This is a genomic window from Streptomyces sp. NPDC044704, from assembly GCF_056433525.1.
This window is the reverse complement of the sequence record NZ_JBWKGY010000008.1, coordinates 166,940-338,253: the sequence shown is the minus strand read 5'-3', so window position 1 is coordinate 338,253 and position 171,314 is coordinate 166,940. Positions and strand designations below refer to the sequence as shown.

General features: G+C 72.8%; 138 protein-coding genes, 2 tRNA genes and 1 riboswitch (1 of these 141 cut by a window edge). Of the genes, 52 read left to right on the top strand and 88 right to left on the bottom strand.

The genetic code is table 11. The features are described from left to right. Positions 1-899: adenosylhomocysteinase (locus tag AC07B0_RS22165; RefSeq protein WP_478898760.1), on the bottom strand; the 899-nt coding region annotated here is incomplete at its 3' end. Between the two features lie 350 nt (positions 900-1,249). Here AC07B0_RS22165 and AC07B0_RS22160 point away from each other — a divergent pair. Continuing rightward, a complete protein-coding gene (locus AC07B0_RS22160; RefSeq protein WP_478898759.1) occupies positions 1,250-3,325 on the top strand; it encodes a fructose-specific PTS transporter subunit EIIC in 2,076 nt (691 codons plus the stop codon). Positions 3,326-3,498: 173 nt separating this feature from the next. Then, positions 3,499-4,335, top strand: a complete 837-nt coding sequence (lepB, locus tag AC07B0_RS22155) for a signal peptidase I (protein WP_356883593.1) — start codon at positions 3,499-3,501, stop codon at positions 4,333-4,335. Positions 4,336-4,413: 78 nt separating this feature from the next. Here the strand turns inward: lepB and AC07B0_RS22150 are convergent, their stop codons facing one another. The 6 genes from AC07B0_RS22150 to AC07B0_RS22125 form a co-directional block, all read right to left on the bottom strand. After that, the gene (locus AC07B0_RS22150; RefSeq protein WP_469380322.1) at positions 4,414-5,346 is read right to left on the bottom strand and encodes a cation diffusion facilitator family transporter; all 933 of its coding nucleotides are present in this window, start codon (positions 5,344-5,346) and stop codon (positions 4,414-4,416) included. Positions 5,347-5,421: 75 nt separating this feature from the next. Beyond that, positions 5,422-6,579 carry a mannose-6-phosphate isomerase, class I gene (manA, locus tag AC07B0_RS22145; protein ID WP_356883589.1) on the bottom strand — a complete coding sequence of 386 codons (1,158 nt, stop codon included), beginning with the start codon at positions 6,577-6,579 and terminating at the stop codon, positions 5,422-5,424. A 47-nt stretch (positions 6,580-6,626) separates the two neighbouring features. Then, a complete protein-coding gene (locus AC07B0_RS22140; protein ID WP_356883588.1) occupies positions 6,627-7,760 on the bottom strand; it encodes an SIS domain-containing protein in 1,134 nt (377 codons plus the stop codon). Between the two features lie 76 nt (positions 7,761-7,836). Continuing rightward, positions 7,837-8,022 (bottom strand): Trm112 family protein, encoded by a 186-nt coding sequence (locus AC07B0_RS22135; RefSeq protein WP_356883586.1) that lies wholly within the window; start codon positions 8,020-8,022, stop codon positions 7,837-7,839. A 225-nt stretch (positions 8,023-8,247) separates the two neighbouring features. Next, the gene (locus AC07B0_RS22130; RefSeq protein ID WP_356883584.1) at positions 8,248-9,618 is read right to left on the bottom strand and encodes a phosphomannomutase/phosphoglucomutase; all 1,371 of its coding nucleotides are present in this window, start codon (positions 9,616-9,618) and stop codon (positions 8,248-8,250) included. Between the two features lie 78 nt (positions 9,619-9,696). Continuing rightward, a complete protein-coding gene (locus AC07B0_RS22125; RefSeq protein ID WP_356883582.1) occupies positions 9,697-10,116 on the bottom strand; it encodes a DUF3499 domain-containing protein in 420 nt (139 codons plus the stop codon). 161 nt (positions 10,117-10,277) lie between these two features. On the opposite strand from AC07B0_RS22125, the gene AC07B0_RS22120 reads away from it, so the two are divergent. Then, on the top strand, positions 10,278-10,754 hold the full coding sequence (locus AC07B0_RS22120; protein ID WP_467298437.1) for a metallopeptidase family protein: 477 nt from the start codon (positions 10,278-10,280) through the stop codon (positions 10,752-10,754). Between the two features lie 24 nt (positions 10,755-10,778). Here the strand turns inward: AC07B0_RS22120 and AC07B0_RS22115 are convergent, their stop codons facing one another. The 3 genes from AC07B0_RS22115 to AC07B0_RS22105 form a co-directional block, all read right to left on the bottom strand. Next, positions 10,779-12,257, bottom strand: a complete 1,479-nt coding sequence (locus AC07B0_RS22115; protein ID WP_356883580.1) for a DUF5719 family protein — start codon at positions 12,255-12,257, stop codon at positions 10,779-10,781. Continuing rightward, the gene (locus tag AC07B0_RS22110; RefSeq protein WP_478898758.1) at positions 12,254-15,859 is read right to left on the bottom strand and encodes a glycosyltransferase family 2 protein; all 3,606 of its coding nucleotides are present in this window, start codon (positions 15,857-15,859) and stop codon (positions 12,254-12,256) included. Before AC07B0_RS22110 ends, AC07B0_RS22115 begins: the two co-directional genes overlap by 4 nt. Before the next feature lie 217 nt (positions 15,860-16,076). Continuing rightward, positions 16,077-16,340, bottom strand: coding sequence for a WhiB family transcriptional regulator (locus tag AC07B0_RS22105; RefSeq protein WP_003983763.1), 264 nt, complete (start codon positions 16,338-16,340; stop codon positions 16,077-16,079). 643 nt (positions 16,341-16,983) lie between these two features. On the opposite strand from AC07B0_RS22105, the gene AC07B0_RS22100 reads away from it, so the two are divergent. The 3 genes from AC07B0_RS22100 to AC07B0_RS22090 are packed head-to-tail and all read left to right on the top strand — an operon-like array spanning position 16,984 to position 19,800. After that, positions 16,984-17,535 (top strand): cysteine dioxygenase, encoded by a 552-nt coding sequence (locus AC07B0_RS22100; protein WP_356883576.1) that lies wholly within the window; start codon positions 16,984-16,986, stop codon positions 17,533-17,535. A 13-nt stretch (positions 17,536-17,548) separates the two neighbouring features. Then, a complete protein-coding gene (gene cofD / locus AC07B0_RS22095; protein ID WP_478898757.1) occupies positions 17,549-18,508 on the top strand; it encodes a 2-phospho-L-lactate transferase in 960 nt (319 codons plus the stop codon). Next, positions 18,505-19,800, top strand: a complete 1,296-nt coding sequence (locus AC07B0_RS22090) for a coenzyme F420-0:L-glutamate ligase (RefSeq protein WP_478867178.1) — start codon at positions 18,505-18,507, stop codon at positions 19,798-19,800. The genes cofD and AC07B0_RS22090 overlap by 4 nt, the downstream gene beginning before the upstream one ends. 14 nt (positions 19,801-19,814) lie before the next feature. Here the strand turns inward: AC07B0_RS22090 and AC07B0_RS22085 are convergent, their stop codons facing one another. Next, positions 19,815-20,819 (bottom strand): DNA-3-methyladenine glycosylase family protein, encoded by a 1,005-nt coding sequence (locus AC07B0_RS22085; RefSeq protein WP_478898756.1) that lies wholly within the window; start codon positions 20,817-20,819, stop codon positions 19,815-19,817. Positions 20,820-21,824: 1,005 nt separating this feature from the next. Then, entirely contained in the window at positions 21,825-23,237 is a 1,413-nt protein-coding gene (locus tag AC07B0_RS22080; RefSeq protein WP_356880194.1) for a peptidoglycan recognition protein family protein, read from the bottom strand. Positions 23,238-23,376: 139 nt separating this feature from the next. Between AC07B0_RS22080 and AC07B0_RS22075 the strand changes: the two genes are divergently transcribed. The 4 genes from AC07B0_RS22075 to AC07B0_RS22060 all read left to right on the top strand — a co-directional run bounded on the left by AC07B0_RS22075 (position 23,377) and on the right by AC07B0_RS22060 (position 29,509). After that, the gene (locus AC07B0_RS22075) at positions 23,377-24,126 is read left to right on the top strand and encodes a TIGR03089 family protein (protein WP_478898755.1); all 750 of its coding nucleotides are present in this window, start codon (positions 23,377-23,379) and stop codon (positions 24,124-24,126) included. A 273-nt stretch (positions 24,127-24,399) separates the two neighbouring features. Beyond that, positions 24,400-25,635, top strand: a complete 1,236-nt coding sequence (locus tag AC07B0_RS22070) for an LCP family protein (RefSeq protein ID WP_356880198.1) — start codon at positions 24,400-24,402, stop codon at positions 25,633-25,635. 223 nt (positions 25,636-25,858) lie between these two features. Beyond that, positions 25,859-27,598 carry an LCP family protein gene (locus AC07B0_RS22065; RefSeq protein WP_478898754.1) on the top strand — a complete coding sequence of 580 codons (1,740 nt, stop codon included), beginning with the start codon at positions 25,859-25,861 and terminating at the stop codon, positions 27,596-27,598. Between the two features lie 195 nt (positions 27,599-27,793). After that, positions 27,794-29,509: an LCP family protein gene (locus AC07B0_RS22060; protein WP_478898768.1), complete on the top strand. Its 1,716-nt coding sequence runs from the start codon at positions 27,794-27,796 to the stop codon at positions 29,507-29,509. Positions 29,510-29,580: 71 nt separating this feature from the next. Here AC07B0_RS22060 and AC07B0_RS22055 read toward each other — a convergent pair whose 3' ends face one another. After that, positions 29,581-30,621 carry a glycosyltransferase family 2 protein gene (locus AC07B0_RS22055; RefSeq protein WP_356880204.1) on the bottom strand — a complete coding sequence of 347 codons (1,041 nt, stop codon included), beginning with the start codon at positions 30,619-30,621 and terminating at the stop codon, positions 29,581-29,583. Positions 30,622-30,789: 168 nt separating this feature from the next. Here AC07B0_RS22055 and AC07B0_RS22050 point away from each other — a divergent pair, with 168 nt between their 5' ends. Beyond that, complete coding sequence (locus AC07B0_RS22050) at positions 30,790-32,274, top strand: LCP family protein (protein ID WP_469380346.1); 1,485 nt, start codon at positions 30,790-30,792, stop codon at positions 32,272-32,274. 12 nt (positions 32,275-32,286) lie between these two features. On the opposite strand, the gene AC07B0_RS22045 is transcribed toward AC07B0_RS22050, so the two are convergent. Together AC07B0_RS22045 and AC07B0_RS22040 are read right to left on the bottom strand one after the other, a co-directional pair. Continuing rightward, on the bottom strand, positions 32,287-33,783 hold the full coding sequence (locus AC07B0_RS22045; protein WP_478898753.1) for a glycosyltransferase family 39 protein: 1,497 nt from the start codon (positions 33,781-33,783) through the stop codon (positions 32,287-32,289). A gap of 110 nt (positions 33,784-33,893) precedes the next feature. Then, the gene (locus AC07B0_RS22040; protein ID WP_356880210.1) at positions 33,894-34,430 is read right to left on the bottom strand and encodes an acyl-CoA thioesterase; all 537 of its coding nucleotides are present in this window, start codon (positions 34,428-34,430) and stop codon (positions 33,894-33,896) included. A gap of 106 nt (positions 34,431-34,536) precedes the next feature. Here AC07B0_RS22040 and AC07B0_RS22035 point away from each other — a divergent pair, with 106 nt between their 5' ends. Then, positions 34,537-35,883 carry an LCP family protein gene (locus AC07B0_RS22035; RefSeq protein WP_356880212.1) on the top strand — a complete coding sequence of 449 codons (1,347 nt, stop codon included), beginning with the start codon at positions 34,537-34,539 and terminating at the stop codon, positions 35,881-35,883. A gap of 176 nt (positions 35,884-36,059) precedes the next feature. Beyond that, positions 36,060-37,214, top strand: coding sequence for an acyltransferase family protein (locus AC07B0_RS22030; protein WP_356880214.1), 1,155 nt, complete (start codon positions 36,060-36,062; stop codon positions 37,212-37,214). A gap of 92 nt (positions 37,215-37,306) precedes the next feature. On the opposite strand, the gene AC07B0_RS22025 is transcribed toward AC07B0_RS22030, so the two are convergent. From AC07B0_RS22025 to AC07B0_RS22015, 3 genes are all read right to left on the bottom strand, one after another. Further along, a complete protein-coding gene (locus AC07B0_RS22025) occupies positions 37,307-38,023 on the bottom strand; it encodes a polyprenol monophosphomannose synthase (protein WP_266841684.1) in 717 nt (238 codons plus the stop codon). A 113-nt stretch (positions 38,024-38,136) separates the two neighbouring features. Continuing rightward, on the bottom strand, positions 38,137-39,219 hold the full coding sequence (gene manB / locus AC07B0_RS22020) for a mannose-1-phosphate guanylyltransferase (protein WP_356880216.1): 1,083 nt from the start codon (positions 39,217-39,219) through the stop codon (positions 38,137-38,139). A 109-nt stretch (positions 39,220-39,328) separates the two neighbouring features. After that, the gene (locus AC07B0_RS22015; protein WP_319721892.1) at positions 39,329-40,486 is read right to left on the bottom strand and encodes an acyl-CoA dehydrogenase family protein; all 1,158 of its coding nucleotides are present in this window, start codon (positions 40,484-40,486) and stop codon (positions 39,329-39,331) included. 237 nt (positions 40,487-40,723) lie between these two features. Between AC07B0_RS22015 and AC07B0_RS22010 the strand changes: the two genes are divergently transcribed. Both AC07B0_RS22010 and AC07B0_RS22005 read left to right on the top strand, forming a co-directional pair. After that, entirely contained in the window at positions 40,724-42,067 is a 1,344-nt protein-coding gene (locus AC07B0_RS22010; RefSeq protein ID WP_356880220.1) for a UDP-glucose dehydrogenase family protein, read from the top strand. A 104-nt stretch (positions 42,068-42,171) separates the two neighbouring features. Next, on the top strand, positions 42,172-43,458 hold the full coding sequence (locus tag AC07B0_RS22005; protein WP_467298407.1) for a glycosyltransferase 87 family protein: 1,287 nt from the start codon (positions 42,172-42,174) through the stop codon (positions 43,456-43,458). Here the strand turns inward: AC07B0_RS22005 and AC07B0_RS22000 are convergent. The 4 genes from AC07B0_RS22000 to AC07B0_RS21985 all read right to left on the bottom strand — a co-directional run bounded on the left by AC07B0_RS22000 (position 43,455) and on the right by AC07B0_RS21985 (position 47,945). Further along, positions 43,455-44,510, bottom strand: coding sequence for a membrane dipeptidase (locus tag AC07B0_RS22000; protein WP_469380353.1), 1,056 nt, complete (start codon positions 44,508-44,510; stop codon positions 43,455-43,457). The two genes, AC07B0_RS22005 and AC07B0_RS22000, sit on opposite strands and share 4 nt — an antisense overlap. A gap of 608 nt (positions 44,511-45,118) precedes the next feature. Then, on the bottom strand, positions 45,119-46,294 hold the full coding sequence (locus tag AC07B0_RS21995; protein ID WP_478865428.1) for a dipeptidase: 1,176 nt from the start codon (positions 46,292-46,294) through the stop codon (positions 45,119-45,121). Then, the gene (gene purE / locus AC07B0_RS21990; RefSeq protein ID WP_356880228.1) at positions 46,291-46,830 is read right to left on the bottom strand and encodes a 5-(carboxyamino)imidazole ribonucleotide mutase; all 540 of its coding nucleotides are present in this window, start codon (positions 46,828-46,830) and stop codon (positions 46,291-46,293) included. Before purE ends, AC07B0_RS21995 begins: the two co-directional genes overlap by 4 nt. Next, positions 46,827-47,945, bottom strand: a complete 1,119-nt coding sequence (locus tag AC07B0_RS21985) for a 5-(carboxyamino)imidazole ribonucleotide synthase (RefSeq protein ID WP_356880287.1) — start codon at positions 47,943-47,945, stop codon at positions 46,827-46,829. Before AC07B0_RS21985 ends, purE begins: the two co-directional genes overlap by 4 nt. 241 nt (positions 47,946-48,186) lie before the next feature. Here AC07B0_RS21985 and AC07B0_RS21980 point away from each other — a divergent pair, with 241 nt between their 5' ends. Continuing rightward, positions 48,187-48,717: a GtrA family protein gene (locus AC07B0_RS21980; protein ID WP_356880230.1), complete on the top strand. Its 531-nt coding sequence runs from the start codon at positions 48,187-48,189 to the stop codon at positions 48,715-48,717. Between the two features lie 21 nt (positions 48,718-48,738). On the opposite strand, the gene AC07B0_RS21975 is transcribed toward AC07B0_RS21980, so the two are convergent. Both AC07B0_RS21975 and AC07B0_RS21970 read right to left on the bottom strand, forming a co-directional pair. Continuing rightward, positions 48,739-50,004, bottom strand: coding sequence for an ATP-binding protein (locus AC07B0_RS21975; protein ID WP_356880232.1), 1,266 nt, complete (start codon positions 50,002-50,004; stop codon positions 48,739-48,741). 221 nt (positions 50,005-50,225) lie between these two features. After that, the gene (locus tag AC07B0_RS21970) at positions 50,226-50,903 is read right to left on the bottom strand and encodes a response regulator transcription factor (protein ID WP_356880234.1); all 678 of its coding nucleotides are present in this window, start codon (positions 50,901-50,903) and stop codon (positions 50,226-50,228) included. Between the two features lie 471 nt (positions 50,904-51,374). Between AC07B0_RS21970 and AC07B0_RS21965 the strand changes: the two genes are divergently transcribed. Next, positions 51,375-52,892, top strand: a complete 1,518-nt coding sequence (locus tag AC07B0_RS21965) for a peptide MFS transporter (protein WP_478898752.1) — start codon at positions 51,375-51,377, stop codon at positions 52,890-52,892. A 66-nt stretch (positions 52,893-52,958) separates the two neighbouring features. On the opposite strand, the gene AC07B0_RS21960 is transcribed toward AC07B0_RS21965, so the two are convergent. From AC07B0_RS21960 to hutU, 8 genes are all read right to left on the bottom strand, one after another. Further along, the gene (locus AC07B0_RS21960) at positions 52,959-54,317 is read right to left on the bottom strand and encodes a hypothetical protein (RefSeq protein WP_478898751.1); all 1,359 of its coding nucleotides are present in this window, start codon (positions 54,315-54,317) and stop codon (positions 52,959-52,961) included. Continuing rightward, positions 54,314-55,429 (bottom strand): hypothetical protein, encoded by a 1,116-nt coding sequence (locus tag AC07B0_RS21955; protein WP_478898750.1) that lies wholly within the window; start codon positions 55,427-55,429, stop codon positions 54,314-54,316. The genes AC07B0_RS21960 and AC07B0_RS21955 overlap by 4 nt, the downstream gene beginning before the upstream one ends. Next, entirely contained in the window at positions 55,426-56,406 is a 981-nt protein-coding gene (locus tag AC07B0_RS21950; RefSeq protein WP_478898749.1) for a COG1470 family protein, read from the bottom strand. Before AC07B0_RS21950 ends, AC07B0_RS21955 begins: the two co-directional genes overlap by 4 nt. A gap of 17 nt (positions 56,407-56,423) precedes the next feature. Beyond that, positions 56,424-57,119 carry an LPXTG cell wall anchor domain-containing protein gene (locus tag AC07B0_RS21945; RefSeq protein WP_356880243.1) on the bottom strand — a complete coding sequence of 232 codons (696 nt, stop codon included), beginning with the start codon at positions 57,117-57,119 and terminating at the stop codon, positions 56,424-56,426. A 180-nt stretch (positions 57,120-57,299) separates the two neighbouring features. Next, on the bottom strand, positions 57,300-58,478 hold the full coding sequence (gene hutI, locus AC07B0_RS21940) for an imidazolonepropionase (RefSeq protein WP_469380363.1): 1,179 nt from the start codon (positions 58,476-58,478) through the stop codon (positions 57,300-57,302). A 119-nt stretch (positions 58,479-58,597) separates the two neighbouring features. After that, positions 58,598-59,938 (bottom strand): formimidoylglutamate deiminase, encoded by a 1,341-nt coding sequence (locus AC07B0_RS21935; protein ID WP_478898748.1) that lies wholly within the window; start codon positions 59,936-59,938, stop codon positions 58,598-58,600. After that, a complete protein-coding gene (locus AC07B0_RS21930; protein WP_478898767.1) occupies positions 59,935-61,125 on the bottom strand; it encodes an allantoate amidohydrolase in 1,191 nt (396 codons plus the stop codon). The genes AC07B0_RS21935 and AC07B0_RS21930 overlap by 4 nt, the downstream gene beginning before the upstream one ends. 65 nt (positions 61,126-61,190) lie before the next feature. Beyond that, positions 61,191-62,855 (bottom strand): urocanate hydratase, encoded by a 1,665-nt coding sequence (gene hutU, locus AC07B0_RS21925; RefSeq protein WP_356880249.1) that lies wholly within the window; start codon positions 62,853-62,855, stop codon positions 61,191-61,193. A 106-nt stretch (positions 62,856-62,961) separates the two neighbouring features. Here hutU and AC07B0_RS21920 point away from each other — a divergent pair, with 106 nt between their 5' ends. Next, entirely contained in the window at positions 62,962-64,380 is a 1,419-nt protein-coding gene (locus AC07B0_RS21920; RefSeq protein ID WP_478898747.1) for a type III PLP-dependent enzyme domain-containing protein, read from the top strand. A 6-nt stretch (positions 64,381-64,386) separates the two neighbouring features. On the opposite strand, the gene AC07B0_RS21915 is transcribed toward AC07B0_RS21920, so the two are convergent. Then, on the bottom strand, positions 64,387-65,229 hold the full coding sequence (locus tag AC07B0_RS21915) for a MurR/RpiR family transcriptional regulator (RefSeq protein ID WP_356880253.1): 843 nt from the start codon (positions 65,227-65,229) through the stop codon (positions 64,387-64,389). 158 nt (positions 65,230-65,387) lie between these two features. Between AC07B0_RS21915 and AC07B0_RS21910 the strand changes: the two genes are divergently transcribed. Continuing rightward, positions 65,388-65,783 (top strand): hypothetical protein, encoded by a 396-nt coding sequence (locus AC07B0_RS21910; RefSeq protein WP_356880255.1) that lies wholly within the window; start codon positions 65,388-65,390, stop codon positions 65,781-65,783. 405 nt (positions 65,784-66,188) lie between these two features. On the opposite strand, the gene AC07B0_RS21905 is transcribed toward AC07B0_RS21910, so the two are convergent. Continuing rightward, positions 66,189-67,571 (bottom strand): cystathionine beta-synthase, encoded by a 1,383-nt coding sequence (locus tag AC07B0_RS21905; protein ID WP_467298461.1) that lies wholly within the window; start codon positions 67,569-67,571, stop codon positions 66,189-66,191. A gap of 134 nt (positions 67,572-67,705) precedes the next feature. On the opposite strand from AC07B0_RS21905, the gene AC07B0_RS21900 reads away from it, so the two are divergent. The 3 genes from AC07B0_RS21900 to AC07B0_RS21890 all read left to right on the top strand — a co-directional run bounded on the left by AC07B0_RS21900 (position 67,706) and on the right by AC07B0_RS21890 (position 71,570). Beyond that, positions 67,706-68,728 carry an SGNH/GDSL hydrolase family protein gene (locus AC07B0_RS21900; protein WP_356880257.1) on the top strand — a complete coding sequence of 341 codons (1,023 nt, stop codon included), beginning with the start codon at positions 67,706-67,708 and terminating at the stop codon, positions 68,726-68,728. Between the two features lie 324 nt (positions 68,729-69,052). Further along, positions 69,053-70,273, top strand: a complete 1,221-nt coding sequence (locus AC07B0_RS21895) for an acetyl-CoA C-acetyltransferase (protein ID WP_356880259.1) — start codon at positions 69,053-69,055, stop codon at positions 70,271-70,273. A gap of 490 nt (positions 70,274-70,763) precedes the next feature. Beyond that, positions 70,764-71,570, top strand: coding sequence for a hypothetical protein (locus tag AC07B0_RS21890; protein ID WP_356880293.1), 807 nt, complete (start codon positions 70,764-70,766; stop codon positions 71,568-71,570). On the opposite strand, the gene AC07B0_RS21885 is transcribed toward AC07B0_RS21890, so the two are convergent. Beyond that, positions 71,554-71,904, bottom strand: a complete 351-nt coding sequence (locus AC07B0_RS21885) for a hypothetical protein (RefSeq protein ID WP_356880261.1) — start codon at positions 71,902-71,904, stop codon at positions 71,554-71,556. The two genes, AC07B0_RS21890 and AC07B0_RS21885, sit on opposite strands and share 17 nt — an antisense overlap. Positions 71,905-72,005: 101 nt before the next feature. Here AC07B0_RS21885 and AC07B0_RS21880 point away from each other — a divergent pair, with 101 nt between their 5' ends. After that, entirely contained in the window at positions 72,006-72,236 is a 231-nt protein-coding gene (locus AC07B0_RS21880; protein WP_356880263.1) for a DUF4287 domain-containing protein, read from the top strand. Between the two features lie 148 nt (positions 72,237-72,384). Here the strand turns inward: AC07B0_RS21880 and AC07B0_RS21875 are convergent, their stop codons facing one another. Together AC07B0_RS21875 and AC07B0_RS21870 are read right to left on the bottom strand one after the other, a co-directional pair. Continuing rightward, the gene (locus AC07B0_RS21875; RefSeq protein WP_356880265.1) at positions 72,385-73,239 is read right to left on the bottom strand and encodes a Bax inhibitor-1/YccA family protein; all 855 of its coding nucleotides are present in this window, start codon (positions 73,237-73,239) and stop codon (positions 72,385-72,387) included. 135 nt (positions 73,240-73,374) lie between these two features. Then, positions 73,375-73,456 (bottom strand) — tRNA-Leu (locus tag AC07B0_RS21870). Between the two features lie 450 nt (positions 73,457-73,906). Between AC07B0_RS21870 and AC07B0_RS21865 the strand changes: the two genes are divergently transcribed. Then, positions 73,907-74,671: an ABC transporter ATP-binding protein gene (locus tag AC07B0_RS21865; protein ID WP_467298458.1), complete on the top strand. Its 765-nt coding sequence runs from the start codon at positions 73,907-73,909 to the stop codon at positions 74,669-74,671. A gap of 62 nt (positions 74,672-74,733) precedes the next feature. After that, on the top strand, positions 74,734-77,283 hold the full coding sequence (locus tag AC07B0_RS21860) for an ABC transporter permease (RefSeq protein WP_356880267.1): 2,550 nt from the start codon (positions 74,734-74,736) through the stop codon (positions 77,281-77,283). Between the two features lie 84 nt (positions 77,284-77,367). Here AC07B0_RS21860 and AC07B0_RS21855 read toward each other — a convergent pair whose 3' ends face one another. The 7 genes from AC07B0_RS21855 to AC07B0_RS21825 all read right to left on the bottom strand — a co-directional run bounded on the left by AC07B0_RS21855 (position 77,368) and on the right by AC07B0_RS21825 (position 85,561). Continuing rightward, the gene (locus AC07B0_RS21855) at positions 77,368-78,747 is read right to left on the bottom strand and encodes a class I SAM-dependent methyltransferase (protein ID WP_478898746.1); all 1,380 of its coding nucleotides are present in this window, start codon (positions 78,745-78,747) and stop codon (positions 77,368-77,370) included. 168 nt (positions 78,748-78,915) lie between these two features. Then, positions 78,916-80,301, bottom strand: a complete 1,386-nt coding sequence (locus tag AC07B0_RS21850; RefSeq protein WP_356880271.1) for an NAD(P)/FAD-dependent oxidoreductase — start codon at positions 80,299-80,301, stop codon at positions 78,916-78,918. A 491-nt stretch (positions 80,302-80,792) separates the two neighbouring features. Next, positions 80,793-81,743, bottom strand: coding sequence for a hypothetical protein (locus tag AC07B0_RS21845; protein ID WP_478898745.1), 951 nt, complete (start codon positions 81,741-81,743; stop codon positions 80,793-80,795). After that, entirely contained in the window at positions 81,740-82,690 is a 951-nt protein-coding gene (locus AC07B0_RS21840; protein WP_478898744.1) for a protein phosphatase 2C domain-containing protein, read from the bottom strand. Before AC07B0_RS21840 ends, AC07B0_RS21845 begins: the two co-directional genes overlap by 4 nt. A 311-nt stretch (positions 82,691-83,001) precedes the next feature. Further along, a complete protein-coding gene (locus AC07B0_RS21835) occupies positions 83,002-83,667 on the bottom strand; it encodes a vWA domain-containing protein (RefSeq protein ID WP_356880277.1) in 666 nt (221 codons plus the stop codon). A gap of 20 nt (positions 83,668-83,687) precedes the next feature. After that, positions 83,688-84,182: a hypothetical protein gene (locus tag AC07B0_RS21830; protein WP_356880279.1), complete on the bottom strand. Its 495-nt coding sequence runs from the start codon at positions 84,180-84,182 to the stop codon at positions 83,688-83,690. Beyond that, on the bottom strand, positions 84,179-85,561 hold the full coding sequence (locus AC07B0_RS21825; RefSeq protein WP_478898743.1) for a methyl-accepting chemotaxis protein: 1,383 nt from the start codon (positions 85,559-85,561) through the stop codon (positions 84,179-84,181). The genes AC07B0_RS21830 and AC07B0_RS21825 overlap by 4 nt, the downstream gene beginning before the upstream one ends. A gap of 138 nt (positions 85,562-85,699) precedes the next feature. On the opposite strand from AC07B0_RS21825, the gene AC07B0_RS21820 reads away from it, so the two are divergent. From AC07B0_RS21820 to AC07B0_RS21810, 3 genes are all read left to right on the top strand, one after another. Then, a complete protein-coding gene (locus AC07B0_RS21820; protein WP_469380386.1) occupies positions 85,700-86,386 on the top strand; it encodes a tellurium resistance protein TerA in 687 nt (228 codons plus the stop codon). A gap of 150 nt (positions 86,387-86,536) precedes the next feature. Then, the gene (locus tag AC07B0_RS21815) at positions 86,537-86,812 is read left to right on the top strand and encodes a type II toxin-antitoxin system Phd/YefM family antitoxin (RefSeq protein WP_031150838.1); all 276 of its coding nucleotides are present in this window, start codon (positions 86,537-86,539) and stop codon (positions 86,810-86,812) included. Then, a complete protein-coding gene (locus tag AC07B0_RS21810) occupies positions 86,809-87,078 on the top strand; it encodes a type II toxin-antitoxin system RelE family toxin (protein ID WP_478898742.1) in 270 nt (89 codons plus the stop codon). Before AC07B0_RS21815 ends, AC07B0_RS21810 begins: the two co-directional genes overlap by 4 nt. A gap of 65 nt (positions 87,079-87,143) precedes the next feature. On the opposite strand, the gene AC07B0_RS21805 is transcribed toward AC07B0_RS21810, so the two are convergent. From AC07B0_RS21805 to AC07B0_RS21775, 7 genes are all read right to left on the bottom strand, one after another. Further along, positions 87,144-88,115 (bottom strand): Ppx/GppA phosphatase family protein, encoded by a 972-nt coding sequence (locus tag AC07B0_RS21805; RefSeq protein ID WP_478898741.1) that lies wholly within the window; start codon positions 88,113-88,115, stop codon positions 87,144-87,146. Beyond that, positions 88,112-88,666, bottom strand: coding sequence for a DUF501 domain-containing protein (locus AC07B0_RS21800; protein ID WP_356883316.1), 555 nt, complete (start codon positions 88,664-88,666; stop codon positions 88,112-88,114). Before AC07B0_RS21800 ends, AC07B0_RS21805 begins: the two co-directional genes overlap by 4 nt. Positions 88,667-88,722: 56 nt before the next feature. After that, the gene (locus AC07B0_RS21795) at positions 88,723-89,211 is read right to left on the bottom strand and encodes an FtsB family cell division protein (protein WP_356883318.1); all 489 of its coding nucleotides are present in this window, start codon (positions 89,209-89,211) and stop codon (positions 88,723-88,725) included. Between the two features lie 98 nt (positions 89,212-89,309). Then, on the bottom strand, positions 89,310-90,596 hold the full coding sequence (eno, locus tag AC07B0_RS21790; protein WP_037793436.1) for a phosphopyruvate hydratase: 1,287 nt from the start codon (positions 90,594-90,596) through the stop codon (positions 89,310-89,312). 327 nt (positions 90,597-90,923) lie between these two features. Next, entirely contained in the window at positions 90,924-91,673 is a 750-nt protein-coding gene (locus tag AC07B0_RS21785) for a transglycosylase family protein (RefSeq protein ID WP_356883320.1), read from the bottom strand. Between the two features lie 2 nt (positions 91,674-91,675). Beyond that, a riboswitch (cyclic di-AMP (ydaO/yuaA leader) is annotated at positions 91,676-91,846 on the bottom strand. Between the two features lie 274 nt (positions 91,847-92,120). Then, entirely contained in the window at positions 92,121-93,161 is a 1,041-nt protein-coding gene (locus tag AC07B0_RS21780) for a transglycosylase family protein (protein WP_478898740.1), read from the bottom strand. 114 nt (positions 93,162-93,275) lie between these two features. Continuing rightward, positions 93,276-94,568, bottom strand: a complete 1,293-nt coding sequence (locus AC07B0_RS21775) for a cytochrome P450 family protein (protein ID WP_356883324.1) — start codon at positions 94,566-94,568, stop codon at positions 93,276-93,278. Positions 94,569-94,689: 121 nt separating this feature from the next. Between AC07B0_RS21775 and AC07B0_RS21770 the strand changes: the two genes are divergently transcribed. Further along, positions 94,690-95,892: a globin domain-containing protein gene (locus tag AC07B0_RS21770; RefSeq protein WP_356883326.1), complete on the top strand. Its 1,203-nt coding sequence runs from the start codon at positions 94,690-94,692 to the stop codon at positions 95,890-95,892. 32 nt (positions 95,893-95,924) lie between these two features. Here AC07B0_RS21770 and AC07B0_RS21765 read toward each other — a convergent pair whose 3' ends face one another. Further along, positions 95,925-96,995 carry a nucleoside triphosphate pyrophosphohydrolase gene (locus tag AC07B0_RS21765; RefSeq protein WP_469380397.1) on the bottom strand — a complete coding sequence of 357 codons (1,071 nt, stop codon included), beginning with the start codon at positions 96,993-96,995 and terminating at the stop codon, positions 95,925-95,927. Positions 96,996-97,023: 28 nt separating this feature from the next. Beyond that, positions 97,024-97,650: a SurA N-terminal domain-containing protein gene (locus tag AC07B0_RS21760; RefSeq protein ID WP_356883328.1), complete on the bottom strand. Its 627-nt coding sequence runs from the start codon at positions 97,648-97,650 to the stop codon at positions 97,024-97,026. A 177-nt stretch (positions 97,651-97,827) separates the two neighbouring features. Here AC07B0_RS21760 and AC07B0_RS21755 point away from each other — a divergent pair, with 177 nt between their 5' ends. Further along, entirely contained in the window at positions 97,828-100,263 is a 2,436-nt protein-coding gene (locus tag AC07B0_RS21755; RefSeq protein ID WP_478898739.1) for a YfhO family protein, read from the top strand. Here the strand turns inward: AC07B0_RS21755 and AC07B0_RS21750 are convergent. From AC07B0_RS21750 to AC07B0_RS21740, 3 genes are all read right to left on the bottom strand, one after another. Continuing rightward, positions 100,251-101,759: a protein kinase domain-containing protein gene (locus AC07B0_RS21750; RefSeq protein ID WP_467298348.1), complete on the bottom strand. Its 1,509-nt coding sequence runs from the start codon at positions 101,757-101,759 to the stop codon at positions 100,251-100,253. The genes AC07B0_RS21755 and AC07B0_RS21750 overlap by 13 nt on opposite strands. Continuing rightward, complete coding sequence (locus AC07B0_RS21745) at positions 101,756-102,415, bottom strand: hypothetical protein (protein ID WP_478898738.1); 660 nt, start codon at positions 102,413-102,415, stop codon at positions 101,756-101,758. The genes AC07B0_RS21750 and AC07B0_RS21745 overlap by 4 nt, the downstream gene beginning before the upstream one ends. A 109-nt stretch (positions 102,416-102,524) precedes the next feature. Next, positions 102,525-104,573 (bottom strand): N-6 DNA methylase, encoded by a 2,049-nt coding sequence (locus AC07B0_RS21740; protein ID WP_478898737.1) that lies wholly within the window; start codon positions 104,571-104,573, stop codon positions 102,525-102,527. Between the two features lie 167 nt (positions 104,574-104,740). Here AC07B0_RS21740 and AC07B0_RS21735 point away from each other — a divergent pair, with 167 nt between their 5' ends. The 3 genes from AC07B0_RS21735 to AC07B0_RS21725 all read left to right on the top strand — a co-directional run bounded on the left by AC07B0_RS21735 (position 104,741) and on the right by AC07B0_RS21725 (position 106,628). Then, the gene (locus AC07B0_RS21735; RefSeq protein ID WP_356883338.1) at positions 104,741-105,514 is read left to right on the top strand and encodes a hypothetical protein; all 774 of its coding nucleotides are present in this window, start codon (positions 104,741-104,743) and stop codon (positions 105,512-105,514) included. A gap of 79 nt (positions 105,515-105,593) precedes the next feature. Beyond that, entirely contained in the window at positions 105,594-106,376 is a 783-nt protein-coding gene (locus AC07B0_RS21730; RefSeq protein ID WP_478898736.1) for a hypothetical protein, read from the top strand. Between the two features lie 78 nt (positions 106,377-106,454). Next, positions 106,455-106,628 (top strand): Rv0909 family putative TA system antitoxin, encoded by a 174-nt coding sequence (locus tag AC07B0_RS21725; protein WP_356883342.1) that lies wholly within the window; start codon positions 106,455-106,457, stop codon positions 106,626-106,628. A gap of 60 nt (positions 106,629-106,688) precedes the next feature. Here the strand turns inward: AC07B0_RS21725 and mfd are convergent, their stop codons facing one another. Continuing rightward, complete coding sequence (gene mfd / locus AC07B0_RS21720) at positions 106,689-110,225, bottom strand: transcription-repair coupling factor (RefSeq protein ID WP_356883344.1); 3,537 nt, start codon at positions 110,223-110,225, stop codon at positions 106,689-106,691. A 242-nt stretch (positions 110,226-110,467) separates the two neighbouring features. Between mfd and AC07B0_RS21715 the strand changes: the two genes are divergently transcribed. Next, positions 110,468-111,940, top strand: a complete 1,473-nt coding sequence (locus tag AC07B0_RS21715; protein WP_469380411.1) for a DUF2079 domain-containing protein — start codon at positions 110,468-110,470, stop codon at positions 111,938-111,940. 132 nt (positions 111,941-112,072) lie between these two features. On the opposite strand, the gene AC07B0_RS21710 is transcribed toward AC07B0_RS21715, so the two are convergent. Together AC07B0_RS21710 and AC07B0_RS21705 are read right to left on the bottom strand one after the other, a co-directional pair. Next, positions 112,073-114,649, bottom strand: coding sequence for an ABC transporter permease (locus AC07B0_RS21710; RefSeq protein WP_478898735.1), 2,577 nt, complete (start codon positions 114,647-114,649; stop codon positions 112,073-112,075). Further along, positions 114,646-115,422 (bottom strand): ABC transporter ATP-binding protein, encoded by a 777-nt coding sequence (locus tag AC07B0_RS21705; RefSeq protein ID WP_467298331.1) that lies wholly within the window; start codon positions 115,420-115,422, stop codon positions 114,646-114,648. Before AC07B0_RS21705 ends, AC07B0_RS21710 begins: the two co-directional genes overlap by 4 nt. 393 nt (positions 115,423-115,815) lie before the next feature. Between AC07B0_RS21705 and AC07B0_RS21700 the strand changes: the two genes are divergently transcribed. Together AC07B0_RS21700 and AC07B0_RS21695 are read left to right on the top strand one after the other, a co-directional pair. Further along, positions 115,816-117,384, top strand: a complete 1,569-nt coding sequence (locus AC07B0_RS21700; RefSeq protein ID WP_478898734.1) for an MDR family MFS transporter — start codon at positions 115,816-115,818, stop codon at positions 117,382-117,384. 61 nt (positions 117,385-117,445) lie between these two features. Further along, positions 117,446-118,252 carry a hypothetical protein gene (locus AC07B0_RS21695; protein ID WP_478898733.1) on the top strand — a complete coding sequence of 269 codons (807 nt, stop codon included), beginning with the start codon at positions 117,446-117,448 and terminating at the stop codon, positions 118,250-118,252. A 157-nt stretch (positions 118,253-118,409) separates the two neighbouring features. Here the strand turns inward: AC07B0_RS21695 and AC07B0_RS21690 are convergent, their stop codons facing one another. Then, complete coding sequence (locus AC07B0_RS21690) at positions 118,410-118,964, bottom strand: CGNR zinc finger domain-containing protein (RefSeq protein WP_356884133.1); 555 nt, start codon at positions 118,962-118,964, stop codon at positions 118,410-118,412. 82 nt (positions 118,965-119,046) lie between these two features. On the opposite strand from AC07B0_RS21690, the gene AC07B0_RS21685 reads away from it, so the two are divergent. Then, on the top strand, positions 119,047-119,904 hold the full coding sequence (locus AC07B0_RS21685; protein ID WP_478898732.1) for an alpha/beta fold hydrolase: 858 nt from the start codon (positions 119,047-119,049) through the stop codon (positions 119,902-119,904). Between the two features lie 903 nt (positions 119,905-120,807). Here AC07B0_RS21685 and AC07B0_RS21680 read toward each other — a convergent pair. The 3 genes from AC07B0_RS21680 to AC07B0_RS21670 all read right to left on the bottom strand — a co-directional run bounded on the left by AC07B0_RS21680 (position 120,808) and on the right by AC07B0_RS21670 (position 125,344). After that, a complete protein-coding gene (locus tag AC07B0_RS21680) occupies positions 120,808-121,692 on the bottom strand; it encodes a DivIVA domain-containing protein (RefSeq protein ID WP_356872040.1) in 885 nt (294 codons plus the stop codon). A 135-nt stretch (positions 121,693-121,827) separates the two neighbouring features. Then, positions 121,828-124,344, bottom strand: coding sequence for an SUKH-4 family immunity protein (locus AC07B0_RS21675; protein WP_478898731.1), 2,517 nt, complete (start codon positions 124,342-124,344; stop codon positions 121,828-121,830). Positions 124,345-124,351: 7 nt separating this feature from the next. Next, on the bottom strand, positions 124,352-125,344 hold the full coding sequence (locus tag AC07B0_RS21670; protein WP_356872044.1) for an SMI1/KNR4 family protein: 993 nt from the start codon (positions 125,342-125,344) through the stop codon (positions 124,352-124,354). Between the two features lie 230 nt (positions 125,345-125,574). Between AC07B0_RS21670 and AC07B0_RS21665 the strand changes: the two genes are divergently transcribed. Next, on the top strand, positions 125,575-126,129 hold the full coding sequence (locus tag AC07B0_RS21665; RefSeq protein ID WP_356872438.1) for a YwqJ-related putative deaminase: 555 nt from the start codon (positions 125,575-125,577) through the stop codon (positions 126,127-126,129). A 5-nt stretch (positions 126,130-126,134) separates the two neighbouring features. After that, positions 126,135-126,647 (top strand): SUKH-3 domain-containing protein, encoded by a 513-nt coding sequence (locus AC07B0_RS21660; RefSeq protein ID WP_356872046.1) that lies wholly within the window; start codon positions 126,135-126,137, stop codon positions 126,645-126,647. Positions 126,648-126,775: 128 nt separating this feature from the next. On the opposite strand, the gene AC07B0_RS21655 is transcribed toward AC07B0_RS21660, so the two are convergent. Beyond that, a complete protein-coding gene (locus AC07B0_RS21655) occupies positions 126,776-128,047 on the bottom strand; it encodes a histidine kinase (protein WP_356872048.1) in 1,272 nt (423 codons plus the stop codon). 263 nt (positions 128,048-128,310) lie between these two features. On the opposite strand from AC07B0_RS21655, the gene AC07B0_RS21650 reads away from it, so the two are divergent. From AC07B0_RS21650 to pth, 5 genes are all read left to right on the top strand, one after another. Beyond that, positions 128,311-128,382, top strand: a tRNA-Gln gene (locus AC07B0_RS21650). A 110-nt stretch (positions 128,383-128,492) separates the two neighbouring features. Beyond that, entirely contained in the window at positions 128,493-129,941 is a 1,449-nt protein-coding gene (glmU, locus tag AC07B0_RS21645) for a bifunctional UDP-N-acetylglucosamine diphosphorylase/glucosamine-1-phosphate N-acetyltransferase GlmU (RefSeq protein WP_478898730.1), read from the top strand. 134 nt (positions 129,942-130,075) lie between these two features. Next, positions 130,076-131,053: a ribose-phosphate diphosphokinase gene (locus AC07B0_RS21640; protein WP_031138975.1), complete on the top strand. Its 978-nt coding sequence runs from the start codon at positions 130,076-130,078 to the stop codon at positions 131,051-131,053. A gap of 182 nt (positions 131,054-131,235) precedes the next feature. Further along, positions 131,236-131,817 (top strand): 50S ribosomal protein L25/general stress protein Ctc, encoded by a 582-nt coding sequence (locus tag AC07B0_RS21635; protein WP_356872053.1) that lies wholly within the window; start codon positions 131,236-131,238, stop codon positions 131,815-131,817. Positions 131,818-131,916: 99 nt separating this feature from the next. Then, positions 131,917-132,507: an aminoacyl-tRNA hydrolase gene (gene pth, locus AC07B0_RS21630; RefSeq protein WP_356872055.1), complete on the top strand. Its 591-nt coding sequence runs from the start codon at positions 131,917-131,919 to the stop codon at positions 132,505-132,507. Between the two features lie 66 nt (positions 132,508-132,573). Here the strand turns inward: pth and ppc are convergent, their stop codons facing one another. Continuing rightward, positions 132,574-135,336, bottom strand: coding sequence for a phosphoenolpyruvate carboxylase (gene ppc, locus AC07B0_RS21625; protein WP_467296330.1), 2,763 nt, complete (start codon positions 135,334-135,336; stop codon positions 132,574-132,576). A 314-nt stretch (positions 135,337-135,650) separates the two neighbouring features. Here ppc and AC07B0_RS21620 point away from each other — a divergent pair, with 314 nt between their 5' ends. After that, complete coding sequence (locus AC07B0_RS21620) at positions 135,651-136,646, top strand: acyl-CoA desaturase (RefSeq protein ID WP_356872057.1); 996 nt, start codon at positions 135,651-135,653, stop codon at positions 136,644-136,646. Continuing rightward, positions 136,643-137,317: a TetR/AcrR family transcriptional regulator gene (locus AC07B0_RS21615; protein WP_125816680.1), complete on the top strand. Its 675-nt coding sequence runs from the start codon at positions 136,643-136,645 to the stop codon at positions 137,315-137,317. The genes AC07B0_RS21620 and AC07B0_RS21615 overlap by 4 nt, the downstream gene beginning before the upstream one ends. 61 nt (positions 137,318-137,378) lie before the next feature. Here AC07B0_RS21615 and AC07B0_RS21610 read toward each other — a convergent pair whose 3' ends face one another. Then, positions 137,379-137,774 (bottom strand): VOC family protein, encoded by a 396-nt coding sequence (locus AC07B0_RS21610; RefSeq protein ID WP_356872060.1) that lies wholly within the window; start codon positions 137,772-137,774, stop codon positions 137,379-137,381. 2 nt (positions 137,775-137,776) lie between these two features. Next, positions 137,777-138,667 (bottom strand): trans-aconitate 2-methyltransferase, encoded by an 891-nt coding sequence (locus tag AC07B0_RS21605; protein ID WP_478865402.1) that lies wholly within the window; start codon positions 138,665-138,667, stop codon positions 137,777-137,779. Positions 138,668-138,813: 146 nt separating this feature from the next. Here AC07B0_RS21605 and AC07B0_RS21600 point away from each other — a divergent pair, with 146 nt between their 5' ends. Continuing rightward, on the top strand, positions 138,814-139,311 hold the full coding sequence (locus AC07B0_RS21600; protein ID WP_356872064.1) for a MarR family winged helix-turn-helix transcriptional regulator: 498 nt from the start codon (positions 138,814-138,816) through the stop codon (positions 139,309-139,311). Here AC07B0_RS21600 and AC07B0_RS21595 read toward each other — a convergent pair. From AC07B0_RS21595 to rsmI, 13 genes are all read right to left on the bottom strand, one after another. Next, positions 139,270-140,043 carry a response regulator transcription factor gene (locus AC07B0_RS21595; protein ID WP_356872066.1) on the bottom strand — a complete coding sequence of 258 codons (774 nt, stop codon included), beginning with the start codon at positions 140,041-140,043 and terminating at the stop codon, positions 139,270-139,272. The two genes, AC07B0_RS21600 and AC07B0_RS21595, sit on opposite strands and share 42 nt — an antisense overlap. A 512-nt stretch (positions 140,044-140,555) precedes the next feature. Beyond that, positions 140,556-141,515, bottom strand: coding sequence for a UDP-glucose 4-epimerase GalE (gene galE / locus AC07B0_RS21590; protein ID WP_356872068.1), 960 nt, complete (start codon positions 141,513-141,515; stop codon positions 140,556-140,558). A gap of 97 nt (positions 141,516-141,612) precedes the next feature. Beyond that, entirely contained in the window at positions 141,613-142,305 is a 693-nt protein-coding gene (locus AC07B0_RS21585; protein ID WP_356872070.1) for a response regulator transcription factor, read from the bottom strand. A 162-nt stretch (positions 142,306-142,467) separates the two neighbouring features. After that, complete coding sequence (locus tag AC07B0_RS21580; protein WP_469380435.1) at positions 142,468-144,168, bottom strand: outer membrane protein assembly factor BamB family protein; 1,701 nt, start codon at positions 144,166-144,168, stop codon at positions 142,468-142,470. Continuing rightward, positions 144,165-145,790 carry an outer membrane protein assembly factor BamB family protein gene (locus tag AC07B0_RS21575; protein WP_478898729.1) on the bottom strand — a complete coding sequence of 542 codons (1,626 nt, stop codon included), beginning with the start codon at positions 145,788-145,790 and terminating at the stop codon, positions 144,165-144,167. The genes AC07B0_RS21580 and AC07B0_RS21575 overlap by 4 nt, the downstream gene beginning before the upstream one ends. 163 nt (positions 145,791-145,953) lie before the next feature. Next, positions 145,954-147,750, bottom strand: coding sequence for an ABC-F family ATP-binding cassette domain-containing protein (locus tag AC07B0_RS21570; RefSeq protein ID WP_356872076.1), 1,797 nt, complete (start codon positions 147,748-147,750; stop codon positions 145,954-145,956). Positions 147,751-147,778: 28 nt separating this feature from the next. Further along, positions 147,779-149,110: an acyltransferase family protein gene (locus AC07B0_RS21565; protein ID WP_478898728.1), complete on the bottom strand. Its 1,332-nt coding sequence runs from the start codon at positions 149,108-149,110 to the stop codon at positions 147,779-147,781. Between the two features lie 92 nt (positions 149,111-149,202). Then, positions 149,203-150,099, bottom strand: a complete 897-nt coding sequence (locus AC07B0_RS21560) for a 4-(cytidine 5'-diphospho)-2-C-methyl-D-erythritol kinase (protein ID WP_478898727.1) — start codon at positions 150,097-150,099, stop codon at positions 149,203-149,205. Next, positions 150,096-151,001 (bottom strand): 16S rRNA (adenine(1518)-N(6)/adenine(1519)-N(6))-dimethyltransferase RsmA, encoded by a 906-nt coding sequence (rsmA, locus tag AC07B0_RS21555; RefSeq protein ID WP_356872082.1) that lies wholly within the window; start codon positions 150,999-151,001, stop codon positions 150,096-150,098. Before rsmA ends, AC07B0_RS21560 begins: the two co-directional genes overlap by 4 nt. Positions 151,002-151,067: 66 nt before the next feature. Beyond that, positions 151,068-152,684: a ubiquitin-like domain-containing protein gene (locus tag AC07B0_RS21550; protein ID WP_478898726.1), complete on the bottom strand. Its 1,617-nt coding sequence runs from the start codon at positions 152,682-152,684 to the stop codon at positions 151,068-151,070. A 135-nt stretch (positions 152,685-152,819) separates the two neighbouring features. Beyond that, a complete protein-coding gene (locus tag AC07B0_RS21545; RefSeq protein WP_478898725.1) occupies positions 152,820-153,722 on the bottom strand; it encodes a TatD family hydrolase in 903 nt (300 codons plus the stop codon). A 10-nt stretch (positions 153,723-153,732) separates the two neighbouring features. Next, positions 153,733-154,122 (bottom strand): hypothetical protein, encoded by a 390-nt coding sequence (locus tag AC07B0_RS21540; RefSeq protein WP_356872442.1) that lies wholly within the window; start codon positions 154,120-154,122, stop codon positions 153,733-153,735. Between the two features lie 283 nt (positions 154,123-154,405). Beyond that, entirely contained in the window at positions 154,406-155,299 is an 894-nt protein-coding gene (gene rsmI, locus AC07B0_RS21535; protein WP_356872088.1) for a 16S rRNA (cytidine(1402)-2'-O)-methyltransferase, read from the bottom strand. A gap of 113 nt (positions 155,300-155,412) precedes the next feature. Here rsmI and AC07B0_RS21530 point away from each other — a divergent pair, with 113 nt between their 5' ends. The 3 genes from AC07B0_RS21530 to AC07B0_RS21520 all read left to right on the top strand — a co-directional run bounded on the left by AC07B0_RS21530 (position 155,413) and on the right by AC07B0_RS21520 (position 159,531). After that, complete coding sequence (locus tag AC07B0_RS21530; RefSeq protein WP_469380453.1) at positions 155,413-157,191, top strand: dolichyl-phosphate-mannose--protein mannosyltransferase; 1,779 nt, start codon at positions 155,413-155,415, stop codon at positions 157,189-157,191. 163 nt (positions 157,192-157,354) lie between these two features. Then, positions 157,355-158,998 carry a penicillin-binding transpeptidase domain-containing protein gene (locus AC07B0_RS21525; protein ID WP_478898724.1) on the top strand — a complete coding sequence of 548 codons (1,644 nt, stop codon included), beginning with the start codon at positions 157,355-157,357 and terminating at the stop codon, positions 158,996-158,998. 59 nt (positions 158,999-159,057) lie between these two features. After that, on the top strand, positions 159,058-159,531 hold the full coding sequence (locus tag AC07B0_RS21520) for a YbaK/EbsC family protein (RefSeq protein WP_467296268.1): 474 nt from the start codon (positions 159,058-159,060) through the stop codon (positions 159,529-159,531). Between the two features lie 39 nt (positions 159,532-159,570). Here the strand turns inward: AC07B0_RS21520 and AC07B0_RS21515 are convergent, their stop codons facing one another. From AC07B0_RS21515 to AC07B0_RS21500, 4 genes are all read right to left on the bottom strand, one after another. After that, a complete protein-coding gene (locus AC07B0_RS21515) occupies positions 159,571-160,734 on the bottom strand; it encodes a serine hydrolase domain-containing protein (protein ID WP_478898723.1) in 1,164 nt (387 codons plus the stop codon). A 134-nt stretch (positions 160,735-160,868) separates the two neighbouring features. Then, the gene (locus AC07B0_RS21510) at positions 160,869-161,672 is read right to left on the bottom strand and encodes an energy-coupling factor ABC transporter ATP-binding protein (protein ID WP_467296264.1); all 804 of its coding nucleotides are present in this window, start codon (positions 161,670-161,672) and stop codon (positions 160,869-160,871) included. After that, positions 161,660-162,421 carry a cobalt ECF transporter T component CbiQ gene (cbiQ, locus tag AC07B0_RS21505; protein WP_356872098.1) on the bottom strand — a complete coding sequence of 254 codons (762 nt, stop codon included), beginning with the start codon at positions 162,419-162,421 and terminating at the stop codon, positions 161,660-161,662. The genes AC07B0_RS21510 and cbiQ overlap by 13 nt, the downstream gene beginning before the upstream one ends. A gap of 1 nt (position 162,422) precedes the next feature. Next, on the bottom strand, positions 162,423-163,487 hold the full coding sequence (locus AC07B0_RS21500; protein ID WP_469380460.1) for an energy-coupling factor ABC transporter permease: 1,065 nt from the start codon (positions 163,485-163,487) through the stop codon (positions 162,423-162,425). 177 nt (positions 163,488-163,664) lie between these two features. Here AC07B0_RS21500 and AC07B0_RS21495 point away from each other — a divergent pair, with 177 nt between their 5' ends. Then, a complete protein-coding gene (locus AC07B0_RS21495; protein ID WP_356872102.1) occupies positions 163,665-164,054 on the top strand; it encodes an SsgA family sporulation/cell division regulator in 390 nt (129 codons plus the stop codon). An 83-nt stretch (positions 164,055-164,137) separates the two neighbouring features. Here AC07B0_RS21495 and AC07B0_RS21490 read toward each other — a convergent pair whose 3' ends face one another. Continuing rightward, the gene (locus tag AC07B0_RS21490; protein WP_478898722.1) at positions 164,138-166,339 is read right to left on the bottom strand and encodes an MMPL family transporter; all 2,202 of its coding nucleotides are present in this window, start codon (positions 166,337-166,339) and stop codon (positions 164,138-164,140) included. 123 nt (positions 166,340-166,462) lie between these two features. Then, entirely contained in the window at positions 166,463-167,062 is a 600-nt protein-coding gene (locus AC07B0_RS21485) for a TetR/AcrR family transcriptional regulator (protein ID WP_356872106.1), read from the bottom strand. 191 nt (positions 167,063-167,253) lie between these two features. On the opposite strand from AC07B0_RS21485, the gene AC07B0_RS21480 reads away from it, so the two are divergent. Further along, entirely contained in the window at positions 167,254-170,535 is a 3,282-nt protein-coding gene (locus AC07B0_RS21480; RefSeq protein WP_469380464.1) for a S41 family peptidase, read from the top strand. Between the two features lie 72 nt (positions 170,536-170,607). Here the strand turns inward: AC07B0_RS21480 and AC07B0_RS21475 are convergent, their stop codons facing one another. Both AC07B0_RS21475 and AC07B0_RS21470 read right to left on the bottom strand, forming a co-directional pair. Then, entirely contained in the window at positions 170,608-170,790 is a 183-nt protein-coding gene (locus AC07B0_RS21475; RefSeq protein ID WP_356872110.1) for a hypothetical protein, read from the bottom strand. Positions 170,791-170,874: 84 nt separating this feature from the next. Continuing rightward, positions 170,875-171,314, bottom strand: the final stretch of a protein-coding gene (locus AC07B0_RS21470; protein ID WP_467296254.1) for an SDR family oxidoreductase. 442 nt of this gene lie beyond the right edge of the window; the window shows 440 of its 882 coding nt (coding positions 443-882); its start codon lies off the right edge, out of view; it ends in the stop codon at positions 170,875-170,877.

Sequence of the window (171,314 nt, the reverse complement as noted above, 5' to 3'; positions counted from 1 at the left end):
TCCATCGCCGCCTGGAGCGCGCAGATCGGGTCGATCTCGGTGATGATCACGCGGGCGCCCTGGCCGCGCAGCGACTCCGCACAGCCCTTGCCGACGTCGCCGTAGCCGAACACGACGGCGACCTTGCCGCCGATCAGGACGTCGGTGGCGCGGTTGATGCCGTCGATGAGGGAGTGGCGGCAGCCGTACTTGTTGTCGAACTTCGACTTCGTCACGGCGTCGTTCACGTTGATCGCCGGGAAGAGCAGGGTGCCCTCGGCCATCATCTCGTAGAGGCGGTGGACACCGGTGGTGGTCTCCTCGGTCACGCCGCGGACCTCGGACGCGAGCTGCGTCCACTTCTGCGGGGCCTCACCGAGGGTGCGGTTGAGCAGGGTGAGGATGTGGGCGTACTCCTCGGAGTCCGCCGTCGAGGGGTCCGGGGCCGCGCCGGCCTTCTCGAACTCGACGCCCTTGTGGACGAGGAGGGTGGCGTCGCCACCGTCGTCGAGGATCATGTTCGGGCCGCCGGTGGGGGTGTTCGGCCAGGTCAGCGCCTGCTCCGTGCACCACCAGTACTCCTCCAGCGTCTCGCCCTTCCAGGCGAAGACCGGGACGCCCTGCGGGTTCTCCGGGGTGCCGTTCGGGCCGACCGCGATGGCGGCGGCCGCGTGGTCCTGGGTGGAGAAGATGTTGCAGGAGGCCCAGCGGACGTCGGCGCCGAGGGCGACGAGGGTCTCGATGAGCACGGCCGTCTGCACGGTCATGTGCAGGGAGCCCGTGATGCGCGCGCCGGCCAGCGGCTGCGCCTCGGCGTACTCGCGGCGGATCGACATCAGACCCGGCATCTCGTGCTCGGCCAGGGTGATCTCCTTGCGGCCGAAAGCGGCAAGGGAAAGGTCTGCGACCTTGAAGTCCATGGGTGCTGCTCCTCATGGTTCGAGAGGGTGGGTACGGCTGAGCCGCGCGCCGTCCGGCCTGGGCAGGGCGGTGCACCGAGCACAGTCCGTCGGGGGCCCTCTCTCCCCTCGGCCGGTCACGGGGACCGCCCGACCGCCATCAGCAGCGACGCCTGACACTGATGACGAATCTACACCGATCGGCCGAGCCTGCCCCAGTCGGCCGGGAAACAAGTCGCGGCGCGTTCCAGGGCCCTATGGCGGAGCGGTTCGGGGCCTTTCGGACTTTTGCTCCGCCTCACCTCTGCGAGAGGATGCCGGGGGATCGGGTCGTACGCGATCCCGTGGACCCATGGCTGAAGGAGATTCCAGTGACCAGTCCAGCCGGCCCTCCCGGTGGCGGGGGCCCAAGCGGGCAGAAGCGCCTGAAGCTGCTCGCCGTCACGGCGTGCCCCACGGGCATCGCGCACACCTACATGGCAGCCGAGAAGCTCCAACAGGCCGCGGCCGAGCTGGGCGTGGACATGAAGGTGGAGACGCAGGGCTCCATCGGTGCCGAGAACGTGTTCTCTGACAACGATGTCAGAGAAGCGGACGGGATCATCATCGCCGCCGACAAGGAGGTCGACCGGGAGCGCTTCGCCGGCAAGCGGGTGCTGTCGACGGGCGTCGCGGACGGCATCCACAAGCCGAAGGAACTGATCGAGCGGGTACGGAACGCGCCGGTCCAGGAGGGCGCGGCCGCCGCGGCGGGCAGCGGCGGCGGGGGCAAGGAGCGCAGCCTCGCCTACAAGGCGCTGATGAACGGCGTCTCGTACATGATCCCGTTCGTGGTGGTCGGCGGTCTGCTGATCGCGATCGCCCTGGCGCTGGGCGGTCACGCCACGGCCGAGGGGTACGTGGTCACCCCGGGCACCTTCTGGGACCACGTCTTCCAGATCGGCGTCCTGGGCTTCACCCTGATGATCCCGATCCTGTCCGGCTACATCGCGTACGCCATCGGCGACCGGCCGGCGCTGGTGCCCGGCATGATCGGCGGTTTCATCGCGAACACCGGTGCCCTCTACGACTCCAAGTCGGGCGCGGGCTTCATCGGCGCGATCGTGACGGGCTTCCTGGCCGGCTATCTGGTCCTGTGGATCAAGAAGGTCAAGGTCCCGAAGGTCGTCCAGCCGATCATGCCGATCATCGTGATCCCGATCGTCTCGACGACGGCGCTGGGCCTGTTCTTCATCTACGTGATCGGCAAGCCGATCTCCTGGGTCTTCGAGAGCCTGACGAGCTGGCTGTCGGGCATGACCGGCACCAGCGCGATCCTGCTCGGCGCCATCCTCGGCCTGATGATCGCCTTCGACATGGGCGGCCCGGTCAACAAGACGGCCTTCCTCTTCGGCACGGGGCTCATCGCGTCCGGCAACTACGCGGTCATGGGCATGTGCGCGGCGGCCATCCCGGTCATGCCGCTCGGCCAGGGCCTGGCGACGGTGCTGCGCCGCAAGCTGTACTCCGATCAGGAACGCGACACCGGTATGGCGGCGCTCTTCATGGGCATGTTCGGCATCTCGGAGGGCGCGATCCCCTTCGCGGCGGCCCGGCCGGCCGTCGTCATCCCGGCGAACATGCTCGGCGGCGCGGTGGCGGGTGCCATCGCGGGTGTCGCGGGCGTGGGCGACCACGTGCCGCACGGCGGTCCGGTCGTGGCCGCGCTGGGTGCCGTCGGCGGGGTGGGCTGGTTCCTCATCGCGATCGCGACGGGCACGGTGGTGACCGCGCTGACGACGAACGCGCTGATCGAGATCAAGGTGCGCCGGGGCCGGGGCGCCGGGGCGCCCGTCGTGGCGCCGGCGGCGGCAGCGCCCGTACCGGCCGGTGCCGGCGCGGTGGCCGGCCCGGGTGCGGGCGCCGGTGCGGGCTCCGGGACCGGGACCGGGACCGGAGGGACGGCCGTGCTGACGAAGCCCGCGCCCGCCCCGGCCGCGGCGGAGCAGCGGGAGGTGCTGTCCGGGTACCTGACGGAGCGGACGGTCAAGACGGAGCTCGTGTCGGACTCCAAGGAGGCCGCGATCCGGGAAATGGCCGAGATGCTGGCCACCACGGGCAACGTCCGGGACGTGGACGAGCTCGTACGGGTCGCCCTGGCGCGGGAGGCGCAGGGGACGACGGGGCTCGGCGAGTCGATCGCGATCCCGCACGCGAAGACGGACGCGGTGTCCCGGCCCACGGTGGGCTTCGCCCGCTCCGACGAGGGCATCGAGTGGGGCGCCCTGGACGGGACGAAGGCCCGGCTGGTCTTCATGATCTCGGTGCCGGAGGCCGCTGCCGGTGACGAGCACCTGCGGATCCTGGCCCTGTTGTCGCGCAAGCTGATGGACTCCGGTTTCCGGGCCCGGCTGCAGTCCGCGCCGGACGGGCCGGCCGTCCTGGAGGTGCTGCGGGAGATCCGTTAGCCGTCGCCTTCCGGCCCTGCCCGTCGGGCCCCGTACCACTGCGGTACGGGGCCCGACGGCGTCCGCGCAGTGTCCGAATCGGTATCTACGGAGTGGACGCACCGGGGCCCCGGCGGCATGGCGGGCGTCCGCGTCGACCTACGATGCAAGGCAGGTACATCGGAAGGGACGAAATGGAACACAGGCCAGGACGCAGACGCGGGATCGCGGCGATCGTCCTGCTCGTGCTCGGAGCGGTCATCCTCGGGGGGGTGACGGTGGCGAAGGCCGTGGCTCCGCCCGCGCGGTTCACGGAGGGCAAGCAGGTCGGCTGGACCATGACGCCGACCTACACCAACGGGGAGAGCATCTACCTGGAGCCGGTCGCCAAGGGGAAGCTGCGGCGGGGTGACGTCGTGCTCGCGTCCGTGCCGTGGTCCATGCAGAAGACCCAGATGAACCGGGTCGTCGCGGTCGGGGGGGACCGCATCCAGTACAAGGTGAGCAGCAAGATCGCGGGCCAGTACCGGCTGGTGCTGAACGGTACGCCGCTGGACGAGCCGTACCTGGAGCAGTGGAAGAACCCGTCCACGGTGCCGTTCGACGTGCGGGTGCCCAAGGGGCACCTGTTCCTGATGGCCGACAACCGGCTGAACTCGGACGGCTCGCAGTTCGCGAACAACGGTCCGGTCGCGGAGAGCGCGGTCGTCTCCAAGGTCGTGGCGTACCCGATGGCGAAGCTGGCGGTGTGGGGGCAGGCCGCCGGCGTGCTCGTGATCCTCGTCGGTGCCGCGCTGGCGGCCGTGGCGCGGCGGGCGCGCAAGCGGGCCGCGGAGCGGGCCGTCGCTCCCGTGCCGGCCCAGGCGGCGCCTGAGGCTCCTGCCGAGGCCGCCGAGGCGGCCGCACAGGGTGTGGACGCTCCGGCGGGCCCGGAGGCTCCCGGCTCCCCGGCCGCCGGGGCCGAGGACGGCGCCGACACGGACCAGGTCTCTCCGGCCGCTTCCGGGGAGCGCGCGGACGTGCAGTCGTAGGCCGGTGCGAACCGGACGGAGGAGGGCCCCGCAGCCGGTCGGCTGCGGGGCCCTCCTCCGTGTGCAGCGCGCTGCCGGTCACTTGCCGGTGACGGCGGCTTCCGGGTCGTAGATGTCCGGCTCCAGGTAGATCACGCGCGCGATCGGGACGGCCTCGCGGATGCGGGCCTCGGCGGCGTTGATGGCGGCCGCGACCTCGGTGGCGGTGTCGTCGTGCTCGACGGCGATCTTCGCCGCGACCAGCAGTTCCTCGGGGCCGAGGTGCAGGGTGCGCATGTGGATGATGCGGGTGACGACCTGCCCGTCGACGATGGCGGCCTTGATCTTGTCGACCTCTTCGGTACCGGCGGCCTCGCCGAGCAGCAGCGACTTGGTCTCGGCGGCCAGCACGATGGCGATGACGATCAGCAGGACGCCGATGCACAGCGTGCCGATGCCGTCCCAGACGCCGTTGCCGGTGACGAGGGCGATGCCGACGCCGCCGAGGGCCAGTACGAGGCCGACGAGCGCGCCGAGGTCTTCCAGCAGGACGACGGGCAGTTCGGGGGCCTTGGCCCGCCTGACGAACTGGGTCCAGGTCTGCCGCCCGCGGATCTCGTTCGACTCCTTGATCGCGGTGCGGAAGGAGAAGGACTCCGCGATGATCGCGAAGACGAGGACGCCGACGGGCCAGTACCAGGCCTCGATGGCGTGCGGGTGGTTGATCTTCTCGATGCCCTCGTAGATGGCGAACATGCCACCGACGGTGAAGAGCACGATGGAGACGAGGAAGGCGTAGATGTAGCGCTCGCGCCCGTACCCGAAGGGGTGTTGGGGCGTCGCCTCGCGCTGGGCCTTCTTGCCGCCGAGGAGCAGCAGTCCCTGGTTGCCGGAGTCGGCCAGCGAGTGGACGCTCTCCGCCAGCATCGACGAGGAGCCGCTGAAGAGGAATGCCACGAATTTGGCTACGGCGATGGCGAGGTTGGCGGCGAGTGCCGCCACGATCGCCCTGGTACCGCCCGACGCGCTCATGGGTGCTGGATGTCCCTTCCTAGCCACTGACTACGGCCGCACATTGTTGCAGCCGATCGTGGTGCCGACGCTACGTCAGACCACCACGGTGGCGCGGAATACGGTTCCGGATCCGGACAGTTCGACCTTTTCGCCCGCCGGGACGAAGACGGACTCGCCTGCCGCGAGGGTCAGTTCGCCGGCCTTCGGGCTGCCGGCGGTGCAGAGCAGGATCTGCGGGGCCGCGTCCGGGAGGGTCTGCGGGGCGCCGCCGGGGGCCAGCAGGAAGCGGGAGAGGCGGAATTCGTCGATGGGGGTCTCGTAGACCTCCTCGCCGTCGGCCTCGGGGCGCAGGATGCCCGGTGCGCTCGGCTCGAAGATGACGACCTTGAGCAGTTCGGGGACGTCCACGTGCTTGGGGGTGAGCCCGCAGCGCAGCACGTTGTCGGAGTTGGCCATGAGCTCGACGCCGAGGCCGTCGAGGTAGGCGTGCGGGATGCCCGCGCCGAGGAACATGGCTTCGCCGGGCTGGAGCCGGACGTGGTTGAGCAGCATGGCCGCGATCACGCCCGGGTCGCCCGGGTAGTCGTGGACGAGTCCCGCGTAGGGCGCGTACGGGCCGCCGAGCCGCTCGGCGGCTGCCGCGGCCTCGGTGACCGTACGGGCCATCTCGGCGCGGTCCGCGGTCAGTACGGCGGTGAGTACCTCGCGCAGCGCCGCCTCTTCCGGGTGGGCGCGCAGCAGGTCGGCGTACGGCTTGAGGGAGTCGACGCCGAGGCCTTCGAGGAGGGCCGCGGCCTCCAGCGGCGGGCGGAAGCCGCACAGGCCGTCGAAGGGGGTGAGCGCGCAGATCAGTTCGGGCTTGTGGTTGGCGTCCTTGTAGTTGCGGTGGCCCGCGTCGATCGGGACGCCGCGGCGCTCCTCGTCCTCGAAGCCCTCCTTGGCCTGGGCCAGGTCGGGGTGGACCTGGAGGGAGAGGGGGGCGCCCGCGGCGAGGAGCTTGAGCAGGAAGGGCAGCCGGGGGCCGAACTTGGCGACGGCGGCGGCGCCGAGTTCGCCTTCCGGGTCGGCGGCGATGACGTCCGCGAGGGTGGTGCCGCCCGCGCCGCGGTCGAGGCGGGAGGGGGCGCCGGGGTGGGCGCCCATCCACATCTCGGCCTGGGGTTCACCGGTGGGCTCGATCCCCAGCAGGGTGGGGATGGCGGTGGTGGATCCCCACGCGTAGGGGCGGATCGTGTTCGTCAGGCGGTCCATCGTCGTCTTCCTGGATCTGAAAGGTAGGGCGGGCACGGGTCCGTGCCTCAGCCGTGGCCCCGGGTCGCCAGCGCGAGGTAGGCGGTGGCGAAGTCCGTGACGGCGAGGAGTTCGGCGAGCTGTTCCAGCTCTCCGCCCTCCTCCGGTTCGAGCTCGCTGATGGCCGTGTCGTGGCTGAGGGCGAGTTCGCGGGCGGCGGGTGCGGCGGTGAGGCCGCCGGCCGGGCGGTCGCGCAGCAGGACGATGCGGGCGCGCAGGGCCTGTGGTTCCTCGACCCGGTCGCGGAAGAAGTCGTCGGGGTCGGCTCCGGCCGCGAAGGATCCGGCGAGCAGGACCCCGTGGGCCGGCAGTGCCTCGGGGAGTTCGGCGGCGAGGGCGGGCCGGCCGGCCAGCTCGGCGAGGGTCGCGGCGAAACGGCGGCCGGCGGGGCCCGCGGCGCCTCCCTCGCTCCAGATGAGGGGCAGGGAGTCGGCGAGTTCGGTCGCGAGGGTCTTGGCCGGGTTGGAGTAGGTGACGATGGCGGGCCCGCAGCGCTCGGCGGTCCGGTCGAGCCGGTCGGCGACCCGCTGGAGGGTGTCGGGGGCGGCGGTGACCAGGCCGACCTTGTCCAGCAGCACCAGGAGCGGGGTCAGCAGGGCCCAGAGGGCTCCGGGACCGGCCGCGGCGGACTCGTCGTACTCCTGGTACGGGGCCTTGGCCATCGGTACGAGCACTCCGTGCGCGCCGTCCACGGCCTCGCTGAGCGGGGACCGCTCGGGGGCGACGGCGACGACGGTGCAGCCGCGCCGGTAGGCCTGTTCGGCGAGGACGCCGAGGCCGGGCTCGGTGCCGTCGGTGGTGGCGATCAGCAGCAGGTCGACGGGGCCGGCCCAGCCGGGGAGCGCCCAGCGCAGGGCCCCGGCGGCGGGCGCGACGCCGGTGGGGTGGAGCCGGGTGACGGGGGCCGAGGACCCGGCGAGGGCGCCGAGGAGGTCGGCGACGCCGGTGGCGGCGGTTCCGGAGCCGGCGATGAGCACGGCGCGCGGGCGGCCGTCGGGGCGCAGGTCCGCGAGGCCCGCCTCGGTCGCGTGCCGTGCCGCGGTACGGACCCGGGCGCCGGCGTCGGCGGCGCCGCGGAGCAGGCCGCGGCGGTCGGCACGGGCGAGATCGTCCGGTGCGTCGAGGAGCGACTCGTCGAGCATGGCGGCCTCCGGCGGTGTTGACGGCTCCGGGGTGGCGGAACCGGTCTCAGCGTCTGCGGTCTGCGCGGGGTGCGGGTCAGGCGGGGCGGCGGGCCTCGTCGACGAGGAGGACCGGGATCCCGTCGCGGACCGGGTACGCGAGGCCGCAGTCCTGGCCGGTGCAGATCAACTCGGGTGCCGTCTCGTCCGCCGACTTGTCCTCCAGGGACGCGTGGCAGGCGGGGCAGGCGAGGATCTCCAGGAGGCCGGCTTCGAGCGGCATGGGGCGGTTCCCTTCGGAAATGCGGATCGGGCGAGGTCAGCGTACCGCCGAGTCACCTGCGGTGCGGCTCGGAGGTGGGGCGGCCCCGCCGGGCGGGGCCGCCCCGGGCCCCCGCGCGCTCCGGGGAGCGGCGGCGGGGGCCGGGGGCGGGTGCGGGTTGGTGCCGGGGGCTCTGCCCCGGACCCCCGCGCCCCGGACTCCGGTGGGGCCGGCTTGCGCCGGGGCTCAGGCGCGGACGAGCGCGAGGACCTCGTCGCGGACCTTGGCCAGGGTGGCCTCGTCGCGGGCCTCGACGTTGAGGCGCAGGAGCGGCTCGGTGTTCGAGGGGCGCAGGTTGAACCACCAGTCGGCGGCGGCGACGGTGAGGCCGTCCAGCTCGTCGAAGGTGACGCCCTCCTGGCCCGCGTACGCGGCCTTGACGGCGGCGGTGCGGCCGGCCTGGTCGGCGACGGTGGAGTTGATCTCGCCGGAGCCGACGTAGCGGTCGTACTCGGCGACGAGCGCGGAGAGGGTGCCCTCCTGGCCGCCGAGGGCCGCCAGGACGTGGAGCGCGGCGAGCATGCCGGTGTCCGCGTTCCAGAAGTCCTTGAAGTAGTAGTGCGCGGAGTGCTCGCCGCCGAAGATGGCGCCGGAGTTGGCCATCTCCGCCTTGATGAAGGAGTGGCCGACGCGGGTGCGGACGGGGGTGCCGCCGTTCTCGCGGACGACCTCCGGCACGGACCACGAGGTGATCAGGTTGTGGATGATCGTGCCCTTGCCGCCGTTGCGGGCCAGCTCGCGGGCCGCGACCAGGGCGGTGATCGCGGACGGGGAGACGCCCTCGCCGCGCTCGTCGACGACGAAGCAGCGGTCGGCGTCGCCGTCGAAGGCGAGGCCGAGGTCGGCGCCCTCGGCGATCACGCGGGCCTGGAGGTCGACGATGTTCTTCGGGTCGAGGGGGTTGGCCTCGTGGTTCGGGAAGGTCCCGTCCAGCTCGAAGTACATGGGGACGAGGTCCAGCGGAAGGCCCTCGAAGACGGTGGGGACGGTGTGGCCGCCCATGCCGTTGCCCGCGTCGACGACGACCTTGAGCGGGCGGATGGCGGTGAGGTCCACCAGGCCCTTGAGGTGGTCGGCGTAGCCGGGGAGGCTGTCCAGCTCGGTGACGGTGCCCGGGACGGTGCCGGCGGGGATCGCCGGGGCGCCCTCGTCGGTCCACTTCTCGGCGAGCTCGCGGATGGTGGCGAGGCCGGTGTCCTGGCCGACGGGAGCGGCGCCCGCGCGGCAGAGCTTGATGCCGTTGTACTGGGCCGGGTTGTGCGAGGCGGTGAACATCGCGCCGGGCAGGTCCAGCTTGCCGGAGGCGTAGTACAGCTGGTCCGTGGAGCACAGCCCGATGAGGGTGACGTCGACGCCGCGGGCGGCCGCGCCGCGGGCGAAGGCGCCGGACAGGCCGGGCGAGGAGGGGCGCATGTCGTGGCCGATGACGATCGCGGTCGCACCGGTCACCTCGACGAAGGCAGCACCGAACAGCTCCGCCAGGGGCTCGTCCCACTCGTCCGGTACGACGCCGCGTACGTCGTATGCCTTGACGATGTTCGAAAGATCTGCGGCCACTGCCTGCCCTCCTGAAGGTTCTGTGCGGTGGAGCAAACCTACCCTGTACGGGGAACCGCTCTTCAGACGATGCGGGCGTCAGGAGTCCGGCGAACGCAGGACGCGCAGGTGGCCGCGGCGGGTCTCCCCGGTGTTCCGCTGCCCGGGACCGGCGCCGCCGGCCTCGGCCGCGCGCTGCGGCGGACGGGCCGCTTCACGCACGGCGTTGGCCAATGCTTCAAGGTCATCGCCACTGGGGCGGGACGGGCCGGAAGCGTCCGACAGGCGTACGACGTCCCAGCCGCGCGGAGCGGTCAGGCGCTCCGAGTGCTCGGCGCACAGGTCGTAGCAGTGGGGTTCGGCGTAGGTGGCGAGCGGGCCGAGAACTGCGGTCGAGTCGGCGTAGACGTACGTCAGTGTGGCGACGGCAGGGCGGCCGCACGCGGTGCGCGAACAGCGACGTACAAGGCTCACGACGTTGGACGGTACCGCACTCTTGACCGGGCCGCGACGACTCACCCCCCGGCAGCGCCCCCGTGTCGTGCTCACGCGGCCGTGTGCGCACGGGCCTTCGGGCCCTGGGCGGTGCCCGGTCCGGGCCGGTTCGTTCCCGCCGCGACACCAGGTCGTGACCGGATCGAAGCCCTGACCGGCAACCGGGTGAGGGCTACCCTGCGGGGGTGACGGACAGCGCCCTTCCTCCCGACCCCGCCCCTCCCGCCGAACCCGCGCACACGCCCGGGCCGCGGCGCCGCGACCGGCACGGACGGGGGATGCGCGGGCCGCTGGCTCCGCCCCAGGTGCCGCTGTCGGCGAGCCGGGCGGAGCTGTTCGGCGACCTCGTACGGGATTCCGTGGAGCGGCTGGAGCGGCGCTGGTCCCAGCTGGACGAGGTGGAGTTCGTCATCGCGGACGTGCCCGGGCCGCCGGGCGGCCCGGAGAGCGGCTGGAACGACGAGGCGGTGCCGCTGGGCGGACTGGTCGAGGCCCGCGACGGGCGGCCGGCCCGGATCGTGGTCTTCCGCCGGCCGGTGGAGATCCGGGCCAAGACGCGGGACGAACGGGCGCTGCTGGTGCACGAGATCGTGGTGGAGCAGGTCGCCGAGCTGCTGGGGCTCTCGCCGGAGACGGTCGACCCCCGGTACGGGCAGGACTGAGCCCGCACCGGGGGCGCCCGGTGGTCAGCGGATCAGGACCGAGGGGTCCTCGACGGCCTTCGGGACCGAGACGGTGGACTGGTCGTCGGAGAAGGTCTGCACCGTGAACATCGGGATCCCGTCGTGGGGCAGGGTCAGCGTGCGGGCCGCGTGGACCGGGCCCCCTTCGAGCGTCTCGACGGTCAGGGCGTAGGCCCCCTTGCCGCCGGCGGGGGCCGGGGGCGGTGTGACGGCGAGGGTGGTGCCCGCCTTGACGGTGAACTCCCGGACCTCCGGGGTGCCGCCCTCGGTTCCCGGGGAGGCCGTCACCCGGACCTTCGCCCCGGCGCCGGCGGCCGTCAGGGCCAGCGCGGTCACCTTGTCCTCGGCGCGGTTGTCGGCGACGGTCGCCCGCGCGCCGACGGGGGCGCTCGCCGGGACGAAGCCGAGCTCCCGCTTCGCGCCGGTGCCGCGGACCACCCGCAGCGCCGCCACCACCGGTACCTGCTTCTTCGCGTCCGCCGGGGCCAGCAGGAGCGAGCCGGCCTCGCCGCGGGTCACGTCCGCGAGGTCCACGCTCGCCGTCATGCCGGCCTTGACGTGCAGCCGTTCGTTGCCGGCGGGGCTGATCGGGCCGCCCGGCCCGGCCAGCCGGACGGTCAGGTCGGCGTCGTCCTCGCCGGGGGCGAAGGCGACGAGGCGTACGGAGGTGGCGTCCGGCGGGATGCCAGGCAGGACGAGGGAGCCGGACGGGCCGGCGGAGGCCGGCAGCCAGTCGGCGCCGACCCCGTCCTCGGCGATCTGCGCGGAGGCGCCGACCCGGCCCGAACCGGTCGTCACGTGCGCGGTGACGTCCGTCAGCTGGGCCTCCTGCACGAGGGAGGACAGCAGCACCTTCGTGGTGGAGCGGGGCTCGACGGCGATGACGGTGTCGGCGGTGCCCGGCTTGCCCTTGACCAGCCCTTCCGGGCCGTACAGCTTGATGTCCACCTCGGCGACGGTGTCGTCCGGGTTCGTGAGGTGGACGTAGTCCTGGCGGCCCTTGGCGGTGCTGACGCCGGGGAACCAGAAGTCGGTGCCGGGCGCGGTGCAGGAGACGCCGAGCAGGCCGCGGGCCTGGCCGACGGAGACCTTGGTGGTCTGCTGGGCGGTCCAGCCGGGCGCCAGGGCCCCCTCGGCGGCTCCCGTCAGCGCGGGCGCGTCCGCTCCGGAGGCGGTGGCTCCGACGGGCTTGCCGGGCGCCTTCGGCTCCAGGACGGGCTTGCCGTCCTTGGTCAGCAGCCGGGCCGTGCCCTTGGCGTCGCCCTGGCCGGGGGTGAGGGAGGTGTACGTGGTCTCGGCGATGTCCGAGGAGCTGGGCGCGGGGCACACCAGCAGCGACCGCTCCACGGGCATCCGGGAGGCGGCCTCCTGCCGGGCCGCGACGGCCGGGGCGGAGGCGGGGGCGGTCAGGAAGGCCAGCCCGGTGACGGCGGCCAGCGCCGCCGTCACCGCCGCCGGAGTCAGGAGGGCGCGCTGCTTCACTGCTGGGGGCTCCCGTCCGGACGCGGGTCGTGCTGTCCGTAGGTGTCGTACCGCTGCTCGTACTCGTACGGGTGGGGCGGCTGCTGCTGTTGCTGCTGCGGGAACTGCTGGGGGTGCGGGTACGGCTCGGCGTACTCCTGGTGCTCCGTGTACTCCTGGTACTGCTGGGGCTGTTGCTGCGGGGACTGCTGTTGTTGCTGCTCGTACGGGTAGGGCGTCTCGTACGCGTACGACTCCTCCCCGTACACCTGCTGCGCCGGGATCTGCGCGTACGGGTCGACGACCGCCTCGGCCGGGGCGGGCTCCGGGGCGGGTGCGGCCCCGGCGCGCAGGCGGCGGGCGCGGCGGCCCTCTCCGGGCTCGCCGGGACCGTCCCCGGCGGGGGCGGCGGTGTCCTCGTCGGGGAGGTCGTCGTCGAGGCGGGCGCTGCGGCCCGGCAGTGCCATGACGAGCAGCAGCAGGGCGAGCAGGCCCTGCCCCCAGTGCCAGGCGTCGCGGGTGAGGGAGTCCTCGTGGACGAGGTCGAGGCGACCGCCTTCACGGGGCAGTTCGAAGCCCTGGGCCCAGCCGTCGAGGGTCGTGGGGGTGAGGGGCTTCCCGTCGAGGGTGGCCTTCCAGCCCGGGTCGGCCCGGTCCGCGAGGCGCAGGGTGCGGCCCTCCTCGCCGGCCGGGATCCGGGCGCGGGCCCGGACGGGTCCGGCGTCGACGGCGATCGGGGCCCGGCCCTGCCTGCGGTCGAGGATGGTGACGCGGGCGGGCAGCTGCTGGACCTCCCAGAGGGCGGTTCCGTCGTCCTGGTGGCGCTGTTTGAGGCCGGGGGTGCCGTCGAGGACGCGGCGCATCCGCTCGGGGCCGCCGGGCGGGATCATCACGTAGCGGACGGCGAAGGCGCCGAGCTGTTCGGAGTGGTTGGCGCCGGAGCCGGAGACCAGGCCGGCGACGGCCTTGGCGAGGCGGGGTTCGCTGCCGGCGGCGGCGAGGAGTTCGGCGTCTCCCAGGCGCACGCCGGAGCCGCGGACCAGGGTGTAGGAGACGGTGGCGGGCGAGTCGCCGCCGAGGACGAGGGTGCGGGTCTGGTTGCTGTCGGCGGACTGTTCGGCGACGACGGCGGGCACCTGTACGGGGTCGCGCCGCTTGAGCGGTCCGTCGGCTCCGGCGCCGGCCCACAGTGCGGCCGCGGCGAGCGGTCCGGCGGCGGCGAGGAGCGCGACGAGGACGGCGAAGGGCTGGCGCCAGCCGAAGCTGCGGGCGGCGACGCGTTCCCGGGCGCCGTCCGCGCCGAGTACGGCGGCGGCGAGGAGGGCGAGTCCGTAGAGGAGGGTGGCGGGCCCGGCCCAGCCGCCGCGGTTGAGCAGGACGGCGAGGAGCAGGCCGGCGAGGGCGGCGCTCCAGGCGGTGGCGACGGCGAACCGCCGGTCGGCGCGGAGCAGGGCGGCGAGGGCGGCCAGCACGGTCCCGGCGAAGAGCACGGCGCTGCCGGTGCCGGGGCCGCCGGGACTGGTGGCGAGCAGGTCGAGGGCGGCGGCGGGGCGGCCCGCGTAGGGCAGTCCGGCCTCGTCGAGGAAGCGGCCGGGGTGCGCGAGCAGCCCGAGGGACCAGGGGGCGAGGACGAGGAGCGGTACGGCGAGGGCGGCGAGCAGCCGGAGGGCGTACGTCTTCCAGTGGGCGCGGCGTACGAGGACGGCGGCGGTGGCGAGGACGGCGGCGAGCGGCCACACGACGGGGGTGAAGGCGGTGGCCAGGGTCAGCAGCAGGGTGTACGTCCACAGCGCGCGCCGCCCGCCCTGCGGGTCGGGGCCGCCGGGGCCCTCGGCGAAGCCGAAGGCGGTGACGGCGGAGCGGGCGATGAGGGGGAGCAGTACGGCGAGGACGGCGGTGCCGAGGCGGCCGCCGGCGAGGGCTCCGGTGACGGCGGGGAGGAAGGCGTAGGCGACGGCGGCCCAGGCGCGCAGCAGCCGGGATTCGACGAGCGGCCGGGACGCGAAGTAGGCGGTGAGTCCGGCGAGCGGGACCGAGCAGACGAGGAGCAGGGTCAGCGCGGCCCGGGTGGAGTCGAGCAGGAGGACGGAGAGGCCGCCGAGGACGGCGAGGTAGGGCGGGGCGACGGCGGTGGTGCCGACGCCGGCGGGCTGCCAGTCGCCGGTGTAGGCGCGCCACAGGTCGAGGCCGCTGCCGGGGGCGGGGAGCAGGGCGCCGCCGGTGAGGGAGCCGCCGCCGAGGAGGGCGCGGCAGGCGACGAGGGAGACGAACAGGAGCAGGGCGAAGAGGGCGGGGGCCGGGTTGCGGGCGATGCGCCCCAGCCGGCCGGAGGGGGCGGGTTCCAGGTAGTCGGCGTCCTCGGCGCCGGGCCCGGATTCGACGGCGCCGCCGTGGCGGCCGGCCGGGGTCCGGTCGGTGTCGCGGTCGGAGCCGAAGTACCCGGCGAGCTGTTCGGCGTTGGCCCGCAGGGTGGCGCCGGGGGGCGGGAACAGCGGGCGCAGTTCGGCGGCGGGGACGGCGGGCCTGCGGCGGGCCTTGCGGGCGGCGAGGACGCGGCCGGGGCGGAGCAGGGTGGCGAGCAGTCCGGTGATCTCGTCGACGGCCTGGCCGGGGGCCTTGCCGACGAGGTAGCCGAGGGTGCGCAGGACGGTGCCGACGAGGAGGCGGAGCAGGACGTAGGGCAGGGCGCGGCCGGAGGAGTTGGCCAGCACGGTGTAGACGGCGCCGGCCTTGTCGACGCGGTGGGCGCCGACGGCGGAGCGGCCCACGCAGTCGACGGTGCGGCGTTCGCGGGCGGCGGCCTCGGCGTGCCGCAGGACGGCGTCGGGGGCGACGAGGACGTCGAAGCCGGCGCTGTGGGCGCGCCAGCAGAGGTCGACGTCGTCGCGCATGAGGGGCAGGCGGCGGTCGAAGCCGCCGAGCGCGTCGTACGCGTCGCGGCGTACGAGCATGCCGGCGGTGGAGACGGAGAGGACGGGGCGGACCTGGTCGTGCTGGCCCTGGTCCTGTTCGCGGCGGTCGAGGCCGGTCCAGCGGCGGCCGCTGCGGGCGATGGTGACGCCGGCTTCGAGGAGCTGCTTCCTGTCGTACCAGCCGCGCAGTTTGGGGCCGATGACGGCGGCCTCGGGGTTGTCGTCGGCGACGCGCAGCAGTTCGGTCAGGGCGTCCGGTTCGGGTGCGCTGTCGTCGTGGAGCAGCCAGAGCCACTGGACGGGTTCGCCGTGGGGGTGTTCGGGGAGGTCGTAGGCGTCGTCGCGCCAGGTGCGGCTGACGGGGTCCCAGCCGCTGGGGCGCTTGAGGTAGGGGAGGTCCTCGGGCGTCAGGACTCCCGCGGTACGGGCGGCTTCGTCGACGGCGGCGCCGAAGCCGGTGCGGCGGGCGAGGTGCAGGACGCGGTCGGCGCCGAAGGCCTCGGTCAGCAGGCGCGCGGAGTCGTCGGCGCTTCCGGTGTCGGCGGCGACGTGGCTCTGCGCGGGGCGTTCCTGGGCGAGGAGTCCGGCGAGGGTCTGGGGCAGCCAGCGGGCTCCGTCGTGGGCGACGAGGACCGCGGTGACGACGTGCCGGGGGAACTCGGGGGTGGCGGCTGTCTGGTGGGAGGCCGTCGAGTTGCTGTGCAGGGACATCGCGGTACGGGCCCTCCGGCCGGGGATCCGGGGGTGGTGTGCCCTCGGAGGCTGCTGGACAGCGCCCCACACTAACGGCTGGAAAGACGACGGTCCGCCTCCTGCGGGGAAGGTGCGGGAGGCGGACCGTTTGCTCTGCTGAACGTCCTGCGGGTGGTGCGGCTCGATATGTCGTGGGTGGTGGGGTGGGTATCCGGACGGTGGCGCTCCGGCGGGTTCAGACCGCTGCCTTTTTCAGGCGCCGGCGCTCGCGCTCGGAGAGGCCGCCCCAGATGCCGAATCGCTCGTCGTTGGCGAGGGCGTACTCAAGACATTCGGAGCGGACTTCGCAGGCGAGGCAGACCTTCTTGGCCTCGCGGGTGGAGCCGCCCTTCTCGGGAAAGAAGGACTCGGGGTCGGTCTGGGCGCACAGAGCGCGCTCCTGCCATCCGAGCTCCTCGTCCGCCTCCTCGACCAGCAGTTCCTGAAACAGCTCGGTCATGTGCGCCCCTCGCTCTGTCTGTGCGTCCCCGTGGTGTTGCCGTTACTGATCGCTACGTAACGACACGAGTGAAATTACAAGTGTGTGGCTCCTGCGCAGTCAAGCCGGGATCTGCTATTGGGCCCCTTATTCACTCTGCGGAACCAAGCGTATGCAGAAAGTGTTCATATCGCCAAAAATCGTGACACATGCCACAGGTATCACGAGGGTGACCCCCTCCCCAGTGGTCGACGCGTCACTCCGAAGGAGGGGTTGCGATCCGGCCGAACATGCGGCGCGGATCACATTCCGGTCACGAGTGGAGCCGACTGGTTTGAAGGGGGTTTCGGCGGTACTTGACCGCCACATCCCCTGGTGTGGACTGCACAAACCTTTCTCCGCGCACGGTAACCGGATGAGGTGAAACTTTTCCCTCAAACCGGACATTGGGTTGACAGTCCGACCCTTCCCCCGTTCTCCTTGTCTTCATGTCAGCGCCCGCAGCCGCCACCCGGACCCCCATTCGTGGGTTCCTGCGTGCTGCCCAGGTTCGCTGTTGCTGTTGCAGCTGTTGATGCCCCCGGAGCCCCGGCTCCCGTGAGCACCGGCCACACCCCCACAGCAACCGCCCCGCACGACTGACATCCGTCGAGGAACCCCCACGATGAACAGCGCCGCCGCACCCACCACCGCCGCCGCCGTCACCGCGCCCGCCGCCCCCGCCGTCACCGAGAGCGACCTCCAGATCGCCGGCGACATCCTCTCCGTCCAGCACCTCCTCCAGCCCGCCCGCGAGCACCCGGCCACCGTCGCCGAGTTCGTCGGCCTCGCCCGCTCCATCGCCGCGGACCGCGCGAGCTGGGAACACCTCGTCCAGTACGACGCCACCACCCGCTGGTACCACCGCCTGCGCACCGGCCCCGGCTACGAGGTCTGGCTGCTCAGCTGGGTCCCCGGCCAGGGCAGCGGCCTCCACGGCCACGGCGACTCCTCCGGCGTCCTGACCGTCCTCGACGGCGAACTCACCGAGCACAGCCCGCGCGGCCCCCTCGCCCTCGGCCCCGGATCCCAGCGCGTCTTCGCCCCCGGCTACGCCCACGAGGTCGTCAACGACACCCTCGACGGAGCGGTCAGCCTGCACGTCTACTTCCCCGGCCTCACCGAGATGCCGATGCACAGCTGCTCCCCGGCCCACCAGGCGCACGTCACCGCCTGACAGACTGCGGCACATGCGCATTGTTGTTCTGGCCGGCGGCATCGGCGGCGCCCGTTTCCTCCGCGGACTCAAGTCGGCGGTTCCCGACGCGGACATCACGGTCATCGGCAACACCGGTGACGACATTCACCTGTTCGGGCTCAAGGTGTGCCCCGATCTGGACACGGTGATGTACACCCTCGGCGGTGGCATCAACGAGGACCAGGGCTGGGGACGCACCGACGAGTCCTTCACCGTCAAGGAGGAACTCGCCGCCTACGGCGTCGGACCCACCTGGTTCGGCCTCGGCGACCGCGACTTCGCCACCCACATCGTCCGCACGCAGATGCTCGGCGCCGGCTACCCGCTCAGCGCCGTCACCGAAGCCCTCTGCGACCGCTGGCAGCCCGGCGTCCGGCTGCTCCCCATGTCCGACGACCGGGTCGAGACCCACGTCGCCGTCACCGACGCCGAAACCGGCGAACGCCGCGTCGTCCACTTCCAGGAGTACTGGGTCCGGCTGCGCGCGGCGCCGGACGCCGAAGCCGTCGTCCCCGTGGGCGCCGAGCAGGCCAAGCCCGCACCCGGCGTCCTGGAGGCCATCGCCGCCGCCGACGTCATCCTCTTCCCGCCGTCCAACCCCGTCGTGTCCGTCGGCACCATCCTCGCCGTCCCCGGCATCCGCGAGGCCGTGGCCGCCGCCGACGCCCCCGTCATCGGCCTCTCCCCCATCGTCGGGGGCGCCCCCGTACGCGGCATGGCCGACAAGGTCCTCGCCGCCGTGGGCGTCGAATCCACCGCCGCCGCCGTCGCCCTGCACTACGGCACCGGGCTGCTCGACGGCTGGCTCGTGGACACCGCCGACACGGCCGCCGTCACCGAGGTCGAGGCCGCCGGCATCACCTGCCGCGCCGTCCCGCTGATGATGACCGACCTCGACGCGACCGCCGCGATGGCCCGGGCCGCACTGGACCTGGCGGAGTCCTCCCGGTGACCGTTCCCTCGTACGAGGTCCACGCCGTCCCCGGCATCCCCGAGGTCCGGCCCGGCGACGACCTCGCGGCGCTCATCGCCGCCGCCGCACCCGGCCTGCGCGACGGAGACGTCCTCCTCGTCACCTCGAAGATCGTCTCCAAGGCCGAGGGCCGCATCACCGAGGCCTCCTCCCGCGAGGACGCCATCGACGCCGAGACCGTCCGCGTCGTCGCCCGCCGGGGCACGCTGCGCGTCGTCGAGAACCGGCAGGGCCTGGTCATGGCCGCCGCCGGGGTCGACGCCTCCAACACCGCGCCCGGCACCGTCCTGCTCCTGCCCGAGGACCCGGACGCCTCCGCCGCCGCCCTCCGCGAAGGTCTCCGTACGGCCCTGTCCGTCGACGTCGGCGTCATCGTCACCGACACCTTCGGGCGGCCCTGGCGCACCGGGCTGACCGACGTCGCCATCGGCGCGGCCGGCGTGCGCGTCCTGGACGACCTGCGCGGCGGCACCGACGCCCACGGCAACCCGCTCAGCGCCACCGTCGTGGCCACCGCCGACGAACTCGCCGCCGCCGGTGACCTCGTCAAGGGCAAGGCCGCCGGGCTGCCCGTCGCCGTCGTCCGGGGCCTGGGCCACCTGCGGGGCGAGGGCTCCACCGCCCGGGACCTGGTGCGCGCCCCCGCCGACGACATGTTCCGGCTCGGCACCTCGGAAGCCGTACGGGAAGCCGTCACGCAGCGGCGTACCGTACGCGCCTTCACCGACGAGCCGGTGGACCCCGGCGCGGTCCGGCGGGCCGTGGCCGCGGCCCTCACCGCCCCCGCCCCCCACCACACGACCCCGTGGCGGTTCGTGCTCCTGGAATCGCCCGCCGCGCGCCTGGAACTCCTCGACGCGATGCGCGACGCCTGGATCGAGGACCTGCGCCGGGACGGCAAGTCCGAGGAGTCCGTCGCCCGGCGGATCCGGCGCGGCGACGTCCTGCGGGCCGCGCCGTACCTCGTCGTGCCGTGCATGGTCACCGACGGCGCGCACGACTACGGGCACGCCCGGCGGGACGCGGCCGAACGGGAGATGTTCGTCGTCGCCACCGGCGCCGGCGTGCAGAACTTCCTCGTCGCGCTGGCCGGGGAACGGCTCGGCTCGGCGTGGGTGTCCTCGACGATGTTCTGCCGGGACGTGGTGCGCAAGGTGCTCGGGCTGCCGGAGCACTGGGACCCGATGGGTGCGGTGGCCGTCGGCCACGCCGCCGAACCGCCCCGCGACCGGCCGCCCCGGCCGGTGGAGGAGTTCGTCGAGGTCCGCTGACCCGCCGGACCCCGTCAGAGCCGGCCGATGTCCCCCCGGGGCATACGGGGAGCGCGGCGGGGCGGGGTACGGCCCGCCAGCAGGACCAGGCGGGCCGCGCGGTGGCGCTGGCCCGCGTACGGGGCGAGGAGCTCCAGCATGACCGCGTCGTCGGCGTCCCGGTCGCCCGCGAGGGCGTAGCCGATGATGCCGGGCAGGTGCAGGTCGCCCGTGGTCACCGCGTCGGGGGCGCCGTTGCTGCGCTGGAGCGTCTCGGCGGAGGTCCACGGGCCGATCCCCGGGACGGCCTCCAGCCTGCGCGCCGCCTCGGGCAGCTCCATCGCCGCGGCCTCCTCCAGCCGGGCGGCCACCCGGGCGGCCCGCACGATGGTCCCGGACCGCTTGGCGTCCACCCCGGCCCGGTGCCAGTCCCAGGAGGGGATCAGCGCCCAGCCGCGGGCGTCCGGCATCACGTACATGTCCTGCGGCCCCGGGGCGGGCTCCCCGTGCCCGCGGACCAGCCGGCGCCAGGCGCGGTACGCCTCGTCGGAGGTGACCTTCTGCTCCAGCACGGTCGGGACCAGGGACTCCAGGACCAGCCCGGTACGGGTCAGGCGCAGGCCGGGGCGGCGGCGGTGGCTGGCGTGCAGCAGCCGGTGCCGGGGGACGAACGCGGTCGGGTCGTCGCCCGCGCCGAGCAGTTCGGGGAGCCGGTCGAGGATCCAGTCGGCGCCCGGGCCCCAGGCCTCGGCGTCCACGGCCCCGCCGTGACGGGACACGCGCAGCGTCGCCGCGCCTTCGGGGGTCCGGGTCGCCCGCCAGACGGAGCCGTCGGGAGTGGTGCGGAAGGTAGGGTCGCCGGGGCCGCGGCGGAGCGGGCCGAGCGTGAGCCCGAGGTCGAGGGGGCCGTCCGGCGCCCAGCTCCGGGCCTTGGAGCCGGACCCGGCCGCGCGGGCGTGGCCGTGGCCGTGGCCCGGCGGGACGTCGGTACGGCCGCCGCGCACGCCGGTGCGGGTGAGGGGGTCGGGGGCAGAAGCCACCCCCCGAGCCTATCCCCTGGCCGGGGGACGACCCGGCCCCCAGCCGTCCCCGGCACCCGCCGCCGGGGGTACGCCTCCGGGGGGTGCCCCGCCCGCCGGGGGCACGCCACGGGGGACGCCGCCGGGGGGTACCCCGCTGCGCGGGCGGCCGGAGCCCGGGGTGTGCGGCTGCGCGGCGGCCGCAGCCTGGGGTGCGTGGCTGCGCGGGCCATCGCCGCCCGGGGTGTGCGGCTGCGCGGGCCATCGCCGGCCGGGGTGTGCCGCTGCGCGGGGCCGTCCCCTACCCGCCCTTCCACCGTTCCCGCCTCAAACGCCGGCGCGGCTCAGGCCAACCCCCGGGGGCTCCGCCCCCGAACCCCCACGCCTCAAACGCCGGCGAGGCTGAAACGCCGAAAACCGTCCAGAGCTGGACAAGCCCGGTGCGCGAGGCGGGAGCCACCCGGCGGAGCCGGGAGCCGTCCCGGGCCGGACATGCCCGGCGGAGCCGGGACCCCTGGGGCTCCGCCCCAGACCCCGCGCCTCAAACGACGGCGAGGCTGGATGTGGCCAGGCTGGAGCAGCACCGCGAGGCTGGATATGGCTCGGCCCGGCTGGAGCAGCACCGCAGGGCGGTAGGCCGGCCAAGCCTGGGCAGCGCGACTGAGGTAGGCGCGGAACCGTCCCCGGCCGGGGCGAGGACTGAGGTAGGCCCGAGAGACCGAACGGGCCCGGAACCGACCCGGGCCGGGGGCGGGGACGGGGTGGGGGGTCGGCCGGGGCTCAAACGTGATTTGTTGGCGCCCTGCTCCGACCAACAGGCAAGTCCCGAACAGGCGCCATAAATCATGCCCGCCCCGGACGACCCCCCACCCCGGCCCCGACCCCGGCCCCACCCGCAGCCACCCACCACGGGAACGGCCCGGGCCGGGGCGGCAGCCCCGCCCCACCCAACCGGGCCCGGGGCCGCAGCCCCATCGCACCCCGCCCGGCCAGGGCAGGGGTCCCGTCAACCCCCGGCCGGCCAGGTCAGGGGCGGCCCTGGAGGTGTGCCGACGTCGTGCGGGTCGGGGGGAGCTGGCCGTAGAGGAGGCGGCCGGGGCATTCCGTCGCGAAGCCGTCCCGGTGGCCCGAGATGACGTTGAGCTTCACGCTGCTGCCCTTCTTGTACAGGTTCCCGCCGCCCGACTTCAGGGTGGCCTTCGCCCGCGGGTCCACCCCGAACAGGCCGAGCTTCCACGCCGTGAGCTGCGCGACCGCGTTCACCGCCGGAGCCGGCGGGGCCGTCGTCGAGTAGGAGCCGATCACCGCGATGCCCATGCTGTCGGTGTTGAAGCCCATGGTGTGCGCGCCGAGGACGGCCTTGGCGACTCCGCCCGCCCGCCCCTCGTAGACGGTGCCGCACTTGTCGACGGCGAAGTTGTAGCCGATGTCGCGCCAGCCGCTGCTGATGACGTGGTAGCGGTACAGGCTGCGCAGCACCGCCGGGGCGTCCTTGCAGGCGTAGTTGTTGCCGGAGGCGCTGTGGTGGACGAAGGCGGCCTTGACGGTGTTCGTGTAGACGAACGCCTTCTCGCGCAGGCTCTCGTCGGCCCCCCAGCCCTTGCGGGTGACGATGCGCGGGCGCGGGCCGATGTACGGGGCGGCCTTCCCCGCGGCGCCCTGCCCGGCGAGGACCGCGTCGGCGGTGGAGTCGGCCTTGTCGAGGGCGACGATCTCGTGGGCTCCGAGCGGGGCCATCGGGAGGTTCGCGGAGGAGGCCTCCGTCATCTCCATGGTCATGCCGGGCAGGGCGCCCAGCTCGCCCTTGTCGTCCCCCGGAGGGACCCCGTCGGCGGTGCCGTTCTTGCCGTCGGTCCCCGCGGGCGGCTGGTCCGCTCCGGGATCGACGAGTTCGATGCGCATGCCGGACGGCAGCCGGGACGCGGCCCGGGTGCCGGTCTCGCCGGCCTCGGCCTGGACCCGGACCTCGACGGCGTCGGACGCGCCGACCCACAGGGGGGCGGTGCTGCCGCGGACGCGTCCGGTACCGCGTTCCGCCGCGTCGGGGTCGGCGGCGTGTTCGCTGTTGTGGGTCTCCACGTCCTGCCAGCCGGACCAGGTGGCCGTCTCCGTGGAGCGGGTGCGGACCTGGACCCGGCCGTGGAGCTGGGTGCTCGCGTCGTCCCAGACGACGCCGACCAGCGAGAACGTCTTGACCTCGCGCGCGGCCAGGCCCCGTGCTTCGGGCAGGCCGGGCGAGGCGCTCATGCCGGGCACACCGGGGATCCGGCCGGCCGGGGCCCCCAGGGGGACGAGCGGCAGCGACTGGGTGGACCCGGCGGGGGTCTCGGGGGCGACCGTGCCGGACTGAGCGGCCAGGGCCGGAGTGGTGAGGGCGAGCGGCAGGACCAGTGCGGCAGCCGTCGCGACGCCGATCGAGGAAGCAAGGAATCCACGCATGGAAGCGATGCTGGGCACAGTCACCACGAAGCGCCATCGCAGAACTGACGATCCGTCCGATGCCAGGGGCGGCCGCCTCCCCTGGACGGCCGAGCCGTTGCCCTCCGTACGGGGGACGGGCCCGCGTACGCTGGGCCGGGTGAACGCAACCGACCGCACCCCTGCCGACCTGCTGCGATCCGCCCTGGCCGCGGATCCGGGCCGCCCGCTCGTCACCTTCTACGACGACGCCACGGGCGAGCGCGTGGAATTGTCCGTCGCCACCTTCGCCAATTGGGTGGCCAAGACCGCCAACCTGCTCCAGGGCGACCTGGCCGCCGAGCCGGGCGACCGGCTCGCGCTGCTGCTCCCGGCGCACTGGCAGAGCGCCGTGTGGCTGCTCGCCTGCGCCTCGGTCGGGGTGGTGGCCGAGGTGGGCGGGGATCCGGCCGGCGCGGACCTGGTGGTGAGCGGTCCGGACACCCTGGACGAGGCCCGCGCCTGCTCGGGCGAGCGGGTCGCGCTCGCGCTGCGTCCGCTGGGCGGGCGGTTCCCGCAGCCGCCGGCCGGGTTCGCGGACTACGCGGTGGAGGTGCCGGGGCAGGGTGACCGGTTCGCGCCGTTCGCCCCCGTGGACGCGGACGGGCCGGGCCTCGTGGTCGGCGGCGAGGAGTTCACGTACGCGGAGGTCGTCGGCCGGGCCCGTGAGGACGCGGCCGGGCTGGGTCTCGGGGAGGGGTCCCGGGTGCTGTCGGGGCTCGGCTACGACACCTGGGAGGGGCTGTCCGCGGGGCTCTTCGGGGCGCTGGCCACCGGCGGCTCCGTGGTGCTCTGCCGGAACCTGGACGCGCTGTCCCAGGCGGGGCTGGCGCAGCGGGTGGAGAGCGAGCGGGTCACCCGCACCGTCTGACCGTCCGCGGGCCCCGCCACCCGGAGCCCGTCCCGCCGGCCACATCGCCCCGGTCACGTCCCGCCTGGGCCGTCACCCAGGGCCGTCACCCGGGCCGACCGGTCCGCCGCCGCCCCGGTCGCGTACGGGTGACTTCACACGATTTGTCACCCGTACGGCCCTTTACGGACCCCGCCCCCGGGCCGCTCCCGTCGCCCGGGGGCAGGATCGGCTCCAGGCCGTGCTCATCCGTACGGCTCGTCGTGCCACGGCGCCCGAGGGGACGGAACGCGAGTGACGGACAGCGCGGACATACCGGACGGCGCCGGGGCGCCCGGGGGCCGTCCCGGCCTGCCGGCAGACCGCAGGCGCCGGCTGCTGCGCTGGATCGGTCTCGGCCTGGCCCTGCTGGTGCTGACCGGGGCCGCGGTGGGCTGGTGGCTGTACGTGAAGCTCGACGGGAACATCACCTCGGACACCTCGGCCGCCGCCGAGCTGGAGCGCTACGAGCGGGAGCGGCCCTCCCACTTCGCGACCGGCGCGCAGAACGTCCTGCTGATCGGCTCGGACTCCCGCGCGGGCGAGCGGAACTCCGGCTACGGGCAGGACCGGGGCACCCAGCGCTCGGACACGACGATCCTGCTGCACCTGGCGGCGGGCCGGAAGAGCGCGACGGCGGTGTCGATACCGCGCGACCTGCTGACGGACATACCGAGCTGCCTGAAGCCGGACGGCACCCGCACCGGCGAGCGGTTCGCCCAGTTCAACTGGGCCTTCGAATGGGGCGGGACCGCCTGCACGATCCGTACGGTGGAGAAGCTCACCGGGATCCGGATCGACCACCACATGGTGGTGGACTTCGGCGGGTTCAAGAAGATGGTCGACGCCGTCGGCGGGGTGGAGGTGTGCCTCAAGGAGCCGGTGGACGACGCGGAGGCGCGGCTGCGGCTCGCGGCCGGACGCCATCTGCTCCGGGGCGAGCAGGCACTCGGCTTCGTGCGCGCCCGGCAGAGCCTCGGCAACGGCAGCGACACCCAACGGATGGAGCGCCAGCAGCAGTTCCTCGGTTCGCTCGTGAAGAAGGTGCAGAGCAACGGGGTCCTGCTGAACCCGGGCCGGCTCTACCCGCTGCTGGACGCGGCGACGTCCTCGGTGACCACGGACCCGGGGCTCGCCTCCTTGCGCGGTCTGTACGAACTCGTACGGGGCGTAAGGGACATACCGACCGAGCAGGTCAAGTTCCTGACCGTACCGCGCCGCCCGTACCCCTCGAATCCCAACCGGGACGAACTGGTCGAGCCGGACGCCTCCCGGCTGTTCGAGCAGTTGCGCATGGACCGGCCGCTGAAGGTCACCCCGCCCGAGCCCGGGTCGGACCGCGAAAGCACCGGGTTCCTACGGGAATCGGCGCAAGCGCGGGCGGAGGACGAAAGGACGCGCGACCCGGACGGCAAAACCGGAACCGGCGCCGCCCCCACGCCCGTCCCCACGTTCACGGGAACGACGGCGGGTCCGGCCGATTGCCGGTAAAGCAATCCAAAAAGCCGGTGGCCAACCGAGCCGGTTGGGGGTTTTGGCCCGTTATAAGGGGAGTGGGTTTTGTCACCGGCATGGTTTGCAGCTGACCTGGCCGGATAAGGTGAGCGATCCGGTGCACCGGCCGGCCAAGAGGCCGTGCACCAGCAGCCGGATCGTTGACCGCGTGCCTGGGGGGAGGCGCGTCGCGAAGCACCGACGGAGGATTCGAGCAACCGTGGATGCGCAAAGCCGTGGGCGGGCGGACGAAATCGACCCCGCAGACCAGTGGGTCCTCAATCCCCGCACTGGCAACTACGAACTGCGACTGGGCCATTCCCCTGCGCAGCAGCCCACCGTCACGGCCCCCCGCAGATCCCGCAGAGGCACGGCCGCGCCGGCCGCACCGGGAACCGCCTCCCCCGCGGTCCCGAAGCCGCGCCGGGGCGAGGGCCCGCCCGGCGGACGGCGCGGAGGGCGCTCCCGCAAGGGCGGCGGCGCCTCGGAGCGGCGCCGCAAGCGCCTGGCGGTCACCGGCGGGACCCTGGCGTTCCTGCTGGTCGGCGGCTCGTTGGGCGCGTACCTGTACTACGAGCACCTGAACGGCAACCTGAACGTCATCGACACGGGGCGCAAGGCGGGCAGCTTCAAGAAGGACCAGCCGATCAACATCCTGGTCATCGGCACGGACAAGCGCAGCGGCAAGGGCAACGAGGGCTACGGGGACGCGGAGAGCGTCGGTCACGCCGACACCACGATCCTCTTCCACGTGTCGAAGGACCGCTCCAACGCCACCGCCCTGTCCATCCCGCGCGACCTGATCACCGACATCCCCGCCTGCCCGACGAAGACGAACGGCGCGGTGAAGGAGATCCCCGGCACCAAGGGCACCCGCTTCAACAACAGCCTGGGCCAGGAGGGGCGGGACCCGGGCTGTGTGATGCGTACGGTCGAGGAGCTCACGGGCGTCCCGGTCGACAACTTCATGATGGTCGACTTCAACGCGGTGAAGGCGCTGAGCACGGCGGTCGGCGGGGTGCCGGTGTGCGTGGAGAAGGACGTCAAGGACAAGGCCTCCAAGCTGGACCTGAAGGCGGGCGAGCACCGGCTGGCCGGCGAGGACGCGCTGGCCTTCGTACGGACCCGGCACGCGTTCGGTCTGGAGAGCGACCTCGACCGGATCAAGACCCAGCAGCAGTTCCTGGGTTCGATGATGCGCGAGATGAAGTCCAAGGAAACGCTGACCAGTCCGAAGAAGTTCTTCTCGCTCGCGGAGGCGGCCACCAAGTCGCTGACCGTGGACCAGGGCCTCGGATCCATCGGCAAGCTCACCGACCTGGCCGGTGAGTTGAAGGCCATAGACCTCAAGAACGTCACCTTCACGACGCTCCCGGTGCTCGACAACCCGAACGAACCCCCCAACCGGAAGGCGACCGTCGTCGTCAACCACGCCCAGGCGGATCCGCTGCTGGAGATGATCCGGGGGGACGTCTCGCTCACCGAGGTGGAGAAGCAGAAGGACGCCGCCAAGGCGGCGGCCGACACCGAAGCGAAGAACAAGCAGGACGCGCTGCTCCAGGGCAACCGCGCACCGGCCGGCGACGTCCGGGTGGAGGTCTACAACGGCGGCGGCCCCTCCGGATCCGCCTCCACCACCCTGTCCTGGCTCCAGCAGAGCAAGGGCGTCTACCGGGCGAGCAACCACGGCAACGCCGCCGTGAAGCTCGGCAGCACCCAGCTGGAGTACGCCCCCAACCAGGCGGACCAGGCACGGGCGCTGGCGGACATGATGGGGCTGCCCGCCACCGCCCTGAAGGTCGGTACGGCGGACGCCGCCCCGAAGGCCCCGATGAAGCTGACGCTGGGCGCCGACTTCAAGGAGCCCGGGACCCCGCTGGGGGCGCCCGCGGCGGCTCCGCAGCAGGCTCCGGAAGGGCTCCAGCGCACCGAGGCGGACAAGGCGGTCTGCGCGCGGTGACCGGCCGACCGACCGGTCCGGGCTCCGCGCCGGGCCCGGGCGGCGCCGCGGTGCGCGCCGGGGTGCGGGCCCACGGACGGCGCTTAGGGGCGCCGTTCACAGAAAGACCGCCGAAACTGGCGGGCGGTAGCCGGTAGGACCGGCACCACACCGACCGTAGTGATCTTGAGGGGGGTACGCGTGAGGCACAGCAGCATGCGGGGGGAGGGGGCGCCCGACCAGGATGCCGGCGGCATAGCCGGCGGTGCGGGGGCGGTCGGCACGGTGCCCCCGCAGAGGAAGGGTTCCACCGGCTCCGGGCCCGCGGGCGGCGGGCTCCCGGTCCGGCGGCGCAAGCGCCGGACCCTGTTCTGGGTGGCGTCCGTGACGGCGTTCCTGATCCTGGGGACCTCGGCGGCCGGGTACCTCTACTACCGGCACCTCGACGGCAACATCCGCAGCGGCCAGCGCCTGAGCGGCGACAGCAGCGTGGAGAAGTCCCGCGCCAACGCCAAGGGCCAGCGGCCGCTGAACATCCTGCTGCTGGGCTCGGACAGCCGGAACAAGCCGGAGAACCTGGAGCTCGGCGGCAGTCACGACAGCGTCGGAGCGCCTCCGCTCGCGGACGTGCAGATGCTGCTCCACGTGTCGGCCGACCGGGAGAACGCCTCCGTGGTGAGCATCCCGCGCGACACCCGGGTCGAGATACCCGAGTGCACGGACCCGAAGACCGGCGAGAAGTTCAAGAAGACCAACGCGATGATCAACGAGACCCTCGGGCGCGGGGGTCCCGGCTGCACCCTGGCCACCTGGGAGAAGCTGACCAACGTCTACATCGACCACTGGATGATGATCGACTTCAGTGGTGTGGTGCAGATGGCCGACGCGATAGGCGGGGTCCCGGTCTGCGTCAAGGACAACGTCTGGGACCGTCCCCTGCCCACCTCCCCCGGCGGCTCCGGCCTCAAGCTGCCCGCCGGCACCACCAAGGTCAAGGGCGAGCAGGCCCTCCAGTGGCTGCGCACCCGCCACGCCTTCAGCAGCGACCTGGGCCGGGCACAGGCCCAGCACATGTACATGAACTCGATGATGCGCGAGCTCAAGGGCCAGAACGCCTTCACCGACGTCGGCCGGATCACGGCCCTGGCCGAGGCCGGCACGAAGGCGCTGGAGGTCTCCGAGGAGATCGGCTCGGTCAAGAAGCTCTTCAACCTGGCCATGGAGCTCAAGCACGTCCCGACCAACCGCATCACGATGACGACGATGCCGACCTTCCCCGACCCGCGGGACGGGAACCGGCTCGTGGTGAACACAACGGACGCCGAGAAGATGTGGACGATGCTCCGCAAGGACGTCGCCTTCGACAAGAACGGCGCCCCGCAGGCGCCCGAGGCCTCCGCGAGCGCCGGCCCGCAGCCGTCGGCCGGTTCCCCGCAGCCCGCCGCGAGCGCCCCCCAGCCCGCCGCGAGCTCCGCGCAGCCGTCCGCGCCCGGCCAGGAGTCCTCCAAGCCCCCGGTCACCGCCAACGACAAGATCGCCGTGCACGTGGTCAACGGCACCGCGGCCGGCCTGCCGCTGGCGCCGAAGCGGGCGAGCGCGATCGCCGAGGCCCTGGTCACGAAGGGGTTCACCGCGGCCCGGGCGGACAGCGCGCTCACCCCGGAGAAGACCACCGTCGTGCGCTACCCGACCGCGGACCTCGCCGACGAGGCGCAGAGCGTCGCGGCCGCGATGGGGATCCCGGCGAGCGCGGTGCAGCAGTCGGCGCAGGTCTCCCGGCTCACGCTGATCGTGGGCGCCGACTGGCGCGAGGGCGCCGTCTACCCGCAGCAGGCGCCGCCCGAGGCCGGTTCGGTACCGGACACGGCCGACGCCCTCAACGGCTCGGACAGCGGGGCCTGCATGGAGGTGTACAAGCCGTACCGCTGGTAGGTCCGGCGGTGCGCGACGCGAAGGGGTGACCCCGTCCCGCGAGGGACCGGGTCACCCCTTCCGCGTACCGCTCAGACCTCCGTGGAGTCCCGTCGCACCGACGGGCGGCGGCTGGCGATGACCTTGGCCGCGAGCGAGCGCGGGCTGGTCAGGAAGCCGAAGCCCCAGCACATGTGCATGGTGGCCAGCGCCACGGGGATCTGCGCCCGCGCCTTGAGCCCCAGTCCCTTGCCGGCGGGTACGGAACCGGCGGTGATCGCCGCGAGGTAGCCGGCCGGGACCGCGAACGCCCACGGGGTGAGCGTCGCGCCCGCCACCAGGCCGGCCGCGATCGCGCAGACGGCGGTCGGCGGGGCCAGGTAGCGCAGGTTGATCGAGCCGGCGTGGTAGCGGGCCACCACGTGCCGCCAGCGGCCGTAGTCCTTGTACTGCTTGGCCAGCGCCCGTACGGACGGGCGGGGGCGGTACTGGACCTTCAGCTCGGGCGAGAACCAGATGAGCCCGCCGGCCTCGCGGATGCGGAAGTTCAGCTCCCAGTCCTGGGCGCGGATGAACTCCTCGTTGTAGCCGCCCTGCTGTTCGAGGGCCTCGCGGCGGAAGACGCCGAGGTAGACGGTCTCGGCCGGGCCGGCCTGTCCGCCCGTGTGGAAGGCCGCGTTGCCGACGCCGATCTTCGAGGTCATCGCGGCGGCGACGGCTTCCTCCCAGGCGTTCTCGCCCTCGGCGTGCATGATGCCGCCGACGTTCTGCGCTCCGGTCTCCTCCAGGAGCCGGACGGCGGTGGCGATGTAGTTCGGGGAGAGCATGCCGTGGCCGTCGACGCGGACGACGATCGGGTGGCGCGATGCCTTGATCGCGGCGTTCAGGGCGGCGGGCGTGCGGCCGGTCGGGTTCGGCACGGTGTGCACGCGTGCTCGTTCGTTCGAGGCGTTCTCGCGTACGAGCTCGGCGGCGATCTCGTCGGTGCGGTCCGTGGACGGCCCGAGCGCGATCACCACCTCCAGCTCGCCGGCGTACTCCTGTCCGAGGATGTGGCGGACGGAGTCACGCAGATGGCGCTCCTCGTTGAGCACCGGCATGATCACCGAGACTGCGGGCTGCTGCGCGGGCATGTGGTCCTTCAAGGTCGGGTATCGGTGTCACGTTACCGCGTACGGGGGAAACGGGTGCGCGCCGGACGAGCGGTACGGACAGAGGCTGATCGTATGGGCCTACTGTTCTGACGAATCCGGAGAATCAGCCGACCGTTGCCCTGCTGTCCCCCCGCGGAGGTGTCCCTCGTGCCCCAGCCGCACCGTCCCACCCGACCCGCCAGGCCGCCCCAGCCGCAGCGTGCGCGGCGGGGCGGTCCCCAGGCCCGGCGCCGGGGCGACAAGCCGCGGTGGGGGGTACGGATCGCGGCCGGACTGTCGGTGCTGGTGCTCGGGTCCGGGGCCGTCGGGCACGCCGTGATGACCGGTCTGGACACCGGGATCCAGCGGGTGGACCCCTTCAAGGACATGAAGAACCGCCCCCAGGCCGGGCACGGACTGAACTTCCTGCTCGTCGGCACCGACGGCCGGGACCGGGTCACCCCGGAGGAGAAGCGCGAGTACCGGCTCGGCGGCGCGCCCTGCCGCTGCACCGACACGATCATGCTGGTGCACCTGTCCGCCGACAAGGAGCGGGCCAGCGTCATCAGCCTGCCGCGGGACAGCTACGCCGAGGTCCCCGCCCACCACGACCTGGTGACCGGCAAACCGCACAAGGCCCACCCGGTGAAGCTGAACGCCGCCTACGCCGAGGGCGGGCCGAACCTGACCGTGCGCACCGTCGAGAACATGACCCGCGTGAAGATCGACCACTACCTGGAGGTCGACTTCACCAGCTTCATGAAGACCGTCGACGCCATGGGCGGCGTCGAGATCTGCACCGCCAAGACGATGCGCGACCCCTACACCGGCCTCGACCTGCTGCCCGGCACGCACCGGCTGACCGGCGGGCAGGCCCTGCAGTACGTGCGTTCCCGCCACGTCGACGGGGCCTCCGACCTCGGCCGGATGCAGCGCCAGCAGCGGTTCGTCGCCGCGCTGATCAAACAGGCCACCGGGGGCGGGGTGCTGCTGAACCCGGTGAAGTTCAAGGAGGTCAGCTCCACGCTGCTCGGCTCGGTCCGGGCCGACAAGGACTTCGGCTCGGAGCAGATGCTCGCCCTGGGGCAGGCCATGCGGGACTTCACCCCCTCCTCGTCCGAGTTCGCCTCGGTGCCGGTGGGGAACCCCTCGTACCCGGTCAAGGGCATCGGGTCGACGGTGAAGTGGGACGAGGCGAAGGCCGCGAAGCTCTTCGACTCGCTGCGCCGGGACCGGCCGCTGGCCCCCGCCCGCACCGGGGGTACCGGCCGGCCGGCCGCGGTGCCGGTCGACGTGCCGCCGGGCCAGATCAAGGTCCAGGTGGAGAACGGGACGCGGATCGACGGGCTCGGCGGCCGGGTGGACTCGGCCCTGCGCGCCACCGGCTTCGACACCACCCGGGCCCCGGGCAACGGCGCCAGCCGGGACGTCCGGCGCACGGTGATCGCGTACGACCCGCGGTGGGACCGCTCGGCGCGCACGGTGGCGACGGCGCTGCCCGGCAGCGAGCTGCGCGCGGTGCCGCGCCAGGGCCGCACGGTGCTGGTGATCGCCGGAGCGGACTACAAGAAGGTCGTGCGGGTGCGGGCGGAGGATCCGTACCAGGGCGCGTTCGGCGTGGTCACCGGCGACCAGGTGGTGTGCGGGAAGTAGCGGGGACGCCGGCTACTTCCTGCGTTCCAGGAGGGAGACGTGCAGGCCGCGGACGTTCGTGGTCTTCGCCACGTCGTAGTGCGCCTCCAGCGCCCGGACCTGCGCGGCGGGCAGCCGGTTGTACGGGTCGTCCACGCCGGTGTCGCGGGTGACGACCCAGATCCTGCGGGTGTCCCCCAGGCACTTCTCGGGCGCGGCGCACTCGACGGGGAACAGGTCGTCGCCCGCCACCGCCGAACGCTGGGTGAACACGTCGCGGAGCCGGACGCGGTCGGGGAGGTAGTAGCCGATCTGGAAGTCGAGCATGTACACGCGCTCGTCGGGACCGCGCAGCGGGACGATGCCGTCGCCGGGCCGGTAGCCGTCGGCGATGACCCGTGCCGCGGCCCGGCCGTCGGAGCCCTCCTTGGCCCGCTCGGTACGGAGCTGGCGCTGGTCGGGGAGCCCGAGGAGGATCAGCGCGGCCAGCCCGGCGGCCCCGGCGGCGCGCGGCCGCAGGGCGGCCAGCCCGGCGGCGGCCAGCACCGCCCAGGCGGGCAGGGTGAAGAGCAGGTAGCGGTCGATGAAGTACGAGGTGCTGCCCTGGGAGACCACGTACGCGGCCGCGATCGGCGCCGCCCCCAGCAGCAGCAGTTCCACGGCGGGCCGCCGGCCCCGGCTCCAGGCGAGGGGCAGCAGGGCGACGGCGGCGATGCCGAGGGCGACGAGCGGGGAGGCGAAGAGGTTGTCCCAGAGCCCGGCGACGTCCCGCAGCCGCGGGGTCTTGATCCAGCTGATCTGCCGGCCGACCTGCCGCTGTCCCAGCAGTACGAGCGGGACCACCGGCAGCAGTCCGGCGGCCGTCGCGACGGCGAAGGAGAGCACGGTCCGCCCGCGCCGGTCCCGCCACCAGCGCAGGGCCACGATCAGCGCGTGCGGCAGCAGCACCAGCAGGGCCACCATGTGCAGCAGCCCCGCCAGCGCGACCAGGACGGCGTACGGGGCCCAGCGCCGGAGGGACGGCCGCTCCAGGGCCCGCAGCAGCAGCCAGGTCGCGGCGGTCACGGCGAGCACGGCGAAGGCGTACGAGCGGGCCTCGGTGCCGTACCGGGTGACGGCCGGGACCAGGGCGAACAGCAGCCCGGCGAAGACGGCCGCGCGGCGGTCGAAGAGCCGGCGGGCGATCAGCACCACGAACGCGGCGACCCCGGCCATCGCCAGCGCCGACGGCAGCCGCAGCATCGCGGCGGAGTCCCCGAAGACGGAGATCCAGCCGTGCAGCAGCAGGTAGTAGAGGCCGGAGACGGCGTCCACGTTGCCCAGCATCCCCACCAGCTCGCCCGTACCGCGGGAGGCGGCGTTCCAGCTGGCGAGCTCGTCGCGCCACAGCTGCGGGGTGCCGATGCGGAAGGAGGCGACCGCGAGGGTCAGCAGCGCCGCCCACAGCCAGTCGGGGCACACCGCCCGGCGCTCTCGGCCGGGCGCGGCGGCGGGAGCCTGGGCCAGGGGCGGCTGGGTGGCAGTCGGCATCGGGACACTCCGCGGCAGAGCCGGTCGAGGGGGCGGGCCGTCGCCCCGCTCGGAGCCTGACGTCGGCGGACCAGTCTACGGGGGGCCCGTAGGACGGGTGTGTGAGCGGGTCAGTCGTCGAGGCCCTCGGCGGCGCGGCGCTCGCGCAGCTCGGTGATCGCGCGGCGCCGGGCGAGCCGGTGGGTGCGGCGGATCTGCGCCTCCTGGTTGCGGCGCTCGTCCTGCTCGGTCTCCGGGATGACGGGCGGGACCTGGCGGGGCTTGCCGTCGGAGTCCACGGCCGTGAAGACGAGGTAGGCGCTGCCGACCTGGGTGGCGGGGGTGGATTCGTTCCACCGCTCGGCCAGGACCCGTACGCCGATCTCCATCGAGGAGCGGCCGGTCCAGTTGCACTGTGCCCGGACGTGGACCAGGTCGCCGACCCGGACCGGGGCGAGGAAGGCCATCTCGTCCATGGAGGCGGTGACGGCCGGGCCACCGGAGTGCCGCCCGGCCACGGCGCCGGCCGCGTCGTCCACCAGCTTCATGATCACACCGCCGTGCACGGTGCCGAGGAGGTTCGTGTCACTCGCGGTCATGATGTGGCTGAGGGTGGTGCGGGAGGCCGAGACGGGCTTGCCCTGCGGTTCGGCCGGTATGTCTGTCATGCAGACACCTTAAGTCGGTACCGGAAGCATCAGGTGTGCAACAGCACCGGTACGAACCCCCCACCGGGGTGTCGTGCGACACGCCGGGGCAGGCATTCTTGTCCGCATGAGTGACTGGGACGGGTGGAGCGGCGAGCGCGACGAACGCGGCCGCCGCGATGACGGGTACGGACGCGGCAGCGGGCAGGCGCAGCCGGAAGGCGCGCAGCGGATGCGCCACGTCCAGCGGCAGCCGCAGCCGCCGCAGCGCCCGGCCCGGCCGCCGGTCCCGCCGCAGTCGCCCCCGGCGGGCGCGCCCGCGTACGGGGTGCCGCCGCAGCAGACGCGGGGCCCGGGCGGTCCCGGCGGCTACGACAGCGGCTACAACACCGGCCAGGTCTACGGCTCCCCGTCGGGTCCCGGTGGCCCGGGGCGGCCGGGGCAGCGGCCGCCGGGCGGTCCGGACGGCGGCGGGCCCGTTCCCGTACGGGTGGTCGTCGACTGGCGCAAGCGCATCAAGGTCGGCTCGATCGTCCTGGTCTCCGCGCTGCTGGTGACCTCGGTCGCCACCTACTTCTGGGCCGACTCGAAGGTGCGCCGCGAAGTCGACCTCGCCAAGGTCGTCGAGCGTCCCAAGGAGGGCGACTGCACGACGTACCTGATCGTCGGCTCCGACAGCCGCGAGGGCATGTCCGCCGAGGAGAAGCAGAAGCTCCACACCGGCTCCGCCGAGGGCAAGCGGACCGACTCGATGATGATCCTGGCGAAGTGCTCCAGCGGGAACACGATGATCTCCCTGCCGCGCGACTCGGACGTGGAGATCCCGTCCTTCGTCGGCTCGCAGTCCGGGAAGAAGTTCCCCGCCCAGGGCCGCCGGGTCAAGCTCAACGCGGCGTACGCGGAGGACGGCCCGGAGCTGCTGGTGCGCACCGTGGAGTTCAACACGGGCCTGCGCATCGACCACTACGCCGAGATCGGTTTCGCCGGCTTCGCGAACATCGTGGACGCGCTGGGCGGCGTCGAACTGAACATCGAGCAGGCCTTCAAGGACGAGAAGTCGGGCGCCGACTTCAAGGCGGGTACGCAGACCCTCAACGGCGAGCAGTCGCTGGCCTACGTGCGCACCCGGTACGCCTTCGCCGAGTCGGACCTCCAGCGGACGAAGAACCAGCAGAAGTTCCTGGCGGCCCTCGCGAGCCAGGCGGCGACGCCGGGCACGATCGTCAACCCCTTCACGCTGTACCCGGTGATGGGCGCCGGCCTCGACACCCTGATCGTGGACAAGGACATGTCGCTCTACGACATGGGGCAGATGTTCTTCGCGATGAAGGGCATCACCGGAGGTGACGGCGTGTCGATGAACATGCCGATCTCCGGTCAGCGCGGCGGCAACCTCGTCTGGGACAAGGCGAAGGTCCAGCAGCTGGTCAAGGAGATCCAGAAGGACGAAAAGGTCACCGTCCGGGGCCAGTGACCGGGACGGGGCATGACGTGATCTCGACCGGGCACTGTGGACAGTCCGAGGGTTTTCTCGTAAGACTGAGGCGGCCCAACGCCGGGGGGGGATCGCCCGGATCTGTGCCGTGAGCCGTTCCGGGCCGCGGCCGTCTATTGGTTCGGGCACGCGTCCGTCCTGCCCGTGGAGCGTTCATGTCCCTGTATCCGTCCCCGCATGTCCTCGGTGACCGGCGGGAGGACGGCGACCCACCCCGCAAACTGCCCACCCTGCCCGCGCAGTCCCTCCCAGGTCCCGCACCCGCGGCCCGGCCGCGGCTGCGCGTCCTGGACGGGCTGCGGATCGTCGCGGCCGTGGTGGTGCTGCTGCACCACTACACCCGCGAGGCGGTGTGGGGGCGCGACGCCTTCGGATGGCTGACGATGGCCGGCCGTTACGGCTGGATCGGCGTCGAGCTGTTCTTCATGATCAGTGGCTTCGTCATCTGCATGTCGGCCTGGGGGCGCCCCCTCGGCAGCTACCTGCGCAGCCGGGTGATCCGGCTGGGGCCCGGGTACTGGTTCTGCGTGCTCGTCACGATGGGCGTGCTGCTGGCCGTGGGCAAGCCCTTCGGCGGCGCCGGGCCCGGGCTGAGCCAGATCCTGACGAACCTGACGATGTTCCAGTTCCCGCTGCACAGCCAGCCGCTGGACATGTCGTACTGGACGCTGTGGTCCGAGCTCCGCTTCTACCTGATCTTCGCGGTGGTCGCCTGGACCGGTCTGACCTACCGCAAGGTCCTCAACTTCTGCTGGATCTGGACCGTCGCCTCGCTGCTGGCGCCGGGATCCGGGCTGCCGCTGCTGGACGTCCTGGCGAACCCGGTCTACTCCCCGCTGTTCATCTCCGGCATCTGCTTCTACCTGATCCGCCGCGAGGGGGCGCGCGCCGGGGAGCCGTGGGTGCTGCTCGGCCTCTCCTGGCTGCTGATGCAGCGCTGGCTGAACGACATCGTCGGGTGGAACACGGTGAAGGGCGACCGGCTGTCCTGGGAGATGTGCCTGCTTCTGGTGACCCTGTGCTACGTGGTCATGGGCGCCGTGGCCCTGGGCGGGCTGGACCGGATCAACTGGCGCTGGCTGTCGGTCGCCGGAGCCATGTCCTACCCGCTGTACCTGCTGCACCAGCAGATCGGCATCACCCTGCTGCAGAAGTGGAACCGCGACGTCGAGCCGTGGACGCTGCTGGGCGCGGCGACGGCCGTGATGCTGCTGGCCTCCTGGCTGATCCACCGGTTCGTGGAACGGCCGCTGGCGGGCCGTCTGAAGCGTTTCCTGGAGCGCCGGCCGGGGACCCGCACGACGGCGTAGGTCCGCGCACGGGACATGACGGACGAAAAGGGGCACCCCCGAGGGGGTGCCCCTTTCGTCGTGCGGGCCGTCGTACGGGCCTGCCGTGCGCGTTACTTGCCGGCGCGGGCGCGGAGCTTCCACGGCATGGCGATGGACTCCAGCTGAACCGCGAGGTTCATCTTGGACTCGCCGACGGTGCGGTCCTCGAAGTGGATCGGCACCTCCATGACCTGGAAGCCGCGGCGCAGCGCCTTGAACTTCATCTCGACCTGGAAGCTGTAGCCCGCGCTGCCGATCGACGCCAGGTCGATCGCCTTGAGCGCGTCCGCGCTCCACAGGTTGAAGCCGCCGGTGATGTCGCGGACGCGGGTGCCGAGGATGGTGCTCGCGTACGCGTTGGCCCAGCGGGAGAGCAGCTTGCGGTGCGCGCCCCAGGCGTCGGACAGGGTGCCGCCCGGGACGTAGCGGGAGCCGACGACGAGACCGGCGCCGGTGGAGCGGGCGACGCCCAGCATCTCGGCGATCTTGCCGGCCGGGTGGGAGCCGTCCGCGTCCATCTGGAGGACGTACTCGGCGCCGTCCTCGACGGCCTTGGCCATGCCGGCGGCGTAGGCGCGGCCGAGGCCGTCCTTCGCGGTGCGGTGCAGGACCGACATGCGCGGCTTGCCGTCCTCGGTGAGGAAGCCCTCCGCGAGTTCGTCGGCGATCTTGCCGGTGCCGTCGGGCGACGAGTCGTCGACGACCAGCAGGCGCAGGCCCGGCTGGTCGAGTCCCATGAGCAGCTCGACCATGCCCGGCAGGTTGCCTGCCTCGTTGTACGTGGGCATGACCACGGTGAGCGGGGTGTGTGCCCAGGTGTCCGGGAGCTTCGTGGTTGCGACGTCGGTCGCGCGGGGAGTCTGCTGCTCGCCTATCACAGGTTGTGCCTCACTGAAGTTGGTCACCGGTCAGAGGAGAAGCGGACGGCGGCGGCGGGCAGTTCAGCCTCGCACCACACCCGCACCCCTGCGCGAAGTTCGTTGTCGGCCCCTACTACGGCACCGTCACCGATGACCGCGCCGTTCACCACCGTGCGCGAACCCACCGAAGCTCCGGCGCCGATGAGACTGGCGTTCACCACCGTGTCCGGGCCGAGGGTCGCACCGTCCAGCACGATCGAGCCCTGGACGACCGCGCCCGATTCGATCCGGGCGCCGGCACCCACCACCGTACCGCCCGACAGCTTGGCTCCGTCGGCCACATGGGCACCGGGGAGCACGAGCGCCTCACCGCGCGGGCCGGGGACGGCCGGAGAGGCCACGATGCCGCGGACGAGGTCGGCGGAGGCCTGGACGAAGGACTCGGGCTTGCCGAGGTCCAGCCAGTACGTGTCCTCGGTCACGCCGTGCAGCTTGGCACCGGAGGCGAGCAGACCCGGGAAGGTCTCGCGCTCGACGGATACCGATCGGCCGGCCGGAATGGAGTCGATCACGCTGCGGCGGAACACGTAGCAGCCGGCGTTGATCTGATCGGTGATGATTTCCTCGGGGGTCTGCGGCTTCTCGGTGAAGGCCAGCACCCGCCCCTCGGAGTCGGTGGGGACCAGGCCGAACGCGCGCGGGTCGTCGACCCGCACGAGGTGCAGGGAGACATCGGCGTCGGCCGCCTGGTGGGAGTCGACCAGGCCCGCGATGTCGAGGCCCGTCAGGATGTCGCCGTTGAAGACGAGTACGGGGGAATCCGGGCCACCGGTCAGGCGCTGGGCGGCGTTGCGGATGGCACCGCCGGTGCCGAGGGGCTCGTCCTCGACGACGTATTCGAGGGTGATGCCGAAGTCGGAACCGTCGCCGAAGTAGGGCTCGAAGACCTCGGCGAGGTAGCAGGTGGCCATCACGATGTGCGTGACACCGGCGGCGGCGGCCCTGGCTATCTGGTGGGCGAGGAAGGGGACACCCGCTGCCGGAACCATCGGCTTGGGAGTGTTCACCGTCACGGGGCGCAGTCGCGTCCCCTGCCCGCCAACCAGCAGGATCGCTTCCGTCATTGTTTTCTCCCCAACCGGTTCGGGCGTACGAAGGTTCAAATTTAGCCCATCCGGGGACATGCGAAGGCCGGAGGCGGCTGCGCCGGGGCCGCCTCCGGCCACGTTCTTGTTACGGAAGGTTGCGCGCCATGACGATGCGCTGGACCTGGTTCGTGCCCTCGTAGATCTGCGTGATCTTGGCGTCGCGCATCATGCGCTCCACCGGGTAGTCGCGCGTGTAGCCGTAACCGCCGAGCAGCTGGACGGCGTCGGTGGTGACCTCCATGGCCACGTCGGACGCGAAGCACTTGGCCGCCGCACCGAAGAAGGTGAGGTCAGCGTCGACGCGTTCGGACTTGGCGGCCGCCGCGTAGGTCAGCTGACGGGCCGCCTCGATCTTCATCGCCATGTCCGCGAGCATGAACTGCACGCCCTGGAAGTCACCGATGGGCTTGCCGAACTGCTTGCGCTCCTGGACGTACCCCTTGGCGTAGTCCAGGGCGCCCTGGGCGATGCCGAGAGCCTGTGCCGCAATCGTGATGCGGGTGTGATCAAGGGTCTTCATCGCGGTGGCGAATCCGGTGCCCTCGGCGCCGATCATGCGGTCGGCGGGGATCCGGACGTTGTCGAGGTAGACCTCGCGCGTCGGGGAGCCCTTGATGCCGAGCTTCTTCTCCGGCGCTCCGAAGGAGACGCCCTCGTCGCCCTTCTCCACGACGAAGGCGCTGATGCCCTTGGAGCGCTTCTCCGGGTCGGTGACGGCCATGACCGTGTAGTACTCGGAGACGCCCGCGTTGGTGATCCAGCGCTTGACGCCGTTGAGCACCCAGAAGTCCCCGTCGCGCACGGCGCGGGTCTTCATGCCGGCGGCGTCGGAGCCCGCGTCGGGCTCGGAGAGCGCGTACGAGAACATCGCGTCGCCCTTGGCCAGCGGGCCGAGGTACTTGGCCTTGAGCTCCTCGGAACCCGAGAGGATCACGGGGAGGGAGCCGAGCTTGTTCACCGCCGGGATGAGGGAGGAGGACGCGCAGACGCGGGCCACCTCCTCGATCACGATCACGGTGGCGAGGGCGTCAGCCCCGGCGCCGCCGTAGGTCTCCGGCACGTGGACGGCGTGCAGGTCGCTGGCGACCAGGGCGTCGAGGGCCTCCTGCGGGAAGCGGGACTCCTCGTCGACCGCGGCGGCGAACGGAAGGATCTTCGCCTCGGCGAGCGAGCGGACGGACTCGCGGAGCATGTCGTGCTCCTCGGCCGGGCGGTACAGGTCGAAGTCGGCAGAACCCGCCAAGATCTCTCACTCCCCAAGGTGACGCGGCCGCGTGACGCCGATGCGTGGTGCAGGAGCGTGCTGCGGACCGCGTGATGCGTGATGCTAACTACCGTTAAGTAACCCAAATCTTAGTGTCCGGCGTCCCGGCAGCGATATGTACGGCGCACGTGAGCTGCGTGACAGCGGGGAGCGTCCCCCGCCGGGGGCGCGACTATGCTCGGTGGCCGCAAACGGCCCCGCACCTCTGGAGCACTCATGGCCCCCCTCAAGATCACTGTGATCGGCACCGGCTACCTCGGCGCGACGCACGCCGCGGCGATGGCCGAGCTCGGCTTCGAGGTGCTGGGGCTGGACGTGGTCCCCGAGAAGATCGAGATGCTCGCGGCCGGCCGGGTCCCCATGTACGAACCGGGACTGGAAGAGCTCCTCGCCGCGCACGTCGCCGGACTGCCCGGCTCCAGCGGGCGCCTGCGCTTCACCACTTCCTGGGAGGAAGTGGGCGAATTCGGCGACGTCCACTTCGTCTGCGTGAACACCCCGCAGAAGCACGGCGAGTACGCCTGCGACATGTCGTACGTCGATTCCGCGATGGAGTCCCTGGCCCCGCACCTGACCCGGCCCGTCCTCGTCGTCGGCAAGTCCACGGTCCCCGTCGGCTCCGCCGCACGCCTCGCCGCGAAGCTGGAGTCCCTGGCCCCGGCGGGCGACGGGGTCGAACTGGCGTGGAACCCGGAGTTCCTGCGCGAGGGCTACGCCGTACAGGACACCCTGCACCCCGACCGGATCGTCATCGGCGTCCAGGGCGAGCGCGCCGAGAAGCTGCTGCGCGAGGTCTACGAGACCCCCATGTCCGAAGGCACCCCGCTGGTCGTCACCGACTTCCCCACCTCCGAACTCGTCAAGACGGCCGCGAACTCCTTCCTCGCCACGAAGATCTCCTTCATCAACGCCATGGCCGAGGTCTGCGAGGCCGCGGGCGGCGACGTGGCCAAGCTCGCCGAGGCCATCGGCCACGACGAACGCATCGGCGCGAAGTACCTGCGCGCCGGCATCGGTTTCGGCGGCGGCTGCCTGCCCAAGGACATCCGCGCCTTCATGGCCCGCGCCGGCGAACTCGGCGCCGACCAGGCCCTGACCTTCCTGCGCGAGGTCGACTCCATCAACATGCGCCGCCGCGGCCACATGGTCGAGCTGGCCCGCGAGGCGGTCGGCGGCTCATTCCTCGGCAAGCGCGTCGCCGTCCTCGGCGCCACCTTCAAGCCCGACTCCGACGACGTCCGCGACTCCCCCGCCCTCAACGTCGCCGGCCAGATCCACCTCCAGGGCGGCCAGGTCACCGTCTACGACCCCAAGGGCATGGACAACGCCCGCCGCGTCTTCCCCACCCTCGGCTACGCCGGCTCCGCGCTGGAGGCCGCCCGCGGCGCCGAGGTCGTCCTGCACCTCACCGAGTGGCGCGAGTTCCGCGACCTCGACCCCGCCGCGCTCGGCGAGGTCGTCACCGACCGCCTCGTCCTCGACGGCCGGAACGCCCTCGACCCCGTCCTGTGGCGCGCGGCCGGCTGGACGTACCGGGCCATGGGACGGCCGCACGCGTAAGGGACTTGCGGGCGCCGGAGGCTGACCAGGGCGTATACCGATACCCAGTTTTGATGGGCCTCAGTCAAAGATGTGGAATAAATGACTGGGTAGACTTCGGGCCGATGACCACGACCAGCAGCCCTCCGACCAACCCCACCGCATCTGCGACGGCGGCGCCCGCCACGCGTGACCGGCGGGGATCCTTCGAAGCAGCCATGCGAGGACGCGGCGCCCTTCTGGGCATCGCGGGCTTCTGGCTGGCCTCCCGCGCCGCGATGCTCTGGATGCTCGTCAACGACTTCTTCAGCTCGAACGTCGTCCGAGTAGAGGTCACGGCGACCTACCACAACTGGTACAACGTCCTCGTCACGTGGACGCTGCCGCAGAACGACATCATGTGGCAGTACCCGCCGGCAGCCGCGGCGATCTTCCTCTCGCCCGACCTGCTGCCCTTCCTCAGCTACTTCCAGGCCTTCGTCGCCCTGACCGTGCTGTGCGACGCCGTCATCCTCGTCGGCCTCATGCGGGCCGCCCGGCGCAACGACGGCAGCATGGCCGGCGCCGCGCTGTGGCTGGTCACCCTGCCCATGATGATGGCCACCCCGTTCGCCCGCTACGACGTCCAGGTCACCCTGCTCGCCGTCGCCTCGCTGCTCTGCCTGCGCTACCGCCCGCGCCTCGGCGGCGTCATCGCCGGCATCGGCGCCATGGTCAAGGTCTGGCCCCTGCTGGCCCTGCTCGGCACCCCGCGCGGCAAGTCCACGCGCGAGGCCCTCATCGCGGCCGCCCTGTCCTGCGTCGCACTGCTCGCCGTCTTCGCGGCGCTGTTCCGCGACACCCTCGGCTTCCTGGGCAACCAGGGCGACCGCGGCATCCAGGTCGAGTCCCTCGGCGGCTCCGCGCTGATGGCCGCCCGGCTCGTCGACCTGTGGCCCGGCAAGATCAACTTCCAGTACGGGGCCTTCGAGTACGTCGGCCCCTACGTGTCGAGCATCGCCCGGGCCTCCCTCGGCCTGACCGTGATCGGCTTCCTGCTGCTCCTGCTGTGGCGCGTCAAGGCCAACCGCTGGTCGAACGCGACCCCGTTCGACGCCGCGCTCTGCGCCATCATGGTGTTCACCGTCACCAGCCGCGTCATCAGCCCGCAGTACATGATCTGGCTGCTCGGCCTCGCGGCCGTCTGCCTGACCTCGCGTCACACCACCCAGCGCCCCATCGCCTGGCTGCTGGTGGTCGCCACCGCGCTCACCACGCTGATCTTCCCGGTCTGGTATGGCTCGGACATCCTGGAGAACACCACGCTCGGCACCATCCTGCTGTGCGCGCGCAACGGCATCCTGCTGTACGCCACGGTGTGGTCCGGCCTGCGCCTGTGGAAGGCGACCGTCCTGCCCAAGTCCGCCCTCTAGGCGGTCCTACGGTGCTGTGCGGCGCGGGCCGTGAACTCCACGCCGCGCAGCACCCTCTGGGCGTTGCCCCAGGTCAGCAGGGCCAGATCGGTCTCCGACCAGCCCCGCTCCAGTAGTTCCGCGATCAGCCTCGGGTAGCCCGAGGGATCCGTCAGACCGGCCGGCCGGGGATGGCCCCGGTCCGAGCCGAAGGCCGCGCCGAGACCGACGCCCTCCGGGCCCGCCAGCGCGCGTACGTGTTCCACGTGGTCCGCGACCGCGTGCAGGGAGTCCCCCGTGCGCGCCGCGTCGAAGGTGACCATCGCCAGCCCGTTCGCCGCCCGCAGCGCGAGCAGCACCTCGTCCGTGACGTTCCCCGGATGCGGGTTGAGGGCGGCCGCGCCCGTGTTCGAGACCACCACCGGGGCCTTGGAGGCCGCCGCGAGCCGGCAGGCCGCCGGCGGCGGGCAGCCCGTCAGGTCCAGCAGCATCGCCAGCCGGTTGGTCTCGCGGACCACCTCGTGGCCGAAGGCCGTCAGCTCCTCCTCCGCCCAGGGGGCGCCCGCGGGCGCGACGATCCGCACGCCCAGGGCGTGGAAGGCGCGCAGCGCGCCGAGCGAACCGGTCAGCGTGCGGCCGGGCACGGGGCCCAGGAACGAGGCGATGCGGCCGCGGTTGCGGGCATCGGCCATGTCGTCGGCGGTGAGGGCGAGGCACAGGCTGTCGGGGTAGCGGCGCATCAGGGCCAGCGCGACGTCGATCTGTTCGAGGGTGTCGGACACCACCTGGTCCGGGTCCGACGCCTCGTGCGGGGTCAGCAGCGACCAGAACTGCGCGCCGACGCCGCCGGCTCGCAGGCGCGGGATGTCGGTGTCGACGCCCGTGTCCGGGGTGTCGATGTCGTGGTACGGGCTCTGGCGCAGGGTCCAGACGAGCGTGTTGCACCCGTCCGCGACGGGATGCACGGCGAGCAGCGTGGCTGCCCGGTCCAGGGCGCCGGCCACCATCGCGGGGGCGGGTACGTCCTGGGCACCGATGCCCACGGTGTGGGGTTCATCCTGCAGGTCGGCCATGGCTTTGGCTCCGGTCTCGGCGGCAGCAGGGAGGGCTGGAGCCACCGTGACACGTGGGGCGCGGGGGCCGCCCGGCGGGTGTGGCGTTCGGGTGCCCCGCCGAACCTCCCGACCCGGCCCGGGGTCACCCCCTCGGCCCGGCCGGCCGTTGCCCTGCGCTCGCCTCCGCCGCCCGGGGGTGTGCCGCTGCGCGGGGCCGTCCCCGACCCACCCTTCCACCGTTCCCGCCTCAAACGCCGGCGCGGCTCCCCCCTACCCCCGGGGGCTCCGCCCCCGAACCCCCACGCCTCAAACGCCGGCGAGGCTGAAACCACCCGGCGGAGCCGGGAACCCTGGGGCTCCGCCCCAGACCCCGCGCCTCAAACGCCGGCGAGGCTGGAGCGGCCGGGGGCGGGGACGGGGTGGGGGGTCGGCCGGGGCTCAAACGTGATTTGTTGGCGCCCTGCCCCGGCCAGCAGACCAAGTTCGGAACAGGCGCCATAAATCATGCCCGCCCCGGACGACCCCCCACCCCGGCCCCGGCCCCACCCTCAGCCACCACCCGGGGCGGCAGCTCCACCGCACCCCGCCCGGCCAGGGCAAGGGCAAGGGCAAGGGCGAGGGGCAGGTCAGAGGTGGGCGTTCGACGGGGGGGTCGTCGCGAGGGTGGTCGCGACGGATTCCGCGTCGCGGAGGGCGCGGACCGCGTTGGACCAGGTGAGCTTCGCCAGGTCCGGCTCCGACCAGCCGCGGGACAGGAGTTCCGCGATCAGGTTCGGGTAGCCCGCGACGTCGTCCAGGCCGGACGGCGTGAACGCCGTGCCGTCGTAGTCGCCGCCGATGCCGATGTGGTCGACCCCGGCCACCTCGCGCATGTGGTCCAAGTGGTCGGCGACCGTCGCCGCCGTCGCGACGGGACGCGGCCGCTCTTCCTCGAAGGCCCGGTGCAGGGCCATCGCCGCCGGCGTGGTGTCGAGGTGGTGGAAGCCGTGCGCGCGCAGGTTCTCGTCGGCGGCCAGCGTCCAGTCGACCGCCGCCTGGAGGACGAACTTCGGCACGAACGTGGCCATGGCGACCCCGCCGTTGGCCGGCAGCAGTTCCAGTACGTCGTCCGGAATGTTGCGCGGGTGGTCGCACACCGCCCGCGCCGAGGAGTGCGAGAAGATCACCGGCGCGGCCGACACCGCGAGCGCGTCCCGCATCGTCGTCGCGGCGACGTGCGAGAGGTCCACGAGCATGCCGACGCGGTTCATCTCCCGCACGACCTCGCGGCCGAAGTCGCTCAGACCGCCGTGCCTCGGCTCGTCGGTCGCCGAGTCCGCCCAGTCGATGGTGTCGTTGTGCGTGAGCGTCATGTACCGCACGCCGAGCCGGTGCAGGGCCCGCAGCGTGGCGAGGGAGTTGTTGATGGAGTGGCCGCCCTCGGCCCCCATCAGCGAGGCGATCCGGCCCTCGGCGCGGGCCGCCTCCATGTCGTCCGCCGTCAGCGCCCGCACCAGGTCCGCGGGATAACGGTCGATCAGCTGGGCGACCGCGTCCATCTGCTCCAGCGTCGCGCTGACCGCCTCGTCACCGGCGTAGTCGGAGCGGACGTAGACGGACCAGAACTGCGCGCCGACCCCGCCGGCCCGCAGCCGGGGGATGTCGGTGTGCAGGTGGGCGCTCTGGTCGCCGGCGATGTCCCGCCGGCCGAGGTCGTAGCGGACCTGCTCGCGCAGCGCCCACGGCAGGTCGTTGTGCCCGTCGACGACCGGGTGCGCGGCGAGGAGCTCCCGGGCCCGCCCGAGCAGGTCCGCGGCGCTCACTTGCCGAATCCGAAGGAGTCCGCGCCGGCGACCTTCGTGCGCAGCCGCTTGCCCTTCTCGGTGGCCTGGTCGTTCAGCTCCTGCTGGAAGTCCCGCATCCGGGCCAGCAGGTCCGGGTCGTGGGCCGCGAGCATGCGTACGGCCAGCAGCCCCGCGTTGCGCGCCCCGGCGACCGAGACGGTGGCGACGGGGACCCCGGCCGGCATCTGGACGATCGACAGCAGGGAGTCCATGCCGTCGAGGTACTTCAGCGGCACCGGTACGCCGATGACGGGCAGCGGGGTGACCGACGCCAGCATGCCGGGCAGGTGGGCGGCTCCGCCCGCGCCCGCGATGATCGCCTTCAGGCCGCGGTCGGCGGCCCGCTCGCCGTACGCGACCATCTCGCGCGGCATCCGGTGGGCGGAGACGACGTCGACCTCGTAGGGGATCTCGAACTCGTCCAGCGCCTTGGCGGCGGCCTCCATGACCGGCCAGTCGGAGTCCGAACCCATGACGATGCCGACGACGGGACCTGCGGAAGGGGCGGTACTCATTCGGTGATCGTTCCTCTGAGGTAGCCGGCTGCGTGACGTGCGCGCTCCAGCACATCGTCCAGGTCGTCGCCGTATGTGTTGACGTGGCCGACCTTGCGGCCGTGCTTCACGTCCTTGCCGTACATGTGGATCTTCAGCTGGGGGTCGTGCGCCATGCAGTGCAGGTACGCCGCGTACATGTCGGGGTAGTCCCCGCCCAGCACGTTGGCCATGACCGTCCAGCGGGCCCGCGGGCGCGGGTCGCCCAGAGGGAGGTCCAGGACGGCCCGGACGTGGTTGGCGAACTGGGAGGTGACCGCGCCGTCCTGGGTCCAGTGCCCGCTGTTGTGCGGGCGCATGGCCAGTTCGTTGACGAGGATGCGGCCGTCGGTGGTCTCGAACAGCTCCACGGCCAGGTGGCCGGTCACGTCGAGCTCCTTGGCGATGCGCAGGGCCAGGGCCTGGGCCTCGCCCGCCAGCTCCTCGGAGAGGTTCGGGGCGGGCGCGATGACCGTGTCGCACACGCCGTCCACCTGGATGGACTCCACGACGGGATAGGCCACGGCCTGGCCGTGCGGGGAGCGGACGATGTTCGCCGCGAGCTCGCGGACGTACTCGACCTTCTCCTCCGCGAGGACGGGGACACCCGCCTTGAAGGGGGCGTCGGCGTCTTCGGGGGTGCGGACGAACCACACCCCCTTGCCGTCGTACCCGCCGCGCACCGTCTTGAGGATGACGGGGAAGCCGCCGACCTCTTCCGCGAAGGCGCCCACGTCCGCCGGATCGCGCACGATCCGGTGGCGGGGGCTGGGCGCACCGATCTCGTCGAGCTTGGCGCGCATCACCCCCTTGTCCTGGGCGTGCACCAACGCGCCGGGCCCCGGCCGGACGGGGATGCCGTCCGACTCCAGGGCCCGGAGGTGTTCGGTGGGTACGTGCTCGTGATCGAAGGTGATCACGTCGCAGCCGCGCGCGAAGGCGCGCAGTGTCTCCAGATCGCGATAGTCGCCGATGACGACGTCGCTCACGACCTGGGCCGCCGAGTCCTGTGGGGTGTCACTGAGGATCTTGAATTTGATGCCGAGGGGGATACCCGCCTCGTGGGTCATGCGGGCGAGCTGTCCGCCGCCGACCATGCCGACTACCGGGAACGTCACCACTCCAGGGTATCCGCCGGTATTGCGCCATCGGGACCCGCATGGGCACGGCCCCGGCGCGTACCCGCCGGTTCCTCCCGGAGGGCCCGTGTGCCGTGCGTCGCAAGGGGCGCCAAGGCACGTACGGACCCCGGGGGCGACACTTACCATGAACGGGTTGACGAAATCGAGTGACGCCTCAACGCGGGGCGACGACGACGGACAGGGACTGAACCATCACATGAGCACGCCGAAAGCAGCACCGCTGTCCGAGCGCTTCCGCGGCCTCGCGCGGGAGGTCGTCAAGTTCGGGGCAGTGGGCGGACTGGGCGTCCTGGTCAACTTCGGTGTGTTCAACCTGCTCCGGAGCACGACCGACCTCCAGACCGTGCGCGCGAACGTCATAGCCATCGTGGTGGCCATCATCACCAACTACGTCGGCTTCCGGTACTTCACCTACCGCGACCGCGACCTCGGCAGCCGCCGTCGCGAGATGTTCCTCTTCGTACTGTTCAGCGCCATCGGCATGGTCATCGAGAGCGGTGTGCTCTACGCGGCGACGTACGGCCTCGGCTGGGACAGCTCGCTCCAGAACAACGTGATCAAGTTCGTCGGCATGGCCGTGGCGACCGTCTTCCGCTTCTGGTCCTACCGGACCTGGGTCTTCAAGGCCCTGCCCACGCCCGCCGCGCCCTCGCTGATCGTCGAGCAGCGTGACGGCCACGACGCTCCCGTGGCCCCGCTCACCCCCGAGCCCGCCGCCACCAACTAGCGCCACCGACGTATACGTCCCTCACCGCACCGTCTGCGCCGGCTCCGTCCGTTCCTGCGCGGTCCGGCTGAGGAACAGGGCGAACACCGGCGGCTGGGTCTGGAGCAGTTCCAGCCGGCCGCCGTCGGCTTCGGCGAGGTCCCTGGCGACCGCCAGGCCGATGCCCGTGGAGTTGCGGCCGCTGATGGCCCGCTCGAAGATCCGGTTGCCGAGGTCCGGCGGGACGCCGGGGCCCTCGTCGGTGACCTCCAGTACGGCCTGGTTGCCCGTGACCCGGGTGCGCAGCGCGACCGTCCCGCCCCCGTGCATGAGCGCGTTCTCCACGAGGGTCGCCAGGACCTGTGAGACCGCCCCGGGCGTGCCGACGGCCCGCATGCCCGTCTTCCCGGAGCGCACGATGGCCCGTCCGGCGCTGCGGTAGGCCGGCCGCCACTCCTCCACCTGCTGTTTGACGACCTCGTCGAGGTCGAAGGGGACCGCCGAGCCGGTCCGCGGGTCGCGCGAGTTCGTGAGCAGCCGCTGGACGACGTCCGTGAGCCGCTCCACCTGGGTGAGGGCGATGGTCGCCTCTTCCCGTACCGTCTCCAGGTCGTCGGTGACGGTGATCTCCTCCAGCCGCATCGACAGCGCCGTCAGCGGGGTGCGCAGCTGGTGGGAGGCGTCGGCGGCGAGGCGCCGCTCGGCGGTGAGCATCCGGCCGATCCGCTCGGCGCTGGCGTCGAGCACGTCCGCGACCCGGTCCAGCTCGGGGACCCCGTACCGCTTGTGCCGGGGCCGCGGGTCGCCCGATCCCAGCCGTTCGGCCGTCTCGGCGAGGTCGGTGAGCGGGGAGGCGAGCCGGTTGGCCTGGCGCACGGCGAGGAGGACGGCCGCCACGACGGCCAGCAGTGCCACGGCGCCGACCACCGCGAGGGTGCGGCCGACCTCCCTGGTGACGGTGGAGCGGGTCTCCTCGACGAGTACGGTCTCGCCCTGCTCGCCGCGGGCGGTGCCCCGGATGACGCTGCCGTCGATGCGGTGGCCGACCTCGACGACGGGCTGTCCGGGGACGGTGATGCGGGCGTACGTGCCGAGGTCCAGCTGTTCGGCGAGGTCGGCGGCGTCGACGGGCTTGTGCTCCAGGGCGTCCGCCTCGACGATGCCGAGCAGCCGCAGGGCCTCGGACCCGATGCGGTCCTGGGCGCTGCTGGTGATGGTCCGGGTCTCCACGATGACCAGGGAGACCCCGAACACGGCGATCACGACGAGCACCACGGCGAGCGTGGAGTTGATCAGGCGACGGCGCATGGCTTAGAGGATGCCCTAGGGCCTGTCGTCAAACTCCCGTCGTCGCCCGGAGGGCGGCCCTGCGGCGTCTGGTGCGTGCTCTCGGTGCGCCGGGCGGAAGCCCGCGTACTGGACGTACTTGGCTTTCGCCCGGTGCGGCGAGAGCGCGTGCCAGGCGTCGCAGGGCAGACGGGAGTTTGACGACAGGCCCTAGAAGCCCCGGTCGCCCTGGCGGGGGCGGTTCAGCTCTTCTCGAAGCGGAAGCCGACGCCGCGGACGGTGGCGATGTAGCGGGGGTTGGCCGCGTCGTCGCCGAGCTTCTTGCGGAGCCAGGAGATGTGCATGTCGAGGGTCTTGGTGGAGGACCACCAGGTGGTGTCCCAGACCTCGCGCATCAGCTGGTCGCGGGTGACGACCCGGCCCGCGTCGCGGACGAGGACGCGCAGGAGGTCGAACTCCTTGGCGGTGAGCTGGAGCTCCTCCTCCCCCATCCAGGCGCGGTGCGACTCGACGTCGATGCGCACGCCGTGGGTGGCGGGGGCCTGGGCGGTCTCGGCGGCGCCGCGCCGCAGGAGGGCCCGGACGCGGGCGAGGAGCTCGGCGAGCCGGAAGGGCTTGGTCACGTAGTCGTCGGCGCCGGCGTCGAGGCCGACGACCGTGTCGACCTCGTCGGCGCGGGCGGTCAGGACGAGGATGGGGAAGCCGTGGCCTTCGGCGCGCAGCCGCCGGGCGACCTCCAGGCCGTCCATGCCGGGCAGGCCGAGGTCGAGGACGACGAGGTCGACGCCGCCCTGCAGCCCGGCGTCCAGGGCGGTGGGGCCGTCTTCCCGGACCTCGACCTCGTACCCCTCCCGGCGCAGGGCGCGGGCCAGGGGTTCCGAGATGGATGCGTCGTCCTCGGCGAGCAGTACACGCGTCATGTGGGTGATGGTAGTCTGCGGCGGCTCAAAGGAGAGGCCCTCCCACAGGACCCTCTCTATCTGGGCTTATGCACGAGGCGGCGCCTTCGAATATGGTCGATCGGTTCCCTGGATGCCTGTGATCCATCTCTCAAGTCCTTCCATATGCCGCAGTGTCGTGTCGTATGGTGGCGAGACGCCTGATGCACTACCCAGGGGATCTTTGTGCCGAAAAGCGAGCCAAAGACCTCAAATTCTGCTCTGGTCGGTTTACCCGGCCCAGATGACAGTGAATGACCTGTGGGCCGGGCCCTGCGCGCGAAGATGCGTGCCGGGCGTGGATCCCGGTCACGGCTGACCCTTCGACTCCGGCATCCCGGGGGACGAGACCCCAGGGCGTGGGGTGGGCCATCCGTTGCCGGTGCCGGCCACCCCCCACCGGGCGCTGTTCAGCTCACGAAGCCGAGCGTCCCGAGCAAGCAAGGATCGACCATGGCTTCCAGCCTGACGAAGGGCTCGGCGGACCCGTCCACCGAGAAGACCTTCTTCGGCCACCCCCGTGGCCTGGCCACTCTGTTCATGACCGAGATGTGGGAGCGGTTCTCCTACTACGGCATGCGCGCCCTTCTGGTCTACTACCTGGTCTCGGGCGGCGCCGACGCCGCCACGGGCAGCCAGGGCGGCGGCCTGGCGATGACGGCGGCCACGACGACGGCCATCTACTCCGTGTACGTGTCGATGGTCTACCTGATGGCCATGCCGGGCGGATGGTTCGGAGACCGCGTCTGGGGTGCCCGCAAGACGGTCGCCATCGCCGGTTTCGTGATCATGGGTGGTCACCTCTCGCTCGCCCTTCCGGGGCAGGCGATGTTCTTCGTCGGTCTGATCCTCGTCGCGACCGGTTCCGGTCTGCTGAAGGCCAACATCTCCACGATGGTCGGCCACCTGTACGACGGTCCCGAGGACCCGCGCCGTGACGGTGGCTTCACCCTCTTCTACATCGGCATCAACCTCGGCGCCTTCATCGCCCCGTTCGTCGTCGGAACGGTCGGCAAGGAGTACAACTGGCACCTGGGCTTCGCCCTCGCCGCCGCCGGCATGGGCCTGGGCCTGGCGCAGTTCCTGCTCGGCACCAAGCACCTGAGCCCGAAGAGCAGCCAGGTCCCGAACCCGCTGTCCGCGGAGGAGCGCAAGGCCGTCCTCACGAAGGTCATCCTCGCCGTCGTGGGCATCGCCGTCTTCTACGGCGCCGTGGTCGCCCTGGGCCTCTACACGCTGAACTGGGCGCTGGTCCCGCTGACGCTGGCCGGTCTGATCATCCCGGTCGCCGTCCTGACGCGCATCAAGCGCGACAAGGACCTGTCGGGTCCCGAGCAGTCGAAGATGACCGCGTACATCTGGTTCTTCATCGCCGCCGCCGTCTTCTGGATGATCTACGACCAGGGTGGCTCCACGCTGTCCCTGTTCGCCGACTCCAAGACCGCCGACACCGTCTTCGGCCTCGGCTTCTCGGCCACCTGGTACCAGTCGCTGAACCCGCTGTTCGTGATGGCCCTCGCGCCGGTCTTCGCCTGGCTGTGGCTGTGGCTGGCCCGCAAGAACCAGGAGCCGAACACCATCGTGAAGTTCGCGATGGGTCTGGTCCTGGTCGGCGCCTCGTTCTTCGTCTTCATCGTCCCGATGAACATGGCGGGCGACGGCACCATGGTCTCCCCGATGTGGCTCGTCTCGATCTACATGATCCAGACCATCGGTGAGCTGTGCCTCTCCCCGGTCGGCCTCTCGGTCACCACGAAGATGGCCCCGCAGAAGTACGCCTCCCAGATGATGGGCGTCTGGTTCCTCGCCGTCACCGCCGGTGACTGCACGACCAGCCTCCTGTCGCTGGGCGGCGTGGACCTGAACGGCCTGTGGGTGATCGCCTTCGAGGCGCTGGCCGCGGTCCTCGCGGGCTTCGCGGTCTACTCGTACCGCAAGAAGGTCCAGTCCCTGATGGGCAGCGTGCACTGACGCACCCCGTACGACAGGACGGCCCGGCACACCCTCTGGTGTGCCGGGCCGTTCTGCGTCGCGGGGTTACCTCGTGCCGCGCAGGCGGCGCCACGGGGTGAAGGTGAAGACCGCGCCGCCGAGCAGGATCACGGTGCCGGCGACCAGGGCGAGGGCCTTGATGCCGCCCTCGTCCTCGGCGCCGGTCTCGGCGAGGCCGCCCGAGGCGGCGGAGCCGCCGCCGGTCCCGGCGGTGGTGGAGCCGGAGCCGCCCGGCTGGGCGGCCGTGTCGAGCTCCAGCGAGACGCCGCTGCTGGCCGCCTTGCAGGGCACGTTGATCGGGGTGGAACCCGGGGCCATCGTGACGTCGATGGTCAGCTGGTCGGGGCTCAGCGTCACCTTGCCGGTCTTGCCGGGCTTGTAGGTGCCGGTCATGTCGCTGAGGCTGACCGGGGCCTTGTCCGGGATCGGCTCGGCGTTGGCCGGGCCGGAGACCTTGACGGTGCCGGAGTCGGCGCCGCCGAGCTTGACGTTCATCGAGGGCTTGAGCGCTCCGGCCGGCAGTGCCATGGGGGCGGCCATGGCTCCCTTCGCGGTCTTGACCGTGAGCTCGTAGTCGCCGCCGTTCTTCTTGGCGTTGATCGTCACCGGGGTCTTGATGCCGCCCGGGACGACCGGCCCGCAGTCGAAGGCGACCTCGACTGCCTTGCCCGGGAAGTCGGTCTGGCCGCCACCGCCACCGGTCGTGGAGCCGGTAGTGGAGCCGGTCGTGGCCCCGCCGGTGGTCGCGCCGCCCGTGGTCGCGCCGCCCGTCGTGGCCCCGCCGGTGGTCGAACCCGTCGTCGCACCGCCGGTCGTCGCGCCGCCCGTCGTCGCGCCGCCGGTCGTCGCGCCGCCCGTGGAGCCTTCGGAGACGTCGATGGTGGCCCCGCCCGTGACCGTGCCCACCGGGGCGCACTTGGTGACGAAGGTGCCGAAGGGGAAGGAGACGGCGACCTCGTACCGGCCGGGCGTCAGCGTGACCTTGCCCGCCTTGGTCAGCTTCAGCTTGCCCTTCATGGTCGACATGACCATGGGGGCCTTCTTCGGGATCTCCGGGTTCTTCTTCTCCCCGACGACCTTCAGCTCGCCTCCCGCGCCGCCCACCGTGAACCAGCCGGTGGGCACCACGGAGTCCTTCGGGATCACCATGAGGTCGGTGTTGTTGGAGGCCGGTTTGACGGTCTCCCACGACACGTCGACCTCGTCGCCGACCTTGGCCGTGGCCGGGGCCGTGATCTTGGCGGTGGTCTCGCCCTCCACCGGGTCGCCGCCGCCCGCGGGCGGTACGCACTTGACCTTGTAGGTGGCATCGGCGGCCTGGGCGGGGGAAGCCGCCATGGCGATGCCCGCGCCGCCGAGCAGCAGCGCGACCAGGGCCGCGCTCGCCCTCCGTTGGGTGTTCACGAATGTCCCTTCGTCGTCGGACTCTTCTCAGACGGTGCGGACGTCTGTGGTGGCTCCGCCGGCGCGTCCCGCGCCGGCTCCGTTTCCTCGGGGGTGAACCACGGCAGGACCGCCGTGGGGGTCTGGGGGGCGGCCGGCGCGGGGCCCCGCAGGGCGGGGATCCCCGGCAGCCGGGCGGTCACCGCGGTGGCCGCGTCCAGGGCCTTCGCGCCCCGGTGGCGGCCGCCGCCGGGCGCCATGGCGCGGGGGCGGACGCGGTCGACGACGGCCATGCCGGCCCGGAACAGCGCGGTCGGGATCACCACCAGCAGCAGGCCCCAGAACAGCAGCACCCCGTACGGGCGGTCCACGCCCCACGGCTGGGCGGCCACGACCGTGTCCCCGTACTTGAGGGAGACGGTGTAATCGCCGTGGGCTCCGGCGGGCAGCGTCACGTCCAGGGCGACCTCGGCCTTGCCGCCCGGCGCGATGGTGCCCTTCCAGCGGGCTTCCTCCCAGGTCGGGGCGAACACCCCGTGGGCGGTGCCGAGCTGGAAGACGGGGTCCTTAACCGGGGCCGAGCCCAAGTTCCCGACGGTGACGGTGAACCGCCGGGCGGGCGGGGCGCCGAACCAGGTCAGCACCCCGTCGTCGCCCTGGAGCCGGACCCCGGTGAGCATCGCGAGCCGGGCCGTCCCGGACTCGGCGGGCAGCTCCGCCACCGGATGGCCGGTGATCTTCACGGGGAGGGCGACGGTGGACTGGTCCCCGTTGACGGAGGCCACGTTCACCACGCAGGGGCAGGGTTTGGGCGGTGCCACGAGCGGGAGCCGGGCGGTGAAGCGCCCGTCGTCGGCGACCGCGACGGCGGTCCCGTCGGCGTTGGCGCAGCTGTTGGTGCCGCCGATCATGTTCTGGCCGCAGACCAGCAGCATGACCATGGTCTTCGGCCGCCAGCCGGTACCGGTGACGGTGATCTCGGTGCCCTCGGCCGCCTCCTGGAGGGAGAGCGCCGCCGCGGCCCGGCCCTCGTCGGCGGCGGCGGGTGCCGCGGCAGGGAGCAGCGCGAGGGCGAGCGCGGCCAGGCCCGCCGCGAGGAGGGAGAGGGCCTTCGCGCCCGCCGTGCGGCTCACCTGGATGCTCCCGTCAGCTCGTGGTGCGGTTCCCGGACCGGCGCTGCGGCGGGTGCCGGGGGCGGCCGTCCGCCCGGGGTGCGCCGGTTGCGTACGAGGAGCAGCGCGGCCGTCGCGGTCCCGCCGAGCAGGAGCAGACCGGCGCCGGTGAGGGCGGCGACGCCCCAGGGCACGAACCACGCGGAGGCGGAGGCGGTGGCCGGGGCGGCGCCGGGCGCGGTGACGGTGACGGTGAGGGCGACCCGGTCGAAGACGGGTGCGCCGGGCCAGGGTTCGGTCAGCTCGACCCGCTGGCCCGGCAGCAGTTCCACCGGCAGGGCGCGCGCGGTGCGTCCGGGGACCTCGCCGAAGCGGCCGTCGGCGCGGATCGCGAGCTCGGGAGCGAGGGCGACGTTGCCCCGGTTGACGAGGGTGTACGCGACGACGGCGGCCGCGCCCTCGCCGCGTACGGCGATGTCCTCGACGGTCAGCGCGGCGAGCGTCGGGCCGCTGACCCGCAGGTGGACCCGTACGCCCGCCTCCCGGCCGTCCTCGGTGGCGACGACGGCGGCCGGGTGGTCGCCGGGGGACGAGGCGGGCGGCACGGTGACGGTGAAGGGGACCACCGCGCGGGTGCGGGGCGGGATCCGCACGGTGGCGGTGCCGCCGAAGCTGATCCACGCGCCGGCGCCGGAGGACTCCCGGGCGGGCCGCACGGCGAAGGCGCCGTCCGCCGTGTTGTAGGCGTCGGCCCCGCGCAGGGTGACGGTGCGCTCCCGGTCGGAGGTGTTCTCCAGCGCGAGGCGGTCCTCCAGTACGGCGCCGGGGGTGCCCGCGAGGTAGAAGTACGGGCGGGCGGCGCCGGGCCGGCCGGAGGCGGGTCCGGCGGTCCAGCCGGGCTCGTCGGCGGCCGCGGCCGGGAGCCCGCCGGCGCCGTACAGGAGGGCGGCGGCGAGGAGGGCGGCGCCGAGCCGCTTGGGGACGGGGAGCACGGGCATGGCCGGGGCTGCTCCGTTCAGGACCGGGTCCGCTGCGCCCGTTGGCCGCGCCGGGTCAGCCAGAGCACGCCGGCGGCGCCGGAGAGCAGGACGGTGGCACCGAGGGTGCCGAGGGCCAGGGCGGAGTCGGCGGGGCCGGTCTGCGGGAGGGTGTCCCCGGTGGTGCCCCCGCCGCCGGGCCGGGGGGCCGGTTCCCCGCCGCCGGGGGCCGTGACCTCCAGTTCCAGGGAGGGCTTGGGGCTGTTGCCGGGGGTGCAGGTGGTGGTGGTCCCCATGGCCTTGATGGTGAGGACGCCGGCGGTGAAGGTGACCTTGCCGCTCTTCTTCGGGGTGTAGGTCCCCGAGAGGTCGGTGATCTTGATGGGGGTGTTGGCGGGCACGGCCTCGGGGTTGGGTGCTCCGGAGACCGGGATCGAGGCCTTCTCGGCGCCGTCGGCGAGGATGACGGCGCTGGGGCTCATCGCGCCCTTGCCGAGTTCGATGGGGCTGGAGGAGACGCCCTTCTGGAAGGACATCGTCAGCTTGTAGCCGTCGCCTTCCTTGACGGCCTTGATGTCGATGGGCGAGACCGCCGATTTGTCCCCGATCGGGGTCTGGCAGTCGTACTGCACGTCGACGACGTCGGCGTGGGCCGCGGGGGCGGCGAGCAGGACCGCCGAGGCGGCCGCCGCGGAGGCCAGCGCGAGCGCGGTGGAGCGTTTCCGGTCGGACACCTTCGTCTTCCCCTCGGGCCACAAGTTACTGACGACACATCAGATTGGTGGCTCAAGGTACGCCCGGGGCCTTACGGAGGGAAGACAAAGGACGGTCCGGATCGGCAGCCTTTCGGCCGTACTGTTTTCGGCCGGTTCGGGCCGGTTGGGCGGTGCTCCGGACGGCCGCGCGGGCCGCGGTCAGGCCGCGCGGACCCCGCGCTGCCACACGGCGGAGACGAGCGGGACGCCCGGCCGGTAGGCGAGGTGGACGTGGCTGGGGGCGTCGAGGAGGGCCAGGTCGGCGCGGGCGCCGGGGGTGAGCGTCCCGAGGTCGCCGCGGCGCAGGGCGCGGGCCCCTCCGGCGGTGGCCGACCACAGGGCCTCGTCGGGGGTCATGCCCATGTCCCGGACGGCGAGGGCGATGCAGAACGGCATGGAACTGGTGTAGGAGGAGCCGGGGTTGCAGTCCGTGGACAGGGCGACGGTGGCGCCCGCGTCGAGGAGCCGCCGGGCGTCGGGCCACTGCGCGCGGGTGGAGAACTCGGCGCCGGGCAGCAGGGTGGCCACGGTCGTGGCGGCCGCCTGGGCGAGGGCGTCGACGTCCGCGTCGGTGAGGTGGGTGCAGTGGTCGGCGGAGGCCGCTTCGAGCTCCACGGCGAGCTGTACGCCGGGGCCGTGGGAGAGCTGGTTGGCGTGGATGCGCGGGATGAGTCCGGCGGCGGCGCCCGCGGTGAGGATGGCGCGGGCCTGGTCCCCGTCGAAGGCCCCCTTCTCGCAGAAGACGTCGACCCAGCGGGCGTAGGGGGCGCAGGCGGCCAGCATCTCGCCGGTGACGAGGTCGACGTAGGCGGCCGGGTCGGCGGCGTAGTCCGGGGAGACGATGTGCGCGCCGAGGTAGGTGACCTCCTCGGTGTGCGCGGCGGCGATGCGCAGGGCGCGGGCCTCGTCGGCGACGGTGAGGCCGTAGCCGGACTTGGTCTCGAAGGTGGTGGTGCCCTGCCGGCGGGCCTCGTGGAGGTGGCGCAGCAGGTTGGCTTCGAGTTCGGCGTCGGTGGCGGCGCGGGTGGCGGCGACCGTGGTGCGGATGCCGCCGGCGGAGTAGGAGCGGCCGGACATGCGGGCGTTGAACTCGGCGGTGCGGTCGCCGGCGAAGACGAGGTGCGAGTGGGAGTCGACGAAGCCGGGGATGACGGCGCGGCCCTGCGCGTCGAAGGCCCCGTCCGCGGCCGGGGCCCCGGCGGCCGGCCCGACCCAGGCGATGCTCTCGCCGTCGATGACGACCGCCGCGTCCCGGATCAGGCCGAGGGGGCTCCCGTCACCGAGGGCGGGGTCGTTGGTGACGAGACTGCCGATGTTGGTGATGCAGGTGGTGGTCATGGGGGTTCCTCTCAGAGGGTTCGTTCCCCCGGCCCGCCCTGCCGCCGTTTCCTGGGGCTCCGCCCCGGACCCGGGCGGGGCCCGGGTCCGGACTGGGGTGGGGGAAGGGGCCGCCGCGGTCAGGCGCGCAGGGCCGCGATGGACTCGGACAGGGCGGAGGCGACGTCCCCGACCAGGGTGTGGTGGCCGTCGCGGACGATGTGGCGGCCGCCGACCACCGTGTGGCGCACGTCCGACGCGGTGGCGGCGAACACGGCCGTCTCGGCGCCGAGCCGGGGCAGCGCGCCCGACGTGCGGACGGAGTCCAGGGCGATCGTGGTGAAGTCCGCGAGCGCACCCGCCTCCAGGCGGCCGGCGTCCGGGAGCCCGAGGGCGGCGTGGCCGCCCTCGGTGGCGGCCGTGAGCAGGGCGTTCGCCGTCCAGTGGCCCCGGGTGCGGCTGCGCAGGCGCTCGTTCAGCTCCATCGCGCGGGCCTCCTCCAGCAGGTCGATCACCGCGTGGCTGTCGCTGCCGAGGGACAGCGGGCTGCCCGCGTGCTGGAGGAGGGTGGCCGGGCCGATGCCGTCCGCGAGGTCGCGTTCGGTGGTGGGGCACATGCAGGTGCCGGTGGTGGTGCCGCCGAGCAGGGCGATGTCAGTGTCGGTGAGGTGCGTGTTGTGGACGCCGGTGGTGCGCGCGCCCAGCACGCCGTGGTCGGCGAGGAGCTGGGTCGGGGTGCGCCCGTGGGCGGCCAGGCAGGCCTCGTTCTCGGCGGTCTGCTCCGAGAGGTGGACGTGCAGCGGTGCCTGTCGTTCCTCGGCCCAGCGGGCGACGGTGGCCAGCTGGTCGGCGGGGACGGCGCGCACCGAGTGGATCGCGGCGCCGATCAGCGCGTGGTCGCGGCCCTTGAGGGCGCCGGCCCGCTCCGCCCAGGCGTCGGCGGTGCCGTCGGAGAAGCGCAGCTGGTGCGGGTTCGGGGCCTCGCCGAAGCCGGCCGACAGGTAGGCCGTGTCCAGGAGGGTGATCCGGATCCCGGCGTCGGCGGCCGCCTCGACAAGGGCTTCGCCCATGGCGTTGGGGTCGGCGTAGGGGGTGCCGCCGGGGGCGTGGTGGACGTAGTGGAACTCGCCGACGTTGGTGATGCCGGCCAGGGCCATCTCGGCGTACACGGCGCGCGCGAGCGCGTGGTAGGTGTCCGGGGTGAGGTTCTGGGCGACCTTGTACATGACGTCGCGCCAGGTCCAGAAGGTGCCGGAGCCGACCTGGACGGTGGAGCGCAGGGCCCGGTGGAAGGCGTGGGAGTGCGCGTTGGCCAGGCCCGGGAGGGTCAGCCCGCGCAGCACCTCGGCGCCCGGCGGCGGGGTGTCCGTGCCGGTGCGCAGGGCGGCGATCCGGCCGTCCCGCACCTCCAGGGCGACGCCCGGCTCGACGTGGGTGCCGAGCCAGGCGTGTTCCAGCCAGTACGTCTTGTGCGCAGTCACCTGCACGCGAGTCCTTCCAGTACGTCGGCGAGGGCGAGGACTCCGGCCACGCAGTCGTCCTCGGCGGCGAACTCCTTCGGGGAGTGGGAGACGCCGGTGGGGTTCCGCACGAACAGCATCGCGGTCGGGACGGCGGCGGAGAGGATTCCGGCGTCGTGTCCCGCGCCGGTGCCCAGGACGGGGACGGATCCGCCGAGGATGCGGTTCATCTCGTCGCGCAGGGCGTGTTCGAACTCGACGACCGGGGTGAAGGACTCCTGGACCACGCGCAGGTCGATGCCGTCCTGGTCGGCGCGTTCGCGGGCGGCCTTCTCGATGCCGGTGACGACCGTGTCGAGGGTGCTCTGGTCGGCGGCCCGGGAGTCGAGCCAGCCGCGCACCAGGGACGGGATGGCGTTGACCCCGTTGGGCTCGACCGCGATCTTCCCGAAGGTGGCGACGGCCCCGGCGAGGGCGGCTTCCTGGCGGGCGGCCAGTACGGTCGCCGCGTACGTGAGCATCGGGTCGCGGCGGTCGACCAGGCGGGTGGTGCCCGCGTGGTTGGCCTCGCCGTGGAAGTCGAAGCGCCAGCGGCCGTGGGGCCAGATCGCGGAGGCGATGCCGACGCGGTCGCCGGACAGGTCGAGGGCGCGGCCCTGTTCCACGTGCAGTTCGACGAAGGCGCCGATCCGGGCGAGGCGTTCGGGATCGGCGCCGATCGTCTCCGGGTCGTACCCGGCCTGCTCCATGGCCTCGGGCAGGGTGATGCCGTCCGCGTCGCGGAGCTCGTACGCCTTCTCCCGGGTCAGCTGTCCGGCGGCGAGCCGGGAGCCGACGCAGGCGAGGCCGAAGCGGGCGCCTTCCTCGTCGCCGAAGTTGGTGATGGCCAGCGGCCGGGTGAAGCGGACGCCGCGGGACCGGAGTTCGTCGAGGGCCGCGAAGGAGGAGACCACGCCGAGCGGGCCGTCGAAGGCCCCGCCGTCGGGGACGGAGTCCAGGTGGGAGCCGGTGACGACGGCGTCGCCCGCGAGGGGGTCGCCGAGCCAGGCCCACTGGTTGCCGTTGCGGTCGGTCTCGTACGTCAGACCGCGCGCCTGGGCCTGTTCCTGGAACCAGGTGCGGCAGTCGGCGTCGGCGCCGGTCCAGGCGTACCGGCGGTAGCCGCCGGAGTCGGCGTGGCGGCCGATGGGGGCGAGGTCGGCCCACATGGTGTGGAAGCCGGCCCCCCCGGCCCCCGGGGTCTCGCCCCGGGGGCCGGGGAAGGAACCGTGGCTCACGCGGAGTCACCCTCCCGCATCGGGACGCGGACGCCGCGCTCGTCGGACACCGTCTCGGCGATGTCGTAGCCGGCGTCGACGTGGCGGATGACGCCCATGCCGGGGTCGTTGGTGAGGACGCGGCGGATCTTCTCGCCGGCGAGCGGGGTGCCGTCGGCGACGGTGACCTGGCCGGCGTGGATGGAGCGGCCCATGCCGACGCCGCCGCCGTGGTGGATGGACACCCAGGAGGCGCCGGAGGCGACGTTGACCATGGCGTTGAGCAGCGGCCAGTCGGCGATGGCGTCGGAGCCGTCGAGCATGGCCTCGGTCTCCCGGTAGGGGGAGGCCACCGAGCCGCAGTCGAGGTGGTCGCGGCCGATGGCCAGGGGCGCGGCGAGGGTGCCGTCGGCGACCATCTCGTTGAAGCGCTCGCCCGCCTTGTCGCGCTCGCCGTAGCCGAGCCAGCAGATGCGCGCGGGCAGGCCCTGGAAGTGGACCCGCTCGCCCGCCATCTTGATCCAGCGGTGCAGGGACTCGTTCTCCGGGAACAGCTCCAGCATCGCCTTGTCGGTCTTGTGGATGTCCGAGGCCTCGCCGGACAGGGCCGCCCAGCGGAAGGGGCCCTTGCCCTCGCAGAACAGGGGGCGGATGTAGGCGGGGACGAAGCCGGGGAAGGCGAAGGCGCGGTCGTAGCCGGCCAGCTGGGCCTCGCCGCGGATGGAGTTGCCGTAGTCGAAGACCTCGGCGCCGGCGTCCATGAAGCCGACCATGGCCTCGACGTGCCGGGCCATGGACTCGCGGGCCCGGGTGGTGAAGCCCGCCGGGTCCTTGGCCGCGAGGTCGGCCATGTCGTCGAAGGCGACGCCGACGGGGAGGTAGGCGAGCGGGTCGTGGGCGCTCGTCTGGTCGGTGACGATGTCGACGGGCGCGCCCTCGGCGAGCATCTGCGGGAGCAGCTCGGCGGCGTTGCCGAGGAGGCCGATGGACAGCGGCTTGCGGGCGTCGCGGGCCTCGACGGCCAGCTGGAGGGCGTGGCGGAGGTCGTCCGCCTTCACGTCGAGGTAGCGGTGCTCGATGCGGCGCTCGATCGCGCGCGGGTCGACGTCGATGCAGATGGCGACGCCGTCGTTCATCGTCACCGCCAGCGGCTGGGCGCCGCCCATGCCGCCGAGGCCGGCGGTGAGGGTGATGGTGCCCGCCAGGGTGCCGCCGAACTTCTTCGCGGCGACGGCCGCGAAGGTCTCGTAGGTGCCCTGGAGGATGCCCTGGGTGCCGATGTAGATCCACGAACCGGCCGTCATCTGCCCGTACATGGTCAGGCCGAGGTGCTCCAGGCGGCGGAACTCCTCCCAGTTGGCCCAGTCGCCGACCAGGTTGGAGTTCGCGAGCAGGACGCGCGGCGCCCACTCGTGGGTCTGCATCACGCCGACCGGGCGGCCGGACTGGACGAGCATCGTCTCGTCCTGCTTGAGGGTCCGCAGCGTGCGCACCATCGCGTCGTACGAGCGCCAGTCGCGCGCGGCCTTGCCGGTGCCGCCGTAGACGACCAGCTTGTCGGGGTGCTCGGCGACCTCGGGGTCGAGGTTGTTCTGCAGCATCCGCAGGGCGGCCTCCTGCTGCCATCCCAGGGTGCTGAGCTCGGTGCCTCGCGCTGCCCGTACGGGGCGGGGTCCTGACATGGCGGGTGCCTCCTGACGGTGTTGGTCAATCCATTCACATCCTCGCCGTATGAATAGATCCAGTCAACAGCTGCGGGCGGTCCCGCCGGATGATGGGATGGCGGGCATGGCTCCCGAGACGCACACGGCGACCCCTTCCGCAGACGAGCCCGACGAGTCCCAGGAGACCCGGGAGTCCCAGGAGCCCCAGGAGCCCTTCAGGGCCCACGAGGCCTCCGCGCTGCGCGACCGGGCCGTACGGGCCGCGGTCGGCGCGGGACTGCTGGACCGCGAGCCGCTGGTGTGCCTGCTGGACGTGGCCGGCATCCGGGCCTCCGCCGCCGACCTGACCGGCGCGTTCGCGGCCGCCGTGGCGCCCGGTACGCCCGTCCTGCACGCCTTCGCGGTGAAGGCCGCCCCCCTGGTCCCGGTACTGCGGCTGCTGCGCGACGCCGGGATCGGCTGCGAGGTGGCCAGCCCCGGCGAGCTGGCCCTGGCCCGCGCGGCCGGGGTCCGGCCCGCGGACACCGTCCTGGACTCCCCCGCCAAGACGGAGGCCGAGCTGCGCGAGGCGCTGGCCCTGGGCATCGCCGTCAACGCCGACAACCGGCAGGAACTGGAGCGCCTGGACGCGCTGGCGGCCACGGCCGGGGCCCTTCCCCCGGTCGGACTGCGGATCAACCCGCAGACGGGCGCGGGAGCCATCGACGCCCTGTCGACGGCCACCGCCACCTCCAAGTTCGGCTTCCCGCTGCGCGATCCGGGAGCCCGGGCCTGGCTGGTGCGGGCCTGCGCGGACCGGCCCTGGGTGACCCGGCTGCACACCCACTCCGGGTCGCAGGGCCTGCCGCTGCCGCTGATCGCGCGGGGGGTGCGGGAGGTGCACGCGCTGGCCGAGGAGGTCAACGCGGCGGTGGGGCGGCGGCAGATCGACACCCTCGACATCGGCGGCGGCCTGCCGGTGAACTTCGCCTCCGACGAGCACGCCCCGACGTACGCCGCGTACGTGGCGGCCCTGCGGGAGGCCGTCCCGGCGCTGTTCGACGGCTCGTACGGGCTGGTCACGGAGTTCGGGCGGTCACTGCTGGCCAAGCACGGCCTGGTGCTGGCCCGGGTCGAGTACACGAAGACGAGCGGCGGCCGCCCGATCGCCGTCACGCACGCGGGCGTCCAGCTGGCCACCCGCACGGTGTACGCCCCGGCGTCCTGGCCGCTGCGGATCCTGCCGTACGACGCGAAGGGCGCCCCGAAGTCCGGCCCGCCGCTCGCCCAGGACATCGCGGGCCCGGCCTGCTTCGCGGGGGACGTCCTGGCCACGGCCCGGGAGCTGCCGGAACTGGCCCCGGGCGACCTGATCGGCGTCCCGGACACGGGCGCGTACTTCTTCACCGCGCACTACGGCTACAACAGCCTGCCGCGCCCGGCCGTCCACGGCTTCGCGTCCGGCCCCGACGGCGGGATCCGCTTCTCGGTGGCCCGGCCGGCGCAGTCCCTGGCGGAGATCACCGCGGAGGCGGGCGCCGGCCACCGGGACGCGCTCCTGTAGCGGCCGTCACTCCACGAAGAGGCCGCGGGCCGCGGCCCGGGTGTCGAAGGCCTCCAGGCGGGCCTGCGCGTCGGGCAGGGCGTCGGCCATGGCCTCCAGCAGCACCCGGCCGAGGAGCATCGGCGCGCAGGCGGTGTCGAAGGCCAGTCCGGTGCCGACGGGCGCGGGGATCAGCAGGTCCGAGTGCCGGGCGACGGGCGCGAAGGCCGAGTCGGCGACGGTGACGACGGTCAGACCGGCGGCCCGCGCGTGGTCCAGGGCCTCGACCACCTCGCGGGGGTGGCGGGGCAGCGCGAAGCACAGCAGAGCCGAGGCGCCGGCCGTGGCGGCCGCGTCGATGCGGTCGGCGAGCATGGAGCCGCCCTCGTCGAGGAGCCGTACGTCGGGGTGCACCTTGGCGGCGAAGTACGCGAAGCCGCGGGCCTGCGAGGACGCCGCCCGCAGCCCGAGCACCGGCAGCGGCGCGGACGCGGCGAGCAGCCGGCCGGCCTCCTCGACGGGCGCGGGGTCGGCGAGCATCGCGGCGAGCCGCCGCAGGTTCTCGATCTCGCCCTGGACGGCCTGCTGGTACTCGTTGTACGAGTCCTCCCGCGGGGCGGGTTCCTGCCCGGCGGGGGCGACCTCGCGCAGGTGGCGGCGCAGGGCCGGGTAGCCGTCGAAGCCGAGGGCCACCGCGAACCGGGTCACGGACGGCTGGCTCACTCCGGCCAGTTCGGCGAGTTCCACGCTGGACAGGAACGGCACCTCCGCCGCCCCGCGCACCATGCAGTGGGCGATCCGCCGTTGGGTCGGCGTCAGCCGGTGCCCCTCGAACAGCTTCTGCAGCCGTGCGGCCGGGCTGTCGCTCATCGCCGTCCCCTCCGTCCCGTCCCCGGTGAGATATTCAGTCACGGTGCACTCTGCATGTGGTTATGCAGCTCGGCAAGCCGCGCCCGCGATCCGGACCCGGAGCGGATACGGGGGATAGCCCCAGTGCCCGGCGCCGCGGCGGTTCCTACGGTGGGGGAATGACAGAGCACTCCCCCCAGGCCGAAGAGCTGAAGAAGGAACTCGGCGCCGCCCTCGATGCCCGGCGGGAGCTCGGGCCGGAGTACGAGGCGGCGCTCGTGGAGTCGTTCGTGGAGAAGGTCGACACGCAGGTCCGGCGCCGGCTCGCGGAGGAACGCCTGCTCGCGGCCCGCGGCGGCGTCCCCGATCCGGCGGCCACGGCCGTCGGGAACTTCGGGGAACGCTTCGGCTTCGCGGTCATCACCCTCGTCCTCGCGATCCCCCTGTCGGCGATCGCCGCGACGCAGGCCCACCTGAGCGGCCTCCTCGTCGCCTGGGCGGGCATCCTGGGCGTGAACTTCGTCCACGCGTCGAAACGCCCCCTGGGGCGCCGCGAGAAGAGCCCCCTGGACTGACTCCGACCGGCCGGCCGGCCGCGAACGCCCGGAGGCGGCGGGACCCGGAAAAGGATATGGCGGGGACCGCCGCACCCCCGGTCGCCCGGGGGGCGGGACGACGGCGGTCCCCGCGAGGGACACGGGCCGGGTCAGGGCCGGCCGCGTCCTTGGCGTCCGCGTGGTCCGGGAGCCGCTCCGGAGGCGCGCAGACGCCGTTCGTGACGCCGGCGGGAGATTCGTCCGGTTTCCCGGTCCTTCCTGCCGACGACACCCACTGTGCCGAACCCGTGTTAAGCGGGTGCTGCCGTGACGTGTCGGGCCCGTACCGTTTGCGCGACCTGCCGGAAACCGGCCGGAAACGGGCAGGCCCGGCGGGCGGGGGCACCTGGCCCCGGTCCGCCGGGCCGGCCGGTCGCCGTGGGGCTACTTGGAGCCCTTGGCGAGGAACGCGAGGAGGTCCTGGCGGCTGACGACGCCGGTGGGCTTGCCCTCGACGAGCACGATCGCCGCGTCGGCCTCGCCGAGCACCGCCATCAGCTCGGAGACGGGTTCGCCGGAGCCGACCTGCGGCAGCGGGGAGCTCATGTGCTTCTCCAGCGGGTCGCCGAGGGAGGCCCGCTGGGCGAAGAGCGCCGCGAGGAGCTCCTTCTCGACGACGGAGCCGATGACCTCGGCGGCCATGACGTCGGGGTGGCCGGCGCCGGGCTTGACGATCGGCATCTGGGAGACGCCGTACTCGCGCAGCACCTCGATGGCCTGCCCGACGGTCTCCTCCGGGTGCATGTGGACGAGGGAGGGGATGCCGCCCTCCTTGTCGTTGAGCACGTCGCCGATGCGCGCGGCCGGGCCCGCCTCCTCCAGGAAGCCGTGCCCCGCCATCCACTCGTCACTGAAGATCTTGCTGAGGTAGCCGCGGCCGCTGTCGGGCAGCAGGACGACGACGACGTCGTCCGGTCCCAGGCCCTCGGCGGCGCGCAGCGCGGCGACGACGGCCATGCCGCAGGAACCGCCGACGAGGAGGCCCTCCTCCTTGGCGAGGCGGCGGGTCATCTGGAAGGAGTCCTTGTCGGACACCGCGATGATCTCGTCGGTCACGTTCGGGTCGTAGGCGGTGGGCCAGAAGTCCTCGCCGACGCCCTCGACGAGGTACGGGCGGCCGGACCCGCCGGAGTAGACCGAGCCCTCGGGGTCGGCGCCGATGACCTTGACCTTCCCGCCGCTGACCTCCTTGAGGTAGTTGCCGGTGCCGGAAATCGTGCCGCCGGTGCCGACGCCCGCGACGAAGTGGGTGATCTTCCCGTCCGTCTGGTCCCACAGCTCGGGGCCGGTGGTCTCGTAGTGCGAACGGGGGTTGTTCGGGTTGCTGTACTGGTCGGGCTTCCAGGCGCCGGGCTCGCGCGCGAGGCGGTCCGAGACGTTGTAGTACGAGTCCGGGTGCTCGGGGTCGACGGCGGTCGGGCAGACCACGACCTCGGCGCCGTACGCGCGCATCACGTTGATCTTGTCCGTGGACACCTTGTCAGGGCAGACGAAGATGCACTTGTAGCCCTTCTGCTGGGCCACGATGGCGAGTCCTACGCCGGTGTTCCCGCTGGTCGGCTCCACGATGGTGCCGCCGGGCTTGAGGGCACCGCTCTGCTCGGCGGCCTCGATCATCCGGACGGCGATCCGGTCCTTCACGGATCCACCGGGGTTGAAGTACTCGACCTTCGCAAGGACGGTGGCCTGCAGGCCTTCGGTCACACGGTTGAGCTTCACCAGCGGGGTGTTGCCGACGAGGCTGATCATCGAGTCGTGGAATTGCACCATGTTCTCCAAGGAGGGGACTCCACGGGTTCTCCGGGAGGTCCGGCCAGAGTATGCGGAAAGGGATTGGCCGACCTGCACTACGGGGCAGGTAGGTCATCGGGACCAGACAGCAGAGCGAGGTGGCTTGAAGGGTGTCCAGGGCGAGGACGGCCCGCCGGATCGCGGCGGGCGCGGCGTACGGCGGGGGCGGGCTGGGGCTCGTCGGGGTCGCCGCGGTGGGTCTGGTGCTGGCGGAGGTCCAGTTCGCGAAGCGGACCGTGGGTACGGGTCTGCCGGATCCGCCGCGGGCGGACGGCCTGTACGGGAGCGAGTTCGGCGGGCCCGAGCTGAGCCCCGGGCCGCTGCGGATGGGCATGCTGGGCGACTCCACGGCGGCCGGCCTGGGGGTGCGGCGGGCCCGCCAGACTCCGGGGGCGCTGCTGGCATCGGGGCTGGCCGCGGTGGCGGAGCGGCCGGTGGAGCTGCGGAACGTGGCGCTGTCCGGGGCGATGTCGGACGACCTGGACCGGCAGGTGGGACTGCTGCTGGACGGGGACGCTCCGCCGCCGGACGTGTGCGTGATCATGATCGGGGCGAACGACGTGACGCGGCGGATGCCGCCGACGCAGTCGGTGCGGCTGCTGACGGCGGCGGTGCGCAGGCTGCGGCTGGCGGGCTCCGAGGTCGTCGTGGGGACCTGCCCGGACCTGGGCACGATCGAGCCGGTCTACCAGCCGCTGCGCTGGATGGCCCGGCGGGTGTCGCGGCAGCTGGCGGCGGCGCAGACGATCGGGGTGCTGGCCCTGGGGGCCCGCACGATCTCGATGGGCGACCTGCTGGGGCCGGAGTTCGCGGCGAACCCGCGGGAGATGTTCGGGCCCGACTCCTACCACCCGTCGGCGGAGGGGTACGCGACCGCCGCGATGGCCATACTGCCGACGCTGTGCGCGGCGCTGGGCCTGTGGCCGGAGTCCGACCGGCTGGACGTGTCGCGGGACGAGGACATGCTGCCGGTCGCGAAGGCGGCGTCCGCGGCGGCGGGCGAGGCCGGTACGGAGGTCACGCCGGCCCGCGGTCCGTGGGCGCTGCTCAAGCACCGGCGCAGACGCCGGGTCGCGGGCGAGGAGCTCCCGCCGGCCGCGTCCCCGCCGGCCCCGGTCTCGGAAACGGCCTGACCCCGGCCCGCGCCCCCGGCCCCGCCCTGCCGGGCGGTACGCGAGCCCCTGTCGGGTGGTACGGAGCCCCTGGCGGGCGGTACGGGAGCCCCTGCCCGGCGGGGCCGGCGTCCCGCCGGGTCCCGGCCCCGCGGTCCGCTCCGCCCGCGGGGCGGGGAACCCCGCGGAGGGGGTGCGGGAGGGCGCCGGGGCGTCCCGGGGGCGGTGTCCTCGGCTCCGGGACCTGCGGAGCGACCCGCATCACATGCCGTGGCCCGTGACCTCGACCGTACGGGGCGGTAACTTCGCATGCGGTCCCGCAACGACGCACCCCTTGGAGTCCCGATGCCCGAAGCCGTCATCGTTTCCACCGCCCGCTCTCCCATCGGGCGCGCCGGCAAGGGGTCGCTCAAGGACGTCCGCCCGGACGACCTGACCGCGCAGATCATCCAGGCCGCGCTCGCCAAGGTGCCCGGGCTGGACCCGCGCGAGATCGACGACCTGATGCTGGGCTGCGGCCTCCCGGGCGGCGAGCAGGGCCACAACCTGGGCCGCATCGTGGCCGTGCAGATGGGCATGGACCACCTGCCGGGCCTCACCGTCACCCGCTACTGTTCCTCGTCCCTCCAGACCTCCCGGATGGCCCTGCACGCCATCAAGGCGGGCGAGGGCGACGTCTTCATCTCCGCGGGCGTCGAGACCGTCTCCCGGTTCGTGAACGGCTCCTCGGACGGCATGCCGGGCACCCACAACCCGTTCTTCGCCGACGCGGAGGCCCGTACGGCCGAGGTCGCGCAGAGCACGGGCGCCTCCTGGCACGACCCGCGCGAGGACGGCCTGGTGCCGGACGCGTACATCTCGATGGGCCAGACCGCCGAGAACCTGGCCCGCCTGAAGGGCGTGACCCGCCAGGACATGGACGAGTTCGGCGTCCGCTCCCAGAACCTGGCCGAGGAAGCCATCAAGAACGGCTTCTGGGCCCGCGAGATCACCCCGGTCACCACCCCGGACGGCACGGTCGTCTCCGCGGACGACGGCCCGCGCGCCGGCGTCACGCTGGAGGGCGTTCAGGGCTTGAAGCCGGTCTTCCGTCCGGACGGGCTGATCACGGCCGCCAACTGCTGCCCGCTGAACGACGGCGCCGCCGCGCTCGTCATCATGAGCGACACGAAGGCGCGGGACCTGGGCCTGACCCCGCTCGCGCGGATCGTCTCCACGGGCGTCACCGGCCTCTCCCCCGAGATCATGGGCCTGGGCCCGGTCGAGGCGTCCAAGCAGGCCCTGAAGCGGGCCGGCCTGACCGTCGGCGACATCGACCTGTTCGAGATCAACGAGGCCTTCGCCGCCCAGGTCATCCCGTCCTACCGGGACCTGGAGATCCCGCTGGACAAGCTGAACGTCAACGGCGGGGCCATCGCCGTCGGTCACCCGTTCGGGATGACCGGTGCGCGCATCACCGGAACCCTGATCAACAGCCTCCAGTTCCACGACAAGCAGTTCGGCCTGGAGACGATGTGCGTGGGCGGCGGCCAGGGCATGGCCATGGTCATCGAGCGCCTGAGCTGAGCCGTAGCGGAGGGTAGGGGCCGCCCCGAGGCACGAGGGACGGCACCTGCCCGCAGCGGTGGCGAAGCCAGGCGCGACCACAAGATCGGAGCGCCTGAGCTGAGGCCCGGCGCGATCACAAGATCGAGCGCCTGAGCCGAGCCGTAGCGGAGGGTAGGGGTTTGGTCGCAGTGGAGATGCTCGCGACCCCCTCCCACCAGCGATCAAGCCGGAACCCCTGACGCCGCAAGGGATCCTCTAGATCGATGCGCTGTACTGACATGAAATCTAACCCCGTCGCGGCCGAGCTGTGACCGAATCTCCCCCAGGATGTGACCTTTGTCCTGGGGGATCGGCATTTGCCCAGGTCAGACGCCATCCCCCCGGCGGCCCAAGGACGAAAGACCTGTCCAATTCATGACGTAATGCACTGCACGCCATTCCCAGCAGAGGACAAGCTGATGTAGGAAGTCGGGGGATCGAATCAATCAGGAGTTAGTCAGTGAGCGCCATGTCTCTTGCCCTGCTGCTGACCACGGCCGCTGCCACGGCCGTGGGCGCTGCTGCGCTGCACGCCGTACACGGACTGCGCAAGCAGGTCACCGCCCTTCGCGGTGAGCTGGCGATGCCGGCCGTCCGTGCGCGCGCCGCGGCCGTCCCGCACGCCCGCCACGCCGTGGAGTCCCCCGCCGCGGAGATACGAGCCGCCGTGGCCGAAGCCCTCGCCGAGGAGCGGGAGCGGGAGCTGGCCGAGGCGCGGGCCTTCTGGGCCGCGCAGGAGGCCCGTGACGCCGCCGACGCCCCCTCGCTGCTGGGCGGGCTGCCCGGGCTCGGCGAGGACAGCCCGGTCTTCCTGCCCCGGCAGGCGGACCTGGTGGGGCTGGAGCCGGTGCTCGGCGACGACCTCGCCGACGAGTACCCGGAGGATTCGGCCGAACTGGCCGCCGCCCGCCGGCGCCACCCCTCGCACCCCGACTTCGTGCCGGTCCAGTCGCACCACGGCGCCGACCACGAGCGCACGGTGAACCGGCTGGAGGAGCTCGCGGAGGCCCGTACGGCCCTCGCGGACGTCCGCCCCGGCCCGCTGGGCACGCTGGACGTGTACGTCTTCACGGACGGCACGACGCTGTGCATGACCCCGGGGCACCGGGAGACGGCGGAGCGCCTCTCCGAGGCCCTGCGGGCGGGCACCGCGCCGGTCCTGCTGGGCGGCTCGGGCATTTCCGGCGCCTACGCGCTGACCTTCTCCTGCGGGGACGCCGAGGACCCGGACAGCAACGTCTACATCCTCGCGGACCGCGTCATCGCATCGCTCTGACTTCCGCCCGCTCCACCAGCGCCACGGCCTCGTCCAGCAGCACGGACGGGGCCGTTCCCGTGTCCGGGCCCGCCGCGCGGGCGCGCAGCGCCTCGGCGAGGTCCAGGCCCGTCACCGACAGCTGGTCCCCCACGACGAAGATCCCCGCGTCCGGCACCACGCGCTCCGGAGCCGCCCCTGCGGGCTCCTCCAGCCGCTGTGCCCGTACGGCGAGCTCCCGGGCCAGGGCCAGCCCCTCGGCCGCCGCGCCGCGCTGGAGGCGGCTCTGCGGGGCGGCCCGCAGGCGGTCGGCGAATCGTTCCACGGCTGCGGTCAGGGGTGAGGTATCGAGCACCCGGCCGACCTTACGCGCCGCTCCGGCGCCATTGCCAACAGGCGAACTCTCCGGCACGGTGACGTGAAGAGAACAGCACGGCGATACCTCCGGAGGCGCCCATGTCCGTAGAGTTCTCCGAACAGACCCACCGCAACATGATCGACAGAATTCCCCAGACCACCGGTCGTGAGCTGTCCGACTGGCTCCGCGCCGTCGACGAGGGTCCGTCCCTCCTCCGGTTCGAGGAGAAGGTCAGCTGGCTGCTCGGCGCGCACGACCTGTCGCACGGCCAGGCCAAGGCGATCATCCACGAGTACGACCTGCGCAGAGCCGCCCGCCGGTTCGGCTGAGCCCTCACCCCCGGCCCCGACTCCCTGTCCGTTCTGACGCTGTCCGTTCTGACGCTGTCCGTTCCGGAACGCGGGAAGGCCCCGCGAGCGGTGTGCTCGCGGGGCCTTCCCCGTGCTGTGGTGCCGTGGGTGCCGTGAGGCGGTCCGGCTAGTCGTCGCCCGAGAGGATCTGGAAGATGCGGAGCATCTCGATGTAGATCCACACCAGGGTCGTGGTGAGGCCGAAGGCGGCCAGCCAGGCCTCGTCGCGCGGGGCGCCGTAGGCCACGCCGTCCTCGACCTGCTTGAAGTCGAGGGCGAGGAAGCAGGCGCCGAGGATGATGCCGACGACGCCGAACAGGATGCCCAGGGGGCCGCTGCGGAAGCCGAGGCCGTCGCCGCCCGCGAAGAGCGAGACCAGCAGGTTGGCCAGCATCAGCAGCATGAAGCCGACGGCCGCGGCCATCACGAAACCGGTGAAGCGGCGGGTGACGCGGATCCAGCGCATCTTGTAGGCGAAGAGGACGCCCGCGAAGACGCACATCGTGCCCATGACGGCCTGGATGACCACACCGGCACCGAAGTACGTGCTGGTGGCCGAGCTGATCACACCGAGGAAGACGCCCTCGAAGGCCGCGTAGGCGAGGATGACCGCCGGCGAGGCCTTGCGCTTGAAGGACTGGATCATCGCGAAGACGAACGCGACGAGCATCGCGCCGATCCCGATGGCGTACGACGCGTTGATGTTCTCCGGGTCGACCGGAAGGAAGATCCAGGCGAGCGTCGCCGTGACGATCAGGGTGCCGAGCGTCATGGCCGTACGGCTCACGACGTCGTCCATGGTCATGGCGTTGCTGTTGACCGGCGCCGCCGGCATCCCCGTGGTGGGGTCGGTGGCGTACGGATTCGTCGCGTACGGGTTGGTCGCGGTCCCGGCCTGCGCGTGCTGCGCCTCGAAGCCCGCGTAGCCGCCGTTGTCGCGGCTGAACCCCCGTCGCGAGAAGACCGGGTTACTGCTCCTCATCTCACTCCTCCATGGCCACCGTGCGCAGCCTTGCGTCAAGAGTAATGCGCTCGCAAAGAAAGCACCCTACTGCTGGAGGAGGATCTTAGGAGAAGGCGCGGTGGGGCGCAGAGGATAAACGGAACGCCTGCTGAGTGCCCGGAGCCGGACTTGAACCGGCACGGCCCGAGGGCCAGCGAGGTTTAAGCTCGCCGTGTCTGCATTCCACCATCCGGGCAAGGCGCCGCGGGCCCCCGTGGAAAAGCCTTGAACGCTGACGCGAGCCTATCCGTAACACCCTCCGCCCCAGACGGCCGTCTATCCGATGTTGTCTGATTTTATTGGCGATTGAGTGGGCGTCAGGGCCGATAAGTCACGGTGGGCACCGCTCCTGGGGACACCGGTCACCGGACCGGGATTGACGTAATTTCGCCGCCGCCCCGCCGCCGCCCCGCCACCCCCTCCGCCACCCCGGGCCACCCCGGCCGCCACCCCGGTCCGCGCGGCGGCGGCCGGGGCCGCCCGGGGCCGTGTCATACCAAAGGAGGAGGCGGGCGGACGCCCGGTCAGACTCCAGTGGGCCTGCGAACGGGCACCGCGGCTGATCCGGAACCCGTAGGGGCGCCGTGAGGATGGGAAGCGTCCCGCAGTTCGCAGTCCGCCCGACAGGAGTCCCCCCTTGACCGCCATGAACTACGCCCCGCACACCATCCAGGCCGTGGCCGCCCGCGCCACGCAGCTGTCCAAGGTGTACGGCCAGGGCGAGACCCAGGTGGTCGCGCTGGACAACGTCTCCGTCGACTTCGCCCAGGGCCAGTTCACCGCGATCATGGGCCCCTCCGGCTCGGGCAAGTCCACCCTGATGCACTGCGTCGCCGGGCTGGACACCTTCTCCTCCGGCTCGGTCCGCATCGGCGAGACCGAGCTCGGCACCCTCAAGGACAAGCAGCTGACCCAGCTGCGCCGGGACAAGATCGGCTTCATCTTCCAGGCCTTCAACCTGCTGCCGACCTTGACGGCCCTGGAGAACATCACGCTGCCCATGGACATCGCGGGCCGCAAGCCCGACAAGCAGTGGCTGGACACCGTGATCGCGATGGTCGGCCTCTCCGAGCGGCTCTCCCACCGCCCGACCCAGCTCTCCGGCGGCCAGCAGCAGCGCGTGGCCGTGGCCCGCGCCCTGGCCTCCCGCCCCGAGATCATCTTCGGTGACGAGCCGACCGGAAACCTCGACTCGCGCTCCGGCGCCGAGGTCCTCGGCTTCCTGCGCAACTCGGTGCGCGAGCTCGGCCAGACCGTCGTCATGGTCACCCACGACCCGGTCGCCGCCTCCTACGCCGACCGCGTCATCTTCCTCGCCGACGGCCGGATCGTCGACGAGATGGCGCAGCCCACCGCCGACGGCGTGCTCGACCGGATGAAGGCCTTCGACGCCAAGGGCCGCACCAGCTGACCGGGGACTCCCCGAGCCACGAAGCCCTCCTCCAGACTTCCAGCCCCAGGACTGAGATCCCCATGTTCCGTACCGCCCTGCGCAACGTCCTCGCGCACAAGGCCAGGCTGCTGATGACGGTCCTCGCCGTCACCCTCGGCGTCGCCTTCGTCTCCGGCACCCTCGTCTTCACCGACACCCTCAGCAAGTCCCTGTCCGGCCAGTCGGCCAAGAGCTACGACGGCGTCGCCGTCTCCGTCACCTCGTACGGCCAGGGCCGCAACGAGGAGGGCCAGAAGGAGGGCGACCCCGGCATCAGCCGGCAGACCCTCGACAAGGTCAGGGGAGTCAAGGGCGTCGACGCCGTCTCCGGCCGCGTGTCCGGCTTCGCCGGCGTCGGCGACGAGGACGGCAAGCTGATTGGTTCGGGCTGGGCCAACAAGGGCTCCAACTTCGCCCCCGCCAAGGACGGCAAGGACCCCCGCTACGACTTCACCGCCGGCGCCGCACCGGCCAAGGACGACCAGATCGCCCTCGACAAGGAGACCGCCGCCAAGGGCAAGTACAAGGTCGGCGACAAGGTCCGCGTCGCCACCAACGGCCCGGTCCGCGAGTTCGTCCTGACCGGCGTCTTCACCACCGAGGACGGCTCCGTCAACGCCGGCGGCAGCCTGGTGCTCTTCGACACCGAGGTCGCCCAGCGGCTGTACCTCCAGCCCGGCTTCTACGACGAGCTGTCGATCAGCGCCCAGGCCGGCACCTCCGCCGACCAGCTCCTCGCCGACGTCAAGCCCCTCCTCGGCGCCAAGAACGTCACCGCCCAGACCGGCGCCGCCCTCGCCGCCGAGCAGGCCGAGAACATCAAGAAGCAGATGAGCGGCATGAGCACCATGCTGCTCGCCTTCGCCGGCATCTCCCTCTTCGTCGGCGTCTTCCTGATCTACAACACCTTCACCATGCTGGTCACCCAGCGGACCAAGGAACTGGCCCTGCTGCGCGCCGTCGGCGCCAACCGCGGCCAGGTCATGCGCTCGGTGCTCGCCGAGGCCCTGGTCGTCGGCGCCCTCTCGGCCGCCATCGGCCTGGTCAGCGGCATCGGCCTGGCGACCGGCATGCGGTCCCTGATGGACTCGTTCGGCGCCAAGATCCCCGGCGGCGACCTCGTGATCGCCCCGGGCACCATCGTCGCGGCCCTGGTCATCGGCGTCCTCGTCACCACCCTCGCCGCCCTGCTGCCCGCCTGGCGCACCGGCCGCATCGCCCCGGTCGCCGCCATGGGCAGCGCCCACCTGCCGGCCAGCGCCAAGTCGCTGGTCCTGCGCAACGTGCTCGGCTGCGTCATCAGCGCCGTCGGCATCGGCGTGGTCTTCCTCGGCGTGTCCATGGGCAGCGACGGCCGCATGGTCATCGGCGGCGGAGCGTTCTTCATGCTCCTCGGCATGATCGTGCTGCTGCCCCTGCTCTCCAAGCCGGTCATCGCGGCCGTCCGCCCGGCGCTGCAGAAGGTCTTCGGCGTCCCCGGCAAGCTGGCCGCGCAGAACGCCGTGCGCAACCCGCGCCGCACCGCCGTCACCGCCGCCTCGCTCGCCATCGGCCTGACCCTCGTCACCACCATGTCGGTGCTCGGCATCACCATGGGCAAGGCCGTGGACCGGATGAGCACGGACAAGCTCAAGGCGGACTACAAGGTCACCATGTCCGGCGGCATCGGCAGCCTGGACAAGACCGTCGCCGAGACCCTGGCCAAGGCCCCCGGCGTCACGGCCGTCTCCCCGCAGGCGGAGGGCTACTTCAAGGTCGGCGAGAGCTTCCGGTCGGCCTCCGGCGTCAACCCGGCCACCATCGGCCGGCTGCTGAACATCAAGGTCCTCAGCGGTTCGCTGGACAGCCTGGCCCGGGGCGAGGTCGCGGTCGCCGAGAGCACCGCGAAGAACCAGAAGCTGACCGCCGGCTCCACGTTCGACGTCAAGTTCGACGACGGCCAGAAGGGCGCCCTGAAGGTCGGCGCGGTCTACGAGGACCTCGAAGGCCTGCTCTCCCCGTACGTCCTCGACAACAAGATCCTGGCCCAGCACAACGAGGACCAGTACATCCGCGAGGTGTACGTCAGCACCGCCGGCGGGGAGTCCAAGGCGAACCAGCAGGCCGTCGTCGACGCCCTCGGCAAGAACCCGGCGATGACGGTCGCCACCCAGCAGGACATGCGCAACGAGATGGGCGGCATCGTCAACACGGCGCTGAACATCATGTACGGCCTGCTCGGCATGGCGCTGATCATCTCGGTGCTCGGCGTGGTCAACACCCTGGCGATGTCCGTCTTCGAGCGGACCCAGGAGATCGGCATGCTGCGGGCGATCGGCCTCGACCGGAGCCGGGTCAAGAACATGATCCGCCTGGAGGCCGTGGTGATCTCCCTCTTCGGCGCGGTCCTCGGCGTGGCCATCGGCGTCTTCCTCGCCTGGGCCGTCGGCACCACGCTCACGAAGGCGGTCCCGAACTACGAACTGGTCCTCCCCTACGACCGGATCGGCATCTTCCTCCTGCTGGCCGCGGTGGTCGGCGTCCTGGCCGCCATGTGGCCGGCCCGCAGCGCCGCCCGGCTGAACATGCTGACCGCGATCAAGACCGAGTAGCCCGCCGGACGGCGGCAGGGACACGGAAGGGCCCCGGGGCGTTCGCCCCGGGGCCCTTCCCGTCGTCCGCCGCCCGCGGCGGGGCTACGCCCCCCAGGTACGGGTGCGCAGCGGCAGTTCCGAGGCGCCGCCCGGGTGCGGCCGGACCGCGAGGACCTGGTTCACGCCGAGGCGGGCGTGCTCGAAGCCGAGCGCGGAGGCCGCCATGTACAGCAGCCAGACGCGGGCCCGGCCGGGCGAGGTCAGCCGTACGGCCTCGCTCCAGTGGTCCTCCAGCCGGGCCACCCAGGCCCGCAGGGTGAGCGCGTAGTGCTCGCGCAGCGATTCCACGTCGCGGACCTCGAAGCCGGCCCGCTCCAGCTCGCCGACGGTGGTGCCCAGCGGGGAGAGCTCCCCGTCGGGGAAGACGTAGGCGTCTATGAACTCGTCGATCCGGTACGCCTCTTCGTCGGGCTCCGGGGGCCGGGCGATCTGGTGGTTCAGGAGCCGGCCGCCGGGGGCCAGCAGGGCGTGCAGGGTGCGGGCGTACTCGCGGTAGCGGTCGGCGCCGACGTGCTCGGCCATGCCGATCGAGGAGATCGCCCCGTACGGGCCGTCCTTGACGTCCCGGTAGTCCTGGACCCGGATCTCGACCCGGTCGGTCAGGCCCTCCTCCGCGACGCGCTTGCGGGCGTACGCGGCCTGCTCCGTGGAGAGGGTGATGCCGGTGACCCGGACGCCGTACTCGCGGGCCGCGTGCAGGGCCATGGAGCCCCATCCGCAGCCCACGTCGAGGAGCCGGGTGCCGGGGGTGAGGCCGAGCTTGCGGCAGACGAGGTCGAGCTTGGCGCGCTGGGCGTCCTCCAGGGTGCCGCCCGGGGTCCAGTAGGCGCACGAGTAGACCATCGAGGGCCCGAGGACGTGCTCGTAGAACTCGTTGCCGACGTCGTAGTGGTGGCTGATGGCCTGCCGGTCGCGGCCCTTGGTGTGGGCCTGTCCGCCGCCGCGCACGGCCTCCTCGGCGGGCGGCGCGGGCGCGGGCCACGGGCGGGCCATGGTCACGAGTTCCCGTACGGCGGCCCGTGCGGCCGGGTCGCGGAGTAACGCGGCCGTGTCGACGGCGCCGGAGGCCCGCGCGGGCAGGAACGGGCGCAGGGCGGCGAGCTTGGCGAGCCCCGTCGGCGGTGTCGGGGCGGGCGGGGCGGCCGGGGCGGGCTCCCGCTCCCAGAGCAGGCCCCCCACCCGGTCGAGCAGTTCGAAGAGGTCGCCCTCGACGGTCAGGTCACCGGCGACCCAGGCGCGGGCCAGGCCCAGTTCGCCCGGCTTCCACAGCATGCGGCGCAGGGCGCGCCGGTGCGCCAGGACCAGGGTGGGGCCGGTGGCGGGGCCGGCTTCGCTTCCGTCCCAGGCCCGTATGCGGACGGGCAGGGGGGCGCCCAGCAAGGTTTCGGCAAGAGCGGCCAGCCGCGGCGCGGCGTCGGTCATCGTAGGCACCTCCAGAAGTTCCGACCGAACGGCCTACCCACTTCGGCGGCGCGTCAATCAGGGGAGGTACCGGCGGGTACGCCGAAGGGGCCGCCCGCACCACGGATGGCGGGCGGCCCCTTCGGGGACGTACGGGTCGTGCTCAGGTTCCTGCCGGGCTGCGCCGGGTCAGGAGGCCTTGGCCTTCTCGGCCGGTGCGGCGGCGGCCGCGGGGGCCGGCGCCGGCTTGGCGGCCTCGTAGAACTCCTCGCGCGGGGTTTCGAGGGCTCCGAGGGAGACCACCTCGCGCTTGAGGAACATGCCGAGGGTCCAGTCGGCGAAGACGCGGATCTTGCGGTTCCAGGTCGGCATGGCCATGCCGTGGTAGCCACGGTGCATGTACCAGGCGAGCCGGCCCTTGAGCTTGATCTTCATCTTGCCCATGACGATCATCGCGACGCCCTTGTGGAGGCCGAGACCCGCCACCGCGCCCTTGTTGGAGTGCGCGTACTCCTTCTGCGGGAAGCCCCGCATGCCGGAGATCACGTTGTCGCCGAGGACCTTGGCCTGGCGCAGCGCGTGCTGGGCGTTCGGCGGGCACCAGGCGTTCTCCACGCCGGCCTTGCGGGCGGCGACGTCCGGAACCTGGGCGTTGTCGCCCGCGGTCCAGATGTAGTCCGTGCCCTTGACCTGGAGGGTCGGCTCGGCGTCGACGTGGCCGCGCGGGCCCAGCGGGAGGCCGTAGCGGGCCAGCGCCGGGTTCGGCTTGACGCCGGCGGTCCACACGATGGTGTTGGAGTCGACCTCGAGGCCGTTCTTCAGCACCACGTGGCCGTCCACGCAGGAGTCCATGGAGGTGTTGAGGTAGATCTCGATGCCGCGCGACTCGAGGTGCTCCTTGCCCCAGGTGCCGAGCTTGGGCCCGACCTCGGGGAGGATCTTGTCGGCCGCGTCGACCAGGACGAAGCGCATGTCCTCGCGCTTGATCGTGGCGTAGTACTTCGCGGCGTCGCGGGCCATGTCCTCGACCTCACCGATGGTCTCCGCACCGGCGAAGCCGCCGCCGACGAAGACGAAGGTGAGGGCCTTGCGGCGGACGTTCTCGTCCGTCGTGGACTCGGCCTTGTCGAGCTGTTCGAGTACGTGGTTGCGCAGGCCGATGCCCTCTTCGACGCCCTTCATGCCGATGCCCTGTTCGGCCAGGCCGGGGATCGGGAAGGTGCGGGAGACGGCGCCGAGCGCGATCACCAGGTAGTCGAAAGGCAGCTCGTACGCCTCGCCGACCAGCGGCGTGACGACGGCGACCTTGCGGTCCTGGTCGATGGTCGTGACCCGGCCGGTGAGAACCTCTGCCTTGGGCAGCACGCGTCGCAGCGGGACGACGACGTGCCGAGGCGAGATGCTGCCTGCGGCCACTTCGGGGAGGAAGGGCTGGTAGGTCATGTACGAGCGCGGGTCGACGACCGTGACGGTCGCCTCGCCGTAACGCATCTTCTTCATGATGCGCTTGGCTGCGTACAGGCCTACGTACCCACCTCCTACAACGAGGATCCTGGGACGCTCCGTGGTGCTCATGAGAATGAGTATCCAGCACCCCAAGGGGTGACGCTCGTGAGCCCCTTCACAAGGTGCCATCGGACCTCTGCTACACTGCGCCACCCACGTGACCCAGATCATGGCGTCGAACGGGAACCAGGGTGTACCGGAAATCGTTGTTCACCCGTCCTGAACTGGCCTCCAGGCCTTCATCCGGACCAGACCACCGGGTTCGTGGATACCTACCGAGGGCCTCCCCCGGTGTCCACACTTCGCACGAACTCCCGCGTGAACCCCGCCCGCCGCCCCCGAAGGGGCCTCATCGGGGGTCCACCGGCCCTTTTTCCTTGTGAAGAACTTCACGAAGTTGGTGTGGACCGTGGGACTTTCGGCCCCCGGAAGGCCTCTCGGGGGCTCCCTCCGGGCTCCCTCGTGGCTCCCTCCGGGCTCCGCACTGCCGTCGCGCCGACGGTTCTCGCGCGGAGCGCGATCCTCCCACCAGGCTGGAGGTCCGGCGGAGCCCCGGCGGATCAGTCGCGGAGCCGGATGCTGCCGCGCGTGCGCGGTCCTTCGAGCGCCGACGGGTCCAGTTCCGGCCTCGTACGGGGCTTCGCGGCCGTCAGTTTGATCTGCTGTCGGCCCGCCAGGGCCACCCGCCACTGTCCGAGGCCCGGGCGGGTCCCGTAGGCGCCGGCGGCCTGGGCGAACAGGGCGCGGACGGCGGCGTCCTTGCGGTCGTCGTCGAGCACCCCGGGCAGCGGGGTCAGCGGCCGGCCCGGGGCCACGTACGGGTCCTGGGCCAGGATCCGGCCGAGGGCGAGGGCCGCCTTGTAGCGGTCGCTGTCGACGGTGACCGTCCCCGCCGGTGCGAGCGGGTCGTTCCAGTCGGGGGTGTCCGCCTGGGCCAGGACCGGGGCGCTGCCGCTCAGCCGGATGCCGTCGCAGTCCAGCAGGTACACGGCCGGTTCGGGCCGGACCGTCCACAGCACGTTGGCCTGCGAGACGTCCCCGACGACCAGGCCCGCCGCGTGCAGCCCGTCGACCAGTTCGACGAGCGCGCTCACCAGGGCGTACCGCTCGGCGGGCGTCGGCTGGAGCACCCCTTGCCAGGCCGGCTTGGCCGGGCGGAGCAGGAACGCCAGCTCCGTCAGCCGCTCCGTGCCGTCGCCGGCGGACCAGCGCATGGACGCGGGCGCCTCGGGCATGAGGAAGCCGGTGACCCGGCCCGCGTCGACGACCCGGCACAGCGGCCACGCCGCCGAGGCGTCCAGCCGGAACCGCTCCGTCGGCGTCAGGGCCAGGCGGACGGAGACCAGGCGGGACAGGGCGTCGCCCGCGACCAGGTGCGGCTCGCGGTAGCTCTTGTAGAGCAGGCCGGGCAGCCCCTCCAGGGTGCTCACCTCGCCCTGGCCGCCGTCGCCGACCTTCCGCAGGGGCCGCAGCGAGGAGAGCGGTACGTCGGCTCCGTCGGCGACGGTCATGCGCTCGCCTCCCACAGGCACACGGCGGTGCGGTCGTCGTCGTAGGACTTGACCCGGTACTGGAGCTGCCAGAGGAAGTCCGCGAGCCCCGGCGGCCGCGCCCCGCCGCCCCAGGCCCGGGCCAGGAAGTCGCGGATGCCCTCGTCCCCGCCGAGCGGCGCGGACAGGCCGTCCGTGCACAGGACGAGGACGTCGCCGGGGAGGGTGGTGACGAGGTCGGCCTCGGCGTACCGGGTGGAGGGCAGCGCGGCGGTTCCGGTGTCGATGATCCCGGTACCGGGGCTCCGCGCGCCGCCCACCACCTCCAGCCGCCAGGCCCCGTCGCGCAGCAGGGCCGTGCCGCCGTCGCCGACGGTGAGCAGCAGCCGGCCGCGTACGGCGGGGTCCACGGGGACGAGCAGCACGCGCAGGGTGGTCGCGTAGTCGCCGGGCCGGTGCCCGGCCTCCTCGGCGGTCCGTACGAGGCCGTCGGCGATCCGGCCGACGGCGGAGTTGACGAGCCCGCTCAGGGCCTTCTCGTTGCCCGCGCGCAGGCATTCGGACAGTTCCCCGGCGTACTCGTCGAGGAGGCGGACGGCCTCCCGGCAGACGAAGGCCGAGCCCAGGTGCGAGCGGGGCGCGGAGCCGACCCCGTCGGCGACGCCCAGCAGGAGCAGCCCGGAGGCGTCGTCGGGGGCGCCGAGCCGGGCCACGACCAGGGAGTCCTGGCGGGGCTCGGCCTGGTAGCGGTGGAGGTCGCCCCGCACGGAGGCGGCCCGCACGGTGAGCGGCCCGTACGCGGCGCCGTCGAGGGCGGTGTCGGGCACGGCCGCGGCCTCCGCGTCCGCGCGGGCGGCGGCCGGGGGGCCGGGGTGGGGGAGGTAGAGCGGCGGCCTGGACCCGCTGAACGGCGGATCCCCGAGCCTCCCGACGGGCGGGCCGGGCACGACCGGCGGCACGGGAGGCACGGGAGGCACGGGAGGAACCGGCGGAACCGGCGGCACGGGCGGGACGGGCGGTGCCGGCGGGACGGGCGGCGTCGGCGGTTCGGCGTCGGCCGGTTCGGCCGCGCGGGCCGGGGCGGGGTCGACGGCCGGCGCGGGCGCCGGGGCAGGCGCGGGGACGGGGGCGGGGGACGCCCCGGGGTCCTCCGGCGGGAGCGGCGGCGGCGCCGGGGTGGGCGGGAGCGGCCCGTCCGCCGGTCCGGGCGGGTACGGGTACGCGTACGGGTGGGGGGAGCGGTCCGCGGGACCGGTGGTCTCCTGGTGCACGGCGCGCCTCAGAGCTTGTCGAGCGGGACGGTCTTGAAACCGAGGACGTTCTCGTCGATGACGAGGCTGAACGTGTCGTCGCCGTTGGCGGCGATGCTGCTCGCCGAACGCACGATGGACCGGGTCAGGCTGGCGGCGAACTCGCGCAGCGCCGCGGCGGGCGACACGTTCTTGTCCTCCTGGATGAACGCCCGGAGGGTCGCGACGTGCCCGATCGTCGCCCGGTCGGCCTCGCCGATGCCGAAGGCGATGATGTTCGGCCGGTAGCGCGCCTCGACGAGTTCCTTGTGGGCCTGCGTCCAGTCCTCGTCGGTGGGGCCGCCGTCGGAGAGGAAGAAGGCCACCGGACGGTACACCTCGTGGCCCTGCGCCTTGAGCGCGGCGACGTCCGTCTCGATGCAGCGCAGCAGCGTGCGGAACGCCTGCCCGTACGCGGTCAGTCCGCCGGCGGACAGGGCCGGGAGGGTGTCGAGGTCGCTGAGGTCGGCCAGGGGCTGGAGCACGGTGGCGTCGTCCGAGAAGCCGATCAGGCAGAAGCGGGTCTTGTCGGCGACCGTCGGGTTGGTGCTGATCTCCTGGTGGAGCTCCGGCAGGGCGCTGTTCATGCTGTCGATCGACGGTCCGGCCATCGAGCCCGACTCGTCGCACACCAGGTAGAAGGGAAGGATCTGCACGGTCTCGCGCCTCCGGGGAGTCAGTAGGTGTAGAAGTAGATTTCGAGCTCCGCGTGGCCGCCGGAGGGGCCCTGGACGAAGAAGTCCCGGGTGGTGGCGCCGGTGAACATCTCCGGACGGGCCTGGGCCAGCAGGGAGTTGACGCGGCGGGCGTAGTCGACGCCCGCGCCGACCTCCGGGCTGCGGCCGAAGGTGAGGACGAAGGCGGCCGTGCGGCCCCGGTGGGCTTCCGTCTTCTCGCGGAGCTGGCGCACGATGCGGTCCGTGTCGGAGGCGGAGGCGTCGAACGCGAGCTCCACGGCCTGCCGCTCGACGGCCCTGGGGCCCGAGGGGGTGGGCGAGGGGCTCGGGGAGGCGTCGGGGCTCTGCGAGGCCGCCGGCTTCTTCGCCGTCGCGGCCTTCACCGGATCGCCCTGGTCCCCCATCGCCACCAGGGCCAGGACCAGGAGCATGTCGGCGAACAGCCAGCCGGCGAGCGTCAGCGGGTTGAACCGCGGCCGCCGCGGCGTCGTCATCGCGCGTCCGCCGGGACCTGGTCCGCGGCCCGCTCGTGACGGCCGTCCCCGGCCTTGCCCAGGTTCACACCCGGCACGGGGGCGGCCGGAGCGGCGGCCGGGACCGGCACCGCGTCGACCGGGCCCGCAGCGACTGGCACCGCGTCGGCCGGGCCCGGAGCCGCGGGGACCGCTGGAACCGCTGGGGTCATGGGGGTTACCGGGGTCACCGGGGTCGCGGCCGTGAAGTCGGCGGCGGCCCGGGACACGGCCTCGGCGAGTTCCGCGAACCGTTCGGCGGCCAGGCGCAGGGCCTCCGTCTGCCCGTCCAGCCCGAGGACGGCCCGCTGCGAGAGCGCCACCGCCTCGGCCGTGCTCTCCGTGACCTCGCCGAGGCGGTCGAGGACGCGGGCCGAGACGTCCGCCGCGACCTCGGTCCCCGTGGTGAACGAGCGCTGCGCGGCGGCGAGTACGGTCACCGAGTCCTCGACCCGCTCCCCGGCGGCGCCCAGCGCGTCCCGCACCTCGCCGTTGACGGCGCGCACGTCCTCCACGGCCTTGCTGACCTCCGCGCCGCTGGCCGCCACGGCGGTCTCGACCCGGGTGACGGCCCGCTCCAGCGGGAGCACGGCGGCGTCGACGGAGGCGAGGCGGCTGCCGGCGTTCTCGACGGCCTCGGAGACGGCGGTGACGGCCGTGTTCAGCTGCCGGTGGGCGCGGACCGCCTTGTCGCCGAGCTTGCCGAGGGTGGCCGCGGCCGCGGTGAGTTCGGCGGCGAAGCGCTGCGGGGAGGACAGCCGCTGCTCGTTGAGGAGCAGCTGGGCCCGGGTCAGTACGGGGACGAGCCGGGCGAGGAGGTCGTCGGCGGTGCGGCGGGCGTCGTCGGAGCGGCGTTCGGTGCGGGTGCGGCGTACTCCGTGGACGGCGGCGAGCAGGACCAGCAGGAAGATCACCGCGGTGGCGGAGCCGGCGACGTGACCGAAGGTGGACCAGGCGGCGAGCCGGCCCTCGAAGCCGGACTGCCAGAGCTGGAGGAAGGGGCGCCCCGCGGCGGCCGGGTCCTCGCCGATGAGGGCTTCGTAGGCGCTGGTGGCGCGGGAGAGGCCGAGCCAGGTGAGGAGCAGGGGCAGGAACACCAGGGAGCCGATGCCGACTTCCAGCCAGGCCCACGCCCGGTGTTCGGGTTGCTCGTCGAAGACGGCCCGGACGCTCTCCTCCCGGGCGAAGGCCTGGAGGAGGTCCAGTTCGGTCCAGGGTTCGAGGTCCCCGTCGCCGAGGCCCCGCAAGGCGTCGGAGAGTGCTGTCAGCTCGTCCCGCCGGGAACCGAGTCCCGGGTGCGCGGCGAGGTCGTCGAGCTGCGCGGCGACCGTGGACGCCGTCGCGAGTGCCCCAACGGGCATTTCCACCCCCATGGAAGATGCGGGGCGGCCGTACGTCCTGCGCACGACCCGTACGAAGCCGTGGCCCACCCCCTGCGCGCCCGGGCGGCGGCCCGCGGCGGCGCGCTCGGATCATAGCCCAGCCCGACGATCCGTCATATGATCCTCCATCATCTGATCGGGGGAGAGATGGGCTCAGCCGACCGGCCGCGCGGAGTGATCCGGCTGCGCGGTGAAGAGGGCGCCGCACCCGTGCTCACGCGGGCCGCGCCGCAGGCCCGCATCCGAGGCCGGGGCCAGTTGCAGGCGAACCTGAACTGGCTGCCGGCGGCCCGCGCGGACCTGAACCTGTGCGCCCTCGTGGAGTTCCGGGACGGCCGGGCGACGGTGGTGCAGGCGCTGGGTGAGGACTTCGGCTCGCTCACGCAGTGGCCGTACCTCGCGCTCGACCACGACGACCGCACGGGCGGATCCTCGGACGGGGAGACGCTGCGGGTGAACCTGGCCCACCGGGAGCGGTTCGCCCGTCTGCTGTTCTTCGTCTACATCTACGAGGGCTCCGCCGACTTCCGCCGGCTCGGGGCCACCGTCGACGTGACCGCTCCGGCCGGCCCGGGCTGCCGGATCCTGCTGGACGACTCCCCGGCCGGAGCGCTGGGCTGCACGATCGCGAGCGCGGTCCCGGACGGGGACGCGCTGACGGTGCGCCGCGAGGTGAACTGGTACGTGCCGGACGGGGACCGGTACGTGCACGAGATGATCGACCGCCAGTACGGCTTCGGCCTGGACTGGGTCCGCGGCACGAAACCCCCACGGGACGGCCGCGAGGCGCCCCGCGGCATCTGACGGCGAAAGCGGCGCCCCGGCCGGCCGGGGCGCCGCCCGCGCGGCCTCAGGCCAGGGACCAGGCGATGCCGTCCGGCATGACCGGTGAACCCACACCCCGTTTACGCGACACCCCGGCAGGTGTACACGTTCGCGCGTACACTGGCTGGCATGAGTGATGAGAACGCCGTGACCGTGCGCGAAGCCCGCGCCCATCTTGCGGACCACATCAACCGTGCCGAGCAGGGCGCCCCGACCATCATCACGCGGAACGGTGCTCCGGTGGCCGCCCTCGTCCCCATCGCGGACTTCAACGCACTCGAAGAGGCGGCAGACGAGCTGCTCGCACGCGAGGCGGAGGCGGTACTCGCCGAGGGCGGATCGACCGTGACGATGGCCGAGCTGCTGGCCGACCTGTTCAGCGAACGGGGTGACGGCGCGGCGTGAAGTACGCCTTTCGGTTCACGACCGCGGCGCAACGGCAGCTCCGGGCGATCGACAGGCCGGCAGCGATGCGGATCCTCGCCGCCCTGACCACGCTGGGAGACGATCCGTACCGCGAGGACGCCGACACCAAGAAGCTCACCGGCCCCTCCGGCCTGTACCGGCTCCGCGTCGGCAGCTACCGGATCGCCTACCAAGTCCTGGACGGCGAGCTCGTCATCCTCGTCGTCAAGGTGGGCGACCGCCGCGACATCCACCGCAACATCTGAATCCCAGGCAGACGGCAGCGCTCCGGTCGACTGACCGGAGCGCCGCCGTTCGGCATTTCCGCGGGTCAGGAGCGCTGCTTGTCCGTCTCGACCTCTTCTGCGGTCTTCCAGGCGATGCCGTCGAGGATGTCGTGTTCCGAGACGACGACCTCGCGGGCGCCGGTGCGTTCCATGATCGCGAGGAGGACCAGGGCGCCCGCGCCGATGACGTCGACGCGGCCGGGGTGCATCACGGGGATCGCCGCGCGCTCCGCGTGGGTCGAGGTGAGCATCCGTTCGGTGATCTCGCGGACCTGGTCGTAGGAGATCCGGGAGTGGTGGATCGCCGCGGAGTCGTACGCGGTCAGGCCGAGGGCGATCGCGGCGACCGTGGTCACCGAGCCGGCCAGGCCGACCAGGGTGCGGGCCTCGGCCAGCGGGACGGTCTCGGCCGCGAGGTCCAGGGCCGCCTCGATGTCGGCCCGTACGGCGGCGATCTGCTCCGCGGAGGGCGGGTCGACGATGCTGCCGTCCACCACCAGGTGGCGCTCCGTCATCCGGACGCAGCCGACGTCGACGGAGCGGGCCGCCCGTACGTGCTCCTCGCCGACGACGAACTCGGTGGAGCCGCCGCCGATGTCCACCACCAGGAAGGGCCGCTCCAGCCGGCCGGCGCCGGTGAGGTCCTTCGTGGCGCCGGTGAAGGAGAACTCCGCCTCCTGGTCGCCGGAGATCACCTCGGGCTCGACGCCGAGGATGTCCAGGACTCCCCGGACGAACTCGTCCCGGTTCTCGGCGTCCCGGGAGGCCGAGGTGGCCACGAAGCGGACCCGTTCGGCACCGAGCTCCTTGATCACGGCGGCGTACTCGCGGCAGGCCGCGAAGGTGCGCTCCAGTGCGTCGGGGGCCAGCCGGCCGGTCTTGTCCACGCCCTGGCCGAGCCGGACGATGGTCATGCGGCGGTCCAGCTCGGTCATCGCGCCGGTCGCCGGGTCGAAGTCCCCGACCAGCAGGCGGATGGAGTTGGTGCCGCAGTCGATGCCCGCGACGCGGGTCACAGGGACTCCCCGGCGTTCTCCCCGGCGTTCTTCTCCCCGCACGGGGTGACGCAGGCGCCCTTGGCCCACCACTCGGGCAGCATCGCCAGGGCCTCGTCGCCGAACGGGTTCACGCCCGGACCGGCGGCCAGCGAGTGGCCGACCAGCACGTGCAGGCACTTGACCCGGTCCGGCATGCCGCCGGCGCTCGGGAAGCCCTGGAGGACCTCGATGGCGTCGCGGCGGCGGATGTAGTCCTCGTGCGCGGCCTGGTAGGCGGCGGCGAGTTCGGGGTCCTCGGCGAGCCGGGCCTGCATCTCCTTCATCACGCCGTTGGCTTCCAGCGTGCCGATCGCGGAGGCCGCGCGCGGGCACGTCAGGTAGTACAGCGTGGGGAAGGGGGTGCCGTCGGGGAGCCGGGGCGCGGTCTCGACGACGTCCGGCTGCCCGCAGGGGCAGCGGTGCGCGATCGCGCGCAGTCCGCGCGGCGGGCGGCCGAGCTGCTGCTCGAACGCCTCGATGTCCGCGTCGGTCGGCTCGGTCCGGTCGGTCTGGGGCGGGGGCGTCTGCATGCCTGGAGGAAGTCTCTTCGTTCTCGTGGGTGGGTGCGGGACGGGCGGGTACCCGGTCAGTCGCGGGGGCGGTCGGCCTTGTCGACCCCGTCCCAGACGTTGGAGTACCAGGGGCGGTCGGAACCGGCCTCCCCGCCGCGGCGGTGCTCCGAGGCCTCGGCCCCGGGGTCGTTCATGATGTAGCCGGTCTCCCCCGGGCGCAGGAAGTGCAGGTGCTTGCGCGCCTGCTGTTCCGCGTAGGCGGGATCCTGCCAGCGGGCCTTCTCGTCGCGGAGGTGTTCGAGGCGCTTGCGCGCGTCGAGCGCGGCCCGCCGCTGGTCCGCGATCTCCGAGCGCTGGGACACGTACTGGCGCATCGGATACGCGAGGGCGACGACCAGGGTACAGAGGACGAGGACCAGCAGTGCGGCCCGGCCGGTGAGCCGGCTGCGGCGGACCTGCCGGCGCGACTGCGACCGGTAGACGTGGGCGGCGGTCCGCTCGCCGAGCTGCTTGAGCCTGGTAGCCGTCGAGAAGGTGGAGAACCGATCCCGGTTCCCGGCCATGGTCCCGCCTCCCCTGGTGCGCACTACGCAATACGTCCCCGCACACGGTACGGGACCGAGTGCGGGGACGTACGGAGGCCAGCGCCGTGAGGCGGTGATTAGCCCTTGAAGCGCGGGAACGCGGAGCGCCCGGCGTACACCGCGGCGTCGTCGAGGATCTCCTCGATGCGCAGCAGCTGGTTGTACTTGGCGACGCGGTCCGAGCGGGCCGGGGCGCCGGTCTTGATCTGGCCGCAGTTCACGGCGACGGCGAGGTCGGCGATGGTGACGTCCTCGGTCTCGCCGGAGCGGTGCGACATCATGCACTTGAAGCCGTTGCGCTGGGCCATCTCGACGGCGTCGAGGGTCTCGGTCAGCGAACCGATCTGGTTCACCTTCACGAGCAGGGCGTTCGCGGAGCCCTCCTCGATGCCGCGGGCGAGGCGCTCGGGGTTGGTGACGAAGAGGTCGTCGCCGACGATCTGGACCTTGGTGCCCAGCTTGTCGGTGAGGGTCTTCCAGCCGGCCCAGTCGTCCTCGTACAGCGGGTCCTCGATGGAGACCATCGGGTACGCGGAGACGAGCTCCTCGTAGTACTCGGTCATCTCGGCGGCCGAGCGGGACTGGCCCTCGAACTCGTACTTGCCGTCCTTGTAGAACTCGGACGCGGCGACGTCGAGCGCGAGCGCGATGTCCTTGCCCGGGACGTAGCCGGCCTGCTTGATGGCCTCGACGATGAGGTCGAGCGCGGCGCGGTTGGACTCCAGGTTCGGGGCGAAGCCGCCCTCGTCACCGAGACCGGTGGAGAGGCCCTTGGTGTGCAGGACCTTCTTGAGGGTGTGGTAGACCTCGGCACCCCAGCGCAGCGCCTCGGAGAAGGACTCCGCGCCGATCGGGGCGATCATGAACTCCTGGATGTCCACGTTGGAGTCGGCGTGCGACCCACCGTTGAGGATGTTCATCATCGGAACGGGCAGCAGGTGCGCGTTCGGGCCGCCGAGGTAACGGAAGAGCGGCAGGTCCGAGGCCTCGGACGCGGCGTGCGCGACGGCCAGGGAGACGCCGAGGATGGCGTTGGCGCCGAGGGAGCCCTTGTTGTCGGTGGCGTCCAGGTCGAACATGGCCTGGTCGATCAGGCGCTGCTCGGTGGCGTCGTAGCCGACGAGCTCCGGGCCGATCTGCTCGATGACGGCGAGGACGGCCTTCTCGACACCCTTGCCGAAGTAACGGTTGGGGTCACCGTCACGGAGCTCGATGGCCTCGAAGGCACCGGTGGAGGCGCCGGACGGAACTGCAGCACGGCCGGTGCTGCCATCGTCGAGGCCCACCTCGACCTCGACCGTGGGGTTGCCTCGGGAGTCCAGGATTTCCCGGGCTACGACGACGTCGATGGACGGCACGAGCATCTCCTTCTGGGATGTGACGCTGGGTGTGCGGTGGCGTGTCAGGCCGTGGGATGGCCTTGCCGCCTAGAGCCTAACCGGCTCCGGGCACTCGGTCGGCCGACCGCCCGGGTCCTGGGACGAAAAAGGGCCCGAATACCCCTGTTCCAGGACATAGGTCTCTTGATCAATTCGAGTTCGGCCCGTCGGGGCCGCCCGGATCGGTCCGGAAGCGGGCCGGGAACGGGCCGGAAACGGCCCCGGACACGCCACCGCCCGGCGCGTGGGGGGATACGCGCCGGGCGGGGGGATGCTGCGGGTGGATCAGGTGACGCGGTGTTGCGCCGGAGTTCAGCTGAGCTTCAGCTTCTGGCCCGGGAAGATCAGGTCCGCGTCCTTGACGATGTCCTTGTTCAGCTCGAAGAGCTTCTCCCAGCCGCCCTTGACGCCGTTCGCCTGGGCGATGGTGCCGAGGGTGTCGCCGGCCTTGACCTCGTAGGAGCCGTTGCCCGTCTTCGGGGCCTCGGTCTTGGGGGCCTGCGGCTTGGCGGCCGGGGTCTCGACGCGCTCGGAGCGGGAGACGGGGGCCTCGGTGCGCTTCGGCTCGGCCTTCGGGGTGGCCGGCTTCGCGGGCTTGGCCGGCGTGGCCGGCTTCGCGGGGGCGGGCTTCGCCGGCTTGGTCTCGGGCTTCGGCTTGGCGGGGGTGGTCGATCCGCCGCCGTTGTACGAGGAGTTGGAGAGGCCGACGCCGCAGTGCGGCCAGGCGCCCTTGCCCTGGCCCTTGAGGACCTTCTCGGCGATGGCTATCTGCTGGGCCTTGCTGGCCTGGTTGGCCTGCGCGGCGTACGCCTTGCCGCCGTAGCCGGCCCAGGTGGAGGCCGAGAACTGCAGACCGCCGTAGTAGCCGTTGCCCGTGTTGATGGCCCAGTTGCCACCGGACTCGCACTGCGCGACCTTGTCCCACTCGGACGCGGTGGCGGCGCTGGCGGTACCGGCGGCCATCAGGGGGGCCGCGACGGCGACACCGGCGACACCGGCGAGCGTGACGATGCGGACGGCCTTGGAGCCGCGACGGTGCTTGCCCTTGCCGGAAAGCAGCATGGATTTCTCCTCACCGACGCCTTCGAGGTGAGCTGTCGGGTTCGGGCTGATGAGTTGCCCGGTCACGTGTCGAGCACGTGGCTTAACCCCAAGCCGGTACGCGGCCGTCTCTCAACGGCCTTTCCCGGCGCCTACCTTGGTTCCCCCGCTCCTGCCTTCGGCGCTTGCGCGACGACTGTTCCCCCCGTCCGCCGGCAGGATTCGGCGATGCGGTCGAAGGAGCCCGCGGTGGCGAGCGACTCAGAAGGTAGACAGGTCTCTCCCCGATGTTCAACGTGCGATATCGGGGAGAAACCGGCCTACTTGCATTCCTCAAAAGCACGTTTGTGCAGGTGAGGGGTGGGTTTGGGGAAGTTCCGGAACGAGACACGCCAGTTGACCGGAAGAGACGCATGTCTCACTTGCCGATAACGGACATTCAGCTCTTTCCGGATGACCGAACTGCCCCTATTCCTTGGTTAGATCCAGGTTCTGACCGGGCTTGATGAGGTCCGCGTCCTTACCGATGACCTGCTCGTTGGCCTTGTAGAGCTCGTTCCAGCCCCCCTTGAGCCCCTTGGCGTCCGCGATCGCGGTGAGACTGTCGCCGGGCTTCACGGTGTACGAGGGGTCCGACGTGGCGTCAGAGACGGTCTGCACCTCGATGGCGGCCGGGCCGCGGTGCTTGCCGCCGCCGTCGGCCGTGCCGGAGGGCGAGCTCGTGGGCGAGGTCGTGGGCGAGGGCGTGGCACCCGGGGTGAGCGGGGCCGTGGGGGCCGTCGGGTCCACCGGGGTGGTGGGGGTGGCCGGGGCCGACGGGTCCGCCGGGGCGGTCGGGGCCGTGGTGGGCGGAGCCGTGGTCGGCGGCACGGTCGCGGGCGGGACCGCCGGACCGGTGGACGGCGCCGGGGCGTCGGGCTCGGGCATGACGGGCAGTCCGCTGGTGGGGCCCAGCGGGTAGTCCGGCAGGCCGGTCGGCGGGGCCGTGGGGCCCTGCGGGGACGGGGTCGGGGCCCCGAAGTCGATCGGGGCGTCGGAGCCGGTGACGGGCACCGAGTCGTCCATCCGGGTCGGGGTGGGGGCGACGGGTCCGGCGGGCTTGGGGTCGCCCGGGTCCACGGCGGCGGCCGGACCCTGCTGAGTCAGGCCGGCCGAGGCGGCGCACAGCGGCCATGCCTGGGGGCCCTGGGAGGCCAGCACCCGTTCGCCCACGGCGATCTGCTGGGAGCGGCTGGCGAGGTCCGGACGCTCGGCGTAGGCGAGTCCGCCCGCGTTCTTCCACTGCTCCTGCGTGAACTGGAGCCCGCCGTAGGCGCCGCTGCCGTAGTTCGCGCTCCAGCTGCCGCCGCTCTCGCAGTCGGCGACCTTGTCCCAGGTGGCCGTTTCGGCCGCGCTCGCGTTCGTGGCGGCGAGCAGGGGCAGGGCGAGTGCGGAGCCGGTGACTCCGGCGGTGACGACCAGGGCGGGTACCTGGCGGGGGCGTCTGTGGCGGCCGTTCCCGGAACGCATGAGGCTGCACCTTTCGCATAACGGCGGGGTAACGGCAGAACCTAGCGGCCTTCGAACGATTGTCACAAGTTCGGCTGGTGACTGACGTGGGATCAGACGGACTTCCGGCGGGCCTCAGTTGTTTCGGGGTGTGAAGCGGACCGGAAGCGTGCGCAGGCCACGCATGATGAGTCCGCCGCGCCAGCGCAGGTCCGTAGGGGGAACGGCAAGTTCCAGATCCGGCAGACGCGTCAGCAAAGTCGCGAGCGCGGTCTGTCCTTCGAGACGGGCGAGCGGAGCACCGAGGCAGTAGTGGATCCCGTGGCCGTACCCGAGGTGTTGGTTGTCACTCCGGGACAGGTCCAGGGTGTCCGGATCGGCGAACCGCTCGGGGTCGCGGTCGGCCGCCGCGAGGACGACCAGTACCGGGTCGCCGGCCGCGATCTCCTGGCCGCCGAGGGTCAGCGGGCCGGTGGCGAAGCGCCAGGTCGCCAGCTCCACCGGGCCGTCGTAGCGCAGGAGTTCCTCCACCCCGGTCTCCAGCAGGGCGCTCTCGCCCGCCGCGAGGGAGGCCTGGAGGCGCTCGCGCTGCTCCGGGTTCATGAAGAGGGAGTGGACCCCGTTGCCGATGAGGTTCACGGTCGTCTCGAAGCCGGCGAACAGCAGGATGAACGCCATCGCCGTGGCCTCGGCCTCGGTGAGGTGGTCCCCGTGGTCGCTCGCCCGGATCAGGTCGGAGATGAGGTCATTGCCCAGATCATCCCGTTTGCGGTGGATGAGTTCCCCGAGGTAGGTGCGCATCTGCTTGACCGAGCGGGCGACCCCGCCGCGCGGGCCGCCGCCGTGCCGGATCATCATCCCGGCCCAGTCGCGGAAGTCGTCCTGGTCCTCGCGCGGTACGCCGAGCATCTCGCAGATGGCGTAGATGGGGAGCGGGAAGGCGAACTCGTGGATGAGGTCGGCCTCCCCCTTCTCCGCGTCCCCCGCCTTTTCGACGATCTTGTCGATGAGGTGGTCGGTGAGCTCCTGCACGCGCGGGGTGAACTCGGCGACGCGGCGCGGGGTGAACGCCTTCGACACCAGCCGGCGCAGCCGGGTGTGGTCCGGCGGGTCGATGTTCAGCAGGTGCGTCATCAGCTCCGCCTTGCGCTCCCCCGGGATGCCGGTCTTGCCCTTGGCGTGCGCGGGTTCGGCGTGGTGCGCCGGGTTCTTGCTCAGGCGCTGGTCGGCGAGGGCCTGCCGGGCGTCGGCGTACCGGGTGACCAGCCAGGCCTCGACCCCGCTGGGGAGCTTGGTGCGGTGCACCGGGGAGTGTTCGCGCAGCCAGGCGTACGCCGGGTAGGGGTCGGTCGCGAACTCCCAGTCGAAGAGGGTCGGGCCCTCGGTGGAAGGGGAGTCGGCCGGGGTTGCGGAGGTCTGCTCATGCACCCGCAGACCGTATCCCGGCCCGCGCCGGCCACCCCATATGGGCCCTTCGTCGCGGCTGTCCGTAGATCGGTCATCCCTTGACCTCACGTTCCCCGCCGTTCCTACTTTCGGTTTTGTGGATGTGAGGATCTTGAAAAGCAGCTTCGCGGTGGTGGAGAGACGGGCCGAGCACGCGGTCAAGTACTTCTACTCCCACCTCTTCTGGCACAACCCCGGGATCCGCGAACTCTTCCCGTCCGCCTCCGAGGACATGGAGCGGCAGCGGGACCGGCTCTTCGCGGCGCTCACCCATGTCGTCTCCCGCCTGGAGGACGAGACCCTCGTCCCCTACCTCCGCGACCTCGGCCGCGACCACCGCAAGTTCCTCGTCGGCCCCGAGCACTACGCGGCCGTCGGCGCCAGCCTGCTCGCCGCGCTGGCCGAGACCTCTGGCGAGGCCTGGAGCCCGGCCACCGAGAAGGCCTGGGCCGAGGCCTACCAGATGATCTCCGACGTGATGACGGCCGGAGCCGCCGCCGACGACGCCCCGCCGTGGTGGGACGCCGAGGTCGTGCGCCACCTCCAGTACGGGGAGGACATCGGCGTCCTGACCCTGCGGCCGCACGCCCCCCTCCCCTATCTCCCCGGCCAGTACGTCAGCGTGAGCAGCGACCGCGTGCCGACCACCTGGCGCACGTACTCCCTCGGCAACGCCCCCCGCCCCGACGGCACCGTCGACCTCCACGTCAGCCGGATCGAGGGCGGCCGGCTCAGCACCGCCCTGGTCCGCGAGGTCCGGCCCGGGGAACGGCTGCGGCTCGGCGCCCCCGGCGGGGCCCTGACCCTGCGCCGCGGGGACCGGCCGGTCACCTTCATCGCCGCCGGCACCGGCTGGGCCCCCGTCCGGGCCATGCTGGAGGACCTCGCGGAACATCCTCCCGATCACGACGTACGGCTCTTCGCCGTCGCCCGGGACGCCGCGCACCTCTACGACCGGCCGCTGATCGACGCGTACGCCGCCGCCCTCGGCTGGCTCGCCGTCACCTACATCACGCCCGCCCCCGGGCGGCACCGCAACGAGGCCACCGACCGGCTGGGGACCGCGCTCAGCAACCGGGGCCTGTGGCGGGAGCAGGACGTCTACCTGAGCGGGCCGCCGCAGTTCGTCGACGAGACCGTGTACCTGCTGGAAGAGCTCGGGGCCCGCCCCGACCGGCTCTTCCACGACGCCGTACCGCCCACGGGCTCCGCCGTGAACCGGCCCACGGGCTTCGGCGAGTGGTTCCTGAACCGGCCCGCCCCCCACTGGCACAACCCGTCCGGACGCGCCCCGCGCGAGCACTGACGGACGCGGCCGGCCCCCTGGCCGTAGGGCCGCTAGACGACGCCCTCGGCCGCCCGGATCGCGTCCCGGTAGACGCGGGCCGCCGCGCGCAGCGCGGTCTCGGGGTCGGTGCCCTCCGCTTCGGCGCGCGCCGCCAGCGCCAGCAGTTCGTAGCCGATGCCCTCGCCCCGGGGCAGTTCCACGGCCAGCGCGCCGGCCCGCGCCCGGCCCGCGAGCTTGGCCGCGAGCGCGAGACCCGGCTGGGCCAGCGGAACCCCGTCGGTCACCGACGCGCGCTGCTTCTCGACCGCCTTCGTGGCCTGCCAGTGCGCGTGGACCTCTTCGGGGGTGTCGGCCTTCTCGTCGCCGAAGACGTGCGGGTGCCTGCGGATCAGCTTCTCCACGAGGTCACCGGCCACGTCGTCGATCGAGAACGGCGCGCCCGCCCCGTCCCCGTCGCCGTCCTCGTACCCGTCCTCGTCGCCGTCGTGCTCTCCCCCGGCGCCCTCCTCCGCGATGCGGGCGTGGAAGACGACCTGGAGCAGGACGTCGCCCAGCTCCTCGCGCAACTCGGCGCGCTCCCCGCTCTCGATGGCCTCCACCAGCTCGTACGCCTCTTCCAGCGCGTACTTCACCAGTCCCCCGTGGGTCTGCCGGGAGGTCCAGGGGCATTCGCGCCGGACCCGGTCCATCACCTGGACCACGTCGAGCAGCCGGGCGCCCGGCAGGTCGTAGGAGCCGGGCAGCAGTTCCAGGTCGGGCATCGAGACGCGGCCGGAACCGGCGAGGCGGGCCAGCCCGTCGGTGAGCCGCGCGTCCCCCTCACCGCCCGGGATCACCACGACCGTACGGCCCCCGGCGCAGGCCTCGACGAGCTCGTGCGCGTCGGGGCCCGCCTGCTCCACGGCCACGCCCGCCTCGCGCAGGTACGGCAGCTGCGGGTGGCCGGGGTCGGCGCACAGCACCCGGTCCGCGCCGCGCAGGGTCTGCCAGGCGGGCCAGGACAGCAGGCCGGGGGCGACCCGGTGGCTCGCGGTCAGCAGGACGATGCGCCCGGCGGAGTCCGTCCCCTCCGGGGAGGCGGCGGGGGCGGCGGGGGCGGGTTCGGCGGTGTGGTCGGTCACCCTCCGAACCTACCTCCGCCCCGCGCGCTCAGGCTCCGGCGGGGGGCGCCTGCTCGGGCCGGGTGCGCTGGGTGATCCACGGGGTCTCCTGGTCGCCGAGCAGGATCTGCTGGGCGTCCCACCGGCCGTAGCGCGGGTTGACCTCGATGTTCAGCGCCTTCGCGGCCGCGCCCAGCTGGGCCAGGGCCTTCTCCTGGCTGCCGTAGTGCTCGAAGAGCTTGTCGCGCAGCAGCTTGAAGCGGGTGTCGGCGTCCATCTGGCCGGGCGCCAGCTGCGCCTGCTGGAGGGCGGCCGCCGCGAGGGTCTTGGCGTCGCCCGCCTGCTGGAGCTGCGCCTTGCGGACGCCCTCGATCTCCTTGGTGGTCACCGTGACCCCGGCGTCCTCGGCGGCACGCTCCAGGACGGCGCTCTGGATCATCTTGTTGAGCTTGGTGCGCTCCAGGCCCGCGGTGGCCTCGATGAGCTGGGCGCTCTGATCGGAACGGTTCTGCGCGGCGCGGACGTCGTTCACCTGGGCCTGGAGCGCGGAGGTGGTGATGCGTTCACCGCCGACGACGGCCGCGGTGCCGGGGCGGGTTTCGCCCGAGCAGGCCGACAGCAAGGGGGCCGCCACGAGCAGGGCGGCGGAGACGGAGAGCGCTGTGCGACGGTGCAAAGGAGCCTCCAGGGCCGGGAGATTGTGCGTCGGTGCACAAGGGCCGTGCGGTGATCGATGGTATGCAGTCAGGGTGGCCCGAGCCACCGGTTCGACCAACGATTCCGCTGGTGTTGAGGTGCGAGTTCACTCCGCGGCTACCACCCCGACCTCCGTTCCTGGGAAGGTCGGACCACCATGCCGACTTCGCAGCACGCCCCGGACCGCTCCGCCGCACGCTCCGCGGCCCCCGGGACGGGACCCGCCACGGGAGCCGCCGGGGCACCGGCCGCCCCCCGCTCCGGCCGCCGTCACAGCCTCTCCGGCGCGGCGCTGGCCGCCCTGATCACGACGGTGGCCGTGTGCGCCGGGGACGCCGTCGCGCGGGTCTTCCCGTACGGTCCGCGCCACCGCAGCGTGAACGACCTCGGCAACCAGTTCGTCCCCTTCCACGCCCAGCTGTGGGACCTGCTGCACGGGAGTGCCGGGGGCGGACTCCTCCTCAACTGGCGCTCCGGGTACGGCACGAGCTTCCTGCCCGACCTGGGCACGTACCTGACCAGTCCGTTCGCCGTCCTCGTGGCGTTCTTCCCGCGCGCCGACATCGACCTCGCGGTGTACGTGGTCACCGTGGTCAAGACGGCGGCTGCGGCCGCGGCCATGGCCTGGCTGCTGCGGACGCAGCGGCCGGGGCCGTGGTGGGTGGCGGGCCTGCTGGGGGCCTCGTACGCGCTGTGCGGCTGGTCGGTGATCGAGGCCTCCTACAACCCGATGTGGCTGGACGGGCTGGTCGCCTTCCCGCTCCTGTGTCTGACGGGTGAATGGGCACTGCGCTCACGCCGTCCGGTCGCGGGGGCGCTGGTGGTGGCCCTGTGCTGGACGGCGAACTTCTACACGGCTTACATGGCCACCCTCGGCGCGGCGCTGGTGCTGCTGGTGCGGGCGGTGCTGACGCGGGAGGAGGTGCGCGAGCGGGTCCGGGTGGCGGTGCGGGCGGCGGTGACGACCCTGCTGGGGATCGCGCTGGCGGCGCCGGTGCTGGTGCCGCTGTTCCTGAGTTCGCAGCAGGCCTACCCGGGGTGGTCCAAGGAGTTCCGGCCCGTGCCGTGGCCGGACCTGCTGGCGCGGCTGCTGCCGGCGACGTACTCCTTCTCCTCCCCCGCCCTGTTCGTGGGCACCGGGACGCTGCTGCTGGTGGCGGCGCTGCCGTTCCACCGCGCGGTGCCGGCCCGGACCCGGTGGTGGTGGACCGGGCTGGTCGCGGCGGTGCTGCTGTCTCTTCAGTGGGCGCCGACGCATCTGGCCTGGCACGTCTTCGCGACCCCGAACGGCAGTCCGTACCGGCAGACCTTCGTGCTGGCCGGGATCGTGGTCATCGCCGCGTGGACCGCCCTGGCCGCAGGGCTGCCCGGCGTACGGGCCCTCGCCGCGGGCGCGGGCGTGCTCGTGGCAGCCGTGGCGGTGGCGGCGGGCGGCAGCGGGCTCGCGACGCCGTGGGGCTGCGCGCTGTTCACCGGCGGTCTGGCGGCGGCCGCCGGGGCCTGGTGGGCGCTCGGCCGCCGCCGGGCGGTGGTGCCGGCGGCGGGACTGCTGGTGGCGGTGCTGGTGGGGCAGGCCGCGGCGACGACGGCGTACGGGCACAAGGGGAAGCTGGCCGGGCTGGACGACTACCCGTCCTGGGGCCCGGCCCACACCGCCCGCGCGCGGGCCCTGGCCGAGGCCGACGGCTGGCCCGCGTACCGGACGGATCCGGGCCGGCCCGCGCTGTCGGGCAACGACCCGATGCTGCTCGGCGGTGAGGGCGGCTCTTACTACAGCAGCCACACCCCGGACGTGTTCACGCGCACGATGGCGGCCCTGGGCGCGGGCTGGACCTCGCGGGGCCGCAACGTCCAGAGCCTCGACAGCCCCGTCACGGACGCGGTGTTCGCGGTGGGCGCCCGGCTGCGCCCCGACGGGACCGTGGCCCGCGCCGAGGTGCCCCCGCTGGTGACGGTCCGCCCCGGGGGCGTCCCCTCCGCGGGGTACGGCGACTCGCCCTTCGCCAACCAGGAACTCCTGCTGGGCGCCCGGGTCTACGAGGATCCGGTCGCCCCCGGCGTGTGCCGCGCCGGGACGGAGGCCTTCCTGTGGGCCCCGGAGTACAACTCCACGGCCCGGCTCGCGGACGGTCCGGCGTTCCGCCTGAACGGGTGGGCCCCGCGCAACCGGGCCGCGCTCCAGCCGATGGGCCCCTCGCACGGGTCCGCCTCGAAGCTGGTCTTCGACCGGCCCGCCCCGGCCGACTGGGCGCTGTCCTGCCTGGACCGGCCCCGGCTGGACGCGGCGGTGGCCGCGCTGCGCGCCTCGGCCGCCACCTCCGTACGGGTCTCCGCCTCGGGCGTACGGGCGGTCCTGCCCGCGGGGAGCACGGGCACGGCGGTCCTGTCGGTCCCGGCCGTCGCGGGCTGGACCTGCAACGGCCGTCCGGCCTCGGCGTACCTGGGTCTGGTCGCCGTCCCGCTGGACGGCCGCACCACCACCCTCACCTGCGGGTTCCGTCCGCCGGGGCTGCTGCCGGGCGGGGCCGCCGCCGGGGTCTCGGTGGCGGCCCTGCTCGGCATGGCGCTGGTACGGCGCCGTCAGCGCACCTGACCCAGCCACTGGAGGGTGCGGCGGACCTCCACGGGCAGGGGGTGGCCCGGCCCGTGCACGCGGTCCGCGTCGAACAGGAGCCGGACCAGGGTGTCGTGGGCGCCCTGGCGGTCTCCGAGCGAGAGCAGCAGGTGCGCTATGCGGCGGCGGACCTCCAGGGGCAGGCCCGGGTCCGGGTTGGCGTAGTGGTTCTCGAAGAGGGGGAGCAGCGAGCGGTACTCCGCCAGGGCCGCCGCCGGTTCGCCGAGCTGTTCCAGGCACTGGGCGGCGTCGTAGCGGAACCGCAGCGCCTGGGGGTCGCCGGCCGGGAACTCGTCGGCGAGGCGGCGCAGTTCGGGCAGGGCCCGGCGGTACTGGCCGTCGTCCATCAGCGTGGCCGCGTACTGCTTGCGCAGCGAGCGGACCACCGGCGAGTGCTCCCCGTGCTCGGCGGCGGCGGCCGGGAGGATGCCGCCGAGGATGTCCACGGCCTGGGTGAGGCGGCCCTGGTCGAGGAGTTTGCGGGCCTCGTCGACGGCGCCCGGGATGTCGGGCCGGGGCGGGGCCGGCGGGTCGGCGGGCCGGGGCGGGACGACGGCGGCCCGGTCGGGCCAGGGGGCCTGGGGGCGCAGGAAGGGACGGGTCGGGTCGAGCGGGCCGGCCGCCGGGCGGCTGCCGCGGGCGGGCAGCAGCGGGGCGAGGGCCTCGTAGACCTCCTGCGCGGAGCCGGGCCGGTCCTGCGGGTCCTTGGCGAGCAGGCGCATCAGGAGCGCCTCCAGCTCCTGCGGGATCTCCGGGCGCGCGCCGCGCACCGGGAGCGGGGGCTCGTACAGGTGCCGGTGGAGCACGCCGAGGGCGGTGGACCCGGCGAAGGGCACGTTGCCGCTGAGGAGTTCGTACAGGAGCACGCCGAGGGCGTACAGGTCGGTGTACGGGCCGACGGCTCCGCCCATGGCCTGCTCGGGTGCCATGTAGGCGGGGCTGCCGATGGGCGATCCGGTACTGGTGAGGCGGGTGGTGTCGGTGTCCATGACGGAGGCGACGCCGAGGTCGAGGACGAGGACGGTGCCGTCGGGGCGGATCATCACGTTGCGGGGCTTGAGGTCGCGGTGGACGATCGGCACGGCGTGCACGGCGGACAGGACGGCGCACAGCTGCGCCACCACGGAGACGGCCCACGGCCACGGGTAGGGGTCGTGTTCGGCGAGGTGGTCGGCGAGGTCGGAGCCCTCGACGTAGCCCATGACGAGGTACAGCTCGTCGCCGTCGCTGCCCGCGTCGTGGACGGTGACCAGGCCGGGGTGGTCGACCTGGGCGGTGACGCGGCATTCGCGCACGAAGCGGCGGCGCAGTTCCTCGGCGACGGTGCCGGGTCCGGCCACCTTGTCGGGGCGCAGCAGTTTCACGGCGACGCGGCGGTCGAGGCGCCGGTCGTAGGCGGTCCAGACCTGGCCCATGCCGCCCTGGCCGAGGATGGTGGCGAGCTGGTAGCGCTCGCCGATGAGGCGTTCCGTCACCGGTCACGGTCCTGGACGGACGTGTCGTTCGGGTCCTGGTAGGGGCCGCCGGGCTGCGGGGGCTTGCGGCGCAGGAGTTCGCTGAGCTCGTCGAGTTCGGCGCGGACCTGCCCGAGGCGCGGGGGCGGGGTCGCGTGCGGAGGGGTCCCGTGCGGAGGGGTCTGCGGGGCCTGGGGCGCCGGGGCGGGCACGGGGGTGTGCGCGGGCGGGTACCCGTAGGAGGGGTTGGTCTGCTGCTGGGGCGGCGGCGTGTACGGGGCGGGCGCCGGGTACCAGCCGGCGGCCGGGAGCACCTGCGCGGTGGAGGCGGCCTCGTGGTGCTTGATGTCGGCGACGAGGAAGTACACGCAGACGGCGAAGCCGGTGAAGATCGAGCCGCCGGCCCCGAGGTTGCCCTGCCAGCCGCTGGTGTCGGCGGTCGGGTCGAGCTGGATGAAGGTCATCCAGAGGACGGCGAGCAGGCCGCTGACGACGAGGAGGACCCAGTCGCGGGCCTTGCGGGTCACCAGGGCGAGGCGCAGCATCGTGCCCCAGGCGAAGAAGCCGCAGGTGATCACGGGGAGCACCGCGAACAGCACGCGCAGCGTCACCACGGTGGAGGAAGTGGGACGGTGGCCGTGGGGGCCTTGCTGCGGCGGGATGCCGGGGGCGTGCATCGGTGCTCCTGACGGGCCGTGCGGAAGGGTTGCGGGTCTGAGGGTATACAGCCTTTCCGGCCGTCCGTGAGGGGATGGACGCAACCGTTGCAGGGTCGCTGCACAGGGGTCACTCCGGCAGGACGGATCCGTCCGAGAGGCCGTCGTACAGGCCTTGGACGAGTTGCTCGCCGAGGCGGGCCGTGAGCCTGAGGGCGTCCTCGAACTCGGCGAGCTCCCGGAACCGTGCTCCGTAACGGCGCTGTTCGGCCAGGGGCAGGCGGGGCAGGCGCAGCCGCCGGACGTCGAGGCGGGTGGCGGTGGAGGCGTGGCTGCTGGCGCGGCGGGTGTTGGCGGTGCCGCGCAGGAATCCGGCCACGAACCAGGGGTCGAGGGCGGCCGGGTCGGGGCGCAGCAGCTGGACGTTGCGGCCGAGGGCGGCGCCCGCCCCGTCCGCCGGGCCGGTTCCGATGACGCGGGCGGTGCCGGCGGCTCCGACGACGGGGACGACGACGTCGCCCGGGGCGGCGAGGAAGGCCTCCTCGGGGCCGGCGGCGAGGGTTCCCGAGGGGGCGGCGGCGGTGTACACGTCGTGCTCGGTGAGGACCGGGGGTTCGGCGCCGCCGGGGGCGCTGCCGGTGCCGGTGCCGGTGTGCAGCAGCAGGGCCCCGGCGCGGGCGAGTTCGCCGATGGTGGTCTGCGGGAGCCGGGCGGGGGGTGCGTCGGCGGGGGCGGGCGGCGGGGTGAGGCGGGCGGCGCGGGTGAGGCTCTCGCCGAGGCGTTCCCGTACGGCGGCCAGTTCGGCGAGGCCGCCCCCGGTGCCGGGCGGGGGGAGGTGGCGGGCGGGGGTGAGGTCGACGTCGTCGTCGAGCAGTTCGACGACGGGTACGACGCGGGTGACCCCGGGGGCTTCGGGGGCGGTGCCGGTGCGGTCGTACGCGGTCCAGGCGTCGAGGACCGCTTCGTGGACGGCGGGCCAGGCGGCCCGGGCCTGGCCCTCGGGGGCGAGGCCGGCGGTGTCGACGAGCAGCAGTCCGGCGGGGGCCGGGGCGTGCGGGGCGGGCCGGCGCAGCACCCACAGCTGGAGCGGGATCCCGTAGGGCGGCGCGGCGCCGGCCGGGAGCGCGACGACGGCCCGCAGCGCGCCCCGGCGCAGCAGGTCGGCGCGGATGCGGCGGCCGGAGCGGCGGGCGGCGACGGCGGGGGGCATCAGGAGGACGGCGGTGCCGCCCTCGCGGAGGTGGGCGAGGGCGTGCTGGATCCAGGCGAGTTCTGATTCGGTGCGGGCGGGGAAGCCGTACTCCCAGCGGGGGTCGTAGGCGAGTTCCTCGTGGCCCCAGTTGCGTTCGTTGAACGGGGGGTGGCACAGGACGGCGTCGACGGCGGTTTCGGGGTAGGCGTCGTCGCGCAGGCTGTCGGCGGCCGCGGCGCGGACCTGGGCGGAGCCGTGCAGGGCCAGGCGCAGGGCGGTGAGGGCGGCCAGTTCGGGTGCGGCGTCCTGGGCGTGGAGGGCGGTGGCCCCGGTGAGGGCGCGCAGCGCGCCGCCGGTGCCGCAGGCGGGGTCGAGGGCGGTGCGGACGCCCGGTCCGGCGAGGGCGGCCATCAGCGCGGCGCAGCCCTCGGGGGTGAGGGTGTACTGCCGGGGGTTGGCGTCGAGGTGGCGGCCGAGGAGGAACTCGAAGGCCTTGCGCGCTCCCGCTCCGGCGGCGAGTTCGGCGGCGGCCCGCAGGAGCGGCATGCCGGCGGGCCGGGGCGGGGCGGCCGCGGTGAGGGGGTGTCCGGGACCGAGGCGGGCGGTGAGGACGCGGTCGCGGAGGGGGGCGAGAAGGGCGGCCATGCGGGTGTCGGTGACCGCGGTCAGCTCCAGCCAGTCGGCGGGCCGGTCCCGTACGACGAGCAGCGCGGCCCCCGTTTCGACGAGTGCGGCGACGGCTCCGCCGGGGTGGGCGGTGACCTGCTGCCAGACGCGTTCGCGCAGCGGTACTTCGGCGAGCTTGCCCTGGGCCCGCAGCCAGTCCTCGACCTCGGACAGGGCGAAGGAGGGACTGGTCTCGGTGCCGCCGACCGGCTTGGGGAAGTCGGCGTGGCGGCGCCGCCAGTTGCTCACGGCGGCGCGGCCGACCCCGGCCAGGCGGGCGATCTCGGCGGCGGTGACCTCTGCGACGTTCTCCTCCGGCATGCGGGGAGCATACCGGTGGACGCGGGGGAGACCGCTTCACAGCGTGAATTCCAAGCAAACCTGTGAATCGCGTTGACTCGGTTCACAGGCTCTGTTGTGATGATCCTGTGAACGGCGGCGCGAGCAACCAGCCGCGCACGAACCCGAGTTCCAGACAGGAGCACTCCATGTCCCACACCCCGCGCACGAGTCGGACCACGCGCAACAAGGTGCTCGCCGGCTGCGGTGCGCTCCTCGCGCTCGTCGCCGTCGGCGCCTGCACCGGCGGCGAGAGCGACACGGCGAAGAGCGGCAAGCCCGCCGCCGCGAGCACGAAGACGGACGGCTCCACCGGCGGCTCCACGGGCGGCTCCTCCGGGGGCGCGCAGAGCGGGCAGCCGAGCGGACAGGAGAGCGCGCAGAGCAGCCAGAAGCCCGCCGAGGAGCCGAAGAAGGCGGCCGCGATCCGCGGCAGCGGCACCTTCCAGGTCCCCGGCGACGTCAAGCCCGGCACGTACCGCACCACCGGCAACAAGGACCTGGGCTGCTACTGGGAGCGGGCCAAGGACTCGACCGCCGAGCTGGACTCGATCATCGCCAACGACAACGTCACGGGCACCAGTTACGTGACCGTCGAGGCCACCGACAAGATCTTCAAGTCCAACGGCTGCAAGGACTGGGAAGCCGTCGACCCCAAGGCCGCGGGCGGCTCGCCGAAGACCGAGTTCTCGGGCGAGGGCGGCATGTACAAGGTGGGCTCCGACATCGCCCCGGGCACCTACAAGTCCGCCGGTCTCGCCGAGGGCTCCGCCGGCTGCTACTGGGAGCGGTCCAAGTCCGCCGACCACGAGCTGGACTCGATCATCGCCAACGAGAACCCCGAGGGCCCGGCGGTCGTCACGATCTCCGCGAAGGACGCCTACTTCAAGACCACGGGGTGCGGGACCTGGAAGAAGTCCTGATTCCACCGCAACCCGCACGCCCGTTCCCCCGCCGTAGCTACCCTCGGGTCACTTTGAACGCTCCCAGGGGGGAACCGACTTGCGCACCACCATGCCCGTCACCACCATGCCCGTCACCACCACGCCCGTCACCACCGCGGCGCTCGCCTGCGCGGCCCTGCTGACCCTCACGGCGTGCGGACCGTCCTCCGACGCCGCGCGGGCGAAGCCGTCTCCGACCGCCACCGCCTCCGCCCCTGCCGCGCCCGACCCGTTCGCGGGCAAGGACCCCGCCGCCGTCCTGCGCACCGCCTACGAGGAGACGACACGGGTCCGGACCAAGGAGCTGGACCTCTCGCTCACGAAGGACGGCAGGCAGGTCCAGGCCCTCCTGACCGTCGAGGACGAGAAGGTGTGCCGCGGCAAGGTGACCGTCATGCGGGCTGGGGCAGCCGACCTCTACGTCGAGGACGACACCCTCTCCTTCAAGGGGGACGAGGGCTTCCTCAAGGAGCGCTTCAAGGACGCCGCCCGGCCCGGTGCCGACCCGGAGGGCTGGATCAGCTCCGAGGTCTCCGACCCCGCGGTCGCCGACCTGCTCGACCTCTGCGGGCAGGCGCTTCCGGTCGCGTTCTTCCCGGGCGACCGCAAGGACGTCCGGCGGGTGGCCGACACCTCCTACGACCAGTGGCGGGTGGCGGTGTTCAAGTCGACCGTGCCCGGCGGCGGCGAGGTCACCGACCACGTGCTGATGGACGGCACGCCGTACCTCGTCAAGCGGCAGGTCGGCGGGCCCGATTTCGCCGGCACCGAATACCTGAAGCTCCCCGGTCTGGACCGCAAGCCCAGCCCCTCCCCGAGCGGGAGCGCACGACCCTCCTGACGCCCCGGGCGGCCCGGCGCGCGAACCGTCGACAACCGGCGTAACGTCACGAACGGGGCCCGAAAGGAGCACGTACGCATGGGGATTTTCGACAAGTTCAGGGACCAGGCCAAGGCCAAGGGCAAGGACATCTCCGACAACCTGGAGCAGGAGGCCAACGAGAAGACCGGCAGCAAGTACGCCGATCAGATCGACAAGGCCCAGCAACAGGCCGAGCAGAGGCTCGGGATCGACGACGACCCCAACAAGTAGCCCGCTTCGCGGGGAGGGCGCCGGCGGTGGCCGGCGCCCTCCCCGCGCGCGGGCGGGCGGCTACGAGCCGAGGATCGTGGTGAGGAACTCCCCGGTCCAGGCCAGCAGTTCCCGCCCGACCAGCGGCTTCCCGCCGACCCGCGCGGTCTTCGGCCTCGGCACCAGCACCTGCGAGGTGGCGGGCTTGAGGACCGTCCCCGGGTAGAGCCGCTTCAGGCGCAGCTCCTGCGATTCGCGCAACTCCACCGGCCCGAAGCGGATGTTGGGGCCCTGCAAGGTGATGTCGCCGACCCCGCAGGCCCGGGCGAGCATCCGCAGACCCGCCACCAGCAGCAGGTTCTCCACCGGCTCCGGCAGCTTGCCGTAGCGGTCGGTGAGCTCCTCCCGCACCGCCTTGACGTCCGCCTCGGAGTTGGCCGCGGCGATGGACCGGTAGGCCTGGAGGCGCAGCCGCTCGCCGGGCGCGTAGTCGTGCGGGACGTGCGCGTCGACCGGCAGCTCGATCTTCACCTCCAGCGGCGGCTCCTCCTCCACCCCGCCCTCGACGGCGGCCCGGTAGTCGGCCACGGCCTCGCCGACCATGCGGATGTACAGGTCGAAGCCGACGCCCGCGATGTGACCGGACTGCTCGCCGCCGAGCAGGTTGCCCGCGCCGCGGATCTCCAGGTCCTTCATCGCCACGTACATGCCGGCGCCCATCTCGGTGTGCTGGGCGATCGTCGCGAGCCGCTCGTGCGCGGTCTCCGTCAGCGGCTTCTCCGGCGGGTACAGGAAGTACGCGTACCCGCGCTCGCGGCCACGGCCCACGCGGCCGCGCAGCTGGTGCAGCTGCGAGAGGCCGAAGTTGTCGCCGCGCTCCACGATCAGGGTGTTGGCGTTGGAGATGTCGATGCCGGACTCGACGATCGTCGTCGACACCAGCACGTCGAACTTCTTCTCCCAGAAGTCCACGACGACCTGCTCCAGGGCCTGTTCGGACATCTGCCCGTGCGCGGTCGCGATCCGCGCCTCGGGCACGATCTCCCGCAGCTTGGCGGCCGCCCGGTCGATCGACTCGACCCGGTTGTGGATGTAGAAGCACTGCCCCTCGCGCAGCAGTTCGCGGCGGATCGCCGCGCCGATCTGCTTCTCCTCGTACGGGCCGACGAAGGTGAGCACCGGATGCCGCTCCTCCGGCGGGGTGGTGATCGTGGACATCTCGCGGATGCCGGTCACCGCCATCTCCAGGGTGCGCGGGATCGGGGTCGCGGACATCGTCAGCACGTCCACGTTGGCGCGGAGCTTCTTCAGCTGCTCCTTGTGCTCGACGCCGAAGCGCTGTTCCTCGTCGACGATGACCAGGCCCAGGTCCTTGAACTTCGTCTCCTGCGAGAACAGCCGGTGGGTACCGATGACGATGTCGACCGAGCCCTCCTTCAGCCCCTCCAGGGTGGCCTTGGACTCCGTTTCGCTCTGGAAGCGGGACAGCGCCTTCACGTTGACCGGGAACTGCGCGTACCGCTCGGAGAAGGTGCCGAAGTGCTGCTGCACGAGCAGCGTCGTGGGCACGAGCACGGCGACCTGCTTGCCGTCCTGGACGGCCTTGAAGGCCGCCCGGACGGCGATCTCCGTCTTTCCGTAGCCGACGTCGCCGCAGATCAGGCGGTCCATCGGGACCGACTTCTCCATGTCCTCCTTGACCTCGGCGATGGTGGTGAGCTGGTCGGGCGTCTCCGCGTACGGGAAGGCGTCCTCCAGTTCGCGCTGCCAGGGGGTGTCCGGGCCGAAGGTGTGGCCGGGCGCCGCCATGCGCGCGCTGTACAGCTTGATGAGGTCGGCGGCGATCTCCTTGACGGCCTTCTTGGCGCGCGCCTTGGTCTTGGTCCAGTCGGCGCCGCCCAGCCGGTGCAGGGTCGGGGCCTCTCCGCCCACGTACTTGGTGACCTGCTCCAGCTGGTCGGTGGGGATGTACAGCCGGTCGCCGGGCTGGCCGCGCTTGGCGGGGGCGTACTCGACGAGGAGGTACTCGCGGGTGGCGCCCTGCACGGTGCGCTGCACCATCTCCACGTACCGGCCGACGCCGTGCTGCTCGTGGACGATGTAGTCCCCGACCTCCAGGGTGAGGGGGTCGACGGACTTGCGGCGCCGGGTCGGCATCCGGCCGAGGTCCTTGGTGGCGGTGCGCTGCCCGGTCAGGTCGGTCTCGGTGAGGACGGCCAGCCCCAGGGCCGGGTCGACGAAACCGTTGTCGAGGGAGCCGCAGGAGACGTGGACGATCGACGGCTCCAGCTCCGCCAGGTCCGCCTCCAGGCGGGCGGCGATGCCCTCGTTGCCGAGGACCTCGACGGTACGGGCCGCCGGGCCGTGGCCCTCGGTGAGGTAGACGGTGCGCCAGCCGTCGGCGAGCCAGCCCTTGGTGTCGGCCAGGGCGCGGGCGGTGTCGCCGCGGTACGCCTCGGGGGCGTGCATGCCCAGCTTCAGGGTGTCCCCGCCGGTCAGGTCCGCCTCGTCGGCGGCGAAGGGGGACACCGACCACCACATCATGCCGAGCTCGCGGGCGTGGTCGCGGACGTCCGCGATGCCGCGCAGGGAGGCCGCGCCGACGTCGATGGGGGCCTCGCCGCCGCCGGCGGTGGCCGCCCAGGAGGCCATCAGGAACTCCTGCGAGGTGGCCACCAGGTCGGCGGCCCGGGTCCGCACCCGCTCGGGGTCGCAGACCACGGCCATCGCCCGGGCGGGCAGCACGTCGATCAGCAGTTCCATGTCGTCGACGAGGACCGGGGCGAGGGACTCCATGCCCTCGACGGCGATCCCCTCGGCGATCTTGTTGAGGAGTTCGCCCAGCTCCGGGTGCTGTTCGGCCAGGGCCGCGGCGCGTTCGCGCACCTCGTCGGTGAGGAGCAGCTCGCGGCAGGGCGGGGCCCACAGCCCGTGCTCGGCGATCTCCAGGGACCGCTGGTCGGCGACCTTGAAGTAGCGGATCTCCTCGACGTCGTCGCCCCAGAACTCCACGCGCAGCGGGTGTTCCTCGGTGGGCGGGAACACGTCGAGGATGCCGCCGCGGACGGCGAACTCGCCGCGCTTCTCGACCAGCTCGACGCGCGCGTACGCGGCCGCGGCCAGGGCGGCGGTGATCTCGCCCAGGTCGGCGCTCTGGCCCTGCCGCAGGCTGACCGGGACCAGGTCCCCGAGCCCCTTGACCTGCGGCTGGAGCACGGAGCGGATCGGCGCGACGACCACCGAGACGGGCCCGGCCGCCGGATCGTCGGCGCTGGGGTGCGCGAGCCGGCGCAGGACGGCGATGCGGCGGCCGACGGTGTCGCTGCGCGGGCTGAGCCGTTCGTGCGGCAGGGTCTCCCAGGACGGGTAGTCCACGACCTCGTCCGGCGGGACCAGCGAGCGCAGCGCCGCCGCCAGGTCCTCGGCCTCGCGCCCGGTGGCCGTGACGGCGAGCACCGTGCGGCCGGTGCGCCGGGCCAGGGCGGCGATCGCGAAGGGCCGCGCGGCGGGCGGGCCGACGAGGTCCACGTGCATCCGGTTGCCGTCCCCGGCCGCGGTGACCGCCTCGGCGAGGGCGGGATCCCGGGTGACGGCGTCGAGCAGTCCGTGCAGGCTCATGTAGGGGGCTTTCCATCCGGTGGAAGGGCGTGGAAGGGCGGAGCGGGGCAACGCGAAGGACCCGACACGTGAACGGGCCGGGGTTTCCCACCCTACGCCCGCGGGTCCCCCCACCACCGTCCCGCACGGAGGCGCTGCGCGCCCGTCCGCCGCCACCCCCGCACCGATCGCACGTTTCCGGCCACGGCCGGATCGAGGGGGCCGGAGCTCGGCCCCTCCGGCCGGAATGACAATCTGTACGTATGTCCATATCCGGGAGTCCGCTGACGGCCGGGGAGCTCCCGGCCTCCCCGGCCCCGTCCCGTCCGCCGCTCGTCCCGGCCCCGCGCCGGGTCCGCGCCGCGCGGGAGCCCGGGAACCCGCACCGGGCCGCCCGGGCGCCCTGGGCGCTGGCCGGCGTCCTGTTCCTCGCGTACGCCGTCCTGTCCGTGTCCCGGTACCGGCGCATGGAGAGCGCCTCCTGGGACCTGGGGATCTTCGAGCAGGCGGTCCGGGCCTACGCCTGGCTGCAACCGCCCGTGGTGGACCTGAAGGGGCCGGGCGCCAGCGTCCTCGGCGACCACTTCAGCCCCGTCATCGCGCTGATCGCCCCCCTCTACCGGGTGTTCCCCACCCCCGCCACCCTCCTCGTCGCGCAGGCGGCGCTGTTCGCGCTGTCCGCGGTGCCCGTCACCCGGGCCGCGGCCCGGCTCCTCGGCCCGTCCCGGGGGCTCGCGCTGGGGGCGGCGTACGGACTGTCCTGGGGGATCCAGCGGGCCGTCGAGTTCGACTTCCACGAGATCTGCTTCGCGGTGCCGCTGCTGGCCTTCGCGCTGGAGGCACTGCTCGCGCGCCGGTGGCGGGCCGCGCTGGGCTGGGGGCTGCCGCTGCTGCTGGTCAAGGAGGACCTCGGCGTCACCCTCACCGCGCTGGCCCTGGTGGTCGCCTGGCGGGCCCGGCGCACCGACCGGCGGGCCGCCCGGCTCGCGGTGGCCGTGGCCGTGGCGGGCACGGCCTTCGCGGCGCTGGTGTTCACCGTGGTCGTCCCCGCCTTCGCCTTCGACGGCTACGCCTACTGGGAGAAGCTCGACGGCTCCGGTCCCGGCGCCCTCGACGGGCTGGGCACCAAGGCCGCCACCCTCGCCTGGGTGCTGCTGCCCACCACCGGGCTGCTCGCGCTGCGGTCCCCGCTGCTGCTGGTCGCCGTACCGACGCTGGGCTGGCGGTTCCTGTCGGGAGACGAGCACTACTGGTCCACCGACTGGCACTACAGCGCGGTCCTGATGCCGGTCGTGGCGCTCGCCCTGGCCGACGCCGTGGACGCCTCCCGGCGGTCCGCCCGGCCGTGGCTGCGCGCGTACGCCCTGCAACTGCCCGGCGCCCTGCTCGCGGCCGGCCTCGCGCTGAGCGCGACCGTCCTGCCGACGGTCCGGCTCGCGGAGCCCGCCACGTACGAGGAGCCCGCCCGGGTCCGCTCCGTCGAGGCGCTCCTCGCCTGGATCCCGGACGGCGCGAGCGTGGAGAGCGACAACGGCCCCCTGACGCGGCTGACCTCGCGCTGCCGGGTGTTCTGGATCGGCGACACCCGGGGCGTCGTCCCGGACTACATCGCCTACGACAACGCCTCCGGCTGGGCCGGCGAGGACCCCGTCGAGTACGCCCGGCAGCTGCACCCGGACGCCCGCTTCGCCCTGGTGGGCACCGCGCGGGGCACGGTCGTCCTGCGCCGGGTCTGACCGGCCCCGCGCACCGCACCCCGCGCACCGCACCCCGCACGCCGACCCCGCACACGCGGAACGCCGGCCCCGGGCCGCCCTCTCGGGCTGCCCGGGGCCGGCGCGGTTCCCCCCGTACGACCGCCTCGCGACCTAGTCGCTGGCGATCGCGTTCAGGACGTTCATCCGCCCCGCCCGGAAGGCCGGGACCAGTGCGGCGAACAGGCCCACCAGGGCCGAGGCGGCGAACACCCCGAGGATGGTCGGCCACGGGATCTCCAGGACCTTCAGGCCCTCCAGGGCGAGCAGCTGCTGCGCGGCGGCGCCCCAGCCCATGCCCAGTCCGAGGCCCAGCAGGGCGCCGAAGAGGGCGATGACCACCGACTCCAGGCGGATCATGCGGCGCAGCTGGCGGCGGGAGAGGCCGATGGCGCGCATCAGGCCGATCTCGCGGGTCCGCTCGACGACGGAGAGGGCGAGGGTGTTCACGACGCCCAGTACCGCGACGACGATGGCGAGGCCGAGGAGCCCGTAGACCATGTTCAGCAGCTGGCCGACCTGGTCCTTCAGCGCCTGCTTGTAGTCGGCCTGGTTGCGGACGGTGTACTGCGGGTACTCAGCGAGGGCCTTCTTGACCTCGGCGTAGGCGCTCTCGGCCTGGCCGTCCTTGGCGGTGGCCAGCAGCATGAACGGGCGGGGCATCCGGTCGGCCGGGACGGAGGCCTCGGCGAGCGCGGTGCTGACGTAGAACGTGCCCTTGTCGAGGTTGCCCTCGTCGCTGGTGATGGCCGCGACCTTGAGCTTGACCGTCTTGCCGCCGTCGAAGGCGACCGTCAGCTCGTCCCCGAGCTTGACCTGGTGCGCGTCGGCGTAGATCGAGCCGACCGAGATCGCGCCCTTGCCGTACGCCGCCGCGTGATCGCCGGCCACCATCTTGCGCCGCAGGTCCTGGGCGTACGTCGGGTCGGTGGCACCGACCCTGGTCTCCTTGGTGGTCCCGTCCGGGGCGGTGATCTTCACCGGGAGTTCCCGGTAGGCGGTGACGTGGTCGAGGCGGGTGTTGGCCCGCATGGCCTGCTCGGCCTGCGGCATGACCGGCTGTCCGGTCTCGGAGCTGACGATGTAGTCCGCGCCGACCGACTTGTCGAGCTCGTCGGTGGCGGAGGCCACCATCGAGGAGCCGACCACCGACAGGCAGGCGACCAGGGCCAGACCGATCATCAGGGCGGCGGCGGTGGCGCCGGTGCGGCGCGGGTTGCGCAGGGCGTTGCGTTCGGCGAGGCGTCCGACGGAGCCGAAGGGCCGCAGGACCAGGCCGGAGAGCACCCGCACCACGCCGGCCGCGAGCAGCGGGCCGATCACGATGAACCCGACGAGCGTGAACACGACGCCGAGGCCGAGCCACATCGAGCCGGCGGAGGCCTTCTCGGCGGCGGTGGCGAGGAACAGGCCCGTGCCTCCGATGCCGGTGAGGACCAGGCCGAGGACGGCGCGGACGATGCCGGCCTTGCGGTCGCCGGGGGTGCCGGCGTCGCGCAGGGCGGCCATCGGGGAGACCTTCCCGGCGCGGCGGCCGGGGACGTAGGCGGCGACGACGGTGACGACGATGCCGAGGACCAGGCCGACGACCGGAGTGGTCCAGGCGATGGTCAGGTCGTCGGTGGACAGTTCCATGCCCATCTGGCCCATGAGCTTCATCAGGCCGATGGCCAGGCCGATGCCGGCGGCGACGCCGAGCAGCGAGCCGACGACGCCGAGGAGGAAGGCCTCGACGAGCACGGACCGGTTGATCTGGCCGCGGTCGGCGCCGATGGCGCGCATCAGGCCGATCTCACGGGTGCGCTGGGCGACCAGCATCGAGAAGGTGTTGAAGATCAGGAAGATGCCGACGAGGAAGGCGATGCCGGCGAAGCCGAGCATCACGTACTTCATGACGTCGAGGAAGGAGCCGACGTCCTTGCGGTTGGCGTCCGCGGCTTCCTTGGCGGTCTGGAGCTTGTACGCGTCCGCTCCGAGGGCCCTCGCGACGTTCTGCTTGAGCTGCTCGTCGCTCACGCCGTCCTTGGCGGTGACGTTGACGTGCGTGAACGCGCCGGCCGCGCCGAGCAGTTGGCGCTGGGCGGTGTCGGTGTCGAAGTAGACGATCGTCGCGCCCGGGTTGGTCACCGTGAAGGAGGCGATGCCGCTGATCTTCGCGCGGCTGTCGCCGGTGACGGCGATGGTGCGCAGTTCGTCGCCGAGGGCGAGGTGGTGCTTCTTCGCGGTGTCGTTGTCGATCATCACCTCGGTGGGGCCGCGCGGGGCGTGGCCGGAGGTGATCTTCATCGACTTGAGCTCGTTGTCGCTCCAGTTGCCCGCGATCGTCGGGGCGCCGGTGGTCGAGCCCATGTTCTCGTTCTCGGCGTTGACCACCGTGACGGCCATGGACAGGACGCCGCCCTCGGCGGTCCGGACGCCCTCGGCCTTCTTGACCCGGTCGACGACCGAGCCCTCCAGCGTCTGCGGCTTGCCGGTGTCGGGGGTCTCCTCACCGGAGACGGCTTCCTTGGGGCTGACCGTGACGTTGGAGTTGGTGACGGCGAACAGCTTGTCGAAGGTGGTGTTCATGGTGTCGGTGAACACCAGGGTGCCGCAGACGAAGGCGACGGAGAGCAGTACGGCGATGGCGGAGAGCGCCATCCGCCCCTTGTGCGCGACGAAGTTGCGCCGCGCGGTCTTCATGACGGTCACGAGGTCCGCCCGCGCGCGTCGAAGTCCTTCATGCGGTCCAGGACCTGGTCCGCGGTGGGCCCGTACATCTCGTCGACGATCCGGCCGTCGGCGAGGAAGATGACGCGGTCCGCGTAGGAGGCGGCGACCGGGTCGTGCGTGACCATGACGATGGTCTGGCCGAGCTCGTCCACGGACTGGCGCAGGAACCCGAGCACCTCGGCGCCGGCGCGGGAGTCGAGGTTTCCGGTCGGCTCGTCACCGAAGATGATCGCCGGCCGGGCCGCGAGGGCGCGGGCGACGGCCACGCGCTGCTGCTGGCCGCCGGAGAGTTCGGTGGGGCGGTGCTTGAGGCGGCCCGCGAGACCCACGGTCTGCACGACCCGGTCCAGCCACTGCGGGTCCGGCTTGCGGCCCGCGATGTCCATGGGGAGCGTGATGTTCTCCAGGGCGTTGAGCGTGGGCAGCAGGTTGAAGGCCTGGAAGATGAAGCCGATCCGGTCGCGGCGCAGCTGGGTGAGCTTCTTGTCCTTCAGGCCGGTGATCTCGGTCTCTTCGAGGAAGATCTGTCCGCTGGTCACGGTGTCCAGGCCGGCGAGGCAGTGCATGAGCGTGGACTTGCCGGAGCCGGACGGGCCCATGATCGCGGTGAACTGGCCCGCGTGGACGTCCACGTCCACCGCGTCGAGGGCGACGACACGGGTCTCGCCGGAGCCGTAGGCCTTGACGACCTTGCGCGCCCGGGCCGCGACGGCGCCGTGCCCTCCGGTACTCCCGTGCCTGGATTCGGTCATCGCCGTTGTCACGGTGCTCTCCCCCTGGATTCTGCGCGCTCTGTGCGCGCTGGTGCGTGCGTGCGTCGCCGTCGAAGTCTGCGGTGCGGGGGGTGTCCGGCGCGCTGGTGCCCATCGCCGTATCCACCGGGGGGTTAACCCCACCCCCGCGGCCCCGCTCATATGAACCAGTTAAAGACGTCGCGGGACGTTCGGCCTCATCCGGCGGGACGAACGTCCCCTGGCCCGTGAGGCGGAGGAACCCCTAGGGGATCCGCGCCTCCGGCCCGCCCGGGGTGAGGGATACCGCCGGACACGCGCCCGGTGAGAAGGTGTTCTCCGCGTCCGGGTGCCGGGGGCACAGATGCGCGGGGAGGTCCGGTGGCGGCAGGCGGGAACCAGGGGGAGACGCCCGTGGGGGACGGGGTGGACCTCGCCGGAGGAAACGTTTCCGCCAACCGTCCGGACCCCCGGGACGAGCGCCGCGGCCCGGCCGGGCGCCCGCCCGCCCGCGTGGTCGTCTCCCTGATGCTGAGCATGGCCCTGGTGGCCCTCGACACCACGATCGTCTCCACCGCCGTACCGCAGATCGTCGGCGACCTCGGCGGGTTCTCCGTCTTCTCCTGGCTCTTCTCCGGCTACCTCCTCGCCGTCACCGTCACCCTGCCCGTCTACGGGAAGCTCAGCGACACCTTCGGCCGCAAGCCCGTCCTGCTCTTCGGCACCGCCCTGTTCCTCGTCGGCTCGGTCCTGTGCGCGTCCGCCTGGAACATGGCCGCGCTCATCGCCTTCCGGATCGTCCAGGGGCTGGGCGGCGGCGCCCTCCAGAGCACCGTGCAGACCCTGGCCGCCGACCTGTACCCGCTGAAGGAACGCCCCAGGATCCAGGCCCGGATGACCACCGTGTGGGCCTCCTCCGCCCTGATCGGCCCCGCCCTCGGCGGGCTGCTCGCCGCGTACGCGGGCTGGCGCTGGACGTTCCTGATCAACGTGCCGCTCGCCGGCCTCGCCCTGTGGCTGACCGCCCGGCACCTCGTCGAACCCGTACGCTCCCCCGGCCGCCGGGGCCCCGTCGACTGGGCGGGCGCGCTCGGCGTCTTCGCCTGCGGCGGGGTGCTCCTCTTCGCGCTGGTGCAGGGCGGGGTCGCCTGGCCGTGGCTGTCCGCGCCCTCCCTGGCCCTGCTCGCGACCAGCGCGCTCCTGGCCGCCGTCGTGGTCCGGATCGAACGCCGGGCCCCGGAGCCGATCCTGCCCGGCTGGGTGTGGCGGCGGCGCACCATCGCCGCCGTGAACCTGGCCCTGGGCGCACTGGGCCTGCTCATGGTCGCCCCGCTGGTGTTCATGCCGACCTACGCCCAGACCGTGCTCGGCCTCGGCCCCGTCGGCGCCGGGTTCGTGATGGCCCTCATGACCCTGAGCTGGCCCATCTCCGCCGCCTTCTGCCAGCACGTCTACCGGCGCATCGGCTTCCGCGACACCGCCGTCCTCGGCATCGGCCTGGCCGCGGTGATCCTGTACGCCTTCACGCTGCTCCCCCACCCCGCCCGGCTGTGGCAGCCCGCACTGATCATGCTGCTGCTGGGCTTCGCCCTCGGCTTCTTCCAACTGCCGCTGATCATCGGCGTGCAGTCCACGGTGGGCTGGGAGGAACGGGGCACCACGACCGCCTCCGTACTGTTCTGCCGCACCGTCGGCCAGAGCGTGGGCGCCGCGCTGCTGGGAGCCGTGGCCAACGCGACCATCGCCGCCCGGCTGGCCGACTCCCCGCTGCCGGGACTCCCCCGGCGGCTGGACGACGTGTCGAAGGCCCTGGCCGACCGGGACTCCCTCCCCGCGGCCACCGCCGACCACCTGCGCTCGGCGGTCGCCGCCGCCGTGGACCACATCTTCCTCGGCGCGACGGCCGCCGCCGTGGCCGCGCTGCTGGTCCTCCTCCTGATCGCGCCGCGCGAGTTCCCCGTCCGCACGGACGACCAGACCTGACTTGTCATGCACCGGGCCATCCGGTACCTCTCGTCCCCAGGACCGTTTCCGGGGGGACGACATGACATCCGCACTCTTCGCACTGGCGATACTGGCCGCCCTGGCCGGCCCCGTGGCCCTGCGGCTGCGCCGCGCCCCGGGCTTCGTCACCGGCCGCGACGGCCGGCTCTCCACCTCCACCACCCTCGCCCTGGCCTGGACCGTGATCCTGGTCTGGCTGCTGCTCACGGTCCTCGCGTACGGGCTGACGGCCGGCGGCGGCACCGCGTACTTCCGGGGCTCCGGCGGCCCCCTGTCCCCGCTGGCCGAGGTCTACCTGCCGCTCCTTGGCGGGCCCTACGCGGCCATGATCGGCGCGAAGGCGGTCGTCGGGACGCGCGTGGAGAACGGCAGCATGGCCAAACCGGCCCCGAAGCCGACCCCGGACGGCCGCCGCCCCCTGCGGGAGCTGATCGCGAACGACAGCGGCCGCACCGACCTCGTCGACCTCCAGTACGTCGCCCTCGGCACGGTCACGATGCTCTACGTCGTCCTGACCTTCCTCACCGACGTCGGCGCCGGACTCCCGCACCTGCCCGGCGAGATCTGGACCCTGACGGGCGCCCCCGCCGGCGCCTACCTGGTCAACAAGCTGGCCACCCGCGCCAACCCGGTGATCACCGGGGCCGAGGTCCGCGACGGACTGCTCACCGTCGAGGGCGGCGGCTTCACCGAACCCCGCCTCACCGTCGACGACACCGTCCTGCCCGCCACCCCCGACCCCCTGACGGGCGCCCTCACGACACCCCTGCCCGCCACGACGCGACCCCCGTTCACGGTCGTGGTCACCTCCCGCGGCCTGCGCAGCGACCCGTACCGGGTGGGCTAGGGCCGCGGCCGGAAAGGTTTGCCGGGTCGCGGCGTCCGGTGCGGTGCATCTCAAGGCGGAGGGCCACGGCTCGTACTGGACGTACCTCCGTGGTCCGACAACGCGGAGAGGTGCCGTGCCGGGCGTCGCGACCCGGTGGACCTTTCCGGTCACGGCACTAGGCAGTGCCGTCCTTGTGGCGGGCGTAGTAGCGGGCGACCCGGGCCCGGTTGCCGCAGACCGACGCCACGCACCAGCGGCGCCGCGGGTGCGCCGGGAGGAACAGGAGCACGCAGCCCTCGGCCCCGCACTCCCGGACCTCCGCCACCCGTGTCCCGGTCAGCAGGTCGGCCACGGCCTCCGCGAGCTCCGCCGCCAGCCGGTGCGCCGGGCCGGCGTCCCGACGGGCCACCGCCTCCAGCCCGCCCCCCTCCGCCCAGGCCAGCTCCCGGTGCGCCGGCGCCGCCGCCAAGGCCCCGTTCAGCACGCGCAGCGCCTCCGCGGGCGGCCGCTCACCCCGCCGGACGGCCGCGAGCGCCGGGCCGGCGGCCTCCCGTACGGCATGGACGGCGGCCACCTCCCGCGGCCCCGCCCCGACCGCCTCCAGCCGCCCGCCCTGCGCCTCCAGCCACGCGGCGAGGCCGGACGGACCGGCGATCAGATCCCCTTCGGCGGTCCGGGTGTTCAGCAGGTCCAGGGCGAGGTGCTCACCGATGAGCGGAAACGAATCCATAGACCTAATGCTACTCAACCCCCTTGACGCATTACACCCACCTAGATCAAACTAATGCCACCAACCCACAAGGAGGCATGTGATGACTGTCGTGCACCGTACGGTCGACGTGGACGGCGTGAGCGTCGCCTACCGCGAGAGCGGCCCCGCCGACGCCCCCGTCCTGCTGCTCCTGCACGGCTTCCCCACCTCCTCCCACCAGTTCGCCCGCCTCATGGACGCCCTGGACGGCACCCCGTACCGCCTGATCGCCCCCGACTACCCCGGTTCCGGCCGGACCCGGACCCCCGACGGCTTCACGTACACCTTCGACCGGCTCGCGGACATCGTGGAGGGCTTCACCGACGCCCTCGGCCTCGACCGCTACGCGCTCTACGTCTTCGACTTCGGCGCCCCCGTCGGCCTGCGGCTCGCCACCCGCCGCCCGGAACGCGTGACCGGCCTCATCGTCCAGAACGGCAACGCCTACGAAGACGGCCTCTCCGACGCCGCACGCGCCTTCGCCGGCCTCAAGCGGGACGTCCCGGGCGACGAGGAGCGCGTCCGCGGCCTCTTCACCGAGGAGGGCACCCGCTTCCAGTACGAGACCGGCGTCGCCGACCCCGAACTGATCTCCCCCGACGGCTGGACCCTCGACGTCCACTACCTCGGCCGGCCCGGACGCGCCGACGCCCAGGCCGACCTCGCCTTCGACTACGCCGGCAACTTCGCCCACTACCCGGCCTGGCAGTCCTGGCTGCGCGACGCGCAGCCCCCGCTGCTGGTCGTCTGGGGCGCGGGCGACCCCTTCTTCACCCCGGCGGGCGCGAAGGCCTACCTCCGCGACGTCCCGGACGCGCGGCTCCACGTCTTCGACGCGGCGGGCCACTTCGCCCTGGAAACCCACCTCCCCGAAATCACCCCCCTGATCAAGGACTTCCTCACCGACCTCCCGAACTGACCCACCCCCAAGACACCCGCTGCGCGTTCCCGCCCCCGGGGGGACATGGCGTTCGGGCGTCCCCCGACCCGGCCCGGGGCCACGCCCTCGGCCCGACCGCCCGCCACCAGGACCGGGCGTTGCCCTGCGCTCGCCGCCGGGTATGCCGCTGCGCGGGGCAGTCCCCGACCCACCCTTCCACCGTTCCCGCCTCAAACGCCGGCGCGGCTCAGCAAAGCCCCCGGGGGCTCCGCCCCCGAACCCCCACGCCTCAAACGCCGGCGAGGCTGAAACAACCCGGCGGAGCCGGGACCGACCCGGGCCGGACAAACCCGGCGAAGCCGGGAACCGTCCCGAGCCTGACAAGCCAGGCGCGCGCGGCGGGAGCCGCCCGGCGGAGCCGGGGCCGTCCCGGGCCGGACATGCCCGGCGGAGCCGGGACCCCTGGGGCTCCGCCCCAGACCCCGCGCCTCAAACGCCGGCGAGGCTGAATATGGCCAGGCTGGAGCAGCACCGCAGGGCTGGATATGGCCCGCCAGGCTGGAGCAGCACCGCGAGGCTGAACATGGCTCGGCCCGGCTGGAGCAGCACCGCAGGGCGGTAGGCCGGCCAAGCCTGGGCAGCGCCGCCGAGAAGGGCCCGGGAGGCTGAACGGGCCACGGAAACCGTCCCGGGCCGGGGGCGGGGACGGGGTGGGGGGTCGGCCGGGGCTAAAACGTGATTTGTTGGCGCCCTGTCCCGACCAGCAGACCAAGTCCCGAACAGGCGCCATAAATCATGCCCGCCCCGGACGACCCCCCACCCCGGCCCCGACCCCGGCCCACCCGCAGCCACCACCACGGGAACGGCCCGGGCCGGAGCGGCAGCCCGGGCCGGGGCCGAAGTAACAGCCCACCCGACCCCACCCGCCCGGCCAGGGCAACGTCACCCCTCCGCCGGAGCCCGCCCCGTCAGCGCCGCCAGGCTGGAGCGGACGTGGTTCATGTGGGCCCGCATCTCCTCCTGCGCCTCCGCATGCTCCCGCAGGATCCGCTCCGTCTCCCGCCCGACCCGCTCCTCCCGCACCCGCGCCTCCGCCACCAGCTCCGCCGCCCGCGCCTCCGCGTCCTCCTGCCCGTGCCGCGCGGATTCCTCCGCCTCCGCGAACCCCCGCCGCGCCTCGTCCAGCCGCGCCTGCGCGTACCGCTCCTGCTCCGCCGCCCGCGCCTCCAGCTCCGCCTCCCGCGCCGCCAGCTCCCGCTCCGCCGCGTCCCGCCGCTCCACCTGCTCCTGCTCGCGCTCCGCGAGCAACGCCTCCGACCGGCGCCGCGTCTCCGCCAGCCCCGCCTGCGCCTCCGCCCGCCACGCCGCCGCGTCGTCCCGCGCCTCCGACCGCACCTCGTCGGCCTCCCGCTGCGCCCGCAGCAACCCCTGCCGCGCCCGGACCTCCGTCTGCTCCCGCACCGCCTCCCCGTCGTGGCGCGCCAGTTCCGCCACCCGGTCCGCGTGCGCCTCCGCCGCGCCCAGCGCCTCCCCCGCGTCCGTACGCGCGTCCCGGCGCAGTACGTCCGCCTCCTCCTGCGCGAGCAGCAGGATCCGCCGGGCCCGTTCGCTGAGGTCGTCGTACGTCTGCGGAGCCAGCGCCGCCACGGCCTCCCGCAGCCGCTCCGCCTCGGCCTCCATCCGCTTCGCGAGGACGGTCAGCCGTGCCACCCGTTCCCAGGCCTCGTCCCGGCTCCCGGAGAGCCGCGCGAGATACCGGTCGACCTCGTCCATCCGGTAGCCGCGACCGCGCACGGTGGCCAAACCCTGAGGTCCGTGAGGTGACATGGGTGCACTCATCCTGGAAGCGCCTCTCTCGCGGGGATTCCCGTCAAGGATGCGTCATTTGCTCGCAGAAGCCGGAATGGCCGGGCCGGTACCCCGTTCGAGGGTCCCGGCCCGGCCATCCATCCGATCATCCGATCAGAGCAATCCGTCCCACATCTGCTCCAGCAGCACCGACCACCAGCTCTCCGGCGAGGCCAGCGCCGCACTGTCGAGACCCGCCAGATTCGCCTGGAAATCGACGGTCCACCGGCCCGCCTGCTCCGGCGTCAAATGCTGCCGCAGCCGCCACATGTGACCCAGCATCGCCAGCGAACGCGCGAACTGCGGCAGGCTCGAATTCACGAACTGCGGCGCCACGGGCGCGCCGCCCGGACCGGCCTCCACCGGCACCGCCACTATGTGCGCGGTCCCGTACTGAACGCACAGCGCCTTCCCGAAGTCGCTGCCGACGACGAGGTACGAACCCGCGTCGGACGCCGGCTGCACCTGCCGCTGCGCCGCCAGTTCCGCGAGCGTCGGCACCGGCTGACCCGGTACCGCCTGCGCCCAGAAGAACGGCCCGAAGTCGACGGGCAGACCCGCCCACATCAGGGTCTGCGCCACGATGTCGGGCACGCCCTGCCGGGACACCGCCCGCTGATCGAAGCGGAACACGCCCTGCGGCCCGAACGCCCCGGCCAGCTCCTGCCCGATGACCTCCATCGGGACGGCGGGCTGGAGCGGAACCTGCGGCAGCGGCGCCCGTACCGGCGCGGGCCGCGCCGGACCGTCCGCCACCTGGTGCAGCTCACCCTGATGGGTGAGCAGGTGCCGCATGCCCTGCTGACGGCCCGCGTGGTCCGTTCCGTACGGGGCCACGCTGGTGATCCGCACCTGCGGCCACGTCTCCCGGATCATCCGGGCGCAGTAGCCGCCGGGCAGCTCACAGGAGGCCAGCTCCGTGTGCAGCTCCAGCACCTGCTGCGGCGGCACGTTCATCGCACGGAGCTCGTACAGGATCTGCCACTCGGGGTGCGGCGTACCGGGCGCCGAGCGACGGATGAGCTGCTGCTCGGAACCGTCGGGCGCGCGGTAGCGCAGGACGGCCTGGTAGCCGGGACCGACCGTGGGCACACCGGACGGCACCGGCCCCTGGGCACCCGGATGCGGACCTGAAGGACCGGGCGGCGGACCGGGAGGACCGGGCGGCTGCGGCACACCCGGACCGGCCAGCATCGTCGCCGCGTGGTGCGCACCGCCACCGGGCGCACCCGGCGGACCGGGAGGCGCCGGAGGCTGCCCCACCGGCGGACCGGCCAGCATCGTCGCCGCGTGATCGACCCCGCCCCCGGGCGCACCGGGCGCGCCGGGCGGACCCGGCGGCTGCGGCACACCCGGACCGGCGAGCATCGTCGCGGCATGGTGCGCACCACCACCGGGCGCACCCGGCGGACCCGGAGGCGCGGGCGGCTGACCCGCACCCGGAGCCCCGGGCGGACCGGGAGGCGCGGGCGGCTGACCGACCGGCGGGCCGGCCAGCATCGTCGCGGCATGGTCGATCCCCCGCCCGGAGGAACCCCCCGGCACACCGGGCGGACCGGGAGGCGCGGGCGGGCCGCCCGCACCCGGAGCCCCGGGCGGACCCGGCGGCTGCGGCCGGCCCACCGCCGGGCCGGCCAGCATCGTCGCGGCGTGATCGACCCCCCGCCCGGAGGACCCCCCGGGCACACCGGGAGGCTGCGGCGGCTGCACCCCGCCGGCACCACCGGCGGGGCCGCCCGCAGGACCGCCCGCGGGGCCGCCCGGCCGGGAGACCTGCGCCTTGCTCGTCGGCGCGTCGGCGATGTCCGCCGCCTCCGGCGACTGCCCCAGCGCGGGGACCACGGCCGTCCTCGGCAGCTGGCTGCCACCGGCCATCAACGTCGTCTTCGCCTCCGGCGCCACACCGGAGGACGAGGGCGCCTCCTCCAGGTCCGACCCGGACAGCGGCGGTGCGAACACCGTCGCGGGCAGCGGTACGGACGCGTCGTCCGCACCGGAGTTCACATCGGTCCCGGCCCACGGCGTGGACCCGGCCGGCACCCCGTCGTTCGCGGTCGGCTCGTACGGGACCTCGCCCCCGCGCCGCAGCGGCACCGGGTCCCCCGCCACGGCCGGAGCCGCGGCCGGCTCGGAAACCGGACCCGGAGCCGCCGGAGCCCCGGGGTCGAAGGACCCGGAAGAAGCGGGCGGCGCATCGGGCGGGGAAGAAGGCGGGGAAGAAGGGGACGGCGAAGAACGCGGACGGCCCCCCGGGATCCCCGCCCGGTCCGCCGCCTCCTGGAGCCACTCCGGCGGACTCAGGATGAACGAGGTCTGCTCCGCGTCGATCCGCGGCGGCGGCACCGAAGCCTCCGCCGCGGCCGCCGAGGCCGACGCCCCGTACTCCTCCTCGTACCGCCGGATCACCTCACCGACCGGCAGCCCCGGCCACAACGTCACCTCACCGCTGTCCCGCGCGATGACCAGCCGCTGCCGGCCACCCCCCGACACCGGACCGGTGGGCCGGTCCTCGGCCCACACCACGAACCCGAGACCGAACTCCCGCACCCGCACCTCACGGTGCTGGTACGCGGGCACGTCCCCGTTGATCCACTCCTCGGCGCGCTCCTGCGCCTGCGCGAACGTCACCACAGTGCGATCAACCCTCCATGCCCGGACTCAGCACCGGAACCGAACGTGCGAATCCGCCGTCCACCATCAGACCGGCCACCGACTCCAGCTCCGGCGGGTTCCCCGCCAGCCGCTCCAGGAAGGCATCGAAATCGGCACCGCACGGCAGCAACAGCCGCTCCACCCGCTCCTGCACCGACCAGCCGTCCCGGTCGCGCGCGTCGTCGTACGGGGAGAACCAGACCGAACCGATGCCCTGCCCCTTCACCTTCACCGCGAGCAGCCCGCCCTGCACGAAGGCCACGCACAGGTAGTCCTTCGTCAGGTGGTCCCGCAGGCACTTGTTGACGTACACGAGGTCGTTGACCGCGGCCTCCTCACGCACCGTGAAGAACGGCTGGTCGACCAGCAGACCCAGCTCCACGAACAGACCCGCCCCCACCGGAGCACAACCGCCCGCCGCCTTCAGGAACGACCGGTACGCCTCCGGCAGTCGGTACCCGAGGTCCTCCTCGACCCCCTGCACCTGCTGCTCCGACACCGAGACCACGGCCTTCGGCAGCTCCAGGTGCGCCGGACGCACCTCCTGGAGCGGCCGCGTACCGCGCTTGTCGTGGTCGACCGGGGCCGTCGCCAGTCCGGCATGGTGCCGCAGCAGCGCCTTGACCTCGACCGGGACCAGCTCCATCCGGCGCGACCCCGCCACGTGGTGCCAGGTCCAGCCGTGCGGAGTCGCCACCGCACCGACCGTGTCCCACAGCTCGTGGCCCGCCGCCCGCATCGCCGCGTTCGCGGACACGCAGTCCGTCAGACGCAGCTCGTCGACACCGAAGCCCTCCGGCGGCTCGGCGATCTCCACCGCCGCACGCGCGTAACGCGAGAAATCGGGATGACCGTCCCCGTCCATCCGCACACCGTGGGGATGGCGGGCGGCCCGGACCGGGTCCGGGAAGTGCACGACCTGCCCCGAGTAAGCGGCGTTGGGTGGCGCGGCCTGCTGCCCGAGCCGACCTGTCGTCATGGCGGTAGCCCCCTGCTGGATCTGGCTGGTTCACCACAGCCTATGTGTTCAGGCAAGACCGGCACCCGCCCCTACCCAGTGCGCACGCCCGCCAGGCAGGAACATCCGAATTGATACGAATATTCGACCCCGCTTCCACACGGCAGGTGACATTTGACAGGCTGTCCCCGCAGCACGGGGGCGTGCGCGACAGCGGCCACCACCGCCGCCACGGGAGGGAAGGCGCGACCATGCAGACCGCGACACCACGAAACACGGCAACCCGCACCGACCACGCGGAACCGACGGAAGCCGGCACCACCGGCCCCGCCGGCGACCCCCGCCTGCGCTGGAGCAGCACCGACGGCACCACACCACCCGTCCTGCGCTTCCGCCGCGACGGCATCCTCCCCACCGTCGCCGCCGCACTCTCCGTACGCGGCGAAACCCTCACCGGCACCGCCGGCAAGGCCGACCAGCCGCCCGTCCTCCACCCGCTCGTCCAGGACTTCCTCGACACCCTCACCAGCGGCCAACGCGAACGCTTCACCGGCCGGTGTCCCGAAGCCATCCTGCTCTCCCGCCACCTCACCGCCGTCGAAGCGGCCCGCAGCCGCCGCGCCTCCCGCAAACCGCTCACCGCCGGCGAGGCCCGCCGCTCCCTCAAACACTCCCGGATCACCGCCCGCCGCATCCGCGAGGACGGCGACCCCCTCCACGGCAGCTACGCACCCCCGTGCCGCTCCTGCGACGCGCTCCTCACCCACTTCGGCGTACGCCCCGTCGACCTCACCCACCCCGAGTAGCCACCATGACCGCCTCCTCAGCCTCCTACGACCGCTCCTCGGCCACCCGCTTCCAGGGCCCCGTGGACTCCGCCCTGCGCACCGCCGGCTGGGAACCCGGCCGCTGGGACATCAAGCAGGCCGAATACTGGGCCGACGCCCTGCGGGACCACACCACCCCCGCCGGACACCGCCACAACGTCTTCCCGGCAGCCGTCGAAGCCTGGGCCGAATTCGGCGGACTCATCGTCACCGCCCCCGGACCCGGCCGCCAGACAGCACCCACCACCGTGCGCCTCGACCCGCTCACCGGCCTCCACCTGGCCCGCACCTTCGCCGACCTCGGCCGCGCCCTCTCCACCCAGCTCTGCCCGCTGGGCGTGGACTCCGACGGCGCCTCCCACCTCGCGATCGACCGCGAAGGCCGCGTCTACGGCATCGACCACACCGGCGACTGGTACCTCGGCGCCGGCCTCGACGAAGCCCTCACCCTCCTCCTGACCGGCCTCCAGCCGGCCCGCCTCAGCACGGAGGGCTGAACCGGGACCCGGCCGCCCCCAGGCGGCCGCCCCGCACACCCCCGGCACGTACTGGCCCGGAGCCGTCCCCCGGCCCCCGGCCGTCCCCTCACACCGGACCCGCCGCACCGCCCCGCACCGCGAAGCCCCTACGCACCCCGCCCGCGCGGCAGCACCGCCGACACCCGGAAACCCCCCGCCTCCGTCGGCCCCGACACGAACACCCCGCCCAGACCCAGCACCCGCTCCCGCATCCCGACCAGCCCGTTGCCCCCGCTCGGCAGCCCGGGCACGTCCGCCTTCCCGTCACACGGCCCGTTCTCCACCTGCATCGCCACCTCCCCCTCCCGATGCGCCAGCCGCACCACCACCCGCGCACCCGGAGCGTGCTTGTGGCAGTTCGTCAACGCCTCCTGCACCACCCGGTACGCCGTCTGCTCCACCTCCGCCGGATATGCGTCCCCCACACCCGGCTCCCCCTGCACCACCAGCTCGACGCTCATCCCCGCCGCCCGCGACTGCCCCACCAGCGCCTCCAGCTCCGCCAGCGACGGCCCGTCCTCACCGGCCCCCGCCACCGGCGCCACCACCAACGGCTGCGCCACCGGCTTCGGCGACTCCGCCCGCAGCACACCGAGCATCTCCCGCAGCTCCGTGAGCGCCTGCCGCCCCATGTCCCCGACCAGCGCGGCGTTCCTCACCGCCTTCACGGGATCCTTCAGCGCGACCGCCTGGAGCGCCGCCGCGTGCACCACCATCAGCGACACCCGGTGCGCCACCACGTCGTGCATCTCGCGCGCGATGCGGGTCCGTTCCTCGGTACGGGCCCATTCCGCCCGCTCCTCCGCCCGGTCGGCGAGCAGCGACAGCTCCCGTTCCAGCGAGTCCGCACGCTCCTGGAGGCTCTCCATCAGCCGGCGCCGGGCACCCACGTACAGCCCGAGGAGGAGCGGCGGCACGGTCAGCGCCACCGCCATGAACGCGGACAGCACCAGCACCAGCGTGCCGTCGGCCTCCACGTCCCCGCGGGTGCGCATGTACGTCACCACGAACGTCCCGGCGAGCGCCATCGAGGCCAGTGTCGCCACGATCCGGCGCGGCACCTCGGAGGCGGCCAGGGTGTACAGCCCGACCAACCCCAGCAGGAAGCCCATCATCGCCGGGGTCACCGCGATCCCGACCAGGACCACCGCGATCGGCCAGCGGCGCCGCAGCACGAGCGTGGACCCCACCACGAGCCCGAACAGCACCCCGACGGCCACGGGCACGCCCGCCTCACGGGCCGTCGGCACCCCTTCCAGGGCGCACTCGATCGCGGAGGCCACCCCCAGCCCCACGTCCAGGACGGCCCCCCGCCGCCGCTCCCACCACCAGGGCCCGTCCCGCCCCGCCCCGCCGCGCTCTACCCCCGTACCGGTCATGCCGTCCAGCGTACGCACGGCCCTCAGCACACCCGCCAGCGAAATTCCCGCTTCCTCGTCGGCGTCGCCGCGTATCGGGGGAAAGGGGCCGAGGCCAGACCTGAGCCCGGAAGAACACCGGTGAGGGTTACCGCGGCTGCCTGTCCGTGCGCGTCTTGCGGGGCGCGGGACTTTACCGTCGCATCGAGGGCTGGTGGTACGGCATAGTAGGGGCGTCTAGTTGAGGCGGCACAGGCAGATGTCCGTTTTGGACTAGATCGCCATCCCCTGTGGTGTAATTGGCAGCACTGAGGCTTTTGGTGCCTTATGTCCGGGTTCGAGTCCTGGCGGGGGAGCCTTGCACGTTCGGGTCCTGACCTCCGCGGTCGGGACCCGGCTTCGTTTGGGGCCCCTGACCCCCCGCTATCCTTCACGGGTCCACCACCCGAAGCCGAAGGGCACACCCGTGAGCGCAACCCGCCCGGCAGCCGTCGTCGTACTCGCAGCGGGTGAAGGCACCCGCATGAAGTCGGCCACTCCCAAGGTTCTGCACGAGATCAGCGGGCGCTCGCTCGTCGGTCACGTGGTCGCCGCATCCCGCGAACTGGACCCCGCGCACCTCGTGGTCGTCGTGGGTCACGCCCGCGAGCAGGTCACCGCGCACCTCGCCGCGATCGACGCCGGCGTCCGCACCGCAGTCCAGTACGAGCAGAACGGCACCGGGCACGCCGTCCGGATGGCGCTCGAAGAGCTCGGCGGACCGGTCGACGGAACCGTGGTCGTGGTCTGCGGGGACACCCCGCTGCTGACCGGCGAGACGCTGGAGCAGCTCGCGCGGACGCACGAGGCCGACGGCAACGCCGTCACCGTGCTGACCGCCGAGGTGCCGGACTCCACCGGCTACGGGCGCATCGTCCGCGACGACGCCACCGGCGCCGTGACGGCGATCGTCGAGCACAAGGACGCCACCGACGCGCAGCGCGCGATCCGTGAGATCAACTCCGGGGTCTTCGCGTTCGACGGCGCGCTGCTGTCCGACGCGCTCGGCAAGGTGCGTACGGACAACAGCCAGGGCGAGGAGTACCTCACCGACGTGCTCGGCATCCTGCGCGAGGCGGGGCACCGCGTCGGTGCGGCGGTGGGCGCCGACCACCGGCAGATCCTCGGGATCAACAACCGGGTGCAGCTGGCCGAGGCGCGGGCGCTGCTGAACGCGCGGCTGCTGGAGCGGGCGATGCTCGCGGGCGTGACGGTCGTGGACCCGGCGAGCACGTTCGTGGACGTGACGGTGACGTTCGGGCAGGACGCGCTGGTGCACCCGGGTACGCAGCTGTTGGGTGAGACGCACGTCGGCGAGGGTGCCGAGGTGGGTCCGAACACGCGGCTGAAGGACACGCGGGTGGGTCCGCGGGCGCGGGTGGACAACACGGTGGCGGACACGGCCGTGATCGGGGAGTCGGCGAGCGTGGGTCCGTTCGCGTACCTGCGGCCGGGGACGAACCTGGGGCCGAAGGCGAAGGCCGGTACGTACGTGGAGATGAAGAACGCGACGATCGGCGAGGGCACGAAGGTGCCGCACCTGTCGTACGTGGGCGACGCGACGATCGGCGAGTACACGAACATCGGTGCGGCCAGTGTGTTCGTGAACTACGACGGTGAGCACAAGCACCACACCACCGTCGGCTCACACTGCAAGACGGGTTCCGACAACATGTTTGTGGCACCCGTCACCATCGGGGACGGTGCCTACACGGCGGCCGGCTCGGTGATCACCAAGGACGTGCCGCCCGGTGCGCTGGCCGTGGCCCGTGGCCAGCAGCGGAATATCGAGGGCTGGGTGGCCCGCAAGCGTCCGGGCAGCGCGGCGGCGACGGCCGCGCAGTCATCGGTGGACAAGGACTCCGGTCACCCGTGAGGTGAACTGACCGGAAACGGGTACGCCCGGGACGGCGTACCGTGATAGGTGCACGCAATTCGGCTGGCTCACCGTGTGCGGGACGGACGCACACGGGGGCGAGCAGCTTTCCACACGTCTGAGGAGACAGTGCTGTGACCGGGATCAAGACGACCGGCGAGAAGAAGCTGATGCTCTTCTCCGGCCGCGCCCACCCCGAGCTGGCCGAGGAGGTCGCGCACCAGCTGGGGGTCGGCCTCGTGCCGACCAAGGCTTTCGACTTCGCGAACGGTGAGATCTACGTCCGCTTCCAGGAGTCGGCACGTGGCGCGGACTGCTTCCTGATCCAGAGCCACACGGCTCCGATCAACAAGTGGATCATGGAGCAGCTGATCATGATCGACGCGCTGAAGCGCGCGTCGGCGCGCTCCATCACCGTGATCGTCCCGTCCTACGGTTATGCCCGTCAGGACAAGAAGCACAAGGGCCGCGAGCCGATCTCGGCGCGTCTGGTCGCGGACCTGCTGAAGACCGCGGGTGCGGACCGCATCCTCACGGTCGATCTGCACACGGACCAGATCCAGGGCTTCTTCGACGGTCCGGTGGACCACCTGTCGGCGCTGTCGGTCCTCGCGGACTACGTGGGTGCCAAGGTGGACCGCACGAAGCTGACGATCGTCTCTCCGGACGCCGGCCGTGTGCGGGTGGCCGACCGCTGGTGCGACCGTCTGGACGCGCCGCTGGCGATCGTGCACAAGCGCCGCGACAAGGACGTCGCCAACCAGGTGACCGTCCACGAGGTCGTGGGTGAGGTCCGGGGCCGCGTCTGCGTCCTGGTGGACGACATGATCGACACCGGTGGCACCATCTGTGCCGCGGCCGACGCGCTGTTCGCGCACGGCGCCGAGGACGTCATCGTGACGGCGACGCACGGCATCCTGTCGGGTCCGGCGGCCGACCGTCTGAAGAACTCGAAGGTCAGCGAGTTCGTGTTCACGAACACCCTGCCGGACCCGTCCGACCTGGAGCTCGACAAGATCACGGTGCTGTCGATCGCTCCGATGATCGCCCGCGCGGTGCGCGAGGTCTTCGAGGACGGTTCGGTGACCAGCCTGTTCGAGGAGCAGCAGTAACCGCTCCGCGGTAGATCCTTTTGGTGCGGCCTCCCCCGCCGGGTACACTCCTTGAGTTGCTCGGCGAGGGAGGCCGTACCTGTTTTCGGGTGCGGATGCTCCGTTATCGACGCGCTCTTCGTAGCAGGCCGTTTCGGCCGGGTGACTGTCATCTTGTTTCCGTCACCCCACGAGGAGTGAGCATGTCCGAGATCAAGCTTTCCGCCAAGATCCGTGACACCTTCGGCAAGGGCTCTGCCCGCCAGGCCCGTCGCGACGCCCTGGTTCCCGGTGTCATCTACGGTCACGGCCAGGCCCCGAAGCACGTGAACGTCGAGGGTCACGCCCTTCAGCTCGCGCTCCGTACCCCGAACGTCCTGCTGTCCCTGGACATCGAGGGTGAGGGCACCGAGCTGGTCATCCCGAAGGCCGTGCAGAAGCACCCGCTGAAGCGTTCGATCTCGCACGTCGACTACCTGATCGTGAAGAAGGGCGAGAAGGTCACCGTCGACGTCGCGATCGTCACCGAGGGCGAGCTGGCCGCCGGCGGCAACATGCTGGAGACCCTGCAGAACACCGTCTCCGTCGAGGCCGAGGCCACCCACATCCCGACCGAGGTCACCGTCTCCATCGCGGGCCTCGAGGCCGGCGACACCATCCACGCCAAGGACCTGGTCCTCCCGAAGGGCACCACCCTGGCCATCGACGGTGACGTCGCCGTCCTGCAGGTCGTCGCCCCGCAGGCCGAGGAGCCGGCCGCCGAGGCCGAGGGCACCGAGGCCTGAGCCTCGCCCCACCCCCTCAGCAGTTGCTGACCGACCGCCGTCCGGCTCCACTGGAGCGGGACGGCGGTCGTTCTCGTACACGGGCATAAGGAGCTTTTGATGTCGGACGACGCGGCGCCGTGGCTGGTCGTCGGTCTGGGGAACCCCGGGCCGGAGTACGCGGGCAACCGCCACAACATCGGGTTCATGGTGGCCGATCTGCTGGCCGAGCGGATCGGCGGCAAGTTCAAGGCGCACAAGGCCCGGGCCCAGGTGGTCGAGGGCCGCATCGGTCCGCCGGGCCCGGCGAACCGCCGGGTGGTGCTGGCGAAGCCGATGTCGTTCATGAACCTGTCGGGCGGCCCGGTGACGGCGCTGCGCGACTTCTACAAGGTGCCGCTGGAGCGGATCGTGGCGGTCCACGACGAGCTGGACATCGACTATCCGACGCTGCGGCTGAAGCTGGGCGGCGGGGACAACGGGCACAACGGCCTGAAGTCGATGACGAAGGCGATGGGCGCGGACTACCACCGGGTGCGGTGTGGCATCGGCCGGCCGCCGGGCCGGATGCAGGTCGCGGACTTCGTGCTGAAGGACTTCTCGTCCGCGGAGCGCAAGGAGCTGGACTGGTTCGTGGACCGGTCGGCCGATGCGGTGGAGTGCCTGATCCAGGAGGGCCTGGAGCGGGCGCAGTCGGCCTACAACTCGTAGCCGTCCACGCGCGAAGGCCCCCGTCACCGTTTCGGTGGCGGGGGCCTTCGTGTGTGTGTGGCGGGGTCAGCCGGTGTTGCGCAGGCCGGCGGCGACGCCGTTGACGGTGAGCAGCAGGGCGCGGGCCAAGAGCGGGTCCGCTTCCTCGCCGCGGGCGGCGGTCGCGCGCTGGCGGGCGAGCAGGGAGACCTGGAGGTAGGAGATCGGGTCGAGGTAGGCGTCGCGGACGGCGAAGGTCTGCTGGAGGACCGGGTTGGAGTCCAGGAGCTTCTTGCCGCCGGTGATGCGCAGGACCTCGCGGACGGTGAGCTCGTGCTCGGCTTCGATGCGGGCGAAGACGTGCTTGAGGTCCTCGGGGACGAGGGTGTCGACGTAGTGGCGTGCGATGCGCAGGTCGGTCTTGGCGAGGGTCATCTCGACGTTGGAGAGGAAGTTGCGGAAGAAGTGCCACCGCTCTCCCATCTCGCTGAGGGCGGCGTCCTGGCCGGCTTCGCGGAGGGCCTTGAGGCCGGAGCCGACGCCGTACCAGCCGGGGACGATCTGGCGGGACTGGGTCCAGCCGAACACCCAGGGGATGGCGCGCAGTCCGTCGAGGCCGGCTCCGGAGTCGGGGCGGCGGGAGGGGCGGGATCCCAGGTGGAGGTCGGCGAGCTGGTCGACGGGGGTGGCGGCGAAGAAGTACGCGGGCAGGTCGGGGTCTTCGACGAGTTCGCGGTAGGTGGTGTGGGCGGCATCGGAGACGATGTCCATGGCCGCGTCCCAGCGGGCGAGGGCCTCGTCGGACTGGCGGGGGGCGGTGTGGAGGGCGGAGGCCTGGAGGGTGGCCGCGACGGTCAGTTCCAGGTTTTCGCGGGCCAGTGAGGGGACGAGGTACTTGTCGGAGATGACCTCGCCCTGCTCGGTGACCTTGATCTCGCCTTCGAGGGTGCCCCAGGGCTGGGCGAGGATCGCGTCGTGGGAGGGGCCGCCGCCGCGGCCGACGGTGCCGCCGCGGCCGTGGAAGAGGCGCAGGCGGACGCCGTAGCGGTGGGCGACGTCGCGGAGCCGGCGCTGGGCGCGGTGGATCTCCCACTGGGAGGTGGTGATGCCGCCGAACTTGGAGGAGTCGGAGTAGCCGAGCATGACCTCCTGGACGTCGCCGCGCAGGGAGACGAGGCGGCGGTAGGAGGGGTCGGCGAGCATCTCGTCGAGGATGACGTCGGCGGCGCGGAGTTCGTCGGTGGTTTCCAGGAGCGGGACGATGCCGATCTTGGCCCAGCCGCCGTGGAGGTCGATGAGGCCGGCCTCGCGGGCGAGGACGGCGGCGGCGAAGACGTCGTCGGCGCCCTGGCACATCGAGATGATGTAGGACTCGATGACCTCGGGGCCGAACTTCTCGAAGGCGTCCTTGATCGCGCCGAAGACGCCGAGGGTCTTGTGGCCGGCGGCGTCGAGGGGGGCCGGGGTGGGGGCGAGGGGGCGGCGGGAGCGGAGTTCCTTGGCGAGGAGCTTCTGCCGGTAGTCGCGGGGCATGTCGGCGTAGCGCCAGGATTCCTCGCCGAGCCGGTCGAAGAGCTGGCCGAGGGCGTGGTGGTGGGCGTCGGCGTGTTCGCGTACGTCCATGGTCGCGAGCTGGAGGCCGAAGGCGGCCAGCGTGCGGATGGTGCGGTCCATGCGGCCGTCGGCGAAGAGGGCGCCGCGGTGTTCGCGCAGGGAGGTCTGGACGAGGGTGAGGTCGGTGAGGAGCTCGGCGGTGCCGAGGTAGTCGCGGCCTTCCTCGTGGGGGGTGCCCTTGGCGAGGCGCTCGCGGGTGTTGACGAGCTTCTGGCGGATGCAGGTGGCCTTGAGGCGGTAGGGCTCTTCGGCGTTGAGGCGCTTGTAGCGGGGGCTGATCTCGGGGAGGCGTTCGAGGTCGGCCTGGAGGGAGGTGAGGAGTTCCTCGGTGGCGCCGGTGTAGCGGATGGAGTTGGACAGCAGCCCGCGCAGGAAGTCGATCAGTTCGAGGGCGTCGGTGATGCCGTGTTCGTGCTGGAGGATCAGGACGTCGCGGGTGACGTCGGGGGTGACGTTGGGGTTGCCGTCGCGGTCACCGCCGATCCAGGTGCCGAAGGTGAGCGGGCGGGTGCCGGCGGGGAGCTCGACGCCGACGCGCTGGAGTTCGGCGGCGAGGTCTTCCAGTACGTCGCCGACGGCGCCGGCGTGGAGCTCGTCGAGGTAGTAGATGGCGTTGCGGGCCTCGTCGGCGGGCTCGGGGCGGACGACGCGCAGTTCGTCGGTCTGCCAGACGAGGTCGATGTTCTCGGCGAGCCGCAGGTCGTGGCGGCGGCGCTCGCCGGCCCCGGAGACGGGCTCTTCGAGGAGGGCGGCGATGCGGCGCAGCTTGTTGAGGACGCTGCGGCGGGCCGCCTCGGTGGGGTGTGCGGTGAAGACGGGCCGGACGTTGAGGTTCTTGACCGTCTCGCGCAGGTGCTCGGGGTCGGCGTCCTTGAGCATGTCGGCGGTGCGGGCCAGCAGGCCGCCTTCGGCGGCGCGGTGGGCGCGCAGTTCCTTGCCGCGGTGCACCTGCTCGGTGACGTTGGCGAGGTGGAAGTAGGTGGAGAAGGCGCGCACGAGCTTGGCGGCGGTCTCCAGGTCGGTGTCGCCGAGGAGGGCGGCCGCGGCTTCGCCGTCGGTGCGGGTGAGCGCGCGGACGCGTTCGACGAGGTCGAGGAGGTCTTGGCCCTCCTGGCGTACGAGGGTCTCCCCGAGGAGGTCGCCGAGGCGGCGGATGTCCGCGCGCAGCTCTGCGTTGGCCGTGTCCGCGGCGGTCGCGGCGACGGAGGTGGCGGGGGCCTGGTCAGCACTGCTCACAGGTGCGGCTCCTTGCAGTGTTCGAGCGCTACTGGGCGGGGGGCTCCCGGGTGCGCGCGGCGGTGCCGCGTCCTGATGCGCAGCTCGGGCTGCCCGTGCGGACCGCGCTGTCCGACGACACCAGGATAGGTGTCCTGTGCGGGTGACCGGGCAGGGTGCCCGCCCAGTGGACCGTGCGGGTCGGAGCGGGAAGGTCCCGGCCGTGCTCCTCTTGCCGGAAGCGGCAGCTTTGCCATACTTACGATGCCGTAGGTTACGGATGCGTAGGTCCGGGCCCGGTGCCTGCCGACTCCTCACCCCCCGGGGGAACCCCCATGACCACCAGTCCCGATCTGATCGAGGACGCCTCGGCGTCCTCCGTGCGCGGTGGCGATCCCGCGTCCGAGCCGTCCGCGACGCGCGGCGGCGAGAGCAAGCGGTCCGTCGAGCAGGTCGCCCTGCTGCTGTTCATCACCGTCCCCTTCGTGGCGCTGCTGGCGGCGATCCCGCTGGCCTGGGGCTGGGGGGTGAGCTGGCTGGACGTGGGCCTGATGGTGTTCATGTACTTCCTGGCCTGCCACGGCATCACGATCGGTTTCCACCGGTACTTCACGCACGGTTCCTTCAAGGCGAAGCGGCCGTTGCGGATCGCGCTGGCGGTCATGGGGTCGATGGCGGTGGAGGGTCCGCTGGTGCGCTGGGTGGCGGACCACCGCAAGCACCACAAGTTCTCCGACCACGAGGGTGATCCGCATTCGCCGTGGCGGTTCGGTGAGACGGTGCCGGCCCTGATGAAGGGCCTGTGGTGGGCGCACATCGGCTGGCTCTTCGACGAGGAGCAGACCAATCAGCAGAAGTACGCCCCGGACCTGATCAAGGATCCGGCGATCCGGCGGATCTCGCGGGACTTCGTCTTCTGGACGCTGTTCTCGCTGGCGATCCCGCCGCTGGTGGGCGGTCTGGTGACGATGTCGTGGTGGGGGGCGTTCACGGCGTTCTTCTGGGGTTCTCTGGTGCGTGTGGCGCTGCTGCACCACGTGACGTGGTCGATCAACTCGATCTGTCACGCGGTGGGCAAGCGGCCGTTCAAGTCGCGGGACCGCAGTGGCAACGTGTGGTGGCTGGCGGTGCTGTCGTGCGGGGAGTCCTGGCACAACCTGCACCACGCCGATCCGACGTCGGCCCGGCACGGCGTGCTGCGCGGGCAGGTCGATTCGAGTGCGCGGCTGATCCGCTGGTTCGAGCAGCTGGGCTGGGCGAGCGACGTGCGGTGGCCGTCGGCCGAGCGGATCGATGCCCGGCGCCAGGAGAAGACGTCGAACCCGGCATGATGGGGGACGTGGCGATCGACGGCAGCAGTTCCAGCAGCGACAAGCCCCGGCGAGGCCGCCGGGTCCGGATGACGGGCGCCGAACGGCGTCAGCAACTGCTGGACATCGGCCGCGCCCTGTTCGCCGAGAAGGGTTTCGAGGGCACGTCGGTGGAGGAGATCGCGGCGAAGGCCGGGGTGTCCAAGCCGGTGGTGTACGAGCACTTCGGCGGCAAGGAGGGCCTGTACGCGGTGGTGGTCGACCGCGAGATGCGCCAGCTGCTGGACGGGGTGACGGGGGCTCTGACGGCGGGGCACCCGCGGGAGCTCCTGGAGCAGGCGGCGTTCGCCCTGCTCGACTACATCGAGAGTTATACGGACGGCTTCCGGATCCTGGTCCGGGACTCTCCCGTGGCGCAGTCGACGGGTACGTTCGCCTCGCTGATCAGTGACATCGCCACGCAGGTGGAGGACATCCTGGGTCTGGAGTTCAAGGCCCGCGGCTTCGATCCGAAGCTGGCGCCGCTGTACGCGCAGGCGCTGGTCGGGATGGTGGCGCTGACGGGTCAGTGGTGGCTGGAGACCCGGCGGCCGAAGAAGGCCGAGGTCGCGGCGCACCTGGTGAACCTGGCCTGGCACGGGCTGGAGAACCTGGAGCCGAGACCGCGGCTGGTGGGTCACCGCAAGAGCTGAGCGGACGCGACGGCGCCCCGTCACCGGAGGTCCGGTGGCGGGGCGCCGTCGCGTCACGCGGCTACAGGCAGGGCTCTTCCAGGCCGTGCCGTCGCACGTCGTGGGCCTCCAGGAACTCCAGCCGGTTGCCGACCGGGTCCTCGGAGTAGAAGCGCTTGTGGCCGGGCAGGTCGCCGTCCCAGACGACGGATGCCCCGCGCTCCTCCAGTCTGCGCGCGTACGCCTCGATGCCGCTCACCCTGAGGCCGGGGTGGGCCTTGCGGGCCGGGCGGAAGTCCTCTTCCACCCCCAGGTGCAGCTGGACGCCGCCGGCGGCGAACCAGCAGCCGCCGCGGGCGGCGAGGACGGGGGGTTTGGAGAGCTCCGTCATGCCCAGGACACCTGTGTAGTAGGCGCGCAGCGCGTCTTCCGAGCCGGGGGGCGCGGCGAGTTGCACGTGGTCGACGGCGGTGAGCACGGTCAGGCCTCCTTGCGGGCGACGGCGAAGATGCGGCGGAAGGGGAAGACGGTGCCGCGCGGGCCGGGCGGGTAGGCCTCGCGCAGGATTTCCCGGTATTCGGCGAGGAAGCGTTCGGCTGCCTCGCGGTCGTCGCCGAGGGCGGTGAGCACGGGCCGCAGGGCGGTGCCCTTGACCCAGTCGAGTACGGGGTCGGGGCCTTGCAGCATCTGGTGGTAGGTGGTTTCCCACACGTCGACGGCGCAGCCGAGCTCGGTGAAGCGGGCGAGGTATTCGGCGGGTTCGAGGAGGTGGATGTAGCGGGCGCCGTGGCCGGCGAGGCGGGAGCGCCAGCGGGCGGTGTCGCAGAGGTCGGCGAGCAGGCGGTGGCTGGGGGCGCCGAAGTTGCCGGGGATCTGGAAGGCGAAGGTGCCGCCGGGCCGCAGTCCGTTGATCCAGGCGGCGAAGGAGCCGGGGTGGCTGGGCACCCATTGCAGGGCCGCGTTGGACACGATCAGGTCGTAGGTCTCCTCGGGCATCCAGTCGGCGATGTCGCCGCGGCGGAAGTCGAGGTGGCCGCCGCCGGCGGTGGGTCCGGCGTGTTCGGCGGTGGCGCGTTCGAGCATCTCGGGGGACAGGTCGAAGCCGGTGATGCGGGCTTCGGGCCAGCGTTCGGCGAGGAGGGCGGTGACGTTGCCGGGGCCGCAGCCGAGGTCGGCGATGCGCAGGCCGGGGGCGCCCTCGGCGGTGCGGCGGGGGGTGGGGAGCTCGGGTATGCGGGTGAGGAGGTCCAGGAAGGGGCGGGTTCGGTGGCCGGCGTGCCGGAGGTACTGCTGGGGGTCCCAGGTGGGTGCGGAGGGGGTGGAGCCGTCCATGGCCTGGGGGCGCACGGCCGGAGCGATGTCGGAATGCATGTTCGAGCCTCCCTGCTGGTGGGGCGGTCGGAAGCGGAAGCCGTTCCGGCCACCTCCATGCCCCATGGTCGGCCAGAATATATCTCGTAGTCAAGATTCTTGATTTCAAGAGACTTCATGTCGACAGACCCCTTACACTGATCGGCATGGAGGACGAGGTCGACCGACTGGTCGCGGCATGGCGGCGAGAGCGCCCTGACCTCGACGTGGAACCGCTCGAGGTGCTCAGCCGCGTCAGCAGGCTCGCGCGCCACCTCGACCGCGCCCGCAGGCTGGCCTTCTCCGAGCACGGGCTGGAACCGTGGGAATTCGACGTGCTGACCTCGCTCCGGCGCGCGGGCGCGCCCTATCAGCTGTCCCCCGGGCAACTCCTGACCCAGACGCTCGTCACCTCGGGCACCATGACCAACCGCATCGACCGGCTCGCCAAGAAGGGCCTCGTCGAACGGCTGCCCGACCCCAACGACCGGCGCGGCGTACTCGTCCGGCTGACGCCCGAGGGCCGCGACCGCGCCGACCAGTCCCTCGCGGGGCTGCTGGCCCAGGAACGGGCGATCCTGGCCCAGCTCTCGACGGCGCAGCGCGGCGACCTCGCGGGGCTGCTACGCCAGTTGACCGCTCCGTTCGACAACGTCCCCGGGTAGTCCGGACAGTTCGGCGGGCCGTACGCCGGCCCTCCTGGCCAGGGCCACGGCAGCCAGCGTGGAGTGCACCCCGAGTTTGCCCAGCACGTTCTGCATGTGGGTGCGGACGGTGTGCGGGGACAGGAACAGCCGGGCCGCCACGTCCTTGCGGCCCAGCCCGGCCACCATGCAGCGGAGCACCTCGTGCTCCCTCGGCGTGAGGGATTCGACGAGCCGTTCGCTGTCCGTACGGTGCTTGCGGGCCGCGGTGAGCTCCCGGAGCACCCCGGTGAGCAGCGCGGGCGGCAGGTGGGTCTCCTCGCGCAGCACCCCCCGGATGACCGCGAGCAGCCGTGACAGGGAGCAGTCCTTCGCCACCCACCCGGAAGCGCCCGCCTGGAGGGCCAGGGCGGCCCGGCGGGGGTCGTCCCGTTCGGCGAGGACCACCGTGCGGACCCCGGGGTGGGCGACGCGCACCCCGGCGACGAGCGCGATCCCGTCGGGCCCGGGCGGCGCCCCGGAGCCCGGCTCCCGCTGGGCGGGTACGGTCCCGGCGGCGGCACCGAGGTCGGCGTCGACGAGCATGACGTCGAAGCGGCGGCCCTCGGCCGCCGCGCGTTCGAGACAGCGCGCGGCCGCGGGACCGCTGCCGGCCGCGGACACGTCCACGTCCGGCTCGGCCGCGAGCGCGGCTGCGAGGGACTCGGCGAAGATGCGGTGGTCGTCGACCACCAGAACCCGGATGCGAACCACAAAACCCCCAAGGGTCGGGGAACGGACGGCTGCGGGTACGACGCCCGGACCAGGAGGTCCACAGGGCGCCGCGGCCGCCGCCGCGACTTCTGTGCACTACCCCGGACCGGACGCCGTACCCGGCGTGTCTCGACCCCTGAATCAACACCGGCCCCCACCGGTGTCACGCATCAGCGTAGGGCCGGGGGCGTCTCGCGGTTGGCCGAATAGCAGAAGTTTTTCCAGGGATTTTCCGGTGGGCGGGTCCCGAACAGGCTTTGGGGTGGCTGGTTTTCGATGGCCCTGAGGGTCCGGACGGAGCAATCGGGGCCGGAGTGTGCCATGGGCAGTTGCACGAGGGGGCTTTCACCCGGCGTACGCACGCTGGGCGCCCGCGCAGAGCGCCCGCGCACCGCGCCCGCCGCACACGCGCACGCCCCCCGCACCGGTCGGGTGCGAGGGGCGCGGGGGACGGCCGCGGACCTGCGGCGCGCGGGGCGGGCCGGGGCAGGGCGGGCCGGGGTGGGCCGGGGTCAGGAACGCTGCCCGCGGGCGAAGTTCCAGGCGTCGGTGACGATGGTGGTCAGGTCCGAGCGGGTCGGGGTCCAGCCGAGGCGCTCGTGCGCCGCGCGCGCGGAGGCGACCAGTACCGCCGGGTCACCGGGGCGGCGGGCGGCGACGGTCTCCGGGATGTCCCGGCCGGTGACCTTGCGGACGGTCTCGATCACCTCGCGGACCGAGAAGCCGCTGCCGTTGCCGAGGTTGCAGACCAGGTGCTCGCCCTCGGCCGCCGCCTCCAGCGCCGACAGGTGCGCCTCCGCCAGGTCGGCGACGTGGATGTAGTCCCGTACGCAGGTGCCGTCCGGGGTCGGGTAGTCCTCGCCGAACACCGAGATGGAGGCGCGCTCCCCCAGGGCGACCTGGAGGACCAGCGGGATCAGGTGGGTCTCGGGATCGTGCCGCTCACCGAACTCGCGGTAGGCGCCCGCCACGTTGAAGTAGCGCAGCGAGACCGCCGCGAGGCCGTGCGCCACGCACTCCCCCGCGATCATGTGGTCGACGGCCAGCTTGGAGGCGCCGTAGGGGTTGGTCGGCGCGGTGACCGAGTCCTCGGTGAGCGGGCCGTCGGCCGGCTCGCCGTAGGTCGCGGCGGTGGAGGAGAAGATGAGCCTGCGGACCCCGGCGCCGCGCATCGCGTCGAGCAGGGCGAGGGTGCCGCCGACGTTGTTGTCCCAGTACTTGCCGGGGTTCACGACGGACTCGCCGACCTGCGAGGAGGCCGCGAAGTGCAGCACCGCGTCGTAGGAGGGGTCCAGGTGCTCGGCGGCGTCCTGGATCCGGCCGTCGATCACGGTGGCGCCCGCGGGGACTCCCTCGCCGAAGCCGGTGGAGAAGTTGTCGAGGACGGTGACCTCGTGGCCGGTCTCCAGGAGACGGGCGGCGACGACGCTGCCCACGTATCCGGCGCCGCCGGTGACCAGGTACTTGCTCACTCGCACTCCTACTGCTCGCGGACGCACGCGTACGCGCGTGCTGGTGACTGGCTTACCGGATTCCGCGGCTCCGGGGAAATCGCCGGAGCCGCGCGACTCATTCCGCGGCCGGCTGCGGACGGGCGGGCAGCACGGCCCGGTCCAGCAGGCCGGTGCGCGCGGCCAGGGCGGCCGCCTCCAGCCGCGAACCCACGCCCAGCTTCATCAGCACCCGCTGGACGTGGGTGCGGGCCGTGCTCGGCGCGATCGCCATCCCGGCGGCGATGAGCCGGGTGTCCTCGCCCTCGGCGACCCGGACCAGCACCTCCACCTCGCGCGGGGTGAGCATCCGCAGCAGCCGGCTGCCCTCGTCGTCGGGCTGGGCGGCGGGGTTGAGCAGCTCGGCGAAGGCCCCCTGCAACAGTTGGGGGGCGATCGCCACCTCACCCGCCCGGGCCTTGGCCAGGGCCCGTTCCACGCCCTCGATGCGCTCGTCGTGGCGTACGTAGCCCGAGGCCCCGGCGGCGAAGGCCGCGGCGATCCCGCGCGGGCTGGGCACCGGGCCCAGGACGACGACGGCGATCTGCGGGCGCTCCCGCTTGATCCGGGCGACGGGTTCGAAGATCCCGGGGTCGGCGGGGGTGGCGGTGCCGAACAGACAGACTTCCGGGGCGCGGCTGATGACCAGTTCGGCGGCTCCGGCCGTCGGCGCGGCCGCCGCGAGCACCCGGTGCCCGCGCAGTTTCAGTGCCGAGGCGAGCGCCTCGGCCAGCAGCCGGTGCTCGTCGACCACCATGACCCGTACGCCCATTCAAGGCTCCCACCCCAGATCCTTCTGACCCGGCAAGCTACACGCTTGTTCGACGGGGCGTGCCGGTTACCGCGCAGAAGCCCCCGGAAGGGCGGACCTTCCGGGGGCTTCGGGGTGGGACCGTTCGCGGTCGGCCGCGGTCGGCGCGCGGCCGGCCCGCGGTCAGCTCGCGGTGAAGGAGACGAAGAGGAACTCGGGGTCGGCCTTGTCCGAGTACGGCTTGCGGACCATCGTGCGCGAGATGAAGAACTTGCCGTTGTGGTAGCGGAACTCGGAGTGGTCCGCCGAGAACTGGCCCTCGGCGCGCTGGCCCGTCTTCTCCGGCGGGTTCTCCATGAGGAGGGTTTCCTTCATGGTCTTGCTGTCGATGCTGACGATCTGGCCGCCCTTGTTGTACGGGGGCGACTTGTAGGCGATGACGTTCGAGCCGTCCATGCGCAGCGGGGTGATGGTGTAGCTCTCGCCCGCGTCGGCCCGGTCGGTGGTGGCCTTGCCGGTCTCCAGGTCGAAGGAGACGAGCTCGTTGGTGCGGCCGACGGAGGATCCCGAGCCCTGGTGCTCGTAGGTCGGGAGGTAGACCTTGCCGTTGCCGACGACCATCTTCGAGCACTGCTCGACCTCGGTGGCGGGGCACTCGGGGGCGTAGTTGCCGGTGGCGAGCGGGATGCGGCTCTTGAGCTGGCCCGCGTCGTCGACGACGAAGAGGTCGCTGACGCCGGTGGCGTTCTTGGCCGTGTCGCCGACGTCGGCGGCGACGATGAGCGGCTTCGTGGAGATGATGCCGGCCCACTCGATGCCCGGGGACAGCTTGTACGAGGACTTCGGGGCGCCGCTGACGGGGTCGAGGATCTGCGCGTAGAGGGTCTGGTTGGGGATCCGGCCGCACTTGCGCAGGACCGCGAGGGCCTCGCCGCCCGCGTAGCCGAGGTCGTAGCAGCCCTCGCCGTCGACCTTGGGCGTCCACAGGGACTTGCCGTCGGCCAGGCTCCAGGCGGCGCCGCCGCTGAGGCCGCCGGCGGCGACGGTCTGGCCGCTGATGGAGACCTCGTTGAAGCTGACCGGCTTGTCGCCGCCGGTGGCGGACTTGGCGGTGGCGGACCACACGAGCTTGCCGGTGTTCAGGTCGATGACGCCGACCTGGGTGCACTGCGGGTACTTCTTGTCCTCGGTCGGCATGGCCTCCTGGAAGAGGATGGCCGACTTGTTGTCGGTGACGTGCTTGGTCGCGCCGCAGATCTGGGCGGGGAGCGGGAGCTCCCACTTCTTGCCGCCGTCGACCAGGTTGTAGCCGACGACCTTCGCCACGTCGGACTTGACGTAGGTGGAGTCGGTGAGCCAGGAGCCGTCGACGGAGACGACCTCGGCGGGCGCCGGGCTCGGGACGTTGACGAGGGTCTTCGACTTGGGGTTGGACGGGGCCTTCTCGGTTCCGCCCGGGGCCGCGGGGGCCTTGGGGTCGGCCGAGCCGGTGGGGTCGCCCTCGGCGACGGTCTGGCCGCCGTCCCCGTCGCCGGAGACGTACCAGAAGCCGCCGCCGATGATCATGACCATCGCCAGCAGGGCGGCGCCGACGATCATCAGCTGGGTGCGCTTGTCGTTGCCGCCGCCCGCCGGGCGCTGGGCCGGGGCCTGGACGACGGTGCTCGGCTGCGGCGGGTAGCCGTAGCCGGGCTGCTGCTGGGGGTAGCCGTATCCGGCCGGCTGGGTCGGCGGCTGGGCCGGCGGCTGGGGAACGGTCGGCGGGGCCGAAGGGGGCGGCGGCGTGGGCGCGCCGAAGCCTCCCGACGGGGGCTGCTGCGGGGGCGGCGGGGTACTCATGGAGTGCTGTTGCCTCTCGGTGGGCGGCTCGGTGGACTCGTTCACTTGCCGAAGGCCATCAGGAGCTTCTCTTCCTTGCCCTCGCCGGCCAGCCTGGTGACGGAGAGGAAGAAGCGTCCGTCCTCGTAGGCGGTCTGGGAGAACATGAAGGAGCCCTCGATCTTCGCGGCGGGGCCCGAGGGCAGCTTCAGGAGCACCTTGGGCGTGCCGCTGCCGGCCGGGAGCGACACGATCTCGCCGGGCTCGTCGAGGGCGCCCCTGCGGTAGGCGGTCAGCTGGCCGTTGGCGGCCTTCAGCGGGACGAAGGTCTGCTTGTCGCCGGCCTTGGTGCGCCACTTGGTCTTGCCGGTGTTGAGGTCGAAGGCGACGATCTCGGCGCTCGCGGTGTCCAGTTCCGCGCCGGTGCCCAGGTAGACGGTGTCGCCGTCGACGACGGAGTTCCCGCAGTGCTGGAGGCCCTCGCTGGTGCTGCTGCCGCCGCAGTTGATCGTGAAGTTGCCGTCGCCGGAGAGCGAGTTGCGCTTCTGTCCCTTGTCGTCGATGACGAGGATGCCGCGCTGCTTGGTCTCGCGGTTCTGGGCGTCGATGACGGTCGGGCTGACCGAGTAGACGGCCTTGACCTGGAAGCCCTTGGGGAGCTTGTAGGACCAGGTCTTCTTGCCGGTGTTCGGGTCGGCGTCCTGGATCTCGACGGTCTTGTCGGCGTCCTGGCACATGGCCACGGCGATCATCTTGCCGTTGCCGGCGGCGTAGTCCGTGGGCTTGCAGCCCTCGGGGCCGGCGTCGGAGAAGAGCTTGTCGCCGGTGCTCAGGCGGTGGGCACTGAGGCCGCCCATCCAGCCGAGGGCGAAGGTGTCCCCGGTGAGGGTGACCGTGGTGTCGACGGCGGACTTGAAGAAACCGTCCATGACGACTTCCTTGGTCCAGACCTCCTTGCCGCCCTTGAGGTCGATCAGCTTCATCTGGTTGCAGTTGGAGTCGTCGGCGTTCTTGACGACCATGACGGTCTTGCCGTCGGGGGTGGTCTGACCCGTGAGTCCGCAGATCTTCGTGCCGAGGTCGAGCTTCCACTTTTCCTTGCCGTCGGCCACCGCGTAGGCCACGACGGACTTGTCGACGGTCTTGACGACGGCGTCGCCGACCACCCACTGCCCGGCGGTCGGGATCCCGACGGCGGGGCCCTCCATCTTGGCGGTCTTGAGCCAGAGCGCCTTGTCCTCGCCGGGCTTGCGGCCGGAGTTGAGGTCGGTCGGGTACGAGACGCCGGCGCCCTTGCCGTCGCCCTTGTCCACGGAGGCCGAGGGGGAGGGTTCGCCGGAGGGGGCGGGGCTCTGCGCGACGGGTTCCTTGGGCGCCTTGCCGTCGTCCCCCGCGAGGAGGAACCAGCCGCCGGCGCCCAGTACGAGCACGCCGGCGACGGCGGCCGCGATCAGCGCGGCCGGCTTGCGCCGGCCGGGCGGCGTCGGGACGGGGGGCATGCCCTGCGGCGGGGGCGGGAACCCGTAGCCGCCCTGCTGCACGGGCTGCGGAACGGTCGGCGGCTGCTGCTGGGCGTACGGGTTGGCGCCCTGTGGCGGGAATCCGTACCCCTGCTGGGGAGGGCCGGGCAAGTGTCCGTAACCGGACGGCGGCGGCGGCTGGTTCGGCGGCTGGGGCGGCTCGGTCATCAGCGCATACCTTCGGCGTCAGGCGGTCAAGCGGTCGGTAGAACGACCCTTTCTATCACTCGTGGCCGACATGCGACGGGCCGGTCCGACCCCTGTTCCCAAGGGAGGACCGGCCCGTGACTCGGCCGTTATCCGACCGGACGGCGCTCAAAAGTGTCCGGACTCACGCTTCTTCGGCCAGTTCCAGCCAGCGCATCTCCAAGTCGTCCCGCTCCGAGATCAGTTCCCGGAGCTCGGCGTCGAGCTTGGCGACCTTGTCGTAGTCGGTGGAGTTCTCGGCGATCTGCGCGTGCAGGTTCGACTCGCGGTCGGACATCTTGTTGAGCTGCCGCTCGATCTTCTGAAGCTCCTTCTTCGCGGCGCGCGAGTCCCCCGAGGCGGACGACTTCGCGGCCGGCGCCGGGGCCGCCGGGGCGGCCGCCTCGATCATCCGCTGCCGGCGCTCCAGGTACTCGTCGAGGCCGCGCGGCAGCATCCGCAGGGAGGCGTCCCCCAGGAGCGCCATCACCGTGTCGGTGGTGCGCTCGATGAAGAACCGGTCGTGGGAGATCACGATCATGGAGCCGGGCCAGCCGTCGAGGAGGTCCTCCAGCTGGGTCAGGGTCTCGATGTCGAGGTCGTTGGTGGGCTCGTCGAGGAAGAGGACGTTGGGCTCGTCCATCAGCAGCCGCAGGATCTGGAGCCGGCGCCGCTCACCGCCGGAGAGGTCCCCGACGGGGGTCCACTGCTTCTCCTTGGTGAAGCCGAACTGCTCGCACAGCTGGCCCGCCGTCATCTCGCGGCCCTTGCCGAGGTCGACGCGGTCACGGACCCGCTGGACGGCTTCCAGGACGCGCAGCGAGGGGTCGAGCTCGCCCACCTCCTGGGACAGGTAGGCCAGCTTGACGGTCTTGCCGACGACGACCGTGCCGGCCGCGGGCTGGACGTCGCCCTGCGTGCGGGCGGCCTCGGCGAGGGCGCGCAGCAGGGAGGTCTTGCCGGCGCCGTTGACGCCGACGAGGCCGACGCGGTCGCCGGGGCCCAGGTGCCAGGTGAGGTGCTTGAGCAGGGTCTTGGGGCCGGCCTGGACGGTGACGTCCTCCAGGTCGAAGACCGTCTTGCCGAGGCGGGCGTTGGCGAACTTCATCAGCTCGGAGGTGTCGCGCGGCGGCGGCACGTCGGCGATGAGCTCGTTGGCGGCCTCGATGCGGTAGCGCGGCTTGGAGGTCCGGGCGGGGGCGCCGCGGCGCAGCCAGGCCAGCTCCTTGCGCATCAGGTTCTGCCGCTTGGACTCCTCGGTCGCGGCGATGCGGTCGCGCTCGGCGCGGGCGAAGACGTAGTCGCTGTAGCCGCCCTCGTACTCGTGGACGTCGCCGCGCTGCACGTCCCACATGCGGGTGCAGACCTGGTCGAGGAACCAGCGGTCGTGGGTGACGCAGACGAGCGCGGAGCGGCGTTCCTGGAGGTGCTTGGCCAGCCAGGAGATGCCCTCGACGTCGAGGTGGTTGGTGGGCTCGTCGAGGACGAGGAGGTCCTGGTCGGCGATGAGCAGCTTGGCGAGGGCGATGCGGCGGCGCTCGCCGCCGGACAGCGGGCCGATGACGGTGTCGAGGCCCTGGCCGAAGCCGGGCAGGTCGAGTCCGCCGAAGAGGCCGGTGAGCACGTCGCGGATCTTGGCGTTGCCGGCCCACTCGTGGTCGGCCATGTCGCGGATGATCTCGTGCCGGATCGTGGCGGAGGGGTCGAGCGAATCGTGCTGGGTGAGGACGCCCATGCGCAGGCCGCTGTTCTGGGTGACCCGGCCGGTGTCGGGTTCCTCCAGCTTCGCGAGCATCCGGATGAGGGTGGTCTTGCCGTCGCCGTTGCGGCCCACGACACCGATCCGGTCCCCCTCGGACACGCCGAGGGAGATGCCGTCGAGCAGGGTACGGGTGCCGTACACCTTGCTGACTGCCTCGACATTGACCAGATTGACGGCCATCAGACGCGCTCCAGGGAAGGGGTGTGGATCAGCCCCTCAGCCTAACGCTCCGGAGCGACACCGACCGATCCACCAGCAGGGCGCCCGCCAGAGCCATGCCGATGGCGGCGGGTGCGGTCAGGGGCAGGGCGATCAGGGTGGCGCTGTGGCCCTCCAGGATGCCGCCGAGGCCGGTCATGGAGAGGCCGAGGATCCCGAGGAGGCACAGGGTGATGCCGAGGGCGGCGGCGGGCCCGCTGCCGGGGGCCCGCGCGGCGGGGGCGGACGCGGGGGCGGGCGCTTCGAAGCGGCGGAAGCAGGCGACCAGCAGGGCGGTGACCAGGGCCGCGAGGAGGATCCGCGGCGGGACCTGGGCCCACCAGGCGGCGGTGGCCGGCTCGGGGAGGGCGAGGCCGAGGGCGAGCTGGGCCGCGTACACGCCGAGCATGGCGGTGAGGTGCCACAGGAACGCGGTCATGGCGATGCCGTTGGCGGCGACGACCCGCCGCCAGACGCGGGGCCGCTCCAGCCAGGCCGTGGCGGGGCCCGCGCACAGCTGGACGGCGCCGACGAGCCACAGGCCGTGGCACAGCAGGGCGAGGGTGGGCGGGGCCATGTTCGACACCTTTTCCCCGGGCATCCCGACCATGGACAGCGGGTACGGTCCGGCCGCGACGAGCAGGACGGCCCCGGCGAGCCCGGCGGCGGCCAGGACCGCCGGCCGGGTGAGGCGCCCGTCGGCGCGCAGGAAGCCGAGCTGGTGCACGGCCAGCCACACGAAGGCGAAGTTCAGGAACTCCACGTACGGGACCCCGAGCGCGAAGCGCAGGACGTCGACCAGCGCGGCCGCCCCGGCGAGCGCGGCGAAGGCGGCCCAGCCGTGGCGTTCGTGCAGGGTGAGCAGGGGCGGGGTGAAGGCGACCATCGCGAGGTAGATCCCGATGAACCACAGCGGCTGCGTGACCACCCGCAGGGCGGCGCCGGTCAGCCGTCCGCCGTCCAGTCCCGCGAGCTGGACGGCCAGTGCGAGGGCGGCCCACACCAGGACGAAGACGAGGGTGGGCCGCAGCAGCCGCTGGAGGCGGGCCCGCAGGAAGGCGGCGTAGACGGGTCCGTCGGCCTTGCGGGCGAGCGAGCGGTACGAGAGGGCGTGCGCGAACCCGCCGACGAAGAAGAACACCGGCATGATCTGGAGCCCCCAGGTGAGCACCTGGAGCGGGGGGACGAGGGCGAGCAGGTTCCCTATGCCGTCTCCGGCGACGGCCGCCATCAGCCAGTGGCCGAGCACGACCGTGCCGAGCGAGGCGACCCGGAGCAGGTCCACGTACCGGTCGCGGCTCGCGGGGGTCGCGGCGGCCATGTCGCGTGCGGTGACTGTCATGTCCCCCACGGTCGTGGCCGGGCTGCCGCGGCGACAGGGTACGGATACTCAGATCGCGCTGGGTACCGCCGCCGCCCGGCCGCCGGGCGGGGTCAGGCCGGCAGCACCGTGGCGCCGGGGACGGGGCTCGACGCGGTACGGGTGGTGCGGCAGGTGCCGGAGGCCTCCAGTGCGGCGGCGACCTTGGCGGCGCCTTCCTCGTCCCGGACCAGGAAGGCCGTGGTCGGGCCGGAGCCGGAGACCAGCGCGGCCAGCGCCCCGGCGCCGATGCCCGCCGCGAAGGTGTCGGCCAGCCGCGGGCGCAGCGACAGCGAGGCGGCCTGGAGGCCGTTCGACAGGGCGGGCGCGAGCCGGTCCGGGTCGCCGGAGGCGAGGGCCTCGAGGAGTTCCGGGGAGGCTTCCGGTTCGGGGACGGAGGTGCCCGCGGTCAGCCGGTCGAACTCGCGGAACACGGCCGGGGTGGACAGGCCCCCGTCGGCCACCGCGAACACCCAGTGGAAGGAGCCCGCGTCGACCGGGGTGAGCAGCTCGCCCCGGCCGGTGCCGAGGGCCGCGCCGCCGACCAGGCTGAAGGGGACGTCGCTGCCGAGCTCGGCGCAGATGTCGAGGAGTTCGGCGCGCGGGGTGCCGAGCCCCCACAGGGTGTCGCAGGCCAGCAGGGCGGCCGCGCCGTCCGCGCTGCCGCCCGCCATGCCGCCCGCGACCGGGATGTTCTTCGCGATGTGGAGGTGGACGGCGGGCTCGATCCCGGCACGGGCGGCGAGGAGCTCGGCGGCCCGGGCTGCCAGGTTGGTGCGGTCCAGGGGCACCTGGCCGGCGTCCGGTCCCTCGCAGGTGACGGTCAGTTCCGCGGCGGGGGTGGCCGTGACCTCGTCGAAGAGGGAGACGGCGAGGAAGACCGTCGCGAGGGGGTGGAAGCCGTCAGGGCGGGCGGCGCCCACCCCGAGCTGGACGTTGACCTTCGCGGGGACCCGTACGGTCACGCTCACAGCGCGGGCCTCTCCGCGACGGGCTTGTGCTCGGCGATCGCGGCGAACTCCTCCACCGTGAGGGACTCGCCGCGCGCCTGCGGGGAGACTCCGGCGGCGACGAGGGCCGCCTCGGCGCCCGCGGCCGAACCGGCCCAGCCGGCCAGCGCGGCGCGCAGGGTCTTGCGGCGCTGCGCGAAGGCGGCGTCGACGACGGCGAACACCTCGGCCTTCGAGGCGGTGGTCTTGACCGGCTCGGTGCGCCGCACGAGGGAGACGAGTCCGGAGTCGACGTTCGGGGCGGGCCAGAACACCTTGCGGCCGATGGATCCGGCGCGCTTGACGTGCGCGTACCAGTTGGCCTTGACGGAGGGGACGCCGTAGACCTTGTTCCCGGGTTCGGCGGCGAGCCGGTCGGCGACCTCCGCCTGGACCATGACGAGGGTCCGCTCGATGGTCGGGAAGCGGTCCAGCATGGTCAGCAGCACGGGGACGGCCACGTTGTAGGGCAGGTTCGCGACGAGCGCGGTCGGCGCCGGGCCGGGCAGTTCCGTCACCAGCATGGCGTCGGAGTGGACCAGCGCGAAGCGGTCCTTCTTCGCGGGCATCCGCGCCTCGATGGTGGCGGGCAGCGCGGCGGCCAGGATGTCGTCGATCTCGACGGCGACGACCCGGTCGGCGGCCTCCAGCAGGGCGAGCGTCAGCGAGCCGAGACCCGGACCGACCTCGACGACGACGTCGTCCGGGCGCACCGCCGCGGTGCGCACGATGCGGCGGACGGTGTTGGCGTCGATGACGAAGTTCTGGCCCTTCTGCTTCGTCGGGCGTACGCCGAGTACGGCGGCCAGTTCCCGGATGTCGGCCGGCCCGAGGAGGGCGTCAGAAGGGGTTTCGTCGGGCTGCTGCTGCTCTGCGGTGCTCACCGGTACAGCGTCTCAGATCGGCCGGGGGGAACCGGACACCGCACGGCGTTCACGGCATGAGCCCGTTCACGACATGAGCCTGCGCCCGCAGTGCGGCCACGGGCTCGCCCCCCGCTGCACGTAGAGCTTCTTCGCCCGGTACGTCTGCTCGGATCCGGAGGCGTCCTGCGGGCGGCCGCTGCCGCCGAGGCCCTGCCAGGTGCGTACGTCGAACTGGTAGAGGCCGCCGTAGGTGCCGGAGGGGTCGGTGGCGGAGGCCCGGCCGCCGGACTCGCAGTGGGCCAGCGCGGCCCAGTTGAGGTTGTCGGCGCCGGAGACCGAGGTCGGCAGCGGTTTCGTGCCGACCTTGACGAGCTGGTGGACGGGCTCGCGGACGACCTCCTCGGCGATCTTGCGGGGCTGCTGGCGGACCCCGTTGACGGTGCGCAGGCCGTAGGTGACCCGGCGCGCGCCGGGCCGCCCGGCCCGCTCGACGACCTCGGTCCCGGCGAACAGGGAGGCGTCCTCGACCCGCTCGGTCGTGTAGGGGATGCGCTCCTCGCGGACCTCTCGGGTGCCGGTGATGCGCAGCACGGTGACCGTCTGGCCGTCGCGGGGGAACTCGCCGGGCGGCACGGAGGTGGTGTCCTGGCCGTGGAGGGTGATGCCAGCCTGGTCCAGGGCCTCCTGGATGGTGGCGGCGTTCGTGCGGATGGTGCGTTCGCGGCCGTCGGCCATGAAGGTGACGCCGCGTTCCGTGCGCACGCCGAGGGTGAGGCCGGAGCGCGGGACGGCGGCGGTGCGGGGCAGGGTGAGGAAGGCGCCTTCGACGCGGACGTCGAGCTGGCGCAGGGCGGCTTCGACGGTGCGGGCGGTGGTCCACACCTGGCGGGTCCGGCCGTCGAGGGTCAGCCGCACGGGGCGGCCGTAGCGGACGACGATCTCCTCGCCGTCGTCGAGGGCGGAGCCGCGGGCGGGGGCGACGAGGTCGTGCGGGCCCACGCCGAGGCCTTCGGCGGCGAGGAGGGCGTCGACGCTCCCGGCGAAGGTGTGGAGGGTGCGGGGCACTCCGTCGACGGTGAGCCGGACCGCCTTGTCGGCGGCGACGAAGGCCGTGGTGCCGCCCGCGAGGAAGGCGACGACCAGCGCCTGGGGGACGATGCGGCGCCAGCTGTCGCGGGCGGCCGCGTTGCGGCGGCCGCGGCCGGCGGCGCGCTGTCCGCCCGCGCCGCCCGTGCCACCCGCGCCGCCCGCGCCGCTCTGTCCGGGGCCGGCCGGGCCGCCCTGGGCCGGGACCGCCCGCCGGCGTCCGCCGGGTTCCGGGGGTGCGGCCCGGCGTCTGCCGGCCGCCCGGCCGGCGTACGGGGCGTCCGTGTCCGGGACGGGCGGCGCGGGGGGCGGCGCGGGGTCGGCGGCCCGGCGCCGGCCGGTGGGGCGCCGGGCCGCGTCGGCGGCGGGGGCCGGGGCGGACGCGGGTGCGGAGGCGGGTGCGGAGGCCCGGCGGCGGGCCGCCCTGCGGCCTTCGGCCCTGGGGCCGGGGACGCCTCCGTCGGGGGCGGGGCCGTCGGGGTCAGGGTCGTACTCGGGGGCCGGGCCGGAGCGTGGAGCGGCGTCGGTGGCGGGGCCGGCGGCCGCGCCCGGGCCGGGGTCCGGTTCCGCCTCCGGCCAGGAGACACGGCGGTGACTGCCCTGTGTTTCGCTCACGTCGCTCGCTCCACTGGTCCGGCCCCTGCTGGTTCGGGCAGGGCACCCTAGCCGGAGCGGGCATCACGCTTCAAAGCCGTTCGACTACCCAGCGTGTCGGACGAACGGGCGTTCGCGCGGGGGGCGGACGGGCGGTCAGTACCCGAACGCGCGGGCCGTGTTGGCGGCCAGGGCCGTCGCCATGGCGTCCTCGTCGAGGCCGCGGACCGCCGCCATCGCCCGTACCGTCAGTGGAATGAGGTACGGGGCGTTGGGCCGTCCGCGGTACGGCGCCGGGGTGAGGTAGGGGGCGTCGGTCTCCACCAGCACCAGCTCCAGCGGGGCCACCGCGAGGGCCTCGCGCAGCGGGTGGGCGTTCTTGAAGGTGACCGTCCCGGCGAACGACATGTAGTAGCCGGCGGCCGCGCACTCGCGGGCCATCTCGGCGTCCCCCGAGTAGCAGTGGAAGACCGTCCGCTCGGGCGCGCCCTCCTCGCGCAGGATGCGCAGCACGTCGGCGTGGGCCTCGCGGTCGTGGATGACCAGGGCCTTGCCCCGGCGCTTCGCGATCTCGATGTGGGCCCGGAAGGAACGCTCCTGGGCGGCCATGCCCTCGGGGCCTGTGCGGAAGTGGTCGAGGCCGGTCTCCCCGACGGCCTTGACGTGGTCCAGCGCGGCGAGGGCCTCGATCTCGGCGAGTGCCTCGTCCAGGGCCGCCTCGCCGCCGCCGGGCCGGGCGCCCTGGCGGGACCAGCCGTCCGGGTCGCCGTGGACGATCCGGGGGGCTTCGTTCGGGTGCAGGGCCACGGCCGCGTGGACGTTCGCGTACGCGGCGGCCGTCTCGGCGGCCCAGCGGGAGCCCTTCACGTCGCAGCCGACCTGGACGACGGTGGTCACGCCCACGGAGGCGGCCTTCGCGAGGCCCTCCTCGACCGTGCCGGACTGCATGTCGAGGTGGGTGTGCGAATCGGCCACCGCCACCCGGAGCGGTTCGGGCAGCGGCGGCGGTACGTCCTTCGAGGCGGAGGAGGAGGCGGCGGAGGAAGGGCTGGGGCTCATACGGCCGATCTTATGACCGGCGGAAGAGCCGCATCAGCCGGGCGAACGGGCCGCGGCGTTCCCCGGCGGGATCGACGGCGACGGGCCCGGGCGCGTCGTGCGACGGCGTCCTCTTGCGGGGCCTCGGCGCACGGGGCGTGGAGGCCCCCGCCGGAACGGGTCCGGCGATGCCGGGGGCGACGGGGTGGTGGTAGAGCCGGTCGAGCATCCCGGTGACCGTCGAGACCTGGCCCTCCCGCATGATCCGTACGATGTGTCCGCCGCAGTTCAGGCAGGTGGGGTTGGACAGCGGCGAGGGGACCCGCTCGCCGGCGGCCTTGTAGACGATGAACGCCTCGCCCCTGGCGTCGACGTGGTGTTCTATCGCGTAGGCCTGCTCCCAGCCGTACCCGCACCTCATGCACGCGAAGGAGTAGGCCTCGTGCGCGGTCGGCACGGCCGGCGCGGCGGCCGGTGCGTGCGCGGGGACCGGTACGTGTACGGGGGCCGGGGCGGGTGCCGGGGTGTCTGCGATCTCACTCATGCCAGCTCCTCTTGTTCCACTGGTGCCATGTCCAGTGGACGCCTCTTCGGGCGGGAGCGCATCAGGCCCTGTCTACTGTTGGACGGCCTTTGGGCGACTCATGCCCAAAGCGCCCGGTGCGCGGTCTGAGCTTTGCCTTTCAGGGTAGCCCTTTGCCGATTTACGGCACCTTTTGTGCCGCGTTCTTTGCCGCCACGACCGCGTCGAACACGTCCCGCTTGGGTACGCCGGCCTCCGCGGCGACCGCCGCGATGGCCTCCTTGCGGCGCTCCCCCGCCTCTTCGCGCACCCGTACCCGGCGTACGAGCTCCTCGTCGTCCACGTCTCCCGGTCCGGCGGCGGGGGCGCCCTCGACGACGATCGTGATCTCGCCGCGCACGCCTTCGGCCGCCCAGAGCGCGAGCGCGCCGAGCCCGCCGCGCTTGACCTCCTCGTAGGTCTTCGTCAGTTCGCGGCACACGGCCGCGCGCCGGTCGGCGCCGAACACCTCGGCCATGGCGGCCAGGGTGTCGTCGAGCCGGTGCGGCGCCTCGAAGTAGACGAGGGTGCGGCGCTCGCCCTCCACCTCGCGGAGCCGGCCGAGGCGTTCTCCCGCCTTGCGGGGCAGGAAGCCCTCGAAGCAGAACCGGTCGACCGGCAGCCCGGACAGGGCGAGCGCGGTGAGCACGGCGGACGGCCCGGGCACGGCCGTCACCTTGATGTCCTTCTCCACGGCCGCGGCCACCAGCCGGTAGCCGGGGTCGGACACCGACGGCATCCCGGCGTCCGTGACCAGCAGCACCCGCTTGCCGGCCTCCAGGGCCTCCACCAGTTCGGGGGTGCGGGCGGACTCGTTGCCCTCGAAGTACGACAGCACCCGCCCGGTGGTGTGCACGCCGAGCCCCTGCGTCAGCCGGCGCAGCCGCCGGGTGTCCTCGGCGGCGATGACGTCGGCCCGCTCCAGCTCGGCGCCGAGCCGGGGCGGGGCATCGGCGAGGTCCCCGATGGGCGTACCGGCCAGGACGAGGACACCGGCGGAGGAGGAAGCTTCGGCAGAACGGGGCTGATCGGTCACCGCCCCATCCTCTCACCCGGACCCGCCGCTCCCCCGTGCCCGGGGCCCGCCCCCGAGGACCCGGAACCAGGAGGTACTGGGGTGCGCACAGGGGTGTTCCCTACGATGACCCGGTGACCAGTACCGCGACGCCGCCGCCCAGCCCCGCGGGGGCCCCGCCCGAGCCGACGGCCGGCCGCGACCTCGAACACGAGCCGCCCGTCTGGCTGCGCCGCCTGCGCGGCTTCGGCTATGCGCCGCGCAGCGCCCCGGGCGGGGCGCGCGCGGACGTCCGTACGCGGCTCGTGCCCCCTTATGCCCGGCCCTCCGCCCAGTTGTGGCAGGCGCTCGGTGTCCGGCCGGCGGCGCAGGACACCTGGCTGCGGGTCATGGCCTGGGCCGGTCCGCTGTTGGTGGCGCTGGTGGCGGGCGTGCTGCGGTTCGCCCACCTCGGCAGCCCGAAGGCGGTGATATTCGACGAGACGTATTACGCGAAGGACGCCTGGGCCACCATCAGGCAGGGCTACGAGGCCAGCTGGCCGAAGGACATCGACAAGTCGATCCTCGCCAACCCCGCGGGGGTGCCGCTACCCGCGGACCCGGGCTACGTCGTGCACCCGCCGGTCGGCAAATGGGTGATCGGCCTCGGCGAGTGGATGTTCGGCTTCGACCCGTTCGGCTGGCGGTTCATGACGGCGGTCCTCGGCACGCTGTCGGTGCTGATGCTGTGCCGGATCGGGCGCCGCCTCTTCCGCTCCACGTTCCTCGGCTGCCTGGCGGGCGCCCTGCTCGCGGTGGACGGCCTGCACCTGGTCATGAGCCGTACCGCGCTCCTCGACCTGGTGCTGATGTTCTTCGTGCTCGGGGCGTTCGGGGCACTGCTCATCGACCGGGACAAGGCCCGGGCCCGGCTGGCGGCGGCCCTGCCGGTGGACGAGGAGGGCCGTACCCGGCCCGACCTCCATACCGCCGAGACCCTGCGGCTGGGCTGGCGTCCGTACCGGATCCTGGCCGGCGTCTGTCTCGGTCTGGCCTTCGGCACCAAGTGGAACGGCCTGGTGGTGCTGGCGTTCTTCGGGATCCTCACCGTGGTGTGGGACGCGGCCGCGCGCCGCACCGCCGGCGCGGGGGCCCCGTACGCGGCGATGCTGCGCCGTGACGCGCTGCCCGCGTTCCTGTCGACGGTCCCGGTGGCGCTGGGCGTCTACGTGGCGTCCTGGCTGGGCTGGATCCTGAGCCCCGACGACGGCAAGGGCGGCTACTTCCGGGACTGGGCGGCCAAGCACGACCAGGGCAGCGCGCTGTCCTTCCTGCCGGAGTGGCTGCGCAGCCTGTGGCACTACGAGACCGAGGTCTACAGGTTCCACGTGGGCCTGACCTCGGGCCACACCTACGAGTCGAACCCGTGGAGCTGGCTGGTCCTGGGCCGTCCCGTCTCGTACTTCTACGAGTCCCCCTCTCCCGGCACGGACGGCTGCCCGGCGACCGAGGCGGGCAAGTGCGCCCGCGAGGTGCTGGCGCTGGGCACGCCGCTGCTGTGGTGGGCGGGCTGCTTCGCGCTGCTGTACGTGCTGTGGCGGTGGTTCTTCCGCCGCGACTGGCGGGCGGGCGCGATCGCCTGCGCGCTGGCCGCCGGCCTGCTGCCCTGGTTCAACTACCAGGAGCGGACGATCTTCTACTTCTACGCCGTCGTCTTCGTCCCGTACCTGTGCCTGGCGCTGGCCATGATGATCGGCGCCCTGCTGGGTCCGGCGGGCTCCTCCGAACGCCGCCGCACCCTCGGCGCGATCGGGGCGGGCGTCCTGGTGCTCCTGATCGTCTGGAACTTCATCTACTTCTGGCCCATCTACACGGGCCAGACCCTCCCGATGGACTCCTGGCGCAACAGGATGTGGCTGGACACCTGGATCTAGGGGCCCGCACAGATCCCAGCGCCCCCCGGATCCAGCGCTCCCGCCGTCCGGGCGATGTTCCGGTCCGGTAACAAAAGCGGTGACGGGTGCTCGCGCAGAGTAAGGTCCGCACCAGGGGTTCTTTGAACATGTTCAGAGAACTGTGCTTCGGGGGAGGACGCACATGAACGGGGCGGCAAAGGGCGCCATCATCGGCGGGGTGTTCCTGGCGATGGTCGGCGGAGCCGGATACGGCGCGTACACGCTGGTCGCGGACGAGAGCGGGGGCGGGAACGGCGGCGGTGTGGAGGCCAAGACGGCCCCCGCGCCCAAGGGGACCGGACCCGTCGGCGAGAAGGACGCCGTCGCCACCGCGAAGGCCTTCCTCGCCGCGTGGGCGGCGGGCGACGACGGCACGGCGGCCGAGCTCACCAACAACACGCAGGCCGCGCGGACGGCGGTCGCCGACTACAAGGCCAAGGCGTACGTCTCCAAGGCGGTCATCACCCCCGGCACCCCGAACGGCACCACCGTGCCGTTCAAGGTGGAGGCCGAGGTCACGTACGAGGGCACGACCAAGCCCCTCGTCTACGACTCCCAGCTGACCGTCGTACGCGGCGTGAGCACCGGAAAGCCGCTCGTGGACTGGCAGGAATCCGTCATCCACCCGCAGCTCCAGAAGGACGAGAAGCTGCGCGCGGGCACCCCGGCCAGCCCACCGGTCACGGCGGTCGACCGCGACGGCAAGGAGCTGACGGCCGAGCTGTACCCCTCGCTGCGGCCGGTGCTGGAGCAGCTCCGCAAGACGTACGGCGAGAAGGCGGGCGGCACCCCCGGCGTCGAGCTGTGGATCGAGCCGACGGCCGCGGACGCGCCGAAGAGGTCCCTGCTGACGCTGGTCGAGGGCAAGGCCGGGAAGATCGAGACCGTACTGGACGCCGACGTGCAGGCCGCCGCGGAGAAGGCCGTGGCCGCGTACCCGGAGGCCTCGGTGGTCGCGGTCAAGCCGAGCACCGGCGACATCCTGGCCGTCGCCAACCACCGCAAGGACGGCTTCGACGCGGCGCTGCGCGGGCGCCGCGCGCCCGGCTCCACGATGAAGATCGTGACGGCGGCGATGCTGCTGGAGAAGGGCCTGGTGGCGGCGGACAAGCCGGCGGAGTGCCTGCCGAGCGTGTCGTGGGAGGGGAAGCCCTTCCGCAACCTCGGCGGCTTCAGTCTGCAGGGGCAGCCGTTCTCGACGAGCTTCGCCCGGTCCTGCAACACCGCCTTCATCGGCCTGATCAACGAGGTGGGCGACAACGGCGCGCTGCCGCGCGAGGCCAAGGAGGTCTTCGGCATCGGGCTGGACTGGAAGGCCGGCGTCGTTACCGAGGACGGGTCCGTCCCGGTGACCTCCGGTCCCGCTGCCGCCGCCGAGTACATCGGCCAGGGCGCGATCCAGATGAACCCGCTGAACCTCGCCTCGATCACGGCCACCGCCCGGACCGGGGTGTTCCGCCAGCCGGTGGTCGTCAAGGCCTCCGTGGACGGCCGGACCCTGGCCACGGCCTCCCGGCCGCTCCAGCCCGGGGTGTCCGCACAGCTCGTCCGCATGATGAAGCGGACGGCCACCGGCGACGGCACCGCCGCCGGCGCGATGTCCGCGGTCGGCGGCTCCGACAAGGGTGCGAAGACCGGTTCGGCGGAGGTCGACGGCGCGGGCAGCCCCGACAGCTGGTTCACGGGGTTCAGCGGTGACGTCGCGGCCGCCGCGATGGTCGAGGCCGGCGGCCACGGCGCGGACGCGGCGGGCCCGATCGTCGCCCGCGTGCTGAACGCCTCCTGACGCACCCGACGGCGTCGCAACCCGGTGGACCTTTCCGGTCACGGCGCTAGTGTCGCGGTATGACGACCACGCATCCCCTCTTCGCCGAGGCTCTGGCCGGGCTGGGGCTCGAACTCTCCGTACGGACCTTTCCCGAGGGGACCCGGACCGCGGCCGACGCCGCCGCCGCGATCGGCTGCGAGCTGAGCCAGATCGTGAAGTCGCTGGTGTTCGCGGCCGACGGGGTCCCGGTGCTGGTGCTGATGGACGGGGCCTCGCGGGTCGACGTGGCGGCGGTACGGCGGGAGCTGGGCGCGGGGAAGGTGACGCGGGCGGACGCGGCGCTGGTCCGCGAGACCACCGGCTACGCCATCGGCGGCGTCCCGCCCTTCGGGCACCGCACCCGGACGCGGGTCCTGGCGGATCCCGCCCTGCTGGACCACGCGGTGGTGTGGGCGGCGGCGGGCACCCCGCACTCGGTGTTCCCCATGGCCCCGAAGGAGCTCATCGCGCACGCGGGGGCCGCGCTGGCCGACGTGCGCGAACGCGCCTGACCGGGACCGGGACCAGGACCGGGACTGGGGCCGGCGGGGCTACGCGCAGGCCTTGACCGCCCGTACGAGGGCCTGCGCGCGCGGGTCGGCGGTGACGGACTTGGCGAGGCCGTTGGTGACGTAGCCGAAGCCGATGCCCGCCTCCGCGTCCGCGAACGCCAGCGATCCGCCCCGCCCCGGGTGGCCGAAGGACGCCGGGGACAGCAGCGGCGACGCGGGACCGTGCAGCATGTGGCCGGGGCCGAAGCGGGTGTTGACGACCAGGACCCGGTCCGGTCCGGACGAGAGCTCGGTGCCGGCCAGCGCGGCGGTCTCCGGCGCGAAGAGGCGGGCGCCGTCCTCGGTGTCGCCCAGCAGCGCCGCGTAGAAGCCGGCCAGGGCGCGGGCGGTGCCGATGCCGGCGGAGGCCGGGAGCTCCGCCGCCCGGTACGCGGGGTCGTTCTCGTCGGGCAGGGGGTCGATCGCGGCGAAGGCGCGCCGGGTCAGGGAGTGCGGGTCGGCGTACGCCTCGGAAACGTTTCTGCGCGGGCGGGTCTTCAGCGCGCCCGCGTGCTCCGGCGCTTCCACGGGGGCGACGCGGCCCACCCGGCCCGCGGCGGCGTCCGGCAGGCCGATCCAGAAGTCCAGTCCGAGCGGCCCGGTGACGTGCTCCGCGAGCCAGCTGCCGAGGGAGACCCCGGTCACCCGCAGCACCAGCTCCGACAGCAGCCAGCTGTACGTCTGGGCGTGGTAGCCGTGGGCGGTGCCCGGCTCCCACAGGGCTGCCTGCGCGGCCACGGCGCGCGCCCCGCTCACCCCGTCGACGGCTTCCGCCGGGGTCAGTGACCGGTCCAGCGCCGGGACGCCCGCGCGGTGGGCGAGCAGGTCGCGGACCCGTACGCGGTCCTTGCCGCCCGCCTTGAACTCCGGCCAGTACGCGCCGACCGGCGCGTCCAGGTCCAGCAGGCCCCGCTGGTGCAGCAGCAGCGGGACGGCCGCCGCGACGCCCTTGGTCGCGGAGCGGACCACCTGGGCCGTGCCCGCCTCCCAGGGCCCGGCGGTCGCGCCGTCGGCGTCCTTCGTACCGGCCCACAGGTCGACGACCCGGCGGCCGTCCCGGTACACGGCGACGGCCGCGCCGCGGTCCCCGAGGACCTCGAAGTTGCGTACGAACGCCTCCCGGACGGCCTCGAAGCCCTCCGCCACCGTCCCCTGGACCTCCACGGCCGACTCTCCTCGTGTGCTGTGCGTGTGCTGTGCGCGTGCTGCTCGCGTGTCCGCGACGGCGCGCGTGCGGCGCCGTACACGAGGGTGCAACGCGCGCGGGCCGGTCCTGCTTCCCGGGCGGCCGCGGCCGGTCAGCGCGGGCGGCGGCCGGGGGCGGCGGTGGCGCGGGGGTCGAAGCCGAAGGGGAGTTCCAGGCGGTGGGCGCCCATGAGGTCCTCGTCGCACAGCAGCTCGCGGGTGGGGCCGTCGGCCGCGATGACGCCCTCGCTGAGGATGACGGCGCGGGGGCACAGTTCCAGCGCGTAGGGCAGGTCGTGGGTGACCATCAGGACGGTGACGTCGAGGGAGCGCAGGATGTCGGCCAGTTCGCGCCGGGAGGCCGGGTCGAGGTTGGAGGAGGGCTCGTCGAGGACGAGGATCTCCGGGCGCATCGCGAGTACGGTCGCCACGGCCACCCGGCGGCGCTGGCCGAAGGACAGGTGGTGGGGCGGCCGGTCGGCGAAGGCCGCCATGCCGACCTGTTCCAGGGCCTCGCGGACCCGGTCCTCCAGTTCGGCGCCGCGCATTCCGGCGGCGGCGGGGCCGAAGGCCACGTCCTCGCGGACGGTCGGCATGAACAGCTGGTCGTCGGGGTCCTGGAAGACGATCCCGACGCGGCGGCGGATCTCGGCGAGGTGGCGCTTCTCGACCGGCAGTCCGGCGACGGTCACGGTGCCGACGCCGCCGCCGAGGATGCCGTTGAGGTGCAGGACCAGGGTGGTCTTGCCCGCGCCGTTGGGGCCGAGCAGGGCCACCCGTTCGCCGTGCCCGACGGTGAGGTCGACCCCGAAGAGGGCCTGGTGCCCGTCGGGGTAGGCGTAGGCGACGCCGGAGACCTCCAGGGAGGGCGGGGGCGGGGCGGCGGCGGAAGCGGAAGCAGCGGTCACAGCGTCCATCCCATCAGACAGACGGCGAGCGCCGTCACCGGGAGCACGGCCGCGTACGCCCACTGGGCGCGGCTGGCCGAGACCTCGTCGATCACCGGCATCGAGCCGGCGTAGCCGCGGCTGACCATCGCGAGGTAGACCCGCTCGCCGCGTTCGTAGGAGCGGATGAAGAGGGCGCCGGCCGTCTTGGCGAGGACGCCCCAGTGCCGGATCCCGCGGGCCTCGAAGCCGCGCGAGCGGCGGGCGATGGACATGCGCCGCAGCTCACCGGTGATGACGTCGCCGTACCGGATCATGAAGGAGGCGATCTGGACGAGCAGGGGCGGCAGCTTCAGCCGCTGGAGGCCCAGCAGCAGGGAGCGCAGTTCGGTCGTCGAGGCGAGGACCACGGAGGCGGCCACGCCGAGGGTGCCCTTGGCGAGTACGTTCCAGGCGCCCCACAGGCCGGAGACGCTCAGCGACATGCCGAGCACCTCCACCCGCTCGCCCTCCGCGACGAAGGGCATGAGCACGGCGAAGGCCACGAACGGAACCTCGATCAGCAGCCTGCGCAGCAGGAATCCGGCCGGGATCCGGGCCGCCGCCGCGACGGCGGCGACCAGGACGGCGTACGCGGCGAAGGCCCACATCGCCTCGCGCGGCGTGGAGACGACGACGACCACGAAGGCGAAGACCGCGGCGATCTTGCAGTGCGGCGGCAGCGCGTGGACGGGCGAGTGCCCGTGCCGGTAGAGCTTGTGGGCGTGGCCAGCTCCCATGTCAGTGGGCCGAGGGGGCGGCGGTGGAGGTGGCGGTCAGCTCGTCGGCGCGGCGGCGGCGCACGGTCCAGAAGATCCCGGTGCCGACGGCGACGGTGACGCCGACGCCGATGACCCCGGCGAGGCCGCCGGACAGGCGGGGGTCCTCCACGTCCTTGACGCCGTAGTCGGCGAGCGGGGAGTCGGCGGCCGCGTGGTCCTCGACCTTCTCGTCGATGCCCTTGTCGGCGGCGACCTTCTCCAGCCCGTCCGGGCTGGCGGAGGCGTAGAAGGAGACGACGCCGGCCAGGACGAGGGCGGTGGCGAGACCGGTCAGCCACACGGCGCGGGTGGAGCGGGCGGCAGCCGGTGCGGCGGCCGGGGCCTGGGCGGCGGGGGCGTCGACGAGCTCGCCGCCGACGCGCAGCTTCAGCGGGGCGCCGAGGCCGCGGGCGGCGTGGACGAGGTCGGGGCGCACGGCGATGACGGCGCCGACGGTCGCGGCGGTGATCAGGGCTTCGCCGATGCCGATCAGCACGTGCACGCCGACCATCGCGGTGAGCACCTTGCCGATCGGGACGTCCGTGGTCCCTCCGACGGCGTAGACGAGGGTGAAGGCGGCCGCGGCGGCCGGTACGGAGAGCAGGGCTCCGGTGAAGGCGGCGACGGTGACCGAGCGGCGGGTGGCCGGCAGCACCTTGAGGAGGCCGCGGAAGACGGCGTAGGCGACGAGGACGGTGACGCCGCCCATGACGGTGATGTTGACGCCGAGGGCGGTCAGGCCGCCGTCGGCGAAGAGGATGCCCTGCATCAGCAGGACGACCGACACGCAGAGCACGCCGGTGTAGGGGCCGACGAGTATCGCGGCGAGGGCCCCTCCGAGGAGGTGGCCGCTGGTGCCCGCGGCGACCGGGAAGTTCAGCATCTGCACGGCGAAGATGAAGGCGGCGACGAGGCCGGCGAGCGGCGCGGTGCGCTCGTCGAGTTCGCGGCGGGCGCCGCGGAGGCTGACGGCGACCGCGCCCGCGGCCACCACTCCGGCGGCCACCGAGACGGGTGCGTTGATGAATCCGTCGGGCACATGCATGGAGCGGCTCCGCTTCCTGTTTACCTCACAAAATCTTTAACCGTTCAAGAATAGTGCCCAGTTGCAAACAGTTGGCAAGAGCGGCCGCGTCACAAATAGTGCCTCGCGTTTTCGTCGGAATGTGCGAGGCTGGACGGACAAACGGACGCAAATGTTCCGATTTCGAGGAGCCCGTCGATGTCAGCCCCCGCCGAGAACGCGCCAGCGACCGCAGACACGACCGCCGTGGAGGAGCGGGTACGCGCCCGCGTCATCACCGACGACCCCCTCTACCGGACCATCCCGGTCCGCCTGCGCTTCGCGACGGACGAACCGCTGGCCGTACGGATCGTGTTCCCCGCCGAGCTGTCCCCCGAGGGCACCGACAACGAGTGGGTCTTCCCCCGCGCGCTGCTGGAGGCGGGCCTGCTGGCCCCGACGGGTACCGGGGACGTCCGCGTGTGGCCCTGCGGCCGCGTCCAGGCGGTCGTCGAGTTCCACTCCCCCGACGGGGTGGCCGTCGTCCAGTTCGACATCGCCGCGCTCCGCCGCTTCCTGCGCCGCACCTACGCCCCCGCCACCCGTTAGGCGCAGTCGCCTCGTACGGAACGGCCCCGGCCCCGCACCTGGGAACAGGTGCGGGGCCGGGGCGCTGCCACGTGCGCGTACGGTCAGGCGTTGACCAGCTCGCGGTCCTTGTCCGGGCCCTCCGGGTGGCCGGAGCCGTCGCCGAGGTGCTTGCGCAGGCTCTCGCCCTCGACGTCCACGTTCGGCAGGATCCGGTCGAGCCACTTCGGCAGCCACCAGGCCTTGTGCCCGAGGAGCGCGAGCACCGCCGGGACGATGGCCATGCGGACCACGAAGGCGTCGAACAGGACGGCGATGGCCAGGCCGAAGCCGATCATCTTGACCATCTGGTCGCTGGCCCCGAGGAACCCGGCGAACACCGCGATCATGATGACGGCGGCGGCCACGACCACGCGGGCGCTGTACTGGAAGCCGGTGACGACGGCCTGGCCCGGGCGCTCGCCGTGGACGTACGCCTCCCGCATGCGGGTGACCAGGAAGACCTCGTAGTCCATGGCCAGGCCGAAGACGACGCCCACCATGAAGATCGGCATCATCGACATGATCGGACCGGTCTGCTCCACTCCGAAGACCGAGCCGAGCCAGCCCCACTGGAAGACCGCGACGACCGCGCCGAGGGCGGCGACGACCGACAGCAGGAAGCCGAGGGCCGCCTTGAGCGGGACCAGGATCGAGCGGAAGACGAGCATCAGCAGCAGGAAGGCGAGACCGACCACGAGTGCCAGGTAGGGCACCAGCGCGTCGTTCATCTTCTGCGAGAAGTCGATGTTCATCGCGGTCTGGCCGGTGACGTAGACGTCGTCCCCGCTGCCGTCGCGGATCGTGTGGACGAGGTCCTCGGTCGCGGCGGAGGAGGGCCGGTCCTTGGGGATGACGCTGATGATCGCGGCGTCCTTGGCCTCGTTCTGCTGGGGCGGCAGCACGACCGCCACCCCGTCCAGGCCCTTGATCCGGTCGGCGGTGCCGTCGGCGAGCGCCTTGTCCCCGTCGACGACCACCATCAGGGGGCCGTTGAAGCCGGGGCCGAAGCCGTCGGACAGCAGGTCGTACGCCTTGCGCTGGGTCGTGGAGACCGGCTGGGCGCCGTCGTCCGGCAGGCCCATCTCCAGCTTGCTCGCCGGGATGGCGATGACGCCGAGGCCGATGACGCCGGCGAGCAGCACCATGACGGGGCGGCGGAGCACGAAGCGGGCCCAGCGGGTGCCGCCGTTGGCCTTGGGCTTGGCGTCGGCGGGCTTGCCCTTGCCGAAGAGCTTGCTCTTCTCGCCGGCCGGCAGGACCTTCTTGCCCGCGAAGCCGAGGATGGCCGGGACGAGCGTCAGGGCGACGAGCACCGCGATGACCACCGTGCCGGCGGCCGCGACGCCCATCTTGGTCAGCATCGGGATGTTGACGACGGCCAGGCCCACGAGGGCGATGACCACGGTCAGACCGGCGAACACCACGGCGGAGCCGGCGGTTCCGGCGGCCCGGCCCGCGGCTTCGTCGCGTTCACGGCCCTCGGCGAGCTCCGCGCGGTAGCGGGAGACGATGAACAGGGCGTAGTCGATGCCGACCGCGAGGCCGATCATCATCGCGAGGGTGGAGGTGGTGGAGCCGAGGTCCAGCACGTTGGCGAGCGCGGTGATGGAGGAGACGCCGATGCCCACGCCGATCAGCGCGGTCAGCAGCGGCAGTCCGGCCGCGACGAGCGAGCCGAAGGTGATGACGAGGACGATCGCGGCGACCAGGATGCCGATGATCTCGCCGGAGCCCGTCTCGGGCGCCGCCATCAGGGCGTCGCCGCCGATCTCGACGCCGAGCCCCTGCTGCTGGGCCTCCTTGCCGGAGTCCTTGAGCGCGTCGCGGGTGGCGTCCTTCAGCTCCATCCCGCTGACCTTGTACTTGACGCTGACGTAGGTGGTGGAGCCGTCCTGGCTCACCGCCTTCGTCAGGTACGGGTCTTCGACGGAGGCGATCTGGTCGGCGCCGGCGCCGCCCTTCAGACCGGAGATGACCTTCTCGACCTCGGTCTTGACGCCCGGGTCGGTGACCTTGGCGCCCGCCGGGGCCTTGATGACGACGCGGGCGGTGGCGCCGTCGGCGGCCATGCCCGGGAACTTCTTGTCCAGCAGGTCGAAGGCCTTCTGGGCCTCCGTGCCGGGTATCGAGAACGAGCCGGAGGTGGGCGCGGAGGCCGTCGCGGCGCCGAAGCCGGCGGCGAACAGCAGCGCCACCCAGACGAGGGCGACGAAGCGGCGGCGCCGGAAGGCGCCGCGGCCGAGCCGGTAGAGGAAGGTGGCCACGTGGGTGGTTCTCCCGTTCAGGTCGTGGGATGGATCCGGGACGGATCAGGGCATGGAGAGCCGGCCCGACGACGAGAGCGGCGTGTCAGGAGCAGCGGGACGGTGCGGAACGCTTCTGGGGAGTCAGACGCCGAGGGCGGGGAAGATCACGGCGTCCACGAATTCGCTGAGGAAGACCCGGTCGACGGGCCGGTCCTCGATCAGCGGGAGCGAGATGAACGCCCCGATGAGCATGTGCGGTACGAAATCCAGGGCCGGACAGTCCGGCCGGATCTCGCCCCGCTCGACGGCGCGCTGCAGCAGCCGCTGGAGATCGTTGATCTCCGGGTCGACCAGCAGGTCCCGGAGCGCCTTGTGGAGCTCCGGGCTCTCGTGGACCGCATGGGCCAGACCCCTGATCAGGGCGGTGTCCTTGGCCATCTGCACGTCGTCGGAGTGCGCCACCATCATGGCGATGTCCCCCCGCAGGGTGCCCGTGTCGATCTCCCCCAGGGAGACCGGCTGGGTACACCGCAGGGCCTTCGCGACCAGCTCGGGCTTGCTCCCCCACTGGCGGTAGAGGGTGGCCTTGCTGGACTTCGTACGGGCGGCGACCGCGTCCATGGTCAGCGCCTCGTAGCCGACCTCGCGGAGGAGGTCGAGGACCGCCTCGTGGAGTTCGGCCTGCCGCTCGGGGGTGATCCGGGTACGCCGCGCCGACGTCTCCGACGTCTCTTCGGTCATCTCCGCGCCCCCTGTCCGAGCGAAACCCTTCCGTACCGTTAAGACGATACCCCCACCCCCAAGGGAACGAAACCGTTCCGTTTCGTTAGGGGGAGTGGCGTCGGTCACCCGGCCGCCGCGGGCCCCGAATCCCCCGAAGGGGATCACCTGTACGAGTTGCCGGGGCCCCCCGCCGCGGAAAGCATTGGGGGGTGAGTCACGACGTCGCGTACCTCCGGTTCCCGCACCTGCACGACGACCTGCTGTGCTTCGCCTCCGAGGACGACCTCTGGGTCGCCCCCCTCGTACCCGACGGAGCCGAACCCGGCCGGGCCTGGCGGATCACCGTCGACCGGACCCGGGTCAGCCACCCGCGCTTCTCCCCCGACGGCCGGCACATCGCCTTCACCACCTGGCGCAGCCTCGACCCCGAGATCCACCTCGTCCCCGTGGACGGCGGCCCGGCCCGCCAGCTCAGCTACTGGGGCGCCACCGACACCCGCGTCTGCGGCTGGACCCCGCCCGACGAGGACGGCCGCAGCGACATCCTCGCCGTGTCCTCGCACGGCCAGCCCTTCTCCTACTTCGCCTGGTCCTACAGCCTGCCCACCGACGGCAGCCCCGGCGGCCGCCTCCCCTGGGGGCCGGTCTCCGACATCCAGGTCCGGGAGGAGGAGGACGGCGAGCGGCGCAGCCTGCTGCTGACCGGCAAGCCCCCGCACGAGCCCGCCGCCTGGAAGCGGTACCGGGGCGGCGCCACCGGCCGGCTCTGGCTGCACGGGCAGCGGCTGCTGGAGGGCATCGAGGGGCACCTCGACTCCCCGATGTTCGTGGGCGGCAGGATCGCCTTCCTCTCCGACCACGAGGGCATCGGCAACCTCTACTCCTGCCTGCCCGACGGCGGCGACCTGCGCCGGCACACCGACCACGCCGAGTTCTACGCCCGCCACGCCTCCAGCGACGGCACCCGGGTCGTCTACCAGTGTGCCGGTGACATCTGGCTCGTGGACTCCCTCGCCCCCGACGCCTCCCCGCGCAAGCTCCGCGTGCGCCTCGGCGGGCCGCGCGCGGGGCGCCGTCCGTACCAGGTGCCGGCCGCCAGCCACGTCGACTCGCTCTCCGTCGACGCCACCGGCCGGGCCAGCGCCGTCGTCGTGCGCGGCAGCCTCTACTGGCTCACCCACCGCGACGGGCCGGCCCGCACCATCGCCGACACCCCGGGCGTACGGGTCCGGCTGCCCGAGATGCTCGGCAGCGGCGGCCAGGTCGCCTACGTCACCGACGCCGAGGGCGAGGACGCGATCGAGATCGCCTACCTCCCCCGCGCCTCCGGGGAACGCGAGCCCCGCCGGCTGGCCTCGGGCGCGCTGGGCCGCGTACTGGAGCTGCTGTCCGATCCGGACGGGGAACGCCTCGCCATCGCCTCCAACGACGGACGGCTGCTGCTCCTCGACGCCACGGAGGAGTCCAACGGCGAGGTCACCGAGCTGATCCGGTCGATCAACGGGCCCGTCACCGACCTCGCCTTCTCCCCCGACGGCTGCTGGCTCACCTGGTCGCACCCGGGCATCGGACGCTCGCTGCGGCAGATCAAGATGGCGAAGATCGCGGGACCCGGCGCGCACACCGTCGTCGACGTCACCAACGGCCGCTTCGAGGACGAGAACCCGGTCTTCACCCGGGACGGCCGCTACCTCGCCTTCCTGTCCTGGCGCGGGTTCGACCCGGTCTACGACGTGCACACCGGCGACCTGTCCTTCCCGCTGGGCTGCCGCCCCTACCTGGTGCCGCTGTCCTCCGCGACCCCCTCCCCCTTCGCGTTCTCCCCCGACGGCCGCCCGGCGGCGGGCGGCCTCGACCCGGCCGAGGGGGAGCCGGAGTCCGGAGACGGCGCGGTCACCGTCGAGGCCGAGGGCCTGGAGAGCCGGATCATCCCCTTCCCCGTGTCCGCGTCGAAGTACTCGGCCCTGTACCCGGTGAGCGGCGGCGGGCTCGTGTGGCTGCGCTGGCCCATTTCCGGCGCGCTCGGCGAGACCTTCGCCAACCCGGCCGACACCAGCGGCAAGCCCACGCTGGAGCACTTCGACGTGACCAAGGCCCGCAAGACGGAACTGGCCTCCGGGCTGGACTGGTTCGCGGTCAGCGGCGACGGCACCCGTCTCGTCGTCAACGACGACGGCGACCTGCGCGCGGTCCCCTCGACGGAGTCCGGCGACGGGGACTCGACTGTCTACCTGGACCTGCGGCGCATCCTGCACGAGGTCGACCCGGCGGCCGAGTGGCGCCAGGCCTTCGAGGAGGCCGGACGGCTCATCCGCGCCTACTTCTGGGAACCCGGCATGTGCGGGATCGACTGGGACGAGGTACTGCGCCAGTACCGCCCCCTCGTCGAACGGGTCGCCTCCCCCGACGAGTTCGCCGACCTCATGCGCGAGGTGCTCGGCGAGCTCGGCACCTCGCACGCGTACGTGTCCCCCGCCCGCCGCAACGAGGGCCCGCCCCACTACCAGCGGGCCATCGGGCTGCTCGGCGCCAACTTCGTGCCCCGGGACGGCGCCTGGATGCTCGCCCGGATCCTGCCCGGCGAGTCCTCCGACTCCAAGGCGCGCTCCCCCCTCGCGGGCACCGGCATCCGCGAGGGCGCGGTCCTCACCCACGTCGACGGCCGCCCGGTCGACCCCGTGACCGGCCCCTACCCGCTGCTCGCGGCGGCCGGGGGCACCACCGTCGAGCTCACCTTCGAGCCCGCCGAGGGGTCCGGCCGGGCCCGGCGCGTGGCCGTCGTACCGCTCGTCGACGACCGGCCGCTGCGCTACCAGGACTGGGTGTCGAAGCGGCGGGCCGTCGTCCGCGAGGTCAGCGGCGGCCGCTGCGGCTACCTGCACATCCCCGACATGGGCGGCTCGGGCTGGGCACAGTTCAACCGGGACCTGCGGATGGAGATGTCCCGGCCCGCGCTGATCGTGGACGTGCGCGGCAACGCGGGCGGGCACATCAGCGAGCTGGTCGTGGAGAAGCTGACCCGCTCGATCCTCGGCTGGGACCTGACCCGGGACGCCCAGCCGGTCTCCTACGCCTCCAACGCCCCCCGCGGCCCGATCGTGGCCCTGGCCGACGAGGCGACCTCCTCCGACGGGGACATGATCACCGCCGCCTTCAAACTGCTGGGCCTGGGGCCGGTGGTGGGCCAGCGCACCTGGGGCGGGGTCGTCGGCATGACCGGCCGCCACACCCTGGGCGACGGGACGGTGATCACCGTGCCGATGAACGCCGCCTGGTTCCCGGAGTACGGCTGGTCGGTGGAGAACCACGGCGTGGAGCCCGACCTCGCGATCCTGCGCACCCCGCTGGACTGGGCCGAGGGGCGCCACGCCCAGCTCGACGACGCCGTGCACCTCGCGCTGGAGCTGCTGGAGCAGGACCCGGCCGCCGTGCCGCCCGGCTACACGGACGTCCCGGACCTGCGCCGCCCGAAGCTGCCGCCGCGGGAGTAGGCGCACCCCGCGGGAGCGGGCACACGAGAGGGGCGCGGCCCGCCGGCCGCGCCCCTCTCCCTGCTGTCGCTCCTACTTGTCGAACGCGTCCTCGTAGGCGTCCCGGACCGGGCGGGCTCCCGGCCGTGCCTCCGGCGCCGGTTCGGGAACCGGGGCGGCCGCTTCCGCCCCGGTCCGCCGCAGTTCGGCGTCCTGCGCCGCGGCCCGCTCCGCGAGCCGCCTCGCCTTGTCCTGGAACTGGTCCCTCAGACCCATGCCGGTCCCTCCTGAACGGTGGTCGGGGCGTGTTGTCGACCAGCCTGACATGGGGGACGTTTCCTCGCATTTCGGCCATATGGCCTAGGTGTTACGCGTGCGCTCCTTCTCGTCGGCGGCCCCGCCGGCTCCCACGAGCCCCTTGGAGACACCGGCCAGCCGCGGCTCGAACCGCTTCATCTCGCGCTGTCCGACCGTCGCGATGATCCCGGGCAGGTAACCGCGCACGCCCTGCATGCCGCGCAGCCACCACTGCGCGTACACGTGCGGCGAGCGCCGTTCGATGCCGGCCACGATCCGGTCCACGGCGGGGCCGAGCGGGTACGTGCGGTTCGAGGGCCACGGCAGGCGCTGGCGCAGCTCGCGCATGACGTCGTTCTCGTCGGCTCCGCGCACCATGTCCGTGTCGGTCCAGGACAGGTAGCCCACGCCGACCTTGACCCCCTTGTAGCCGACTTCGGCCCGCAGGCAGTGGGCGAAGGCCTCCACCCCGGACTTCGAGGCGCAGTACGCCGTCATCATCG

Coding starts and splice junctions, on each gene's coding strand:
- AC07B0_RS21685 (WP_478898732.1), top strand. CDS start 119,047: ATGACTGTCGTGCACCGTACGGTCGACGTGGACGGCGTGAGCGTCGCC.
- AC07B0_RS21605 (WP_478865402.1), bottom strand. CDS start 138,667: ATGCATTCCGACATCGCTCCGGCCGTGCGCCCCCAGGCCATGGACGGC.
- AC07B0_RS21740 (WP_478898737.1), bottom strand. CDS start 104,573: ATGCCGGAGGAGAACGTCGCAGAGGTCACCGCCGCCGAGATCGCCCGC.
- AC07B0_RS21660 (WP_356872046.1), top strand. CDS start 126,135: ATGACCGCCTCCTCAGCCTCCTACGACCGCTCCTCGGCCACCCGCTTC.
- AC07B0_RS21565 (WP_478898728.1), bottom strand. CDS start 149,110: ATGACAGTCACCGCACGCGACATGGCCGCCGCGACCCCCGCGAGCCGC.
- AC07B0_RS22140 (WP_356883588.1), bottom strand. CDS start 7,760: ATGCTCGACGAGTCGCTCCTCGACGCACCGGACGATCTCGCCCGTGCC.
- AC07B0_RS21745 (WP_478898738.1), bottom strand. CDS start 102,415: ATGCACGCCCCCGGCATCCCGCCGCAGCAAGGCCCCCACGGCCACCGT.
- AC07B0_RS21800 (WP_356883316.1), bottom strand. CDS start 88,666: ATGCAGACGCCCCCGCCCCAGACCGACCGGACCGAGCCGACCGACGCG.
- AC07B0_RS21520 (WP_467296268.1), top strand. CDS start 159,058: ATGACGACCACGCATCCCCTCTTCGCCGAGGCTCTGGCCGGGCTGGGG.
- AC07B0_RS21850 (WP_356880271.1), bottom strand. CDS start 80,301: ATGAGCACCACGGAGCGTCCCAGGATCCTCGTTGTAGGAGGTGGGTAC.
- AC07B0_RS21895 (WP_356880259.1), top strand. CDS start 69,053: ATGCCCGAAGCCGTCATCGTTTCCACCGCCCGCTCTCCCATCGGGCGC.
- AC07B0_RS21690 (WP_356884133.1), bottom strand. CDS start 118,964: ATGGATTCGTTTCCGCTCATCGGTGAGCACCTCGCCCTGGACCTGCTG.
- AC07B0_RS22105 (WP_003983763.1), bottom strand. CDS start 16,340: ATGACCGAGCTGTTTCAGGAACTGCTGGTCGAGGAGGCGGACGAGGAG.
- AC07B0_RS22030 (WP_356880214.1), top strand. CDS start 36,060: ATGTCCCTGTATCCGTCCCCGCATGTCCTCGGTGACCGGCGGGAGGAC.
- AC07B0_RS22150 (WP_469380322.1), bottom strand. CDS start 5,346: ATGAGCGCGTCGGGCGGTACCAGGGCGATCGTGGCGGCACTCGCCGCC.
- eno (WP_037793436.1), bottom strand. CDS start 90,596: ATGCTCGTGCCGTCCATCGACGTCGTCGTAGCCCGGGAAATCCTGGAC.
- AC07B0_RS21825 (WP_478898743.1), bottom strand. CDS start 85,561: ATGCCCGTTGGGGCACTCGCGACGGCGTCCACGGTCGCCGCGCAGCTC.
- AC07B0_RS21600 (WP_356872064.1), top strand. CDS start 138,814: ATGGAGGACGAGGTCGACCGACTGGTCGCGGCATGGCGGCGAGAGCGC.
- AC07B0_RS22005 (WP_467298407.1), top strand. CDS start 42,172: ATGACCACGACCAGCAGCCCTCCGACCAACCCCACCGCATCTGCGACG.
- AC07B0_RS21920 (WP_478898747.1), top strand. CDS start 62,962: ATGGCTCCCGAGACGCACACGGCGACCCCTTCCGCAGACGAGCCCGAC.
- AC07B0_RS21475 (WP_356872110.1), bottom strand. CDS start 170,790: ATGGGTCTGAGGGACCAGTTCCAGGACAAGGCGAGGCGGCTCGCGGAG.
- AC07B0_RS21950 (WP_478898749.1), bottom strand. CDS start 56,406: ATGCCCGTGCTCCCCGTCCCCAAGCGGCTCGGCGCCGCCCTCCTCGCC.
- AC07B0_RS21860 (WP_356880267.1), top strand. CDS start 74,734: ATGTTCCGTACCGCCCTGCGCAACGTCCTCGCGCACAAGGCCAGGCTG.
- AC07B0_RS21795 (WP_356883318.1), bottom strand. CDS start 89,211: ATGGCCGGGAACCGGGATCGGTTCTCCACCTTCTCGACGGCTACCAGG.
- AC07B0_RS22080 (WP_356880194.1), bottom strand. CDS start 23,237: ATGCGTGGATTCCTTGCTTCCTCGATCGGCGTCGCGACGGCTGCCGCA.
- AC07B0_RS22110 (WP_478898758.1), bottom strand. CDS start 15,859: ATGTCCCTGCACAGCAACTCGACGGCCTCCCACCAGACAGCCGCCACC.
- AC07B0_RS21985 (WP_356880287.1), bottom strand. CDS start 47,945: ATGGTCGGCGGCGGACAGCTCGCCCGCATGACCCACGAGGCGGGTATC.
- AC07B0_RS21830 (WP_356880279.1), bottom strand. CDS start 84,182: ATGACGACGCCGCGGCGGCCGCGGTTCAACCCGCTGACGCTCGCCGGC.
- AC07B0_RS21540 (WP_356872442.1), bottom strand. CDS start 154,122: ATGAGGTGCGGGTACGGCTGGGAGCAGGCCTACGCGATAGAACACCAC.
- AC07B0_RS21855 (WP_478898746.1), bottom strand. CDS start 78,747: ATGACCGACGCCGCGCCGCGGCTGGCCGCTCTTGCCGAAACCTTGCTG.
- AC07B0_RS22135 (WP_356883586.1), bottom strand. CDS start 8,022: ATGCCGCTCGAAGCCGGCCTCCTGGAGATCCTCGCCTGCCCCGCCTGC.
- AC07B0_RS21725 (WP_356883342.1), top strand. CDS start 106,455: ATGGGGATTTTCGACAAGTTCAGGGACCAGGCCAAGGCCAAGGGCAAG.
- AC07B0_RS21865 (WP_467298458.1), top strand. CDS start 73,907: ATGAACTACGCCCCGCACACCATCCAGGCCGTGGCCGCCCGCGCCACG.
- AC07B0_RS21665 (WP_356872438.1), top strand. CDS start 125,575: ATGCAGACCGCGACACCACGAAACACGGCAACCCGCACCGACCACGCG.
- AC07B0_RS21495 (WP_356872102.1), top strand. CDS start 163,665: ATGTCAGCCCCCGCCGAGAACGCGCCAGCGACCGCAGACACGACCGCC.
- pth (WP_356872055.1), top strand. CDS start 131,917: ATGTCGGACGACGCGGCGCCGTGGCTGGTCGTCGGTCTGGGGAACCCC.
- AC07B0_RS22000 (WP_469380353.1), bottom strand. CDS start 44,510: ATGGCCGACCTGCAGGATGAACCCCACACCGTGGGCATCGGTGCCCAG.
- cofD (WP_478898757.1), top strand. CDS start 17,549: ATGCGCATTGTTGTTCTGGCCGGCGGCATCGGCGGCGCCCGTTTCCTC.
- purE (WP_356880228.1), bottom strand. CDS start 46,830: ATGAGTACCGCCCCTTCCGCAGGTCCCGTCGTCGGCATCGTCATGGGT.
- cbiQ (WP_356872098.1), bottom strand. CDS start 162,421: ATGGGAGCTGGCCACGCCCACAAGCTCTACCGGCACGGGCACTCGCCC.
- AC07B0_RS22025 (WP_266841684.1), bottom strand. CDS start 38,023: ATGCCCACGTACAACGAGGCAGGCAACCTGCCGGGCATGGTCGAGCTG.
- AC07B0_RS21930 (WP_478898767.1), bottom strand. CDS start 61,125: ATGTGGGCCGACCTCGCCCCCATCGGCCGCCACGCCGACTCCGGCGGC.
- AC07B0_RS21575 (WP_478898729.1), bottom strand. CDS start 145,790: ATGACCGAGCCGCCCCAGCCGCCGAACCAGCCGCCGCCGCCGTCCGGT.
- AC07B0_RS21910 (WP_356880255.1), top strand. CDS start 65,388: ATGACAGAGCACTCCCCCCAGGCCGAAGAGCTGAAGAAGGAACTCGGC.
- AC07B0_RS21635 (WP_356872053.1), top strand. CDS start 131,236: ATGTCCGAGATCAAGCTTTCCGCCAAGATCCGTGACACCTTCGGCAAG.
- hutI (WP_469380363.1), bottom strand. CDS start 58,478: ATGACCACCACCTGCATCACCAACATCGGCAGTCTCGTCACCAACGAC.
- AC07B0_RS22040 (WP_356880210.1), bottom strand. CDS start 34,430: ATGACAGACATACCGGCCGAACCGCAGGGCAAGCCCGTCTCGGCCTCC.
- AC07B0_RS21980 (WP_356880230.1), top strand. CDS start 48,187: ATGAGCACGCCGAAAGCAGCACCGCTGTCCGAGCGCTTCCGCGGCCTC.
- AC07B0_RS21655 (WP_356872048.1), bottom strand. CDS start 128,047: ATGACCGGTACGGGGGTAGAGCGCGGCGGGGCGGGGCGGGACGGGCCC.
- AC07B0_RS21570 (WP_356872076.1), bottom strand. CDS start 147,750: ATGGCCGTCAATCTGGTCAATGTCGAGGCAGTCAGCAAGGTGTACGGC.
- AC07B0_RS21880 (WP_356880263.1), top strand. CDS start 72,006: ATGTCCGTAGAGTTCTCCGAACAGACCCACCGCAACATGATCGACAGA.
- AC07B0_RS21585 (WP_356872070.1), bottom strand. CDS start 142,305: ATGGGCGTACGGGTCATGGTGGTCGACGAGCACCGGCTGCTGGCCGAG.
- AC07B0_RS21680 (WP_356872040.1), bottom strand. CDS start 121,692: ATGTCACCTCACGGACCTCAGGGTTTGGCCACCGTGCGCGGTCGCGGC.
- AC07B0_RS21545 (WP_478898725.1), bottom strand. CDS start 153,722: ATGAGCCCCAGCCCTTCCTCCGCCGCCTCCTCCTCCGCCTCGAAGGAC.
- AC07B0_RS21970 (WP_356880234.1), bottom strand. CDS start 50,903: ATGACGCGTGTACTGCTCGCCGAGGACGACGCATCCATCTCGGAACCC.
- AC07B0_RS21695 (WP_478898733.1), top strand. CDS start 117,446: ATGACATCCGCACTCTTCGCACTGGCGATACTGGCCGCCCTGGCCGGC.
- AC07B0_RS21735 (WP_356883338.1), top strand. CDS start 104,741: ATGTCCCACACCCCGCGCACGAGTCGGACCACGCGCAACAAGGTGCTC.
- AC07B0_RS21525 (WP_478898724.1), top strand. CDS start 157,355: ATGAACGGGGCGGCAAAGGGCGCCATCATCGGCGGGGTGTTCCTGGCG.
- AC07B0_RS21785 (WP_356883320.1), bottom strand. CDS start 91,673: ATGCTGCTTTCCGGCAAGGGCAAGCACCGTCGCGGCTCCAAGGCCGTC.
- AC07B0_RS22100 (WP_356883576.1), top strand. CDS start 16,984: ATGAACAGCGCCGCCGCACCCACCACCGCCGCCGCCGTCACCGCGCCC.
- mfd (WP_356883344.1), bottom strand. CDS start 110,225: ATGAGCCTGCACGGACTGCTCGACGCCGTCACCCGGGATCCCGCCCTC.
- AC07B0_RS21875 (WP_356880265.1), bottom strand. CDS start 73,239: ATGAGGAGCAGTAACCCGGTCTTCTCGCGACGGGGGTTCAGCCGCGAC.
- AC07B0_RS21965 (WP_478898752.1), top strand. CDS start 51,375: ATGGCTTCCAGCCTGACGAAGGGCTCGGCGGACCCGTCCACCGAGAAG.
- hutU (WP_356880249.1), bottom strand. CDS start 62,855: ATGTCAGGACCCCGCCCCGTACGGGCAGCGCGAGGCACCGAGCTCAGC.
- AC07B0_RS21815 (WP_031150838.1), top strand. CDS start 86,537: ATGAGTGATGAGAACGCCGTGACCGTGCGCGAAGCCCGCGCCCATCTT.
- AC07B0_RS22060 (WP_478898768.1), top strand. CDS start 27,794: ATGCGGGGGGAGGGGGCGCCCGACCAGGATGCCGGCGGCATAGCCGGC.
- AC07B0_RS22055 (WP_356880204.1), bottom strand. CDS start 30,621: ATGCCCGCGCAGCAGCCCGCAGTCTCGGTGATCATGCCGGTGCTCAAC.
- AC07B0_RS21500 (WP_469380460.1), bottom strand. CDS start 163,487: ATGCATGTGCCCGACGGATTCATCAACGCACCCGTCTCGGTGGCCGCC.
- AC07B0_RS21485 (WP_356872106.1), bottom strand. CDS start 167,062: ATGACCGAAGAGACGTCGGAGACGTCGGCGCGGCGTACCCGGATCACC.
- AC07B0_RS21510 (WP_467296264.1), bottom strand. CDS start 161,672: ATGGACGCTGTGACCGCTGCTTCCGCTTCCGCCGCCGCCCCGCCCCCG.
- AC07B0_RS21670 (WP_356872044.1), bottom strand. CDS start 125,344: ATGACGACAGGTCGGCTCGGGCAGCAGGCCGCGCCACCCAACGCCGCT.
- AC07B0_RS21620 (WP_356872057.1), top strand. CDS start 135,651: ATGACCACCAGTCCCGATCTGATCGAGGACGCCTCGGCGTCCTCCGTG.
- AC07B0_RS22045 (WP_478898753.1), bottom strand. CDS start 33,783: ATGCCGACTGCCACCCAGCCGCCCCTGGCCCAGGCTCCCGCCGCCGCG.
- lepB (WP_356883593.1), top strand. CDS start 3,499: ATGGAACACAGGCCAGGACGCAGACGCGGGATCGCGGCGATCGTCCTG.
- AC07B0_RS21615 (WP_125816680.1), top strand. CDS start 136,643: ATGATGGGGGACGTGGCGATCGACGGCAGCAGTTCCAGCAGCGACAAG.
- AC07B0_RS21890 (WP_356880293.1), top strand. CDS start 70,764: ATGTCTCTTGCCCTGCTGCTGACCACGGCCGCTGCCACGGCCGTGGGC.
- manA (WP_356883589.1), bottom strand. CDS start 6,579: ATGGACCGCCTGACGAACACGATCCGCCCCTACGCGTGGGGATCCACC.
- AC07B0_RS21755 (WP_478898739.1), top strand. CDS start 97,828: ATGCCGACTTCGCAGCACGCCCCGGACCGCTCCGCCGCACGCTCCGCG.
- AC07B0_RS22035 (WP_356880212.1), top strand. CDS start 34,537: ATGAGTGACTGGGACGGGTGGAGCGGCGAGCGCGACGAACGCGGCCGC.
- AC07B0_RS21780 (WP_478898740.1), bottom strand. CDS start 93,161: ATGCGTTCCGGGAACGGCCGCCACAGACGCCCCCGCCAGGTACCCGCC.
- AC07B0_RS21975 (WP_356880232.1), bottom strand. CDS start 50,004: ATGCGCCGTCGCCTGATCAACTCCACGCTCGCCGTGGTGCTCGTCGTG.
- AC07B0_RS21715 (WP_469380411.1), top strand. CDS start 110,468: ATGTCCATATCCGGGAGTCCGCTGACGGCCGGGGAGCTCCCGGCCTCC.
- AC07B0_RS21915 (WP_356880253.1), bottom strand. CDS start 65,229: ATGAGCGACAGCCCGGCCGCACGGCTGCAGAAGCTGTTCGAGGGGCAC.
- AC07B0_RS21820 (WP_469380386.1), top strand. CDS start 85,700: ATGATCCTCCATCATCTGATCGGGGGAGAGATGGGCTCAGCCGACCGG.
- manB (WP_356880216.1), bottom strand. CDS start 39,219: ATGACGGAAGCGATCCTGCTGGTTGGCGGGCAGGGGACGCGACTGCGC.
- AC07B0_RS21705 (WP_467298331.1), bottom strand. CDS start 115,422: ATGACCGAATCCAGGCACGGGAGTACCGGAGGGCACGGCGCCGTCGCG.
- AC07B0_RS21845 (WP_478898745.1), bottom strand. CDS start 81,743: ATGACCGTCGCCGACGGAGCCGACGTACCGCTCTCCTCGCTGCGGCCC.
- AC07B0_RS22010 (WP_356880220.1), top strand. CDS start 40,724: ATGGCCCCCCTCAAGATCACTGTGATCGGCACCGGCTACCTCGGCGCG.